Annotated in this window: 217 protein-coding genes, 5 tRNA genes and 8 pseudogenes (1 of these 230 cut by a window edge); 108 read left to right on the top strand and 122 right to left on the bottom strand. The window is 51.4% G+C overall.

Annotation, left to right across the window (positions count from 1 at the left end):
* Positions 1–150: 150 nt before the first annotated feature.
* Positions 151–609 (top strand): YbaK/EbsC family protein, encoded by a 459-nt coding sequence (locus ACLJNW_RS15665; RefSeq protein ID WP_000058276.1) that lies wholly within the window; start codon positions 151–153, stop codon positions 607–609.
* A gap of 50 nt (positions 610–659) precedes the next feature.
* Here the strand turns inward: ACLJNW_RS15665 and bglJ are convergent, their stop codons facing one another.
* Together bglJ and ACLJNW_RS15655 are read right to left on the bottom strand one after the other, a co-directional pair.
* Entirely contained in the window at positions 660–1,334 is a 675-nt protein-coding gene (gene bglJ, locus ACLJNW_RS15660) for a DNA-binding transcriptional activator BglJ (RefSeq protein ID WP_000431553.1), read from the bottom strand.
* On the bottom strand, positions 1,295–2,020 hold the full coding sequence (locus tag ACLJNW_RS15655; protein WP_023204872.1) for a response regulator transcription factor: 726 nt from the start codon (positions 2,018–2,020) through the stop codon (positions 1,295–1,297). Before ACLJNW_RS15655 ends, bglJ begins: the two co-directional genes overlap by 40 nt.
* A gap of 712 nt (positions 2,021–2,732) precedes the next feature.
* Between ACLJNW_RS15655 and ACLJNW_RS15650 the strand changes: the two genes are divergently transcribed.
* The 6 genes from ACLJNW_RS15650 to opgB all read left to right on the top strand — a co-directional run bounded on the left by ACLJNW_RS15650 (position 2,733) and on the right by opgB (position 8,438).
* Entirely contained in the window at positions 2,733–3,509 is a 777-nt protein-coding gene (locus tag ACLJNW_RS15650; protein WP_001674846.1) for a threonine/serine exporter ThrE family protein, read from the top strand.
* Positions 3,500–3,973, top strand: coding sequence for a threonine/serine exporter (locus ACLJNW_RS15645; RefSeq protein WP_000511329.1), 474 nt, complete (start codon positions 3,500–3,502; stop codon positions 3,971–3,973). The genes ACLJNW_RS15650 and ACLJNW_RS15645 overlap by 10 nt, the downstream gene beginning before the upstream one ends.
* Before the next feature lie 92 nt (positions 3,974–4,065).
* Positions 4,066–4,605, top strand: a complete 540-nt coding sequence (gene dnaT / locus ACLJNW_RS15640; RefSeq protein WP_000098573.1) for a primosomal protein DnaT — start codon at positions 4,066–4,068, stop codon at positions 4,603–4,605.
* Between the two features lie 2 nt (positions 4,606–4,607).
* A complete protein-coding gene (gene dnaC, locus ACLJNW_RS15635) occupies positions 4,608–5,345 on the top strand; it encodes a DNA replication protein DnaC (protein WP_000799924.1) in 738 nt (245 codons plus the stop codon).
* Between the two features lie 57 nt (positions 5,346–5,402).
* Entirely contained in the window at positions 5,403–5,864 is a 462-nt protein-coding gene (locus tag ACLJNW_RS15630; RefSeq protein WP_001090314.1) for a DUF2501 domain-containing protein, read from the top strand.
* A 282-nt stretch (positions 5,865–6,146) separates the two neighbouring features.
* Positions 6,147–8,438: a phosphatidylglycerol--membrane-oligosaccharide glycerophosphotransferase gene (gene opgB, locus ACLJNW_RS15625; protein WP_024154843.1), complete on the top strand. Its 2,292-nt coding sequence runs from the start codon at positions 6,147–6,149 to the stop codon at positions 8,436–8,438.
* A gap of 133 nt (positions 8,439–8,571) precedes the next feature.
* On the opposite strand, the gene ACLJNW_RS15620 is transcribed toward opgB, so the two are convergent.
* The 7 genes from ACLJNW_RS15620 to ACLJNW_RS15590 form a co-directional block, all read right to left on the bottom strand.
* Positions 8,572–9,582 carry an SIS domain-containing protein gene (locus tag ACLJNW_RS15620; protein WP_024154842.1) on the bottom strand — a complete coding sequence of 337 codons (1,011 nt, stop codon included), beginning with the start codon at positions 9,580–9,582 and terminating at the stop codon, positions 8,572–8,574.
* Between the two features lie 17 nt (positions 9,583–9,599).
* On the bottom strand, positions 9,600–10,661 hold the full coding sequence (locus ACLJNW_RS15615; RefSeq protein ID WP_024154841.1) for an SIS domain-containing protein: 1,062 nt from the start codon (positions 10,659–10,661) through the stop codon (positions 9,600–9,602).
* 12 nt (positions 10,662–10,673) lie between these two features.
* Positions 10,674–11,522, bottom strand: a complete 849-nt coding sequence (locus ACLJNW_RS15610) for a PTS system mannose/fructose/sorbose family transporter subunit IID (protein WP_000178067.1) — start codon at positions 11,520–11,522, stop codon at positions 10,674–10,676.
* Entirely contained in the window at positions 11,500–12,279 is a 780-nt protein-coding gene (locus ACLJNW_RS15605) for a PTS mannose/fructose/sorbose/N-acetylgalactosamine transporter subunit IIC (protein ID WP_000568567.1), read from the bottom strand. Before ACLJNW_RS15605 ends, ACLJNW_RS15610 begins: the two co-directional genes overlap by 23 nt.
* Before the next feature lie 25 nt (positions 12,280–12,304).
* Positions 12,305–12,766, bottom strand: a complete 462-nt coding sequence (locus tag ACLJNW_RS15600) for a PTS sugar transporter subunit IIB (RefSeq protein WP_000634729.1) — start codon at positions 12,764–12,766, stop codon at positions 12,305–12,307.
* 14 nt (positions 12,767–12,780) lie between these two features.
* Positions 12,781–13,203 carry a PTS sugar transporter subunit IIA gene (locus ACLJNW_RS15595; protein WP_000820693.1) on the bottom strand — a complete coding sequence of 141 codons (423 nt, stop codon included), beginning with the start codon at positions 13,201–13,203 and terminating at the stop codon, positions 12,781–12,783.
* Positions 13,204–13,304: 101 nt separating this feature from the next.
* Positions 13,305–16,070, bottom strand: a complete 2,766-nt coding sequence (locus tag ACLJNW_RS15590) for a sigma 54-interacting transcriptional regulator (RefSeq protein WP_023204868.1) — start codon at positions 16,068–16,070, stop codon at positions 13,305–13,307.
* Between the two features lie 136 nt (positions 16,071–16,206).
* Between ACLJNW_RS15590 and ACLJNW_RS15585 the strand changes: the two are divergent.
* Positions 16,207–16,281: pseudogene (locus ACLJNW_RS15585) on the top strand (GNAT family N-acetyltransferase); the annotation flags it as partial.
* Between the two features lie 111 nt (positions 16,282–16,392).
* On the opposite strand, the gene tsr reads toward ACLJNW_RS15585, so the two are convergent.
* Positions 16,393–18,054 (bottom strand): methyl-accepting chemotaxis protein, encoded by a 1,662-nt coding sequence (tsr, locus tag ACLJNW_RS15580; protein ID WP_000919511.1) that lies wholly within the window; start codon positions 18,052–18,054, stop codon positions 16,393–16,395.
* Between the two features lie 366 nt (positions 18,055–18,420).
* On the opposite strand from tsr, the gene btsT reads away from it, so the two are divergent.
* The 3 genes from btsT (at position 18,421) to yjiA (ending at position 21,836) form a co-directional block, all read left to right on the top strand.
* Positions 18,421–20,571, top strand: a complete 2,151-nt coding sequence (gene btsT / locus ACLJNW_RS15575) for a pyruvate/proton symporter BtsT (protein WP_023204867.1) — start codon at positions 18,421–18,423, stop codon at positions 20,569–20,571.
* Positions 20,572–20,665: 94 nt separating this feature from the next.
* The gene (locus tag ACLJNW_RS15570; RefSeq protein WP_000460616.1) at positions 20,666–20,869 is read left to right on the top strand and encodes a YbdD/YjiX family protein; all 204 of its coding nucleotides are present in this window, start codon (positions 20,666–20,668) and stop codon (positions 20,867–20,869) included.
* A 10-nt stretch (positions 20,870–20,879) separates the two neighbouring features.
* Positions 20,880–21,836, top strand: a complete 957-nt coding sequence (gene yjiA / locus ACLJNW_RS15565) for a GTPase (protein WP_023204866.1) — start codon at positions 20,880–20,882, stop codon at positions 21,834–21,836.
* Between the two features lie 115 nt (positions 21,837–21,951).
* Here the strand turns inward: yjiA and ACLJNW_RS15560 are convergent, their stop codons facing one another.
* Positions 21,952–22,920: a hypothetical protein gene (locus ACLJNW_RS15560; RefSeq protein ID WP_024154839.1), complete on the bottom strand. Its 969-nt coding sequence runs from the start codon at positions 22,918–22,920 to the stop codon at positions 21,952–21,954.
* Between the two features lie 141 nt (positions 22,921–23,061).
* Here ACLJNW_RS15560 and hsdR point away from each other — a divergent pair, with 141 nt between their 5' ends.
* The 4 genes from hsdR (at position 23,062) to symE (ending at position 29,268) form a co-directional block, all read left to right on the top strand.
* The gene (gene hsdR / locus ACLJNW_RS15555; protein ID WP_023204864.1) at positions 23,062–25,491 is read left to right on the top strand and encodes an EcoAI/FtnUII family type I restriction enzme subunit R; all 2,430 of its coding nucleotides are present in this window, start codon (positions 23,062–23,064) and stop codon (positions 25,489–25,491) included.
* Between the two features lie 70 nt (positions 25,492–25,561).
* A complete protein-coding gene (locus tag ACLJNW_RS15550; protein WP_021001109.1) occupies positions 25,562–27,031 on the top strand; it encodes an N-6 DNA methylase in 1,470 nt (489 codons plus the stop codon).
* Entirely contained in the window at positions 27,031–28,731 is a 1,701-nt protein-coding gene (locus ACLJNW_RS15545) for a restriction endonuclease subunit S (RefSeq protein ID WP_021001108.1), read from the top strand. The genes ACLJNW_RS15550 and ACLJNW_RS15545 overlap by 1 nt, the downstream gene beginning before the upstream one ends.
* Before the next feature lie 216 nt (positions 28,732–28,947).
* Complete coding sequence (symE, locus tag ACLJNW_RS15540; RefSeq protein ID WP_000210979.1) at positions 28,948–29,268, top strand: endoribonuclease SymE; 321 nt, start codon at positions 28,948–28,950, stop codon at positions 29,266–29,268.
* A gap of 44 nt (positions 29,269–29,312) precedes the next feature.
* Here symE and ACLJNW_RS15535 read toward each other — a convergent pair whose 3' ends face one another.
* Entirely contained in the window at positions 29,313–31,166 is a 1,854-nt protein-coding gene (locus ACLJNW_RS15535) for a DUF262 domain-containing protein (RefSeq protein ID WP_000102839.1), read from the bottom strand.
* A gap of 135 nt (positions 31,167–31,301) precedes the next feature.
* Here ACLJNW_RS15535 and ACLJNW_RS15530 point away from each other — a divergent pair, with 135 nt between their 5' ends.
* Entirely contained in the window at positions 31,302–32,222 is a 921-nt protein-coding gene (locus ACLJNW_RS15530; protein WP_001280247.1) for a DUF5655 domain-containing protein, read from the top strand.
* Between the two features lie 76 nt (positions 32,223–32,298).
* On the opposite strand, the gene yjiS is transcribed toward ACLJNW_RS15530, so the two are convergent.
* A complete protein-coding gene (gene yjiS / locus ACLJNW_RS15525; RefSeq protein ID WP_000397915.1) occupies positions 32,299–32,463 on the bottom strand; it encodes a DUF1127 domain-containing protein YjiS in 165 nt (54 codons plus the stop codon).
* Between yjiS and ACLJNW_RS15520 the strand changes: the two genes are divergently transcribed.
* Positions 32,430–32,573 carry a hypothetical protein gene (locus ACLJNW_RS15520; RefSeq protein WP_031624526.1) on the top strand — a complete coding sequence of 48 codons (144 nt, stop codon included), beginning with the start codon at positions 32,430–32,432 and terminating at the stop codon, positions 32,571–32,573. The genes yjiS and ACLJNW_RS15520 overlap by 34 nt on opposite strands.
* 94 nt (positions 32,574–32,667) lie before the next feature.
* On the opposite strand, the gene ACLJNW_RS15515 is transcribed toward ACLJNW_RS15520, so the two are convergent.
* Together ACLJNW_RS15515 and ACLJNW_RS15510 are read right to left on the bottom strand one after the other, a co-directional pair.
* Positions 32,668–34,038, bottom strand: a complete 1,371-nt coding sequence (locus tag ACLJNW_RS15515) for an NAD-dependent succinate-semialdehyde dehydrogenase (protein ID WP_023204862.1) — start codon at positions 34,036–34,038, stop codon at positions 32,668–32,670.
* Positions 34,039–34,218: 180 nt separating this feature from the next.
* The gene (locus ACLJNW_RS15510) at positions 34,219–35,184 is read right to left on the bottom strand and encodes an Rpn family recombination-promoting nuclease/putative transposase (RefSeq protein WP_024154838.1); all 966 of its coding nucleotides are present in this window, start codon (positions 35,182–35,184) and stop codon (positions 34,219–34,221) included.
* A 478-nt stretch (positions 35,185–35,662) separates the two neighbouring features.
* Here ACLJNW_RS15510 and mdtM point away from each other — a divergent pair, with 478 nt between their 5' ends.
* From mdtM to hypT, 7 genes are all read left to right on the top strand, one after another.
* Complete coding sequence (mdtM, locus tag ACLJNW_RS15505) at positions 35,663–36,904, top strand: multidrug efflux MFS transporter MdtM (RefSeq protein WP_023204860.1); 1,242 nt, start codon at positions 35,663–35,665, stop codon at positions 36,902–36,904.
* 86 nt (positions 36,905–36,990) lie between these two features.
* Positions 36,991–38,262 (top strand): DUF445 domain-containing protein, encoded by a 1,272-nt coding sequence (locus ACLJNW_RS15500; RefSeq protein WP_001033021.1) that lies wholly within the window; start codon positions 36,991–36,993, stop codon positions 38,260–38,262.
* Between the two features lie 219 nt (positions 38,263–38,481).
* Positions 38,482–39,666 (top strand): MFS transporter, encoded by a 1,185-nt coding sequence (locus ACLJNW_RS15495; protein WP_024154837.1) that lies wholly within the window; start codon positions 38,482–38,484, stop codon positions 39,664–39,666.
* A gap of 871 nt (positions 39,667–40,537) precedes the next feature.
* On the top strand, positions 40,538–41,209 hold the full coding sequence (locus ACLJNW_RS15490) for a nucleoside recognition domain-containing protein (RefSeq protein WP_000068757.1): 672 nt from the start codon (positions 40,538–40,540) through the stop codon (positions 41,207–41,209).
* Positions 41,206–41,667 carry a YjiG family protein gene (locus ACLJNW_RS15485; RefSeq protein ID WP_000211979.1) on the top strand — a complete coding sequence of 154 codons (462 nt, stop codon included), beginning with the start codon at positions 41,206–41,208 and terminating at the stop codon, positions 41,665–41,667. The genes ACLJNW_RS15490 and ACLJNW_RS15485 overlap by 4 nt, the downstream gene beginning before the upstream one ends.
* A 12-nt stretch (positions 41,668–41,679) precedes the next feature.
* Entirely contained in the window at positions 41,680–42,852 is a 1,173-nt protein-coding gene (iadA, locus tag ACLJNW_RS15480; RefSeq protein ID WP_001113064.1) for a beta-aspartyl-peptidase, read from the top strand.
* Between the two features lie 118 nt (positions 42,853–42,970).
* Positions 42,971–43,879 carry a hypochlorite stress DNA-binding transcriptional regulator HypT gene (gene hypT, locus ACLJNW_RS15475; RefSeq protein WP_000383509.1) on the top strand — a complete coding sequence of 303 codons (909 nt, stop codon included), beginning with the start codon at positions 42,971–42,973 and terminating at the stop codon, positions 43,877–43,879.
* A gap of 5 nt (positions 43,880–43,884) precedes the next feature.
* Here hypT and ACLJNW_RS15470 read toward each other — a convergent pair whose 3' ends face one another.
* On the bottom strand, positions 43,885–44,619 hold the full coding sequence (locus tag ACLJNW_RS15470; protein WP_023204858.1) for an aspartate/glutamate racemase family protein: 735 nt from the start codon (positions 44,617–44,619) through the stop codon (positions 43,885–43,887).
* A 238-nt stretch (positions 44,620–44,857) separates the two neighbouring features.
* Positions 44,858–45,388 (bottom strand): Hcp family type VI secretion system effector, encoded by a 531-nt coding sequence (locus tag ACLJNW_RS15465; RefSeq protein WP_000907671.1) that lies wholly within the window; start codon positions 45,386–45,388, stop codon positions 44,858–44,860.
* 717 nt (positions 45,389–46,105) lie between these two features.
* Here ACLJNW_RS15465 and trpS point away from each other — a divergent pair.
* Entirely contained in the window at positions 46,106–47,119 is a 1,014-nt protein-coding gene (gene trpS, locus ACLJNW_RS15460; RefSeq protein ID WP_023204857.1) for a tryptophan--tRNA ligase, read from the top strand.
* Here the strand turns inward: trpS and uxuR are convergent, their stop codons facing one another.
* Positions 47,120–47,893: a Uxu operon transcriptional regulator gene (uxuR, locus tag ACLJNW_RS15455; protein ID WP_000841654.1), complete on the bottom strand. Its 774-nt coding sequence runs from the start codon at positions 47,891–47,893 to the stop codon at positions 47,120–47,122.
* A 349-nt stretch (positions 47,894–48,242) separates the two neighbouring features.
* On the opposite strand from uxuR, the gene ACLJNW_RS15450 reads away from it, so the two are divergent.
* Positions 48,243–48,908 (top strand): dienelactone hydrolase family protein, encoded by a 666-nt coding sequence (locus ACLJNW_RS15450; RefSeq protein ID WP_023204856.1) that lies wholly within the window; start codon positions 48,243–48,245, stop codon positions 48,906–48,908.
* 16 nt (positions 48,909–48,924) lie between these two features.
* Here ACLJNW_RS15450 and ACLJNW_RS15445 read toward each other — a convergent pair whose 3' ends face one another.
* From ACLJNW_RS15445 to ACLJNW_RS15430, 4 genes are all read right to left on the bottom strand, one after another.
* On the bottom strand, positions 48,925–49,386 hold the full coding sequence (locus ACLJNW_RS15445; RefSeq protein WP_001654330.1) for a DUF302 domain-containing protein: 462 nt from the start codon (positions 49,384–49,386) through the stop codon (positions 48,925–48,927).
* Positions 49,387–49,590: 204 nt separating this feature from the next.
* Positions 49,591–50,502, bottom strand: coding sequence for an STM4504/CBY_0614 family protein (locus ACLJNW_RS15440; RefSeq protein WP_023204855.1), 912 nt, complete (start codon positions 50,500–50,502; stop codon positions 49,591–49,593).
* Between the two features lie 275 nt (positions 50,503–50,777).
* Positions 50,778–51,773 carry a membrane protein gene (locus ACLJNW_RS15435; protein ID WP_024154836.1) on the bottom strand — a complete coding sequence of 332 codons (996 nt, stop codon included), beginning with the start codon at positions 51,771–51,773 and terminating at the stop codon, positions 50,778–50,780.
* 251 nt (positions 51,774–52,024) lie between these two features.
* Positions 52,025–52,633: a DUF1062 domain-containing protein gene (locus tag ACLJNW_RS15430; RefSeq protein WP_000864865.1), complete on the bottom strand. Its 609-nt coding sequence runs from the start codon at positions 52,631–52,633 to the stop codon at positions 52,025–52,027.
* Positions 52,634–53,120: 487 nt separating this feature from the next.
* Between ACLJNW_RS15430 and ACLJNW_RS15425 the strand changes: the two genes are divergently transcribed.
* The 5 genes from ACLJNW_RS15425 to ACLJNW_RS15405 all read left to right on the top strand — a co-directional run bounded on the left by ACLJNW_RS15425 (position 53,121) and on the right by ACLJNW_RS15405 (position 58,359).
* Positions 53,121–53,378 (top strand): YjhX family toxin, encoded by a 258-nt coding sequence (locus tag ACLJNW_RS15425; RefSeq protein ID WP_001054380.1) that lies wholly within the window; start codon positions 53,121–53,123, stop codon positions 53,376–53,378.
* A 4-nt stretch (positions 53,379–53,382) separates the two neighbouring features.
* Positions 53,383–55,014, top strand: a complete 1,632-nt coding sequence (locus ACLJNW_RS15420; protein ID WP_077910388.1) for a class I SAM-dependent methyltransferase — start codon at positions 53,383–53,385, stop codon at positions 55,012–55,014.
* Between the two features lie 559 nt (positions 55,015–55,573).
* Positions 55,574–56,290 (top strand): YebC/PmpR family DNA-binding transcriptional regulator, encoded by a 717-nt coding sequence (locus tag ACLJNW_RS15415; RefSeq protein ID WP_024154835.1) that lies wholly within the window; start codon positions 55,574–55,576, stop codon positions 56,288–56,290.
* 410 nt (positions 56,291–56,700) lie between these two features.
* Complete coding sequence (locus tag ACLJNW_RS15410; protein WP_223151205.1) at positions 56,701–57,027, top strand: DeoR family transcriptional regulator; 327 nt, start codon at positions 56,701–56,703, stop codon at positions 57,025–57,027.
* 123 nt (positions 57,028–57,150) lie between these two features.
* On the top strand, positions 57,151–58,359 hold the full coding sequence (locus tag ACLJNW_RS15405; RefSeq protein ID WP_000015683.1) for a type II restriction endonuclease: 1,209 nt from the start codon (positions 57,151–57,153) through the stop codon (positions 58,357–58,359).
* A gap of 42 nt (positions 58,360–58,401) precedes the next feature.
* Here the strand turns inward: ACLJNW_RS15405 and ACLJNW_RS15400 are convergent, their stop codons facing one another.
* The 4 genes from ACLJNW_RS15400 to ACLJNW_RS15385 all read right to left on the bottom strand — a co-directional run bounded on the left by ACLJNW_RS15400 (position 58,402) and on the right by ACLJNW_RS15385 (position 64,583).
* On the bottom strand, positions 58,402–59,826 hold the full coding sequence (locus ACLJNW_RS15400) for a DNA cytosine methyltransferase (RefSeq protein ID WP_001288393.1): 1,425 nt from the start codon (positions 59,824–59,826) through the stop codon (positions 58,402–58,404).
* 292 nt (positions 59,827–60,118) lie between these two features.
* Positions 60,119–63,634 carry an AAA domain-containing protein gene (locus ACLJNW_RS15395; protein WP_038804111.1) on the bottom strand — a complete coding sequence of 1,172 codons (3,516 nt, stop codon included), beginning with the start codon at positions 63,632–63,634 and terminating at the stop codon, positions 60,119–60,121.
* Between the two features lie 359 nt (positions 63,635–63,993).
* Positions 63,994–64,281, bottom strand: coding sequence for an Arm DNA-binding domain-containing protein (locus ACLJNW_RS15390; protein ID WP_023204851.1), 288 nt, complete (start codon positions 64,279–64,281; stop codon positions 63,994–63,996).
* A 217-nt stretch (positions 64,282–64,498) separates the two neighbouring features.
* A tRNA-Leu gene (locus ACLJNW_RS15385) sits at positions 64,499–64,583 on the bottom strand.
* A gap of 222 nt (positions 64,584–64,805) precedes the next feature.
* Between ACLJNW_RS15385 and ACLJNW_RS15380 the strand changes: the two genes are divergently transcribed.
* On the top strand, positions 64,806–65,825 hold the full coding sequence (locus ACLJNW_RS15380; protein ID WP_000152566.1) for an NAD(P)-dependent alcohol dehydrogenase: 1,020 nt from the start codon (positions 64,806–64,808) through the stop codon (positions 65,823–65,825).
* Between the two features lie 27 nt (positions 65,826–65,852).
* Here ACLJNW_RS15380 and idnK read toward each other — a convergent pair whose 3' ends face one another.
* Complete coding sequence (idnK, locus tag ACLJNW_RS15375; RefSeq protein ID WP_000896756.1) at positions 65,853–66,383, bottom strand: gluconokinase; 531 nt, start codon at positions 66,381–66,383, stop codon at positions 65,853–65,855.
* A 216-nt stretch (positions 66,384–66,599) separates the two neighbouring features.
* Between idnK and idnD the strand changes: the two genes are divergently transcribed.
* The 4 genes from idnD (at position 66,600) to ACLJNW_RS15355 (ending at position 70,863) form a co-directional block, all read left to right on the top strand.
* The gene (gene idnD / locus ACLJNW_RS15370) at positions 66,600–67,631 is read left to right on the top strand and encodes an L-idonate 5-dehydrogenase (protein WP_023204850.1); all 1,032 of its coding nucleotides are present in this window, start codon (positions 66,600–66,602) and stop codon (positions 67,629–67,631) included.
* A gap of 24 nt (positions 67,632–67,655) precedes the next feature.
* On the top strand, positions 67,656–68,420 hold the full coding sequence (gene idnO / locus ACLJNW_RS15365) for a gluconate 5-dehydrogenase (protein ID WP_000998688.1): 765 nt from the start codon (positions 67,656–67,658) through the stop codon (positions 68,418–68,420).
* Positions 68,421–68,481: 61 nt separating this feature from the next.
* Positions 68,482–69,801 carry a gnt-II system L-idonate transporter gene (gene idnT, locus ACLJNW_RS15360; RefSeq protein WP_001128356.1) on the top strand — a complete coding sequence of 440 codons (1,320 nt, stop codon included), beginning with the start codon at positions 68,482–68,484 and terminating at the stop codon, positions 69,799–69,801.
* 63 nt (positions 69,802–69,864) lie between these two features.
* On the top strand, positions 69,865–70,863 hold the full coding sequence (locus ACLJNW_RS15355) for a LacI family DNA-binding transcriptional regulator (protein WP_001244065.1): 999 nt from the start codon (positions 69,865–69,867) through the stop codon (positions 70,861–70,863).
* Between the two features lie 216 nt (positions 70,864–71,079).
* Here ACLJNW_RS15355 and lptG read toward each other — a convergent pair whose 3' ends face one another.
* The 3 genes from lptG to ACLJNW_RS15340 form a co-directional block, all read right to left on the bottom strand.
* The gene (gene lptG / locus ACLJNW_RS15350; protein WP_001182242.1) at positions 71,080–72,162 is read right to left on the bottom strand and encodes an LPS export ABC transporter permease LptG; all 1,083 of its coding nucleotides are present in this window, start codon (positions 72,160–72,162) and stop codon (positions 71,080–71,082) included.
* On the bottom strand, positions 72,162–73,262 hold the full coding sequence (gene lptF, locus ACLJNW_RS15345) for an LPS export ABC transporter permease LptF (protein WP_000584132.1): 1,101 nt from the start codon (positions 73,260–73,262) through the stop codon (positions 72,162–72,164). Before lptF ends, lptG begins: the two co-directional genes overlap by 1 nt.
* A 63-nt stretch (positions 73,263–73,325) precedes the next feature.
* A complete protein-coding gene (locus ACLJNW_RS15340; RefSeq protein WP_212724070.1) occupies positions 73,326–73,376 on the bottom strand; it encodes a hypothetical protein in 51 nt (16 codons plus the stop codon).
* 280 nt (positions 73,377–73,656) lie between these two features.
* Between ACLJNW_RS15340 and pepA the strand changes: the two genes are divergently transcribed.
* From pepA to ACLJNW_RS15325, 3 genes are all read left to right on the top strand, one after another.
* The gene (gene pepA / locus ACLJNW_RS15335) at positions 73,657–75,168 is read left to right on the top strand and encodes a leucyl aminopeptidase (protein WP_000397158.1); all 1,512 of its coding nucleotides are present in this window, start codon (positions 73,657–73,659) and stop codon (positions 75,166–75,168) included.
* A 136-nt stretch (positions 75,169–75,304) separates the two neighbouring features.
* Positions 75,305–75,748, top strand: a complete 444-nt coding sequence (gene holC, locus ACLJNW_RS15330) for a DNA polymerase III subunit chi (RefSeq protein WP_001523689.1) — start codon at positions 75,305–75,307, stop codon at positions 75,746–75,748.
* Entirely contained in the window at positions 75,748–78,603 is a 2,856-nt protein-coding gene (locus ACLJNW_RS15325) for a valine--tRNA ligase (protein WP_023204849.1), read from the top strand. The genes holC and ACLJNW_RS15325 overlap by 1 nt, the downstream gene beginning before the upstream one ends.
* A gap of 141 nt (positions 78,604–78,744) precedes the next feature.
* Here ACLJNW_RS15325 and ACLJNW_RS15320 read toward each other — a convergent pair whose 3' ends face one another.
* Positions 78,745–79,932 carry a YjgN family protein gene (locus ACLJNW_RS15320; protein WP_024154834.1) on the bottom strand — a complete coding sequence of 396 codons (1,188 nt, stop codon included), beginning with the start codon at positions 79,930–79,932 and terminating at the stop codon, positions 78,745–78,747.
* 194 nt (positions 79,933–80,126) lie between these two features.
* On the opposite strand from ACLJNW_RS15320, the gene ACLJNW_RS15315 reads away from it, so the two are divergent.
* Positions 80,127–80,630 (top strand): GNAT family N-acetyltransferase, encoded by a 504-nt coding sequence (locus ACLJNW_RS15315; RefSeq protein ID WP_001519079.1) that lies wholly within the window; start codon positions 80,127–80,129, stop codon positions 80,628–80,630.
* A 106-nt stretch (positions 80,631–80,736) separates the two neighbouring features.
* Positions 80,737–81,225, top strand: coding sequence for a DUF3617 domain-containing protein (locus ACLJNW_RS15310; protein ID WP_000826193.1), 489 nt, complete (start codon positions 80,737–80,739; stop codon positions 81,223–81,225).
* 233 nt (positions 81,226–81,458) lie between these two features.
* Here the strand turns inward: ACLJNW_RS15310 and miaE are convergent, their stop codons facing one another.
* Both miaE and rraB read right to left on the bottom strand, forming a co-directional pair.
* Positions 81,459–82,271 (bottom strand): tRNA isopentenyl-2-thiomethyl-A-37 hydroxylase MiaE, encoded by an 813-nt coding sequence (miaE, locus tag ACLJNW_RS15305; RefSeq protein WP_000218459.1) that lies wholly within the window; start codon positions 82,269–82,271, stop codon positions 81,459–81,461.
* Between the two features lie 11 nt (positions 82,272–82,282).
* Positions 82,283–82,699, bottom strand: coding sequence for a ribonuclease E inhibitor RraB (gene rraB, locus ACLJNW_RS15300; protein ID WP_000002940.1), 417 nt, complete (start codon positions 82,697–82,699; stop codon positions 82,283–82,285).
* Between the two features lie 16 nt (positions 82,700–82,715).
* Between rraB and argL the strand changes: the two genes are divergently transcribed.
* On the top strand, positions 82,716–82,895 hold the full coding sequence (gene argL, locus ACLJNW_RS15295; protein ID WP_371045364.1) for a putative translational regulatory protein ArgL: 180 nt from the start codon (positions 82,716–82,718) through the stop codon (positions 82,893–82,895).
* Positions 82,865–83,869: an ornithine carbamoyltransferase gene (gene argF, locus ACLJNW_RS15290; RefSeq protein ID WP_000103041.1), complete on the top strand. Its 1,005-nt coding sequence runs from the start codon at positions 82,865–82,867 to the stop codon at positions 83,867–83,869. Before argL ends, argF (ACLJNW_RS15290) begins: the two co-directional genes overlap by 31 nt.
* Positions 83,870–83,942: 73 nt before the next feature.
* On the opposite strand, the gene ACLJNW_RS15285 is transcribed toward argF (ACLJNW_RS15290), so the two are convergent.
* Positions 83,943–84,395, bottom strand: a complete 453-nt coding sequence (locus ACLJNW_RS15285) for a YhcH/YjgK/YiaL family protein (protein WP_000583455.1) — start codon at positions 84,393–84,395, stop codon at positions 83,943–83,945.
* Positions 84,396–85,070: 675 nt separating this feature from the next.
* On the opposite strand from ACLJNW_RS15285, the gene arcA reads away from it, so the two are divergent.
* From arcA to ACLJNW_RS15260, 5 genes are all read left to right on the top strand, one after another.
* Positions 85,071–86,291 carry an arginine deiminase gene (gene arcA, locus ACLJNW_RS15280; RefSeq protein ID WP_000410844.1) on the top strand — a complete coding sequence of 407 codons (1,221 nt, stop codon included), beginning with the start codon at positions 85,071–85,073 and terminating at the stop codon, positions 86,289–86,291.
* 10 nt (positions 86,292–86,301) lie between these two features.
* A complete protein-coding gene (gene arcC / locus ACLJNW_RS15275; RefSeq protein ID WP_000428751.1) occupies positions 86,302–87,234 on the top strand; it encodes a carbamate kinase in 933 nt (310 codons plus the stop codon).
* 111 nt (positions 87,235–87,345) lie between these two features.
* A complete protein-coding gene (argF, locus tag ACLJNW_RS15270; RefSeq protein ID WP_000237031.1) occupies positions 87,346–88,350 on the top strand; it encodes an ornithine carbamoyltransferase in 1,005 nt (334 codons plus the stop codon).
* A gap of 55 nt (positions 88,351–88,405) precedes the next feature.
* Complete coding sequence (locus ACLJNW_RS15265) at positions 88,406–89,809, top strand: YfcC family protein (protein WP_023204847.1); 1,404 nt, start codon at positions 88,406–88,408, stop codon at positions 89,807–89,809.
* A gap of 186 nt (positions 89,810–89,995) precedes the next feature.
* Positions 89,996–90,484, top strand: a complete 489-nt coding sequence (locus ACLJNW_RS15260) for an arginine repressor (protein ID WP_000666051.1) — start codon at positions 89,996–89,998, stop codon at positions 90,482–90,484.
* Here ACLJNW_RS15260 and ACLJNW_RS15255 read toward each other — a convergent pair.
* Positions 90,454–90,594 carry a hypothetical protein gene (locus ACLJNW_RS15255; RefSeq protein ID WP_001541415.1) on the bottom strand — a complete coding sequence of 47 codons (141 nt, stop codon included), beginning with the start codon at positions 90,592–90,594 and terminating at the stop codon, positions 90,454–90,456. The two genes, ACLJNW_RS15260 and ACLJNW_RS15255, sit on opposite strands and share 31 nt — an antisense overlap.
* Between ACLJNW_RS15255 and pyrL the strand changes: the two genes are divergently transcribed.
* The 5 genes from pyrL (at position 90,574) to ACLJNW_RS15230 (ending at position 93,104) form a co-directional block, all read left to right on the top strand.
* Positions 90,574–90,675, top strand: a complete 102-nt coding sequence (gene pyrL, locus ACLJNW_RS15250; RefSeq protein WP_000249504.1) for a pyr operon leader peptide — start codon at positions 90,574–90,576, stop codon at positions 90,673–90,675. The genes ACLJNW_RS15255 and pyrL overlap by 21 nt on opposite strands.
* Before the next feature lie 35 nt (positions 90,676–90,710).
* Entirely contained in the window at positions 90,711–91,646 is a 936-nt protein-coding gene (pyrB, locus tag ACLJNW_RS15245; RefSeq protein ID WP_000013055.1) for an aspartate carbamoyltransferase, read from the top strand.
* 12 nt (positions 91,647–91,658) lie between these two features.
* The gene (pyrI, locus tag ACLJNW_RS15240; protein ID WP_000148570.1) at positions 91,659–92,120 is read left to right on the top strand and encodes an aspartate carbamoyltransferase regulatory subunit; all 462 of its coding nucleotides are present in this window, start codon (positions 91,659–91,661) and stop codon (positions 92,118–92,120) included.
* Between the two features lie 76 nt (positions 92,121–92,196).
* Positions 92,197–92,583 carry a 2-iminobutanoate/2-iminopropanoate deaminase gene (gene ridA, locus ACLJNW_RS15235; RefSeq protein ID WP_000047544.1) on the top strand — a complete coding sequence of 129 codons (387 nt, stop codon included), beginning with the start codon at positions 92,197–92,199 and terminating at the stop codon, positions 92,581–92,583.
* Between the two features lie 74 nt (positions 92,584–92,657).
* The gene (locus ACLJNW_RS15230; protein WP_000251086.1) at positions 92,658–93,104 is read left to right on the top strand and encodes a transposase; all 447 of its coding nucleotides are present in this window, start codon (positions 92,658–92,660) and stop codon (positions 93,102–93,104) included.
* 115 nt (positions 93,105–93,219) lie between these two features.
* On the opposite strand, the gene mgtA is transcribed toward ACLJNW_RS15230, so the two are convergent.
* Positions 93,220–95,928, bottom strand: coding sequence for a magnesium-translocating P-type ATPase (gene mgtA / locus ACLJNW_RS15225; protein WP_000920870.1), 2,709 nt, complete (start codon positions 95,926–95,928; stop codon positions 93,220–93,222).
* A gap of 140 nt (positions 95,929–96,068) precedes the next feature.
* Entirely contained in the window at positions 96,069–96,122 is a 54-nt protein-coding gene (mgtL, locus tag ACLJNW_RS15220) for a mgtA regulatory leader peptide MgtL (RefSeq protein ID WP_099374030.1), read from the bottom strand.
* A gap of 189 nt (positions 96,123–96,311) precedes the next feature.
* Here mgtL and treR point away from each other — a divergent pair, with 189 nt between their 5' ends.
* From treR to nrdG, 5 genes are all read left to right on the top strand, one after another.
* The gene (gene treR, locus ACLJNW_RS15215) at positions 96,312–97,259 is read left to right on the top strand and encodes a trehalose operon repressor TreR (protein ID WP_023204846.1); all 948 of its coding nucleotides are present in this window, start codon (positions 96,312–96,314) and stop codon (positions 97,257–97,259) included.
* A 137-nt stretch (positions 97,260–97,396) separates the two neighbouring features.
* Entirely contained in the window at positions 97,397–98,815 is a 1,419-nt protein-coding gene (gene treB, locus ACLJNW_RS15210; protein WP_000048817.1) for a PTS trehalose transporter subunit IIBC, read from the top strand.
* 49 nt (positions 98,816–98,864) lie between these two features.
* Positions 98,865–100,517 (top strand): alpha,alpha-phosphotrehalase, encoded by a 1,653-nt coding sequence (gene treC / locus ACLJNW_RS15205; protein ID WP_023204845.1) that lies wholly within the window; start codon positions 98,865–98,867, stop codon positions 100,515–100,517.
* Between the two features lie 408 nt (positions 100,518–100,925).
* On the top strand, positions 100,926–103,064 hold the full coding sequence (gene nrdD / locus ACLJNW_RS15200; RefSeq protein WP_000187822.1) for an anaerobic ribonucleoside-triphosphate reductase: 2,139 nt from the start codon (positions 100,926–100,928) through the stop codon (positions 103,062–103,064).
* Between the two features lie 216 nt (positions 103,065–103,280).
* Complete coding sequence (gene nrdG / locus ACLJNW_RS15195) at positions 103,281–103,745, top strand: anaerobic ribonucleoside-triphosphate reductase-activating protein (RefSeq protein WP_001009174.1); 465 nt, start codon at positions 103,281–103,283, stop codon at positions 103,743–103,745.
* Positions 103,746–103,748: 3 nt separating this feature from the next.
* On the opposite strand, the gene ACLJNW_RS15190 is transcribed toward nrdG, so the two are convergent.
* The 13 genes from ACLJNW_RS15190 to pmbA form a co-directional block, all read right to left on the bottom strand.
* Positions 103,749–104,033, bottom strand: coding sequence for a type II toxin-antitoxin system RelE family toxin (locus ACLJNW_RS15190; protein ID WP_000220573.1), 285 nt, complete (start codon positions 104,031–104,033; stop codon positions 103,749–103,751).
* A complete protein-coding gene (locus ACLJNW_RS15185) occupies positions 104,023–104,265 on the bottom strand; it encodes a type II toxin-antitoxin system RelB/DinJ family antitoxin (protein ID WP_000212724.1) in 243 nt (80 codons plus the stop codon). Before ACLJNW_RS15185 ends, ACLJNW_RS15190 begins: the two co-directional genes overlap by 11 nt.
* A gap of 77 nt (positions 104,266–104,342) precedes the next feature.
* Positions 104,343–106,256 (bottom strand): BglG family transcription antiterminator, encoded by a 1,914-nt coding sequence (locus ACLJNW_RS15180; RefSeq protein ID WP_024154833.1) that lies wholly within the window; start codon positions 106,254–106,256, stop codon positions 104,343–104,345.
* A gap of 16 nt (positions 106,257–106,272) precedes the next feature.
* On the bottom strand, positions 106,273–107,013 hold the full coding sequence (gene dagF / locus ACLJNW_RS15175) for a 2-dehydro-3-deoxy-phosphogluconate aldolase (RefSeq protein WP_000779259.1): 741 nt from the start codon (positions 107,011–107,013) through the stop codon (positions 106,273–106,275).
* Positions 107,010–108,128, bottom strand: coding sequence for a DgaE family pyridoxal phosphate-dependent ammonia lyase (locus ACLJNW_RS15170; RefSeq protein ID WP_001139193.1), 1,119 nt, complete (start codon positions 108,126–108,128; stop codon positions 107,010–107,012). Before ACLJNW_RS15170 ends, dagF begins: the two co-directional genes overlap by 4 nt.
* The gene (locus ACLJNW_RS15165; protein WP_023204843.1) at positions 108,112–109,245 is read right to left on the bottom strand and encodes an amidohydrolase/deacetylase family metallohydrolase; all 1,134 of its coding nucleotides are present in this window, start codon (positions 109,243–109,245) and stop codon (positions 108,112–108,114) included. Before ACLJNW_RS15165 ends, ACLJNW_RS15170 begins: the two co-directional genes overlap by 17 nt.
* 58 nt (positions 109,246–109,303) lie before the next feature.
* Positions 109,304–109,948, bottom strand: coding sequence for a DUF4310 family protein (locus tag ACLJNW_RS15160; protein WP_000392127.1), 645 nt, complete (start codon positions 109,946–109,948; stop codon positions 109,304–109,306).
* Positions 109,949–109,959: 11 nt separating this feature from the next.
* A complete protein-coding gene (locus tag ACLJNW_RS15155) occupies positions 109,960–110,736 on the bottom strand; it encodes a DUF4311 domain-containing protein (RefSeq protein WP_000478578.1) in 777 nt (258 codons plus the stop codon).
* A 22-nt stretch (positions 110,737–110,758) separates the two neighbouring features.
* Complete coding sequence (locus ACLJNW_RS15150) at positions 110,759–111,061, bottom strand: DUF4312 family protein (protein WP_000975187.1); 303 nt, start codon at positions 111,059–111,061, stop codon at positions 110,759–110,761.
* Positions 111,061–111,423: an SFCGS family glycine-rich protein gene (locus ACLJNW_RS15145; RefSeq protein WP_000435390.1), complete on the bottom strand. Its 363-nt coding sequence runs from the start codon at positions 111,421–111,423 to the stop codon at positions 111,061–111,063. The genes ACLJNW_RS15150 and ACLJNW_RS15145 overlap by 1 nt, the downstream gene beginning before the upstream one ends.
* Before the next feature lie 10 nt (positions 111,424–111,433).
* Positions 111,434–111,772, bottom strand: coding sequence for a glycine dehydrogenase (locus tag ACLJNW_RS15140; protein ID WP_001255103.1), 339 nt, complete (start codon positions 111,770–111,772; stop codon positions 111,434–111,436).
* 277 nt (positions 111,773–112,049) lie between these two features.
* Positions 112,050–112,436: a cytochrome b562 gene (gene cybC, locus ACLJNW_RS15135; RefSeq protein WP_001232231.1), complete on the bottom strand. Its 387-nt coding sequence runs from the start codon at positions 112,434–112,436 to the stop codon at positions 112,050–112,052.
* Positions 112,437–112,534: 98 nt separating this feature from the next.
* Positions 112,535–113,887, bottom strand: a complete 1,353-nt coding sequence (gene pmbA, locus ACLJNW_RS15130) for a metalloprotease PmbA (protein ID WP_038804090.1) — start codon at positions 113,885–113,887, stop codon at positions 112,535–112,537.
* 95 nt (positions 113,888–113,982) lie between these two features.
* On the opposite strand from pmbA, the gene yjgA reads away from it, so the two are divergent.
* Positions 113,983–114,534 (top strand): ribosome biogenesis factor YjgA, encoded by a 552-nt coding sequence (yjgA, locus tag ACLJNW_RS15125; protein WP_000166287.1) that lies wholly within the window; start codon positions 113,983–113,985, stop codon positions 114,532–114,534.
* Between the two features lie 106 nt (positions 114,535–114,640).
* Here the strand turns inward: yjgA and mpl are convergent, their stop codons facing one another.
* Positions 114,641–116,014: a UDP-N-acetylmuramate:L-alanyl-gamma-D-glutamyl-meso-diaminopimelate ligase gene (mpl, locus tag ACLJNW_RS15120; RefSeq protein WP_023204840.1), complete on the bottom strand. Its 1,374-nt coding sequence runs from the start codon at positions 116,012–116,014 to the stop codon at positions 114,641–114,643.
* A 174-nt stretch (positions 116,015–116,188) separates the two neighbouring features.
* Between mpl and fbp the strand changes: the two genes are divergently transcribed.
* The 4 genes from fbp to ACLJNW_RS15100 all read left to right on the top strand — a co-directional run bounded on the left by fbp (position 116,189) and on the right by ACLJNW_RS15100 (position 120,722).
* Complete coding sequence (gene fbp / locus ACLJNW_RS15115; RefSeq protein WP_000853764.1) at positions 116,189–117,187, top strand: class 1 fructose-bisphosphatase; 999 nt, start codon at positions 116,189–116,191, stop codon at positions 117,185–117,187.
* A 226-nt stretch (positions 117,188–117,413) separates the two neighbouring features.
* A complete protein-coding gene (gene ppa / locus ACLJNW_RS15110) occupies positions 117,414–117,944 on the top strand; it encodes an inorganic diphosphatase (RefSeq protein WP_000055079.1) in 531 nt (176 codons plus the stop codon).
* Positions 117,945–118,353: 409 nt separating this feature from the next.
* A complete protein-coding gene (locus ACLJNW_RS15105) occupies positions 118,354–119,517 on the top strand; it encodes a metallo-dependent hydrolase (RefSeq protein ID WP_023200846.1) in 1,164 nt (387 codons plus the stop codon).
* Positions 119,514–120,722, top strand: a complete 1,209-nt coding sequence (locus ACLJNW_RS15100) for an MFS transporter (protein ID WP_000203131.1) — start codon at positions 119,514–119,516, stop codon at positions 120,720–120,722. Before ACLJNW_RS15105 ends, ACLJNW_RS15100 begins: the two co-directional genes overlap by 4 nt.
* A gap of 53 nt (positions 120,723–120,775) precedes the next feature.
* On the opposite strand, the gene ACLJNW_RS15095 is transcribed toward ACLJNW_RS15100, so the two are convergent.
* The 3 genes from ACLJNW_RS15095 to tamA are packed head-to-tail and all read right to left on the bottom strand — an operon-like array spanning position 120,776 to position 126,632.
* Positions 120,776–121,120: a gamma-glutamylcyclotransferase gene (locus ACLJNW_RS15095; RefSeq protein ID WP_001219167.1), complete on the bottom strand. Its 345-nt coding sequence runs from the start codon at positions 121,118–121,120 to the stop codon at positions 120,776–120,778.
* A gap of 2 nt (positions 121,121–121,122) precedes the next feature.
* Complete coding sequence (gene tamB, locus ACLJNW_RS15090; RefSeq protein WP_001748752.1) at positions 121,123–124,902, bottom strand: autotransporter assembly complex protein TamB; 3,780 nt, start codon at positions 124,900–124,902, stop codon at positions 121,123–121,125.
* Positions 124,899–126,632, bottom strand: a complete 1,734-nt coding sequence (tamA, locus tag ACLJNW_RS15085) for an autotransporter assembly complex protein TamA (protein ID WP_001120237.1) — start codon at positions 126,630–126,632, stop codon at positions 124,899–124,901. The genes tamB and tamA overlap by 4 nt, the downstream gene beginning before the upstream one ends.
* Before the next feature lie 212 nt (positions 126,633–126,844).
* Between tamA and msrA the strand changes: the two genes are divergently transcribed.
* Positions 126,845–127,483, top strand: coding sequence for a peptide-methionine (S)-S-oxide reductase MsrA (msrA, locus tag ACLJNW_RS15080; RefSeq protein WP_000051467.1), 639 nt, complete (start codon positions 126,845–126,847; stop codon positions 127,481–127,483).
* Between the two features lie 182 nt (positions 127,484–127,665).
* Complete coding sequence (locus ACLJNW_RS15075; protein ID WP_000934974.1) at positions 127,666–129,009, top strand: hemolysin family protein; 1,344 nt, start codon at positions 127,666–127,668, stop codon at positions 129,007–129,009.
* An 84-nt stretch (positions 129,010–129,093) separates the two neighbouring features.
* Here the strand turns inward: ACLJNW_RS15075 and ACLJNW_RS15070 are convergent, their stop codons facing one another.
* Positions 129,094–129,300 carry a DUF1107 domain-containing protein gene (locus ACLJNW_RS15070; RefSeq protein WP_000689229.1) on the bottom strand — a complete coding sequence of 69 codons (207 nt, stop codon included), beginning with the start codon at positions 129,298–129,300 and terminating at the stop codon, positions 129,094–129,096.
* Between the two features lie 326 nt (positions 129,301–129,626).
* Here ACLJNW_RS15070 and ACLJNW_RS15065 point away from each other — a divergent pair, with 326 nt between their 5' ends.
* Positions 129,627–130,184 (top strand): YtfJ family protein, encoded by a 558-nt coding sequence (locus ACLJNW_RS15065; RefSeq protein WP_000175301.1) that lies wholly within the window; start codon positions 129,627–129,629, stop codon positions 130,182–130,184.
* On the opposite strand, the gene cysQ is transcribed toward ACLJNW_RS15065, so the two are convergent.
* Positions 130,174–130,914, bottom strand: coding sequence for a 3'(2'),5'-bisphosphate nucleotidase CysQ (cysQ, locus tag ACLJNW_RS15060; protein ID WP_024154830.1), 741 nt, complete (start codon positions 130,912–130,914; stop codon positions 130,174–130,176). The genes ACLJNW_RS15065 and cysQ overlap by 11 nt on opposite strands.
* 267 nt (positions 130,915–131,181) lie before the next feature.
* On the opposite strand from cysQ, the gene ACLJNW_RS15055 reads away from it, so the two are divergent.
* On the top strand, positions 131,182–133,125 hold the full coding sequence (locus tag ACLJNW_RS15055; protein ID WP_001627603.1) for a bifunctional 2',3'-cyclic-nucleotide 2'-phosphodiesterase/3'-nucleotidase: 1,944 nt from the start codon (positions 131,182–131,184) through the stop codon (positions 133,123–133,125).
* A gap of 57 nt (positions 133,126–133,182) precedes the next feature.
* On the opposite strand, the gene ACLJNW_RS15050 is transcribed toward ACLJNW_RS15055, so the two are convergent.
* The gene (locus ACLJNW_RS15050; protein WP_001201297.1) at positions 133,183–133,569 is read right to left on the bottom strand and encodes a winged helix-turn-helix transcriptional regulator; all 387 of its coding nucleotides are present in this window, start codon (positions 133,567–133,569) and stop codon (positions 133,183–133,185) included.
* Positions 133,570–133,656: 87 nt separating this feature from the next.
* Here ACLJNW_RS15050 and ACLJNW_RS15045 point away from each other — a divergent pair, with 87 nt between their 5' ends.
* The 3 genes from ACLJNW_RS15045 to ytfE all read left to right on the top strand — a co-directional run bounded on the left by ACLJNW_RS15045 (position 133,657) and on the right by ytfE (position 136,316).
* Entirely contained in the window at positions 133,657–134,505 is an 849-nt protein-coding gene (locus ACLJNW_RS15045; RefSeq protein ID WP_023204838.1) for an SDR family oxidoreductase, read from the top strand.
* 80 nt (positions 134,506–134,585) lie between these two features.
* A complete protein-coding gene (locus ACLJNW_RS15040) occupies positions 134,586–135,551 on the top strand; it encodes a DMT family transporter (protein ID WP_000623290.1) in 966 nt (321 codons plus the stop codon).
* Positions 135,552–135,653: 102 nt separating this feature from the next.
* Entirely contained in the window at positions 135,654–136,316 is a 663-nt protein-coding gene (gene ytfE, locus ACLJNW_RS15035; RefSeq protein ID WP_000331471.1) for an iron-sulfur cluster repair protein YtfE, read from the top strand.
* Positions 136,317–136,382: 66 nt separating this feature from the next.
* Here ytfE and ACLJNW_RS15030 read toward each other — a convergent pair whose 3' ends face one another.
* From ACLJNW_RS15030 to fklB, 4 genes are all read right to left on the bottom strand, one after another.
* Positions 136,383–137,771, bottom strand: coding sequence for a hypothetical protein (locus ACLJNW_RS15030; RefSeq protein ID WP_023204837.1), 1,389 nt, complete (start codon positions 137,769–137,771; stop codon positions 136,383–136,385).
* A gap of 14 nt (positions 137,772–137,785) precedes the next feature.
* Entirely contained in the window at positions 137,786–138,925 is a 1,140-nt protein-coding gene (locus tag ACLJNW_RS15025) for a DKNYY domain-containing protein (RefSeq protein ID WP_024154829.1), read from the bottom strand.
* Between the two features lie 337 nt (positions 138,926–139,262).
* The gene (cycA, locus tag ACLJNW_RS15020; RefSeq protein WP_000228321.1) at positions 139,263–140,666 is read right to left on the bottom strand and encodes a D-serine/D-alanine/glycine transporter; all 1,404 of its coding nucleotides are present in this window, start codon (positions 140,664–140,666) and stop codon (positions 139,263–139,265) included.
* Between the two features lie 295 nt (positions 140,667–140,961).
* The gene (gene fklB / locus ACLJNW_RS15015; RefSeq protein ID WP_000235161.1) at positions 140,962–141,582 is read right to left on the bottom strand and encodes an FKBP-type peptidyl-prolyl cis-trans isomerase; all 621 of its coding nucleotides are present in this window, start codon (positions 141,580–141,582) and stop codon (positions 140,962–140,964) included.
* A 219-nt stretch (positions 141,583–141,801) separates the two neighbouring features.
* Here fklB and ACLJNW_RS15010 point away from each other — a divergent pair, with 219 nt between their 5' ends.
* The gene (locus ACLJNW_RS15010) at positions 141,802–142,437 is read left to right on the top strand and encodes an OapA family protein (RefSeq protein WP_001119448.1); all 636 of its coding nucleotides are present in this window, start codon (positions 141,802–141,804) and stop codon (positions 142,435–142,437) included.
* A gap of 49 nt (positions 142,438–142,486) precedes the next feature.
* On the opposite strand, the gene ACLJNW_RS15005 is transcribed toward ACLJNW_RS15010, so the two are convergent.
* The 6 genes and pseudogenes from ACLJNW_RS15005 to ACLJNW_RS14980 all read right to left on the bottom strand — a co-directional run.
* Positions 142,487–143,413, bottom strand: a complete 927-nt coding sequence (locus ACLJNW_RS15005) for a DMT family transporter (protein WP_000381068.1) — start codon at positions 143,411–143,413, stop codon at positions 142,487–142,489.
* A 147-nt stretch (positions 143,414–143,560) separates the two neighbouring features.
* Positions 143,561–144,010: a 50S ribosomal protein L9 gene (rplI, locus tag ACLJNW_RS15000; protein WP_001196059.1), complete on the bottom strand. Its 450-nt coding sequence runs from the start codon at positions 144,008–144,010 to the stop codon at positions 143,561–143,563.
* Between the two features lie 41 nt (positions 144,011–144,051).
* On the bottom strand, positions 144,052–144,279 hold the full coding sequence (gene rpsR / locus ACLJNW_RS14995) for a 30S ribosomal protein S18 (RefSeq protein ID WP_000135199.1): 228 nt from the start codon (positions 144,277–144,279) through the stop codon (positions 144,052–144,054).
* A gap of 4 nt (positions 144,280–144,283) precedes the next feature.
* Positions 144,284–144,598 carry a primosomal replication protein N gene (priB, locus tag ACLJNW_RS14990; RefSeq protein ID WP_001519453.1) on the bottom strand — a complete coding sequence of 105 codons (315 nt, stop codon included), beginning with the start codon at positions 144,596–144,598 and terminating at the stop codon, positions 144,284–144,286.
* A 6-nt stretch (positions 144,599–144,604) separates the two neighbouring features.
* Positions 144,605–145,000: a 30S ribosomal protein S6 gene (gene rpsF / locus ACLJNW_RS14985; RefSeq protein WP_001216673.1), complete on the bottom strand. Its 396-nt coding sequence runs from the start codon at positions 144,998–145,000 to the stop codon at positions 144,605–144,607.
* A gap of 70 nt (positions 145,001–145,070) precedes the next feature.
* Positions 145,071–145,133 (bottom strand): annotated as a pseudogene (locus ACLJNW_RS14980) (hypothetical protein); the annotation flags it as partial.
* A 136-nt stretch (positions 145,134–145,269) separates the two neighbouring features.
* Between ACLJNW_RS14980 and ACLJNW_RS14975 the strand changes: the two are divergent.
* Positions 145,270–147,411, top strand: coding sequence for a hypothetical protein (locus ACLJNW_RS14975; RefSeq protein WP_024154828.1), 2,142 nt, complete (start codon positions 145,270–145,272; stop codon positions 147,409–147,411).
* Positions 147,412–147,459: 48 nt separating this feature from the next.
* Here ACLJNW_RS14975 and ACLJNW_RS14970 read toward each other — a convergent pair.
* A pseudogene (locus ACLJNW_RS14970) lies at positions 147,460–148,223 on the bottom strand (TSUP family transporter).
* Positions 148,224–148,521: 298 nt separating this feature from the next.
* On the opposite strand from ACLJNW_RS14970, the gene yjfY reads away from it, so the two are divergent.
* Positions 148,522–148,797 carry a DUF1471 family protein YjfY gene (gene yjfY / locus ACLJNW_RS14965; protein ID WP_000466074.1) on the top strand — a complete coding sequence of 92 codons (276 nt, stop codon included), beginning with the start codon at positions 148,522–148,524 and terminating at the stop codon, positions 148,795–148,797.
* A 52-nt stretch (positions 148,798–148,849) separates the two neighbouring features.
* Here yjfY and ACLJNW_RS14960 read toward each other — a convergent pair whose 3' ends face one another.
* The 7 genes from ACLJNW_RS14960 to ulaA all read right to left on the bottom strand — a co-directional run bounded on the left by ACLJNW_RS14960 (position 148,850) and on the right by ulaA (position 153,901).
* A complete protein-coding gene (locus ACLJNW_RS14960) occupies positions 148,850–149,407 on the bottom strand; it encodes a YagU family protein (RefSeq protein WP_000026294.1) in 558 nt (185 codons plus the stop codon).
* Positions 149,408–149,494: 87 nt separating this feature from the next.
* A complete protein-coding gene (locus ACLJNW_RS14955) occupies positions 149,495–150,181 on the bottom strand; it encodes an L-ribulose-5-phosphate 4-epimerase (protein ID WP_001170772.1) in 687 nt (228 codons plus the stop codon).
* Positions 150,181–151,035 carry an L-ribulose-5-phosphate 3-epimerase UlaE gene (gene ulaE, locus ACLJNW_RS14950; protein ID WP_000949529.1) on the bottom strand — a complete coding sequence of 285 codons (855 nt, stop codon included), beginning with the start codon at positions 151,033–151,035 and terminating at the stop codon, positions 150,181–150,183. The genes ACLJNW_RS14955 and ulaE overlap by 1 nt, the downstream gene beginning before the upstream one ends.
* 9 nt (positions 151,036–151,044) lie before the next feature.
* Entirely contained in the window at positions 151,045–151,695 is a 651-nt protein-coding gene (gene ulaD / locus ACLJNW_RS14945; protein WP_000056761.1) for a 3-keto-L-gulonate-6-phosphate decarboxylase UlaD, read from the bottom strand.
* Positions 151,696–151,708: 13 nt separating this feature from the next.
* Positions 151,709–152,173 (bottom strand): PTS ascorbate transporter subunit IIA, encoded by a 465-nt coding sequence (gene ulaC / locus ACLJNW_RS14940; protein ID WP_000776531.1) that lies wholly within the window; start codon positions 152,171–152,173, stop codon positions 151,709–151,711.
* A gap of 9 nt (positions 152,174–152,182) precedes the next feature.
* Positions 152,183–152,488, bottom strand: coding sequence for a PTS ascorbate transporter subunit IIB (gene ulaB, locus ACLJNW_RS14935; protein WP_000218358.1), 306 nt, complete (start codon positions 152,486–152,488; stop codon positions 152,183–152,185).
* A gap of 15 nt (positions 152,489–152,503) precedes the next feature.
* Positions 152,504–153,901: a PTS ascorbate transporter subunit IIC gene (gene ulaA, locus ACLJNW_RS14930; RefSeq protein ID WP_000404873.1), complete on the bottom strand. Its 1,398-nt coding sequence runs from the start codon at positions 153,899–153,901 to the stop codon at positions 152,504–152,506.
* Between the two features lie 361 nt (positions 153,902–154,262).
* On the opposite strand from ulaA, the gene ulaG reads away from it, so the two are divergent.
* Both ulaG and ulaR read left to right on the top strand, forming a co-directional pair.
* Positions 154,263–155,327, top strand: a complete 1,065-nt coding sequence (gene ulaG / locus ACLJNW_RS14925; protein ID WP_000049161.1) for an L-ascorbate 6-phosphate lactonase — start codon at positions 154,263–154,265, stop codon at positions 155,325–155,327.
* A gap of 104 nt (positions 155,328–155,431) precedes the next feature.
* Entirely contained in the window at positions 155,432–156,187 is a 756-nt protein-coding gene (gene ulaR / locus ACLJNW_RS14920; protein WP_000133618.1) for an HTH-type transcriptional regulator UlaR, read from the top strand.
* On the opposite strand, the gene yjfP is transcribed toward ulaR, so the two are convergent.
* On the bottom strand, positions 156,184–156,933 hold the full coding sequence (gene yjfP / locus ACLJNW_RS14915) for an esterase (RefSeq protein ID WP_000560303.1): 750 nt from the start codon (positions 156,931–156,933) through the stop codon (positions 156,184–156,186). The two genes, ulaR and yjfP, sit on opposite strands and share 4 nt — an antisense overlap.
* A 183-nt stretch (positions 156,934–157,116) precedes the next feature.
* Between yjfP and bsmA the strand changes: the two genes are divergently transcribed.
* The gene (bsmA, locus tag ACLJNW_RS14910; protein ID WP_000586836.1) at positions 157,117–157,446 is read left to right on the top strand and encodes a biofilm peroxide resistance protein BsmA; all 330 of its coding nucleotides are present in this window, start codon (positions 157,117–157,119) and stop codon (positions 157,444–157,446) included.
* A gap of 130 nt (positions 157,447–157,576) precedes the next feature.
* Positions 157,577–157,852, top strand: coding sequence for a DUF1471 family protease activator YjfN (gene yjfN / locus ACLJNW_RS14905; protein ID WP_024154827.1), 276 nt, complete (start codon positions 157,577–157,579; stop codon positions 157,850–157,852).
* Between the two features lie 44 nt (positions 157,853–157,896).
* Here the strand turns inward: yjfN and ACLJNW_RS14900 are convergent, their stop codons facing one another.
* From ACLJNW_RS14900 to nnr, 22 genes are all read right to left on the bottom strand, one after another.
* Positions 157,897–159,519, bottom strand: coding sequence for an isovaleryl-CoA dehydrogenase (locus tag ACLJNW_RS14900; protein WP_024154826.1), 1,623 nt, complete (start codon positions 159,517–159,519; stop codon positions 157,897–157,899).
* A gap of 84 nt (positions 159,520–159,603) precedes the next feature.
* Positions 159,604–160,767 carry a glutathionylspermidine synthase family protein gene (locus ACLJNW_RS14895; protein ID WP_000943948.1) on the bottom strand — a complete coding sequence of 388 codons (1,164 nt, stop codon included), beginning with the start codon at positions 160,765–160,767 and terminating at the stop codon, positions 159,604–159,606.
* Between the two features lie 2 nt (positions 160,768–160,769).
* Positions 160,770–161,408 carry a DUF1190 domain-containing protein gene (locus ACLJNW_RS14890; RefSeq protein WP_001085590.1) on the bottom strand — a complete coding sequence of 213 codons (639 nt, stop codon included), beginning with the start codon at positions 161,406–161,408 and terminating at the stop codon, positions 160,770–160,772.
* A 9-nt stretch (positions 161,409–161,417) separates the two neighbouring features.
* Positions 161,418–161,816: a DUF350 domain-containing protein gene (locus ACLJNW_RS14885; protein ID WP_000547737.1), complete on the bottom strand. Its 399-nt coding sequence runs from the start codon at positions 161,814–161,816 to the stop codon at positions 161,418–161,420.
* A 17-nt stretch (positions 161,817–161,833) separates the two neighbouring features.
* The gene (locus ACLJNW_RS14880) at positions 161,834–162,517 is read right to left on the bottom strand and encodes a YjfK family protein (protein WP_000090290.1); all 684 of its coding nucleotides are present in this window, start codon (positions 162,515–162,517) and stop codon (positions 161,834–161,836) included.
* Complete coding sequence (locus ACLJNW_RS14875; RefSeq protein WP_000899676.1) at positions 162,490–163,560, bottom strand: potassium channel family protein; 1,071 nt, start codon at positions 163,558–163,560, stop codon at positions 162,490–162,492. The genes ACLJNW_RS14880 and ACLJNW_RS14875 overlap by 28 nt, the downstream gene beginning before the upstream one ends.
* The gene (locus ACLJNW_RS14870) at positions 163,560–164,258 is read right to left on the bottom strand and encodes a PspA/IM30 family protein (RefSeq protein ID WP_000511974.1); all 699 of its coding nucleotides are present in this window, start codon (positions 164,256–164,258) and stop codon (positions 163,560–163,562) included. The genes ACLJNW_RS14875 and ACLJNW_RS14870 overlap by 1 nt, the downstream gene beginning before the upstream one ends.
* A 14-nt stretch (positions 164,259–164,272) precedes the next feature.
* The gene (locus ACLJNW_RS14865) at positions 164,273–164,677 is read right to left on the bottom strand and encodes a YjfI family protein (RefSeq protein WP_024154825.1); all 405 of its coding nucleotides are present in this window, start codon (positions 164,675–164,677) and stop codon (positions 164,273–164,275) included.
* Positions 164,678–164,809: 132 nt separating this feature from the next.
* A complete protein-coding gene (gene rlmB / locus ACLJNW_RS14860; protein WP_023204826.1) occupies positions 164,810–165,541 on the bottom strand; it encodes a 23S rRNA (guanosine(2251)-2'-O)-methyltransferase RlmB in 732 nt (243 codons plus the stop codon).
* A gap of 90 nt (positions 165,542–165,631) precedes the next feature.
* Positions 165,632–168,070, bottom strand: coding sequence for a ribonuclease R (gene rnr, locus ACLJNW_RS14855; RefSeq protein WP_023204825.1), 2,439 nt, complete (start codon positions 168,068–168,070; stop codon positions 165,632–165,634).
* Between the two features lie 37 nt (positions 168,071–168,107).
* On the bottom strand, positions 168,108–168,533 hold the full coding sequence (gene nsrR / locus ACLJNW_RS14850; protein WP_001177632.1) for a nitric oxide-sensing transcriptional repressor NsrR: 426 nt from the start codon (positions 168,531–168,533) through the stop codon (positions 168,108–168,110).
* A 219-nt stretch (positions 168,534–168,752) separates the two neighbouring features.
* Positions 168,753–170,051, bottom strand: coding sequence for an adenylosuccinate synthase (gene purA, locus ACLJNW_RS14845; protein ID WP_000527972.1), 1,299 nt, complete (start codon positions 170,049–170,051; stop codon positions 168,753–168,755).
* A 102-nt stretch (positions 170,052–170,153) separates the two neighbouring features.
* Positions 170,154–170,351, bottom strand: a complete 198-nt coding sequence (locus tag ACLJNW_RS14840) for a DUF2065 domain-containing protein (protein WP_001089290.1) — start codon at positions 170,349–170,351, stop codon at positions 170,154–170,156.
* Between the two features lie 78 nt (positions 170,352–170,429).
* Positions 170,430–171,434, bottom strand: coding sequence for a protease modulator HflC (gene hflC / locus ACLJNW_RS14835; RefSeq protein WP_001232417.1), 1,005 nt, complete (start codon positions 171,432–171,434; stop codon positions 170,430–170,432).
* Between the two features lie 2 nt (positions 171,435–171,436).
* Positions 171,437–172,696, bottom strand: coding sequence for an FtsH protease activity modulator HflK (gene hflK / locus ACLJNW_RS14830; protein ID WP_000312505.1), 1,260 nt, complete (start codon positions 172,694–172,696; stop codon positions 171,437–171,439).
* 214 nt (positions 172,697–172,910) lie between these two features.
* Positions 172,911–174,191, bottom strand: a complete 1,281-nt coding sequence (gene hflX / locus ACLJNW_RS14825; RefSeq protein WP_000460338.1) for a ribosome rescue GTPase HflX — start codon at positions 174,189–174,191, stop codon at positions 172,911–172,913.
* 71 nt (positions 174,192–174,262) lie between these two features.
* Positions 174,263–174,571: an RNA chaperone Hfq gene (gene hfq, locus ACLJNW_RS14820; RefSeq protein WP_001051875.1), complete on the bottom strand. Its 309-nt coding sequence runs from the start codon at positions 174,569–174,571 to the stop codon at positions 174,263–174,265.
* An 82-nt stretch (positions 174,572–174,653) separates the two neighbouring features.
* Positions 174,654–175,604: a tRNA (adenosine(37)-N6)-dimethylallyltransferase MiaA gene (gene miaA / locus ACLJNW_RS14815; RefSeq protein WP_001000734.1), complete on the bottom strand. Its 951-nt coding sequence runs from the start codon at positions 175,602–175,604 to the stop codon at positions 174,654–174,656.
* Positions 175,597–177,453 (bottom strand): DNA mismatch repair endonuclease MutL, encoded by a 1,857-nt coding sequence (gene mutL, locus ACLJNW_RS14810; RefSeq protein WP_001748746.1) that lies wholly within the window; start codon positions 177,451–177,453, stop codon positions 175,597–175,599. Before mutL ends, miaA begins: the two co-directional genes overlap by 8 nt.
* A gap of 9 nt (positions 177,454–177,462) precedes the next feature.
* Positions 177,463–178,782, bottom strand: a complete 1,320-nt coding sequence (gene amiB / locus ACLJNW_RS14805) for an N-acetylmuramoyl-L-alanine amidase AmiB (protein WP_023204823.1) — start codon at positions 178,780–178,782, stop codon at positions 177,463–177,465.
* A gap of 16 nt (positions 178,783–178,798) precedes the next feature.
* A complete protein-coding gene (tsaE, locus tag ACLJNW_RS14800; RefSeq protein ID WP_000981984.1) occupies positions 178,799–179,260 on the bottom strand; it encodes a tRNA (adenosine(37)-N6)-threonylcarbamoyltransferase complex ATPase subunit type 1 TsaE in 462 nt (153 codons plus the stop codon).
* Positions 179,232–180,779 carry a bifunctional ADP-dependent NAD(P)H-hydrate dehydratase/NAD(P)H-hydrate epimerase gene (gene nnr, locus ACLJNW_RS14795; protein ID WP_023204822.1) on the bottom strand — a complete coding sequence of 516 codons (1,548 nt, stop codon included), beginning with the start codon at positions 180,777–180,779 and terminating at the stop codon, positions 179,232–179,234. The genes tsaE and nnr overlap by 29 nt, the downstream gene beginning before the upstream one ends.
* Between nnr and queG the strand changes: the two genes are divergently transcribed.
* Entirely contained in the window at positions 180,778–181,917 is a 1,140-nt protein-coding gene (gene queG, locus ACLJNW_RS14790) for a tRNA epoxyqueuosine(34) reductase QueG (RefSeq protein WP_001615111.1), read from the top strand. The two genes, nnr and queG, sit on opposite strands and share 2 nt — an antisense overlap.
* 269 nt (positions 181,918–182,186) lie before the next feature.
* On the opposite strand, the gene ACLJNW_RS14785 is transcribed toward queG, so the two are convergent.
* From ACLJNW_RS14785 to ACLJNW_RS14775, 3 genes are all read right to left on the bottom strand, one after another.
* A tRNA-Gly gene (locus ACLJNW_RS14785) sits at positions 182,187–182,262 on the bottom strand.
* 156 nt (positions 182,263–182,418) lie between these two features.
* Positions 182,419–182,494, bottom strand: a tRNA-Gly gene (locus tag ACLJNW_RS14780).
* A 156-nt stretch (positions 182,495–182,650) separates the two neighbouring features.
* Positions 182,651–182,726: transfer RNA gene (locus ACLJNW_RS14775), tRNA-Gly, on the bottom strand.
* A 275-nt stretch (positions 182,727–183,001) separates the two neighbouring features.
* Between ACLJNW_RS14775 and ACLJNW_RS14770 the strand changes: the two genes are divergently transcribed.
* A complete protein-coding gene (locus ACLJNW_RS14770; protein WP_000727892.1) occupies positions 183,002–183,742 on the top strand; it encodes an arginine ABC transporter substrate-binding protein in 741 nt (246 codons plus the stop codon).
* Between the two features lie 61 nt (positions 183,743–183,803).
* On the opposite strand, the gene orn is transcribed toward ACLJNW_RS14770, so the two are convergent.
* The gene (orn, locus tag ACLJNW_RS14765) at positions 183,804–184,349 is read right to left on the bottom strand and encodes an oligoribonuclease (RefSeq protein ID WP_001271546.1); all 546 of its coding nucleotides are present in this window, start codon (positions 184,347–184,349) and stop codon (positions 183,804–183,806) included.
* A 106-nt stretch (positions 184,350–184,455) separates the two neighbouring features.
* On the opposite strand from orn, the gene rsgA reads away from it, so the two are divergent.
* From rsgA to mscM, 3 genes are all read left to right on the top strand, one after another.
* A complete protein-coding gene (gene rsgA, locus ACLJNW_RS14760; RefSeq protein ID WP_000041948.1) occupies positions 184,456–185,508 on the top strand; it encodes a small ribosomal subunit biogenesis GTPase RsgA in 1,053 nt (350 codons plus the stop codon).
* A gap of 91 nt (positions 185,509–185,599) precedes the next feature.
* The gene (gene asd / locus ACLJNW_RS14755; protein ID WP_000934956.1) at positions 185,600–186,568 is read left to right on the top strand and encodes an archaetidylserine decarboxylase; all 969 of its coding nucleotides are present in this window, start codon (positions 185,600–185,602) and stop codon (positions 186,566–186,568) included.
* A gap of 18 nt (positions 186,569–186,586) precedes the next feature.
* On the top strand, positions 186,587–189,913 hold the full coding sequence (mscM, locus tag ACLJNW_RS14750) for a miniconductance mechanosensitive channel MscM (RefSeq protein ID WP_023204820.1): 3,327 nt from the start codon (positions 186,587–186,589) through the stop codon (positions 189,911–189,913).
* Between the two features lie 66 nt (positions 189,914–189,979).
* On the opposite strand, the gene ACLJNW_RS14745 is transcribed toward mscM, so the two are convergent.
* From ACLJNW_RS14745 to epmA, 3 genes are all read right to left on the bottom strand, one after another.
* Entirely contained in the window at positions 189,980–190,294 is a 315-nt protein-coding gene (locus ACLJNW_RS14745; protein WP_000074661.1) for a YjeO family protein, read from the bottom strand.
* A gap of 51 nt (positions 190,295–190,345) precedes the next feature.
* Positions 190,346–191,848: a glutamate/gamma-aminobutyrate family transporter YjeM gene (gene yjeM / locus ACLJNW_RS14740; RefSeq protein WP_000149872.1), complete on the bottom strand. Its 1,503-nt coding sequence runs from the start codon at positions 191,846–191,848 to the stop codon at positions 190,346–190,348.
* A gap of 225 nt (positions 191,849–192,073) precedes the next feature.
* Positions 192,074–193,051: an elongation factor P--(R)-beta-lysine ligase gene (gene epmA, locus ACLJNW_RS14735; RefSeq protein ID WP_024154454.1), complete on the bottom strand. Its 978-nt coding sequence runs from the start codon at positions 193,049–193,051 to the stop codon at positions 192,074–192,076.
* A 322-nt stretch (positions 193,052–193,373) separates the two neighbouring features.
* On the opposite strand from epmA, the gene frdA reads away from it, so the two are divergent.
* The 5 genes from frdA (at position 193,374) to ACLJNW_RS14710 (ending at position 197,312) form a co-directional block, all read left to right on the top strand.
* On the top strand, positions 193,374–195,164 hold the full coding sequence (gene frdA, locus ACLJNW_RS14730) for a fumarate reductase (quinol) flavoprotein subunit (protein ID WP_024154455.1): 1,791 nt from the start codon (positions 193,374–193,376) through the stop codon (positions 195,162–195,164).
* Positions 195,157–195,891: a fumarate reductase iron-sulfur protein gene (frdB, locus tag ACLJNW_RS14725; RefSeq protein WP_000829509.1), complete on the top strand. Its 735-nt coding sequence runs from the start codon at positions 195,157–195,159 to the stop codon at positions 195,889–195,891. Before frdA ends, frdB begins: the two co-directional genes overlap by 8 nt.
* Before the next feature lie 10 nt (positions 195,892–195,901).
* On the top strand, positions 195,902–196,297 hold the full coding sequence (gene frdC, locus ACLJNW_RS14720; protein WP_000208749.1) for a fumarate reductase subunit FrdC: 396 nt from the start codon (positions 195,902–195,904) through the stop codon (positions 196,295–196,297).
* A gap of 10 nt (positions 196,298–196,307) precedes the next feature.
* On the top strand, positions 196,308–196,667 hold the full coding sequence (gene frdD / locus ACLJNW_RS14715) for a fumarate reductase subunit FrdD (protein WP_000609650.1): 360 nt from the start codon (positions 196,308–196,310) through the stop codon (positions 196,665–196,667).
* Positions 196,668–196,778: 111 nt separating this feature from the next.
* Positions 196,779–197,312, top strand: a complete 534-nt coding sequence (locus ACLJNW_RS14710) for a lipocalin family protein (RefSeq protein WP_001221670.1) — start codon at positions 196,779–196,781, stop codon at positions 197,310–197,312.
* Between the two features lie 16 nt (positions 197,313–197,328).
* Here the strand turns inward: ACLJNW_RS14710 and sugE are convergent, their stop codons facing one another.
* Positions 197,329–197,646, bottom strand: coding sequence for a quaternary ammonium compound efflux SMR transporter SugE (gene sugE / locus ACLJNW_RS14705; protein ID WP_000118469.1), 318 nt, complete (start codon positions 197,644–197,646; stop codon positions 197,329–197,331).
* 256 nt (positions 197,647–197,902) lie between these two features.
* Here sugE and ACLJNW_RS14700 point away from each other — a divergent pair, with 256 nt between their 5' ends.
* Positions 197,903–198,490: a helix-turn-helix transcriptional regulator gene (locus ACLJNW_RS14700; RefSeq protein WP_000912959.1), complete on the top strand. Its 588-nt coding sequence runs from the start codon at positions 197,903–197,905 to the stop codon at positions 198,488–198,490.
* A 30-nt stretch (positions 198,491–198,520) separates the two neighbouring features.
* Here the strand turns inward: ACLJNW_RS14700 and ecnB are convergent, their stop codons facing one another.
* The 3 genes from ecnB to efp all read right to left on the bottom strand — a co-directional run bounded on the left by ecnB (position 198,521) and on the right by efp (position 199,536).
* Positions 198,521–198,667, bottom strand: coding sequence for a lipoprotein toxin entericidin B (ecnB, locus tag ACLJNW_RS14695; protein ID WP_000239598.1), 147 nt, complete (start codon positions 198,665–198,667; stop codon positions 198,521–198,523).
* A gap of 107 nt (positions 198,668–198,774) precedes the next feature.
* Positions 198,775–198,909 carry an entericidin A/B family lipoprotein gene (locus ACLJNW_RS14690; RefSeq protein WP_000977686.1) on the bottom strand — a complete coding sequence of 45 codons (135 nt, stop codon included), beginning with the start codon at positions 198,907–198,909 and terminating at the stop codon, positions 198,775–198,777.
* Between the two features lie 60 nt (positions 198,910–198,969).
* Positions 198,970–199,536 carry an elongation factor P gene (gene efp, locus ACLJNW_RS14685; RefSeq protein WP_000257282.1) on the bottom strand — a complete coding sequence of 189 codons (567 nt, stop codon included), beginning with the start codon at positions 199,534–199,536 and terminating at the stop codon, positions 198,970–198,972.
* Between the two features lie 40 nt (positions 199,537–199,576).
* Here efp and epmB point away from each other — a divergent pair, with 40 nt between their 5' ends.
* Positions 199,577–200,605, top strand: coding sequence for an EF-P beta-lysylation protein EpmB (epmB, locus tag ACLJNW_RS14680; protein WP_023204817.1), 1,029 nt, complete (start codon positions 199,577–199,579; stop codon positions 200,603–200,605).
* A 283-nt stretch (positions 200,606–200,888) separates the two neighbouring features.
* Complete coding sequence (locus ACLJNW_RS14675; protein WP_001229227.1) at positions 200,889–201,746, top strand: YjeJ family protein; 858 nt, start codon at positions 200,889–200,891, stop codon at positions 201,744–201,746.
* 47 nt (positions 201,747–201,793) lie between these two features.
* Here ACLJNW_RS14675 and ACLJNW_RS14670 read toward each other — a convergent pair whose 3' ends face one another.
* The 3 genes from ACLJNW_RS14670 to ACLJNW_RS14660 form a co-directional block, all read right to left on the bottom strand.
* Positions 201,794–202,147: a DUF4156 domain-containing protein gene (locus ACLJNW_RS14670; protein WP_000558210.1), complete on the bottom strand. Its 354-nt coding sequence runs from the start codon at positions 202,145–202,147 to the stop codon at positions 201,794–201,796.
* A 243-nt stretch (positions 202,148–202,390) separates the two neighbouring features.
* Positions 202,391–204,037, bottom strand: a complete 1,647-nt coding sequence (groL, locus tag ACLJNW_RS14665) for a chaperonin GroEL (protein ID WP_000729126.1) — start codon at positions 204,035–204,037, stop codon at positions 202,391–202,393.
* Positions 204,038–204,080: 43 nt separating this feature from the next.
* A complete protein-coding gene (locus ACLJNW_RS14660) occupies positions 204,081–204,374 on the bottom strand; it encodes a co-chaperone GroES (protein ID WP_000027827.1) in 294 nt (97 codons plus the stop codon).
* Between the two features lie 275 nt (positions 204,375–204,649).
* On the opposite strand from ACLJNW_RS14660, the gene yjeH reads away from it, so the two are divergent.
* Positions 204,650–205,891 (top strand): L-methionine/branched-chain amino acid transporter, encoded by a 1,242-nt coding sequence (gene yjeH, locus ACLJNW_RS14655; protein WP_001670701.1) that lies wholly within the window; start codon positions 204,650–204,652, stop codon positions 205,889–205,891.
* A 58-nt stretch (positions 205,892–205,949) separates the two neighbouring features.
* On the opposite strand, the gene ACLJNW_RS14650 is transcribed toward yjeH, so the two are convergent.
* Positions 205,950–206,426 carry an FxsA family protein gene (locus ACLJNW_RS14650; RefSeq protein ID WP_001267291.1) on the bottom strand — a complete coding sequence of 159 codons (477 nt, stop codon included), beginning with the start codon at positions 206,424–206,426 and terminating at the stop codon, positions 205,950–205,952.
* A gap of 340 nt (positions 206,427–206,766) precedes the next feature.
* Between ACLJNW_RS14650 and aspA the strand changes: the two genes are divergently transcribed.
* From aspA to ACLJNW_RS14620, 6 genes are all read left to right on the top strand, one after another.
* Positions 206,767–208,203, top strand: a complete 1,437-nt coding sequence (gene aspA / locus ACLJNW_RS14645; protein ID WP_000069440.1) for an aspartate ammonia-lyase — start codon at positions 206,767–206,769, stop codon at positions 208,201–208,203.
* 114 nt (positions 208,204–208,317) lie between these two features.
* Entirely contained in the window at positions 208,318–209,619 is a 1,302-nt protein-coding gene (gene dcuA, locus ACLJNW_RS14640) for an anaerobic C4-dicarboxylate transporter DcuA (RefSeq protein WP_000637595.1), read from the top strand.
* Between the two features lie 120 nt (positions 209,620–209,739).
* The gene (cutA, locus tag ACLJNW_RS14635; protein WP_000887832.1) at positions 209,740–210,087 is read left to right on the top strand and encodes a divalent cation tolerance protein CutA; all 348 of its coding nucleotides are present in this window, start codon (positions 209,740–209,742) and stop codon (positions 210,085–210,087) included.
* The gene (locus ACLJNW_RS14630; RefSeq protein ID WP_024154456.1) at positions 210,063–211,766 is read left to right on the top strand and encodes a protein-disulfide reductase DsbD; all 1,704 of its coding nucleotides are present in this window, start codon (positions 210,063–210,065) and stop codon (positions 211,764–211,766) included. Before cutA ends, ACLJNW_RS14630 begins: the two co-directional genes overlap by 25 nt.
* Positions 211,767–211,802: 36 nt before the next feature.
* Positions 211,803–212,378, top strand: coding sequence for a transcriptional regulator (locus tag ACLJNW_RS14625; RefSeq protein ID WP_024154457.1), 576 nt, complete (start codon positions 211,803–211,805; stop codon positions 212,376–212,378).
* Between the two features lie 115 nt (positions 212,379–212,493).
* Positions 212,494–212,569 (top strand) — tRNA-Phe (locus tag ACLJNW_RS14620).
* Between the two features lie 79 nt (positions 212,570–212,648).
* Here the strand turns inward: ACLJNW_RS14620 and ACLJNW_RS14615 are convergent.
* Positions 212,649–212,726, bottom strand: a pseudogene (locus ACLJNW_RS14615) (helix-turn-helix domain-containing protein); the annotation flags it as partial.
* 553 nt (positions 212,727–213,279) lie between these two features.
* On the opposite strand from ACLJNW_RS14615, the gene ACLJNW_RS14610 reads away from it, so the two are divergent.
* Positions 213,280–214,032, top strand: coding sequence for a non-specific acid phosphatase (locus ACLJNW_RS14610; RefSeq protein WP_000842404.1), 753 nt, complete (start codon positions 213,280–213,282; stop codon positions 214,030–214,032).
* A 142-nt stretch (positions 214,033–214,174) separates the two neighbouring features.
* A pseudogene (locus ACLJNW_RS14605) lies at positions 214,175–215,220 on the top strand (IS256 family transposase).
* Positions 215,221–215,308: 88 nt separating this feature from the next.
* On the opposite strand, the gene ACLJNW_RS14600 reads toward ACLJNW_RS14605, so the two are convergent.
* Together ACLJNW_RS14600 and ACLJNW_RS14595 are read right to left on the bottom strand one after the other, a co-directional pair.
* The gene (locus tag ACLJNW_RS14600; protein WP_001013445.1) at positions 215,309–216,310 is read right to left on the bottom strand and encodes a DUF1202 family protein; all 1,002 of its coding nucleotides are present in this window, start codon (positions 216,308–216,310) and stop codon (positions 215,309–215,311) included.
* A gap of 337 nt (positions 216,311–216,647) precedes the next feature.
* A pseudogene (locus ACLJNW_RS14595) lies at positions 216,648–217,529 on the bottom strand (IS3 family transposase).
* 116 nt (positions 217,530–217,645) lie between these two features.
* On the opposite strand from ACLJNW_RS14595, the gene ACLJNW_RS14590 reads away from it, so the two are divergent.
* From ACLJNW_RS14590 to rtsB, 3 genes are all read left to right on the top strand, one after another.
* Positions 217,646–217,867, top strand: a complete 222-nt coding sequence (locus tag ACLJNW_RS14590) for a hypothetical protein (RefSeq protein ID WP_001576552.1) — start codon at positions 217,646–217,648, stop codon at positions 217,865–217,867.
* A gap of 265 nt (positions 217,868–218,132) precedes the next feature.
* Entirely contained in the window at positions 218,133–219,008 is an 876-nt protein-coding gene (locus ACLJNW_RS14585; protein ID WP_000921676.1) for an AraC family transcriptional regulator, read from the top strand.
* Positions 219,005–219,292: a transcriptional regulator RtsB gene (rtsB, locus tag ACLJNW_RS14580; RefSeq protein WP_001541332.1), complete on the top strand. Its 288-nt coding sequence runs from the start codon at positions 219,005–219,007 to the stop codon at positions 219,290–219,292. Before ACLJNW_RS14585 ends, rtsB begins: the two co-directional genes overlap by 4 nt.
* Here the strand turns inward: rtsB and ACLJNW_RS14575 are convergent.
* A complete protein-coding gene (locus ACLJNW_RS14575) occupies positions 219,285–219,593 on the bottom strand; it encodes an ATP-binding cassette domain-containing protein (RefSeq protein ID WP_072095651.1) in 309 nt (102 codons plus the stop codon). The genes rtsB and ACLJNW_RS14575 overlap by 8 nt on opposite strands.
* Between ACLJNW_RS14575 and ACLJNW_RS14570 the strand changes: the two are divergent.
* A pseudogene (locus tag ACLJNW_RS14570) lies at positions 219,529–219,834 on the top strand (Ig-like domain-containing protein); the annotation flags it as partial. The gene ACLJNW_RS14575 and the pseudogene ACLJNW_RS14570 overlap by 65 nt on opposite strands.
* A 117-nt stretch (positions 219,835–219,951) precedes the next feature.
* Positions 219,952–220,083: pseudogene (locus ACLJNW_RS14565) on the top strand (hypothetical protein); the annotation flags it as partial.
* A 294-nt stretch (positions 220,084–220,377) separates the two neighbouring features.
* On the opposite strand, the gene ACLJNW_RS14560 reads toward ACLJNW_RS14565, so the two are convergent.
* A complete protein-coding gene (locus ACLJNW_RS14560; protein WP_001268206.1) occupies positions 220,378–221,283 on the bottom strand; it encodes an SdiA-regulated domain-containing protein in 906 nt (301 codons plus the stop codon).
* Positions 221,284–221,586: 303 nt separating this feature from the next.
* Between ACLJNW_RS14560 and ACLJNW_RS14555 the strand changes: the two genes are divergently transcribed.
* Positions 221,587–222,987: a DUF1996 domain-containing protein gene (locus tag ACLJNW_RS14555; protein ID WP_000773788.1), complete on the top strand. Its 1,401-nt coding sequence runs from the start codon at positions 221,587–221,589 to the stop codon at positions 222,985–222,987.
* Positions 222,988–223,070: 83 nt separating this feature from the next.
* On the opposite strand, the gene ACLJNW_RS14550 is transcribed toward ACLJNW_RS14555, so the two are convergent.
* From ACLJNW_RS14550 to ACLJNW_RS14535, 4 genes are all read right to left on the bottom strand, one after another.
* Positions 223,071–223,664, bottom strand: a complete 594-nt coding sequence (locus ACLJNW_RS14550) for a molecular chaperone (RefSeq protein ID WP_001542298.1) — start codon at positions 223,662–223,664, stop codon at positions 223,071–223,073.
* 75 nt (positions 223,665–223,739) lie between these two features.
* Entirely contained in the window at positions 223,740–224,513 is a 774-nt protein-coding gene (locus ACLJNW_RS14545) for a dimethyl sulfoxide reductase anchor subunit family protein (protein ID WP_000544929.1), read from the bottom strand.
* On the bottom strand, positions 224,506–225,132 hold the full coding sequence (locus ACLJNW_RS14540; RefSeq protein WP_000816143.1) for a DMSO/selenate family reductase complex B subunit: 627 nt from the start codon (positions 225,130–225,132) through the stop codon (positions 224,506–224,508). The genes ACLJNW_RS14545 and ACLJNW_RS14540 overlap by 8 nt, the downstream gene beginning before the upstream one ends.
* Positions 225,133–225,145: 13 nt before the next feature.
* Positions 225,146–227,575, bottom strand: coding sequence for a DMSO/selenate family reductase complex A subunit (locus ACLJNW_RS14535; RefSeq protein ID WP_023204812.1), 2,430 nt, complete (start codon positions 227,573–227,575; stop codon positions 225,146–225,148).
* A gap of 374 nt (positions 227,576–227,949) precedes the next feature.
* On the opposite strand from ACLJNW_RS14535, the gene ACLJNW_RS14530 reads away from it, so the two are divergent.
* The 3 genes from ACLJNW_RS14530 to ACLJNW_RS14520 form a co-directional block, all read left to right on the top strand.
* Positions 227,950–229,581, top strand: a complete 1,632-nt coding sequence (locus tag ACLJNW_RS14530) for a sensor histidine kinase (RefSeq protein WP_001728430.1) — start codon at positions 227,950–227,952, stop codon at positions 229,579–229,581.
* Positions 229,578–230,297: a two-component system response regulator DcuR gene (dcuR, locus tag ACLJNW_RS14525; RefSeq protein WP_000611307.1), complete on the top strand. Its 720-nt coding sequence runs from the start codon at positions 229,578–229,580 to the stop codon at positions 230,295–230,297. The genes ACLJNW_RS14530 and dcuR overlap by 4 nt, the downstream gene beginning before the upstream one ends.
* 316 nt (positions 230,298–230,613) lie before the next feature.
* Positions 230,614–230,686: the start of a hypothetical protein gene (locus tag ACLJNW_RS14520; protein ID WP_012512896.1), read on the top strand. 194 nt of this gene lie beyond the right edge of the window; the window shows 73 of its 267 coding nt (coding positions 1–73); the start codon lies at positions 230,614–230,616; its stop codon lies beyond the right edge, outside the window.

Genomic DNA, 230,686 nt, shown 5'->3' with positions numbered 1-230,686 from the left:
ACCGCTTTACGTTGCCTTCAGTTATCGTCACGGCTTACTGCTGCTGGCCTGTCACATTATTATATTTACAGCGGCGCTCTCCGTATGCCAAATTACGTTTTGCCATTTTTGGGTCTACCGTGGCTATTGGTAAGGTCTCAGGAGAGAAGAATGAGTCTGCAATCTGTACGGCAATTTCTGGCCGATCATGCTCCCGATATTGAAATTATCGAATTAAATCAAAGTACAGCGACTGTCGAGCTGGCAGCCAAAGCACACAACGTAGAGCCAGGGCAGATAGCTAAGACGCTCTCGCTTAAAGTAAAAGACACCATTATCCTGGTGGTCGCGAAAGGCGATGCCCGCCTGGATAATAAGAAGCTTAAAACCACTTTCGGCGCAAAAGCCCGTATGTTGAGCAGCGATGAAGTGGTCAATGCAACCGGACATCCTGTCGGCGGCGTATGTCCTTTCGGGCTGGAGCACCCGCTGCCCGTTTATTGCGACATCTCTCTGAAGGGGTATAACGAAGTATTGCCTGCCGCAGGCGCCACGCACAGCGCGGTACGCATCACGCCGGAAAGAATGGCTGAACTGACATCGGCGACCTGGGTAGACGTGTGCCAATAACGTGCCTGACACCCGGATTCCCCGAACAAGCACGGCGCATCCGGCGCGGGCTATACCCGATGCTGGAGCGCGGTAGCATCTCCGGCGCGCAGATATAACAGAATATCCGCCGCATCGAGTAACCCGGCATCAGAACTCACGCCCAGCTTGGACATCACATTAAACTTATGCGCCCGGATAGTCTTAATGTTACGTTCTAACTGGACGGCAATTTGCGGCATTGAGTAGCCGTTCGACATGAAACGCAGAATCTCCCGCTCGGTTGGACTAAGCATACAATTCTGGTGAAGTTCCCAAAGATTGTCTGTACGCTCCGTTGTCCGCCGGGCGCTATTAAGCGATGTAAATAAGGCATCCTGTAAAACATCCAACGGCGACGCTTTGCTGATGACCCCATCCAGCGGCAGCGGGGATAGCGCGCTGATTAAGCGGGCTTCAGCATCATCATCGGCAATCACCAGACGCCGCATATGGGGATAATTTATCGCCAATTCCGTCAGACTGGATAATCCTGTCCGGCGTTCAGTTCTTAACGCAGAAAGAGAAAAAATAACGGCAGAAAACGGCGTCTTTAGCGCAGCCTTATAAAACGTGGATGGTTTTGAAAAAATATGAAGCGTATGTCGGCAATCCGGCATTGCATCAAATAGCCCTTTAATACCAATGGTGCTCATCACGCATTTTTCTACGAGCGCAACATTTCTCTTGCTGATTCTGTTTTCCATTCCATGGTTTCTCCATATACCGAAGGTAGGTTCAATTCTCTGGCTCCCTGAGAACTGTTTATCCATGCATACATCTCTGCATTACTGTGTATTGATAAGCGTCGCATGGCGCTATTTTTTTGGGCACTAATTGTTTTATTACTTTTTTTAAGTAACGCCGCAATTTGGTTAATGCCCCACCCTTTTCCTAAAAGGCGTAATACTTTTCGTTCAGACAGCGTAAGGACAATCGGCCTGTCGTGGGACTGCTGAATTTCAGACGGTACCTGAGGCGATAATAATGTTTTGCTTATTCTTTCTGAGCGAGCGTTTCCCGCATGGATAACGCTAATAAGATTCTCGATTGGCTCTTCGTCTGAAAGCAAGGTGCTGACGGGGCCCATCAGGAGATCAACTGCATGTGGATAGCAGGATTTAGGAACCAGAAATACCCAATGTATGTCGCGATATTGCGAGAGTAAGCTATAAAAATATTCGCAGATAGCGCGGGGAGAGGCATTGTTAACTGCTAAATCAGCAATAACTAAATTACTTCGGCGTAGCTGTAGCAGCGTTAGCTCTTCTATCGTACGACAATACACCAGTTTATAATCGGGGAAATTACCTGTTATAGCCCCTTTAAGGCCTTCCTGTATAAGAGGGGTTTTACTGATAATAAGTCCATTTTTGCAGCATCCTGGCAGCATAATTCCTCCGCACCCACGCCGCCCCCTTTCATTGCCCCATTAATAAAAACACTATTAACAATGAGCGCAAAGAAATATAGGCCGAGTGGATTAATTATCCTTGTTTTATTTTTAAATATCTAAAATTGATTGCGCTACAATCCACATAGCACAAAAACATGAAATCACTATCGCATAGTTACTCATAAAACCAGAAGCAAGACAATTAAATTAACTAAATTTGCACATTAGTAATTCTAACGAAAACTCATCATATTAATAAATTTAAAATATGAGTTCGCTCTTTATTCATATTGCTAAGTCCTAAAACAAAAGCCCAACAATACTGTCTACAATCCATAAAACCCATGTAATATCTGCGAATTACACTAAGTCATGCCTAATTTTACGCCCGCTGCTCACGCCATTGTGGTTAAACCATTAATGCATATCGTTGATAAAATTCACCACATCATTGATTCAAAAATGAGCGGCCAGGCTGGCATAATGCCTCTATTCTGGAAACGGACATACGAGAACCGTCGCCCATAAGGATATCCTGCCTGTGACGAAGCGCACGTCTCAAGAAGCTTATGCGTTGCGTCTGGCGGCTGACGTTTTTATCAACAAGAAATTGATCTTAACCAACGCCATCATGCCTGCGCTTCGTGTTAAAAAGGAAGCCTCTGTCATAGTGGCGGCGCATAGAATGTCTTTTTGGACAGGACGAGTCATGCAAGAAGAGCAATCAATTCAACGAGCAGTAACACGGTTATGTATTCAATGCGGGCTGTTTTTATTGCAGCACGGGGCGGAAAGCGCACTGGTTGATGAGCTTTCCACCCGACTCGGTTTGGCGCTCGGTATGGATAGCGTCGAAAGCGCGATCTCCTCTAACGCCATTGTCCTGACGACCATTAAAGACGGACAATGTCTGACATCGACACGTAAAAACCAGGATCGCGGCATTAATATGCACGTCGTCACGGAGGTTCAGCATATCGTTATCCTCGCGGAACATCGTCTGCTGGATTACAAAGGCGTGGAAAAACGCTTTAGCCAGCTCCGCCCGCTGCGTTATCCGCGCTGGCTGGTGGCGTTTATGGTCGGTCTTTCCTGCTCCTGCTTTTGTAAGCTGAATAATGGCGGCTGGGATGGCGCGGTTATCACCTTTTTCGCCAGTATGATAGCCATGTATATTCGCCAGATGCTGGCGCAGCGGCATTTACATCCGCAGATCAATTTTTGCATTACCGCCTTTGTCGCTACCACGATTTCCGGGCTGATGCTCACCCTTCCCGCCTTTAGCCAGACGCCCACTATCGCCATGGCGGCGAGCGTACTGCTACTGGTGCCGGGCTTTCCGCTGATTAATTCCGTCGCAGATATGTTTAAAGGACATATTAATACCGGGCTGGCGCGCTGGGCTATCGCCAGCCTGTTGACACTGGCCACCTGTGTGGGCGTAGTGATGTCAATGACAGTATGGGGGCTACGAGGATGGGTATAATCGACTTTTTACTGGCGCTAATGCAGGACATGATCTTGTCTGCGATCCCCGCCGTCGGGTTTGCGATGGTCTTTAATGTTCCCCACCGGGCGCTTCCGTGGTGCGCGCTACTGGGGGCGCTGGGTCATGGCTCGCGTATGCTGATGATGAGCGCTGGCTTTAATATCGAATGGTCGACGTTTATGGCTTCGCTGCTGGTCGGCAGTATTGGTATTCAGTGGTCACGCTGGTATCTCGCTCACCCTAAAGTGTTTACCGTCGCGGCCGTGATCCCGATGTTTCCGGGGATTTCCGCCTATACCGCGATGATTTCCGCAGTAAAAATTAGCCATCTGGGCTATAGCGAACCGATGATGATTACGCTGCTGACCAATTTTCTGAAAGCCTCTTCCATTGTTGGCGCGCTCTCAATTGGCCTCTCTGTACCGGGATTATGGCTGTACCGCAAACGCCCCCGCGTGTGATCGGTGGAACGCCTCCTGCTGTTCTTACAGGTCTGTGTGGTACTATAAAAACAGTCGCCCTTCTCGGTTGTTGTTCCATATTGAGAAACATTATGTCTTCCAGAATTTTAACGTCGGACGTCATCGGTATTGACGCCCTTTTACACGATCATCATGCTGTGCTGGCGAAGTCAACGGGCGGCGCAGTGGCGGTATTCGCTAATAATGCGCCTGCCTTTTATGCCGTGACGCCTGCACGCATGGCTGAACTGCTGGCGCTTGAAGAAAAGTTATCACGTCCGGGAAGCGATGTGGCGTTAGACGCACAATTTTACGAAGAACCCGAAGCCGCCCCCGTTGCGATTCCCTGCGGAAAATTCGCCATGTATCCCGCCTGGCAACCGGATGCGGATTTTCAGCGTCAGGCTGCCCTTTGGGGCGTGGCGCTTCGGGAGCCGGTCACCGCAGAAGAGCTGGCGGCGTTTATCGCCTACTGGCAGGCGGAAGGTAAGGTTTTTCACCATATCCAGTGGCAGCAAAAGCTGGCGCGCAGCGTGCAAATCAGCCGTTCCAGCAATGGCGGAATGCCGCAGCGCGACATCAATAGCGTCAGCGAACCTGACAATCATATTCCACCAGGTTTTAGGGGGTAACGATGAAAAATGTTGGCGACCTGATGCAGCGTCTACAAAAAATGATGCCTGCGCATATTACGCCGGCGTTTAAAACGGGCGAAGAATTGCTGGCGTGGCAGAAAGAGCAAGGCGAGATCCGGGCGGCAGCGCTGGCGCGGGAAAACCGGGCGATGAAAATGCAGCGCACCTTTAACCGTTCCGGCATTCGACCGCTGCATCAGAACTGCTCGTTTGATAACTATCGGGTTGAGTGCGACGGACAAATGAACGCGTTAAGCAAAGCCCGACAGTACGTTGATGAGTTTGACGGCAATATCGCCAGCTTTGTCTTTTCCGGCAAGCCGGGAACCGGTAAAAACCATCTCGCCGCGGCTATTTGTAACGAGCTGCTGCTGCGCGGAAAGTCGGTACTGATTATCACCGTAGCGGATATTATGTCAGCGATGAAAGACACGTTCAGCAATCGGGAAACCAGCGAAGAGCAGTTGCTTAACGATCTGAGTAACGTTGATCTGTTGGTGATCGACGAGATCGGCGTGCAGACCGAATCTCGCTATGAAAAAGTGATCATCAATCAAATTGTCGATCGTCGTTCCTCGTCAAAACGTCCCACCGGCATGTTGACGAACAGCAATATGGAAGAGATGACGAAAATGCTTGGCGAACGCGTCATGGATCGTATGCGTCTCGGCAACAGTTTATGGGTTAATTTTACCTGGGACAGTTACCGCAGCCGGGTGACGGGTAAAGAGTATTAAATTGCAACGTGCGCCAGGGCGATACAACGCCTGGCTGGCATAACACAGGTGATTACCATGAATACAGCGAAACATGTTCTGTGCTGCGCGGCGATCGCCAGCGTACTGATTTCCACCAGCGGTATTGCCGCCAGTCAGTTAAGCGCTCAGGGCGCGAACGCACAGCAGGGCGGGATGTCGCTTTCTGCGCTAACCGGTCTGCTCAGCAGAGGTGCCCAGTCGCTCAGCGCCGATAATATGAATAATGCCGCCGGTATTTTGCAGTACTGCGCCAAACAGAAACTGGCGTCCGCTACCAACGTGGAAAACGTTAAAAATCAGATTCTGAACAAGTTGGGGTTGGATACCACACAGCAGGAGCAGGACACTAACTACCTGAACGGCCTGCAAGGGTTGCTCAAGACGAAGGACGGCCAGCAGTTGAACCTCAATAATATCGGCAGTACGCCGCTGGCGGAAAAGGTGAAAACCAAAGCTTGCGATCTGGTGTTGCAGCAAGGGCTGAATTTCCTCTCCTGACTGCGTTTTTCTGACCGTGCGCCACGCCGGGACGCCCTGATAAAAGCCGTGTTTTGGCCCTTTACCCGCCAACACGGCATTAACCCGATTTTTCTCTTCGTCTTTTCCTGTTATTAACCGCTATGGCAGGAAGTGATGCCGATCAAAAAACCAACTTTCTAAACTCATTCTAAATAACAGCGCCGTGTAAAGTTATTAGAATTGCAGCAATGTGACATCGCTATTACATTGTTAGAAATTTTTTCCTGCCAGCGATAAGCCTGGTTTATTGAGGATCGTCAGTTGTCCGAGTTGCTCTCTGTCGCTCTGTTTCTCGCCTCTGTGCTGATATATGCCTGGAAGGCGGGCCGTAACACCTGGTGGTTTGCCGCCACTCTCACGGTGCTGGGACTTTTTGTCATTCTGAATATTACCCTGTATGCCAGCGACTATTTTACCGGCGACGGGATCAACGACGCAGTGCTTTATACGCTCACGAATAGTCTGACGGGAGCGGGAGTCGGCAAATATATTCTGCCGGGAATCGGCATTGCCCTGGCGTTAGTGGCGGTATTCGGCGCGCTGGGATGGGTACTACGCCGCCGCCGTCACCATCCTCATCATGTCGGTTACAGCCTGCTGGCGTTACTGCTGGCGTTGGGTTCGGTCGACGCCAGCCCGGCGTTTCGCCAGATTACCGAACTGGTAAAATCACAAATGCGCGATGGCGATCCGGATTTTGCCGTTTATTATAAAGAACCAGCAAAAACCATTCCTAATCCGAAGCTCAATCTGGTCTATATCTACGGCGAGAGCCTGGAACGGACCTATTTTGATAATGACGCGTTCCCCAATCTCACGCCAGAGTTGGGCGCGCTGAAAAATGAGGGGCTGGATTTCAGCCATACCATGCAACTGCCGGGAACGGATTACACCATCGCCGGGATGGTGGCTTCCCAGTGTGGTATTCCGCTGTTTGCGCCGTTTGAGGGCAATGCGTCCGCGTCGGTTTCCAGCTTCTTCCCGCAAAATATTTGCCTCGGCGATATTCTGAAAAACTCCGGCTACCAGAACTATTTCGTGCAGGGCGCTAACCTGCGTTTTGCCGGGAAAGACGTGTTCCTGAAATCACACGGATTTGATCATCTGTACGGCGCTGAAGAACTAAAAACGGTGGTGGCGGACCCGTCTTATCGTAACGACTGGGGCTTCTACGACGATACGGTACTTGATGAGGCATGGAAGAAATTTGAAGCGCTTTCCCGCTCAGGCCAGCGGTTTTCGCTGTTTACGCTGACCGTAGATACTCACCACCCGGACGGGTTTATCTCACGCACCTGCAACCGTAAACGCTATGATTACGACGGCAAACCCAACCAGTCCTTTAGCGCCGTAAGTTGCAGCCAGGAAAACATCGCCGAGTTTATCAACAAAATCAAAGCGTCACCGTGGTTTAAAGATACCGTTATCGTCGTCTCTTCCGACCATCTGGCGATGAATAATACGGCCTGGAAATACCTGAATAAGCAAGATCGCAACAATCTGTTTTTCATTCTGCGCGGCGATAAACCACAGCAGGAGACTCTGGCGGTCAAACGCAACACGATGGACAACGGCGCAACGGTGCTGGATATTCTCGGCGGCGATAATTTTATCGGTCTGGGACGTAGCAGCCTTTCCGGGCAGTCGCTGTCGGAAGTATTCCTGAATGTAAAAGAGAAAGTGCTGGCGATGAAGCCGGATATTATTCGCCTGTGGAATTTTCCGAAAGAGATAAAAGATTTTACCGTCGATCGGGACAAAAACATGATCGCTTTTTCCGGGAGCCACTTCCGCCTGCCGTTACTACTGCGCGTATCGGATAAGCGCGTCGAGCCGTTACCGGAAAGTGAATACTCCGCTCCGCTACGGTTCCAGTTGGCCGACTTCGCCCCGCGCGATAATTTCGTTTGGGTCGATCGCTGCTACAAAATGGCGCAGCTATGGGCGCCGGCGCTGGCGCTCTCCACCGACTGGTGCGTCTCGCAGGGGCAGCTTGGCGGGCAGCAAACCGTACAGCATGTCGATAAAGCGCAGTGGCAGGGTAAGACGGCGTTTAAAGACACGATGATCGATATGGAACGCTACAAAGGCAATGTTGATACCTTAAAGATTGTCGATAACGATATTCGTTATAAAGCCGATAGCTTTATCTTTAACGTGGCGGGCGCCCCGGAGGAGGTGAAGCAGTTTAGCGGCATTTCCCGGCCGGAGTCCTGGGGGCGCTGGTCAAATGCGCAGTTGGGCGATGAGGTTAAAATCGAATATAAAGCGCCGCTGCCGAAAAAGTTTGATCTGGTGATCACCGCCAAAGCCTTCGGCGACAACGCGAATCGGCCGATTCCGGTACGCGTAGGCAACGAAGAACAGACGCTGGTGCTGGGTCACGATGTGTCCACTATCACGCTGCATTTCAACAACCCGACGGACGCGAATACCTTAGTCATTGCGCCGCCCACTCCCGTCTCCACCAACGAAGGTAATATTTTGGGCCATTCGCCGCGCAAATTGGGGATTGGCATGGTGGAGATCAAAGTGGTGAATGTTGAGAGTTAAAAGAGAATGTCATATATGCCGGGTGGCGGCTGCGCCTTACCCGGCCTACACATCATCTTTATCAATAAACTGGCGCACAGGCCTGATAAGCGAAGCGCCATCAGGCACTGTATATATTACACGCCCCTTTCTGTTAATAATCGAACTGACGGTAGTAACGACGAATATCCAGACTGTGGCCGGTATATTTCTCGAAGTGCGCCGCCAGCCGATCAACCAGCTGTGTCGAGACGACGCAGGGCGCCATGATCCAGCGGAACTCATCATCAATGCCGTCCAGCGCATACGCTTTCGGATCAATCACCACCAGGTTATCGGTAATCTTACTGGCGAAGCGCTCCACGCGTTCATCCAGCACGCGGCATTTCCCTTCTCCTTTCACCAGAATGAGCGGAACGTCTTTTTCCAGCAGCTCCAGAGCGCCGTGGAAAAATTCCGCAGAGCTGACGGGGCGCGTGCGCTTCCACTGCATCTCTTCCAGGATACACATGGAGAACAGATAGACCTCGCCCCACATCTCCGCGCCGCCGACCCACATCATATAATCACAGTTATGATAACGGCTGGCGATAGCATCGGCCTGCGGATCAAATTTTTGTTTCGCTTTCAGCAGATTCGCCGGCAGAATTTCCAGTTGGCTGGCGAAGCGATCGTAACTGGCGAATTCGTTATTGCGCGACAGCACGCGGAAAAACAGCCAGTACAGCAGCATATATTCATATTCCACGCCATTTTTGTGACGCATCGGAATATGCCATGTCGCCGCCTGAGCCAGCAGAGAGTCCGCATTTTTGGTAATAGCGACTACGCGTATTCCCTGTGCTTTACACCACTCGGCGATCGCCACCGATTCTTTGGTATCGCCGGATTTAGACAGCGTAATAACCACAGAGTCTTTATTCAGCCGCTTATTTCCTTTATGAATTAATTCTGCCGCCTGCTCAACATAAACCGGCAACGTTGTTAATTCTTTGGCAAATTCATTAATTGCCATCATTGGCGCCAGTGAACCGCCAACAGAGGCGAAAAATAAAGAACTGAACCCGGCCTGATAAATCTCGTCAGCAACCTGTTCTGCCTTCTGGCGCGCAGCGATGATCTCACGAGCACTCGTCAGGTACTCGTCCTGATTAAAACCCAACATATTTTTCTCCTGATTGTTCAGATTTTACTTTTTAAAACGCGATCGAAATCGTCAAAAATGCGTACCGAAAGGTCGATGCCTTTCAGTGAGGCGATATGAAACGCCATGAGTTGTACCGGTACAATCAACAGTAATGGCGAGAAATGGTGATCAACCGCTACATCCAGCGCAAGCGTCTGGTCATCCTGCGCCGCCTTCGCCAGCGTGAGAGTAAAGGTTTTGGCGACCGCAGGCGTCATATACTCCCGTAGCGCCCTGGAGCGCGCGTCGGGCCGGTCCTCAAAGAAGAACATCACGTGTTCCGCATTGGCTTCCAGATACGGGCCGTGCATATAGGCTTCCAGCTCAAACCCGCTTGAGGGAACACGCACCGTCTCGGTAAATTTAGTTTCCAACTCTTTTGCCACTCCAACCAGCGCGCCGTAGCCTGTCGCCACAAAACGCGTCCCGTTTCGTAAAACGGACTGGTGCTGGTGAATAAACGCTTCCGTACGCACGATAACCAACGGCAGGGTTGCCGCGATACGTTGAAGCTGCGCCACATACTCCTCGACCTGCGATTCCGTCAGTCGCTGCTGCTGACGGGCAATTAACAACGCGATAAGCAACAGATTCAGTACCGTCGCGCTAAATCCACGGGTAACAAAGCCGACGGACTCAATCCCGGTCAGAATATCCAGTGGATAATCACTGGCCTTGCCAAGAGGGCTTTGCGGATCGGCGGTCAGAGCGAATACCGGACGTCCCTGCGCCTGAACTTTACGCATCGCCTCCAAGGTAGAAGCGCTTTTCCCGCTCTGGGAAATAGCAATAACCATATCGGCTTGCGGATCGCTATTCTCATACTGGCTAAAGGTGTACGGCTCTTTAATATCGATAGAGATACCGCAGCGCTCAAAGAAATAACGGGCGCAAAAGGCGGCATTCGATGACGATCCGGTGGCTAATATCAGGATTCGTCGTAACGTTTTTTGGCTGGCGAACCGCGATACTTCTTCCAGAGACTGGCGATGGCGTCGAATAATATTCGCCAGGACGTCAGACTCTTCGTTAATATAGGTCAGCATGGTTGGTGACATTGTGTATCCCTCTTAAAATAACCCTATCCAGGAACCGAAAATTCCCACCAGCGCAATACCGCCAATGATGGTTAACGGTTTCACTTTTTTCCCTAACAGCCAGTACACAATGGCGAAGCTAATTAACGGCAGCAGACAAGGCATGATGTCGTTAATAATGTCCTGAACATGGGTTTTCGCTTCTCCCGTACCAAACGTAATGGGAATGGTGATATCAATCATGGAGGCCGTCATCGCGCCAACCACCATCAGACCGATAATCGAGGCGCCATAGGTTAGGCTTTCCATCATTCCGCTTTGCTGAATACGTTGCAGTACGCCGGTTCCCAGCACATAGCCCCAGCGGGTAAAGAACCAGCGGGCCAGAATATGCGGTACGTTAAACACCAGCAGAAATAAAATCGGCCCCAGAATATTGCCTTTCAGCGCCAGGCTGGTACCGATGCCAGTGGCGATAAGGCGCAATGTTCCCCAGAAAAAAGAGTCGCCAATACCCGCCAGCGGCCCCATTAACGACGCTTTGACGTTATCGATAGAACTGGCATCCATCTCTTTCTGCTGGCTATTTTTCTCCTCCATCGCCACGGTAATACCGAGGATCAACGTCACAATGTGCGGTGTGGTATTAAAGAAAGCCAGATGGCGTTTTAGCGCTTCGGAAAGATCTTCTTTTCGGCTATACAGTTTCTTTAATACCGGAATGAGCGTATAGACGAACGCCAGGTTCATTTGTCGTTCATAGTTCCAGGAAAACTCCATCTGGAATGACCGCCAGAAGACGCGGCGTAAATCACGCGCGGTGACCAGACCAGTGGTTTCCGCCTGCTGGCGGTCTTTATCAGAAATCATCTTCATCGTCATGAGACGCTCCTTGCGCAGGTGCCGGTTGCGAGGCCGCAAATTTCGGCATATTGACCATCACGACGGCGACGATCGCGCCGAGAATCGCAATACCCGTCACCGGAATTTTTAAATACGCCATTAAAACAAAACCGAGGAAAAAATAGGGGGCGACCTTTTTATTAATTAATAAGCGCGCCAGCATGGCAAAACCCAGCGCGGGAATAATACCGGTGGCAACGCTTAATCCATGTTTAATAAATTCTGGAATGGCATCCAGAAAACCTTTAACCATATTCACGCCCGCTAAATAAGAGACCGTGACGATAATCCCCAGCGTCAGCGACAGCCCAATGCCGGAGATTAAATGCATACGCTCAATGCCCCGGGTATCCCCCATCTCAGCGTAAGCATCGGCTTTATGACAGAGCAACGGAATAAACATTCCGTTATAGATATTTTTCACAATTAACGCCAGTGTCGCGATTGGCAAACCTAATAACAGCGCGGTTTCCGCCCCAGCGCCGGAATTAATCGCAAAGGCCACACCTAAAATACCGCCAGTGACCACATCCGGCGGCAGCGACGCGCCCACCGAAAAGGAACCGATAAACGCCAACTCCAGCGTCGCGCCCATCACAATTCCGGTTTCCATGTCGCCCAGCACCAGTCCGGTTAACAGTCCGGTCACGATAGGTCTGGAAATCAGCGACGTCCCTAATGCATATTCAGACTGGGCGATAAACGCCACCAGTCCCAGTAAAAGTGCCTCTATCATAAAATATCCTCAGGCGTTAATCCGCTCAGGCAAAAAGTTGTTTACGATCGTTAGGCACCAGCCGAATTTCTATCTCTACTCCGCCAGCCGCCAGCTCCCGAAGTTGAGTCATTTCATCCGCTAACAGATTGATGGCTTTAGCAATATTCTGGCTCCCTTCACGTACCTTCGTGCCGCCTAAATTAATGCTTTTAATGTCGGGTAATTCGCGCGCCAGCCGGTACGCATCCGCCACGGATTCAACAACAATAAAAAGTTTATATTTATCGGTAACGCCGCTTTTTATCGCTTCAATTGAATCGGCAATATTTTTAATAACCAGCTTCACCGCGGGCGGCTTCGCCATTTTAATGGTGGTTTTACGCAGGTCATCATTAGGTACGCTGTCGTTGGCAATTAAAATACAGTCTGCGCCAACGTACTGCGTCCAGGAAAAGGCGACCTGTCCATGTAATAAACGATGATCCACCCGTAAAAAAACAATCATGACGCTTCCTCCCCTTAAAAATCTTTATCGCTTTGCATGGCGCTGGTGATAGTTTGATTGCAGTACTGAATATTTTCTTTTGAATCCGCTAACGCCGTCATTATGGTATGCGTGGTATTGCCATCGTTTTCCGACATAAAGAGATCGATAACCAGCGGCAGGTTAATCCCTGCCAGCAGATGAAAATTTTCTCGTGATAAATAACGGACAAATTCGTTATTCACGCTGCCGGCAAAAATATCGGTCAGCGCAATAATTTCATCTTCCGGCGGGATCCGGGCAATTAGCGTATCTACCTGCTGGCTTAAATCCACGCTCTCTTCAACGTAAGCGCACAGCGTCCAGACATTTGACCGTTTGCCTAAAATCAGCTCCACGGAGTTTAAAACTCCGCTGGCCAGCGTGCCGTGGCTGGCGAAAATATAATGTCTCTTCATCCTGACCTCTAAAACACATTCCACTGTGATAAAAGAGAGCAAGCGGCGTGCCAGAAAAAGTGGCGCGCCGAAAAAAGATGCGGGTTAACAGAGCGAAATAGTTAAAACTGTTGATCTTGCTCGATAAGTTCTGTTTCGAAGGTCAGGATATTATGGATATAGCCAAGCTCGGCGGTGGGGATTTTGACACTGTAGTTACTCTCAATGACACTAAACGCTTCCCGTAGCCGATTCAGTTCCTGTTCCGGACACTGTTGTCCACTATAAGCAGTAATGCCCGCATGACGGATCAGACGCTCAATCAGGCAACTAATATGCACATAGAGCGCCACCTTTCTTTCATTCGAGACGGTAACGCCCGCCAGATGCTCATAGCGCAGCAGAAACTGCTCAACGTGGTTGATGACTTTGCTGGTGTCGAGGATGGTGACGGATTCAATCACTCGTCGGAGCGAGAAGTTTTTCAGCAGCAGGTTGTTGATCTCCGCCACCTGCTCCGGCGTGGTCAGCGAACCAAACAGCCGCATCAGATAGTGATTCCCCTCGCCGGAGATCAGCGAGTCGAGCGAAATCCACGGCACGCTGGCGATGTGCGGGTCCAGCGTGCCGACTATCGCCAGTACGTCGTAGCGCATAAATACCGGCTCTTGGGTTTTATTGCTCGCCAGCATCGCATAATCGCAGGCGACGACGTCAATCTCCAGCGCCTGCGGAATACTGGCGCTCAGTAATGCGCAAAGATTCGTCGCCACACCGATACCGGTCGCGCAGGTGGTCAGTATGGCGCGCGGTTTGTTGCTTTTCGGCCAGTAGAGCTGATACTCGACCGGCACATCCCGGGCGATATCGCGGGCGATCTCTTCAATAAAATGCCCTTGTAAAATACGCTCCCCTACATACAGGGCCATGCTGGTCGAGACGTTGTTGATAATCGTCACCGGCGTGGAAAGCGCGCGATCAAAATGACGATGAATGGCCTTGAGCGATCCCATATCCACCAGAATCATCAGGCCGGAGGCGAGCGGATGCTCTTCCAGATAGCGCATCACCTGCTGCGCTATCGCCTCCGGCGTGACGTCCAGCGGCATATCGAACGATTCAAAAATCGTATTTTTCAGTAACCGGTTGGCGACGTTGGCGATACTGCTGGCGGTGGCATAACCGTGCGCCAGAATCACCGCATGCGTCACCTGTTTTTGGTTGTTAGCCCCCTGTTTATGCAGCCAAAGCGCCAGCAGCAGCATATCAATGCGTCTCGGCTCCAGATCCAGCTTCTGGCCCAGCGTCTCCAGAATTTGTAAACAGAAGCTGTACAGCAGCGGATATTTCTGGGCGAGGAAGGCGTCCAGTTGGCGGATCTGCTCGCTGTTGAGACGAGAAGGCGCCAGTGCGGTACGATGGATTAAATAGTGGCTAAGCGCGTAAATACAGTTGCCGTTAAGCTGCATATTGAAACGCTTCTCCAGACGATAAAACTCTTCCCGCACCTGGCTTGTAATTAACAGCAACCGCTGTGAGTGCACATTATCGTCGCCGGTAAAAATCAGGCGATCGAAGAGGGTCTCAATTTCATCGCCCATTCTTTTTTGTACCGTCTCCCACTCCTCTTTCCCGCTACGTACCAGTTCGTATAGCGCCAGCACATGACACTGCGTATCATGGATCATGCCCTGCATCTCGTCGCGGGCGCGCAGCAGCCAGGTAAGGTTCGTGTCGGGCGAGATGCTCACCGGCGTGTCGTCCGCCAGCGGTTCATTCAGTGACGGCAATGCCGACAGCATGGCATCCGGCAGATCGTGCAGCGACACGGTAACGGTTTCCTGCCCAGGCTTTTTCGCCCATGCCGTCGCCACCGCATACTTCACCACATTTTTCAGCTCGCCGACGTTGCCGCGATAAACATATTGATTGAGGATCTGCAACAAACGCGGTTTGAGGATAAGCGTGGCCGAAAGTTTTTTCGCCTCCGTCCAGAAAAACAGTAAGATCAGCGCCTCTTTTTCCTGGCGGCTACGGTGCTGGAGATCCGGCAGGTTGACCTGAATCGGGATGCGTCGCAAAAATGTCGTCAGAAAGGTACTGTGTATCTCTTCGGTCGTCGCAAATACCAGACGTACCGAAACCGGATGCCCCTGCGCGGTGTCGCCTACCCGATAAATTTCACCACGATCGAGCCAGGTAAAGAGCTTCTCCTGCCCTTCGGCGCTCAGCCGGTGGACTTCATCCAGGAATAACATGCCGCCGTCAGCCGCCTCGAACGCGCCCGGTCTGTCGCTCTGCGCGCCGGTAAACGCGCCCTTCACATAGCCAAAAAGATTCGCCGCCAGCAGTTCGGGATTGCTCGCATACTGGGCGCAATTAAAACTGATAAATGGCGCATCCGGCGACAGAAGCGCCTGGGCGATGGCATATTCGTGCATGAGCTGCGCCAGATAACTTTTCCCGGTGCCGCTTTCGCCGGTCATCAGTAGCGGCAGTCCGCCGTCGGGATAAAACAGCGCGGTTTTCAGTTGCTCAATCGGCCGCTTCAGGCTTTCGTTATGACCAATCAACAGAGAAAAGTGATCGTCCGGCGCGCACTCCTGTTCCCCGTGCGCTAACAGCTCCGCGACGCTGGCGTATTCATTACGCGAAAGGGTAAAAAACTGTTGGCTAAATGCCTGCTTATGCAGGAAATAGACGGGACGGGTATTGATTTTGCAGAGCACGCCCTGCGCCACCAGTTGGTTCAGATAATGGCTGGCGGTATTACGCTGCATATTAAAACGCTGCGCCAGATAGCGCGCGGTAAACACCTCACTGACATTTTCCGGATCAAAAAAATCCGTTTGGTTCATCAGGAAAGCAAGCAGGGCATCTTTGCGCATCGTATCCTCTCACGATTATCACATCAGCAATTATGATGCCGCGAAACAAGGCTCTCCTGCCGTGCGTTCTCTCGCTTTATTCATTTTTTGTGGATCACCGCACACCTTCACTCAACGTTGGATTAGCGCGCGATATCAGAAAAGAGAGAAGGAAGCGGCGCACGGCCTGGCGTATGAATCACGCTGCGCCATGCGCCTGATGCTGGTTTAAAATCGGCCTGCGCGGACTGCCAGGCCTGGTAAGCGCTACGCCATCAGGCAAAAGTGTGAACATCTCATCCGGCCTACGATCATCTGTAGGCCGACTGTTCACCATACGCCCTTAAAACGTTTCCCAATTATCGCTGCCGTCGGCCACAGCGGCCTTTGGTGACGACACGGCTGCCGGGGTTTTTACCGCAGCCACTTCACGCGCACGCTGCTGTTGCTGGTGAATACGGAACACCGCGACGGCCTGGGTCAGACGGCTGGCTTGCTCTTCCAGCGCCGCAGCCGCGGCGGCGGACTCTTCCACCAGCGAGGCGTTCTGCTGCGTTACGCGATCCATCTCCGCTACCGCCAGGCCCACCTGGTCGATACCACGGCTTTGCTCGTCGGACGCCGAGGCAATCTCGCCCATGATATCGGTCACGCGGGTCACTGCATTGACGATCTCATCCATGGTTTCACCGGCGCTTTCGACCAGCGTCGACCCCACATCAACACGGCTCACGGAATCCTCAATCAGACTCTTGATCTCTCGTGCCGCCTGCGCGCTACGCTGGGCCAGATTACGGACTTCACCGGCTACCACCGCGAACCCGCGTCCCTGCTCGCCTGCGCGCGCCGCTTCTACCGCCGCATTCAGCGCCAGGATATTGGTCTGGAAAGCAATACCGTCGATTACGCTGATAATATCGGCGATTTTCTGCGAACTGGAGGCGATATCGCGCATTGTTTGTACGACGTTATCCACCACTTTGCCGCCTTTTTGCGCTGTTTCAGAGGCGCTCAATGCCAGGTGACTGGCCTGACGGGCGTTTTCGGCGTTCTGTTTCACGGTGGCGGTCAGTTGTTCCATACTGGCGGCGGTCTCTTCCAGAGACGCTGCCTGCTGCTCAGTACGGGAAGAGAGATCGTTGTTGCCCATCGCAATCTCGCTGGCGCCGCTATAGATCGCATTCGCGCCGTTACGTACATCGCCAACGGTACGCATCAGTTCACTTTGCATATGACGCAGGTTTTCAGCCAACTGCCCCATTTCGTTGGAGCCTTCCACGTCGATACGCTTCACCAGATCGCCGCTGGCGATATGGCGAATGCTTTCAATCAGACGATTCATCGGGGCGATAAGCGACAGTTTGATGCCGAACCAGACGGCGATAATGACCACCAGAACGGCAATCAGCACACTGACCAGTACCCACATCGCCTGGTTGTAGGAACTGTTGTTATCCTCAACAGCAATATCGTACAGACGATCGTTTTGCTGCATATAGGCCATGTACTGCTTCTCAAAAGCGTCCTGATAGCTTTGAGTCGGTTGATCAAAAAACTCGTTAATCTTACCCGCGCCAAGAAGCTGAATAAGCTCCGCCAACGCGCCGTGGTAGATATCATAGGTTCGTTTGATCTCAAGGAAAGCCGCTTCACTCTGACGTGGATCGCGCGGTAACGCCTCATACTGCGCCCAGTTTTTTTCGGTCAGCTTCAGCGTATTGGTCGCCCCCTGCATCAGTTCAGCGACAGTTGCGCCGCTGCCAATATTGCTCTGGTCCATCATCCAGCGGATACCCGCGCGATTCAGGGTATTACGCGTTTGTAACAGCTCCACCCAGGTTGCATTCAGGGCAGACTGCTGCTGACGAATGGTTTGCAATACGGTGAAGTTTTCTTTGTCATTCTTCAGCGAGTTGAAGAACAGCCCGCCGGATGTCAGTTGTAAAAGGCCAAATAGCGCCAATACCAGCAGTAAGCTGGTAACAATTTTAATTCGCTTTAACATGTTTTCTCTTTCCGCTAGACAGATACAGAATTTTCGGCCTGGAAAGGGAAAACTTTATGGGATGCGCGCCATTAATATCACGATTAGCTCAGTGAAGTCGTTATGACGCCCCGCGCAACAAGGATCGTCCCATTTTATATCGTGATCTCAATCACATAAAATAGCCCACGCCCTCCTCCGCGAAACCGCTTACCGGTACGTCCGACCGCTTAAACCGCCATACAACCACTCACTGATTTACCTAACTTTACGCGCGCGATGATCTGGCAAGATCCTCTCAGCATAGCAGTCAATCTACCTCCTCAAACACGAACTCAATGTCCACCCAGCTTCGGCTGATAATTAAACTTACAACCAGGTTTTACTATGGATACGAAAAAGATATTCAAGCACATACCCTGGGTGATTCTCGGAATCATCGGTGCTTTCTGCCTCTCGGTTGTTGCCCTACGTCGGGGTGAACACGTGAGCGCCCTGTGGATCGTGGTCGCTTCCGTTTCCGTCTATCTGGTGGCTTACCGCTACTACAGCCTGTATATCGCCCAGAAGGTCATGAAACTCGACCCGACGCGCGCGACGCCGGCGGTCATCAATAACGACGGCCTGAACTACGTGCCGACTAACCGCTACGTGCTGTTTGGTCACCACTTCGCCGCCATCGCCGGCGCAGGTCCGCTGGTCGGGCCGGTATTGGCCGCGCAGATGGGCTACCTGCCGGGGACACTGTGGCTGCTGGCGGGCGTAGTGCTCGCGGGCGCAGTGCAGGACTTTATGGTGCTGTTCATCTCTTCCCGCCGTAACGGCGCCTCTCTTGGCGAGATGATCAAAGAAGAGATGGGTACCGTTCCAGGCACCATCGCGCTGTTCGGCTGCTTCTTAATTATGATCATCATCCTCGCGGTGCTGGCATTAATCGTGGTTAAAGCGCTGGCCGAAAGCCCGTGGGGCGTCTTCACCGTCTGCTCCACGGTGCCGATTGCGCTGTTTATGGGCATCTACATGCGCTTCCTGCGTCCGGGACGCGTAGGCGAAGTCTCCGTTATTGGTATCGTGCTGCTGGTGGCGTCTATTTACTTCGGCGGCGTAATTGCCCACGACCCGTACTGGGGCCCGGCGCTGACCTTTAAAGACACCACCATTACCTTCGCGCTGATCGGCTACGCATTTGTTTCCGCGCTGCTGCCGGTATGGCTGATCCTCGCCCCGCGCGACTATCTCGCTACCTTCCTGAAAATCGGCGTGATCGTCGGTCTGGCGCTGGGGATTGTGATCCTCAACCCGGAACTGAAAATGCCGGCGTTGACGCAATACGTCGACGGTACCGGCCCGCTGTGGAAAGGCGCTCTGTTCCCGTTCCTGTTCATCACCATCGCCTGTGGCGCCGTCTCTGGCTTCCACGCGCTCATCTCTTCCGGTACCACGCCGAAACTGCTGGCCTGTGAGACTGATGCGCGTTTTATCGGCTACGGCGCGATGCTGATGGAGTCCTTTGTTGCGGTGATGGCGCTGGTGGCGGCCTCGATCATTGAACCGGGGCTCTACTTCGCGATGAACACCCCGCCGGCAGGTCTGGGCATTACCATGCCAAACCTGCACGAGATGGGCGGCGAGAACGCGCCGCTGATTATGGCGCAGTTGAAAGACGTTACCACACATGCAGCGGCAACCGTCAGCTCCTGGGGCTTTGTGATTTCCCCGGAACAAATCCTGCAAACGGCGAAAGATATCGGTGAACCGTCAGTATTGAACCGCGCAGGCGGCGCGCCAACGCTGGCAGTAGGTATCGCGCACGTGTTCCACAAAGTCCTGCCGATGGCGGATATGGGCTTCTGGTATCACTTCGGTATTCTGTTCGAAGCACTGTTTATCCTGACCGCACTGGATGCGGGTACCCGTTCCGGCCGCTTTATGTTGCAGGATTTGCTGGGTAACTTCGTCCCGTTCCTGAAAAAAACCGATTCTCTGGTCGCGGGTATCATCGGTACCGCAGGCTGCGTCGGTTTGTGGGGCTATCTGCTGTATCAGGGCGTGGTCGACCCGCTGGGCGGCGTGAAGAGCCTGTGGCCGCTGTTCGGTATCTCTAACCAGATGCTGGCCGCCGTGGCGCTGGTGTTGAGCACCGTGGTACTGATCAAAATGCAGCGCACCAAGTACATCTGGGTGACGGTGATCCCGGCGGTATGGCTGCTGATCTGCACCACCTGGGCGCTGGGCCTGAAACTGTTCAGCGCCAACCCACAGATGGAAGGTTTCTTCTACATGGCAAACCTGTATAAAGAGAAGATTGCCAACGGCACCAACCTGACCGAGCAGCAGATTGCCAACATGAACCATATCGTGGTGAACAACTACACTAACGCTGGTTTGAGTATTCTGTTCCTGGTGGTGGTGTACAGTATTATCTTCTACGGTTTCACCACCTGGATGAAGGTACGCAACAGCGATAAACGTACCGACAAAGAAACCCCGTATGTGCCCGTGCCGGAAGGCGGCGTGAAGATCTCTTCACACCACTAAAACTGATGCCGGGTAGCGCACAGCGCTCCCGGCTAGTGTAGGCCGGATAAGGCGCAAGCCGCCATCCGGCTTTATTCATTAACAGGACGGCAGAATGTTTGATACTTTAGGTCAGGCAAAAAAATATCTCGGCCAGGCGGCAAAAATGTTGATTGGTATTCCGGACTACGACAACTATGTCGAGCACATGAAAACCAACCATCCCGACAAGCCGTACATGACCTATGAAGAGTTCTTCCGCGAACGTCAGCAAGCACGTTACGGCGGCGATGGCAAAGGCGGTATGCGCTGTTGTTAATGGAGAGACTATGATCCCGATTGCAGTTACCCTACTTACCGGTTTTCTTGGTGCCGGCAAAACCACCCTACTACGCCATATCCTCAACGAACAACATGGTTTTAAAATTGCTGTTATCGAAAACGAATTTGGCGAAGTCTCCGTTGACGATCAACTGATTGGCGATCGCGCCACACAGATCAAAACCCTGACTAACGGCTGCATCTGCTGTACCCGCTCCAACGAGCTGGAAGATGCGCTATTAGACCTGCTCGACAGCCGCGACCGCGGCGATATTGCTTTCGACCGTCTGGTGATTGAATGCACCGGCATGGCTGACCCCGGCCCGATTATTCAGACCTTTTTCTCCCATGACGTATTATGCGAACGCTACCTGTTAGACGGCGTGATTGCGCTGGTCGACGCGGTGCACGCTAACGAGCAGATGAACCAGTTCACCATCGCTCAGTCGCAGATAGGCTACGCCGACCGTATCCTGCTGACCAAAACCGACGTGGCAGGCGACAGCGAGAAACTGCGCGAGCGGCTGGCGCGTATCAACGCCCGCGCCCCGGTTTATACCGTGGTACACGGCGATATTGACCTGAGTCAGTTGTTTAATACCAGCGGCTTTATGCTGGAAGAGAACGTGCTGGCAAGCCAACCGCGTTTCCACTTTATTGCCGATAAACAGAACGATGTGTCGTCAATTGTGGTGGAGCTGGATTACCCGGTGGATATCAGCGAGGTTTCGCGGGTGATGGAAAACCTGCTGCTGGAATCAGCGGATAAACTGCTGCGTTACAAAGGGATGCTGTGGATCGACGGCGAACCCAACCGTCTGCTGTTCCAGGGCGTGCAGCGTCTCTACAGCGCCGACTGGGACAGACCGTGGGGCGACGAAACGCCGCACAGCACGCTGGTATTTATCGGGATCCAGTTACCGGAAGACGAGATTAGAACGGCGTTTGCGGGGTTAAGGAAGTAACCCGCATCAAGGCCATCACAGAATGATGGCCTTCAGAGCAGATATGGCACTCTCTATTCACCGTTACCATATTATATCTTCCACCAGCGCACCACTACATAATGATAAATACAAACTACCTTAACCACGAGGGGATATTATACTCCGGCAAAGGCTCCACACTATAAGTATCTCTCCTGTCGCTCCCTTTTTTACAGGTAATCTCATAGAAACCCCACTTATCATTTTTATCCGAATAAAACACAGTATATTTATCAGTATTAAAACCAAAATATTTTTCGTTTTTATTCTTCACTTCCAATTCACCGCACTTTGCTTCATTGCGCCATTCATGGTTGATGGTCTTTTTTAGCACAAAATAAGCGACATCACCAATCAACACAGGAACAAGCAGAAACAAAAACATAGACATAATAAAAGCACCTGTTAATGTAAAGATTCGATACCCTTTTGCTTTATCACCGTAACGCAGAAATAGCCCATAGCAAATAGGTTGTGATAACCACAGGAAAAACATAAGAAATGCGGTGGCTTTCCAACAATATTCTAACCACGGAGAAGAGGATAGCTCCAGATTACTGATTTGCCAGAAAATGCTGGCAGAGTAACTACTAGTAAAAACAAAAACACCTGAAAATGCGGTAACCGCCAAGCCGATTACCTTAAAGGTTTTTGCTGTATTATTTCTGGCAAAATCTAAAATAGTCAAAATGCTACTAATGAGGATAGAGACTGAAAATAAAATAGCTAACCAATACGTTATGGTGTTGACAAACACATTAGCAGACAACAACAAAAGCAAAAAAATTGACCATGCAGTTAGCGATAGAATACCAGCAAACCGAGTCAATAAATGACCATTGTCTGTGCGTACAAAGAAACTGATATATTCTCTAATTCGATTTTCTTGAGTGCAAGAGAATATTAGAATAGATACAAAGAGAAATGCAACCAGGTAACTTTTTAAAGGAAATTTATAGGGGATTAAATAGATTGCGATCACGCCATAGACAATCACCGCAGAATCTAATTTTTTCTGTTTAAAATGTTTAAGAAAGGATCTCCAAATCTTAATAACTTCCATATTAAAACCTTATATGTTGGGTACAGAATTCACGAATTCATCTAAAACAGAGACTTAACACCAATAATGCACACAGAGTGTAATGATTTCATCTGATTTTGTGTGTAGAATTTGCGCATCGCTATTCGATGAGAATCCCCAATGGCTGACCTGAACCTGAGTACCCTGACGGAAGCAGACATCATCACCAAACGCGTTATGCCCGCCATCCTGAAAGCTGGCTGGGATAACACAACGCAAATCAGACAAGAGGTCAAACTCCGGGACGGTAAGGTCATCGTGCGCGGCAAAGTCGCGGCGCGTAGAACGGTGAAATCTGCCGATATCGTGCTGTACCACAAATTAAACATGCCGCTGGCGGTGATCGAAGCTAAAGCCAATAAACATGAAATCGGCAAAGGTATGCAGCAGGCGCTGGGTTATGCGCACCTGCTGGACGTTCCTTTCGTCTTCGCTACCAATGGCGATGGCTTTATCTTCCATGATAAAACGGCAACCGGCGCGATTGAGCGAGAAATTACCCTCGACGAATTCCCAACGCCTGATGAATTGTGGCAAAAATACTGCCAGTGGAAAGGGTACACCGCCGCGCAAATGCCGATCGTCACCCAGGATTATTACAACGACGGCAGCGAAAAGCGGCTGCGCTACTACCAGCTTCAGGCCATCAACAAAACGCTGGAGGCTGTGTCTAACGGGCAAAACAGATTATTACTGGTCATGGCGACAGGAACCGGTAAAACGCTGACGGCGTTTCACATCATCTGGCGTTTATGGCGGTCAGGCGTTAAAAAACGCATCCTGTTCCTGGCAGACCGAAACGTCCTTGTTGACCAGACCCGACTTGATGACTTTCAGCCTTTCGGCTCCGCAATGACCAAAATCACCGGGCGCACTCTCGACCCCGCTTTCGAAATCCATCTTGCGCTCTATCAGGCGTTAACCGGCAATGAAGAGCATCAAAAAGCGTTTAAGCAGGTTTCGCCGGATTTCTTTGATCTGATTATCATCGACGAATGCCACCGAGGCAGCGCCTCTGAAGACAGCGCCTGGCGTGAAATTCTGGATTATTTCAGCTCCGCCACACAGATTGGTATGACCGCCACGCCGAAGGAAACTCACGAGGTCTCCAATAGCGACTACTTTGGCGATCCTATTTACACTTATTCGTTGAAAGAAGGGATCGAGGACGGATTCCTCGCTCCTTACAAAGTGGTTCGTGTCGATATTGATGTTGATTTACAAGGCTGGCGACCCGTGCGCGGCCAGAGCGACCTCAACGGTGAACTGATCGATGACAGAATCTATAACCAGAAAGATTTCGACCGCACGATGGTCATCGACGAGCGGACTGAACTGGTGGCGAAAACCATTACCGATTACCTCAAACGCACCAATCCGATGGATAAAACCATCGTGTTTTGCGAAGACATTCCGCATGCTGAACGTATGCGCCGGGCGCTGATCAACCTCAACCCGGAGATGGTAAAACGTAACGATAAATATGTGATGAAAATCACCGGGGATGACGAAGAAGGGAAAGGCCAGCTGCAGAATTTCAGCGACAAGAAAAAAGAATGGCCGGTGATTGTGACCACCTCAGAACTCATGACTACTGGCGTAAACGTTAAGACCTGCAAACTGATCGTGCTGGACCAAACCATCCGCTCAATGACTAAATTTAAACAGATCATTGGCCGGGGTACCCGCATCGAACAAGACTACGGCAAACTGTGGTTCACCATTCTTGATTTCAAAAAGGCCACTGAACTGTTTGCCGACGAGCGCTTTGACGGTATCCCGGAAAAAGTGATGGAAGCCACGCCAAATGACATTTCGGACCCGGACTCCGGCTTCAACGAAACGCTGGAGGAAGAAACGCCTGACGTCTTTGCCGACGAGGATATCAACGGGGCAGACGAAGATCCGGCCACCTACACCACCAGCACGATGGGCGGCTCCGGCCCGTTACCGGAAGAGGAAGACAACCGGGTCCGTAAATTCCACATTAACGGCGTCACCGTTGGTGTGGTCTCGCAACGCGTCCAGTATTACGACGCCGACGGCAGGCTGGTCACCGAATCCTTCAAAGATTACACCCGCAAAACCGTGCTCAAAGAGTGCGCCTCACTGGATGATTTTGTCCGGAAATGGCAAGATGCTGACCGCAAAGCGGCGGTGATCAAAGAGCTCGAATTACAGGGCATCCTTTGGGATGTTCTGGCGGAAGAGGTGGGCAAAGATCTTGACCCGTTCGACATGCTCTGTCATGTGGTGTATGGTCAGCCGCCGCTCACGCGCAAAGAGCGCGCAGACAATGTTCGCAAGCGTAATTATTTCACCAAATATTCCGATGCCGCGCAGACTGTACTCAGCAATTTGCTGGACAAATATGCCGATGCGGGCGTGGAAGAAATCGAGAATATTCAGGTGCTGAAGCTCAAACCGTTCGACCAGATGGGCACTCTGCAGGAGATCATCACCGACGGCTTTGGTGACAAAGGCACCTATATGCAGGCAGTGAGTGACCTGGAAAGCGAAATTTACCAGCTTCCTCCCCGCTCCGCCTGAACATCCTGATTACGCCACCTGCGGCCCGTCTGCCGCAGGTGGCTTTGTTTTTTTATAAAGGGACGACCCCATGTCAATCAGCTCGGCTATCAAATCATTACAGGACATCATGCGCAAAGATGCAGGCGTCGATGGCGACGCACAGCGTCTGGGTCAGCTCTCCTGGTTATTGTTCCTGAAGATCTTCGACGCCCAGGAACAGGCGCTGGAAATCGAGCAGGAAAAATACAGGCTGCCGATGCCGGAGCGCTACCTGTGGCGCAACTGGGCGGCCGATAACGAAGGGATCACCGGCGATAAACTGCTGGCGTTCGTCAACGACGACCTGTTTCCGACGCTAAAAGATCTGCCCGCGCAGATAGATATCAACCCGCGCGGCTATGTGGTTAAGCAGGCGTTCAGCGATGCCTACAACTACATGAAAAACGGTACCCTGCTGCGTCAGGTGATCAACAAGCTGAACGAGATCGATTTTACCCGCGCCAGCGAACGTCATCTGTTCGGCGATATCTACGAACAGATCCTCCGGGATTTACAGGCCGCAGGCAACGCGGGTGAATTCTACACCCCACGCGCCGTGACCCGTTTTATGGTCGAGCGCGTCGATCCGAAACTCGGCGAATCGATTATGGATCCGGCCTGCGGCACCGGCGGCTTCCTCGCCTGCGCGTTTGATCATGTAAAAAATCATTATGCGCACACGGTCACCGACCACCAGATCCTGCAAAAACAGATCCACGGCGTGGAGAAGAAACAGCTACCGCATCTGCTTTGCACCACCAATATGCTGCTGCACGGCATCGAAGTGCCAGTACAGATCCGCCACGATAACACGCTGAACAAACCGCTCTCCTCCTGGGACGAGCAGATGGATGTGATTATCACCAACCCGCCGTTCGGCGGCACCGAAGAAGACGGCATCGAGAAGAACTTCCCTTCCGATATGCAGACCCGCGAAACGGCGGATCTGTTCCTGCAACTGATCATTGAAGTGCTGGCGAAAAACGGCCGCGCGGCGGTGGTGCTGCCGGACGGTACGCTGTTTGGCGAAGGCGTGAAAACCAAGATCAAAAAGCTGCTCACCGAGGAGTGCAACCTGCACACCATCGTGCGTCTGCCGAACGGCGTGTTTAACCCGTACACCGGGATCAAAACCAACCTGCTGTTCTTTACCAAAGGTCAGCCGACCAAAGACATCTGGTTCTACGAGCATCCGTACCCGGCGGGGGTGAAGAACTACAGCAAAACCAAACCGATGAAGTTTGAGGAGTTCCAGGCCGAGATCGACTGGTGGGGCAACGAGGCTGACGGCTTCGCCAGCCGCGTCGAGAACGAACAGGCGTGGAAGGTCAGCATCGACGAGGTGATTGCCCGCAACTTTAACCTCGATATCAAGAACCCGCACCAGGCGGAAACCGTCAGCCACGATCCGGATGAACTGCTGGCGCAGTACGCCAAGCAGCAGGAAGCAATTCAGACCCTGCGCCACCAGCTGCGCGATATTCTCGGCGCGGCGCTCTCCGGTAAGGGGGCCAACTGATGGCGGTGGAAAAACTGATTGTCGACCATATCGATACCTGGACTACGGCGCTGCAAACCCGCTCCACGGCGGGGCGCGGCAGTTCGGGCAAGATTGACCTGTACGGCATTAAGAAGCTGCGCGAGCTGATCCTGGAGCTGGCGGTGCGCGGCAAGCTGGTGCCGCAGGATCCGAACGATGAACCGGCGTCTGAGCTGCTAAAACGCATTGCGGCGGAAAAGGCCGAGCTGGTGAAGCAGGGGAAAATTAAAAAGCAAAAGCCGCTGCCGGAGATTAGCGAGGAGGAGAAACCGTTTGAGCTACCGGAGGGGTGGGAGTGGGCAAGATTACCACAAATATACATCCCTCAGTCAGAATCATCACATAAAGTTAAGTCATCTGATATTATAGATGAAGGCCGTCACCCTGTTATTGAACAAAATGCTGAATTTATATCTGGTTACTCTAACAACTCAGAGCTATTAATTAATATTAACAATCCCGTTATAATATTTGGCGATCATACCAGAAATATAAAATATATTGATTTTGATTTTATCGTGGGTGCTGATGGTGTGAAAATACTTTCCCCTGTCATTATTAACGAAAAATATTTTTACTGGCAGCTTAAGTCTTTTAAAATTGAATCAAGGGGGTATTCTAGGCATTATAAAATGTTAAATGAGAAATTATTTTCTCTACCACCTTTATGTGAACAAATCCGAATAGTAACTAAGGTCGAAGAGCTAATGTCCCTCTGCGACCAACTGGAGCAGCATTCCCTGACCAGTCTGGACACCCACCAACAGCTGGTTGAAACCCTGCTAACCACGCTAACCGACAGCCAGAACGCCGATCAACTGGCCGAAAACTGGTCGCGTATCAGCGAGCATTTCGACACACTGTTTACCACCGAAGCCAGCATTGACGCCTTAAAACAGACCATTCTGCAACTGGCAGTGATGGGCAAACTGGTACCGCAGGATCCGAACGATGAACCGGCCTCTGAACTGCTCAAACGTATTGCGCAGGAAAAAGCACAGCTGGTGAAAGACGGGAAAATGAAAAAGCAAAAACCGTTGCCACCGATTAGTGATGAGGAAAAACCATTTGAACTGCCAGATGGGTGGGAATGGGTTAAATTGGGAAATATACTCCATGATATAAAATATGGAACTTCTCAAAAATGTGATTATAATATTTCAGGCTATCCTGTTCTAAGAATTCCTAACATTGTAAAAGGTATTATCGATCTTGCCGACATAAAGTATGGTGCATTAACCGATTCTGAATTAAAAGATCTTACACTAAATAAAAATGATCTCTTATTTATAAGATCTAATGGCAGCACTAATATTGTCGGTCAAAGTACATTAGTTCAACACGATCTAAAAGATCATGCTTATGCTGGCTATATAATTAGAGTACGGCTACATAACGAATATATTAATGCCAGATATATAAACATGGTAATGAAATCAAATTTAATACGTGAGCAAATTGAAGGTCCTATTAGAACAACTACAGGTGTCAAAAACATTAATTCAAATGAACTTATGGGACTTCTTGTACCTCTTCCACCAAAAAATGAACAAGGGATAATCATTAAAAAAATTAATGAAATAGATACAACTTTATCTAATTTGAAAGTTAGCATCCAATCCGCCCAACAAACCCAGGTCCACCTGGCCGACGCCCTCACCGACGCAGCCATCAATTAACCCGCCCTTCATAAACCAATAAAGCGGCTAAATAGCCGCTTTATTCCCATCACCAAAAATAATCCATCCTCGCATCCACCCCACTATTTTCATTCATTTTCAGCTGGACTTTCCTTCTATTCCCTGATGATATATACAGGTATTTAACGCAAGACGCCCGTGCTGCAACACGAGCGCCTCGCTAATCACAATCACTATTTTAGGAGAATAGCCATCATGACTACCCCGCATTCTATTGCAGAATTCACCGATCCAGAAGTCTCCCCAACAAATAACCGCCTCGCCACCGTCAGTTATGCGAGCCGCTACCCGGAATACACCCGTATTCCCGCCATCACCCTGAAAGGCCAGTGGCTGGAAGCCGCCGGTTTTACCACCGGCAGTAAAATGGATATTAAGGTGATGGAAGGCTGCATCGTGCTGACCGTGAAACCACCCGAGCCTGAGCTGGTTGAGTCTTTACGGCAAGTAAGCAAGCTGTCAGTACGTAAACAAAAGCAAGTTCAAACGTTTATCCGCGTGATTTCTTCTAAATAGGCAGGAAACCCAGGTGCGATTTAATTCGTACCTGGGTTGCAGTATCAGACATCAATCTCGTCTGTTGCTGTCTCTAATTCAGCAACATCATCCTGACTAATATTTTTCCCCATTGCCGCTTCGATCAATTTCAGCAATTGTTTTTTTCGATCGGCAAAAAATGCCTCGAAACTATCCTGCCGTAACAGCGAAGGCTCAATAAAGTGGCTGCGTAGGATCGCATCCATCTCGGCATCCTCCAGACCGACCTGCGGATGCGTCTGGATCTGCGACAGATACTCAGCCGGAGATCTCCCACCAATCATTCGGTTGGCCTTATAGGAGATTGATGTTTTATTAATGATAGAGTTATACACTGCTGGACTAATATTATTATTCTCGCACCATATCTTTGGGAAAATATGGTGAATATCGAGTGCAATCTCACCATAATCTAACTTTTGGATCGTCGACTTCCAGAAAAAGTCTTGAGCACCATTGCGTAGGATCAACACGCTTAACGCTTTATACGCGGCGCTCAATCGGGAACGTAACGTCAATAAACGCCCTGGCTGGAATGAGGCTTCATAAATCGTCCGGGGCTCTTCACCTTCCCCCTCAATCCAGTTTAGTAACTCTTCCACATCGTTTGCGATACGTGTTTCTACCGCGCCGCCGTACAGTTCCCCCAGGACACCGCACCAGAACCAGCGCGCCAGTTTGTCATAAATTTTGGGCTCCAGCCAATTGCCTTGTAATTTCGATAATACTGCCGCCAGCGGCACAAGCTGCGTACGATAAGGAAGATCCCATGAGTGCATAAAACATTCATGATGGAGAAATTTAGCGGCAAGTAAGAAGCCTTTTTCCACATCGTCGGCCCAGCAATGATAATCTTCAAGAGAAAGGGCTAATACTGAAACTCGTTTAGCACTTACTGCAGTAACTGATTTCCCTGTCTTCCCTTCGGCCAGATCGGCACGCCGTTTTTTTAGCGTATTCAATATGCTGATAGCCTGTAAAAAGTCTGTCGGCTCTACGCCCTGTAGGATAGCTTCTTTATTCAGTACATTTCGGCGGCCAAATTTTTGACGCAAATTACTGCCAAACCAGTCATCCCGAAGATTAAACCCATCAGCCGCAAAACTGGCGGTCACCAGTTCAAATACGGATAGTGGAACACCACCGGTATTAACCTTTTCAAACACCAGGCAAACGGCCTCTTTGCTAGTTGATTTACCCAATTTAATAACAGGCAGCAAATAGTTCCTAAAGGCATTCAGAATTTTTTCACGGAACTGCATATAAGTGAAAAACTTTTCTTGTGAGCACTTATATAAATGACTTTCCCATGCATCAGAGTTGATAATTTGGTTACAAGGGAAAAATAATGCTTCGCACTCTTTTTGCACGGTAGAAAAATCCATTTCAACCGTTTCTCCAAAGGAGTTAACAAAAGTTTTTATATCACGACCAAAATTCATCGTTACTTTTTTAGACTTTTCAACAGAAATAAAAGCTTCATCAAGCCTATTGTCCAGAGCGGCCTCAATATCAATATAATAAAAACGGTCTATCTGCTTTCCTTTCTCGTTAAAAGTCTTAACGGGCGTATCCAGCATCAGGACTTGAGTCAAGGACGTTAAACGTTGCTGGCCATCCAGAATCAACATCTCAGGCTCGGTTTTCTGCAATTCTACATTTTCAACTGGACGCACCTGGAAGCGAACTTCTCCCCCAGTCTCCAGCAGCATAACCGCACCAACGGGAAAAGAACGGGCAATACTGACCAGCAAAGACCGGACATGCTCATCATCCCATACCCACCCTCTCTGGAAATCAGGCAACTGTACCCGTCCATCAGTAATCTGCCCCAGGATATCTTTTAAAGCAATTTTCGTCGTGTCAAACGTACTCATTCTGGCGCTCCTGCCATTTTCTCTTTTCAAATTAATAAATTACCACAAATAACATATCCTCAGACTCAATTTTATGCTTTCTGATTCTACTCTGTGCAGTATCATACCCGGTAATATGAAATTCAGGAGGGATCCATGAGCGATATCCAGCTTTTCCGCCTCGGTGGCGGGAAAGTACAAGAACTGCCGGGCAAAGCTGCAGCCATTGAAAAAGATCTGCAAATGCTGATCGAATCCCATATGGAAACGTTCCTTGGCGTCCGCTTTCTCGAGACCGAATACCGCACGGGTAAAACCCATCGTGGGCGAATTGATTCCCTCGGCCTCGACGAAAATAACTGCCCGGTGATTATTGAATATAAACGCCACAGCAATGAAAACGTCATTAACCAGGGGCTCTTTTATCTCGACTGGCTACTCGATCATAAAGCGGAATTTCAGTTGCTGGTGATGGAAAAAATAAGTAAAACCGCGGCCAAAGCCATTGACTGGTCCGGCACACGGTTAATCTGTATTGCCGCCGATTTTAATAAATACGACGAACATGCCGTTCAGCAAATCAACCGCAATATCAACCTGATTCGCTACAAGCTTTTTGCCGACGACCTGTTAATGCTGGAACTGGTTAACGCCGTGGTCGAAAATAGCCCTCAGTACATCATCGCGAACGGTTCCGTCAGCAGCGGTAAACGCCATACCCGCACGCAGCGCGAACAGCTCTCTTCGGCCTCTCCCGCGCTGCTTTCATTATATGAACAGCTAAAAAGTTATGTGCTGTCACTCAGTGATGAGGTTCAGTTTAAAGAGCTTAAGCTCTATGACGCCTTCCGCCTCATTCGCAACTTTCTGTGCGTAGCCGTTTATCCCGTGACCGACCCACACCTACGCCTGTGGCTGAAAATCAATCCACAGCATATCCAGCTTGAAGAAGGATTTAGCCGGGACGTCACAAACATTGGCCACTGGGGAACCGGCGACGTCGAATTGATTGTGCGTAACGAACATGATCTGGATAAAGCCAAACTGCTGATCGAGAAAGCCTGGCAGGAAAATTAGCGTTCCAGGATACCCGCCTACTGGAGAGGTTAAGATAAGATTATCCAGCCTTTCCAGTTTTACTGGCTCTTATCTGTTATTCCACATCCTTCCTTTCCAACCCAATATCCTTTAACTGCTCGTCACTCATTCGTCGCAGCGCCTGACAGGCCCGCTTACGCAGCCACCACCTTTTTAGCGCCCGTCTGAGCTGCACAAAGCCAATGAATGGTTGTCTGGGGCGGTTCTCGTAAAATTCCATACCAGCCTCCGCATAGAACAGAAAATGCGGGCATCATGAATGTCTGTACAAACAATATCGGGATCAAAAGCACGGTTAGTGCAACGTGGATAAATAAGGAGGGCAATTGAGGGTGTTTTGTTCGCTTATTTCGTTCTGATTTAAGATCCGCGTCCTTCGCTGCAAAAAGCCAGGCCCCTCCCGTTTTCAGAGGGGCAACAGGGATTAGCGGCGCACCACTACCAGCTTCTGGTTCACAAACTCCTTAATCCCCAGATCCGATAGCTCGCGTCCGAAGCCCGAACGCTTAACGCCGCCGAACGGCAGCTCCGCTGCGGTGTCGGTCAGCCAGTTGATATAAACCATCCCGGTTTCAATCCGGGAGGCCATGCGTTTAGCGCGTTCGATATTCTGACTAAACACCGCGCCGCCCAGGCCGTAGTGGGAATCGTTGGCGAGTTTTACCGCCTCGTCATCGTCTTTCACCACATACATCTGCGCCACCGGGCCGAAGAACTCTTCAAAGTACGCCGGGTTGTCACGCGTAATATTGGTCAGAATGGTCGGCTCAAAGAAGTTGCCTTTGCTTTCCAGCGGCTTGCCGCCAACGTGCAGCGTCGCGCCATTTTTCACCGTTTCCTCGACCTGTCTGGTCAATGTATCCAGCGCATCTTTCGACGACAGCGGCCCCAGTTCGGTAGAAGCATCCATCTGATCCCCCACCTTCACCTTCCTGAACGCCTCGGTGAACTGGCTGAGGAATTGATCGGCGATTTTCTCATGCAGGATAAAGCGCTTCGCCGCCGTACATACCTGCCCTGCATTAGTGAGTCGTGCCTGCACGCCAATTTTCACCGCTTTCTCAAGATCGGCATCGTCCAGCACGACGAACACATCGTTCCCGCCCAGTTCCAGCGTCGATTTTTTAATGTGCTTCGCCGCCTGTGCCGCCACGGCGCTCCCCGCTTTTTCAGATCCGGTCAGCGCCGCGCCCTGCACGCGCGGGTCGGCGATGATATTCGCCACCTGATCGGAGGAAATAAACAGGTTGGTCCATGCGCCGTCCGGCGCGCCAGCTTCACGCACCAGATGGGCAAACGTCTCGGCGCAGTGCGGTACGATGCTGGCATGTTTCGCCAGCACCGGGTTACCTGCGGCCAGGTTCGGCGCCAGCACACGCATCAACTGATAGTACGGAAAGTTCCACGGCTCAACGGCCATGATGACGCCAATCGGATGATGTTCTACCCACGCGTCGCCAAACTCGGTTTTATAAGGCACCGGGGCAAGAAACTGCTTCGCGTTATCCGCATAATAGCGAGCGATCTGCGCACACAGTTTGACTTCGCCACGGCTCTGCTCGATGAGCTTGCCCATCTCCTGGCTGGCGATTTTTGCCAGTTCTTCAACACGGCTGTCGATCAAGTCAGCCAGCTTATGCAGTACCGGCAGACGTTGGTCAATCTCTCCCCTGGACCAGTCGGAGTGATAGAGCGCGTCAGCTTTTTGCAGCGCGGCTTCAATATCCGCGTCCGTGTGCGGGGGATACTCTTTAATGAGCTGATTATTGGCAGGATTCACTGTCTGGTAAGCCATATCACATGTCTCCTTGTTATCGTCATTAAGGCAGCCGTAAATGCCGCTCAGAACAATAAGGGTAGTAGAGATGGCTGGCGCTATCGGTAAAGTTCGGTATATTCGTGCGGTTATCAACGATAATTATAGAGAGCGTTGCCCGGCGGGCACCGGGCCTGCAACATTCAGACTAGAACCGCGTTAGTGACTAACATCCTGAAGCTCTTCAGCCGTAAGGCCGGTGAACCGCTGGACAGTCTCGCGGTCAAGTCCGTCCGCCAGCATCTGTCTGGCGATACGCAATGCGGCAACACGCTGACCTTTTTCCAGCCCTTTTTCTAATCCTTCTGCTAATCCTTCCTCCAGACCGACCTGTCTTCCTTGCCGTTCCCCTTTTCTGCGATCCGCTGCGCGGATCCTCTCTATCAGCGTCATCAGTCTCTCCTTAGTGTGCGGGACATGCCCTACCACATCACGAATAAACGTGGTGAAACGAGGCGTATGTCCGTGCTGAATCATAAGATAATTAAACAGCGCTTTAAGCTGCCTGTCATTAGCGCAACCAGTAACTAACAGCGAAGCAATTCGTTCAACCAGTCCCAGCAGGTCGCGCTGGCGGATATGTTTTTGGATGAGCTCCAGCAGCGCAATGCGGCGGTGCTGCATAATGTCATCATCCGATACCACCGTAATGTCGACCAGCGGAAAGGCAGCGGCATAGAGTCTTCTTGCCACTTCCGGGTTCGCAAACTCATCCAGCCAGCACAGCGAAAAAGGATACGGGCTATCAACACCGTGATAAAACAGCATCGGCACCACCAGCGGAAGATGCTTATGCCCCGCATCCAGATGCTGTTGCATTGCCGCCATCGCATACCGTATCAGCCGAAACGCCATATGCGCATCCGGCGTACTCTGATGTTCAATCACGACATAAATATAACCGTCGCCCTCGCGCGTTTTCAGCGACCAAAGCACATCGGAATAATAGGCTCGCAGATTTTTTTCAATAAAACTGCCGGGCTCCAGCTTTAGCGTCCGCAGGTCGCAAAGCTGGCGTAACGACACCGGCAGATGAATCTCCATAAAATCGCGGGCGGTTTCCGGGTGGCGCAAAAAGGTTTTAAACACCGCATCATGCGGTGTTGAGGTCGTCGATTTTTTCATGGCGCTCCGTCATCCCAAACCAGGATGCTGCGACTCTACCTCCTGAAAATTCCTTTCTCATCTGTACCTTTTCAGCATTGCGAGGCGCGACGGAAGATAAATCCTGTTATCTGTAATGCACATACATTTTCGGAACTGAACACGCAAAATACCAGCCTGCGCGCCCTGCCTTTATCTTTATTAACCAGACAAACTCTTTTGATTAACATCAAAATTTAATTACACTTAATGTGTATATTTTCCGTGCAACGTAAATTTCCCGAGGTGTGATGTGCTGATTGTTATCTGTAATCGCCACACGTTCTGACGAGATTCAGAACGCGTCTCTTCCTGTCTGTGTTTTCACCGGCAGCGTTTTTGATTACATGAAATTCAGTACATCCGCAGCCGCTGTTTCCATCGCCTGCCTGACGTCACGATGACGGTATTGAGTTTCGCTATCCCATCATGGGGTTCTCCGACATGGAGCGCATTTTTTATGCAACGGATTATTCAGTTTTTCTCCCAACGCGCCACAACGTTATTTTTCCCGATGGCGCTGATTTTGTACGATTTTGCCGCCTATCTGACGACGGATCTGATTCAGCCAGGCATCATTAACGTCGTGCGCGATTTTAATGCTGACGTCAGTCTTGCGCCGGCCTCGGTCAGTCTCTATCTGGCGGGCGGAATGGCGTTGCAATGGCTTCTGGGGCCGCTATCCGACAGGATTGGCCGCCGGCCAGTGCTGATTGCAGGGGCATTAATTTTTACTCTCGCCTGCGCGGCAACGCTGTTGACGACCTCAATGACGCAGTTTCTGGTTGCCCGTTTTGTGCAGGGCACCAGCATTTGCTTTATCGCAACGGTCGGCTACGTCACGGTACAGGAGGCCTTTGGTCAAACCAAAGCCATTAAGCTGATGGCGATTATTACCTCCATTGTACTGGTCGCCCCGGTTATCGGCCCGCTCTCCGGCGCCGCGCTGATGCACTTCGTTCACTGGAAGGTACTGTTCGGTATTATTGCGGTGATGGGACTGTTGGCGTTGTGCGGCCTGCTGCTGGCGATGCCGGAAACGGTGCAACGCGGCGCGGTGCCGTTCAGCGCGGTGAGCGTACTGCGCGATTTTCGTAATGTGTTTCGCAACCCGATTTTTCTCACCGGGGCGGCGACGCTGTCGTTGAGCTACATCCCGATGATGAGCTGGGTGGCGGTGTCGCCGGTGATCCTGATCGATGCTGGCGGGATGAGTACTTCGCAATTCGCCTGGGCGCAGGTGCCCGTATTCGGCGCGGTGATCGTGGCCAATATGATCGTTGTGCGCCTGGTGAAAGATCCGACCCGACCGCGTTTTATCTGGCGCGCCGTACCAATCCAGTTAAGCGGGCTGGCGACATTACTCCTCGGTAATCTTCTTCTGCCGCACGTCTGGCTTTGGTCTGTGCTGGGCACCAGCCTGTACGCGTTCGGCATTGGCATGATTTTCCCGACGCTGTTTCGCTTCACGCTTTTTTCCAACAACTTGCCAAAAGGGACGGTTTCGGCCTCGCTGAACATGGTGATTCTGACGGTGATGGCGGTGTCGGTCGAAGTTGGCCGCTGGCTGTGGTTTCACGGCGGGAGACTGCCGTTTCACCTGCTGGCAGCGGTGGCCGGGGTGATTGTGGTCTTCACTGTGGCGACACTATTACAGCGCGTGCGCCAGCATGAGGCGGCAGAACTGGCCGCTGAGAAGTAAACACTCTGCCGGATAGAGGCTTATCCGGCACAGGATAATCTGATGTTTTTTGCACGTTCCTGCCGTCTGGCTCTATCCTTAACCCTATGAATAAAATCGCCGAACTCAAACGCGCCAAACGCCTGGCGCTCTCACTGTTGCTGATAGCCGCCGCGACGTTTGTGACCACGCTTTTCCTGCCGCCCAGTTTTTGGGTGCTGGGCGCAAAAGCTATTGCCGAAGCGGCGATGGTTGGCGCGCTGGCGGACTGGTTTGCCGTGGTGGCGCTGTTTCGCCGCATTCCCATTCCGTTTATTTCACGACATACGGCGATTATTCCCCGTAATAAAGACCGAATCGGCGAAAATCTTGGGCAATTTGTGCAGGAGAAGTTCCTTGATACGCAGTCGCTGATCGCGCTAATCCGCCGCCATGAACCCGCGCTGCTTATCGGAAACTGGTTCAGCCAGCCGGACAACGCCAGCCGGGTCGGGCAGCATCTGCTGCAAATTATGAGCGGCTTTCTGGAACTAACCGATGACGCCCGTATTCAGCGGCTGCTCAAGCGAGCGGTACATAAGGCGATTGATAAAGTGGATCTTTCCGGCACCAGCGCCCTGATGCTGGAAAGCATGACCAAAAACGATCGTCACCAGGTGTTACTCGATACGCTGATCGCCCAGCTTATCGCCCTGTTACAGCGTGACAGCTCCCGAACATTTATCGCCAGACAGATCATACGCTGGCTGGAGACCGAACATCCGTTAAAAGCGAAGATTCTGCCGACCGAATGGCTGGGAGAACACAGCGCTGAACTGGTCTCCGACGCGGTAAATTCTCTGCTGGATGATATCAGTCACGACCGCGCGCATCAGATTCGTCATGCCTTCGATCGTGCGACGTATAAGCTGATCGATAAACTTAAACATGATCCGGAAATGGCTGCCCGGGCAGAAAACATTAAAAGTTACCTGAAGGAAGATGAGGCGTTTAACCGTTATCTCGGCGAGATCTGGGCGGATCTACGCCAGTGGTTAAAAACAGATATCAACGCCGAAGACTCAAAGGTGAAGCAGCGCATCGCTCATGCCGGACAATGGTTTGGCGAGACGCTGATCGCCGACGACGCATTACGCGCCTCGCTTAACGGTCATCTGGAACAGGCCGCGCACCGCGTCGCGCCGGAATTCGCCGCCTTCCTGACGCGCCACATCAGCGATACCGTAAAAGGCTGGGATGCGCGCGATATGTCGCAGCAGATTGAGCTTAATATCGGTAAAGATTTGCAGTTTATCCGCGTGAACGGCACGCTGGTCGGCGGCGCTATTGGTCTGGTGTTATATTTACTGTCGCAAATACCGGCACTGCTCAGTATCTAAGAAGGGGAAGGCGCAATTCTCGTTCAGATTAACTGCCAAACCCCGCACGTGGGAGGCATTAATTTAATGCCATTTCCCACCGATGCCCCTCTTCTCAATCCGTTATTCGCCTGCGCTTCACTTTCTTTTCTTGCAAATTTGAAACATTAATTTTACTTTTTATTATCATTTACAACAACAATCCGGCATTACTGCCTTACTTTAGCAAAGAGAAAAACCATGGTTCATGCTCAGAGCGCTTCACCTCGCCATCCCATTTTTACGGCGCTTTTCGGTATGATGGTATTGACGCTGGGGATGGGAGTTGGCCGCTTTCTGTATACGCCCATGCTGCCGGTAATGCTGGCGGAAAAGCAGCTAACGTTTAACCAACTCTCCTGGATTGCCAGCGCCAATTATGCAGGGTACCTGGCGGGAAGCTTACTGTTTTCCTTTGGCCTTTTTCATCTCCCCTCTCGTCTACGCCCCATGTTGCTGGCTTCGGCGGTCGCCACCGGTATTCTTATTCTGTCTATGGCGATATTTACTCAGCCCGCGGTCGTCATATTGGTGCGCTTCCTGGCAGGCGTCGCGAGTGCGGGAATGATGATTTTTGGATCAATGATTGTGTTGCATCATACCCGCCATCCGTTTGTGATCGCCGCGCTCTTTTCCGGCGTCGGGGCCGGGATTGCACTGGGCAACGAATATGTCATTGGCGGTTTACATTATGCGCTTTCGGCCCATTCGCTATGGCTGGGGGCTGGGGCGCTCGCCGGTATATTGCTATTAATCGTGGCAATATTGATTCCCCCCCGCGCTCATGCGCTGCCGCCTGCGCCCTTAGCAAGAATCGAAAATCAGCCTATGCCCTGGTGGCAACTGGCGCTGTTGTACGGTTTCGCCGGATTCGGCTACATCATTGTCGCTACCTATTTGCCGCTGATGGCGAAAAGCGCGGGCTCTCCGCTACTCACGGCGCACCTTTGGTCGTTGGTCGGCCTGGCGATCATTCCCGGCTGCTTCGGCTGGCTGTGGGCGGCAAAACATTGGGGCGTCCTGCCATGCCTGACCGCGAACCTGTTGATCCAGAGCGCCTGCGTGCTGCTGTCTCTCGCCAGCGACTCGTTGTTTCTGTTAATACTGAGCAGTATTGGTTTTGGCGCCACGTTTATGGGCACAACCTCGCTGGTGATGCCGCTTGCCCGACAACTCAGCGCGCCGGGTAATATTAATTTGTTAGGCCTGGTGACGCTAACGTATGGTATTGGACAAATTCTCGGTCCGCTCGCCGCCAGTCTGTCAGGCAATGGCGCGTCGGCAATTATCAACGCCACGCTTTGCGGCGCCGCGGCGCTCTTTTTTGCCGCGCTGATCAGCGCTGTGCAGCAGATAAAACAAAAACGGTTTGTGATACGTGAATAAGCGGTAGAGTAAACCCGCGCTATCCGCACCGGGTTGTATCTTTAACTCTATTCGCGGCGCAATGCGGATCTGTTTTTAATAGCACATCCTCAACACGTTATTTCAAGGTAAAGATGCCACTAAAAACTATACTTATTCTATGGTTTTTAGTGCTATCAATCTGCCTATTATTTTATATACCCTTCATACTTCAAGTGGCTTATGTGTTGGCTACGGATTACCCGGCACATCCATGGGCCTCGCCCTGACGGGCCGTTGCTCACCCCAGTTACATCGTTATCTATGCTCCTGGGGACTCACTCCCTTGCCGCCTTTAAGCAACTCGAATTATTTTGGCTATATATTCCATTATGATGATTATCGCTGCCTCTCAAATCATCACAATTATAAATAAATCACATCACGAAATTAATTCGATTATTCATTTTTTATTACCTGTCCGTAGGATTCTTAGGGCGCAAGCTGACCTATCAGCGGCTACTGACCTGACCGTGACAATTCCTCTTAAGGCGTGAAAAATTACAGTAAAAAAGTAAAATTTAGGTTAAAAAATCCTATTTTTTAACAACGATAATTAAGTGGCGTGAAATTGACTAACGTCAAATTTATTTCCCCTTTTTCCTGCTCCCGGCTCCGGCCTGCGCCAACACCTGTTTCTTTGCTTTTTTACCGCGCGTTATACCGTCCACGGTTCCCCGCGCCTCCGGCAGTAGCGAGGATGGTGATTTTTCGCGCTGCTATGCAAGAAACGCATAGCACGATACATACTTGCATTTTGTCCTTACCCTTATGGCTGATAAGGTCTTTCTGTTTCGGGCTTTTTGGCCTGTGGCTACAACCAACACATCATCAAAAAAATTCGGGGATCGCTATGGCGCAACAAGTGGACGGGGCGGCCATGCCGCTTGATACAGAAAAGGTCGGGATAAAGGGATACCTGGCGTTTTTTCTCACCATCATTTTCTTTTCCGGCGTATTTTCCGGAAGCGAAGGCTGGTGGCGCGTTTTTGATTTTACCGTACTCAACGGGTCATTCGGTCATGTGACCAGTACGCAGACCTTTCGCGGCGCGGGCGGAACGGGCGCGAAAGATGGCTTCCTTTTTGCGCTGGAGCTGGCACCGTCGGTTATCCTTTCTCTGGGTATCATCGCGATTACGGATGGACTGGGCGGTCTGCGGGCGGCGCAGCAATTGATGACGCCTATCCTGAAACCATTGCTTGGCATTCCCGGCATTTGCTCACTGGCGCTGATCGCCAACCTGCAAAATACCGACGCCGCGGCGGGTATGACTAAAGAGCTGGCGCAGGAAGGTGAAATCACCGAACGCGATAAAGTGATTTTTGCCGCCTGGCAGACCAGCGGCAGCGCTATTATCACCAACTATTTCTCCTCCGGCGTTGCGGTATTCGCCTTTCTGGGGACGTCAGTCATCATTCCGCTGGTGGTCATTCTGCTATTCAAATTTATCGGCGCAAACCTTTTGCGCGTCTGGATTAACATCGAAGAACGCCGTCACCCTGCGCAAGGAGCCCAATCATGACGACTCAGGTACGTAAGAATGTCATGGATATGTTTATCGATGGCGCACGCCGCGGTTTTACCATCGCCACGACCAACCTGTTACCCAATGTGGTCATGGCATTTGTCATTATTCAGGCGCTGAAAATTACCGGTCTGCTCGACTGGGTAGGCCATATCTGCCAGCCCGTGATGGCGTTGTGGGGGCTTCCCGGCGAAGCGGCTACGGTGCTTCTGGCTTCGCTGATGAGTATGGGCGGCGCCGTTGGCGTGGCGGCCAGTCTGGCTACCGCCGGCGCGCTAAGCGGCCACGATGTTACCGTACTACTGCCAGCCATTTACCTGATGGGAAACCCGGTACAGAATGTCGGCCGCTGTCTCGGTACTGCCGAAGTCAACGCCAAATATTACCCGCATATTATCGCAGTCTGCGCCATCAATGCGCTGCTGTCGATCTGGGTCATGCAGCTTATTGTTTAATAAGGAGTTATCATGCCTGATTTATCCGCCGCGGAGTTTACCTTATTACAGGGTGCGCACCTGTTTGCGCCAGAAGACCGGGGCATCTGCGATGTTCTACTCGCGAATGGCAAAATTATTGCCGTCGGCGCTGACATCCCCGGCGATATCGTACCGGACTGTACGGTGATTAATCTTAGCGGCCGTATGCTGTGCCCGGGCTTTATCGACCAACACGTTCATCTGATCGGCGGCGGCGGCGAAGCGGGGCCGACGACGCGGACGCCGGAAGTCTCTCTGAGCCGCCTGACGGAAGCCGGGATAACAACGGTCGTCGGCCTGCTTGGCACCGACTCCGTCAGCCGTCATCCCGCGTCGCTGTTAGCCAAAACGCGAGCGCTAAATGAGGAGGGGATCACCGCCTGGATGCTCACGGGCGCTTATCACGTTCCGTCGCCGACCATTACTGGCTCGGTAGAAAAAGACGTCGCGCTGATCGACCGCGTCATTGGCGTGAAATGCGCAGTCTCCGACCACCGTTCCGCCGCGCCCGGCGGGAATCAACTCGCCAGCATGGCCGCTGAATCACGCGTTGGCGGCCTGCTGGGCGGTAAACCCGGTGTCAGCGTTTTTCATATGGGCAGCAGCAAAAAAGGGTTACAGCCGCTGTATGACATCCTGGAAAACAGCGACGTGCCGATCGGTAAACTGCTGCCTACCCACGTCAACCGTAGCGAATCGCTTTTCGAGCAGGCGCTGGCGTTTGCGCTTAAAGGCGGCGTGATCGACATTACCACCAGTATCCCGGATCCCGTCGCGCCGGCGGAGGGCATTGCCAGAGCGGTAAAAGCCGGCGTCCCGCTTTCCCGGGTGACGCTCAGTTCAGACGGCAACGGCAGCCAGCCGCTATTTGACGCTGCCGGAAATCTGACGGGCATCGGCGTCGCGGGCTTCGAAAGTTTGCTGGAGACGTTGCAGACGCTGGTTAACCACTACGGATTCAGCCTGACCGATGCTCTGCGTCCGCTGACGACCAGCGTAGCCGCCTTCCTCAGTCTGGACGGCAAAGGCGAAATCCGTCCCGGTAACGATGCGGATCTGCTCGTCTTTAGCGCAGATTTACGCATTGAGCAGGTGTATGCGCGCGGCAAACGCATGGTCAATGAGGGGAAAGCCTGCGTAAAAGGTACCTTTGAACCGGCGTAATTCCCGCTAGTTTCAGACTGCCCCATCACGGCATTCTGAAAGAGGACGGGATAAGCGGTTGTCAGCCGCCCGAATGGACGTAGAATGCCCCTTCGGACGGCTGACAGGATAACGGTAAATGGATGTAACTGGAGCAGGTTTGCACAATATTGAGACAAAATGGCTATATGATTTTCTGACGCTGGAAAAGTGCCGCAATTTCTCTCAGGCCGCCATTATCCGCAACGTATCGCAACCCGCTTTTAGCCGGCGGATTCGCGCCCTGGAACATGCCGTGGGCGTTGAACTGTTTAACCGACAGGTCTCGCCGCTACAGCTTTCCGAACAGGGTAAAATCTTTCACTCTCAGGTTCGCCACCTGTTACAGCAGCTGGAAAGCAATCTGACCGAACTGCGCGGCGGCAGCGATTATACGCTGCGTAAAATCAAGATTGCCGCCGCCCACTCGCTCTCCCTCGGCCTGTTGCCGACCATCGTTAAGCAGATGCCGACGCAGTTTACCTACGCCGTTGAGGCGATAGATGTCGACCAGGCGGTGGATATGTTACGTGAGGGGCAAAGCGATTTTATCTTTTCCTATCACGATGAAAACCTGCAACAAGCGCCGTTTGATAATATCCGCCTGTTTGAGTCGAGACTGTTTCCGGTTTGCGCCAACAATGGCCGGGGCGAGCCGCGCTATACGCTTGAGCAGCCGCACTTTCCCCTGCTTAATTACAGTCAGAACTCCTATATGGGCCGGCTGATAAATCGTACCCTGACTCGCCATGCTGAACTGAGTTTCAGTACATTTTTCGTCTCTTCGATGAGTGAATTGTTAAAACAGGTTGCGATGGACGGCTGCGGAATCGCCTGGTTGCCCGAGTATGCTATCCGTCAGGAGATTACCGACGGGCGCCTGATAGTGCTTGATGCCGACGAACTGGTTATCCCGATCCAGGCTTATGCTTATCGCATGAATACCCGCATGAGTCAGGTAGCCGAAACATTTTGGCGCGACCTGCGTGGGCTTCAGGCCGCGCTGTAAACACCTCAGGCGGTAAGGCGTTGTTCCCCGGTCAAAGAGGCGCGGGTGTCTGGCCAGGACTCATACCAACGAATCGCCGCGCGCACCAGCGACGCTGTGGAATCAATCATCGGGCACGCTATCGCGCGTTCATGTCCGGCCACAATAAGCGGAATTTCGGTACACCCCATAATAATTGCCTGAGCGCCACGGGCAATAAGGCTATCGATTTGCGGCAGCAGCAGCGTTTGCGCCGCAGTTTTATCGCCACGTTTAAGCGTATAAATAGCCTGCATTACCAACGCCTGCCCCGCTTCTTCTGGCTGAATTAGCGTCAGCCCCCGCGCCAGCGCTTTCTTTTGATATAGCCCGGTCGCCAGCGTCGCATTGGTCGCCAGCAGACCAACGTACCGCGCCGATGGCGGAATATCCCCCAGGGTAGCGTCCAGGATGCTGATCATTCGCGCTTTCGCGACGTTCTGTAAATCATCAAACCAATAATGCGCAGTGTTGCATGGGATAACGATACACTCCGCCCCGGCGTCTTCCAGCATATGCAGATAACGCTCCAGATAACGGTATGGCGAAGGCCCGCCGGATAACAGACATGCTGTACGATCGGGAATATCAGGGATAGAGCTGACAATGAGCGGGATGTGTTGTTGATCACAACTGGCATGTCGCAATTCAACAAATTTTTCCAACATATCCGCCGTTGCCGCAGGTCCCATCCCCCCCAGTATCCCAATGGTGTGTTTCATCGCTTTTCCCGCTTATTTACGTCAAGGTCAGAAACACACTATCAACTTGATGTGTATATAAAAAATGCCGTTTTATTAGCGGCTATGCGTAAAAATCATAACGGGTGTAAGGGCCATGCGTTATCGCCTTTTTAGGCAATCGATTGGTTACATGAGCACTCATCGACCTTCGCAAGCCGCTAAATGCCATTTCGCTATACAGCATCGCCCACTGCGAGTCCGCAAGCTTGTTTTGTCCTCATCGCCACAGCGCCTGTCGGTGAAGAGGCCGCCGTGTTTTGCTTTTCGACGCTAATGCGGGAATATCCCAGCGAATATGGCTATAAACCAAATCCACGGTCTCCGTGGCGCTGCCTTCGGCGTCGCCATGATTGCTCATGCGTGAAATTCGCACATTGGTGAGCGTATAAATAATAAATGGCAGCATTGCGCCCTTATCACGACGGCATAATGTCAGCACGCCTTCTTTCACCGTTTTCCCGTTACAATAGTGCTCATAGAGGCCTGGTGTAGCAAGATCGACTGGCTTTGTCAGCGTCAACCCTCCAATATATGTCCCTCTCGCTTCGCCGGACTCCCGTTTTGTCGGGTTGTGGTTGTAAGCAATAAGTTTTATTTGGTTTTCAAAACCTTTGATCCGGCTTTCGCCTTCAATACCGTCCAGTTTTAAATAGATGGCGTCCATCCCCCCTCCGTGATTATCATGCGGCAAAGCAGGCTGACAAGGACGGAACGCCAACAATGAAAGAACGTTCCATTTTCCAGCCATTTCGTTGGTGTCTCTGTATACCAGATTAAATACCGACAATCTGCTATAACTGGATTCTTGCTAAATACCTTCTGCCATCAACAATCCATTTTACAATAGCGCTACTGACCTGAAATCTATTACGCCAGGCATTCAAGCATCGTTTCCTGAATAACCATAGCCGCTATAAGAACCATATCAAAAAAGAAATATCAATATCATTTCTTATTTTTATCCGAGAAATTACTTAATTACACCGAATCGGAATATAGACAATTCTTATTCCTTTTCACATCAATGGGTTTTTTAGACTTTTGTCATATCGAAAACAACCATTCCAATAGAACATATTTACTATGTGAATATATTTAATGTTTTTATCGCGCACAGTGTTATCACAGTAATAAATGATTTGCATCAAAAATGCGCCTTTCAGCGCCACGTATTTTTGGGCAGCAAATTATAAAATCGCGTTTCAAAGTCAGTAACATGTTCTCTGTTCAGGCGATATGACTTTATGCCCGGACGACACGCCAGCCGCTTTACCCTTACGTTTAGTCGTGATACGTTAGATCACATGAACACGAAACGATCCAACACTACGCAACGTCATCTCCGCTGGTGGCTGCCTTCCTGAAGGCGGCACGGATCACTATCCCTCTTTAAGTAGCCGCCGAAAGGCGGCTACTGTGTTTCGGGACGTCTTTCGGCTTTACAGTAAGCATAAAGGAGTCCTTAATGAACACCCTTCCTATCATTCTGACTGGCGATCGCCCCACCGGCTCGCTGCACCTCGGCCATTATGTCGGTTCACTGCGCCAGCGCATCGCGCTACAGCAGGATCACCAACAGTATGTCCTGATTGCCGACCTGCAGGGACTCACCGATAACGGCAGTAATCCGCAAAAAATCCGCGATAATATTCCGCAAGTGTTAGCTGACTATCTGGCCATCGGCATCGATCCTGCGCTAACGACGATCTGCCTGCAATCCGCGTTACCCGCCCTCGCCGAATTAACGGTGCTGTATATGAATATTGTTACCGTCGCCCGAGTGGAGCGTAATCCTACGGTAAAAAATGAGATTGCCCAAAAAGGCTTTACCCGTTCCCTGCCGGTCGGGTTCATGGCGTATCCCATTAGCCAGGCGGCAGATATCACCGCCTTTAAGGCCGAAATGGTACCGGTTGGCGACGACCAATTGCCCATGATTGAGCAAACGAATGAGATCGTTCATAAGATGAATAGTCTTTTCTCCTCGCCGGTATTGCGACCCTGTCAGGCGCTCCTGAGCGATACGGGCCGTCTGCCCGGCATTGACGGCAGCGCCAAGATGTCGAAATCGCTCGGCAATACCCTGCTTCTTTCCGCCAGCGAAGAGACCATCCACCGTGCGGTCAGCGCGATGTACACCGATCCCAACCATTTAAAAATTAGCGATCCGGGAAAAATAGAAGGTAACGTCGTCTTTACGTGGCTGGATGCGTTCCATCCGGATAAAGCCAAAGTCGCGGCGATGAAAGCACATTATCAACAAGGCGGATTAGGCGACCGTGTCTGTAAAAATGAGCTGGAGACCTGCCTGCAAGAACTGATCGCGCCCATACGCGAACGACGGGCAACCTTTATTGCAGATAAGGGAATGCTAATGGAATTACTGAAAAAAGGTAGCGAGCGGGCGCATGAGGTCACTCAAAAGACGCTACAGGAAGTAAAACGTGGACTGGGCCTGCCCACGCTATTCCAGGTATAATCAGGCATCAACGTTGTCCAGCGGCCATGACTCAAACAGATAGCCATCAAAGTAGATGTCATCAACATTGGAAAACTCCAGCAGACGCTGCTTCACGTTTTCCAGGTGCTGCCACATCGCCAGCTTCGCTGCGCGGGCGTCTTTCTTAATTAACGCCGCGAGGATCTGCTTATGATCGACCAGCCACTCCTTACGGTAAAGCGTATCGCCCAGATGGCTATGAAGCTGGAGCCACATCGGATTATTTTCACGCCATTGCCAGGACTGACGGAAGAGCTCGACCAACATACTGTTATGGGTCGCTTCGGCAATGGCCAGATGAAACTGCATATCGCCGCTTTCTGAGCCGCCCGGCGCGCTGGAGGCGAGCTCTCGCTCTTCCAGTTGTAACGCCTGGCGCATTTTAATGATGTCTTCGCGGGTGGCCTGCAGAGCGGCAAATTCAGCGATATTGCTTTCCAGCAACTGACGCGCCTGTAACAGTTCAAACGGCCCGGCGTCATTACAGTGATTGACGTCAGCGCCTTCCATCTCGTTATTATCCGCGCTGTCGAGCACGTAGATCCCGGCGCCGCGGCGGACTTCAACCAGACCTTTAATTTCCAGCATGATCAGCGCTTCACGCACGACGGTACGCGTCACATTGAGCCTCTCAGCGATCTCTCTTTCCGGCGGCAAGCGCTCCCCGGGGCGGTACGGCGTCTGCACAATCAGATCCCGTATCATTGCGCCCACTTCCTGGTAAGGTCTTTGCTGAGAAGTGTTTGATTTCATATTGGTCGTGCCCGTCCGATGCGATTTCCCGGTATCAGACTATAGCATTTGTAAAGGGGGATAGCACGCGTAGCACACCAAAAACGCGAAACTGGTCAACCAACAAAACAATAATGCGCCCCGTTTCGTTAGTGAAGCCAGATGAAAGGAAAGGCAGTAGACAATACACGACTGATGTTCCACCTTTAGCCCTGATGCCTGAATATGAACAGCATATTGGTTTACCAATATAAAATTTATCAACCAAAAATTACGCCATAAAATGTGTCTGTACATTGACAGGAACAATGCCTCTGACATAGCGTGATCGGCGAAAATCCAGCCGCTCTCTTTGTATCAAGAACGCGTTATGATAAAAGACACCGTGTTTTTCGCCCCAGGCGTATCCGGGGGAAGCAACGCCTCCAGTCTGGCGAGCCGCCATCGCCGGGCAGCGATTATTCTGCATGAAATTTATGGTATTAACGCTCATATCCAACGCGCAGGCCATGAATGGATGACGCGCGGATTCGACATCTATATTCCCGCGCTGTTTCCTCACCATACCCCCTTTCGCTATGAACAGCAGGAGGAGGCTTACCGTCACTTTTCAGCAAATGTCGGCTTTGATCCCGCCGTCGTTACCACATTACTCCACGAGCTCAGAACGCAGTATGAGACGTTAATCGTCGTAGGATATAGTGTCGGCGCAACGCTCGCATGGCTAAGTGCAGCCAGTGGGTTATGCGATGGCGTCATTTGCTATTACGGTTCCCGTATACGCCAGTACCTTCATCTTGCGCCTCTCTGTCCGACACTGGTTATTATCGCGCGTTATGAGCCGGCGTTTGATCCCCTCGCCATGCGACAGGCGCTGGAAAAGCGACCCCGGGTGCAGTGTAAAATGTACGATGCGCGGCACGGGTTCTGTGATGCTGATAGCGCCACCTTCGATGCCGCCTTGTCGCATCAGGTAATGGACGATGTGAGCGCATTTATTCGCGACATCACCCGTGCAAACACATCGCCCGATTGAAGCCAGATTTTCAGCTTTAGTGGAGACTTTTTTCAACGAGCTGTTCCAGTTTTTTCAAAGCCTGTATATCTGCGGCATCAAGACCATAACGTTGCAGCGTTTCAGCGGGATGATAACTGACTAACGTTCGCCCATCGGCTTGCTGGCTAATGAGCACCCGAAACGGTAAATCCAGCGCCAGTTCGGGATGCGCCAGCATGAGAGGCGTTCCGCCTTTAGGATTGCCAAAGACCAGAACCGTTGTCGGCGGCATTTTCAGGTTAACATTCTGTGCCGCTCTGGCATGATCAAATTCCCCAAATAACACCAGACCGTGATCGGCGACAGCGTGCATCAACCGCGCTCGGGTCTGCAAATAGTCATAAGCGCTGTAGGTTTTAACCATGGTTATCGCTCCATCCTCCGTTGCAAAGCCAGGCCTTATTAAGATTAACATCAGGGTTACCGCCAATAAAAAAGGCTTTAAAATAGTACTCATTCTTCTCTCTCCCTGACCCAATACCCATGAGTAAATGCGACACAGATGATATGCAGTTTAAAAATCAGTCATCGTACTGTACCCCTTATTGTTGCACTGAACAGCTCATCACTAAAAAAACAGACGGCAGAACAAAAAATTCCGACGTCTGAACAAATTTAAATAACGATGATCCAGTCTGACTGAGCGACAGCGCGATCATTATTATGGCGAGACACTATCTTCTTCAGCCCGCTGGGTAAGAAAAAATATACTCCGCTCAGTAAGATAATAAATACTACAGGCCAACTCTTCAGAGATACGGAGCATCATTGCGTAGTGATGATGCGATTTTTCTGGCGCCATCGGCAGAAATATTTCTGACTCCAGCACGTTACTTAAAAAATGAAATTTATGTGCATATTCAGCAGATATAATGCCTCTCGCCATCAGATTAGTCATTAAGGTATTTAAACTATCTTGTTCATGATATACGATACCTTTTCTCTCATGAATTCTGAGAAGAACGCTTCTGAAGACTGCATGACATTCCTTTACGACACAGGCAAAATCATTAAGCATCAGGCGATTATACGCTTCCATAAGATCATATTCGACAAAGCCATACTCTCCAGGAGAGTACAAATAATAACATATGTTTTTAAGCCGTTTTATTCTGCGCAACCTTACAATCCTACCATTTTCATAGCGATATTTTAAACTATGCTCATGAAATATATTATTTAATTCACTAATCGCCTTATCCGGTTCTAACCCAAGCGTAACTTCATAGGTCCGAAGGTAGGTATCTATATAGTTAAAAGCAAGCTCAATGGTATCAATATGCTTTCTTTTATCATCTGTTTTTAATAACAGATTACTCATTTCATCCAGATATGACGTTGAATGCGCATATAAGGTGAATAAGCCATACTCTTTGCGCAACGTTTTACATATTCTTCGATAAACTTCGTCAGAATGACTATTATGATAGCAGTATAATGTCATATCATAAAAAGAGGAGCAATTCCCTAACGTATTAATAATCAATAAGATTATTTGCTCGCGTATTTCTAACGGAATATCTTCATATAACAGATCGCTATGCCTTAGTGAGTATGGTCTAAAGGTGTGCATTCCTCCCCCTGTAACCGCAACAGAAAAAATTACGCTATGAATAGCGCCACATTACTCTAATTCAGTGGTTCAGGTATTAATATCAGCTCAACAGTGAGTCATTTTTTCTTATTTTTTAATGGTGTTGAGTGAATATTTACATTAAATATAAATGATAAGCAAAGTAAAGAGGCTTGCGTAATTATGACGCTACTGTCAAAGAGACCAGGGTCTTCGTATCGGATGAAACGTGAGATCCCATTAATGAATGGGATCTGTTTTATTATTACTTCCTGTCAACCCACTTTTTCAACTACAAAATTATCCTGACGAACAAAATCAATAAGCAGTTCTATAGTCCCTAACCCCCATTGATTCGATATAGCAATACGCTCACCGGACGGCAACTCAATCAACGCATCTTCTTGCATATGATATCTGTTTTTCCTTTTTTCAGGGATCTGCTCAACCAGTGCTACTGTTCTTTTCTGTAAGTCTTCACTCAATTTATTCTTGAGATCATCTATATTCGCAGGATTATGTTTATTAATCCAGTCAGTGAAAAGTTCAAGTGCAAGCTTCCGTTTATTGAAGGTTTTTCCTTTATATTTATATAAGGAATAATCCCTCTCCGACTTTTGACTGCTAATAATTTGTTCCGTGCGTTTCTCTCTGAATCTGACCTGATATTCTTCCAGTTCAGGGACTGGTATTATTTGTTCAGCATTAATCAGCACTTCACCCTTAAAGTTGTAAGGCGTTAAGCGAACACAGCGAATATCGACACCTTTATCTCTTAGCCATATTGCGGTTGTCGTTAATTCTTTACTGAAATCCGCTGATGCCAGAACGATGCGAATATCTTTACCAAAATCAGCGAGTTCGTTTTCTTCTAACTCCACAAAATCCAGTAACTTCTCTTTTGCATTCTCATCGATCCCATGCTTCCAAAGATATGCCTGATAATATTCGCATGCTTTCGCAAAACTCATCGTTGAAATCATTGCCGCATACCTTAGCGCCTGCAGTTCCATATGCGCGCCGATTTCATCACGTTTCAGTTCAATGACAACCAAATTGGCCTGCTTGTCAATCGCTAATAAATCAATCCTCCGCCGACTATCCTCCCAATCAGAGAATTCTTCGGATATGACAAGGCAGCCCGGCGCGACAATATCAATATTCTTCTTGATAGCCTCCTGAAGATCATAGCGTTCCTGCAGCCTTTCGATGGTGAAAGATGTTTTTTCAAGGATAGTCAGTATTTTCTCAGAGATATTGTATAGCGCCACATTATATTCCTTTTGTTTACTCTACAGATAATTGTAGCCCATTGCCCTTTGTCATTCTGCTGGCTTGCGCAAAGAATCCATACAATATCATCACTGGTGCGAAAATCTGGATTATCCATGGCATTCAGTCTTCACTGAATGCCACAGACAAGGGTTATTCAACTAAAGCTCACCTGTCCCTTAACCCTTCTTTCATTCCGTTACTTCGTTGCCATACCAGCACACTTAAACGTAAGGTGAGCTTATTGTTTTTATCGACGGGTCAGAACAATCCTTCGCCGGTCATACAGTGTTTCAACTGAGAGCTGCAAATCATATTTTGCATTCTTCAGTTTTCGCGATTTAAGCATTTTCATCGTGACGCCACTTATTTGCCCTGTTTCAATCCGTCTCTTGATTTCGGCTGCGCTTAACAGGAGTTGCTTCTTCAAAATCGACAGCAGGCTGACCTGAAAAGAACGGGAAATCCTGACGCTAACACTGACCTGCTTGTGGGAGGCGATACTGACCAGCCACCGTTCCTGAATGTGAAAATCAGGCTGCCCCGATAATTCAGCATTGTTTCGCTTCAGGATCGCGTTGTCATAAGCAAAATATTGCACCGTGGCAGCATCATTCGCCATCAGTCGGCCATAAAGATCGCGGTTAATTTTGCTGACTGGCAGACGCGAGAACAGGGAGATATTCCAGGTGTAATCGCAGTGTGTGCATTTATAGATACTCCAGACATCGAGTACCTTCTTTTGCGAATTAACCCGAAATGCCCCAGAAGGCGTGAAGTCCCGTTTTACGCTGCATGAAGGGCAACGTTTCGCTATGCGCTGATACCCCACAGGAGTGACAGTCCATATGACTTTCATAACGTACCTTTTTTAACCCATACAAAACCGGATCCGAACTCAGCGGACCATAAATGTTTGTGTATGAAAAATATTTAAGTGATATTTTTCAGCGGGTTAAAAAAAGATTTCCAACGCTACAACCCTGTCAACGGCCAAAAGATACGTCGAGACTATCAAAGCGGTCATTATCGGGTATATGAGTTTAATCAATATTCATTATGGTAATTGCGGGAGCTATTCATCTGATACGCTAAACGTCATGAGCCTCCCTTTGAGATCACACTTTTCACTCCCGGTTATTCACTTACAGAAATCAGGTGTTATCATTCACGACGTAAATACCTTTCAACTCAACCCGAGGCTTTGATGCTGGAGAATGTCATCATCTGATAATCAGTTCCCCGACCTTTTCAGGCCGGACTGATTATCAATGCGCCGAAATCGAATGCGGACACCGCAGTGTGTTTGCACGTTTTGCCTATGATGATTACACAGGTTCTTCAGTATGAATTTATCCCGTCAGGAACAACGTACCTTACACGTTCTCGCCAAAGGCGGACGCATTACGCACATCCGCGATGCGTCAGGCCGCGTCACCGCCGTTGAGTGCTATAGCCGCGAAGGGCTGTTGCTCGCCGATTGCACGCTCGCTGTATTCAAAAAACTCAAAACCAAAAAGCTGATCAAATCCGTTAACGGTCAGCCCTACCGCATTAATACAACCGGACTGAACAACGTTCGCGCCCAGCCTGACAATCGCTAAGGAGATGATGATGGATATCAGCGCCGTTATTTTTGCAACGCATCGCATTCGGCTATTACCCGATGAAAGCAAAATCCCCTGGGACGAGCCAGCCTTCAGCCAACGCATGCTGGAAAATCATCTGTCGCAGGACCACGACTGGGCCAGCCGCCGGCTAACCGTGATTGAGCAACAGGTAACATGGATTACCCGTCAGTTACCCGCTGGCGCCCGCATTCTGGATCTCGGCTGTGGACCCGGTTTTTATACCCGCCTGTTAGCGGAGCGTGGGTTTCACTGCACAGGCGTAGATTTCTCTCCGGCATCCATCACATGGGCTCGCCAGCAGGCGCAAGCCGCAAACCTGAATATTGACTACATTCAGCAGGATATTCGTACATACCACCCCACGGAACCTTTTGATTTCATTATGATGACGTTTGGGGAACTGAATGTCTTTAGCGCTGCTGATGCGCAAAGCCTCATCAGTCATTGCGCTCAGTGGTTGAAACCGGATGGCAAACTGCTTGTTGAAGTGCATACCTTCGATGAAGTTAAATGCCAGGGCATGGCGCAGCCAGGCTGGCAGCGTTGTCCGCACGGCCTGTTTCTTGCCGAGCCTCATCTGCTGTTAACGGAAAATGCCTGGGATGAAGAGGCCCAAACCAGCTCAACGCAGTTCTGGGCGATAGCGGAAAACGGCTGTACCACCCGTTTCGGCAGTCAAATGAAGGCCTGGCGCGATGATGAATATATCAGCCTGCTTGGTGATGCTGGCTTCACTGTGTTGCAGCGCCCGGACAGTCATACCTGGCCGGTCGGCGAGACTTTTGCAGGCAAGCTGTTTGCGCTGCTGGCTGAAAAAGCCCCTCCCGCTGAGGGAATCGCCCTCAGTAAAAGGAATAACCCAATGGATATCCCACGTATTTTTACCATTAGCGAAAGCGAACACCGTATCCATAATCCGTTTACAGCGGAAAAGTACGCCACACTGGGCCATGCGTTACGCATGAAGCCAGGCACGCGGATTCTCGATCTCGGTAGCGGTTCGGGTGAGATGCTCTGCACCTGGGCTCGCGATTACGGTGTTACAGGTACTGGCATTGACATAAGCCCGCTCTTCACCACACAGGCAAAACAACGTGCAGAAGAGCTCGGCGTCAGTGAATATGTACATTTTATTCATAACGACGCGGCCGGTTATATCGACGAGGAAAAATATGACGTGGCGGCCTGCGTAGGCGCGACCTGGATTGCGGGCGGTGTCGCGGGGACAATAGATCTGCTGGCCAAAAGCCTCAAACCTGGCGGGATCATTCTCATCGGTGAACCGTACTGGCGTCAGATTCCCGCAACGGAAGAGATCGCCCACGCCTGTGGCGTCTCATCCGTCGCCGATTTTCGTCCCCTGCCCGAGCTGGTCGCCTTTTTCGACCAACTCGGCTATGACGTAGTGGAAATGGTGCTGGCGGACCCGCAAGGCTGGGACAGATATGAAGCCGCGAAGTGGATGACCATGCGCCGCTGGCTGGAGGAAAACCCTGACGATGAGTTTGCGCAAGAGGTTCGAACAGAACTGACGGTAGCCCCCAAACGTCACGTCACCTGGACGCGAGAATACTTTGGCTGGGGCGTATTTGCGTTAATCGCGCGATAACGTGAAGCAGGAGGTATAGCCTACAAGAGGTATACCTCCATTTAAAAGTGTGCAACAAATTAACACGGCTCAAGGCGGGAATATATCGTCTTAGAGACTATCCCACCAGGCGTTATTGGCGCAGCCAGTTTGGACACGGACAGCGCACAAAAACCGGAGCGTACACGTAGTACGTGAGGATTTTGAGCACTGCCCAGGTCCAAAATGGCAAGTAAAATAGCCCTAATGGGATAGGCTCTTAATTTCGCCATTAAGTTTCTGCCACAATATGTCGCAAGACGTGCAAGCGTTCCACCTCACCTGATGAGCGACACCACCATCAATAAGACGTTATTGCTGCGATTCAATTATTAAAAATAAAAAAAGAACCAGAAGAAAATTAAAAAATGGCTTACCCACCATATTAGCCATTGTTAAAATCAAAGTAACCCCCCGTAAAAGCTGGATGTTTTTATTTCTCATAGACGAGAATTTATATATTATGATATAATACGGCAGAAAAACATGCAGGTTATTAACCTGCCATTAATGTAAATAATTTTTTGAGGAGATGTTTCCAGTGGGACGTAAATGGGCAAATATTGTTGCTAAAAAAACGGCTAAAGACGGTGCAACATCCAAAGTATATGCAAAATTTGGTGTAGAAATCTATGCTGCGGCTAAACAAGGTGAACCAGACCCGGAATCAAACTCAGCTTTAAAATTCGTTATTGAACGTGCGAAACAAGCACAGGTTCCAAAACATGTTATTGATAAAGCCATTGATAAAGCCAAAGGTGGCGGAGATGAAACGTTCGTGCAAGGGCGTTATGAAGGCTTTGGACCCAATGGTTCAATGGTTATCGCTGAAACGTTGACGTCTAATGTTAACCGTACGATTGCTAATATCCGCACAATTTTTAATAAAAAAGGCGGGAATATCGGAGCGGCAGGTGCTGTCAGCTATATGTTTGACAATACTGGAGTGATTGTATTTAAAGGAACAGACCCTGACCATATTTTTGAAATTTTGCTTGATGCTGAAGTTGATGTTCGTGATGTAACCGAAGAAAAAGGAAACATCGTTATTTATACTGAAGCTACAGACCTGCATAAAGGAATCGCAGCTCTAAAAGCATCTGGAATTACTGAATTTTCAACAACAGAATTAGAAATGATTGCTCAATCAGAAGTTGAACTTTCACCAGAAGATTTAGAAATCTTTGAAGGACTTGTTGATGCCCTTGAAGATGATGATGATGTGCAAAAAGTATATCATAACGTTGCAAACCTCTAATTATAAATTAAACAAATCTGTCTCTATGGCAGATTTGTTTAATTTATAAAGCTGTTATAAAAAAGTCTATCTGGCCAGATATATAGATTTTTAAATTTATGTGTCTTATCACGACCTGATCTGACACATAGCTTTGAAAGATTGAGAGTTACCGGTTTTGATATAGTGTCGAATCCTTATATAAAACATGAGGTAATTTTCATGCTTCATACGACGAATCCCGTCAGCAAGCTAAGCAAAAGCCAGCAATATCGGGCTACTTACAATCTCCCTGTGCTCTTTAAGGCACCGCCCTTATAAATTCTGCTTGCGCTCGTAATGGTTCATCTGGCGCTCTACGCGTCGCTTGACTACAGGTGTGACTCCACCAGCGCGCTACAGACCATAGTGCGAGAACCGTGGCCGATTACTTGACCACTACAAGTATTATCCATAGAGCTACGACAAGGCTTTTACAGCATGTAGACACTCTGGTTGCCCGCGCTGCCCGAATTGATCTTTTTTTGTATAAATCTGGGCGCTTATCGCGGTTGAGTGGACGGCAAGTCACACTCCTGAACATCACTCTGGCGGAATCTGGCAAGAAATATTCCACGGCAGGCGTAGCGGAAGCGCTTGGCGTATCAGATAACACTGCGCGTAATGACCTGCGCACCCTGGCACGTGAAAATCTCTTAACTGAGATTTCAGAAAACGACCTGAAAACGGTTTTTAAAGTATCTTGGGATCTGAACTAAATACGGGAGAACAAGGAAAAGAACGACATCATATAAAACGACATCGTGAGTATTCACAAAAGCAGAGCTGTGGCAGGATAACCCTCTATAAATCATAGATATTTTTACAGCGAGGAAGTGATGATGTCGGGGCTACATTCATGGCTTTTAGATAAGTCAACCAGTGACACCTATATGTTCATCAAGCGCCTGTCAGCCAACGATACCGGTGCGACGGGCGGGCATCAGGTTGGCATTTACATACCTTCTGGCATTGTTGAGCATCTTTTCCCTTCAATTAATCATACAAGGGATCTTAACCCGTCCGTGACGCTGAATGCACATACCTCCTCGCACAGTTGCCCGGACAGTGAGGCCAGAGCCGTTTATTACAATGGACGTTTTTTTGGTAAGACCCGAAATGAAAAACGTATCACCCGATGGGGAGGAGGAAAGAATCCTCTGCAAAACTCTGAAAACACGGGGGCACTGGCCTTATTGGCGTTTGATCATCGTCAGAGAGCAGATAGTCAATGCGTTGATATCTGGGTGTGTCATGACGCTGAAGAAGAAGATATTGTTGAGTCATCGCTCGGAGAAATTGTTCCCGGATCGTTAGTCTATGGTCCCGCAAATGAGATTCTGGGCGGTCTGGCTTTAAAAGAACCGGTTTCCAGTGGGTATTGTCTTCCGGAAGAGTGGAGAACAAATTTCCCTTCGGGTAAAGAGATTATCCAGTATGCAGCAGCTCACTATTCCCCCAATGTCGTAGGCCCGGATAAGCAACTCATTGAACGTCGTCGTGTTGAATACGAAATTTTTCTGCTGGTGGAGGAAATGCATGTGCTGGGTATAGTTCAGTCTGGGTTTGGTTCCGTAAATGACTTTATTGCACTGGCGAATTCCGTGAGCAACAGACGAAAATCACGAGCCGGAAAATCACTGGAGCTGCATCTTGAACAGCTTTTTAATGAGTATGGACTGAAAACTTTTGAGACTCAGGCCGTTACGGAAGGAAATAAGAAACCAGATTTTTTATTCCCCTCTGCGCAAGCTTATCACGATGAAGCTTTTCCAGAGCAGAAACTGCGTATGTTAGCGGTAAAAACGACCTGTAAAGATCGCTGGCGGCAGATATTAAATGAGGCAGACAGGATTCAGGATATTTATCTCTTTACCCTTCAGGAAGGTGTTTCTGTTGCTCAATTTCAAGAGATGCAGCAGGAAAGGGTCAGGTTAGTTGTGCCCAGTAGCCTTCATGATAAGTACCCAAAAGCTATCCGGGAATATCTTATTTCGTTAGAAACATTTATTGATGAAACTAAATCATTGTATGCCGATGAAATAATTTGATTCTGTTTCCCCCCGGATAAATTCCGGGGGGATCTGTTTATATTATTTTTTGGTCACCTTACTAGCAGCGGCTTTCATAATATAAGGCTGAAGCAGTTTTGCCACGGCTTCAAAAACGGGAACGACCACTGAGTTCCCAAACTGGCGATAGGCCTGAGTATCGGAAACGGGGATTCGGAATGGCTTGCCTCCGGGTTGTTCAAATCCCATTAATCTTGCGCATTCATGGGGCGTCAGTCTTCTTGGCCTTTGTTCCTGATTCTCTGGATTAGAGAAATCGATTTCGCCGAGTTCTTTATCCCATCCTCTGTCGATGAGAATTTCAGATCCATCTTTATGATAACGAGCGGATAATGTTCTCGCGACGCTATTTTCATTATTCGGATCAACCAGACCAAAACCGAATCCATTACCTTTGGCAGCATGCTTTTTAGCATAGTTATAGAGATATTCCCATAACTTAGGGCTCAGTATATATTTACTGTCAACCACAGAGTCCAGAAGCTGACCAAATGTTGGTCTTTTCTCAGGGTAGAATTTATCAATATTCTTTAATGTGAATCCCTGATGGATATTAAGGTCACGGCGGAATCCGACCAGAACAATACGCTCACGATGTTGTGGCAGGAAATTTTTACCATCAATAATTTTAGGATCATCTTTCCCTGTGATATTGGCATCAGCGACTTCATAGCCTAATTCATCAAGGGTATCCATAATGACTTTAAACGTTTTGCCTTTGTCATGGCTCTTAAGGTTTTTCACGTTTTCCAGCACAAAAATGGCTGGTTGCTTTGCCTTGATTATGCGGGCGACATCGAAAAACAGAGTGCCCTGCGCTTCACATTCGAATCCATGTGCGCGTCCGAGCGAGTTTTTCTTACTTACTCCAGCCAGACTGAATGGCTGGCAGGGAAAACCGGCCAGCAGGACGTCATGATCCGGGATATGTTGATCGATATGAGCGTAGGCTTTCTCTTCTGAGATGCCTTCTTCTCCGCTTAGCGTGACTTCGCGGATATCCAGATTGAATGTGTGCGCATCTTCATCGTTGTACCAGTTTGCTTTGTAGGTACGTACCGCTTCTTTATTCCATTCGCTGGTAAAAACGCATTGCCCGCCGATGGCCTCGAATCCTTTACGGATACCACCAATACCAGCAAACAGGTCAATAAAGCGGAAATCATAGTCAGGATGATGAACGGGTTGCTCCGGCAACATTTTCCGTAACAGCGCTTCTTCAGCCATGGTGAGCGATTTTGGCTCACACTTGCCATTTACCCAACGGTTAAGTGTTTCGCGGCTCCACTCATTTTTACCTATTTTTCTTAGTAGTTCTGCGACATACTTCTGGTCGTAAATTTCAAGCACCCGATCAATCAGCTTCCTGTCGCGCTCTTGTTGTTGTTTTTCTTCTGCTTCTGCTTTTTCTAGCAGTTCCTGCGCAAATAAATCGAATTCAGACATAATGCCTCCTCGGGGTTTATGGGTGAAAATATATCACTCATTTGACCCAGATGAAACGATTTGTTCTGGATATTTGATCAGTATATACGTTCAACAGAGCGTACTAATTATGAGAGCTAGCCAATAGTGTTGCCAATTGTTCTGGGGCGTACATACAAACTGCGCAGTGAATCTTACAGTATCAGGCATACATAATTGTTTGGTAAATCATATACTTTCTGTATCACACCAGGTAATACAGCCATCTTACGCTGGAAAACAGTCGATAAGATGGCTAATCAAGATTCCCACCCTAAACCTGACGCCTCTCAAGGCTATTGTAAATTGCCTCAATCTCGCCCTTCAGGTTATCACCGCAATAAACCATCGATGTATCGTATCGTTCATATCGCGCTTCACGTGTCGCGCTAAACCAGTTGAACGATCCCACGCACAGCAAACCATCATCACCAATAACAATTTTGCTATGAACACGATTGACCAGTTTTGTCGCAATACCAAGGGCGTTCAGTTTCTCCAGCGCCGCTTTAAGGTTCTGCTGCTTCTCTTTTCGCTTCTCAAAATCATTATGTTCAGTGTTGTAGCTTCTGTCAGTGACTACCGTGACGTTAATACCACGTGAACACGCCGCAATCATGGAATCAAGAAAACCGGTTTGCTCCAGTTTTTGCCAAGTCAGCCATGGAGAAACTATCGTGATGTGTTTACCGGTATTTTCAAACGTCTGATTCAGGAAATTATCATGCTGCTCCACACCATGGAGTGTGTAGATTTTGGTCTCGGCAGTTTTTAAATCCTTACGCTCTTTATAATCAAAAGTGAGCGCATTCTTCTCTGACTCAAAGAGATATTTTGCCAGTAATCCCCGCGGAGATGAGGCTGGCTGAATCTCAAACAGGTCCATATCGCCGAAGACCAGGAAACTGTCCTTAGCTCGGGAGACAGCAACATTCAGCATGCTGTTATCGCTATCAATAAACGCGCCGTCTTCATGCTTTGAATAGACTGGCGAGAATATAACAATCGCTCTTTCAGCGCCCTGAAGAGAATGCACGGTGCCCACTGTGAGCGATGTTTCATTCACACCAGTGCTGATACCTTGTTTGCCCAGCGCCTGTTTGATGGTCGATACCTGCGCGCTAAAAGGCGTCACGATACCGACAACTTCATGAAGCGATTTACCATAATGCGCTTCAATACTTTGCTGGTTATCTGTCAGCCAGGCCGCTATCGTTTCAGCCTCCAGCAAATTATATCGGCTTCCGCTACTTGCCAGCTCTCCTTTACCATCAATATGGAGATAACCCATTGCTGGCATTAAATTGCTCTCTTCACACCCTCTTTTAGGCAACAACTTACCGTGATAGCAGAGCGTATTGCAGTATCCAATAATATTATCGAAGCACCGGCGGTGTTCATATAAGTACATTCCACGAGCCAGTTCGGGATCATATTGATAGCGTGAGGCACACTGCGCTATTTTCATGACGCTGCCAGATGCGGCGCTTTTACCAAGCTCTGCGATTGCAGTATATTTCTCAGTAATCTCCTCTTGCGTACTGCCTGACAGAATTTTTTCCGCCAGCATGTTACCTATATCAATAGCAGGAGTAATACTCCATATTGGCGGGATCTGTTCCGTATCACCAATCACTAATGCCTTTTTAGCTAAGGCAAACGAGGCAGCAGCCACTTCAGGAAGCACCTGCCCGGCTTCATCGACAATGAGTAAATCGGCGAAGTCATATAAATAGCTTTTCTCGAATTTACGCTGCCCTTTATGTTCACTTATCTGCATATTGCCGGGCAGCATATAGCAGGTCATGACCACGCATGGGGTAAGTTTCATTCGGCGTTGCCAGCGAGCTGTTACCCCTTTAGCACCTTTCTTGCCCTTTTCTTTCTGCAGATCATCAATGCCGGCCATATCCATCAACCAACGACCTTCCCAGTAGTGGGTCGTCAGTAAGAATGCAGGGAAGCGAATCTGCGTATCAGCCAGCTCATCTGCCTGTGAGAAGCTCAGTTCCTCGTCGCCCTCATGCCCTAAATCAAGTGCCAGCCTCTGCCATTCCTGAGCCGCCTGCTGTTCTTTAAGAACGATTTCATGCGCGGAGTCAATCTGCTGCCGGTAGGTTGTTTGCTCGCGCTCGGCGGAATTAAGCAACCTATCGATATTACGTTCGATGGTTTCAGGATCCGACCATTGATTTCCCGCAATCAGCGCACCTAATTTATCTTCGAGAAACAGTTGTATTTGGTACTGCCGCTTACTGCGAACCACTGGTAGCCATGAAAATAATGGATAGATCAGTGATTCACTGGCCCGATATTTTTTCCATTCCGCTTTAGCACTTTTTAGTTGAGTAACTTTTTGTTCTTGCCCGGAGAGTAATTTATTTAAATTATCGAGATATTGCTCAATGTCGTTATCAATAAGCTCTCGCGTTGCCCGAACCTGGCTTAACGTTTGCCATGTTGCGTTCAGTCTTACCAGTTGCTCGGATTTTGCTGCCAACTGACCATGCAGGAGTTCAATAACCTTTTCAGGGGATGAACACTCTTTTTCAGGAAAGGCTGCCTTAGCTTTCTCCAGATAAAACAGCAGTGCATCCTCTACATACTCTTTTGACTCAACCTGGTTGAAGAAATCTTCAGTTTGATATTTTTTGGCGGCCTCGGCTTTACGAGTGCTTGAGGGAAAATAAGCGCCGAAGCTTTTCAGCTCCGGCAACCATCGTCCGGCCATTGCACCAGTGCCTTGGGAAAAATCTTTCCCGAACGCCTCGATAATGTTCGTTACAGCTTGGTTATTCGTTGAAGTCGCGATAATAACCGGAGGTTCCGCTTTTTCGAGAGCCGCTCGGGCCCACTGCGTGGCGATGATAGAAAGCACCAGCGTGGTTTTTCCGGTTCCCGGGGGACCATTAACGGCAAGGATATCGCCATGCCTCGCATCCAGAAAATGGCTTAAGGCATCGCGCTGAGCCTTTGCCAGCGGAAACTTATCCCCGGAGTGTCCAATCCTGTCGCTGAATTTTGCTTCCGGAGGAAGTAATGACTCTGCAGCATGAACCTCTCGCGAGGCGAAACGATTGAAGAGCGGCACATCCTTTTTGCAAACAAGCAGGTGATCATAAAGTGAAAGGATATGGAAACTGGCGCCGCCAGATTGCGCCGTTTTAACAATATAACCGTGCTCAGCGAGTTCATATTGCTCAGGATTTTTAATCCAGTCGCCGACAACGTTCTTCAGCAGCCTTTCTGAATCATCCAGATATTGACGCCAATCCTGCTGCCAGGCTGCATATCGTGCTTCTCGTTCTTCATCTGTTTCGGCGGTCTTATCAACGCGGTCATCAAAGTTGATAGAGAATGACGTATGTGTCGTTTTGTATTTGTCGTACTGCTCAATCTCACCAATTGAAAATGCCCCTTTTGGCAAAGGTTCAAGCAGGTCTCTGGGAATGGAGGTCGCTGGCGCCGGATATAAAAAACCTTCACGGCTCAATAGGGCTGGCGTCACTATCGGGGTAACAATATCAGGCGCACCAGCGGAATGGTCCTTTCCACGCTGCAGTAACCGGAAATAAACCTTTGGCCGCAAGATGACATCGACTGTTTCGACGTCGTCTTTTTCTCCCTCAAAAAATTTACCAACGATCGTTTCGTCAAGACGTCCCGCCGCTATCCCATGCCAGTGGGTGAAATTTTTGGCGTCTTTGCGTTCAAAACTGCCCTTTCCTGACTCAGCATCTGCCAGCGAATTGCGCCAGTATGAGGCAAACCCTAAAGCATTGTCATCCATTACCAGTCCTATGTTTCAATGAAACCCATTGATTTATCGAATATAAAATCACCGTATGAATAACTATTGTCCACGTTGAAAGGCTGGCTGCAATGTTTTGTTCACGCTTCAATACAAATACTCAGGTTATACGGAGTTCAGAAAACGACCATATCATGCTGCATGTCACATAATAGCGTTATAACTGAAGCAGTAGAGGATTATCGGCTGCGCAACTCGCTCCAGAAGCCCGTGAACCCGACTGGACAGCGTTCAGTGCAATATTGAAACCTGTAAGCTCAGAAAATAACGCTGTCGAATGTTCCGCCGACCAGATTATGTTACTGGCGCCCCATTCGCGCGCTACGGACTCAAACGTATTAAAGAGGTTCGCCACCCCGCTTGTCCTCTCTGCGTTTTTCCGCCGGATTAGTGCCTTCTAAAATAAGCCTGCTTATATCCGCTTGCTTCTCCCTTGCCAGTGCGAGAGAAATGAGCGGATAAGGGCCTAATGCCATACGGTTCTTTTTGTTTCCAAAGCGAAATTTCAGATACCACAGCTTGGATCCGCTGGGGTTCACCTGAATGTAAAAACCGTGGCAGTCAAAGAGCCTGTATGCCTTGCCAGGCAGCCTGGCATGCCGGATTGCGAGATCTGTAAGTGCCATTTGGGGGGCACTCCTCTATCGAACCGGGTTTGCCCCTTTTTGCCCCCAGATCGCGTGGATGTTAATGGATGAAAAACGACCAACACGGAAAGACCACAAAATAAATATTTCTATTACAGAAAAATAAATTATCTTTGAATTACAGATGGATATAGACGAATCTGAACGGAAATGGACACAAAAAAGCCACCCTTAGGTAGCTAATTATTGCATCACTTGGTGCCGAAGGCCGGACTCGAACCGGCACGTATTTCTACGGTTGATTTTGAATCAACTGCGTCTACCGATTTCGCCACTTCGGCACTGAAGAGGTATGCGGAAAACGTTGTGGATTATACCTGTCATACGCCGCCATGCAAGCACGAGCATACACCTGTATCGCTAAGTGCTGAAAATTTCAGCAGCGTTGAGTATTAAATAGAATAATCAGGCTACTTCCCGCCTTCTCCAGCAGATTAACGCCGGGCGTCCCTTGCCTCCATGCTCTACACTTTTCAGTTCAACACCACATTAAGGGAAACACAATGACGATAATAAAAAGCTACGCCGCCAAAGAGGCGGGCGGCGAGCTCGAACTCTATGAATATGACGCGGGAGAACTCCAACCGGAAGATGTCGAGGTACGGGTCGACTACTGCGGGATCTGCCATTCCGATCTGTCGATGATCGACAATGAATGGGGGTTCTCTCAATACCCTCTGGTTGCCGGACATGAGGTCATCGGTCGGGTGGCCGCACTCGGCAGCGCGGCACAGGATAAGGGACTAAAAGTCGGCCAGCGCGTTGGAATAGGCTGGACGGCGCGCAGCTGCGGACACTGCGATGCCTGTATCAGCGGCAATCAAATTAACTGCCAGGAAGGCGCAGTGCCCACTATCCTCAATCGTGGCGGTTTTGCCGAGAAGCTTCGCGCGGGCTGGCAGTGGGTAATTCCTCTTCCGGAGAATATGGATATGGCGTCCGCAGGCCCGCTGTTATGTGGCGGCATTACGGTCTTTAAACCGCTATTGATGCACCATATTACTGCTACCAGCCGCGTTGGCGTCATCGGTATTGGCGGGCTGGGGCATATCGCCATAAAGCTGTTACACGCAATGGGCTGCGAAGTCACCGCGTTCAGCTCCAATCCATCGAAAGAGCAGGAAGTGCTGGCGATGGGGGCCAATAACGTGGTGAACAGCCGCGATCCGGAAGCGTTAAAAGCACTGGCGGGCCAGTTCGATCTCATTATTAACACGGTCAACGTCGATCTCGACTGGCAGCCCTACTTCGAAGCGCTGACGTATGGCGGCAACTTCCATACCGTTGGGGCGGTATTGAAGCCGCTGCCCGTACCGGCGTTTACATTAATTGCCGGCGATCGCAGTATCTCAGGCTCGGCAACCGGAACGCCATATGAACTTCGCAAACTGATGAAATTCGCCGGACGCAGCAAAGTCGCGCCCACCACGGAACTGTTCGCAATGTCACAAATCAACGAGGCTATCCAGCACGTTCGCGACGGCAAAGCCCGCTATCGTGTAGTGCTAAAAGCTGACTTCTGACCGCCTGACTCAGCGCTTTGACAATGATCAGGAAGCGCTGAGTGCCTGACGAAAAGCCTGTACAGCCAGTCGGCACTGCTCCGTCACGTGCTCGATGTCATGATTAACATCGATACGCGCAATATCATGTTCATCGGCACAGGGTCGCTCCAGCGCGTCAAACTGACTTTGCAGCAGGTCTGGCGGCATAAAATGCCCGGCACGACGCTGCATTCGCTGCAGAATGGTGGCGTAATCGCCGTCCAGCCACAGGAAATGTACGTTAGGGCTACTCTTACGTAAAATATCGCGGTACTGTTTTTTTAATGACGAGCAGACAATAAATCCCGTCTCATTTTTTTTATAAAGACTGTATGAAGCGTCATTTAATCGTTCCAGCCAGGGTAAACGGTCTTCATCAGTTAATGGTATTCCCTGAGACATTTTATCAATGTTTTTCGCCGGATGGAGATCATCGCCGTCAATAAACTTCGCAGAAAATAATGTTGCAATTTTGCTGCCTATTAAAGATTTACCACTACCTGAAACACCCATTAAAATATAGCTTTCCCCGGCCATTTAAATACCTCTGAGTCATATTCCACACCACAATATTACGCCTCTACGTTCGACAATTTCACGTTTTTTAATTTCCATAGAGAAGAACTCTAAGGCACATCACGTTATGCGTAACATTGTAGTGTAACAATTTTCCAGCGTGACATAAGTCACAAATAATGACAAATAAAACCGCTTAAATGCGTTCAGGGTAACTACCTGACCAGTGAGGAATTTATGGAAGTAAAAACTCAATCCTGCGTTGTTGCGGGTAAGCGTGCTGTTGCCGTTACGGAACAAAATATTGAATGGAATAATAAAGGAACACTCGTACAAATTACCCGTGGCGGCATTTGTGGGTCTGACTTACATTATTATCAGGAAGGCAAAGTCGGCAATTTTACAGTAAAAGCGCCAATGATTTTAGGTCATGAAGTGATTGGCAAAATCGTTCATAGCGACTCAGATTTATTACGTGAAGGACAACCGGTAGCGATTAATCCATCGAAGCCTTGCGGTCATTGCAAATACTGTCTGCAGCATGAAGAAAACCACTGTACTGAAATGCGTTTCTTTGGCAGCGCCATGTATTTTCCGCATGTCGATGGCGGTTTTACCCGATTTAAAGCTGTCGATACCGTTCAGTGCATTCCCTGGCCGGAACAGGCAGACGAAAAAGCCATGGCCTTTGCCGAACCGCTGGCGGTTGCCATTCATGCGGCTCATGAGGCGGGCGATCTGCAAGGCAAACGCGTCTTTATCTCCGGCGTTGGCCCTATCGGCTGCCTGATTGTTAGCGCGGTAAAAACGCTGGGCGCGGCGGAAGTAGTATGTGCCGATATCAGCGCCCGTTCTCTCTCGCTGGCCCGGCAGATGGGCGCGGATACGCTGGTGAACCCACAGCATGATTCTCTCGATGACTGGAAAGCAGAAAAAGGGTATTTCGATATCAGTTTTGAAGTCTCTGGGCATCCTTCCTCTATCTCAACGTGTCTGGAAGTCACACGGGCCAAAGGCGTGATGGTGCAGGTTGGCATGGGCGGCGCAGTCCCCAACTTCCCGATGATGATGGTAATAAGCAAAGAGATCTCCCTGAAAGGCTCTTTCCGCTTTACTACCGAATTTAATACTGCGGTTTCCTGGCTTGCCAACCGCGTTATCAATCCGCTGCCGTTACTGAGCGCGGAATATCCATTTACCGACCTGGAAGCGGCGCTGATCTTTGCCGGAGACAAAACACAGGCGGCAAAAGTTCAGCTCGTTTTCTGAGAAAGTAAAATAAGGGACACTATCATGAACGATCTTTTTTCACTGGCAGGTAAAAATATCCTTATCACCGGAGCCGCTCAGGGAATTGGTTATTTGCTGGCGACCGGTCTTGGTCGCTATGGCGCGCGCATTATTGTTAACGATATCACCCCGGAGCGCGCCGAAACAGCCGTGACGAAACTTCAGCAGGAAGGGATAAAGGCTATTGCCGCTCCCTTTAATGTCACCCATAAACAGGATATTGAAGCTGCGGTTGAACATATCGAAAAAGATATCGGCGTCATTGACGTCCTGATAAATAACGCCGGTATCCAGCGCCGTCATCCGTTTACTGAGTTTCCCGAGCAGGAGTGGAATGATGTCATCGCCGTAAATCAAACCGCGGTTTTTCTCGTCTCTCAGGCCGTTACGCGCCGTATGGTGGCGCGTCAGGCAGGAAAAGTGATCAACATCTGTTCGATGCAAAGCGAGCTGGGCCGCGACACGATTACGCCATACGCCGCGTCGAAGGGTGCCGTGAAGATGCTGACTCGCGGCATGTGTGTGGAGCTGGCGCGTCATAATATCCAGGTCAACGGTATTGCGCCGGGATACTTCAAAACGGAGATGACCAAAGCGCTGGTTGAAGATGAAGCCTTCACCTCCTGGCTATGCAAACGTACGCCTGCCGCACGCTGGGGCGATCCCCAGGAGCTTATTGGCGCAGCGGTGTTTCTCTCGTCAAAAGCCTCCGACTTTGTTAACGGACATCTGCTGTTTGTCGATGGCGGTATGCTGGTTGCCGTCTGAGCAGGGAAATACGACGCAGCGCGTAAGCGCTGCTATTTTGGCGCTAATAAGAGAGACGAATATGCCATTAATAATTATTGCGGCAGGCGTTGCGCTGCTGTTGGTCTTAATGATTGGCTTTAAAGTTAACGGCTTTATCGCCCTTGTTCTGGTTGCCGCCGTGGTGGGATTTGCCGAAGGGATGGGCGCGCAAGACGTCCTGCACTCCATACAAAACGGAATTGGCGGTACTCTGGGCGGACTCGCCATGATCCTCGGTTTTGGCGCGATGCTGGGAAGATTAATTTCCGATACCGGCGCCGCGCAGCGCATTGCGACGACGCTCATTAATACGTTCGGCAAAAAACGCGTGCAATGGGCGCTGGTGATCACCGGGCTTATCGTCGGCCTGGCAATGTTTTTTGAAGTCGGATTCGTACTGCTGTTGCCGCTCGTTTTTACGATTGTGGCCTCATCGGGACTGCCCTTGCTGTATGTCGGGGTTCCAATGGTCGCCGCCTTATCCGTTACGCACTGCTTCCTGCCACCGCATCCCGGCCCTACCGCTATTGCGACAATTTTTGAGGCAAATCTCGGTACGACCCTGCTGTATGGGTTAATCATTACCATACCGACCGTGATTGTTGCCGGCCCTCTGTTTTCAAAATTGCTGGCGCGCTTTGAGAAAGCGCCGCCTGAAGGATTATTTAATCCTCACCTATTCAGTGAAGAGGAGATGCCGTCATTCTGGAACAGTATTTTTGCCGCCGTGATCCCGGTCATTCTGATGGCCATCGCAGCGGTATGTGAAATCACGCTGCCAAAAACGAATGCCGTGCGGGTTTTCTTCGAATTTATCGGTAATCCAGCAGTGGCGTTGTTTATTGCCATTATCATCGCCATTTTTACGCTGGGGCGACGCAATGGACGTACGGTTGAGCAGGTGATGGATATCGTCGGCGAGTCCATTGGCGCTATTGCGATGATTGTTTTTATCATCGCGGGCGGCGGCGCGTTTAAGCAAGTGCTGGTGGATAGCGGCGTGGGTCAATATATCTCGCAATTAATGACCGGCACATCGCTATCTCCGTTATTAATGTGCTGGACGGTAGCCGCCGTGCTGCGTATTGCGTTAGGTTCCGCGACCGTGGCCGCGATAACCACAGCGGGCGTCGTATTGCCGATTATTAACGTAACCCACGCCGATCCGGCGTTAATGGTACTGGCGACAGGCGCGGGAAGCGTTATTGCATCACATGTTAACGATCCCGGTTTTTGGCTGTTTAAAGGGTATTTTAATCTTAGCGTCGGGGAAACCCTACGCACCTGGACCGTTATGGAAACATTGATTTCTGTCATGGGGTTGCTGGGCGTACTGGCGCTGAATGCGGTTCTGCATTAATTCATCATCCGCAGCCCAATTAACCATGGGGGCGACGTTCCCGCCCCCGGTACTGGAGAAAACATGAGGAATCACAGAATTTCTTTGCAGGATATCGCTACGCTTGCTGGCGTGACAAAAATGACGGTGAGCCGTTACATCCGCTCGCCGAAAAAAGTCGCCAGGGAAACCGGCGAGCGTATTGCGCAGATCATGGAGGAAATTAACTACATACCAAATCGCGCGCCAGCTATGCTGTTAAACGCGCAAAGTTACACTCTGGGCGTGCTGATCCCCTCTTTTCAGAACCAGTTGTTTGCCGACATTCTTGCCGGGATTGAATCCGTAACGTCGGGTCATAACTACCAAACTCTCATTGCGAATTACAATTACAATCGCGATTCGGAAGAAGAGTCCGTTATCAATTTACTGTCTTACAATATCGACGGCATTATTCTTTCAGAAAAATATCATACCCTCAGAACCGTCAAATTCCTGCGCTCAGCAACCCTTCCGATTGTAGAACTTATGGACATCCAGGGCGATCGCTTAGATATGGAGGTGGGGTTTGATAACCGTCAGGCCGCCTTTGATATGGTCAGCACCATGCTGGATAAACGCCAGCGGCGTAAAATCCTCTATCTGGGTTCAAAAGACGATATCCGTGATGAGCAGCGTTATCACGGCTACTGCGATGCGATGACGCGCCGGGGGCTGGCGCCGTTGCGCATCAATCCCCGCGCTATCTCCTCTATCCATCTGGGGATACAGCTAATGCGTGATGCGCTTACTGCGCACCCGGACGTGGATGGCGTCTTTTGTACAAATGACGATATCGCAATGGGCGCTCTACTGTGGTGCCGAGAGCGTCAACTGGCCGTACCGGAGCAGATCTCCATCGCTGGCTTCCACGGTCTGGAGATGGGCAGGCAAATGATACCGAGCCTCGCCAGCGTAATTACCCCTCGTTTTGAGATCGGGCGCAGAGCCGCGCAGATGTTGCTCAACAAAATTAAAAATAACGATCTCAACCATAATACGATTGATTTGGGTTATCAGATTTATCACGGCAGCACGTTATAAATTTTTTGATCTACTTTTTCCCGCAGCTTGCCTGAGCTTAACGCGTAGCCAAAAGCGCCACGCGTCAGGTTACGCACTACATCATTCGAGGAATACCAGGCGGTCTGCCGGATGGCGGCGGAAAGGACTTATCAGGCCTACGGGTTCTGGTAGGCCGGATAAGCGCAGCGCCATCAGGCACTGCGCTTTACTGCATTGCCGGATGGCTGCCTGTGATTACGACTTACGCAGCATTAGCCACAGGCTAATCAGGAAGAAAGACGCGCTCGGCAGCAGCGCGCCGACAATCGGCGGAATGCCGTATACCAGCGTCAGCGGGCCAAAAATCTGGTCGAGGACGTAGAAGACGAAGCCGAAGCTAATCCCCGTCACCACGCGCACGCCCATCGGCACACTACGCAGCGGTCCAAAGATAAACGACAGCGCCATCAGCATCATCACCGCCACGGAGAGCGGCTGGAAGATTTTACTCCACATATTGAGCTGATAACGTCCGGCGTCCTGTCCGCTCGACTTCAGATATTTAACGTAGTTATGCAGACCGCTGATGGAAAGCGCATCCGGGTCCAGCGCCACCACGCCTAACTTATCCGGCGTCAGATTCGTTTTCCAGGTGCCGCTCACCGTCTGCGAACCGGTGATCTGTTTCGGGTTTTGCAGATCGGACTCATCCACCTGCGACAAACGCCAGACCTTATGCTCCGGGTCGAATTTTGCCGAAGCGGCGTAACGCACTGACTGCAAACGACGCTGATCGTTGAAAGCGTAAATACTAATGCCGGCCAGCTCCTCGTCGCCCTTCACCCGTTCAATATAGACAAAGTTATTCCCGTCTTTCGCCCACAGACCTTGCTGGGTGGAAAGCAGCGAACCGCCATACATCGCCTGCGCACGATAGTTACGCGCCATCTGCTCGCCCTGCGGGGCGACCCATTCGCCGATCGCCATGGTCAACAGCACCAGGGGGATAGCCGTTTTCATCACCGACAGCGCCACCTGCATACGGGTGAAACCCGATGCCTGCATCACCACCAGTTCGCTACGCTGCGCCAGCATCCCCAGTCCCAGCAGCGCGCCAAGCAGCGCCGCCATAGGAAAGAAGATCTGGATATCCTTAGGTACGCTGAGCAGGGTGTACATACCCGCGCCCAGCGCGTCGTAGTTACCCTGCCCCGCTTTTTTCAGCTGATCGACAAACTTGATGATCCCGGAGAGCGACACCAGCATGAACAACGTCATCATGATGGTGGTAAAAATGGTTTTACCGATATAGCGGTCAAGTACACCAAATGGCTGCATTATACCGCTCCTTTACGCAGAAAACGGGCACGCAGGCGGCGGACCGGCACCGTATCCCACAGGTTTAAACCAATCGCCAACGCCAGATAGATCAGGTTGACCGCCCACATCCAGATAACCGGGTCCAGTTTGCCTTTACCGCCATTCGATTTAATGGAGGTCTGGATCAGGAAGAACAGCAGATAAAGCAGCATGGCGGGCAACATAGACAAGACGCGCCCCTGACGTGGATTCACCACGCTGAGCGGCACGACCATCAGCGCCATCATAAATACGGTAAAGACTAACGTGATACGCCAGTGCAGCTCGGCACGAGCGCGATCGTTGTCGGTATTCCACAGCGTGCGCATGTCCATCTGGTCGGTATCGTTCGGGTCCAGCGCCACGGCCTGATGGCCAATAATCGCCTGATAGTTCTGGAAGTCGGTGATGCGAAAATCGCGTAGCAACGCCGTCCCTTCAAAACGCGTCCCTTTGTTTAAGGTGACAACCTGGGAACCATCGCGCAACTGAGTAAGGTGTCCGGAATCGGCCACGACTACAGAAGGACGAGCATTGCCCTTAGGGCGAATCTGCGCCAGGAAAACATCGTGGAAGTCGCTGCCATCAACGCTTTCGATAAACAGCACCGAGCTGCCGTTGGTCGCCTGCTGGAATTGCCCCTGCGCCAACGCCGCCATACCGGGGTTCGCTTTCGCCTCCGCCAGCACTTCATCCTGGTGTTTTGACGACCAAGGGCCGGCCCACATCACGTTAACCGCCGCAAGGATACCGGTAAATAACGCCAGTACCATGGCGGCCTTTACCAGCACGGCTTTGCTCAACCCACAGGCGTGCATGACCGTAATTTCACTTTCGGTATACAGTTTGCCCAGCGTCATCAGCAGCCCCAGGAACAGGCTTAAAGGCAGGATGAGCTGCGCCATTTCCGGTACGCCCAGCCCCAGAAGCGAGAGCACCAGATTTGCGGGAATATCGCCGTCAACCGCCGCGCCGAGAATCCTCACTAACTTTTGACAAAAGAAGATCAAAAGTAAGATGAAGAGTATCGCCAGCTGGCTTTTGAGCGTCTCCCGCACCAGATATCTTATGATTATCACTTTAAATACGCCCGTAAAAACCCATTTTTTTGCTGGAATTTAGCTTGTTTCATGGCTTAAACGTCATTTATTCTCTTGAGTCGTCGAAATCATCGCTAAGATCATTATACTCAGCGGATTCACCTCTCAGAACTTGTTCTGACGTGCCAATGCCGTAATAACGTTAAGATTAACACGAAGTCACCGCAACAGCGGATATGAGTTACGAAAGCTTTCAATTTCTATACTCTAATGGATTTCGAGTTGCAGGCAGGCGGCAGAACTGTGAAGCCCCGGAGCTTACATCAGGTAAGTGACAGGGGTGAGCAGGCGCAGCCAACGCATCTGCAACTTGAAAGACGACGAGTATAGCTGTAGCCACCACTGTTGTCTTTAAGATTCAGGAGCATAGTGCATGGAGTTCAGTGTAAAAAGCGGTAGCCCGGAGAAACAGCGGAGTGCCTGCATTGTCGTGGGCGTCTTTGAACCGCGTCGCCTTTCTCCGATTGCAGAACAGCTCGACAAAATTAGCGACGGATACATCAGCGCATTGCTGCGTCGCGGCGAACTGGAAGGAAAACCGGGGCAGACTCTGTTGCTGCACCATGTTCCCAACGTTCTTTCCGAGCGAATCCTCCTCATTGGTTGCGGCAAAGAGCGCGAGCTTGATGAACGTCAGTATAAGCAGGTTATTCAGAAAACGATAAATACTCTGAATGATACCGGCTCAATGGAAGCCGTCTGCTTCCTGACCGAGCTGCACGTCAAAGGCCGCAACAACTACTGGAAAGTGCGTCAGGCCGTCGAAACGGCCAAAGAGACGCTTTATAGCTTTGATCAACTCAAGACCAACAAGAGCGAGCCGCGCCGCCCGCTACGTAAGATGGTCTTTAATGTGCCGACCCGCCGTGAGCTCACCAGCGGCGAACGCGCCATTCAGCACGGTCTGGCCATCGCCGCCGGGATTAAGGCAGCGAAAGATCTCGGCAACATGCCGCCCAATATCTGTAACGCCGCCTACCTGGCGTCACAGGCGCGCCAGTTGGCTGACAGCTACAGCAAAAATGTCATCACCCGCGTCATCGGCGAACAGCAAATGCGCGAACTGGGTATGAACGCTTATCTGGCGGTCGGCCACGGTTCGCAGAATGAATCGCTGATGTCGGTGATTGAGTACAAGGGCAATCCGTCCGAAGACGCGCGCCCGATCGTGCTGGTGGGTAAAGGCCTGACCTTCGACTCCGGCGGCATCTCCATCAAGCCATCTGAAGGGATGGACGAGATGAAGTACGACATGTGCGGCGCGGCGGCGGTTTACGGCGTGATGCGTATGGTTGCCGAGCTTCAGCTACCGATTAACGTTATCGGCGTGCTGGCGGGCTGTGAAAACATGCCGGGCGGACGCGCGTATCGTCCGGGCGACGTACTGACCACCATGTCCGGTCAGACGGTTGAAGTGCTGAATACCGATGCTGAAGGCCGTCTGGTTTTGTGCGACGTGCTGACCTACGTTGAGCGCTTCGAACCGGAAGCGGTCATTGACGTCGCGACGCTAACTGGCGCCTGCGTGATTGCGCTGGGCCATCACATTACCGGTCTGATGTCGAACCATAACCCGCTGGCGCATGAACTGATCGGCGCGTCCGAGCAAGCGGGCGACCGCGCGTGGCGTCTGCCGCTGGGCGATGAGTTCCAGGAACAACTGGAGTCCAACTTTGCGGATATGGCGAATATTGGTGGTCGTCCTGGCGGCGCTATCACCGCGGGCTGCTTCCTGTCGCGCTTTACCCGTAAGTATAACTGGGCGCACCTGGATATCGCCGGCACCGCCTGGCGATCCGGCAAAGCGAAAGGCGCGACGGGTCGTCCGGTAGCGCTGCTGTCGCAGTTCCTGCTCAATCGTGCGGGCTTTAACGGCGAAGAGTAAGTTTGAGATTACCCCGTAGGCCTGATAAGGCGCATTAGCGCCGCCATCAGGCGTTTTGCCGGATGGCGCTGCGCTTATCCGGCCTACGGGAGGCATCATGACAACGCATTTAAATCCACCACAAGAAGCCCCATATATGAAAAATGCGACGTTCTATCTTCTGGATAATGACACCACCGTCAACGGTTTAAGCGCCGTTGAACAACTGGTGTGTGAAATTGCCGCAGAACGTTGGCGCGCCGGCAAGCGCGTGCTGATCGCCTGCGAAGATGAGAAGCAGGCCATTCGGCTGGATGAAGCGCTGTGGGCAAGACCGGCGGAAAGTTTTGTCCCGCACAATCTGGCAGGCGAAGGCCCACGCGGCGGCGCGCCGGTTGAAATCGCCTGGCCGCAAAAACGCAACAGCAGCCCGCGCGATATTTTAATCAGCCTGCGTACAAGCTTTGCAGATTTTGCCACCGCTTTCACAGAAGTGGTAGACTTCGTCCCTTACGAAGAAACTTTGAAACAACTGGCGCGCGAACGCTACAAAGCCTACCGCGTGGCTGGTTTTAACCTGAATACGGCAACCTGGAAATAATGGAAAAGACATATAACCCCCAAGATATCGAACAGCCGCTTTACGAGCACTGGGAAAAGCAGGGCTATTTCAAGCCTAACGGCGACGAAAGCAAAGAGTCCTTCTGCATCATGATCCCGCCGCCGAACGTCACCGGCAGTTTGCATATGGGACATGCTTTCCAGCAAACCATCATGGATACCATGATCCGTTACCAGCGTATGCAGGGTAAAAACACCCTGTGGCAGGTCGGCACCGATCACGCCGGGATCGCCACCCAGATGGTGGTTGAGCGTAAGATTGCCGCTGAAGAAGGTAAAACCCGTCACGACTACGGCCGCGATGCGTTTATCGACAAAATCTGGCAGTGGAAAGCGGAATCCGGCGGCACCATTACCCGTCAGATGCGCCGTCTCGGCAACTCCGTTGACTGGGAACGCGAGCGCTTCACCATGGACGAAGGCCTTTCCAATGCCGTGAAAGAAGTCTTTGTTCGCCTGTACAAAGAAGACCTGATTTACCGTGGCAAACGCCTGGTGAACTGGGACCCGAAGCTGCGCACCGCCATCTCTGACCTGGAAGTGGAAAACCGCGAGTCCAAAGGCTCGATGTGGCACATCCGCTATCCGCTGGCCGACGGCGCGAAAACCGCAGACGGTAAAGATTACCTGGTCGTCGCCACCACCCGTCCGGAAACCGTATTGGGCGATACCGGCGTGGCCGTGAACCCGGAAGATCCGCGTTATAAGGATCTGATTGGCAAATTCGTTATTCTGCCGCTGGTTAACCGCCGCATTCCGATTGTGGGCGACGAACACGCCGATATGGAAAAAGGTACCGGCTGCGTGAAGATCACCCCGGCGCACGACTTTAACGACTATGAAGTCGGGAAACGTCACGCCCTGCCGATGATCAACATCCTGACCTTTGATGGCGACATTCGCGAAAGCGCGGAAGTGTTCGATACCAAAGGTGAAGAGTCTAACGTTTATTCCAGCGAGATTCCGGCTGAGTTCCAGAAGCTGGAACGCTTTGCTGCCCGTAAGGCCATCGTTGCTGCCGTTGACGCGCTGGGCCTGCTGGAAGAAATTAAACCGCACGATCTGACCGTCCCTTACGGCGACCGTGGCGGCGTAGTTATCGAACCGATGCTGACCGACCAGTGGTACGTCCGTGCAGACGTGCTGGCGAAACCGGCGGTGGAAGCGGTTGAAAACGGCGACATTCAGTTCGTGCCGAAGCAGTACGAAAACATGTACTTCTCCTGGATGCGCGATATTCAGGACTGGTGTATCTCTCGTCAGCTGTGGTGGGGTCACCGTATCCCGGCATGGTATGACAACGACGGCAACGTCTACGTTGGCCGTACCGAAGACGAAGTGCGTCAGGAAAATAACCTCGGTGCCGACGTTCAGCTTCGTCAGGACGAAGACGTTCTTGATACCTGGTTCTCCTCCGCGCTGTGGACCTTCTCCACCCTCGGCTGGCCAGAAAACACCGACGCCCTGCGTCAGTTCCATCCCACCAGCGTGATGGTGTCCGGCTTCGATATCATCTTCTTCTGGATTGCCCGCATGATCATGATGACCATGCACTTCATCAAAGATGAAAACGGCAAGCCGCAGGTGCCGTTCCATACCGTCTACATGACCGGTCTGATTCGCGACGACGAAGGCCAGAAGATGTCCAAATCCAAGGGTAACGTTATCGACCCGCTGGATATGGTGGACGGCATCTCCCTGCCGGAACTGCTGGAAAAACGCACCGGCAACATGATGCAGCCGCAGATGGCGGAGAAAATCCGCAAGCGTACCGAGAAGCAGTTCCCGAACGGCATTGAGCCGCACGGCACCGACGCCCTGCGCTTTACCCTGGCGGCGCTGGCCTCGACCGGTCGCGACATCAACTGGGATATGAAGCGTCTGGAAGGCTACCGTAACTTCTGTAACAAGCTGTGGAACGCCAGCCGCTTTGTGCTGATGAACACCGAAGAGCAGGATTGCGGCTTCAACGGCGGCGAAATGACGCTGTCGCTGGCGGACCGCTGGATCCTGGCGGAATTCAACCAGACCGTTAAAGCCTACCGCGAAGCACTGGATAACTTCCGCTTCGACATCGCCGCGGGCATTCTGTATGAATTCACCTGGAACCAGTTCTGCGACTGGTATCTGGAGCTGACCAAGCCGGTAATGACCGGGGGTTCCGAGTCTGAACTGCGCGGCACCCGCCATACGCTGGTCACCGTACTGGAAGGTCTGCTGCGCCTGGCGCACCCGATCATTCCGTTCATCACCGAAACCATCTGGCAGCGCGTGAAGGTCATTTGCGGTATTACCGCCGACACCATCATGCTGCAGCCGTTCCCGGAATATAACGCCGCACAGGTGGATGAAGCCGCGTTGGCCGATACCGAGTGGCTGAAGCAGGCGATCGTCGCAGTACGTAACATTCGTGCGGAAATGAACATCGCCCCGGGCAAACCGCTGGAACTGCTGCTGCGCGGCTGTAGTGAAGAAGCCGTTCGTCGTGTTAACGACAACCGTAGCTTCCTGCAAACCCTGGCGCGTCTGGAAAGCATCACCGTGCTGCCAGCCGATGACAAAGGCCCGGTTTCCGTGACCAAAATCATCGACGGCGCCGAACTGCTGATCCCGATGGCAGGCCTCATCAACAAAGACGATGAGCTGGCGCGTCTGGCGAAAGAAGTGGCGAAAATCGAAGGCGAGATTGCCCGTATCGAAGGCAAACTGTCCAACGAAGGTTTCGTCGCCCGTGCGCCGGAAGCGGTGATTGCCAAAGAGCGTGAGAAGCTGGAAGGTTATGCAGAAGCCAAAGCGAAGCTGATTGAGCAGCAGGCGGTTATTAGCGCGCTGTAATCTGAAAGCCTGATGGCGCTTCGCTTACCAGGCCTACACGTTCGCTTATTGACATGGCGCGATCGGTAGGCCGGATAAGGCATTCACGCCGCCATCCGACAACATGAATTATGGGCCGACGTAAACGTCGGCCTTTTTACATCAGATAAACGGGAAGTAAGGCATAATGCCACGAGAAATCCACATTAGCGGGCTGTTTTCCAGCGGCTTCTCATCATTGGTTAACTCAAGCGAATCCAGATCGCCCTGGACCTGTGTATTCTGCGCCAGCCAGCTCACCAGCCAAATTTTCAACCACGGATAAGCCAGCCCTAAGGTCACGCCGGAAATCACAAACACCACCAGTAACCGCCACAGCATACCGTGTGCAGTGACAGAGGAATGAAAACGAATCGAATCGTTCGCCAGTGACAAATTGTTTAAAAACAGGTTGCGTAACGCCACATATAAGTAACTGGTTACCACAATAATCGCGAGAAAATAGAGGAAATAACATGCCATTATCTGGCCATAATATTGCAGAATAAGCGCCCCTCCTGCCTGCGCATTCCCCATCATACTCAAAAGAATCATGTCGGTGAACACCGGCGCGATTAGATAACCAATCACGACAGCAAAAGGGAAAAGGGTCAACATTGCCAACACGCACCCTCTGATGCACGTTTTAACATTAACCTGAATCGAGAAACGATGAATGCCAAAGTTTGCGCCATTGCCAAACAAGGTCATCCATTTGCTGTAGGTAATACCGTTAATGACCCCTATCCCAATAATAGCCAGCAAACCGAGAAAAACGATATTGAACACTAAACCGCCGACGGCGATGGTTACCAGTGAGATAATATAAATAACAATATAAAGCGCCACCATCAGGAGTACCGGGAGAGCGAACATGTACCACCAGGCGCGCCGCATGGAACACTGGAATCCAAAATGTATGCCATTAAGCGAAGTCATCATCGCCTGATACTGTAATCCTTTCACCGCCATAAAAGGAATAATCGCAATTAATAAGCCGAATAGCGTAAAACCGAGACCGGGATGACCGTGTTCAATAAGAAAGAGGCTAACAATATAAATAATAAAAACTAACAACACACTAATAAATAATGCGCCGCCCGTGGCTTTGTAAGCAAAAGGCTGATTGTTTAGCGTCATATTAGTATAAATATAACGTCGACATTTCACCATCGCCCACGGCGCATAGATTCCAAACGTGATACACGTCAACAAGAAATTCACAAGGCAAATAACAAAATACTTTCCGCCCTTGCCTGTAAACACCAACGTGTGATTATGGTTATCTTTACTACTGATAACGTTATTCATGAATCATATCCCTGAATTACAATCTATTAGAATTAATAATAAAAACCAGTAAATTGTTACTGATTTGACTACGATACTATTTTTGTTTAATTTTTCCGCCTTTTATTTTGTCTGATTCAGGATCTCCTTGCGCGTAACTCAAGACGGTGGTATTAAAGTAATCTATAAATAAATTTTAAAAATTGAGCCATATTATGAATAATGTCGCCTCGCCAACGCTCACGGTGCGCCGAATCACTACCGCCGACAATGCCGCTATTGCCCGTGTCATCCGTCAGGTTTCAGCGGAATACGGACTTACCGCCGATAAAGGTTATACCGTTGCCGACCCCAATCTGGATGAACTGTATCAGGTTTATAGCCAACCGGGCGCGGCCTACTGGGTGGTAGAGCAAAACGGTTGTGTGGTGGGCGGCGGCGGCGTGGCGCCGTTATCCTGTAGCGAACCAGACATTTGTGAACTGCAAAAAATGTATTTTTTACCGGTGATTCGTGGTCAGGGGCTGGCGAAAAAGCTGGCGCTGATGGCGCTGGATCATGCCCGTGAACAGGGTTTTAAACGCTGCTATCTGGAAACAACGGCTTTTTTACGCGAGGCGATTGCGCTATACGAACGTTTAGGATTTGAACATATTAGCGAACCGCTCGGCTGCACCGGACATGTCGATTGCGAAGTGAGGATGTTAAAGGATCTCTGAAAACCAGGCGTTTATTTATCCTCGCCAGGTATTATTTTTGCTGATATAAGTAATCCCGGAAACATCCTGTTATCCGGGAATCACTTATTATTCAAGGAAGTTATAAATGAAACGCCTATTATCAGCAATTGTTTTCCCCGCTATGTTTATTAGTATCTCTAATGTATATGCATTAGATATACAGCCCGGCGAATGGAAAATGGAAAATATAGAAATGCGCACCATCAATCCAGATACAAAAGAAGTATTAATGGATGAAAAAAATTCGGGCATAGCGACGCTTATGTGTTATACCCCTAAAATGTCTGAAGATTCTAAAAAAATGGTGAAGGGTTTTTCTACCAGTGCAGGCGGTTGCACGACAACATTTGTAGAAAGTACGGATACCAAACTGATCAATGAGACTGTCTGTAATAATCCTGATGTCAAATCGCACTCTATTGTAGAAACGACGAAAATAAGCGATACAGAATTTGCGATGACCATGAAATCGGATGTCGATGCAGGAGGTAATAAAACAACCTCCATCAACAAAATTAAACAAACCTTTGTTGGCAAGACCTGCTCTGAAGCGTCAAAAGGCGTGAAACAGTAACTATTTCAACACAAGAACCCGTAGTGATGATGCAAAAATGGCATTGTTCACGGTCACCTTTCGGGAATATAACACTGAGTGAGTTCTTTTTGCCTGCCGCAGGGCAGGCTTTACTCAGGACAGAATATCATGAAAATGACTTTTCCTGCTCGCCAGCAGTTTGATGCCGGGCGGATGACCACGCAGGTGGCGACAGCGTAAAATATAAAAACGCTAATCTTTAATTTTACCCTTTATCCGGCGGCTGGCACGCCGCTATGAAAACGAAACTCGCGGTCTGGCGACAAGATAAGGTCAGCTTCCACCTCGCCAAAATAGCGCACGCGCGCAGAAATGTCCTCGGCGGAAATCTGCTGCGCCAGCGCCAGGTAATCCTGATAATGCCGTGCTTCGGAGCGCAGAAGCGAGAGATAAAACGTCTGTAAATCCTCATCCAGCCAGGGCGCCAGAGCGGCAAAACGTTCGCAGGAGCGGGCTTCGATATACGCCCCGCAAATCAGCTTATCAATTAAGGTGAGCGGTTCGTGCGTGCGTACCGCTTTCAACATTCCTTTCGCGTAGCGGCTGGCGGTGATTTTCACATAAGGAATGTTTCTGGCCTGCATGACCTCGCGTACCTGCCAAAAATGGTGCAACTCCTCTTTAATCAATAACACCATACGGTCGATAAGCTGACGTCCCCAGGGGTCATCAGTTTGCGGCATGGCGCTTTTGCTAATCTGTTTATGCAGGGCAACAAAATCCGGCTCCGGCCCCTGACGAAACGCGAACGCCTCGTAAGGTTGCAGCCAGGAGAGCAGCGCGTCGGCGCCCGATTTATCGGCGACATATTTACGCACCAACAGCAACGCGGTTTGCGCAGCCTTCAGTTCGCAGATCAGGTGATCGGTAAGCAGAAGAGGAAGATTTTGCGGATCGCGGGCCTGGACAATCCACGCCTGCGGCGTCGGGCAATGCAGGAAATTAAGCACCGGAGAGAGTATTTGCGGGTAATTCATACGTAACCTGTTAAAAAAATACGACAGCAGACGCTGCCGTACCGTCATACTATGCAGCTTTAGTGACGCACGCCGTCGTCATCTTCATCGACATAATCGTCGTCATCACCCTCTTCGCCATTAGGGTCTTCAAAATAGGTTCCCCAGCCGTCGTATTCAACATCATATTTTTCCGCCAGGTTCATCAGTTGCTCAACCTGAGCGTCGATGAGTTCGGCGTTCAACGCGCACTCGCTGAGGATGTCGCAACAAATAACCGTATCGCCCTCTTCCACTTCCAGCTCTTCCGGCTCCGTCACTTCATAGCCGAGTTTAAAGGCTTCTACCGCGGCTTTTTCCAACGTTTCGAAATCGTCAGCGGAAAGGTGATGCTCGATAGTGTACAGCGCATCCGGATCGCTGCCGTCCTCAAGTAACTCTTCAATAATTAAGCGCGTTTCTTCACGCTGCTCTTCCAGTAATTCCGGGTTTGCCATAGCTCGTTCCTCATAGATGTCCTGCCGATACTCTTATTGTCACATACCGCCGACGTTGCCTCCACCTTATCGAGAAAAGTTTTATCAAACAGGGTTGCAAATGAATAATCACCCATATAAAGTGAATTTTAATTCAATGAGAGGCCTAAGCCATGTGAGGGAAGTATGTCTACGTTTTACCAAAAACCTTTTTTAAAGTTACTTGATTTCACCGCCAGCGAGCTCACTGCTCTGTTGCAGCTTGCCGCCAAACTGAAAGCCGATAAGAAAAACGGTAAAGAAGAACAAAAGCTGGTGGGTAAGAATATTGCGCTCATCTTCGAAAAAGACTCGACCCGGACACGATGCTCTTTCGAAGTTGCCGCATACGATCAGGGGGCGCGCGTGACGTACCTGGGTTCCAGCGGGAGCCAGATCGGCCATAAAGAGTCCATCAAAGATACTGCCCGCGTCCTGGGCCGGATGTTTGACGGTATTCAGTATCGAGGATATGGCCAGGAGATCGTCGAAACGCTGGCTGAATATTCCGGTGTGCCGGTATGGAACGGTTTAACCGATGAGTATCACCCAACGCAATTACTGGCGGATCTGCTCACCATGCAGGAACATCTGCCGGGTAAAGCCTTTAACGAGATGACGTTGGTCTATGCCGGAGACGCGCGTAATAACATGGGTAACTCCATGCTGGAAGCCGCCGCGTTAACAGGATTGGATCTCCGTCTGGTCGCGCCAAAAGCCTGCTGGCCGCAAGCCGCGTTAGTGGCGGAGTGCAGCGCCATGGCGAAAAAGAACGGCGGCGCCATCACCCTGACCGAAGATATCGCCTCAGGCGTAAAAGGCGCGGATTTTATCTATACCGATGTTTGGGTCTCTATGGGCGAACCCAAAGAGAAATGGGCGGAGCGTATTGCCCTGCTGCGTGATTATCAGGTCAACAGCCAGATGATGGCGTTAACCGGCAATCCGCAGGTTAAGTTCCTGCATTGTCTGCCTGCGTTCCATGATGACGAAACCACGCTCGGCAAAAAAATGGCCGAAGAGTACGGTTTACATGGCGGGATGGAAGTGACCGACGAGGTTTTTGAGTCTGCGGCCAGCATTGTCTTTGATGAAGCGGAAAACCGAATGCATACCATCAAAGCAGTAATGGTAGCGACGCTGTCTAAATAATGTCGTTATGATGCCGGATGGCGGTTGGCCTACAAAATCACAACGTGCAGGCGCCGCCATCCGGCACAAAATATTACGCCATCAGCATTTTCACAACCGCTTTACGTACCCGCGCCGGTTCTCCCACCGCGCACAGGGGCTTATGCACTTCGCCGGGATAAAACACCACAAAGTCGCCTTCGTTCAGGACGACGGTTTTCTCGTCGACGCTCGTCGGTAAAAATGCAATGTCTTTATCCGCCAGCCAGTCCGTGTGCGGCGTTCCCGCAGGCCGGGTACTGAATGCCATCCCTTCCTGACCTTGTAGCACAATCTGAATATCAAGATAACGGGCGTGATACTCTGCGCTGCGCGATTCGCCCGGCTCCGTCATATTTTCAGAAATCATATAAAACAGCCTGTCGCCGTCAATGTCATACTTACCTGGCGCGGTCGTTGCCGTGACATGCGCATTGACGTGCTCAATCGCCTGCCGTAACGCCGTCGGCAGCCAGGCCTCCAGATGTTCAATATTGCCAATAATCATCGCATCCCCTTAGTTAAAACAGCGTTTTATATTTCTCTTTATACGAGAAAAATGGCTGCCATACTACCCTTACTCTCATCGATTTTGCGCCAGCGCATGTTTATCGCCAGCGGTGTTTCTATATTGTTAATAGTTCGCCCAACTTTATGCAGTACCTATGCATAAACCCCAGCGGCGCCAAATTGCCATCACTAACAACGCTTTGATATTAAAGGCGTTAACATAAAAACGTTTTAGCGATCACAATTCGCTCTCCCTGCATAAATGACTTCTCTATCCATAGTTATTTTTAAATTATTTAAATATCCCCGATAATAAAATCCCCCTCACGCATAGTTATGCAACCATTAAAAATAATTACTTTATTTTCAATGAGTTAAGATTTAAATATCATTCAATACAGCAAACAAATAATTAACAATAAAAAAATAACAAACCATATAGCTGCGTAGTAATTCATTTAATGCCTTATTGTTTTTTGAATTTCTCTGACCCGGCTCATATATTAAGTAAGAAAAATAGCACTCCTTGATTGATGTGAATCTCATCACATTAACAACCCAAATAAAATTCAATCATTGCTCCCGAATTTAACTGAAACGCCGCGACTGCAAGCACGCTAAATATTTGCAGCCACTCCTTCTTTATTCTTGAAATTATGTAAAAGGTATAATGATGGAAAAGCATTTTGTCGGTTCTGAAATTGGTCAATTACGCAGCGTAATGTTGCATCGTCCCAATCTCAGCCTAAAAAGACTTACCCCTTCAAATTGTCAGGAATTACTTTTTGACGATGTATTATCCGTAGAGCGCGCTGGCGAAGAGCATGACATTTTTGCCAACACGCTGCGCCAGCAAGGGATAGAAGTGTTGCTGTTAACCGACCTGCTCACCCAAACGCTGGATGTGGCTGACGCTAAAGCCTGGCTACTGGACACGCAAATTTCCGATTATCGCCTTGGGCCCACCTTTGCCGCAGATATTCGCGCCTGGCTGGCGGATATGCCGCACCGTGAACTGGCTCGCCATTTAAGCGGCGGTTTAACTTACGGCGAAATCCCCGCCTCCATAAAAAATATGGTGGTCGATACTCACGATATTAATGACTTTATTATGAAGCCATTACCGAATCACCTATTTACCCGTGACACGTCCTGCTGGATATATAACGGCGTCTCAATTAACCCCATGGCGAAACCTGCACGCCAACGTGAAACGAATAATTTACGTGCCATTTATCGCTGGCATCCTCAATTCGCAGGCGGTGATTTCATTAAATATTTCGGCGACGAGGACATTAATTACGACCACGCCACTTTAGAGGGCGGCGATGTGCTGGTGATTGGCCGCGGCGCGGTGTTGATCGGTATGTCTGAACGTACTACGCCGCAGGGCGTCGAGTTCCTGGCGCAGGCATTGTTTAAACATCGTCAGGCGGAACGCGTCATTGCCGTTGAACTGCCAAAACATCGCTCCTGTATGCACCTTGACACCGTCATGACCCACATTGATATCGACACCTTCTCTGTCTATCCGGAAGTCGTTCGCCCGGACGTTCAGTGCTGGACGCTGACGCCAGACGGACGCGGAGGTCTGAAACGAACCCAGGAGAGCACGCTGGTTCATGCTCTTGAAAAAGCGCTTGGCATCGATCAGGTGCGCTTAATCACCACTGGCGGCGACGCATTTGAAGCTGAGCGCGAACAGTGGAATGACGCCAATAACGTGCTCACCCTGCGTCCCGGCGTGGTGGTGGGCTATGAGCGCAACATCTGGACCAACGAAAAATACGACAAAGCCGGCATTACCGTCCTTCCCATTCCCGGCGATGAACTGGGCCGCGGGCGCGGAGGCGCACGCTGCATGAGCTGTCCACTGGAACGCGATGGTATTTAAAGGAGACGTTATGGAAAACAAACGCACACTGGTCGTCGCGCTGGGCGGCAATGCGCTGCTCAAACGCGGCGAACCGCTGGAGGCTGATATTCAGCGTAAAAATATCGAACTGGCGGCCAGAACCATCGCCCAGCTTACGCGGCAATGGCGCGTGGTGTTAGTGCACGGCAACGGCCCACAGGTAGGACTGCTGGCGCTACAAAATAGCGCCTACGCTAACGTTACGCCCTACCCGCTCGATATTCTCGGTGCGGAAAGCCAGGGCATGATTGGCTACATGCTGCAACAGGCGCTGAAGAATCATCTGCCGGAGCGTGAAATCAGCGTCCTGCTCACCCAGGTCGAAGTCGATGCCAACGACCCGGCATTCCTCAATCCAACCAAATATATCGGACCGATTTACGACGAAGCGCAGGCCCGTGCGTTACAGGCAGAAAAGGGCTGGGTATTCAAAGCCGACGGTAACGCCTTCCGCCGCGTTGTGCCCTCCCCGCAGCCGAAACGCATTGTGGAAAACGATGCCATCCGCGCGCTGATTAGCCGCGATCACCTGGTTATCTGTAACGGCGGCGGCGGCGTGCCGGTCGTGGAAAAAGCCGATGGCTACCACGGTATCGAGGCGGTGATCGACAAAGATCTGTCCGCCGCCCTGCTTGCCAGCCAAATTCACGCCGACGCGCTGCTCATTCTGACCGATGCCGACGCGGTGTATCTCGACTGGGGCAAACCCACCCAACGCCCGCTGGCGCAGGTTACGCCGGAGCTGCTTCGTGAAATGCAGTTCGACGCCGGTTCGATGGGCCCGAAAGTGACCGCCTGCGCTGAGTTTGTCAGCCATTGCCGCGGCATTGCCGGAATCGGCTCGCTGGCGGATGGGCAAGCCATTCTCGCGGGCGAGAAAGGCACTTTGATTCGGTGTGAAACCGCCGACGTTGACGCATAAGGCTTTTTACCGGATGGCGGCTTCCGCCTTATTCGGCCTACAGAGCGCGCATAACCGTGGGCCGGATAAGCGCAGCGCCATCAGGCAATTCATTTTAACAAGGATATTGTAATGGTTATTTCACTGAAAAATCGTAACTTTTTGAAGCTGCTTGACTACACCCCGGCGGAAATCCAACACCTCATCGATCTGGCTATTGAGCTGAAAGCCGCAAAAAAAGCCGGATGCGAAAAGCAAACACTGATCGGCAAAAACATCGCGCTGATTTTTGAAAAAACCTCTACCCGCACCCGATGCGCGTTTGAAGTCGCCGCGTTCGACCAGGGCGCGCAGGTGACTTATCTCGGCCCAAGCGGCTCGCAGATCGGCCATAAAGAGTCCATGAAAGATACTGCTCGCGTCCTGGGGCGGATGTATGACGGCATCGAATATCGCGGATTTGGTCAACACATTGTGGAAGAGCTGGGGGAATACGCGGGCGTTCCCGTCTGGAACGGCCTGACCGATGAATTTCACCCCACACAGATCCTGGCCGATCTAATGACCATGCTGGAACATGCGCCGGGCAAAACGCTGCCGGAACTGAGCTTCGCCTACCTGGGCGACGCGCGCAACAACATGGGCAATTCGCTGATGGTGGGCGCGGCGAAGATGGGCATGGATATCCGTCTGATAGCGCCAAAGTCCTTCTGGCCTGATGCCGCGCTGGTCGCGCAGTGCCGAGAAATCGCCAGCGTTACCGGCGCTCGTATCACCTTAACGGAGAGCGTTGAAGACGGCGTTCACGGTGTGGATTTCCTCTATACCGACGTCTGGGTCTCGATGGGAGAGCCCAAAGAAGCCTGGGCGGAGCGCGTCAGTCTGATGACGCCATATCAGGTCAACCAGCAGGTGGTAAACGCTACCGGTAATCCTGATGTGAAGTTTATGCACTGCCTGCCCGCCTTCCATAACGAGCACACCAAAGTGGGACGCGAAATCGAAATGGCTTACGGCCTGAAAGGACTGGAGGTCACGGAAGAGGTGTTCGAGTCCGCAGGCTCGATAGTCTTCGATGAAGCGGAAAACCGGATGCACACCATCAAAGCAGTCATGGTGGCGACGCTCGGCGACTAATCCCACAGGATATGCGCCCTCGCGGCGCATATCCGTGATATCAGGAGAGAACATCATGGGTAAATTTAAATTTCCCACCGCTTATACCATCCTGTTTATTCTTATTGCCCTGGTCGCGGTGATGACCTGGATTGTGCCGGCGGGAAAATACCAAATGGCGATGAACGCCACGCTGGGAAAAGAGGTGCCGGTGGCGGGAACGTATGCCCCCGTGGACGCGCATCCGCAAGGGATTACCGCTGTTTTACTGGCGCCGATTGACGGCCTCTATAACCACGAAACCTACACCGCCGGCGCCATTGACGTCGCGCTGTTTGTCTTGATTATCGGCGGCTTTCTGGGGGTGGTGAATAAAACGGGGGCGATTGATGCCGGTATTGAACGGGTAACTATCAAACTCAACGGCAAAGATGAGTGGATGATCCCCATTCTGATGGCGCTGTTCGCCGCAGGCGGCACTATCTATGGCATGGCGGAGGAGTCGTTGCCCTTCTACACGCTGCTGGTGCCGGTCATGATGGCGGCCCGCTTCGATCCGTTAGTGGCGGCGGCAACCGTACTGCTCGGCGCGGGGATAGGCACGCTCGGTTCGACCATTAACCCTTTCGCCACGGTCATTGCCGCCAACGCCGCCGGCATCCCTTTTACTCAGGGAATGCTGATGCGCGTACTGCTGTTAATTGTCGGCTACATACTGTGCGTGTTTTGGGTAATGCGCTATGCGCGCAAAGTCCGCGCCCATCCTGAGCTTTCTATCGTGGCGGATAAAATGGAGGAAAACCGCGCCCATTTCCTCGGCAATCGCGCCAATACACTGCTGGAGTTTACGGCTACCCGGAAATGGGTGCTGCTGATCTTCGCCGCCTCTTTCGCGGTGATGATTTACGGCGTGGCGGTTCTCGGCTGGTGGATGGCGGAAATCTCCGGCGTTTTTCTGGCGGCGGCGATTATCGTTGGCGTGATAACGCGGATGGGTGAGGAAGCGTTCACCAGTACCTTTATCGACGGCGCGCGGGATTTACTCGGCGTGGCGCTAATTATTGGTATCGCGCGCGGCATTGTGGTGGTCATGGATAACGGTATGATTACCCACACCATTTTGCACAGCGCGGAAAGTCTGGTTTCCGGCCTCTCTACCACCATTTTCATAAACGTAACCTACTGGCTGGAAGTATTGCTCTCCTTCCTGGTGCCCTCCTCTTCCGGTCTTGCCGTATTGACAATGCCCATTATGGCGCCGTTAGCGGATTTTGCCCACGTACAGCGGGATTTGGTCGTAACCGCCTACCAGTCGGCCTCCGGGATTGTGAACCTGGTTACGCCCACCTCCGCCGTGGTCATGGGCGGTCTGGCGATCGCGCGGGTTCCCTATGTTCGCTATCTGAAATGGGTCGCGCCGCTGTTACTGATCCTGACATTGCTGAATATGGCGGTACTGAGCATCGGAGCGATGATGTAACGAGCCAGATGGCGACGCGTCTTATCCGACAGGACTGATAAGCACAGCGCCATCAGGCACGCCGTCACCTTTTTTGATCTGCTTCTCATTTTCCTGCAAAACCGCCCGATTGATCCGCAATCAATGTGACAAATGTGATGAATTTCGCCAGTCCGTTGATATTAATAATAAAGATAAGGTGCATTTATGAAGGAATACGATGATTACTCCGCCAAAGAACAACAGCAACTGGCGGTTTGTCAGCGCCTGATTAGTGAAAAAAGTTACCTGTCCCAGGAGGAGATTCGCCGCGATTTACAAAATGAGGGATTTGAAGGTATCAGCCAGTCTACGGTTTCGCGCCTGCTCAAACTGCTGGGCGCAATAAAAATCAGAAATACGAAGGGACAAAAGATTTATTCCGTAAATCCCCAGCGGCGTCCTTCGCCGGATGCCGGACGTTCAATAGCCGAAATGGTCGTTAGCGTTGAACATAATAGCGAATTTATCCTTATCCATACGGCGGCAGGTTATGGTCGCGCCGTCGCGAGAATTCTGGATTACCACGCATTGCCGGAAATTCTCGGCGTCGTTGCCGGTAGCAGTATTGTCTGGGTCGCACCACGGGTCGTTCAGCGCACGGCGCTGGTACACAAACAAATTAATTATTTGCTTAAAATGAATTTAAATTCATAAGAACCGTTTGCGATGAGTAAATCATGCATTAATCGCTTGATCCCAAAACAGAGCTGAGTATAATCGCGGACAATTTGCCGGGAGGAAGCATGGTTCAGTGTGTACGACATTCTGTCTTACCGCGTCTGAAAAAAGACGCAGGCCTGCCGTTTTTCTTTCCGTTGAAAACCAATACCAAGCCCCTCAATTGAGGGGCTTTTTTTTGCCCAGGCGTCAGGAGATAAACATGGCTAACCCGCTATATCAAAAACATATCATTTCCATAAACGACCTCAGCCGCGACGATCTTAATCTGGTACTGGCGACGGCGGCGAAATTAAAAGCCAACCCGCAGCCAGAGCTTTTGAAACATAAAGTGATCGCCAGCTGCTTTTTCGAAGCCTCCACGCGTACCCGCCTGTCGTTTGAAACTTCAATGCATCGCCTGGGCGCCAGCGTAGTGGGCTTCTCCGACAGCGCCAACACGTCGCTGGGGAAAAAAGGAGAAACGTTAGCCGACACGATCTCAGTGATTAGCACTTACGTGGACGCGATTGTGATGCGCCATCCGCAAGAAGGCGCGGCACGTCTGGCGACGGAGTTTTCCGGTCAGGTGCCGGTGCTCAATGCGGGCGACGGTTCGAACCAGCATCCGACACAGACCCTGTTGGATCTGTTCACCATCCAGGAAACGCAGGGCCGTCTGGATAACTTGCATATCGCGATGGTCGGCGATCTGAAATATGGCCGCACCGTGCATTCGCTAACCCAGGCGCTGGCGAAATTTAGCGGCAACCGTTTTTATTTTATCGCGCCGGACGCGCTGGCGATGCCGCAGTACATTCTGGATATGCTGGATGAAAAAGGGATGGCCTGGAGCCTGCATGGTTCTATTGAAGAGGTCATGGCCGACGTCGACATCCTCTATATGACTCGCGTACAGAAAGAGCGTCTCGACCCGTCGGAGTACGCCAATGTGAAGGCGCAGTTTGTTCTGCGCGCCAGCGACCTGAACGGCGCGCGTGAAAATATGAAAGTGCTGCACCCGCTGCCGCGGATTGATGAAATCACCACGGATGTGGATAAAACGCCACACGCCTGGTACTTCCAACAGGCGGGCAACGGTATTTTCGCTCGCCAGGCGTTACTGGCGTTAGTACTGAATAGCGAACTGAGTCTGTAAGGGAGAAAAACGATGACACACGATAACAAACTGCAGGTTGAAGCCATTAAATGCGGCACCGTGATTGACCATATCCCTGCGCAGGTAGGCTTTAAACTGCTGAGTCTGTTTAAATTGACCGAGACCGATCAGCGAATCACTATCGGTCTGAATCTCCCGTCTGGTGAGATGGGGCGTAAAGACTTAATCAAAATAGAAAACACCTTTCTCACCGAAGAGCAGGTTAACCAACTTGCTCTGTACGCGCCGCAGGCCACCGTTAACCGCATCGACAACTACGACGTAGTCGGGAAATCACGCCCCAGCCTGCCAGAGCGTATTAATAATGTGCTGGTTTGCCCGAACAGCAACTGCATCAGCCACGCGGAACCGGTATCCTCCAGCTTTGCAGTGAAAAAACGCGCCAATGATATCGCCCTCAAATGCAAATACTGTGAAAAAGAGTTTTCGCATTATGTGGTGCTGGCCAACTAATTTGGGTTGGTTATGAGATCCCGGCTCCCTATAATGAGCGGGGACATTCTATTACCGCTGTAATTCAGGAGAAATCATGAGCAAAACTATTGCGACGGAAAATGCACCAGCAGCAATCGGCCCTTACGTACAGGGCGTAGACCTGGGTAGCATGGTAATCACTTCCGGTCAGATCCCGGTCGATCCGAAAACCGGTGCCGTAGCGGAAGACGTATCCGCTCAGGCACGTCAGTCGCTGGAAAACGTTAAAGCTATCGTGGAAGCCGCTGGCCTGAAAGTAGGCGACATTGTGAAAACGACCGTATTCGTGAAAGACCTGAACGATTTCGCGACCGTCAACGCCACCTACGAAGCCTTCTTCACCGAGCACAACGCCACCTTCCCGGCGCGTTCCTGCGTGGAAGTTGCCCGTCTGCCGAAAGACGTGAAAATTGAGATTGAAGCGATCGCTGTTCGTCGCTAAGCGCCGGACGTCATCCCCGCCGGGCGGCGCAAGTTTGCCCGGTTCGGGGTACCAACAGCCATGGAGAGGCGGCAATGGTAAGAGCGCGTTTTACCGAGGAGCAAATCGCCGATTTTCTGCAACAGTCTAAAAACGGCGTGCCGAATAAGGCGTTATGCGAAGAATATGGATTTAGCAACAGCACGCTCCGTCGCTGGCAGGAGAAACATGCTGAAAGCATACGCCAGGAATTAAAACAGATAGAATCTACCGCGAAGATAGTCTTTTTATGCTTCATTGTCGCAGCCATATTGCTTACCCTTATGTTTCCTAAACCCACTGCCGCCTTAGCGATTCCTCCTTACTTAGTTTATTGCATTAGCTATATTCGCCGCTTTCGTCGCATATCCGCAAAACATATCCGGCGGTGGGACATCTCCTCCTCTCGTTCTGGCTCGGGAGCAGAGAATGTATTTTACAAACTTAGCTGGACATTCCTCTTTTTTATTCCTGCATATAGCATTCTACAGCTGCTTGAATAAGCCCTGAAATTTAAATATAAAGCCGATCGCGTAAAACTTGTCGAGCTTTACGGGCATCTGGCCTGGTTAGCGATATCGGGGATTAAGCACGCTGGCGAATCCCCGACGAAAGTGTTTACTGCCAGCCATAACGTCTGCTGTAAAACCCTTTCACCAACTGGGTTAACGTCATATAGCCCGCCAGAATAGCAATCAGCCACGGGAAATAGCTTAACGGCAGCGCCTGCAACTGCAGGTAAGACGCCAGGGGCGAAAACGGCAACGAAACTCCCACCACCATCACCAACAATGTCATCGCCATCAGCGGCCAGGCGGCGCGACTTTGAATAAACGGCAGACGGCGGGTACGGATCATATGCACAATCAGCGTTTGCGACAGTAATCCCACCACAAACCAGCCGGACTGGAACAAAGTTTGCGTTTCTGGCGTATTCGCATGAAATACCCACCACATCAGACAAAAGGTCAAAATGTCGAAAATCGAGCTGATCGGACCGAAAAAGACCATAAAGCGCCCCAAATCCGCCGGATTCCAGCGCTGCGGCTTTTGAATTTGTTCTTCATCGACATTATCAAACGGAATCGCCACCTGGGATACATCGTACAGTAGGTTTTGAATCAGCAAGTGCAGCGGCAGCATTGGCAGGAACGGCAAAAAGGCGCTCGCTACCAGCACGCTAAACACGTTACCGAAATTTGAGCTGGCCGTCATCTTGATATATTTCAACATATTAGAAAAAGTACGACGACCTTCAATGACGCCTTCTTCCAGCACCATCAGGCTCTTTTCCAGCAGAATAATATCGGCGGCTTCACGGGCGATGTCCACCGCGCCATCTACCGAGATACCAATATCCGCCGCCCGCAACGCCGGGGCATCATTAATCCCGTCGCCCATAAAACCGACCACATGCCCCTCGCGTTTGAGTAAAGTGACAATGCGCTCTTTATGCATCGGCGTCAGACGCGCAAACAACGTCGTACGGGCGGCCAGCGCCGCCAACGCGTCGTCGCTTAACCCTTCAATATCACTGCCAATAACGACATCGCCCGCATCCAGCCCAACCTCATGGCAAACTTTCGCCGCTACCAGCTCGCTGTCGCCGGTGAGAATTTTCACCGTAATTCCGCTCGCCTTCAGCGCTTTCAGCGCCGGCGCGGTGGTCTCTTTCGGCGGATCGAGAAAAGCAATATACCCTTCCAGGATCAGGTCAGATTCATCGATACGCTGGTAATCGCCCTCACGCGCAGGCAGGTATTTGGTCGCGACGGCGACCACGCGTAGCCCCTGACGGTTCAGCGTGTCGGTAACGCGTTTCACCCGGCGCAGCATATTGTCGTCCAGCGGCACAATATCGCCGTTGTGGCGCACCTGAGTACACACGTTCAGGATCTCCTGTAACGCGCCTTTGCAGACCAGTTGATGCACGCTCGAATCTTCGGCCACCACCACCGACATCCGGCGACGCTCAAAATCAAACGGAATCTCATCGATTTTCTGCCAGCGTCCGGAGAGCTGGCGCGCGGCGGTTTCGTCTACTCCCTCCAGGACTGCCGTATCCAGTAAATTTTTTAGACCGGTCTGATAATGGCTGTTCAGCCAGGCGCAATGCAGTACATGCTCGCTGGGCTTACCAGAAATATCTGTATGATTCTCCAGCACAATTTTGTCCTGCGTCAGTGTGCCGGTTTTATCGGTGCACAGAATATCCATCGCGCCGAAGTTCTGAATCGCATCAAGGTGCTTCACGATAACTTTCTGTTTCGAGAGTTTCACCGCCCCGCGCGCGAGGGTAGAGGTGACGATCATCGGCAACATTTCCGGGGTGAGCCCTACCGCGACCGAGAGCGCAAATAGCGCCGCTTCCCACCAGTCACCTTTCGTGTAACCATTAATAATCAGTACTACCGGCGCCATGACCAGCATAAAGCGGATCAGCAACATACTGACGCGGCTAATTCCTTTCTGGAAAGCGTTCTGCTCGTTATCTTGTTCCGAAACGCGCCCCGCCAATTGACCAAACCAGGTGCCGGCGCCGGTCGCCATCACCACGGCCTGCGCCGTTCCGCTCACGACGTTCGTCCCCATAAAGCACAGCGTGTCGCACTCAAGCGGGTTATTTTGCCGGGGCTCACGCGTCGCAGCGACTTTCTCGACCGGCAGAGATTCGCCGGTCAGCGACGCCTGGGCGACAAACAGATCGCGCGCCTGGATAATCCGTAAATCCGCCGGGATCATATCCCCCGCCGCCAGCTTAATAATATCGCCGGGCACCAGTTGATCGATGGGTAATTCCAGCCAGGCGTTTTCGCCATTTTCATTAATAACCCGCAGTACGGTAGCGGTATTGCTCACCATCGCTTTTAGCGCGTCCGCCGCTTTCGTCGAGCGTGCTTCCTGCACAAAATTCAGCAGCGTTGAGATACCGACCATCAGGGCGATAACGCCTGCGGCAAACAGATCCTCCGTGGCATAAGAAATGCCGCCAAGAATCGTGAGTAAGATATTGAAAGGATTGCGATAACATACCCACAGATGCACCCACCACGGCGAGGGTTTCTGTGCCGGAAGGCGGTTTTCGCCATGCTTTTCACGCGCGCGCGTCACCTCGGCGGCGTTTAATCCCTCCGGGTGCGTATCAAAAACGCGCCAGAGCGTCTCCTGCTCCATTGCCGCGACTTTCAGACAGCGCTCGCTCAGCGAAGGCGGGATAGTCGCATTTACCGCGGTCTGCGCGCCGGGCAGCGGATCGCGGTGAACCAGACGATAAGGCAAATGGCGATTAAGCCGGGCAAAAAGCTGGCGGGTAATGGTTTTTAGCATAGGTAATCCCTCCGCGCCGAAGTCAGGCGCAGAAAATTCTTCAGGCGCGGCAAAGCCTTGCCCGATGAGCAATGTTTAAATAAAAACAGGGACGTTATTGTGTCACTGTCTTACACACCGGTAAGACAGCAGAGGCAGGCTTACCGGAAAAGGAAAATTCTCCATCGCGGGAGAGGGGTGGGTTCAGGGTCCATGTCGCCTCCGGTAAGTAAATAATTTGCGCCGCGGATTATACGCATAAATCCATAAGTTTTGTGGCAATTATGGCGGTATCATACCGTTACGTAATTAAACCAACGATAAACCAGACTTTGCCCATTGCCCTTCGCTTGAGTAAAGTTACTCTTTTTATCACCATCAGCGTCACGCCACGGGAAAACAGGATGCAAAACCGGCTCACTATCAAAGACATCGCCCGCCTGAGCGGCGTAGGGAAATCAACCGTTTCCCGCGTGCTTAACAATGAAAGCGGCGTAAGCGAACGTACCCGCGAGCGTGTCGAAGCGGTGATGAATCAACACGGTTTCTCCCCGTCCCGCTCTGCCCGCGCGATGCGGGGACAAAGCGATAAAGTGGTCGCTATTATCGTCACTCGCCTTGATTCGTTGTCTGAAAACCTCGCGGTTCAGACCATGCTGCCTGCGTTTTATGAACAGGGCTACGACCCTATTATGATGGAAAGTCAGTTCTCGCCGACGCTGGTAATGGAACATCTGGGCATGCTCAGACGACGTAACATTGATGGCGTGGTGCTGTTTGGCTTTACCGGCATCACAGAAGAGTTGATCGCCCCCTGGAAAGCCTCGCTGGTGCTGCTGGCAAGAGATGCGCAAGGTTTTGCCTCCGTCTGTTACGACGACGAGGGCGCGATTCATATCCTTATGCAGCGGCTGTATGAGCAGGGACACCGCAACATTAGCTTTCTGGGCGTTCCCCATAGCGATATTACCACCGGCAAACGTCGGCATGACGCATACCTGGCGTTTTGCAAAAAACATAAACTTCATCCCGTCGCCGCCCTGCCCGGTCTTGCCATGAAGCAGGGCTATGAGCATACGGCAAGCGTCATCATGCCGGATACCACCGCGTTAGTCTGCGCCACCGATACGCTGGCGTTGGGCGCCAGTAAGTATTTACAGGAGCAACGTATTGAGACGCTGCAACTGGCAAGCGTCGGGAACACGCCGCTGATAAAATTCCTGCACCCGGAGATCGTCACTGTCGATCCTGGCTATGCTGAAGCCGGACGACAGGCGGCTTCGCAGCTGATCGAACAGATCAATGACCGCTGCGATCCGCGCCGGATCGTCATTCCTTCTACCCTCGCCTGAGTGACTAATTAAACGGAATACCACGAGTAATTTGTGATCGTCGCTGCGTTTCGGGAACGTTCCCATTTTTAAACCAACGTTGAAGAGATACTCTTGCGCCAACCCATAACATACCTCCTCTGCCATGAGGCTTTACGATGAGCAAAGTAAAACAAGCCGATATCGACCGGCTGATTGACCTGGTCGGCGGGCGTGACAACATCGCCACGGTGAGCCACTGCATTACTCGCCTGCGCTTTGTGCTCCACCAGCCCGCGAACGCCAGGCCAAAAGAGATCGAACAATTACCGATGGTTAAAGGCTGTTTCACCAACGCCGGACAGTTTCAGGTGGTGATCGGCACCGACGTTGGCGATTACTATAACGCGCTGCTGGAGACCACCGGCAAAGCGTATGCCGATAAAGAGCAGGCCAAAAAAGCCGCTCGCCAGAACATGAAGTGGCATGAGCAGTTAATTTCCCACTTCGCGGAGATCTTCTTTCCGCTACTACCGGCGTTGATCAGCGGCGGTTTGATCTTAGGCTTTCGTAACGTGATCGGCGATGTGCCGATGAGCAACGGCCAAACGCTGGCGCAGATGCATCCAGCGCTAAAAACGCTTTATGATTTTTTATGGTTGATCGGCGAAGCGATCTTTTTCTATCTGCCGGTGGGGATCTGCTGGTCGGCGGTGAAAAAAATGGGCGGCACGCCGATTCTTGGTATCGTGCTCGGCGTGACGCTGGTGTCGCCGCAGTTGATGAATGCGTATCTGCTGGGCCAGCAAACGCCGGACGTCTGGAACTTCGGCTTATTTAGCATTGAGAAAGTGGGCTACCAGGCGCAGGTTATCCCGGCGCTACTGGCAGGGCTGGCGCTTGGGTTTATTGAAACGCGGTTGAAACGCATCGTGCCGGATTATCTCTACCTGGTCGTCGTCCCGGTGTGTTCGTTGATACTGGCCGTCTTTCTCGCCCACACCTTTATCGGCCCCTTTGGTCGTATGATCGGCGACGGTGTGGCCTTTGCGGTACGTTATCTGATGACCGGCAGTTTCGCCCCGATAGGCGCGGCGCTGTTCGGCTTCCTGTATGCCCCGCTGGTCATTACCGGCGTCCACCAGACAACGCTCGCTATCGATATGCAGATGATCCAGAGCATGGGCGGTACGCCAGTCTGGCCGCTGATTGCGCTGTCGAATATCGCGCAGGCCTCCGCCGTGGTGGGCATCATCATCTCCAGCCGTAAACACAATGAACGCGAGATCTCCGTTCCTGCCGCCATTTCCGCTTACCTTGGGGTAACCGAACCGGCGATGTACGGTATCAATCTGAAGTATCGTTTTCCGATGCTGTGCGCGATGATCGGATCTGGTCTGGCGGGACTGCTCTGCGGTCTGAACGGCGTCATCGCCAACGGTATCGGCGTGGGCGGCCTGCCGGGTATCCTGTCTATACCGCCGCGCTACTGGCAGGTGTACGGCATGGCGATGGTTATCGCGATCGTTATCCCGGTGATTCTGACCACCTTTATCTATCAGCGTAAGCATCGTCAGGGCACATTACAAATTGTCTAATACTTCTTCGGGGCGCAGTTGCGTCCCAACGCACTTGCAGGAAACAACAATGACTATTCCCCTCTGGTGGCAAAACGGCGTTATTTATCAGATCTACCCGAAAAGTTTTCAGGACACGACCGGCAGCGGCACCGGCGATTTACGCGGCGTCACGCAGCGCCTTGACTATCTACAGCGACTCGGCGTAGATGCCATCTGGCTCACGCCGTTTTATATCTCGCCGCAGGTGGATAACGGTTATGACGTCGCAAATTATACGGCTATCGACCCGACCTACGGCACGCTGGATGATTTTGACGAGCTGGTCGCGCAGGCGAAAGCACGCGGTATTCGTATCATCCTGGATATGGTGTTTAACCATACTTCTACCCAGCACGCCTGGTTTCGCGAAGCGCTGAACAAAGAGAGTCCATACCGTCAGTTTTATATCTGGCGCGATGGCACGCCGGATGTCTGCCCGAATAACTGGCAATCCAAATTTGGCGGCAGCGCCTGGCGCTGGCATAGCCAGAGCGAACAATATTATTTACACCTTTTCGCGCCTGAACAGGCCGACCTGAACTGGGAAAACCCCGCCGTGCGCGCCGAGCTGAAAAAGGTCTGCGAATTCTGGGCCGATCGCGGCGTGGATGGCCTGCGTCTGGACGTGGTGAACCTGATCGCCAAAGATCAGGATTTTCCTGACGATCCGACGGGCGACGGACGCCGCTTTTATACCGACGGACCGCGCGCGCATACGTTTTTACGCGAAATGAACCGTGACGTTTTTACGCCGCGTAATCTGATGACGGTAGGCGAAATGTCCTCTACCACGCTGGAAAACTGCCAGCAATATGCCGCGCTTAGCGGCGACGAACTCTCGATGACCTTCAATTTTCATCATCTGAAGGTGGATTACCCCAATGGCGAAAAGTGGACGCTGGCAAAACCTGATTATGTGGCGCTGAAAGCGTTGTTCCGCCACTGGCAACAGGGGATGCATAACGTCGCCTGGAACGCGTTATTCTGGTGTAATCACGATCAGCCGCGCATCGTTTCCCGCTTTGGCGACGAGGGTGAATACCGGGTTCCAGCCGCGAAAATGCTGGCGATGGCGCTGCACGGTATGCAAGGGACGCCTTATATCTATCAGGGCGAAGAAATCGGCATGACCAACCCACACTTTACCCGCATCACCGATTATCGCGACGTGGAAAGCCATAACATGTTTGCCGCGCTACGCGCCGCCGGACGCGACCCCGACGAACTACTGGCTATCCTGGCCAGTAAATCCCGCGACAACAGCCGCACGCCGATGCAGTGGGACAACAGTAAAAACGCCGGTTTCACCCAGGGCGAGCCGTGGATAAGCCTGTGCGATAACTATACGGAGGTTAATGTCGCGGCGGCATTACGCGATGAAAACTCGGTGTTTTACACCTATCAAAAGCTGATTGCGCTACGTAAAACCCAGCCTGTACTGATCTGGGGCGATTATCAGGATCTCCTCCCGGATAGCCCATCAGTATGGTGTTATCGCCGCCAGTGGCAGGGGCAAATCCTGCTGGTTGTCGCCAATCTGAGCGACCAGTGCCAGGAGTGGCATCCACCGCATATCAAAGGACAGTGGCAGGCGCTACTGCATAATTATGGCGAGGTCGCCAGCCAGCCAGCCGCGATGACGCTCCGCCCATTTGAAGCCATCTGGTGGTTACAACGCTAACGCGACGTCCTTATACGGATAAACGCCACAAACCTATTGACACGGGCTGTGGCGTTGCTCCAGGTTACTGTCTGTTTTTGTTGAATAATTAATCAGATTTTTCTTGCTATCTTTTACAAACGCTACAGCGCCCGCCATCTGTACGCTCTGATTTTTACCTTGTTCTACATCAATAAAATTGCAAACATCCTTGATGCAAATCACTACATATAGACTTTAAAATGCACGCCGACCCAATATGTTGTATTAATTGACTACAATTGCTACAACACCTGTTCACTCGACACAAGGTGAATTGTGGATAACCTGGGTCAGGATTGCGGGAAGTCGTTGGAAAAGAGATGAATAAACCTGTTATGGCTTCCCCAGCCTCTGTGGATAACCTGTTCTTACAAATATGGAGTGATCATGACACCGCATGTGATGAAACGAGATGGCTGTAAAGTGCCATTCAAATCAGAGCGCATTAAGGAAGCCATTCTACGTGCAGCTAAAGCAGCGGGAGTCGATGACGCAGATTACTGTGCCACCGTCGCAGAAGTCGTTAGCAGCCAAATGAACGCGCGCAGTCAGGTGGATATTAACGAGATCCAAACTGCGGTTGAAAACCAACTGATGTCCGGCCCGTACAAACAGCTTGCCCGCGCCTACATCGAATACCGTCACGATCGCGACATTCAGCGTGAAAAGCGTGGTCGTCTGAACCAGGAAATTCGCGGCCTGGTAGAGCAAACCAACTCCGCGTTGCTCAATGAAAACGCCAACAAAGACAGTAAAGTCATTCCCACCCAGCGCGATTTGCTGGCCGGGATTGTCGCCAAACACTATGCCCGCCAGCACCTGTTGCCGCGTGACGTAGTACAAGCGCATGAGCGCGGCGATATCCACTATCACGATCTCGACTATTCGCCGTTCTTCCCGATGTTCAACTGTATGTTGATCGACCTGAAAGGCATGTTGACCCAGGGCTTTAAGATGGGTAACGCCGAGATCGAACCGCCAAAATCTATCTCTACCGCCACTGCCGTTACCGCGCAGATTATCGCGCAGGTCGCCAGCCATATTTATGGCGGCACCACCATTAACCGTATCGACGAAGTGCTGGCGCCGTTTGTCACCGAAAGCTATAACAAGCACCGCAAAACCGCCGATGAGTGGCAGATTCCTGATGCCGAAGGATATGCGCGTTCTCGCACCGAAAAAGAGTGCTACGACGCCTTCCAGTCGCTGGAATACGAAGTTAACACGCTGCACACCGCTAACGGCCAGACGCCTTTCGTGACCTTTGGTTTTGGCCTCGGCACCAGTTGGGAGTCGCGTCTGATCCAGGCGTCTATTTTGCGTAACCGTATCGCCGGTCTGGGTAAAAATCGCAAAACCGCCGTGTTCCCGAAACTGGTCTTCGCTATCCGCGACGGTTTGAACCACAAGTTTGGCGATCCGAACTACGACATTAAACAACTGGCGCTGGAGTGCGCGAGCAAGCGCATGTATCCGGACATTCTCAACTACGATCAGGTGGTCAAAGTCACCGGTTCGTTCAAAACGCCAATGGGCTGCCGCAGCTTCCTCGGCGTGTGGGAGAACGAAAACGGCGAACAGATCCACGACGGGCGTAACAACCTGGGCGTGATTAGCCTTAACCTGCCGCGCATCGCGCTGGAAGCAAAAGGCGACGAAACCGCATTCTGGAAACTGCTGGATGAACGTCTGGCGCTGGCGCGGAAGGCGCTGATGACCCGTATCGCCCGCCTTGAAGGCGTGAAAGCCCGCGTCGCGCCTATCCTGTATATGGAAGGCGCCTGCGGCGTGCGGCTGAAAGCGGACGACGACGTGTCTGAAATCTTTAAAAATGGTCGTGCGTCCATCTCTCTGGGCTACATTGGTATCCATGAAACCATTAACGCGCTGTTCGGCGGCGAACACCTGTACGACAGCGAGCAACTTCGCGCTAAAGGCATCGCGATTGTGGAGCGTCTGCGCCAGGCCGTGGATCAGTGGAAAAACGAGACCGGCTACGGCTTTAGCCTGTACAGCACGCCAAGTGAAAACCTCTGTGACCGCTTCTGCCGTCTGGATACCGCCGAGTTCGGCGTAGTGCCGGGCGTAACCGATAAAGGTTACTACACCAACAGCTTCCACCTCGACGTGGAGAAGAAGGTCAACCCGTACGACAAAATCGATTTCGAAGCGCCGTATCCGCCGCTGGCGAACGGGGGTTTCATTTGCTACGGCGAATACCCGAACATTCAGCACAACCTGAAAGCGCTGGAAGATGTCTGGGATTACAGCTATCAGCATGTACCCTATTACGGCACCAACACGCCGATCGATGAATGCTACGAGTGCGGCTTTACCGGCGAGTTCGAATGTACCAGTAAAGGTTTCACCTGCCCGAAATGCGGCAACCACGACGCCGCGCGCGTCTCGGTTACCCGTCGCGTGTGCGGTTATTTAGGCAGCCCGGACGCGCGTCCGTTTAACGCCGGTAAGCAGGAAGAAGTGAAGCGCCGCGTGAAGCATTTAGGCAATGGGCAGATAGGTTAATCCTCCGTTTGCAATGCGTAAATGCCGGATGGCGGTGTAAACACCTTATCCGGCCTATAACCGCTGGCTATAGTTCCAATTTCATGAGTTTCCTCTAAGCAGTTGGTGTTGTAGCAAGGCGGCAAACGAACGAATCCCAGGGAGCTTACATAAGTAAGTGACCTGGGTAAGCGAGAGCGGCCAACGCCGCTACAGCGCCAAATGCAACGAGGAAACATGAACTTTCACCAATACTACCCCGTAGACATCGTTAACGGCCCCGGCACCCGCTGCACCCTGTTTGTGTCAGGGTGCGTGCATGAATGCCCTGGCTGCTATAACAAAAGCACCTGGCGGCTGAACTCCGGCCAGCCGTTTACCAAAGAGATGGAAGATAAGATCATTGCCGATCTGAACGACACGCGCATTCACCGTCAGGGGATCTCGCTGTCGGGCGGCGATCCGCTGCATCCGCAAAACGTACCGGATATCCTGGCACTGGTACAACGCATCCACGCGGAGTGCCCGGGGAAAGATATCTGGGTGTGGACCGGCTACAAGCTCGATGAACTCAACGCCGCACAGATGCAGGTGGTCAATCTCATCAACGTGCTGGTCGATGGCAAATTTGTGCAGGATCTGAAAGACCCGGCGCTTATCTGGCGCGGTAGCAGCAACCAGGTAGTGCATCATTTGCGTTGATCGCTAAAGCCGTTTGTTTGCATCGTGATAGACGGCTGAATGTTCTCGCTTGCCGACCGCAACAACAAACACAATCACAACTTCATCCCGAACCTGGTACACCAGACGATAACCGGACGATTTAAGCTTAATTTTATAGCAGTCAGGAAGACCGTTTAAACGGGCAGAGTCGATTCTGGGGTTCAATAGCACATCAGCCAACTTTTTCTTAAGCTGAGCCTTCATCGTATCGCCCAGCTTATGCCACTCTTTTAAGGCCCTCGGGTCGAATTCCAGTTCATAAGTCATCCAGACTAACCTTGATTCCCTTTTGCGGACTAGACAGCCTCTCCCGAACTGTCTGAATCAATGCATCTTCACTGTCGCTAAGAGTGACGGTTTTCACTGGCATGCGCCCCGTTTCCGCGACGTACTGGAACAGTAATCGCACGGCTTCCGTTGGAGTAATGTTCAGTTTTTCCAGCACGGCATAAGCCTCATTTTTGAGTTTGTCATCCAGACGGACGTTCAGCGTGGCCATTATGCCTCCAGTAGAATCGAATGTGTAATGCAGTTTAGCATTACATTCGCATTACATCGAATTCTGGATAACGCCTCTCAAAAACGACTCACGCACTCCATCGCGACCGTTTTAAATTGCGTAAAATTCTGACATGCGCAGAGGCGCGTCATGGCGCGTTCGCGCAGGAAAGTGACGAAAATATCGTAGAGGGCCATCGCCTCTTCATATTCACTTTTGCTGATGGCGAGTAAAAAAATAACGTGCGCCGTTTCGTCACCCCAGGCAATCCCCTGCGGCGCGAGCACCGTATAAACCACCGTTTTCTTCGCCAGCAGCCCCAGCGCGTGCGGCAAGGCAATCCCGTCGCCTAATAACGTACTGACGATAGCTTCACGTTCAATAACCGAATCGAGAAACGCCGCATCAACAAAGCCTTCCTCGTGCAACTGATCGCACAGCGTTTTAAACAGCGTCTGTTGATCTATTTCCCCCTCCACGATGCGAAAATGCGAGGCATCGAAATATTTATCCAGCATCCACGGACGGGTTCTGTCCACCAGCACCAGCTTACCGATCTGCTCCAATTGATAGTCGGTAGGAAAGGGGGCGATCATGATAACCGGTTTATCTTTTTCGCCGATCCGCGCCGTGGAAATCACAAAATCCTCCACAATACTGTCCCGCGCCTCATAGTCGCGTAGTGTCAGAGTGCGGGCAATCTCAATCTGCGGGTATTTCCGCGCCAGTACCGCTTCAATCATCCGCACCATCGCATTACCAGCATCGCACACCAGCAGTACCTGCGGCTGCCGCTGGTAGCCAATGTTGTAACTACGTTCCAGCCCAACGCCAATATGCAGCACCAGAAAACCGATTTCGTTTTCGCTAATGGTATACGGCGTGTATTTTCCCCAACTCGATATCGCCGCCAACGTCATATCCCACGCCATCGGATAGTGCTGCTTAATATTTTCCAGTAGTGGGTTGGGGATCATGATCTGGTAGCGCACGCGGGTGATCATCGTTTTGATGTGGGTCAGCAAGTCCGCGTGGAGCTGTTTATCATTCAACAGGTTATAGTTGTACTGGGTATTAATAAAATTGAGGATATAGCGCACCAGCGCCTCTTCATCATCGGCATTAATGGCGCTGGGGGCAATTTCCTGTACCTGGCGGGCGGCAATATGCACCTTCAGCCAGCTTACTTCCGGCTCCGACAGCGGCTTGTCGGCCAGCTGTTGTAGTAGCTCCGCAATCTCATGCGCCGCATGGCGCACCTTTTCATCGACCTCCTCCGCCACACATTCCGATAACGGATACCCCTCGCGAATACGCCGTACCGCCACCGCGCAGTATAAACGTAGAAACAGCTCGCTCTCATCGGTCAGGCGGATTTGACAATGAGAGAAAATATCCGGCAAAAGAGACTGCAGCCGTTGAGACACCTCGGTGTTCAGCGTGGTACTAACAATTAACGGATGGGAGGGCTCCTGCTGCGCCAGCGTCCATAAAAGGTCGGTCAGACAGGCGCGAATCGCCATCTCTCCGCCAAACAATTTCATGCCATGACGCGGACGCGTTTCCAGCGTCAGATGATAACGCAGCAAATGCTCGCGTACGTCCGCCATATCGTTCTGCAACGTCGCACGGCTGACAAACCATTCATCTGCTAAATCCTCCAGCTTCAGCGAGAAGGCGGAGGTTAAAAAACGCGCCAGCAAGTAGTGTATCCGCTCCTGGCTGGTGCGCGGACCGCGCGCCAGGGCGGGAGATTGCTGCGTTTGCAGGGATTGATAACGTGCCGGATCATCAATTTTGAGCTGATACCCGTTGCCGCGGCTGAGAGTAAATTGCGCGCCATGCGGCGTCAGCAACATGTTCAGCGCGGCGATATCCGCCCGAACGGTACGCGTGGAGACCGACAACCGCTGCGCCAGCTCATCCTGCGGCAGCGTCTCGTTTTGCAGCATCGCAAATAGCTGCGCTAAACGTTGGTTGGGGAATCGCACGTCTCTCTCCTCATGATTAGCCGACACGCGACCGGACGATAGCGAGTAACTGACGCACATCGTCCGCACGGGTGTTGCCGCTCACCTTATCAATAATCGAACTATAAATGTGAGGAATGATTTTGCTTACACCTGCATCAAGGGCGATGTGCAGAATCTCGGCGAAGTTTTCCAGATCGATGCCGCCCGTCGGTTCCAGCCAGAAATCATGGCGGGCGCAGGCGTCAGCCACCGCTTTATACTCGTCGCGACAGGTGAGTCCTCCCATCGGAAAGTATTTAACGGAGCTGCCGCCCATATCTTTGAGCAGCGCAATCGCCGTTTCTATGGGTACGATGCCGTCCGGCGCGCGGCTGCTTAGCGGGCCGGTGGAAATTTTCACCCGTCCCGGCGTGCCGGTCGGCGAGACAAGACCGTTCACCACCGTCTCGTTTTGCCCCAGCAGCGCCCGGCTGGCCCCTACGCCGGTAAACACCTGGTTGACATGCTGCGGCTGTACCTGACGCGAGATTTCGCTCACCATCGCCGACTGGTTAGGATCGCCCGCCCCCAGCCCCACGGAGAGCGCATTGTCGATAAGCGCCGCATATTCACGCATATCCGCGACTGCGCTTGCCACATCCGGATAGTTTTTGGAGAGCACGCCAACCAGCACATGACCTTCCGCCGCCGCGTAGATTTCCCGGGCGTTATCTTTCGAACCGGCCAGTACGTTCAGGCAAACGCGATCGCGGTAAAAGTTAGGGGTCAGTTTCATGCTTGTTTCTCCTGATTAATCACCTCGCCAATACGACGCGCCACAATCGCTAACTGCGCGCGATCGACGCTGCGGACATCCGCTTCAATAATCCCTTCGTTGGCTTTGTATCCGCGAAAGTAAATCGCGTATTCCCCTTGCTTCAGTGCGTCGACCAGGTCGCCAGTGGCGATGCCGGTAACGGCTTCATCAAACTTAATTTCCGTGCGCGCGATGTCGCGTCCGGCGCTGTCCCACACCACGCGGGCGCTGACGCCGTTAAACGTGTTCAACGTGTCGATAAAGGGCGCCATTTTTTCTACCATCTCCGCGCCGCTCTCTTTTTGCGCCCGCAGGTACAATTCAATGGCGCAGGTCAGGCCAACAATTCCCTCTTTGCCGACCTTCATCGCCCGGCCAATGCCCGCTGACTGACGTTTTACCCACTCAACATACTGTGTTTTGCCAATCACCAGCCCGCTGGTCGGCCCTTCAATCGCTTTTGCGCCGCTATAGATAACGAGATCTGCGCCCACGCGGTAGTAGCACTGCAAATCTTCTTCCGCCGCCGCGTCCACAATCAGCGGCAGATTATGCGTGCGCGCCACCACCGCAGCCTGCTCCACGCTGAGCATACTTTTCTGTACACAGTGGTGAGATTTGATATAGAGAATAGCCGCCGTGCGCGGCGTAATGGCCGCCGCCAACTGCGCGGCGGAACATTCGTTGGCGTAACCGGCTTCCACCAGTTTGCCGCCGCCCAGCGCCACCATCGTTCCCACCGGCGCGCCAAAATTGACGTTGTGGCCCTTTGGCAGGACGATTTCGTTATTTTCAATCGGTGTAACGTGCAGGTTTTCCAGCAACCAGTCGCTGTCCTGAACCAGTACCGCGGCAACCGACTGGGCAAGGCCCGCACTGGCGCAGGAGACTACCGTCGCCCCTTCCACCTCCAGCAATTTCGCAATGTACTCGCCGGTTTTATTCACCAGATCTTTCATCTCGAAATACTGATTCATTCCGGCCATCGCCGCGTCTACCACTTCCGGGCGCGGCGTAGAGACGCCGAGCGCCGTCATACGTCCGGAGGCGTTAATCACCTGTTTTAATTGATACTTCTCAAAAATCGAAGGCATGTTCCGCGCTCCCTTGTTCGGTCATATAGCCCTTGCCTGCGCGTATCGCGGCAAGCGGCGTCAGCAATTCTTCAGCCTGTAAGCTGTCGTTTTCCGCGTCTACCAACACGGTGGGCTGGCGTTTAAGCGTAAAGAGGGTCAGGTCGGCATCCAGACCCGGCTGAAGACGACCTTTGGTTTTCAGATTCAGGCTATCGGCGGCATTGGCCGTCACGCACGCAATGACCTGCGGCAGCGACATGCCGATGGTGAGGAATTTCGACATCACATTAGCCAGCGAATGCACCGGGCCATTGATGCGGTTACGGCAGTAGATATCGGAACTGATGGTATGCGGTAAAATCCCCAGGCTAATGGCGCGTTTCGCCACCGCAAAGCTCAGGCTGGCGGTACCATGTCCAACGTCCAGACGCGCGCCGCGCGCCAGCGCTCGTGTCACCGAGGCGCGCAGCTCGCCTTCCGGCGTCAGAATACGGTTCGGCTTACCGTTGTAACAATGGGTAATGATATCGCCCGCCGTCAGACGCTCCGCGATTTCGTCCAGATCCGGCGGGTTATTGCCAATATGCACCATCAACGGCAGGTTGCCGTTTTCTTGCTGCATGGCTTTAGCGCGTTCCAGCGGCGTGATGCCGTTAACGCCTACCACGCTGCTGCTCATCCGCGCCTTGAGGCCGACGATAAAATCCGGATGGCGTTTTACCGCCTGCCGGACCGCATCGGCGTCAATATTGGCCATGTTAGCCAGCTCGTTTTGGGCAATAAGCCCAACACGTGAAACATTCAGCAGCGCATAAACGTCGGTGGTCGCCTGACGCGTCAGAGCATAGAAATCATCAATGTCGTCTGCGCCAGTGCTGCCTGCATCCACCACTGTGGTAACGCCAGTGGCAATACCCACGCTGTCCGGTTCGTCGTGATAAATCGGCGATTTTGGGTAGCAGTGAACGTGAGAATCAATCCAACCCGCGCTAACGTAACACTCGCCGCGCAGGTCAATGGTTTTCAGCGCCGGACCATCAACGTCACCCAACGCCGCGATTTTGCCATCTTGCAGGGCAATATTAGTCAGCGTGTCATCGACCAGACGCGCATGGCGCAGGAGTAAATCAAACATCGCTCTCTCCTTTGCCGGATGGCGGCGCAACCGCCTTATCCGGCCTACAAATCAACAGTTAGCTAATCGCAATCGGGAAGATGGAACCGAGGATCATCGCGCCTAAAATCGCGCCGCCGGTAATCGGCTTCTGCCAGATATAAAACAGCAGCGCGCCCACCAGAGAGCCCAGACCAATGGGAATCGATGCCGTCATGGCGCTGAGGATAATCAACGGCCCCAGAAAACGGCCTGAAGTGTTACCGGCCCCCATCATGACGTCCGCCCCGTACGTGGAGTCGCTCTGATTAATGGTGAACTTACGCGCCAGAATAATGATGTAGCCAATCGCCAGACCAATCACCAGACCGGTTATCAGCGAAGCGATAAAGTTCGCCACCGGGAAGACAAAGCCAGCCCCCAGCAGTAACGCCGGAACCCCTAAGCCCACGCCGGTCTGAATTGCCCCGCCGATATCCAGAATTCCGACCAGCGAACCTTCGATAATGCGGGCAAATAAAAAGCTGGCGCCGAAAGCGGCGACCGCGCCGTAGACGCCGGTATCCATCCCCGCTTTCAACATCGCCACAAAAGCGACTTCGTTAAATGCGCCGATGCCGTACAGATAGTACATATGCGTCCCGGCGAAAACGCCGGAGGAGAGCAGGCCAACAAAGATCGGGAACGACCAGTCGGCATACCAAAAACCTTTATTCTCTTCCATTGTGGCCTCCGTTATTTGCCGCTGAGCGAGTTGTGGATCAGTTCAAGCCAGTTCGGTACCGTCATGTTGAAAGACTCGATCATTTTCATGTCGAAGCCGCGGAAGAAGCCGCTCAACACAAACAGCAAAACGATGGCGACCATCATCACTTTGGTGACATGGTTCCAGCCGCTCTCTTCTACGCCTTTGCCGATCAAAATACCCAGTACCAGCCCCGGTACGGCGTTCCCCATGATGAGCTGCGCCGCGCCGCCGAAAACGGTGGCCCAGAAGCCCGATTTTTTACCAGCGTCGATCGCCGCTAACCAGAAGATCACAGGCATGACGATGTTGACCAGCAGGTTTGCCGCCGGTACCAGCACCTTAACCGCCGTCACCTGTAGCGCTTCTGGCACGGATGAGGCAGTCAGGTTAAGGAACGTCACGACGATCATGCCGATGACGGCGCAGGCGATCGCCATTTTTTTCGGGTCGTGCAGCGTCTCGCCGACGTTACGGTTTTTGATCATTAGCGCCGCCGCGCCCCAGTTAGGGATGATGCGGTGATCGACATCCTGGGTGAACGATCCGGCCGCCACAGACGACGCCCAGGCGTTAAAGAAGAAACCCAGTCCAAAGGAGAAGTGAGATGCCGGGTCGCCTTCACAAGAGTTGAGTTCGCCCAACGTACGGAACGCGCCCATCCCCTGCGTGGTTGGCGCGTGAAACATGCGTGCAGCCCCAGCGCCCACCCCTACGCCGACCAGCGCGCCGATAATGAGCGATTTAATTAGTATTATCAGGAACATAACTATGCCTTTTTAATAAAAATCAGCGTTTCGCGACGAAATCCACCCTGTCGAGATTGATGGCGGTCACGTTGACGGTCACATCCAGCTCCACGCTGTAAGTGCGTCGTTCCCGGCGCAAAAAGAAAAACAGAAAGGCCTCTTTACGCACCGACTCATGCGCCTGAACAATCCGCACATCCTGTGGCTCAATACGCAGTAAGATATACGGCGACTCTCTCATCACCGCCGACTGAACATGGTTCAGCGCATCGGCAAAGGCGCGTGCTTTGGCGTCGCCCTTGCCTTTTACTCTCACCGTGGTGGTGAATTGCTCTTTCATCATCAGACGCCGTATTTCTTTTGCCACGCCTGCACCAGGCGCTCGCCGAGCTCTTCTTTATCCATAAAGCCGAAACCCAACACGTTGCAGCCTTCATTGATAGCGGTGACGCCTTCATCCACTGACCGCATTCCATATTTGGCTTTGTAGCCATGCTTGTTTTGCGCGGTGATAGCGCCCGCGCCGCCGCTGCCACAAAATGAAATGCCGAAGGTGGCGTTTTCCGCTTTCATCACATCGCCCAGCTTCATGTCTGCCGCGACGCCCGGTACGACGACCGCGCGACCGCCCGCTTTTTCCACGCCTGCCGCCACTTTCTGGCCTTTACCCAGGCGATCGCCAATCACGACGGTAATCTGTTCCATTTTTTGCTCCTTAGAGGTTGTCTTTCGCGACTTCAAAATGTACCGATAATAGCCAGGCTTCTTCGTCAGGAAGGTTGCCAAACGCCGCCACGATTTCGCGGGCGAGCGCCATTGATTCGGCTGAGATTTCATCAAACAAGCTGGCATCGACTTCCGGTAAAGGCTCGCCGGTAATTGACCGGTGCGCCATCGCGCGAACGTGCGAGGTCAGCATTTGCGTCTGTACCGCATTGGGGACAATGTGATGTCGCCCCAGCAGGCCATCCACCTGCGTTAACACCTGTTCAGCCAGTTCGTTAATTCGCTCACCGGCATCGTGTTTTACTGCTCCGTTATCCACGCGTCTCACCCCGTTAATGGCAATGAGATAAAACTAGCGGCAAGGGTTAAAAGTTTGTAGCGAGTTATTTTCCACCTCGAAGTGGAAACGCGAGTGGGATAGGTGATCTGCGCCACAGAAAAGGCGGCATTAATGAATTATCGCCGGGAAAGTGTGAGATCTATCGCGGCATAAAGAGGAAATGGCGAAACAATGACGTTGTCGTATAAAGTGAGAAAGTGTGATGGGTATTACAGTTTGCCGGATGGCGACCTACGGATAAAGCGAAGCCGCCATCCCACAAAAATTAACGATACTTTTTATGATACGTATTGCGGGTGGTTTTTAGCGCTTCCGCCGCCGCTTTCGCTTCCTTAACGTTACCTTCGTTCGCCAGCTTCAGCGCGCCATCAATTTGGCCGACCAGAATGTCAAAACCGTGACGAAAATCCTTCATTTCCGGGCTATCCGGCGCTTTATCTTCCAGCTTTGGCGGCGTAGCTTTTTGGGCATCCAGCGCGGCCGCGCGCATTTTGGTTAATGCCGCTTTCAGTTCAGGGGCACTATCCGTTTTCTCAACAACTTTCAGGTTATCATTGAGAATATCCATATTATCTTCAAGATCGGCAGCAAAAACAGCCGAACCGAATACCAGCGATGACACAGCAAGAATAGCTAACAGGCTTTTACGCATTGCTCACTTCCTTTTTTATTATTAACGATAAGTGTAATACCCTGAATAATTCGGGTTGCAGGCAGCCAACGCGCCTGCAGCCTGAAGTATGACGGGTATTATTGTCCGGCGATTTTCATCTCCGGTAACAATACCGAACCACATTGTATATTACTGCGCTTTTCAATATCATCGCCTACGGTGACAATATTACGCCACATCTCTTTTAAATTACCGGCAATGGTAATTTCACTTACCGGGTACTGGATTTCACCATTTTCAACCCAGAATCCCGCAGCGCCGCGGGAGTAGTCGCCGGTAATACCTCTGACGCCCTGGCCCATCAGTTCCGTCACCACCAGGCCGGTGCCCATCTCTTTTAGCAACTGCTCAAAGTTCAGCCCCTGCCCGGCGATACGCCAGTTATGAATGCCGCCGGCATGACCGGTACTTTTCAGCCCCAGTTTGCGGGCGGAATAGTTGGTCAGCAACCATTGCGTCAGTACGCCATCCTTCACAATGTCCCGGCGCTCCGTACGCACGCCTTCGCTGTCGAACGGTGAAGACGCCAGCCCTTTTAGCAGATGCGGGTGTTCTTCGATGGTTAACCATTCCGGCAGAATTTGTTTGCCCAGCGAGTCGAGCAGAAAAGTGGATTTACGGTATACCGCGCCGCCGGCAATCGCCCCGACCAGATGACCAAATAGCCCTGTCGCCACTTCATTGGCGAAAATGACCGGCGCTTTCATGGTGGAGAGCTTGCGCGGCGACAGGCGGGATAAGGTGCGGCGCGCGCACTCGGCCCCGACCCATTCCGGCGCTTGCAGATCCGCCATTGCCCGACCGATGGTGTAAGCGTAATCACGCTCCATATCGCCGTTCTCTTCGGCGATGACGCAGCTTGAGAGCGAATGGCGCGTGGAGCAATATCCCTGCAACATGCCGTGGCTGTTGCCGAACACTTTAATGCCGTAATGGCTGTTAAAGCTCCCGCCTTCGGTATTGGTGATGCGTTTATCCGCCTTTAGAGAAGCCTGCTCCGCACGCGCGGCCAGTTCAATGGCTTCGTCTGGCGTAACCTCTGCCGGGTGGAACAAGTCCAGATCCGGCGCGTCAAACGCCAGCAGTTCTTTGTCCGCCACGCCTGCGCACGGGTCCGGCGACGTGTAACGCGCGATATCCAGCGCGGCCTGCACGGTACGGGCAATCGCCTGCGGGCTTAAATCTGTCGAAGAGGCGCTGCCTTTGCGGTTCTGGTGATACACCGTAATACCCAGCGCGCCGTCGCTATTAAATTCGACATTCTCTACTTCACCATAACGGGTGCTGACGCTAATGCCGGTGGTCTTGCTGACGGCGACTTCCGCCCCATCCGATTTGCCTGAGGCTAACTCCAGCGCTGTCGAAACTGCTTCTTCCAGAATCTTACGCTGCGCTTCAACTTGTGAGATTACTTTCATTGCAAATGCCATAATGTAGAGAGAGTTTCTCTGAAGTCTAACAGAGAACCGTTTTTCAGTGCGCATCTTAACTGGTAATATTAGCCTCTTTTTTTAAGGAGCCTGACATGACAAAGCAGCCCGAAGACTGGCTCGACGACGTTCCCGGTGATGACATCGAAGACGAAGACGATGAAATTATCTGGGTCAGTAAAAGTGAAATTAAACGCGATGCCGAGGAATTAAAACGCCTGGGCGCGGAACTGGTGGATCTGGGGAAAAACGCGCTGGATAAGATCCCGCTGGACGCCGATCTGCGCGACGCCATTGAACTGGCCCAGCGTATCAAAATGGAAGGACGCCGCCGCCAGTTGCAGCTTATCGGAAAAATGCTGCGCCAACGCGACGTTGAACCTATTCGCCAGGCGCTGGACAAGCTGAAGAACCGCCATAATCAGCAGGTGGTGCTGTTTCACAAGCTTGAGCATCTGCGCGATCGTCTGATCGTCGAAGGCGATGACGCGGTAGCCGAAGTACTGACCCTGTGGCCGCACGCCGATCGTCAACAGCTTCGTTCATTGATCCGCAATGCGAAGAAAGAGAAAGAAGGCAACAAACCGCCGAAATCAGCGCGTCAGATTTTCCAGTATCTGCGCGAGCTGGCGGAAAACGAAGGGTAATTTTACACGTTGATAGCGTCTGCCGGATGGCGGCGCTGGCGCCTTATCCGGCCTACGGGAATGTACGTATTGTAGGCCCGGTAAGCGCAGCGCCACCGGGCATTTTTTACTCCACAACCAGTGCTTTTTTCGCCAGCCCATCCAGCAATTTCTGATGGATGCCGCCGAAACCGCCGTTGCTCATCACCAGGATGTGATCGCCAGGCTGTGCGGTTTTCACCACCATTTCCGCCAGCGTATCGACATCGCCACTCCAGTGAGCAGGCTGTACGCAGGCGTCCGCCACTTCTGAAACCTGCCACGGAATATGCGGCGGCTGCAGCAGGAACACTTCATCCGCACGCCCTAACGACGGCGCCAGGTCATCCTTGCATAACCCCATCTTCATCGTGTTAGAACGCGGCTCCAGCACTGCGATAATGCGCGCGGTGCCGCCCACTTTACCGCGCAACGCCGCCAGCGTGGCCAGAATTGCCGTCGGGTGGTGAGCAAAATCGTCATATACCGTCACGCCGTTCGCTTCGCCGCGTAGCTCCAGACGGCGGCGGGCGTTAATAAATGACCCCAGCGCGCTGGCCGCTTCTGTGGGCGCGACGCCCACGTGGCGCGCGGCGGCAATCGCCATCAGCCCGTTGTGCATGTTATGTTCGCCGACCAGGCCCCATTTCACATCGCCGACTTTTTCGCCGTCCAGCCACACTTCCCACTCGGAAGCATCCGTAGTCAGCTTCTTCGCCTGCCAGTGTCCCTGCTCGCCCACCAGCTCCTGCTCGCTCCAGCAGCCCAGCGCCATGGTCTGTTTCAGGTTGATGTCGTTTTCCGGCCAGATGATGCGCCCCTGCCCCGGCACGATGCGCACCAGATGGTGGAACTGCTTCTGGATCGCTTTCAGATCGTCGAAGATGTCGGCATGATCAAACTCAAGGTTGTTGAGGATCAGCGTCCGCGGGCAGTAATGCACAAATTTAGAACGTTTATCAAAGAACGCGCAGTCGTACTCATCCGCTTCGATAACAAAGAACGGGCTCTCGCCCAGGCGCGCGGAAACCTCAAAGTTGCCCGGTACGCCGCCGATCACGAAGCCCGGTTTGTACCCGCACGCTTCCAGTATCCAGGTCGCCATGCCTGCGGTCGTGGTTTTGCCGTGGGTACCGGCGACCGCCAGTACCCAGCGGTCGCGCAACACAAAGTCGTGCAGCCACTGTGGACCAGACATAAAGGGAATGTTTTTTTCCAGCACCGCTTCCACGCACGGATTCCCGCGCGTCATCGCATTGCCGATAATCACCAGATCCGGCTGCGGATCGAGCTGGCTGGCGTCATAACCCTGGATCAGATCAATGCCTTGCTTCTCAAGTAAGGTACTCATCGGCGGATACACATTGGCGTCCGAACCCGTTACTTCATGACCAAGCGAGCGAGCCAGCATCGCCAGCCCCCCCATGAAAGTGCCACAAATTCCCAAAATATGAATGCGCATACGTCACTATCCTTTTTTTATCTGCGAGCCATTTTACGCACATGTCTGGCAAGTGAGAAACGCATTTCAGGTAAATCTGTACTTTGCTGGCGCGATTCACCTGAGCGCATCATCTGAAATGTTTGTTAAGATTGTTACGGTCGCTTTACTCCAATCAATTGCAGGGAAAGTGTTATGAAAACGTTAGGTGAATTTATTGTCGAAAAGCAGCACGAGTTCTCTCAGGCTACCGGTGAGCTCACTGCTTTGCTGTCGGCAATAAAATTGGGCGCCAAGATCATCCACCGCGATATCAACAAGGCCGGTCTGGTCGATATCCTGGGTGCCAGCGGTGCTGAGAACGTACAGGGCGAGGTTCAGCAGAAACTCGATCTGTTCGCGAACGAGAAACTGAAAGCTGCACTAAAAGCGCGCGATATTGTAGCGGGCATCGCATCGGAAGAAGAGGACGAAATTGTCGTCTTTGAAGGCTGCGAACACGCGAAATATGTGGTGCTGATGGACCCTCTGGATGGCTCTTCTAACATCGACGTTAACGTCTCTGTCGGTACGATTTTCTCGATTTATCGCCGCGTGACGCCTGTCGGCACGCCGGTCACCGAAGAAGATTTCCTGCAACCCGGCAACAAACAGGTCGCTGCGGGATATGTCGTGTATGGCTCGTCCACCATGCTGGTTTACACCACCGGCTGCGGCGTACACGCTTTCACCTACGATCCGTCGTTGGGCGTGTTCTGTCTGTGCCAGGAACGTATGCGTTTCCCGGAAAAGGGTAAAACATACTCCATTAACGAAGGCAACTACATTAAGTTCCCGAATGGCGTGAAGAAGTACATCAAATTCTGCCAGGAAGAGGATAGTTCAACAAGTCGCCCTTATACCTCACGTTACATTGGCTCTCTGGTGGCCGATTTCCACCGCAACCTGCTGAAAGGCGGCATCTATCTCTACCCCAGCACCGCCAGCCATCCGCAGGGAAAACTGCGTCTGCTGTATGAGTGCAACCCGATGGCGTTTCTCGCGGAACAGGCCGGCGGCAAAGCAAGCGATGGTAAAGAACGTATTCTGGATATCATTCCGGAAAGCCTGCACCAGCGCCGCTCGTTCTTCGTCGGCAACCGCCATATGGTTGACGATGTGGAACGCTTTATCCGCGAATACCCGGACGCGTAATCTTTACCACCATGCGGAATAACGCATGAAGCCGCCATTGGGCAATAACATGTCCAATGGCGGCGTTGCCTTATCAGACACGTGATTTTTCCGGTTCTTAACCTTTGGCGTTCATGCTCCGCAACGACGCGCCAGATGAGGCGGAAACGAAAACAAGCGAAGACTTTCGGCGTGAGTTGGCTATAATACTCGCCACTTGTTTGTCATAAATTCAAAGGAAACAGACATGAGCTTACTCAACGTCCCGGCGGGTAAAGAACTGCCGGAAGATATCTACGTCGTTATCGAGATCCCGGCTAACGCAGATCCGATCAAATACGAAGTTGACAAAGAGAGCGGCGCGCTGTTCGTTGACCGCTTCATGTCCACCGCGATGTTCTATCCGTGCAACTACGGTTACATCAACCATACCCTGTCTCTGGACGGCGACCCGGTAGACGTTCTGGTCCCGACGCCGTACCCGCTGCAGCCAGGCGCCGTCATCCGTTGCCGTCCGGTTGGCGTACTGAAAATGACCGACGAATCCGGTGAAGATGCGAAACTGGTTGCCGTACCGCACACCAAACTGAGCAAAGAGTACGATCACATTAAAGATGTGAACGATCTGCCGGAACTGCTGAAAGCGCAGATCACTCATTTCTTCGAGCATTATAAAGATCTCGAAAAAGGCAAATGGGTGAAAGTTGACGGTTGGGACAACGCCGAAGCGGCTAAAGCGGAAATCGTTGCCTCCTTCGAACGCGCAGCGAAGAAATAAGTTCGCTTTTACATAAGCGTCAAGATAAAGGCTCTCATAGTAATGAGGGCCTTTTTATTGGCTAATGAATAGAACACAATTTTTATCATTATTAATTTAATATTCACGGAATGAATAATACTTTACCTGATTTTTTATTAAAAAGGGTTGAATACGCTCACGGTTTCTCTAAAAAGCTTAAGATAATAATTGTTTTGTGAATGCCCCCAGACTCCCATGGACTTACGCCCTAAATATTAGCAAGCGCTAAAGTCTTATTTAGTGCATAAGCCCGATTACCTTTTTAATAAGGTATCCTAAGCTCTCCCTACCAATAATTGTATTTTTAATCCAACATAACATCCGCTCAAAACACACTTTTTAATATATTTTTAAGGGCTGCCATAATTATTTACTATTTTAAGAGATTATGATGAAAAATGATATATTAATTACCGGTGGACATATCATCGATCCCGCTCGTAATATTAATGAGATTAACAATTTACGCATCATTAACGATATTATCGTTGATGCCGATAAATATCCTGTAACTTCGGAGACCCGGATTATCCATGCCGACGGCATGATCGTCACTCCCGGTCTTATCGATTATCACGCGCATGTTTTTTATGACGCGACGGAAGGCGGCGTCAGGCCTGATATGTATATGCCGCCGAATGGCGTCACCACCGTCGTGGATGCAGGTTCTGCCGGTACGGCAAACTTTGATGCCTTCTACCGAACGGTGATTTGCGCCAGCAAAGTTCGAATCAAAGCGTTTCTGACCGTGTCGCCGCCGGGCCAAACCTGGTCACAAGAAAATTATGATCCTGACAATATTGATGAAAATAAGATCCACGCGCTGTTTCGTCAGTATCGCAACGTTCTTCAGGGATTAAAACTCAAGGTTCAGACTGAGGACATTGCTGAATATGGCTTAAAACCGCTGACTGAATCCCTTCGTATTGCCAACGATTTAAAGTGTCCCGTGGCAATACACTCGACTCATCCCGTCGTTCCCATGAAAGAACTTGTCTCCTTGCTACGCCGCGGCGATATTATCGCTCATGCGTTTCACGGCAAAGGTAGCACCATTCTTACTGATGAAGGCGCTGTCTTAGCCGAAGTCCGTCAGGCAAGAGAACGAGGCGTTATATTTGATGCCGCCAATGGTCGCAGCCATTTTTCAATGAACACGGCACGCCGGGCCATCGCCAATGGCTTTCTTCCGGATATCATCAGTAGCGATCTCTCAACCATCACTAAACTCGCCTGGCCTGTTTACGCCTTACCATGGATTTTATCGAAATATTTAGCACTCGGCGTCGCGCTTACCGATGTCATTAACGCCTGTACCCATACCCCAGCAGTTTTATTGGGCATGGCAGCAGAAATTGGTACGCTGGCCCCTGGGGCATTTGCCGATATCGCCATCTTTAAATTAAAAAACAGGCATGTTGAATTTGCCGATATTCATGGTGAAACGCTCACGGGGACGCATGTGCTGGTACCACAAATGACCATAAAATCCGGTGAGATATTATTTCGTCAAATTGATTTTGGCGCGCGGCCAAACGGAGTTGAAAAATGACCTCAATGCAAAAATGGCTACGGATCGGCGCGACATTAATGTTCGGCCTTTTTGTTGCTTATCTTGACCGTTCTAATCTTTCCGTTACGTTACCTACGATTACACACGACCTGAATATTGATGGCGCAACGGCCAGCATTGTATTAACCATATTTCTTATTGGCTATGCCTTTTCAAATATTTTTGGCGGCGTATTTACCCAGCGATACGATCCGAAAAAAATAGTCATTCTGATGGTGCTAATCTGGTCGATTGCGACCGTTTTTGTCGGATTTACCTCGTCAGTGTACGTTATTTTGATTTGTCGGCTGGTGCTTGGCATTACCGAAGGCATTTATTGGCCGCAGCAGTCCCGCTTCGCCAGCGACTGGTTTTCAGACAAAGAACGGACGCAGGCGAATAGTATTATCCAGTATTATGGACAGTTCCTGGCATTAGGACTGGGATTTATGATTTTGTCCCCGCTGGATGCTGCCTTCGGTTGGCGAAATGTTTTTATTATCACTGGTGTGATCGGCATTGTTGTTGTGGTTCCACTTTATATAACAATGCTGAAAAAACAGGAAGAAGCGCCTTATTATCGTGCGCCGGCGCCAACAGAGAAAACTAAGCTTACCCTGGAATCGCTGGGCGGAACCCCCTTCCTACTTCTTATTTTTACCTACATTACTCAAGGGATGTTGTTCTGGGGAATTACGTTATGGATCCCCATGGTTGTCAATTCTCTCGGCTATACCGGATTCAGTAAAGCATTGGTCAGTTCTCTGCCTTATCTGACTGCGGTTATACTGGCAATCCCTATCTCATGGATCAGTGATAAGACACAAAAACGTGTACTTATTGCTTCACTGGGCCTACTAATCCCCGGCGTGATGTTATTTCTCCTGCCATTTGTCGATGCGCCAGGCTTTAAAATCACGCTCATTACCCTGGCGATGGGCTATTACGCCGCCAGCTTTACCCCCAATATCTGGTCGATTATCCAGTCGAACGTTAAACCCCATGCGATTGGCCCAGCCTCCGGTATTATTAATGGCATCGGCGCCGGCGGCGGCGGTACGCTGGCAGGCCTAATGGTCGGCTATTTTTACCGGACAACCGGCAGCTATATGCAGGGATTTATGGTTCTCGGATGCATTGTTATCCTGGGCGGCGCGTCATTATTGATTTACGGCAGAATAAGAGCTCACCATGCCCGGCGTTAACGCCATCAGCCAGAATGTAAAAAACAACGCCACCCGAGGGTGGCGTGTTCAGTTCAGGGCTGGTTTCTGTCTAACCAGTCACCGCTTTCAATCAGAGTTAACCCATCAACAGGACGTTGATATACATACATCCATGCGCTGCCGTAAGGCGTCTGGATTAACTGGCGTGCGTATTCACCGCCCCTGGTGCGCAAAGCATCAAGTTCGGCCAGCGTGGCGTTATCAATTCGATAAACTTCACCGTATACCGCTCCGTTTCCCGGAACTGCGCCTGGATAGTGGCCCAGACTATACAACTGGTAGTTATCGATACGGTAATCGCCAAGCAATTGGGCATTGGTCATCCAGTGACTGTTGCCTTGTTTCTGTCGTAAACTGCCATAGACAAATATTCGCATTGCTAAAACTCAAACTGATAGAGCAAATCAAGTGCCTGATCTACGCCAGACACTGCTTCCAGATATAGCTTAGGCATCAGGCGATAACGTAACGTGAGCGTCGCCAGAGAGTCAAATATCCCTACACCATACTTCACCTGTAGACCCGGCAGTACATAGCCGCTGACCACAACCTGGGACGAATCGCCCACCCCTTGCGTGTCCAGCGCCAGATTACTTACACCGAATGTCTCTCCGATTTTACCCACAACCTGACCACTTTGCGCAACCCCCAGGCCAATAAGCATGGAGGTCATTGCTGCGCTATCACTCTGATTGCTGTCCAACCCCTGCCCACGCAGCAGATAAGAAAGCGCTTCAGCCTGCGGCATCGCCGGATCGGAGAAGATTTCCGCTTTGGGTTCATCAGCTGTGCCTGTGACGCGCACGCCCGCAATAACATCGTCTTCGGTGGCGTCAGGGTTACGGATCGCTTCGATATTGAGCAGCGGCTGATCCGGCGGGCCGGAGAACAGCAGCTCGCCTTTACGGACAAGCAGGTCCTGGCCGTAGGCGCGGAATCGGCCGTCAGGAATATTGATTTGACCATTCAGCCCCAGCCCCTGCTTATCCTGCGCGACTTTCAAATCGCCGGTCAAACGCGCTTTAAGCCCGAAGGCGTCGATACGCACGTTGTTGCCGACGTGGACCGTCAGATTACTGTTGATGGGAATAGACGCTGTCTGCGGCGTTTCTGGTTGCAGGTCATTATTGAGCATAACCACATCGCTGGAGACGCCAACCGCACTCTCTGGCAGGTCGTGCACCACAATTCGCGCCCACGGAACGTCCACACGCCCATCCAACGTGAACAGCGAAGGCGTCGCGTCAAAGACCACATCCGGCGAGACATCCAGGCGCACCATCGGCGGAACGGTAATCCGCACCCGGCTGCCTTTCGCCGTCACCCGCGCGCGCCAGTTGTCAATCTGGCTCCAGTCGGCGTTACCGTTCAGGTTAATTTGCCCTTGTTGTGTTCGCACGATACCGGCGAGCGTCGAACGCGTACCGCTAAAGTTCATGGTGAGCTGGCTCGGCTGCATCTCAAACGGCATAAAGTTACCGTCAATATCCAGCGCGCTAAGCTGCAACTGGCCAAACAACTGCGGGCTTTGCACATCGCCGCCCAGACGTAGCCTGGCGTTTAACATTCCCGCCGCTTTTTCGCCGCGCGAAAAGACAGGGTTGACCATCGCCAGATTGAGATTGCGCATGTTGACGTTACCGCCGAGATTGCGCCGCCCCTGAGGATCGGTTACCTGCACCTGGCCATCGAATTGACCATTGTTCGTCAGGCGAATCAGCCATCCCAGCTCGGCGCGATTATTGTGCAGATCGGCGCTGAGGTTCAGCGTCTCAAACGCGACCGGTAACGGCGCGTCATTGACGGTCTGCGTGACCTTCACATTCCGACCGGAAAGCGTGACCTTCCCCTGCGGCAATCCCTCCTGGGTGGTGTCCCACGACACGTCCGCTTTCCCGCTAAAGACCCCGCTGGCTTGCGTGGTATCAGGCATAAATGGCTTCAGCATCGCCAGATCAAAGCGGTTGAGATTGACCACCGCCCGTCCTGCGGCGCCCGCATCAATGGTTTGCGGGATGCACAGCTCGGCGTTCGGGTTCAGCCAACAATGCGGCCCGATACTGATTTTCTGTTCTTTATTACGGTAGTCCAGCGCAATCGCGCGGGTCAACGACCATGGCCCCACTGGCGTCTGGAAACGGGTGTCGCTTAACGTCCCTTTCCAGCGCGCCGCCTCGCGATCAAAACTGCCTGTCAGGGAGAGTTGACCGGATACCGGTTCTCCCTGAACACGGAGCTGTAGCTGATGCTGCTTCTCGCTGCCTTTGGCGTCAAGCGTCACCAGATTGATGTTAACGTCGGGCTGCGAAATCCGCTCTACGCGAACGTTGAGATGGCCCGCTATCTGATCGGTGGATTTAATATCGCCCTCGATGCGCGCCTGGGCGACAGACAGCTCCTGCCAGCGCAAGCCGCGGGCGGTGATATCCGCCAACAGCTGCGGCGCTTCTACCGTACCGCGGACTTTAACAATTCCTTTTGCCATGCCCCCCAGCCCTGGCAGCGCATTATCCAGCCCTGGCGCATCGATGGCGGCGTCAAGATTCAGCTCCTTAACACCAAGCTCGCCTTTTATATCGGCGCTGTTTGGGCCCAGCGCAAGGTGCAGCCCCGGGATCGTCCACTGCATGTAGCTGTTGCCCTTTAGCGTCCCGTTGACGTTAACGCTGTTCTGCTTCACATTGCCGGTCAGCTTGAGCTCCGGGACATCCATCTGCCAGGTGCCGCCGTAGAGGCTGCCTTTGGTTTTCATGACGCCGTTAAGCTTCGCGGGCCAGTCCGGGATCTCTTTAGCGGTATTGATGCCATTCAGCGTCAGTTCGCCACGCCAGCTAATCGCCTGCTGCCAGTCCACCAGCGCTTTCAGTTCGGTTTTTCCCTCCAGAGCGGCGACGGTGAGTTTATCGAGATTAATCTGCCGCTCATTCCCTTTAGCATCCAGCGTGATGGTCGCCGGCGGAATATCTTGTCCTTTCACGGCGGTTCGCATCGACAACGTATAGTCGGTCATCTTACCGCTCAGTTTGAGCTTCAGATCGTCAGCCTGAAACTGGGTATCACCCGTCAATGGCCAGGCAATGCGTTGGCTGACGACTTCAAGATTGAGCGGTAAACCGGCCTCCGCTAGCCGCGTCTGGGCGCGAAGCGCGACATCCATCGGCCCGGAAAGGTTCACCCCGACCTCCAGTTGTTCGCGTAGCGCGCCGCCGACCTTGAGTTTTATCTTTTCACCCTTTAGCGGATCGATATTCAGCGTACTGTTGAGCGTAATATCAACCGGCCAGTTATTGGCGAGCTGCGCCGTACCGGAGGCTTTCACCGTGCCCTGGTTGGCGTCGATATCCAGCGTATCCAGCTTCATATTACCGTCGATACTGCTGACTTTAAGCAGCATCGTGCGCACCGTCAGATCGGTATCGCCGGTGATGCGTAGCTGCTCGCCGCGAAATGACTCGATATTCAGATTAAGCGGCAGGTGAACATCGGTCATCTCCGGCATTACCGGTTTTGCAAACAGATCTTTTAGCGTTTCGCCAAGCGGCTTTTCATCCGGTTGAGGTTTCTCGATTTTGGGTTCAACCACCTCTTCCTGCGCCACGTCAGCGACCTTCGGCAGCGCGATCAGCAATCCCTGAAGCCGCGTCGGTTTCAGGGTCAGGTTTTTCTCCTGCCATGCCAGCCCGGAGGTAAAATCCAGCACCGAAACGGTAGTGTCATCAATCTTGATATTGATGTTATTCAACGCCACGCGCGACAGAGTGATGGGCCAGGGGGTGGAGAGGTTCAGCGGTCCGCTTTCTTCCTCTTCTTGCGCCGGTTCGGAAGGCGGCATTTTTTTGCTGTCGATAGCGACATTAATGTCTTTTAGCGCCAGATCATTGACGCACAGGCTACTGCGCCACAGGCAATCAAGCCCGACGGCCAGATGAATTTCGCCCGCATTCACCGCAACGCCCGGCTGCTCATAGCGGATATTTTTTAACGATAAGTCCCGCCAGCCGCCGGTGACCTGCCCAATCTCCAGCCCCGGCACCCAGCGGTTCGCCGCACTGAATACCAGATGCAGCCCCGTCGTCGTCCCGACCAGAAACGCAACGCTCGCCAGTAACACCACAATGAAAATCAACACGCCGAGGCTTATTTTCTTCCATAAACTCATAATTCAGGCCCCAGACCGATATAAAACTGTAAACCGTGTTCGTCTTTGTCGCCGACCGGTACGGCAAAATCGAGTTTGACAGGCCCAACCGGCGACGCCCAGCGCACGCCGACCCCGGTCCCGGTTTTGAAATCGCTACGGCGAATATCACTCACCGCCTCGCCGCTATCGACAAACACCGCCCCCCACCATTTGCCGGTGACGTTATACTGGTACTCCAGCGATCCGGTTGCCAGTTTTGAGGCGCCTTTAAGATTGCCGTCGCTATCTTTAGGCGAAATAGATTTGTATTTATAGCCGCGAATACTGCGGTCGCCCCCGGCGAAGAAACGTAAATCCGGCGGAACTTTGTCGAAATCACCGGTTTCTATCCAGCCCAAATTGGCGCGCATCACAAAACGGTGGCGATCGTACAAAGTCCGAATCCAGACGTTTTGCGCCTGCAGCACGGAGAAATCCACGTCGGAACCCCAGGCCGTATTCGAATAGTCTACCGAGTAGCGCTGCGAATCGCCCCAGGTTGGCATCAGTCCCCCTCGCGAGCGGGTTCGGCTGATCATCACGCCCGGGTAGAACAGCATGGTGGTATTGGTGACGTTCCCCTGGGTAAAGTGGTCGAAACTCCAGCGCAGGTTAATCGCCCGCTGCCAACCGCTGGAAAGGTCCCAGTAACGCGACACGGCAAGCGTGGTCGAGTCCTGCTCCGTATCATTCAAATCGGTACGTTTAAAACCGCCCTGTACCAGATAGTATTGCTCCAGCGGGTTTTTCAGCAGCGGCATTTTATAACTAAAATCCAGCACCTGTTCCGGCGCAGAAATACTGGTGCTGGTGGTCAAGCTATGACCGTAAGAGTTCATCCACGGTTTTTTCCACGACGCTTTCACGCGCGGCCCGACGTCGGTGGAGTACCCCACCCCGGTTTCAATCGTGTTTTCGGTTCGCGGCGATACCACGCCTTTTAACGGCAGAATTTTTGTTTTACGCGATTTCTCAAATTCCGGCGCCACCACGACAGAATTAAACCATCCGGTAGCGGAAAGTCGGCGGTTTAGTTCCGCCAAATCTTTCGATTCGTACTCATCACCCTCTTTAAACGGCAACAGATTTTGTAAATATTCATCACGAATCTGCGAACCTTCGAAGGTGACAGGCCCGAAGCGATAGCGCTCACCGCTATCATAATCAATATCCCAAAACGCCTGATGACGGCCCAGAGCAATTCCCAACTGACTTTTAACGAATTCGCTGTCGAAATAGCCTTTACGTAGCGACACGCTGGTTAACGACTTTTTAAAATTGTCATAGTCTCCCTGGTTCAGCACCGTGCCGATTGCCGGACGCGTTTTCAGTAAGGCCAGATAATCTTTGTCCGTGCGCGCGCCGCCGCGTAAAATGACTTCTGTACCGCCAATCAACACCGGCTGGCCGGGCGTAACCCTGGCGATTAATACCTGCCGTCCTTTCGCAGGCGGTGGAAGCAAGTCGAATTTGATAGTGGGTTCGTAATAGCCTAACGCTTTAAGCCCTTCGCGAATCGCATCATCAACTCGGGCGCGAAAGCGCCGATCCGGCGTCACCTCATCGCTCTGAATCGTAGAGAGCTGTGCGCGAACGTTTTTTTCCAGCTCTCCGGATAGCCCTTCGACTTTCAGACGAACATTTGCGGCTACCGCAGAACTGCTCAGGCACAGTAAGCTAACCCAACATAACTGACGGATATGTGGCACATTTTCTCCTGAATATCCCCTATTCCCACCCCTGGAAAAAATCACACTACCGCTCCGCGGCTTAACATAAAATCAACAATTTCGATTGAAAAGCAGACGACTGCCCAAATATTTCTTATGGTTAAATCCAGATACATTAATGTTGTTATTGTGTGCAAAGATGCGTCTCGTTACAACCTTAACGCCAATTAACGCTTTCGGGAGAATAGCTCATGAGTTTATTTGATAAAAAACATCTGGTTACTCAAGCAGATGCGTTACCAGGACGCAACACCCCGATGCCGATCGCCACTCTGCATGCGGTAAATGAACACTCTATGACCAATGTCCCTGCCGGGATGGAGATCGCCTACTTCGCTATGGGCTGTTTCTGGGGCGTAGAACGTTTATTCTGGCAATTGCCCGGCGTATATAGCACCGCGGCAGGGTATGCGGGCGGTTACACGCCTAATCCAACCTACCGGGAAGTCTGCTCCGGGCAGACCGGTCATGCCGAAGCGGTACGGATAGTGTACGATCCTGCCGTTATCCGTTATGAGCAGCTTTTACAGACCTTCTGGGAAAATCACGATCCGACGCAGGGGATGCAACAGGGTAACGATCACGGTACGCAATACCGTTCTGCGATTTATCCCTTAACGCCGGAACAGAATGCCGCCGCTCACGCCAGTCGCGAGCGCTTTCAGTCGGCAATGGCCGCCGCCGGAGACCATCGCCCTATTACCACGGAAATCGCCCATGCGACGCCGTTTTACTACGCCGAAGATGAACACCAACAGTATCTGCACAAAAATCCATACGGTTACTGCGGGATTGGCGGGATCGGCGTTTGCCTGCCGCCTGACGCGTGACGACGCTGGCGTAGGGGGAACTTGTCGGAGTTGAAAATGAACCCTCTGGCGACTTTACAGTAGCTTACGCTATACTAGCCCTGAACTTATCGGCTCACTGCTACGAGCCGGTTTTCATTAAACGTTACCACACGGATTTATAAACTTCCCTTCCGAGGATCTGGCGTTTCGCCGGATAAGATATGTTAAACAGTATATTCATTATATTCTGCCTGATCGCTGTAAGTGCGTTCTTCTCCATCTCCGAGATCTCGCTTGCCGCATCACGTAAGATTAAACTTAAGTTATTAGCTGATGAAGGCAGTATCAACGCACAACGCGTATTGAAAATGCAGGAAAATCCCGGCATGTTTTTCACCGTTGTGCAAATTGGCCTGAACGCCGTCGCTATTCTTGGCGGTATCGTCGGCGATGCGGCATTTTCGCCCGCCTTTTCCGCCCTTTTCTCGCACTATATGTCGCCAGAACTCTCCGAGCAGCTGAGCTTTATTCTCTCTTTCTCGCTGGTAACGGGGCTGTTTATCCTGTTCGCGGATTTAACCCCGAAACGCATCGGTATGATTGCGCCAGAAGCTGTGGCTTTGCGTATCATCAACCCGATGCGCTTCTGCCTGTTCGTTTTTCGCCCGCTGGTGTGGCTGTTTAACGGCATGGCAAACAACATCTTCCGCCTGTTCAAAATTCCAATGGTGCGGAAAGACGACATTACTTCTGATGATATTTACGCAGTGGTAGAAGCCGGCGCGCTGGCGGGCGTCTTGCGCAAGCAAGAGCACGAACTGATTGAAAATGTGTTTGAACTTGAATCCCGCACCGTACCGTCTTCTATGACGTCGCGCGAAAGTATCATCTGGTTTGATCTGCACGAAGACGAACAAAGCCTGAAGAAAAAGGTCGCCGAACATCCGCACTCAAAATTTTTGGTGTGTAATGAAGATATCGACCACATCATCGGCTATGTAGACTCCAAAGATCTGCTGAATCGCGTGCTGGCGAACCAAAGTATGGCGCTGAATAGCGGCGTGCAAATTCGCAATACCTTGATTGTGCCGGATACGCTGACCCTTTCTGAGGCGCTGGAAAGTTTCAAAACGGCGGGCGAAGATTTCGCGGTCATTATGAATGAATACGCTCTGGTCGTCGGTATCATTACGCTGAACGATGTGATGACCACGCTAATGGGTGACCTGGTCGGCCAGGGACTGGAAGAGCAAATTGTGGCGCGCGATGAAAATTCCTGGCTGGTTGACGGCGGCACGCCGATTGACGACGTCATGCGCGTGCTGGATATCGATGAGTTTCCGCAATCCGGCAACTATGAAACCATTGGCGGCTTTATGATGTTTATGCTGCGCAAGATCCCAAAACGTACTGATTCGGTGAAGTTTTCCGGCTACAAATTTGAAGTGGTGGATATCGACAACTACCGTATCGATCAGTTGCTGGTGACGCGTCTCGACAATAAAAGCAACGTACCGGCGCCGAAACTGCCCGATGCGCAAGGTAAAGAAGACAGCGCGGCCTGAAATACGTTTGCCAGAAACATCAACGGCTCCTGATTCAGGAGCCGTTTTTTTTTACTTTTTTAACCTACTGCATAGCACTTTTGGTTACGCCATCTCAGTTTGCAGACGCATAACCTGACGGTTAACTTCAGACATCACAGACAAGTGCTGCTTGTCTCTCACTTTTGGGATAAGAATCTTACCCTTATCGAACTCAAAAGCGCCAACATCCTTGATATATAACCGTCCACGGAACAGGATCTTCACGTACTTCGCCACCTGTAGCGGGTTGTAGCGTTGGAAAATTTTCATTGTTGTCTCCTGCAGAGTATTACGCCCTTGCGGTGCCACAATCAGCCCAACAGTTTTAAGGCGCAAATTTTAATGCCATATGACTATAGACCATATCTACGTCGTTTCCAGTGTGCATAAGTATATTTACCTTTTGATTACAGTTATTCAGAATTATCTAAACATCAGCTCATTTTTCTCAGTATATGCCTTCATTTTTCACAGGAAGTGTGCGCCCGCCCGCAAACTGGCATCCCCTTTGCGGGAAAAAGCATCAATCGCACATATGATTAACTATCGGCCCAAAGTGGTCGGATCACCTGCAAAAAAATAAAGAAGGAATGACCATGACCCTACGTAAAATTCTGGCGATGTCGTGTCTGCTACTCCCCATAATGGCTTGTGCGCATAACCTTGAAGATAACCAACGGGTGCCGCCGGTAGGCATTGCCGATCGTGGCGAACTGACGTTGAATAAAGATGAGTTTAGTTATAAAAACTGGAATAGCGCGCAGCTGGCGGGAAAAGTGCGCGTCCTGCTGCACATTGCGGGTCGAACGTCAGCGAAGGAAAAAAACGCCACGCTGATTGAAGCGATTAAATCAGCCAAGCTCCCGCATGACAGATACCAGACGACCACAATTGTGAACACCGATGATGCGATCCCAGGCTCCGGTATGTTCGTGCGTAGCAGTATAGAAAGTAATAAAAAGCTCTACCCGTGGTCGCAATTTATTGTCGACAGCAATGGCGTGGCGCGTAACGCCTGGCAATTAAAAGAAGAGGGGTCCGCCGTCATCGTGCTTGACAAAGACGGTCGGGTTCAATGGGTGAAAGATGGCGCGTTAACCCAGCAAGAGGTACAGCAGGTGGTCGACCTGCTGCATAAGCTCCTCAGTAAATAGTCACCCGGAAGCCGGGGTTAAGGAACGACTCACGAGGGGTATAGTCCAGCGTTTTTCCCTGCCAGTCGTGAACGTGCGCCCCGGCTGCAACAGCAATGGCATGACCTGCGGCAGTGTCCCAGACGCTGGTCGGCCCAAATCTGGGGTAAAGCTGCGCCTGGCCTTCCGCCACAAGGCAGAATTTCAGCGAAGAACCAATAGAGGTGGTCTGATGTTCGCCAAGCTGTTGGAGATATTCGGTGAGTTCATCATCCGTATGCGAACGGCTAATCACCACCAGCGGCGGGCGGGCATCCCGGACCTGAATCTGCTTACGCACCCCGCACTCCTCTTTCCAGGCCTTACCTTCCGCCGCGTAGTAAATCACTTTCAGCACCGGCGCATAGACCACGCCCAACACCGGTTTGCCCTGCTCAATCAGCGCGATATTGACCGTGAATTCGCCATTGCGCTTGATGAACTCTTTGGTGCCGTCGAGCGGATCGACCAGCCAGTAGCGCTGCCAGTGCTGGCGCACTTCCCAGGCAGGCGGATCTTCTTCTGAAAGCACCGGAATATCCGGCGTGAGCGTGCGTAACCCTTCGAGAATCACGGTATGTGCGGCGATATCCGCCGCAGTGACTGGAGAATCGTCCTGCTTGCGGGCGTACTCCATCGGTTTGGCTCCATCATAAACCTGCATAATGGCATCGCCCGCGTTCCGTGCAAGCTGGCATACTTGTTCTAACATTCTCCACCTCTTTATGACAGGGGCGTTAACTCGTTGTTTTACTTATACCCGATCGTTAAGGGTTCCGCCAACTGTGATACCGTCTGCGGTTTTGATAATACCTTTCATGGCATGATTCACCCTTCTGTGAACACTCGCAAAAAATCGGCCGGATGGGGCGGTTTCGCCTTCTTCTGGCGACGGTCGGAACGATATCGGGTTTCACTGTTTATCATCGCTATTTTTCACTATCCGGCTTTTCTATTGCGTTCTTAAAAGGTGCCTCTGATGATTAAGTTTAGTGCAACGCTTCTGGCTACGCTGATCGCCGCCAGCGTGAATGCGGCCACCGTCGATCTCCGTATCATGGAAACTACTGATTTACATAGCAACATGATGGATTTCGATTATTACAAGGATACCGCAACCGAAAAATTCGGATTGGTACGTACCGCAAGTTTGATTCATGCCGCCCGAAATGAAGTCAAAAACAGCGTGCTGGTGGATAACGGCGACCTGATTCAGGGGAGCCCTCTGGGCGATTATATGGCGGCAAAAGGGCTCAAAGACGGTGACGTTCACCCGGTCTATAAAGCGCTCAACACTCTGGATTACGCGGTTGGAAACCTCGGCAACCATGAGTTTAATTATGGTCTGGACTATCTGCATAACGCGCTGGCCGGCGCGAAATTCCCTTATGTTAACGCCAATATTATCGACGTTAAAACCCAAAAGCCGCTCTTTACGCCTTATCTGATTAAAGAGACGAGCGTTATTGATAAAGACGGCCACCCGCAAACTCTGAAAATCGGCTATATCGGCTTTGTTCCGCCGCAAATCATGATTTGGGATAAAGCGAATCTGAGCGGCAAAGTTACCGTCAATGACATTACGGAAACCGCCCGGAAATATGTGCCCGAAATGCGCGAGAAAGGCGCTGATATCGTGGTAGTCATTGCTCACTCAGGCCTTTCTGCCGATCCGTACCACAGCATGGCGGAAAACTCGGTTTATTACCTCAGCGAAGTTCCCGGCGTTGACGCGATTATGTTTGGTCACGCCCACGCCGTCTTCCCCGGTAAAGATTTTGCCGACATCAAAGGCGCGGATATCGCCAAAGGTACGCTTAACGGCATTCCTGCGGTAATGCCTGGCATGTGGGGCGACCATCTGGGAGTGGTCGATCTGGTGCTCAACAACGACAACGGCAAATGGCAGGTTACGCAGGCGAAAGCGGAAGCGCGGCCTATTTACGACGCCGCCGCTAAAAAGTCGCTGGCGGCGGAAGACAGTAAGCTGGTCGGTATTCTGAAAGCCGATCACGATGCCACCCGCGAGTTTGTCAGCAAGCCCATCGGTAAATCCGCCGATAATATGTACAGTTATCTTGCTCTGGTGCAGGACGATCCTACCGTACAGGTGGTGAATAACGCGCAAAAAGCGTATGTGGAACACTTTATTCAGGGCGATCCGGATCTGGCGAAACTGCCGGTGCTGTCCGCCGCCGCGCCGTTTAAAGTTGGCGGGCGTAAGAACGATCCTGCCAGCTTTGTCGAGGTGGAAAAAGGCCAGTTGACCTTCCGTAACGCCGCCGATCTTTATCTCTATCCGAATACGCTAGTGGTGGTGAAAGCCAGCGGCAAGGAGGTAAAAGAGTGGCTGGAATGCTCTGCCGGACAATTTAATCAAATTGATATTCACAGCAACAAACCGCAATCGTTGATCAATTGGGATGGCTTTCGCACCTATAATTTCGATGTCATTGATGGCGTGAATTATCAAATCGATGTGTCACAGCCCGCCCGCTATGATGGCGAATGCCAGATGGTGAATCCACAGGCGGAACGTATTAAAAACCTGACCTTTAACGGTAAGCCTGTCGACCCGAACGCTACGTTCCTGGTCGCCACGAATAACTATCGCGCTTACGGCGGCAAGTTTGCCGGCACGGGCGACAGCCATATCGCCTTTGCGTCTCCGGATGAAAATCGCGCCGTGCTGGCGGCATGGATTGGCGCAGAGTCAAAACGCGCGGGCGAAATCCATCCGGCGGCGGATAATAACTGGCGTCTGGCGCCAATCCACAGCGATACGGCGCTGGATATCCGCTTTGAAACATCGCCAGGCGATAAAGCCGCTGCCTTCATTAAAGCGAAAGGGCAGTATCCGATGAAGAAGGTTGCTGTCGATGATATCGGTTTTGCCATTTATCAGGTGGATTTGAGCAAGTAACGTGAGTCCCGCATGGCGCTGCGTTTATTCGGCCTGACTGGCAGGCCGAATAAAGCGCTAGCCGCCATCTGATAAACGCTCCCGCTGCGCCAATACCTGCGGCAAATTCAGTTCTATCCAGTCCGCCAGCGCGGCGACTTTATCACTCACCTGCTCGCCAAGCGGCGTCAGGCTGTACTCCACATGCGGCGGAACAACTGGATATGACACCCGGTTAAGAAATCCGTCCTGTTCAAGCGCCTGTAACGACTGCGCCAGCATCTTTTCACTCACGCCTCCCATCTTGCGGCGCAGGTCGCTAAAACGGTGTGTACCGTCGCGTAACGCGACCAGAATCAGTACGCCCCAGCGACTGGTGACATGTTTTAACACCTCACGGGACGGGCACTGTTCAGCAAAGAGATTACCTTCACGCAACTGCCGGGAAAGAGTATGAGCGCGCATTGATACTTACCTTTTTGTACGTACTTACTAAAAGTAAGTTTAGGTGGTAGCGTAATAAAACACAAGACCAACACTGAGGAGTTCACCATGATTGCTATCACTGGCGCAACAGGCCAACTGGGCCAACACGTTATTGAAAACCTGCTAAAAACGACGCCCGCCAGTCACCTCATCGCGATCGTCCGTAACCCGAAAAAAGCCGCCCCGCTCAGTCAGCGCGGGATTGCCGTTCGCCAGGCGGATTACGCTAACGAAGCCGCGCTGACCACCGCCTTACAGGGCGTTGATAAACTGCTGCTTATATCATCCAGCGAAGTGGGACAACGCACCGCGCAGCACCGCAACGTCATTCAGGCCGCAATTGCCGCGAAGGTGAAATTCATCGCCTATACCAGCCTGCTACATGCGGATAAATCGCCGCTGGCGCTCGCCGATGAACATATTGAAACGGAAAAAATGCTGGCTGAGTCAGGTATTCCTCACACGCTATTACGTAACGGCTGGTATACGGAAAACTACCTGGCGAGCGTCCCTGCCGCGCTGAAGCATGGCGTCTTTATTGGCGCGGCGGGAGAAGGGAAAATCGCCTCCGCAATGCGCGCTGACTATGCCGCCGCCGCCGCGCGCGTCATCAGTGAAGAGGGTCACGCCGGGAATGTCTACGAGCTGGCGGGTGATGACGCCTGGACATTACGCCAGTTGGCGGATGAACTTACTCATCAGAGCGGAAAAAAAATCGTCTACCAGAACCTGAGCGAAGTCGATTTTGCCGCCGCGTTAAAAGGCGCAGGCCTGCCTGACGGACTGGCGGATATGTTGGCCAATTCTGACGCTGGCGCGGCGAAAGGCGGCTTGTTTGATGACAGCCATACGCTGCGTAAACTCATCGGCCGCCCGACGACGACGCTCACAGAAAGCCTTCGCTCCGTACTGTAAGTGTTAAAATTTAGTTAATTTATGTGGCATCCTCATAGACCTTCTCTGATAATGACGGAACGGTTTATGAGGAGAATCTGATGATTAGCGGCGTGCTATACGCCCTGCTGGCAGGGCTAATGTGGGGATTGATTTTCGTCGGCCCGTTAATCGTGCCGGATTACCCGGCCCTCTTACAGTCAATGGGACGCTATCTGGCGCTGGGGCTGATTGCCCTGCCGATTGCCTGGTTAGGCCGCACGCGGTTACGCCAGTTGACGCGCAAAGACTGGTCCACCGCCCTGTCGCTGACTTTGATGGGCAATGTAATCTATTACGCCTGCCTCGCCAGCGCTATTCAGCGAACCGGCGCGCCGGTGTCGACGATGATCATCGGGACATTGCCGGTCGTCATTCCACTTTTCGCTAACGTTCTCTATAGCCAACGAGACGGCAGATTATCCTGGCGGCGTTTAGCGCCCGCGCTGGCGCTTATCGGTTTTGGCCTGCTGTGCGTCAATATTGCTGAACTTAGTCAGGGATTATCCGATGTTAGCGGCTGGCGCTATGGTTCAGGCATTGTGCTGGCGCTGATTTCCGTAGCGTGCTGGGCATGGTATGCGCTGCGCAACGCCCGCTGGCTGCGGGAAAATCCCGACAAACATCCCATGATGTGGGCAACGGCGCAGGCGCTGGTTACGCTGCCGGTCTCGTTAATCGGCTATGCGGCGGTCTGTCTGTGGCTGAGTATCCAGAAACCGTTGTTTACCCTGCCCTTTGGCCCGCATCCCGCGCTGTTTATCGGTCTGATGATCGCCATCGCAGTGCTGTGTTCCTGGGTGGGCGCGCTGTGCTGGAATATCGCCAGCCAAAAATTGCCAACCGTTATTTTAGGGCCGCTGATTGTTTTTGAGACGTTGGCGGGACTGCTCTATACCTTCATTCTGCGCCAGGAAATCCCGCCATTCCTGACGTTAAGCGGCATTGCGCTCCTGGTGGCGGGCGTGGTCATTGCCGTGAGAGCGAAACCGGAAAAAGCGACCGTCGTTCCGGTCACGGAACGCTAATTTCATACTCGCTTAAATTATACGCACCCCGAAAGAGTTATAGCCTCGCCTTAAAGATGTATTTAAAATACAACTTATATTATTGCAAATGAGGTAACGGCTATGGCTTATCGCGATCAACCTTTAGGCGAACTGGCGCTCTCTATTCCCCGCGCATCGGCGCTGTTTCGCCAGTACGATATGGATTACTGCTGCGGTGGAAAACAGACGCTGGCACGCGCCGCCGCGCGTCACGACGTCGATATTGACATCATTGAAGCGCAACTGGCGCAATTGGCTGAACAGCCCATCGAAAAAGACTGGCGCGCCGTTCCGCTGGCGGACATTATTGACCATATCGTTGTGCGCTATCATGATCGACACCGCGAACAACTGCCGGAGCTTATCCTGCAGGCAACCAAAGTGGAACGCGTTCACGCGGATAAGCCAAACGTCCCACGCGGCCTGACAAAATATCTCACCGCGCTGCATGAAGAGCTTTCCAGCCATATGATGAAAGAAGAACAGATCCTGTTCCCCATGATCAAACAGGGTATGGGTCGCCAGGCAACGGGCCCGATAAGCGTAATGGAAAGCGAGCATGACGAGGCGGGAGAGCTGGTAGACGTCATCAAACACGTCACCCAAAATGTAACGCCGCCGCCAGAAGCCTGCACCACCTGGAAAGCGATGTATAACGGCATTAATGAGATGATTGATGATCTGATGGAGCACATCAGCCTGGAGAATAACGTGCTGTTCCCACGCGCGCTGGCCGGGGAATAATCCACCGCCAATAAACGATCCTGAACGTATAGACAGGATCGTTTATTCTGAATCGACTAACGCTTTTTAGCGAGAGGTGAATGCATTATTAATAACCTCATATTTCCCCTCCTCAGTGACCAGATAATAACCGCTCTTGTCGATATGCGCAGTATCCAGCGTCCGCGTTACGTTACGCCGTTGCCCGCTATCCACCAGCGTATCACCGAAGAAATAGAGATAACGATCGTCATGAGCAAAAACATCAGAAAATGAACCATCGGGATTTTTAAACCACACCAATGGTCCAATAGGGTCGATAATCTGCACGCCCCCATCGCCGATAAAATAGATCTGTTTACCCACCAAATTAGCGCCAGCTTTCAGCTGTACCTGCGGATCAGGCAAGCGGGTGATGGTTAATACCCTGTCGACCGGAGAGACATACTTCACCTGGTACAATAGATCTTTGTACTGTGCTACCGTCCAATTGTAATGAATGGGATGGAAATATTCTGGATCAACATTGGGAATAGTCGCTATTCGGCAGTCATCGCCTCGGCGCGATGCCTCTCGCGTCATCCATGTCACCTTATCCCGCTGTACATTAAACGTATTGAGACAGTCTTTGCCGAAGTAATAGCGTTTTACGCCTGCTTTGTCGCGATAGAGTAACTGCACGCCAGCGACCCAGCGCACAACATGAAAAGAGTTCGGATCGGCATCAATTGCCACACCATTAACAAAAACCTGCGTGGCGGTACGTAGAATAGTGTCCCACGGGCCAGGATTAGATGTAGTATCGCAGCTGGTCGGCGAAAACAGAATATTACGCTGCTCCCAGGATTTAACGCCCAGGATGGAATATCCCTGCGCACTAGCCAGCCAGCGTCCCTGAAAGTAGAGGTTGCGCCTGTCTTTAAGCACATCGCCGGAGTCGCTTAATTTGATGTTGCCGCCGACCTGCTGCAACGAATCTATATCGACCCTTTTTTCACCATGATTATCATCTGTGCGCTCGCCGTCGAAGTAAAGACTATCTTTATCAGCGGCAAAGCGTCCATACGCCCGAAAAGTCGCTGCATCCACTGGCGGCTTACCCGGTGGATTTTGTACGATTTTCCCAGCCCATAAAATATGCTGGCCGTCGGTTAGCCAATAAAACTGCCAGAAATCATTTTTTATTAGCGATGAAAAAGCGGCGACATGAACAAAATCATTACTCATTTTTCCACGGTCATTATATTCATTAATAATGCGGTCAGGAACGTGCCGTAGTTGACTAAATTTTACCTCTCGAATTTCAATATCTTTAAAATTAATACCATAATCATAATCTTCTTCAACTACATATTTCGTTCCCTGCCCCCACGGCTGATAGTGAAACAAAGCATATGGAATGCCGGAACAGGCCAGAGCTAACACTGGTGCCAGCATTAATAAAATCGATAAACAGAACTGTTTTATTCTCAACATTGCGCCATCCTGCGCTAGTGGTAATCAGAGGGAAGCAAAGAGATAACGTCAGTGGGCGCTGGTGATACCGTCGTCCACTCTGTTAATATCGGGTTATAGCGCTGCCATTGATCACGTGAGATCTGGCGATATAATTGCCCATCCGCGGACAAAGCCAGATGGTAGTAATTATAGGTAACTCTATCTATTTTCAGCGCCGGAAGTTTTTCCTGCGACGTAAAAATGCGCAGTACCCCCTCGCCCAACGCATTCGTGCTCACCTGATAAATACGATCCTTATACCAACCGGTGTTCCCGTTCAGACGAAAAAAATACTCCGGATCGACACCCGGCAGGGTTTCCACTTTACAACTGCTCCCGGCGTTGGTTGCCTCATGTTTCAGCCATGTCACCTCACGCAGGCCAATATTAAAATAGCCGCAGTACCGACTGGAATTATCAATCTCATAGTCATGCTTACCGGTTTTATCACGATAAATTAGTACCTCGCCAGGCATCCAGCGAATGATTTGAAACGTATTAGCATCAGCGGTAATGGGTATGCCGTTCACAATCACCCGTTGCGCCGTCGTCACAATAAACTCCCTTGCCGAAGTGGAATCCAGCCTCAACACGCGAAACCCATCGGCCCGCCCCAGCCAGCGGCCTTCATAATAGAGATTATTTTTATCCCGCAGCAGATTCCAGATTTTCGTCTCTGCCAGAGTCGCCATATCCACACGTTTTTCACCCGCATTGCTATCACGACGTTTACCATCAAAATAGAGACCGTATTTATCGGCGGCAAAGGCGCCAAAAGACTGAAAGCTGGCAACATCAACGGCAGGCTCATCCCCGGTATTCTGGACGATTTTGCCTGCCCACAGGATAAAGCGCCCATCGCTGAGATAAGCGTGCTGACAAATATGATTGTCGTCGCAGTTATGGCTGTCGGGATTGATTTCTATTAACGGGCGAGGGTCTTGCGGGTGAGATAAATCGGCAATACGCCGTAAATGCGAATAGCTAACGTCAGGCAGTCGGGAGAGAATTTGCGGTTCGTCGTCGGCGGTATAAAAAACGCCGTCCTTATCCTGCTGATACTGAAAATCTGCGAACGCAGGAACAGGCAGCAGCAAAAGCGTAGCGCTTAAAATCCAGCGTCGAATGGTCATAATTACAGTTTGAAATAGGAGATTAATTTGTTACTTAAACCACTTTTTCAACGTATTATCCAGCGCGAGCCGCCATTATAGGAATTCATCAAGGCGGCACTTACCGTCAGCCTGCAATTTACAGCTGCCCTTCCTGAAGAAACGTTTTTCGCGTCATTGCATCAGCGGACAAACACTCATTTCCTGAGCTTTTCATCTCCATACGCTATCAAATGTGGCGAGAAAAATAGCTCGTTAAGGAGCGGGAAGCGACAAAATGGGGCGTAAAAATGAAGAAAGCGCCCCGGCGGGTACGTTATGCGCATACCCCCTCGCCTAAGCGAGAGGGATAAATCCGTCATTTAGCCAGTTTGTTCTTACGCAGGAACAGCCAGCCCAGACCCAACGCGATAAACCACAGCGGCGTCACGATCAGCGCCTGGCGCGTATCGTCTTCCAGCGTCAGTAATACCAGCACGAACGCAAAGAACGCCATACAGACCCAGCACATCAGCTTACCGAGCGGCATCTTATAGATGGATTTCTCATGCAGGTGGGGACGCTTTTTGCGGTACACCAGGTATGAACACAGAATGATGGTCCAGACAAACATAAACAGGATAGCCGAAACCGTAGTGATCATGGTGAATGCGCCAATCACGCTCGGGTTGACCATCAGCATAACCACGCCGCCCAGCAGGCAGATACAGGAGAAGGTCAGGCCTTTCGCCGGTACCGCGCGTTTCGATAGCTTAGCGAACGCTTTTGGCGCCACGCCTTCTTGCGCCAGGCCAAACAGCATACGGCTGGTCGAGAAGACGCCGCTGTTGGCGGAAGACGCCGCCGAGGTCAGCACGACAAAGTTGATCACGCTCGCAGCGGCAGGCAGACCCACCAGTACAAACAGCTCAACAAACGGGCTCTTATCCGGCACCACGGAACTCCACGGCGTCACCGACATAATGACAATCAGAGCAAAGACGTAGAACATGATGATACGGATCGGTATTGAGTTAATCGCGCGCGGCAGCGATTTTTCCGGATCTTTAGTTTCTGCGGCGGTAGTACCAACCAGCTCAATGCCCACGAAAGCGAACACTGCAATCTGGAAACCGGCAAAGAACCCGCTAATACCTTTCGGGAACCAGCCGCCGTCATTCCACAGATGCGCGAAAGACGCTTCAACGCCTGTCGGCGATTTAAAGTGCATCGCAATCATCACCAGCCCGACCACAATCAACGCCACAATGGCGACAATTTTGACCATGGCAAACCAAAATTCCATTTCACCAAACATTTTAACGGTGGCGAGGTTGAGGCTTAGCAGCAGGATCACTACCGCCAGCGAGGCGACCCAATCGGAAAGGCCGGGAAACCAGAACTGCGCGTAGGCGGTAATCGCCACCACGTCAGCCATACCGGTCACTACCCAGCAAAACCAGTACGTCCAGCCAGTAAAATATCCCGCCCAGGGGCCAAGCAGGTCGGAAGCAAAATCGCTAAACGATTTATATTCCAGATTCGAGAGCAGCAATTCCCCCATGGCGCGCATCACGAAAAAAAGCATAAAACCGATGATCATATACACAAAAATGATCGACGGTCCGGCGAGACTGATCGTTTTACCCGATCCCATAAACAGACCGGTACCAATAGCGCCGCCAATAGCGATAAGCTGTATATGACGGTTTGTAAGATTGCGCCGTAGCGACTGTTCAGCCGGAGCCTGTTCGTCGGCTGCGACTTTTACCTGATCTACCATGTTTTTCTTCCTGTACCTGTCTGTGTTGTGCGGGCTCTACGGCCTTTGGTCTATGATACGACGATCCTGTTATCAGGACTCATCGATATTAGGTAAGAATCGGCGGGATGAATACTCAGATTCAAATACAATGTTAATTTTATGTTTAAAATGAGTGTTATATCACTTTGATAATGCGAATTATCTCACAAAAATACACGTAACGACGCCATTTGCAAAATAAAATATTGGCATCTGCTGAAGTCAGGATTGCCGGATAAGGCGTTTACGCCGTCATCCGGCAAACCCGGGGCGCTTAGAGAATTTCCAGCAGTTCCACTTCAAACACCAGGGTGCTGAATGGCGGAATAGAGGCCCCGGCCCCACGCTCGCCATAGGCCAGCTCCTGTGGGATAGTCAGTTCCCATTTGGAACCTACCGGCATCAGAGTCAGAGCTTCAATCCAGCCGGCGATCACGCCATTTACCGGGAATTCAGCCGGTTCGCCGCGCGCGACGGAGCTGTCAAATACGGTGCCATCAATAAGCTTACCGGTGTAATGCACGCGTACGCGGTCGGTACGCGCCGGAATCGCGCCTTCGCCCTGCGTCAGAACGCGGAACTGTAAACCAGATTCAGTACTGTTCACACCGTCTTTTTCGCGGTTTTCTTCCAGGTATTTCACGCCTTCGGCCGCCATCGCTTTGAAACGCTCACGACGCACCGCGTCCGCACGCTCATGAATTTCACGCAGCGCACGATGCACCACATCAACAGGAACCGCCGGGTGTTTACCTTCCAGCGCATCAGCAATGCCTGCAACCAGCGCTTCAGGCAATAGCCCTTCAAGACCGGATTCGCTAAGCTGCTGCCCTACCTGCAAACCAATGCCGTAGCTCGCTTGCGCTTCAATAGTGTCAAAAGTCGGGGTGGCCATTATTTTTCCTTCATCGGATATCAAAAAAGTAGCGGGCAGCATAACAGCCACGCTTCTTCTGGTAAAACTTTGTCTCAGGGAGGATGACAAATCGCAGGGAAAAAGAAACAATAGATTATCCGTATTGATGTCACGAAAGCGGATAGCACTACCAGTATCATAGCGTTAGCCATCTATACTCTATGATTAAGGAACGAGATGCGGAGCAGGAGGTAAACCATGCCCGGGCGCTTTGAATTAAAACCAACCCTGGCGAAAATCTGGCACGCGCCGGATAATTTTCGCATCATGGAGCCGCTGCCGCCTATGCATCGTCGTGGCATTATCATTGCCGCTATCGTGCTGGTGATCGGTTTCCTGCTGCCCGCCAGCGAGACCAGCGACTCGCCTGTCGTCACGCGGGAAGCGCAATTGGATCTGCAATCGCAATCACAGCCGCCGACGGAGGCCCAGCTTCAGGCGCAGCTGGTCGCGCCGCAAAACGATCCGGATCAGGTGGCGCCCGTTGCGCCGGAACCTATCCAGGAAGGCCAGCCGGAAGAACAAAACCAGCCGCAGACGCAGCCTTTCCAGCAGGATAGCGGCATCGGTCAACAGTGGCGCTCGTACCGGGTAGAGTCTGGTAAAACTCTGGCGCAACTGTTCCGTGACCACGGGCTGCCCCCGACAGACGTTTATGCAATGGCGCAGGTAGAAGGCGCTGGCAAACCGCTGAGTAATCTCAAAAATGGTCAAATGATTAAAATTCGCCAGAATGCCAGCGGGGTGGTGACAGGTTTAACGATAGATGGCGATAACGGTCAACAGGTGCTGTTTACGCGTCAGCCTGACGGCAGTTTTATTCGCGCGCAGTAACGCCGGCTACGCCTTACCCCGCCTATACCCTATTCGTTCAGGTGAAGCATTACCGCTTCACCTTATTCACCCACCAAATCCCCGAACATACCAGCACCAGCGCAATCATGTATTTCCACTCCAATATATTCTCGCCGAGAAAAATAGCCGAAAGAGCCGCGCCGGAAACCGGGATCAGAAAGTTAAACGGCGCAATCATCCCCACACGGTTATATTTGAGTAAAATGCTCCATAGCGCAAAAGCGACCGACGAGAGTAACGTCAGGTAGACTAAAATCGCCACCGACGAGAAGCCATGTATCGTCAGCGTACCGCCAAAAACGTAACCGCCAATGACCAGTACCAGACCGCCAATCCCCAATTGATAGCCAGTCATGACCATCGGATCGACCGTCTGCGAGAGACGTTTGCCATACAATGTGGCCGCAGAAAGAATAAACGCCGCCAGCACCACGGAGCCTTCTCCCGGCAGATTAAAGCTGAAATCCAGGCCGTTGCTGACGTTCACCGCCATGACGCCCGCAAAGCCCAGAATACAGCCGAGCGTTTTGTTGTAGCTCAATCGGTCGTTCTGATAAATAAAGTGCGCCAGCAATACGCTGAAGAATGTGCCTGTCGCGTTCATGATTGAGCCTTTCACGCCGGAGGTGAACGCAAGGCCGATATAGAAAAAGAGATATTGCAGCGACGTCTGAGTCAGCCCCAGTAACGTTAACTGAGCAAACTGGCGCGGACGAAACCGACCAATCGGTTTACGCTGAAGCAGCGCGAACAGTAGCAGCAACCCACCCGCAAACAAAAAACGATAACCAGCAAAAACAATTTTAGAAGGGATATCGTCGGTGGCTATCTGAAAGAGGTCATAACCGCTTTTGATGGCTGGATAAGCGCTGCCCCATAGCAGGCAACAAAATGCGGCACACACATAAACGACGTTTTTGCGGGCAAACGGGGAGGCCTGGCGTTGGGTATCCATTCTTTCACCAAGAAATTAAAATAATGTTTTATTTTTGATTATCGCGAAAAGAGGGGGAGATAGCCAGTCGAAAAGCGATGGGGTTAAAAAAGCAAAACGTCGGCGCTGGGCCGACGTTTCGTTGCTAGCAAAAACGAGAATGCCTGATTACTCAGCAACCACGTTGATGATAACTTTTGCGAATACTTCGCTGTGAACCTGGAAGTTCACTTCGTGTTCGCCAGTGGTACGCAGAACGCCGTTCGGCAGACGAACTTCGCTCTTAGCCACGTCAACGCCAGCCGCAGTCACAGCGTCAGCGATGTCGCGAGTACCGATGGAACCGAACAGTTTACCTTCGTCGCCTGCTTTAGACGCGATAGTAACGGTTTCCAGGGCGTTGATTTTCTCTGCGCGTGCATTTGCAGCAGCCAGAACGTCAGCCAGTTTAGCTTCCAGTTCAGCGCGACGTGCTTCGAAGTATTCAACGTTTTTCTTGGTAGCCGGAACAGCTTTACCCTTTGGTACCAGGAAGTTACGAGCATAGCCCGCTTTAACGTTAACCTGATCACCCAGGCTACCCAGGTTTGCTACTTTATCAAGCAGAATAACTTGCATTACCTTATCCTCTCAAAGTCGTATTAATGGACCGTGACCGATTACTGATGGCGATCAGTGTACGGCAGCAGAGACAGGTAGCGAGCGCGTTTGATAGCGCGAGCCAGCTGACGCTGGTATTTTGCACGGGTACCGGTGATACGGCTTGGGACAATCTTACCGCTTTCGGTGATGTAGTTTTTCAGCGTAGCGATATCTTTATAGTCGATCTCTTGAACGCCTTCCGCGGTGAAACGGCAGAACTTGCGACGACGGAAATAACGTGCCATATGGCTAGTCTCCAGAATCTATCAATTCAATCTGCTCGGCATGCAGAACCATTTTGCTCAGACCGTTCTTTGCCTTGTGGCAAGAAATAAACCCCTGAACGGTTATGCGGCTGCCGACCGTTATACTGTGAGTAATGGCCTGGTTTTCGTGTCCGCTAACAATAACGGGCATTTGGCACCACGCCTGCCGGTGAAAGCCGGCTTCCTCTTGCACAGAACGATGCTCAAGCACGAACTGGCAATGCGGAATTCCTGATGGACTGACCTTTCGAAGGGGGGCCCTGCACACGGTGCCGGACAACGCCAGACGGTTGGTCATCAGAAATTACTCTTCAGAATCCCCAGCTTCAGCATCATCTGCGGTTTCGTTAGCGAAATCATCGCGACGCTCACGGCGCTCGTCTTTCGCTTTAACCATCGGAGAGGCTTCGGTAACAGCGTGCTTAGTACGCATAACCATGCTGCGGATAACGGCATCGTTGAAGCGGAAGGTAGTTTCCAGCTCATCGATCACTTCCTGCGGCGCTTCAACGTTCATCAGAACGTAGTGCGCTTTGTGCAGTTTGTTGATCGGGTAAGCCAGCTGACGGCGGCCCCAGTCTTCCAGACGGTGGATCTTGCCTTCTGCGCCAGTGATGGCGGCAGAGTAACGCTCGATCATACCCGGAACCTGTTCGCTCTGGTCAGGATGGACCATAAAAACGATTTCGTAATGACGCATCGAATTGCTCCTTACGGATTATTCAGCCTCCTGTCTGGGTCAGCCGCGGCCCATGGAGGCAAGGAACGTGTTAAAGGTCGGCTGAAAAATGACGCGTTATAATACTGGCGCCTGCGGGCAAACTCAAGGTGATTTGCAAATAATCGCTCGTTGTGGGTGCTTTTTACCATGAACAGGCAGTGATTTTTATCTTTGTCGACATTTAGGATAGGTTTCACAAAGGACACTCCCTTAATCTGGATGTGGATAAAAGGAGCAGGAACGACAGAATGCTGATTAAAAAATGGTACGTTTGGCTGGTGTTTGTATTCTTACCTTTACTGGCCTGGTGTCTTGTTTCCGAGGGGACCCAAACCTCACCACAGCCAGAAGATTGTGCGCTATCTCCTTATGTGGATTATGATCCTGCGCCTGTTTTTACTCGCTGGCAATGGATACCAGCAAAAGCGTGGGATCCAGCCAGAATATCCGGCGATAACAGTATATTAGTCTGGTCAGATGGGAAGAAACGCGTGGCTGCGAATGAAGCGACGCTGTTAATTGACGGCAACTGGCAAACGCTGGCGCCAGTATTGTCAAGCTTGCTTGAAAAAGAGAATTTTAAACTCCAGTCAACATCAATGCCAATCGTGAATTTGGAAAACGATTGGGGACAAGTACTTTTGTCGCACCGCCCGGAGATTGCTAATCGTCTGGCGCAACAATTCATCATCCCCGGATTACAGCAGGCAGCGCAAAACGGAGACATCACTACGGAAGAAGTCGTGCGAAAAACCGAGCTAGCCATTTCTCAACATCAGTTATGGGGAGTCTGGAGAGACAAGAAGAGAGAACTGGAAGTTGAATTACAGAAAGATACCCCGTTAATCATCGCCAGAAAAACATACAAGACGGGAAACATTAAACGCACAACCTACATGAAAATAATGGACGCTCGTTCCGTGTTTGGGAAGCCTAAGATCGCATTGACATTAACCACCTGCGACATAGTACCAAACCCGGAATACTCCATTAAAAAAGCAGCCGAAAATAGCAAGTCACGACTTGCTGACTTCAAACTTTTCGGTTCAAGCATTCAGAAACTGAATCGCAATTTCACCCACCAACTTGTACCTGATGAGAGTATTAAACCGATTCTTGACCTGTTGAAAGAGAATAACCTTACCAGCGAGCTCACTTCAACAGCAATGGCATGGATTAAATCAACGCCATTGCCGGAAAAAACACCTGAACATGAGCCTCAAGAAACGATGCCTCTTGGGTCAGTTAGCGTAGAAACCGTCTCACTTAACGAAATACTCCCTGATACCGACGATTCACGGGAGCTTAAGATATATAAAGAACTTCCTAATGGAAATGCCTTATTTGCGACGACACGCTATGACCGAAAGCAACAAAGTAACGTTGCAGAACTCTATATCACTGAGCCAGGCAATCCGCGGCAGGTCACCCAGCTTTGGCAAGGGGAAAACCTATTCAGATTAGTGTTGGTTCACCAAGGGACAAAAACCTGGTTTGAAGCCGCTTCACGACAATGGTTTGAAGTGGATATTCTAAACCGCAGAATCACTGCAATGACCACACCGCAGGCAGAAACTGACACTTATTCAGCACCATCATCATCATGGTTCAGCGATATACACGATGAACCCATTGCCTTTCATTCTGATTACAGTGATGAAGGAAAAGGATGTTTGGTTTTTCAGCGTATGGATCCCCGCCTTCTGACGACAGAAAATGTCATATTAAGAACATGCCGTAATCAATACGCTAGTGGTAACTCCATTCGACCCGTACTCATTTCAACTCCAGGTTATTTCTGGCTTGAAGACAGTAATGGATTAGTCAAACTGAACGCCAGAACTGGCAGAGCGGAATCATCGTATTCTGTTCCTTTCCGCGCTTCTCGTAATATCAGAACTCACACCATCGATCTGGCTAATGATAATACTACCCAACATACCCCGCCGCCGCTAGGTTCCAGTGAAGCTCACTGGATTGCATTGCATTATCAGATTCCCTTTCCTCCTCTGAATAGCCTGAATGAATATGCTATCGGAACCCATTTTATTGATACCCTCAGCGGTAAATGGCGCTTTAGCGCAGAACTGAAAAATGCTGACAGCATTGATGCAACCGCACGTTCCGCTCATGGCCGTTTTTATGCTCAGGCTGGTTGTCAAAAGCCCGCAGGTACGGGAACCAAAATCGATATCTGGGAAGTCGCCAGCGCAAAGAAAATTGCATCATTACAACGTCCAAAATATTGTGGTTTAGCAGGAATGGCTTTTAGCTGGCAAGGAAATATTCTGATTCTGGCTGATAGCAACAAATGGGTGCGTGTAAGACTTCCAGACGGAATGCATGATGTAGCACGCAAGAGCGCAATCCCTGTGCAGGCGCAGGAATAATGCAATAATCTCCCGAATTAATTTAGGGGTTTGCTTATTTGACAGCCATCAGCACATATCCAGCAGCATTTTGACGCTGATGCAGATAGAGACCATCACAATCATCGGCCTGATGATTTTCTTACCGCGCGCCAGCACCACCGTTGCACCTAATCTCGCGCCAAGCGACTGGCCGACAAACATCACCAGCCCCAGCGACCAGATCATTTTACCGCCGAAAATAAAGAACAAAATTGAGGAAACGTTGGACGCAAAGTTGATGAAATTCGAGTGAATTTGCGCTATATCGATACTATATCCCCACAACAGAATGTAGCAGAGGGTATAAAAGGAACCGGCTCCCGCGCCGAGGAAACCGTATAGAACCCCTCGCAACCACCGCAAACCAGTGAAAAAAGAAACAACGACACCTGCTGCTTCTTATTGGGTTCGGTCAGGTTGGGAGCAAAAATAAAATAGAGCGCGACGGCGATGATCAGTATCGGCAGCCGTTTTTTCAGAAGTTCCAGCTCGATAAACTGAATCAGCGTTGTTTCCAACGCCGAACCCATAAAGGCGGATAAAAAGACATACTTGTGCTGCTGGACGTTGATATGCCCCCGGCGCAAAAAGTAGATTCGAGAGGTCAGCGAACTGCCCAGCGCCTGAATTTTATTGGTCGCCAGCGCGCTGGCGGGCGGTAAACCCGAAATCAACAGCGCGCCAATCGACAAAAACCCGCCACCGCCTGAAACCACATTGATAAAACCGGCTATCAACGCAACCATAAACATAATGGCTAAGTAGCTGAAATCCATAAATGAAGCATCCATCACTTTATGCTTTATTATCATAAAGTTATCTTTATGTTGCAGCTTACTATAAACGGCATATTCCGGCAGGGAAATTGACCATTCGGTAAAAGCTCTTGCCCGCAAAACAGATATTTTGATCGCGGCGCGGCATGTCAGTAGCCCGTTTATCAACAAGAAGAGTGGAATGCGGTAATTTTTTGAACAACTGCATCAGAAATGGTCGCTATCGCTCCTGCTGGTAGCGATTAAAATAACATCAGAGGTTCACAAAAAAGGAGGCAGGGCCAGGTCAGCAACCGCCGCCGAGGAGGTCACTATGTTCTTCCGTATTTTCCCCCTTCTGGCTGGATTTTTGCTCAGCGTAAATACAATGGCAGCCATTGAAATTGATAATCGTCAGGCCAGAAATATGGACGATATACAGAGCTTAGGCGTGATTTACATAAACCATAATTTCGCGACTGAAAGCGAGGCCCGCCAGGCGCTGAAAGAAGAAACTGATGCGCGAGGCGCAATGTACTACCACCCGATTTTGTTACGGGAGCCCGGTAGTAACGGCAACATGCATGCCAGCGCGGAGATTTATCGCTAGTATCAGGAAAATGCCATAGTTTTGCCCCCTGGTCAGGGGGCATTTTTTTCGCTTATCGGGTTGTTAATGGCACTTCGGCATCCGGCTCATGCGTTATGCGGTTTCGCAGATCGCGGCGCATTAACTCAATCACCCAAAACCAAAATACATGTCCCAGAATTTCAGAAGCGTACTCGTCAAAAGGAAGTTGTGTAAGCGGAGGCGTTAAGTTCAGCGCCGGGCAGAATATGCCATGCACGACAACCGTAACAATCAGCCCCGCCAGTATCCCCTGCCATAATTTAACTTTCGGGAAAATTTCCGCGACGACGCAGTAACCTATTGCGAATACCAGCGAAAAGATAATATGAGTTACCATCACAGGGTTAATAACATGCTCAGAAAAGGTATAAACCGTTTGTGTTGGGTCAATGCCTAAATAATCCCGCAAAAAAATATACGGTGGATTAAACTCATCGCGCCCGCCGGAAAACGTTCGCGGCGGTAAAGGAACTTCCGCGCCCCATTTTACAAATGCTGAAATAATACCCGCTGCAAAACCAATTAACGCAGCTACTCCATACCGACGCCGCTGTGGGTCAGTTTTAACAAACAATCCGTTGATAGACACAGTAGTATGATTCTATAGAGTGTTATGAAAGAAGCTCCGGAATCTGACCAATTACATCCCTGAGGGATAGGATCCCGGAGCGTTGTTTTACTTCTGCCCGTAATACGCATTCGGGCCATGCTTACGCATGAAGTGTTTATTCATCAGATAATCGTCGATGGGGTTGAGGCCAGGGTTAATACCGCGCGCAATCCACGCCATTCGCGCCACTTCCTCCATGACGACCGCGTTATGTACCGCATCGTGCGCATCTTTCCCCCAGGCGAACGGCCCGTGTTGATACACGACAATACCTGGCGTATGCAGCGGTTCCACCTCGCCCAGCGTTTCGATGATCACCTTACCGGTGTTCAGCTCGTACTCGCCCTGCACTTCTTCTTCGCTTAACGCTCTGGTACAAGGAATATCGCCAAAGAAATAGTCCGCGTGCGTGGTACCGAGCGCCGGAATAGCCATCCCCGCTTGCGCCCATGCCGTGGCGTGGGTGGAGTGGGTATGAACGACGCCGCCAAGCGACGGATAGCGTTGATACAGCGCCAGATGGGTAGCGGTATCGGAAGAAGGACGATAACGTCCCTCCACCACTTTGCCATCCATATCCACCACCACCATGTCATCTACCTTCATGGTTTCATAGGCGACACCGCTTGGCTTAATCACCACCAGCCCGCGTTCGCGATCGATAGCGCTGACGTTGCCCCAGGTAAACGTCACCAGTCCATAACGGGGCAAATCCATGTTAGCGTCAAATACCTGCTGCTTGAGCTTTTGCATTATGCCGCCTCCACCATGCCTGCTTTGGCCATGCGCGCTTTCACCCAGTCACGCGCTTTCGCTACCTCTGCCGCCGGGTTCTCTGCTGTTTCGCTCCACATCTCAATCAGATAGGGCCCGCAATAGCCACTCTGTTTGAGCGTTTCGAAGCAGCGTTCGAAATCGACAACGCCTTCGCCAAACGGCACATTTTTGAACACGCCGGGTTTAGTATCTTTGACGTGTACCGCGACGATATGCCCGATTCCCGCCTGTAGCTCCATCTGTACGTCGTTATCCCAGGCAGACAGATTGCCGATATCCGGATAGAGCTGGAACCACGGGTTATTGAGGTAGTGAGCATAACCCAGCGCTTTACTGATGGAATTCATCAGCGGGTAGTCCATGATCTCCATCGCCAGCGTCACCTGGGCGCGGCTGGCCATATCAACGCTCTCTTTTAACCCATCGCGGAAGCGGCAACGCGTTTCGTCGTTGGCCTGCTGATAGTAAACGTCGTACCCCGCCAGTTGAATGACGCGAATCCCGACGTCCTGCGCAAACTGAATCGCTTTACGCATAATCTCCAGCCCCTGCGCCCGTACCGCGTCATCTTCGCTACCGAGCGGAAAACGACGATGCGCGCTCAGACACATGGACGGCACGCGCACGCCGGTTTCAGCAACCGCGCTCACCAGCGCCAGGCGCTGCTCGCGACTCCAGTCGAGCCGCGCCAGTCGGGCGTCGGTCTCGTCCACCGACATTTCAACGAAGTCAAAACCCAGCGTTTTCGCCAGCCGCAGGCGCTCCAGCCAGCATTCCCCGGCAGGGAGCGCTTTTTCATAGATGCCGAGCGGAATTTGTTTCGACAGCATAGCCGCTCCTTAGCCCCACAGTTGGGCAATGGAGCGTTTGAACTGCCGTGCGGCTTCTACCGGCGATTCGGCATCGCGAATGCTGCGCCCCGCGATAAAGACATGGATCGGAATGCCTTTGAACAGCGGCAGGTCTTCCAGCGCCAGTCCGCCGGTCACGGTCACTTTAAAGCCCATATCGGACAGCCGTTTAATCGCGGTAATATCCGCTTCACCCCACGCCACGCCTGCGGCCTGCGCGTCACGGCTGCGGTGATAAACCACCTGCTGAATACCCGCATCACGCCACTGCTGCGCCTGTTCCCAGGTCCAGTAACCGGTCAGTTCGATCTGCACGTCGCCGTTGAACTCTTTTGCCACATCCAGCGCGCCTTTTGCGGTGTTGATATCCGCACAGCAAATCACGGTCACCCAGTCCGCGTTGGCTTCGAAACACATACGGGAGAGGATTTTACCGGCATCGGCAATTTTGGCGTCCGCCAGCACAATTTTGTGCGGATAGAGCGCTTTCAGGTCGCGAACGGCACGCACGCCTTCGCCCACGCACAGAATGGTGCCCACTTCGATAATGTCGACTTCTTCGGCAATCAGGCGAGTGGTTTCATAGGCGCTATCCATAGTCTGGTTGTCCAGCGCGACCTGCAACATTGGTAATGACATTTTCAATTCCTTCTTAAGCTGCCGCGTTGGTGCGGTCAATGAGATCCAGGACTTCCTGCGCGGTGCGGCAGGCGCGTAAACGGTCAAAATTAGCTTCGTCTTCAAACAGGTTGACGATCTGCATGATGCCCACTTCCTGGTGAGTGTTGGCATCAACCGCCGCCATGGTGATCAGAATATCGACCGGGTCGTTATCTTCGTGGTTGAACTCCAGCGGCTTTTTCAGGGTCACCAGCGAAAAACCGGTTTTCTTCACCCCTTCTTCCGGGCGGCCATGCGGCATCGCCAGGCCGGGGGCAATCACAAAATAGGGGCCAAACTGCTCAACGCCATCGAGAATGGCCTGGTAATAGCGCGGCTCCACCACGTCGGCAGCCACCAGTAAATCGACGCCGATCTTGACGGCTTCCTGCCAGGTATTCGCTTCAGCCTGCAGGCGGATAGAATTATTCTCCGCCAGTGAATCACGTAATTTCATGTTGCATCCTTACTTCACGTCTTGCGGGAAATGTTCTTTGATCACTTCCAGCAGTTTCGGGCCAAAATCCGCAGGCGACAGCATGTTGCGCACGCCAACCACATATTTGTTGCCCGTCACGCTGATTTCGCCTGCAATATGGGTAGAAGCGATGATGATATCCGCGCCGCTCAACTCGCTTTTGTACTCGCCAACCGCGCAGCTGTTTACCGTGTGGTCAATGTTTGATTGGGTTAAAAACTGGTCCACTTTCATTTTCATGATCATGGAACTGCCCTGTCCGTTGCCACACACAGCCAGAATACGTACGGTCATAATCAAAACTCCTTATTAAGCAGACTGTTCTGCCAGTTGTTTTTCTGCATCTTCTTCTGCGCGCAGTGCGCGGCCAGCGAAGAACATATAAGCCAGTGCAATTACAATGATGACGGCCATAAAGGCGATACCGAGGGAGAAGAAGCCCTGCATCATCGGCGGTGCCAGAATCGACCAGTCCGCCATACCCATCCAGGCGCTCATCCCCGTGAGTTTCACCGCCCAGACGCAACCAAAGATTTCGATCATCCCCATCACCAGACAAATCTTCAGCGCCGCACGCCAGCCGCCGAAGTGGTTAGCGAACACGCCGATAGTGGCGTTAGAGAAGAACATCGGGATAAAGCCAGGAATAATCAGGATCGAGGAGCCGCAGGCAACCAGGATGCCAACCGCAATCAGCTGACCGATGGTGCCCCACATAAAGCCCCAGACCACCGCGTTCGGCGCGAAGCTATAAATAGCGGCGCAGTCAATCGCCAGTACTGCGCCCGGAATCAGACGCTGGGAGATACCGTTAAAGGCCTCAGAGAGCTCGGCGACAAACATACGCACGCCCTGGGTGATGATGAAGATCGCCACCGCAAAGGAGAAACCGGTTTGCAGGATATAGATTGTCCAGTGGGTTTTACCCGCCATCGCCTGTACGGTATCGATACCAAAAGAGAGCAGAATGGCACCAAAGAAGATGGTCATTACAATCGCCGTGGAGACGATGTTGTCATGGAAAATGTTCAGCCAGCCCGGCAGTTTGAGGTCTTCAACGCTTTCCTCTTTTTTGCCCAGGAACGGCGCGACTTTATAGGCAATCCAGGAAGCAAACTGCTGCTGGTGACCGATGGAGAAACCGCAGCCGTCCGTCACTTCCTGAGTCGGCTTGTACATCATGTTGGAGGTAATACCCCAGTACAGGGAAACCAGTATCGCCGTGCAGATAATGGTGGTCCACATGGAATAGCCGAAGATATAGAAAGAGACCGCAATCAGCCCCGCCTGCTGGAACATGATGTGCCCGGTCAACATGATGGTGCGAATACCGGTAATGCGTCGCAACAAGACGTAACAAATATTCAGCGCCAGCGCGAGCAACACCGCGTAGCCTACCCAACTATACGCATCACCCATCCGTTCGATCGTTGCCATCATCGAAGCATAGGTATCGGAAATCGCGCCGTTGATGCCGTAGACCTCAGACATTTTCGCCACCACCGGTTTAAAGGTGCTGGTCAGAATGCCGGACCCGGCCTGTAGCAGCATGAAGCCAATGATGGTTTTGATCGTCCCTTTGATGATCACGCTGACGCTTTTGCGCAGCAGGATATAGCCCAGGCAGGTCACAATACCCAGTAATAGCGGGGCATTGGTCATTACCTGATTAAAGAAAATGGTAAAGATGTTGTAGAGGATCTCCATAACGATCTCCGGTAGATAAGGTTGCTGAGTCACAGGCGCTCAGGATAATGTCCCTTCACTGTAATTTTCAAAAGTAATCACAACAAGATTGAATTTGATTAAATGTGACGTAGCGCGCAAATAATTAGCGCACTTAATACATGGTTTACTTATAGGTAACTCATTTTTTCATTAAATAAGTAAAATCATAAAGATGGATACATCCCCATGACGCCAGGCAAGATTAAATTTTCTCCTGACTGCGTTATCCCCTACCCAAAAGTCAAAAAATAGCCCATTGCCTTCTTGAGAAAATAGTGTCAGGATTAATCAAAACAAATCACGTTTTGAACTATTTTGAACAAACATGAAGGTAAATGCGATGAGTAAAGTACAAAGCATCACGCGTGAATCATGGATTCTGAGCACGTTTCCGGAGTGGGGAAGCTGGCTGAACGAAGAGATTGAACAAGAGCAGGTCGCGCCGGGTACGTTCGCTATGTGGTGGCTGGGCTGTACCGGGATCTGGCTAAAATCTGAAGGCGGCACTAACGTATGCGTCGATTTCTGGTGCGGTACCGGTAAACAGAGCCACGGTAATCCGTTGATGAAAACCGGCCACCAGATGCAGCGTATGGCTGGCGTCAAAAAATTACAGCCTAACCTGCGCACCACGCCGTTTGTTCTCGATCCTTTCGCTATCCGTCAGATTGACGCCGTCCTGGCGACCCACGACCATAACGATCACATTGACGTCAATGTCGCGGCTGCCGTAATGCAGAATTGCGCCGATGATGTTCCGTTTATCGGCCCGCAGACCTGCGTGGATTTATGGGTTGGCTGGGGCGTGCCGAAAGAACGCTGCATCGTGGTAAAACCGGGCGATGTCGTAAAAGTGAAAGATATTGAAATTCACGCGCTTGATGCCTTTGACCGCACCGCATTAATCACCCTGCCCGCCGATCAGAAAGCCGCTGGCGTACTGCCGGACGGCATGGATGTACGCGCGGTTAACTATCTGTTTAAAACGCCGGGCGGCAATCTCTATCACAGCGGCGATTCTCACTATTCCAACTACTACGCGAAACACGGCAACGAACATCAAATTGATGTCGCGCTCGGTTCTTACGGTGAAAACCCGCGCGGTATTACGGACAAAATGACCAGCGCGGATATTTTACGCATGGCGGAATCGCTGAATACCAAAGTGGTGATCCCGTTCCATCACGATATCTGGTCGAACTTCCAGGCCGATCCGCAGGAGATCCGCGTGCTATGGGAAATGAAGAAAGATCGCCTGAAGTATGGTTTTAAACCGTTTATCTGGCAGGTTGGCGGCAAGTTTACCTGGCCGCTGGATAAAGACAATTTCGAATACCACTATCCGCGTGGGTTTGACGATTGCTTTACCATTGAACCCGATCTACCGTTCAAATCCTTCCTGTGAGTCGATATCATGCCGGGATTACCCGGCATTTTTTCCATTTACTTTAGTATTTCCAGGCTATTTCAAATATCATCTTTTCAAATCAATTTGTATCGGAATAGCTCATGACTGAAGCACAAAGACATCAAATACTGCTGGATATGCTGGCACAGTTGGGCTTTGTTACCGTCGAAAACGTGATTGAGCGTCTGGGGATCTCCCCGGCGACAGCGCGCCGTGACATCAACAAGCTCGACGAAAGCGGGAAACTTAAAAAAGTGCGCAACGGCGCAGAGGCCATTACCCAACAGCGGCCCCGCTGGACGCCGATGAATCTGCACCAGGCGCAAAACCACGATGAAAAAGTACGCATCGCGAAAGCGGCGTCGCAGCTGGTAAACCCGGGTGAAAGCGTAGTGATTAACTGCGGCTCCACCGCTTTCCTGCTGGGGCGTGAAATGTGCGGGAAGCCGGTACAGATCATTACCAACTATCTGCCGCTGGCGAATTATCTGATCGATCAAGAGCATGACAGCGTGATTATCATGGGTGGTCAGTATAATAAAAGCCAGTCGATTACCCTGAGCCCGCAGGGAAGTGAAAACAGTCTCTATGCTGGCCACTGGATGTTTACCAGCGGAAAGGGCTTAACCGCGGATGGCCTGTACAAGACCGATATGCTAACCGCCATGGCGGAACAAAAAATGCTCAGCGTCGTCGGGAAACTGGTCGCGCTGGTCGATAGCAGTAAAATTGGCGAGCGCGCGGGGATGCTGTTCAGCCGCGCCGATCAGATCGCTATGCTGATTACCGGCAAAAATGCCAATCCGCAGGTTTTGCAACAGCTTGAAGCCCAGGGTGTAAGCATACTCCGCGTTTAAAGATGCTGTCGGAAAAACGCTACCGTCGCCGACAACGCTTCTGGCGTAATGCGATGCCGCACGCCTGCGGCCCATAAACAGGTCACATGCTTATCCAGCTTCGCCGCGGCGAGTGCCTGCTGGAGCCGGAAGGTTTCGATAGCAGGCACCACGTCATCCTCCTGACCATGCCACAACAGAAGCGGCCTGTCGGCCAGTCGCTCCAACTGGTGTGTGACTTCCCATTCACGTAGCGGCGCGATGATATTGTCGAATTCCGCCTGCTGCGCCGGGTTCTGCGGGGATAACGGCGGGAAAAGCGTCCGGGCAAGCCCGGTAAAATAGCCCGACCCCATTAAACTGGCCCCGCATTTTACCTCTCGGTGACGCGTCATAATGCCCAGCGCCGTCATACCGCCCATGGATGCGCCGCCCACCGCCAACCGCCCGTCAAGTAGCCAGTTTTCCGCCTGAATCGCCGCACGTAACGTCGTAAATTCCTGCATGTTTTGGTGCAGAATCTGCCAGAATCGGTGTATTCGTCCCTGTGAGTCGCCGCCGAAGCGAGCGCCATGCTCCGGCGCATCCGGCATGACTACCCGGAATCCTGCCTGTGCCAGGGCAACGGCAAAATAACTATAAACCAGGCTGGAGGAGGTGAAGCCATGATAGAACACCACACAGGGAAGCGGCACGGCGCGTTTCCCTTCCGGGAAGGCATGTAGTACGACGCCTCCGGCTAATTGTCGTGTTTCAATCGCTATCATTATTCTCTCCTTTTTATCCGGTATGCCACGGAGAAATACTTAACGCAAGTTTATGGATAGCGCAATAATTCATAATGTTTGAGAACTGGGTTACGCTTTCGCAACGTTTTCATTCGAAAATCGCGTGACAGGTAACACTTCGGGAACATTCCCCCTAAAGGGAAATCAATAAGGCATTACACTATGATTATCAGGAAACGAGATAGAGTTATGCGTCGGTTTGCTTCATTGATAGCAGCGCTGTTATTAAGCGCGTGTAGCGTGCTGCAGGGTACGCCGCAACCTGCGCCGCCTGTCGCCGATCACCCGCAGGAAATCCGTCGCGATCAAACGCAAGGACTACAGCGGATGGGGACCGTAAGCGCGCTGGTTCGGGGCTCCCCGGATGATGCAATAGATGAAATCAGAGCGAAAGCCGTCGCTGCGAAAGCCGATTATTACGTTATCTTAATGGTTGATGAAACGGTTGTAACCGGCCAGTGGTATTCACAAGCCATTTTGTATCGTCAATAACAGTAGATTGATTTTTAGTCAGTTTTACATTGCTTTGCGCCCCTATGCGTTTACCTGTGCACAATACACAAACAGGTTTACCGTGATGGAGCGTCCTGTTAAATGCGGGGTATGTAATAAGGAGCTGACGATGAAACAAGAACTTGCCTTATCCTCACTGCTGCTTTCTGCCGGACTGGTGAGTACGACGGCACAGTCTGCCGAATTCGCCAGTGCTGACTGCGTAACGGGTCTGAATGAAATCGGCCTGATCTCGGTCAGTAATGTTGCAGGAAACCCACAGGATGTAGAGCGGATTATCGCCCTGAAAGCCGATGAACAGGGTGCGTCCTGGTACAGAATTATTCAAATGTATGAAGAACAACTGTCGGATAACTGGCGCGTACAGGCGATACTCTATGCCTGATGCCGCGTGGCTCGCGCCGGATGGCATGTACTACAGGTCAAACGTTACCGCAGTCCCCCGGTCGCCCTTAACAGTAAATCATTTTGCACCTGGGCAGGCAGCGGCATTTCGCCGCGTGTATCCAGCATCATCTGACACCACGCTTGCGCCAGCGGCGGCGAGGCATGACGCAGCATTTCCGCTCCGCACCCCAGCAGGAAAAGCTGCTGCGTAATCTCTCTGCCCATTGCTTCGTCCGGTTTGCGTAAACGTTGCTGTAGCTGACGTACCGCGCGGTCGTAATGGCGATCCTGACCTTTGACTTCCGCAAAAGCTTCACTCAATACGTCATAGACGCCGTGTTGTTTTGTCAGCACCCGAAGTACATCCAGACACATGATATTGCCGGAACCTTCCCAGATACTGTTCACCGGCATTTCACGGTACAGGCGCGGGAGTTCGCTCTCTTCGCAATACCCCATCCCGCCGAGAACCTCCATCGCCTCAGCCACAAAAGGGATTCCCAGCTTACAGATGGCGAATTTCGCCGCTGGCGTGAATAATCGCGCCCATAATGCCTCTTTCGCCTCGCGACGTTGCTCCCAGGCGCGCGCCAGCCGAAACAAAAGCGCCGTCTGCCCCTCCAGGCATAGCGCCATACGACTTAAGGTTTGTCGCATCAACGGTTGATCGATCAGCGGCTTACCAAAAGCCTGACGCTGATGAGCATGGTAAATGGCGACTGAAAATGCGCGCCGCATTAAGCCATGACTCCCGAGCGCGCAGTCAAGACGCGTCATACCGCCCATCTTTAAGATATGCCGAATCCCTTCGCCCTCTTCTCCCAGCCGCCAGCCGATAGCATCCTGAAACTCGACTTCGGCGCTGGCATTAGATCGATTACCGAGTTTATCTTTCAGGCGTTCAAGACGAACAGAGTTCCGTCGCCCGTCTGGTAGGAAACGCGGCACAAAGAAACAGGATAGTCCTCCTTTTGCCTGCGCCAGCACGAGGTGCGCATCGCTTTGCGGCACAGAGAAAAACCATTTATGTCCCACCAGCCGATATGAATCATCCGCCAGCCGCTCCGCGTGGGTCGTATTACTGAGTACGTCAGATCCGCCCTGCTTTTCCGTCATTCCCATGCCGATGAGCAGACCCCGCTTTTGCCCGCCCGGCAGCAAATGCGAATCGTAGCGATCGCTGCGCAGCGGCACCAGCCAGTCATGGAAAGTGGCGGGAAGCATCTGCAATAGCAACGGTGTCGCGGCAAAGGTCATCGTGACAGGACAGAGTGTTCCCGCTTCTACCTGAGCATGTAATACAAAACGCGCCGCCCGGGCGACAAAACTTCCCGCCCTTGCCTCCTGCTCCCAGGCCAGGTTATGTACCCGATTAGCGCAAAGCCCCTGCATCAACAGGTGCCAGGCGGGATGAAAGCGAACGTCATCCAGACGCTGTCCCTGGGGATCGTAACGTAGCAACTCAGGAGGATGCGCGTTCGCCAGACGCCCCAGTTCCAGTGATTCCGCCGTTCCCAGTTGTTGGCCAATGCTGGCGAGAAGATCGCTATCCCATCCCGCGCCTTCCCGGGAAACCGCTTCACACAGCGCGCCATCAGACAGGAATAAGTTACTGTTATTGAGCGGAGCTGGTTGATTAAAAACGGTATGTGTTTGCCAGGACATGGTGTCTCCCTCCTTCAATGGCGCTGAAGTCAAGTATGGTCATGACTGCGCCATTGACGCCGGAGCAAGATCACAAAAGTATGATTAACCGGCAATATAATGTGGGACGAAACGGGAAGTGTCTTTGGTAATTAGCGTATTGTCCTCGCGAATCCCCATCCCGGAGGCTTCATCGTCAATGATCCAACTGCCAATCAGCGTATAGCTATCGCCAAAGCGCGGCAAAGGCTGAAACGCCTGGTAAATCATCGGCTCGTCAGCGTAGTCGCCGTCGGCATGATCGATAACATTTTGCCGCTCGTCGAAAATCGTGACGTTGCCGCCTTCACGTGAATAAATCGGCTTCCGCACGCTGCTTTCACCTGGCGCTGCGAGCGATTTTTCGCCCTCAAACCAGGCCGGCAGCAGATTCGGATGGCCAGGGAAAAAGCGCCACAATAACGGCAACAGCCCTTTGTTACTCAGAATACTTTTCCACAATGGCTCAATCCATTGCTCACGACGTTTTCGCAACAGCGGGCCGTTGTCGTCGCGCATCATCCACTCCAGCGGGTAGAGCTTAAAGGCGCGGCGAATCACGTTATCGTCCAGATCGGTCAGCACGCCGCCTACGCCAAGCCCCAGTTCTTCAATATAGATAAATCGCGTTTCCTGCCCCGCCTGCTGCGCGCAATCCTGAAGGTACAGCACCGTCGTGCGATCTTCGTCGGTATCTTCACAACAGCAAAAGTAGAGCGGTTCCCGACTGTACAGCTCGCTGAAGCGGGCGATCAGCCGCTCCTGTATCGCGTTGTATTGATCGGCATCACGCGGGATGGCGCCGCTACGACGGGCATCCTCCAGCCATAGCCATTGAAAGTAGGAGGACTCATAGAGCGACGTCGGCGTATCCGCATTGTATTCCAGCAATTTAACCGGATCTTTGCCGCACCAGACGAAATCCATCCGCCCGTAAAGCGAAGGATCGCGGCTGCGCCAACTTTCGGCGATGACATCCCAGTACAATGGCGGGATCGCCAGCTGCTGCATGATCTGCTCATCCCGGACGGCCCGCTCGACAACCTCCAGACACATCTGATGAAGCTCTGCGGTCGGTTTTTCGATCTGTTCTTCAATTTGCCGTAATGTAAAACGGTAGGCCCGGCTTTCATCCCAGTAAATTTCGTTATCGATAACATGAAAGTCAAAACCGTGATCGCAGGCGATCTTATCCAGATCCCGGCGTACCGGTACGTTATGTCGTAGCATGGTTAGCCTCCCCAGTGTCCGCGGGCGCTGGAAGAACGGCCATAGCCGCCGCGGGAGACGGTGGACGCTTTCCGTGTGATATAACCAGGGCTGGTCGCGGTATCGCTTTTCCCTGTGCCGCTGCGCCACGCATAGTCGCCGGATGTGGTGCGCCAGACGGGACGGGAGACATAAGATGAACCGCCGCTGCTATAGATGTATTGTTCATCACGGTTCTGACGAATCGCGCGGCTGAGTAAAAAGCCGCTTAATACCGGAACCCAGCTCCGCTCGGTGATATCAAAGTAGCAATCGCCAAACTGCGACTGACAGCGCTCCTGCGTCAATTGCTTAGGCACATTAGCGTAAAATTCTGTTTTCGCATTATTCCAGCCGTCAGCGCAAACGCTGGCGCTATTGCCATCGTCAATACAGTCGTTCACCGTGGCGTAAAACGTCCCATCGCCGTCGTTGTCACTATTGCCGCCATCACCGCACCCTTTCAGGAGAAAAAAGGCCGCTCCACCCATAATCGCCAGCGTCAGGCATTTTGGCGTGTAGCGATTTCGTTGCCGCTCAAAGGGATTGACCGGTTCGGCTATTCGTCTTATTGCCGAATGGCCTACGCCGGATGTGCTTCTGGATTTTCGTTTTTTTGCCATGATCTTCCGTTACCATGTCATACAGGCAGCGTTAAAAATACCGCCAGCCAGCGCTGCGGTTCCCATAAATAGCCCCGCCGCCACGTTGTGATGAATAATTTTTTCGCTCAGCGTAGGCATGTATAACCTTACGCAACCATAAATCAGCAGTTGAATCACCAGCGCAATGCCGCCCCAGGCAAAATAGTCCGGGATACTGACCGAGTTTATCGCCGCGCTGGATAAGGGGATGACATAGCCCAGCAACGTACCACTAAAGGCCAGCGATGCCGCAGTATTGTTATTTTTTATCAGCTGCCATTCATTATGCGGCGTTATCTTTGAGTAAATAAAAAGAAATACAATGACCATTGCCGCGCCAATAAAAAAATAGGCGCAGAAAGCCAGTAATGCGTCCAGTATATGCATAATTTCCCTGTATGTGCTTAACCAATAACCGTCAGTGAAGTGAGCGGGATATCCACGCCGAGGGCGCGTGAAAACACCCATTCAGGCTCACCGCGCTCGTTAAATGATTCTTCCCCGTTCAATAGAAGATACTCCCAGGCGTCGTCCGTCACCTGGCGCTGGAAGCCCATCGTAAAATTGTGAACGTCCCATTTCTCTGCCTGCTGATTTTCAACCTTTTCCAGCATGTAGACAGGTTCAATATTGCCCGGCTCTTCATGGTTAAAAAAGCGCTGCCAGCGCCGTTCTTGCCAGTTGAGCGTCATCGGCCCTATTGCCGCTGGCGCAATGGCTGAACGCCAGTGACGTTCCTCGTTAATACCGAAACTTTCCTCATATACAAAAAGTTTGATGTCATCAATGTCGTCAACATCCGTGCCGCCAGTGGTGTTAATTTGTAGAAACTCATCGCCAGAGGTGTAGTAGCGAAAAATCTGACTGCCGCCGCCTAAATCTATGCGACTCGCTGCCGCGACAGTGTATTTTTCACCCGGTAGCGCCACCAGCAACGACGACTCCAGTAGCCGGAATGCCAGCGTATCCAGCGTGAAACCGGCGTTAAGATGTAATCCTAATGGTCCGCGAATCGGCGCTGGCGCGCTTGTTTTACCGAGCAAACGCTGAAAAAATTGCATCATAGGGGAACCTCTATCTCTTGCCATGCGACCTCTTCAGCCAGAATGCGATTATTACCGACCAGATGTAGCCACATACCGCCTCTGACTTCAGTTGAAATCACCGGATTCAATTCCATACCACGACCATTCTTGCAGTGACTGATCCCCAGCACCGTCGCGTCATGATGAAGCTTCATATAACGCATTAGCGCGCCGTATCGCATAGGCGCGACAGAAGCCGGGACAGACAGCGCGAATCCGGTATCGCCCAGCATCGGATTCATAATGGAAGCGACAGATTGCGATGATCCTGGGTCCTGAATGGAACGGGAAAGTTGTTCAGCGGAAAGGTTACGGACTATCTCCATGCGCGGGCAGTGGGTTTCCAGTAATCCGGCATAACGCTCGTCTTCCAGATAAACCACAATATGGCACTGCGCGGGTACATAGTCTGCCAGCGAGAGCGCCGCCGTGAAGGTCTGCTCATCGGTACGAGCGAAAATAATCACGCTCTGGCACTGCTCCAGCCCCATGCGCTGGTGTTCCTGCGGATCGTTAAAGTTGCTGATGCGGATAAAATCCACCCAGTTATTACCCGGCAGCGGATGCTGAATATCTTCCAGTTCGCACAGCAGAACCCGTTCAAAGGCACGCCGCTTGTCATATAGCAGCAATGAGATCATCTTTTCGGTTTGATGACCCCGCCAGCCAATCACCAGCATATGATGGTGTAAATGGCGATAATCGCCCATGCCCGTTATTCCTTTCGCTAACATTCCCTGTACCTGCGCAATCACTTTTCCCATTAACGCGCCGAACAACCCGACGCTAACCGGAATTTGCCACAGCGCGGTGAACAGACGTCCTGGCGCCGTCTGCGGGCTAAGATCGCCAAAACCTAATGTGGAACCCACCACCGAGCAGTAATAGATAAAATCGCTTAACTGGCTCACCAACGCGCTTTCGCGCAACAGGCGCAGCACCAGATAACAAAGCAGATACTGCCCGATAAACAGGCCCAGCAAAGCGGGCCAGGTCAGTCTGGACAAATGACGCTGGCAGGTTTTGACAATCCACGTAAAGAGCATTATTCGCCTTGTTGACGCTGTAAACGCGCCAACACATCCTGAGCATTGCTTTTATTGGTTGCGCCAATACCCGCCTGCGCCAGTTTTTCATCCAGGTCGCGTCCATCGGCGACTTTTTCCAGCTGCGCGGCGGCATCCAGCCGGGCCTGGCGTTCAGCCTGACGCGTTTGTAAACGTTTAAGCGACTCCGCCGCCGTAGACACATTCGACGCGGCTCCGACGGTCGAAGTCGTCACCGCCTGCTGCGCGCGCTGCATGGCTTCTGTAGCCTTAACCACTTCAAGTTGCTGCTCAAACTGCGCAATCCGCTGGCCTGTCGCCGTTACGGCCTTCTCCACCGCATCACGAGAGGCTTCCAGATTAGTCAGCACCTGTTCTTCGGCAAGAATGGCATTTTCCAGACGGGCTATTTCTTCCGCCACTTCGTTGAGTAAAGCGGCGTCGACATTCTTACTCATTGCCGCCAACGCCCGTGTTTCAAGGCTGGCTTTACGCTCACGTAAATCATTCAGCTTGTCATGGCTTAACTTCACCCGCGCCAATAAATCCACTCTGGATTTACCCGCTTTATCCAGCTCGGCTTTTGCGTCGCGAATATGCTGCTCCAGCATACGTACACCCTGCGCTTCATCAATGGCGTCTTCTGCCTGAGCAACGAATGATTTACCTAACGTGAACAAACTTTTTAAAATTCCCATGTAAGCCGCCTGTATTATTCCTGTGAATAGACTTGTGTTATTTCAGCGATATCCAACGCATTTTCTACAAGCGTGGTGATTTCCAGCGTCACGTCGGCAAGCGACGAATTTAACGACAGCGCGCCAAAAGCGACATAATATTCCTCCTGTTTTACCTGAGTAATACCGACCGAAGACAGCAGTAAAACCTTCTGATTTCTCAGCAAGAAAAGATTAAATTCCGCGGTATCTCTAATCGTATTTACCGGACAGATATAAGTCTCGATAACTATTTGTTGCGAGGTAAATAAAACCGTCAGTGGTAAATCGCCATAATCATTCATTTTTATTATTAATGAAGATTCATTATTTTCTATATCAATATCTAATTCGGCGATGTTGTTTAACGCATCCGCCAGCGTCCGTGGAGTCCATGCCATATTATTATCTCTATCTCTTTTTTATAAATAAAGGGAGTTACAGGGTAGGTTTTGCTTTTTATATTACCAGCCAAAGATAAAAAAAAACCATCCGATTATGGATGGTTATTTTCTTAAAAAAGAATATTAGCGTCAGGTGCGCTGGCGAACGGCTTCAAACAGACAAATCCCGGTCGCCACAGAGACATTCAGCGACGACACGCTACCAGCCATAGGAATGCTGATCAGCTCATCGCAGTGCTCACGGGTCAGACGACGCATACCTTCACCTTCTGCGCCCATGACCAGCGCCATGCGGCCAGGCATTTTGCTCTGATACAGCGTATGGTCAGCCTCGCCCGCCGTTCCGACAATCCAGATATTCTCTTCCTGCAACATGCGCATCGTGCGCGCCAGGTTGGTGACGCGGATCAATGGCACGCTTTCCGCTGCGCCGCAGGCGACTTTCTTCGCCGTCGCGTTAAGTTGCGCGGAGCGGTCTTTCGGCACGATTACCGCATGTACGCCTGCAGCATCGGCGCTGCGCAGACAGGCGCCAAGATTATGCGGATCGGTGACGCCATCGAGGATCAACAAAAAAGGGCGATCGTGTAATGCGATCAGATCCGGCAGATCGTTTTCCTGATACTGCCGGCTTGGTTTCACGCGAGCGATAATACCCTGATGCACGGCACCGTCGCTTTTCTCGTCGAGATATTGGCGGTTTGCCAGCTGGATAACCACGCCCTGGGACTCAAGGGCGTGGATCAGCGGCAACAGACGTTTATCTTCACGGCCTTTTAAAATAAAGACTTCCTGAAAACGTTCAGGGGCGCGCTCCAGCAGGGCCTGCACTGCGTGGATGCCGTAAATCATTTCGCTCATTAATGTACTCGTTGTTTACGTTTTGCCGGGGGCGCTACGCTTGCCCGGCCTACAGATAATTGACCCTCTTCTGTTTGAAGAGGGTATTGCTCACTCTGCCGTTTTTTTCTTCGCCGCACGCTTCGCTTTGGTCGCTGCGGCTATTTTCTGCGTTTTAGCCGATGGCTTTTTTGCTTTTCTCGCGTCTTTCTTCGCTGCTTTCGGCTTCGCTTTTTTCTCGCCGCGGAAGGCGCTATCAGGCTCGAAGTTAACTTTTTTACCTACCTGACGACGTTTACCGGCGTTTTTACTTTCACCTTTTTTCGCTTTTTCACGCGCCGTTTTGCCGACGTTACGCGGTGCGCGCTCGCTGGAGATCAGGCTAAAGTCAATTTTCCGTTCGTCCATATTCACCGCTTCGACGCGTACCTCGACCCGGTCGCCCAGGCGATATGTCTGCCCGCCGGATTCGCCAATCAGACGTTGCCCTACCTGATCGAAGCGATAGTAATCGTTATCCAGTGAGGAAACGTGTACCAGCCCATCGATAAACAGTTCATCAAGACGGACAAAGAAGCCGAAACCGGTGACGCTGGCAATCACGCCCTTAAAGACGTTGCCTACCTGATCCAGCATAAAGTCACATTTCAGCCAGTCGGAGACATCACGCGTCGCTTCATCAGCGCGGCGTTCCGCCATCGAACAGTGCTGGCCGAGCTGCAACATCTCTTCCATCGAGTAGTGATAACCGCCCGTTTCTGTGGTGTTGCCCTTGTTCCCTTGCTCTTTCGCCAGCAGGTACTTAATGGCGCGGTGCAAAGAAAGATCCGGATAGCGGCGAATCGGCGAGGTAAAGTGCGCATAAGACTGCAACGCCAGGCCAAAGTGCCCGCGGTTTTCCGGATCGTAAATCGCCTGCTTCATTGAACGCAGCAGCATAGTTTGCAGCATTTCGGCGTCCGGCCGGTCGGCAATCGATTCAAGCAGTTCGGCATAATCGCGCGGTTCCGGTTTGTTTCCGCCCGGCAGCTCCAACCCCAGCTCCGCCAGTACGGAGCGGAATGAGGTGATCGCTTCGGTGGTGGGCTTATCATGAATACGGAATAACGCCGGCTCTTTAGCTTTTTCGACAAAGCGCGCCGCCGAGATATTCGCCATGATCATGCACTCTTCGATAAGCTTATGCGCGTCATTACGCTGGGTCTGTTCGATACGCTCAATGCGACGATCGGCGTTAAAGATAAACTTCGCCTCTTCGCTCTCAAACGAGATCCCCCCGCGCTCTTCACGCGCTTTATCCAGCACTTTGTAGAGGTTGTGCAGCTCTTCAATATGCTTCACCAGCGGCGCATATTGTTCACGCAGATCCTGATCGCCCTGCAGCATATGCCAGACTTTGGTATAGGTCAGACGCGCATGGGAGCTCATCACCGCTTCATAGAATTTGTAGCCGGTCAGCCGACCTTTCGCCGAGATGGTCATTTCACAGACCATACACAGCCTGTCAACCTGCGGGTTTAGCGAACACAGACCGTTGGAGAGCACCTCCGGCAACATTGGGACAACCTGTGACGGGAAGTAAACCGACGTGCCGCGATTGCGCGCCTCGCGATCCAGCGGCGTTGGCGGCCGTACATAATAGCTCACGTCAGCAATAGCGACCCACAAACGCCAGCCGCCGCCGCGTTTTTTCTCACAGTAAACCGCGTCGTCAAAGTCACGGGCATCTTCGCCATCAATCGTGACCAGCGGCAAATCGCGCAGATCGACACGACCGACTTTCGCCTCTTCCGGCACCTCTTCTTTCAGCCCGGCGACCTGCTGCTCTACCGCCTGCGGCCAGATGTAGGGTATTTCATGGGTACGCAGCGCCATATCAACCGCCATACCGGTGCCCATATTGTCGCCCAGCACTTCGACGATTTTCCCTACCGCTTTAGTACGGCGAGTTGGACGTTGGGTCAGTTCAACCACGACCACAAACCCCATCCGCGCGCCCATGACGTCTTCTGGCGGGATAAGAATGTCGAAGCTGAGACGGCTGTCGTCCGGCACCACAAAGCCGACGCCCGCATCGGTGAAATAACGCCCGACTATCTGACTGGTTTTCGGTACCAGTACACGGACGATACGCGCTTCGCGGCGACCTTTACGATCGGCGCCCAGCGGCTGCGCCAGCACCTGATCGCCATGAATACAGGTTTTCATCTGCTCGCTGGAAAGATACAGATCGTCTTTGCGGCCTTCGACACGTAAGAAACCGTAACCGTCACGATGACCGATCACGGTGCCTTTCAGCAGGTCGAGGCGTTCCGGCAGCGCATAGCACTGGCGGCGGGTAAAGACCAGTTGTCCGTCGCGTTCCATCGCGCGCAGGCGGCGACGCAAGGCTTCAAGCTGCTCTTCGCCTTCAATATTCAGTTCTACGGCCAGTTCTTCGCGGCTGGCCGGTTTTTCACGTTTCGTTAAATGTTCGAGGATAAATTCCCGGCTCGGGATAGGATTCGCGTATTTTTCTGCTTCGCGTTCCTGGAAAGGATCTTGTGACATTGAGGTTCCTCCATTGTCATCTCTAATGAAGTTTACTTCACTCCACCAGTAATAATTTATAAAGCGGTTGATTCTCTTCAACCAAATCGGCAAGCGTGTAGTTATCCAGCTCCTTGAGAAAACTCTGCACGGCCTTAGAAAGCGCCTGTTTCAGACGACAGGCAGGGGTGATGTGGCAAAATTCGCTGCTACAGTTGACCAGTGATAAGGGTTCCAGCTCACGCACCACATCGCCAATACAAATAGTATTAGCCGGTTTACCCAGGCGGATACCGCCATTTTTTCCCCGAACGGCGGTGACAAAGCCCGCCCGGCTAAGCTGATTGATAATTTTGACCATATGATTACGGGACACGCCGTAGACTTCTGTCACCTCAGAAATGCTGGTCATTCGTCCATCTGGTAACGACGCCATATAGATTAGCGCACGTAAGCCGTAATCGGTGAAACTCGTTAACTGCACATCAACCTCAGGAAAAGGGAAAACGGGATATAACTTATCTGTATTGATGATAAACCAGCCACCTGTCAGGCTGCTAATTTATTTCGGTTCAGGAAGGAAAAAAGCGGGGAACAATGACGCATTTGAGCCGAAGGATGATGCAAAGCATCTTATCCGGCCAACAAATGCGTACTCATCATAGACCCGGTAAGCGTAGCGTTACCGGGCATCATCCATCAATTACGCGTCGAACGGGTCGCGCAGAATCATCGTCTCAGTACGATCGGGGCCGGTAGAAATAATATCAATCGGCACGCCGGTCAGTTCTTCAATACGCTTGATGTAGTTCAGCGCCGCCTGCGGCAGGCCGCTACGATCTTTCACGCCGAAGGTGGATTCAGACCAGCCCGGCATGGTTTCGTAAATCGGCTCTACACCTTTCCAGTCGTCAGCTGCCAGCGGAGTGGTAGTCACTTCGCGACCATCCGGCATACGGTAAGCCACGCAGAGTTTCACCTCTTTCAGGCCATCCAGCACGTCCAGTTTGGTCAGGCAGAAGCCAGACAGGGAGTTCAGCTGTACCGCACGACGAACGGCAACGGTGTCCAGCCAGCCGGTACGACGACGACGGCCGGTAGTAGCGCCATATTCGTTACCCTGCTTGCAGAGGAACTCGCCGGTTTCATCAAACAGTTCGGTCGGGAACGGACCCGCACCTACGCGAGTGGAGTAAGCTTTGAGGATACCCAGAACGTAATCAACATAACGCGGGCCCAGGCCGGAACCGGTCGCCACGCCACCTGCAGTGGTGTTAGAAGAAGTTACGTACGGATAAGTACCGTGGTCGATATCCAGCAGGGTACCCTGCGCACCTTCAAACATGACGAAATCGCCACGCTGACGCGCCTGGTCGAGCAGGTCCGAAACGTCAACAACCATAGAAGTCAGGATGTCGGCAACAGCCATCGTATCATCCAGAACTTTCTGGTAATCAACCGCTTCAGCTTTGTAGTAGTTAACCAACTGGAAGTTGTGATATTCCATCACTTCTTTCAGTTTTTCAGCGAAGGTTTCTTTGTCGAAAAGGTCACCAACACGCAGACCGCGACGTGCCACTTTATCTTCATAAGCAGGCCCGATTCCACGACCGGTGGTGCCGATCGCTTTCGCGCCACGCGCTTTCTCACGCGCGTTATCCAGCGCAACGTGATAATCAAGGATCAGCGGACAGGCTTCAGACAGCAGCAGACGCTCACGAACGGGGATGCCACGGTCTTCCAGTTCTTTCATCTCTTTCATCAGCGCGCTCGGAGACAGCACAACACCGTTACCGATGATGCTGGTTACATTCTCGCGAAGAATACCTGATGGAATAAGATGGAGAACGGTTTTTTCACCGTTGATTACGAGAGTATGGCCTGCGTTGTGACCGCCCTGGTAGCGTACAACATATTTAGCCCGTTCAGTCAGAAGATCGACGATCTTTCCTTTACCTTCGTCACCCCATTGGGTGCCCAGTACGACGACGTTGTTACCCATTTTTCAAAATCACCGTTTGCTTAAAAATGGATTCTACCATCGCTTTTTCAGATATACAGCACTTTTTGCACTCAATCTGCGGCAAATCCGACCACTTTTTGTTCAGCCAATCGTTTTCCTCAACATGTAGTAGACCACAACTCCCGCGACCACAAGTCCGCCGCCAAAACGACGTAAAACATTTTCCGGCAGTTGCGCCAGTGCCGAAACCATTTTTTTCCATGCGCCGGGATACAGCATCGGTCCCAGCCCTTCGAGGACTAATACCAGAGCAAGCGCCAACCAGATTGTTGAATTCATTTATCGCCCTTATAAAAGAAAACCACCGGCATCCTTTGGATGCGGTGGTTTTGCTGGTCTAAAACCGCTGACGCTATTTTAGCGTGTCGTCGAACTCGGTGTCTTCATGTAGCGGAAGAAATCGCTGTCCGGGCTCAGTACCATCACGTCCTGATTACCTTCGAAGCTCTTCTCGTAAGCGCGCAGACTACGAATGAACGCGTAGAAATCAGGGTCCTGACTGAACGCGTCGGCAAACAGCTTCGCGGCTTCAGCATCACCTTCACCACGCATGATACGCCCCTGACGCTCGGCTTCCGCCAGAGTTTTCGTCACCTCATAGTCAGCAGCCGCACGCAGTTTTTCCGCTTCTTCCTGACCTTGTGAGCGATGACGACGCGCGACCGCTTCACGCTCGGCGCGCATACGGTTGTAAATCGCCTCAGAAACCTCGGTCGGCAGGTTGATCTGCTTAATACGCACATCGACCACTTCGATACCCAACGCCGCCATACTGTTCGGGTTGATGACCGGTACTTTACCTTTGGTTTCCGCCGTAACGCGTTCCGCCGCTTCGGCAATCGCGTCATCCGCCGCCGGGGTCGCTACTTCATCATCGGTACCGGCTGAACCGGAGTTCAGCGCGTCGCGCACCTCCAGAGTCAGACGACCACGAGAATCGGTCACGATGTCTTTTACGTCCAGGCGACCAATCTCAGAACGCAAACGGTCCGAGAATTTACGTTTTAACAGCACTTCGGCTTGCGAAATATCGCCGCCGCCGGTCGCCAGATAGTAACGGCTAAAGTCGCTGATACGCCATTTGATGTAGGAGTCGACAATCAGGTCTTTCTTCTCTTTAGTCACAAAGCGATCGGCCTGGTTATCCATCGTCTGGATACGCGCATCAAGCATTTTCACTGATTCAATAAACGGGATCTTAAAGTGCAGACCCGGCGCGTAAACCAGCGGTTTGTTCTCATCGTCACGCAGAACTTTACCAAAACGCAGCGTAATGCCGCGCTCGCCCTCTTTGACCACAAAGACGGACATGTAGAGCACTACCAGCACGATGATGATAATCGCAATAACTGACTTACGCATCGTTATTCCCCCTGACGCTGGTAGTCGTTACGCTGCGCATTCGCGCGGCGTTGGTCCATAATATCGCCCTGATTTGAGGACGACGTGTTGCTTGCTCCGCTGGCGTTAGATTTTGTGGACGGCGGCAGGCGCAGCAGGTTGCTGGCGCTATTGTCGCTCTTTGCCGCCGGCGCATTCCCGCCTTTCAGCATCTGATCTAACGGCAGCACCATTAAATTACCGCTCTTGTCGTTAACCAGTACTTTACGGGTATGGCTCAGCACTTTTTCCATCGTTTCAATATACAGACGCTCGCGCGTAATCTGCGGCGCGGCTTTATATTCCGGCAAAATCTTCGCAAACCGGGCGACTTCACCCTGCGCTTCCAGGATAGTCTGGGTTTTATAGGCGCGTGCCTCTTCCAGAATACGCTGCGCCTGACCGTTGGCGCGCGGCTGAACTTCGTTGGTATACGCTTCCGCTTCACGAATGTACTGCTGCTCGTTTTCACGTGCGGCAATCGCGTCGTCAAAGGCGGCTTTCACCTCTTCCGGCGGACGCGCAGCCTGGAAGTTCACGTCCAGCAGGGTAATCCCCATGTTGTACGGTTTGATAGTCTCTTCCAGCTCGCGTTGGGTATCGCTACGAATAACGGTACGACCTTCGGTCAGGATGCGATCCATCGTGTATTTACCAATGACGCCACGCAGCGCGCTGTCGGTGGCCTGACGCAGGCTATCGTCCGGGCTGGTCACGCTAAACAGATATTTCTGCGGATCGGTGACGCGGTATTGCACGTTCATTTCAACGCGCACGACGTTTTCATCAGACGTCAGCATCACGCCTGACGCCGCCAGTTCGCGCACCGCTTCGACGTTCACCGGCGTGACGTCGTCAATAAATGTCGGCTTCCAGTTCAGACCTGGCTCTACCAGATGGCTGAATTTACCAAAACGCGTCACAACGCCACGCTCGGCTTCTTTAATGGTATAAAAACCGCTGGCCGCCCAGATAATGACTACTGCCGCCGCGGCGATGGCGACAATACGGCCTCCCAGTTGCGGACGCGGGCCTTGCGATGAGCTACCGCCGCCGGAACCGGTGCCTTTACCGCCCCCAAAACCACCGAGTTTTTTACTCAGCTTACGGAAGATATCATCCAGATCGGGAGGTCCCTGATCGCGGCCACCTTTGTTTCCATTTCCCCCAGAGTTGCTGCCAGGTTTGCTGCTTCCCCACGGGTCGCGGTCCTGTCCGTTATTACCGGGCTGATTCCACGCCATGTTTGTGCTCCATATTTGTTATGCGGTGATCCCCGTTGTCTTTCGACCTCAGAGGATAAGGCGAAATTACTCCATGCTTCAGACGAACCGCCGTTACAGACATCATCTTTCAGGCTGCGTCTTGAGTGGCGGCTTTTTTACCCCAGGTCACTTAGTTGTGAGCTCCTGAGATTCTCTCAGCTACCGCCTCAATACGACCTGAATGACTTCGCGTCTAGATCACGTATTCGATCAACGCCGGTTCTTGTTTACAGAGGCGACGCCAGTCGACAATCGGCATTCGTACCTGCAGACTGACGCTACCGTCTTCCTCCATCCACTCTTTTTCTATTGCCTGAAGCTGATAAAACCGGCTTCTCAGACGCCCTTCCTGCGGCGGCAAACGCAGCGTATGCTGCGCCACCTCGCCGGAAAGACGCTCCGTCAAAGCCTGAAAAAGCTGTGGTATCCCCACGCCGCTTTGCGCTGAAAGCCAAACGCGGATGGGTTTATTCTCTTCATCTCTGTCGATACGCGGTTCAAAGTCGTCCAGCATATCGATTTTGTTCATCACCATTAAGGTGGGGATTTCGTGAGCGTCAATCTCTTCGAGAACGGTGTTTACCGCCTCGATGTTTTCCTGCACGCGAACATCCGCCGCATCGACCACATGCAGCAGCAGCGTCGCCTGACGCGTCTCTTGCAGGGTAGCTTTAAAGGCAGCCACCAGATCGTGCGGTAAATGGCGGATAAAGCCTACCGTATCCGCCAGAACGGTTTCACCGACATCCGCTACATCAATACGACGTAACGTCGGGTCCAGCGTCGCAAATAGCTGATCTGCCGCATAGACCCGCGCTTCAGTGATCTGATTAAAAAGGGTGGATTTTCCGGCGTTGGTATAGCCCACCAGCGATACCGTCGGAACATCGGCCTTGATGCGCGACTGCCGCCCCTGCTCACGTTGCTTCTCAACTTTCTCCAGGCGCGACTGAATCTGCACAATGCGATTACGCAGTAAACGACGGTCGGTTTCGAGCTGGGTTTCACCCGGACCGCGCAAACCAATCCCGCCTTTCTGACGTTCAAGGTGGGTCCAGCCACGCACCAGACGCGTAGCCAGATGGCGTAGCTGTGCCAGCTCAACCTGCAACTTACCTTCATGGGTACGCGCACGTTGGGCAAAAATATCTAAGATAAGACCGGTGCGATCGATAACCCGGCACTCGCACAAACGCTCCAGGTTTCGCTCCTGGGCTGGACTCAATGCATGATCAAACAATACGACCGCTGCGCCAGTCGCTTTCACGGCTTCCGCAATTTCAACTGCCTTACCTTCACCTACAAAGTACTTCGGGTGCGGTGCTTTACGGCTACCGGTAATCACCTGCATTGCTTCGACACCGGCGGAAGAGACCAGAGATTCAAACTCCTGGAGGTCTTCCATATCTTTGTCTTGCGAAAAATAGATGTGTACCAGTACCGCCTGCTCACCGGCATCATAACGGTCAAACAAGCGTAAACCCTCTTAATAACCAGCGGGGGCGATTATCCGACGCCCCCGACATGGATAAACAGCGCGTGAACTTATTCAGTCTCTTCGCTGTCCTGTTGCGCAGTAGAACCCTGCGCGTTGCTACCGTGATGGTAGTTATTGCTGGCGCCGCCACCGGCATTGTTGCTGTGATGGGAAACCGGGCGAGACGGGACAACAGTAGAAATCGCGTGCTTATAAACCATCTGGCTGACCGTGTTTTTCAACAGGATCACGAACTGATCAAAGGACTCGATTTGACCTTGCAGCTTAATACCATTCACCAAATAAATAGAAACTGGAACACGTTCCCGACGCAATGCGTTCAGGAACGGGTCTTGTAAAGATTGCCCCTTAGCCATTCTCTTTTCCTTATATGCTTATTTGTACTTTGAACCTTTCGATTCTGAAAAATTGCGCACGATACGTCTCAATTGTACACATTCAGTCTGCGATAGCACCAACAACCTGTAATACTTCTTTTCGCGCCCGATCGGGATTCTCACTGTCAAGCCAGCGCACCCCTTCCCAACCGCGCAACCAGGTCATCTGGCGCTTCGCCAACTGTCTCGTGGCGCAAACACCTCTATAAACCATTTCATCATATGAGATTTCGCCCTCAATGTATGACCACATCTGGCGGTATCCCACACAACGGATGGAAGGCAAGTCCGTATGCAAATCTCCTCGGGCAAAAAGCGCCCGGACTTCTGCTTCAAAACCTGAAGCCAACATCTGATGAAAACGCAGTTCAATGCGCTGATGGAGCAGTTCACGGCTCGCCGGGGCGATAGCGAACTGATGCACCTGGTACGGTAGCGCGTCTCCTGACGTTTGCGTTAGCTCCGTTAAAGTTTTACCCGAAATGAAAAAAACTTCCAGTGCCCGGGAAAGTCTTTGCGGATCATTTGGATGAATTCGCGCGGCGGCAACCGGATCTATCTCCTGAAGTTGCTGATGCAACGCCTCCCATCCAAGCTCCGCTGCTTGCTGCTCTATCCGGGATCTGACTTCCGGATCTGCTGAAGGCAGCGGCGATAACCCTTCCAGCAATGCCTTAAAATACAGCATGGTACCGCCCACTAACAGCGGGATACGCCCCGCAGCGGTGATCTCCGCCATTTGCGCTAACGCGTCGCGGCGAAAATCCGCCGCCGAATACGCCTGCGACGGGTCGCGTATATCCAGCAGTCGATGCGGCGCCGCTTTCAGCTCATCGGCATTCGGCTTAGCCGTGCCAATATCCATTCCCCGATAAATGAGGGCGGAATCAACGCTTATCAACTCTACTGGCAAAACTTTACGCAGTTCTATCGCCAGCGCCGTTTTGCCGGAGGCCGTCGGCCCCATCAAAAATATCGCCTTAGGCAGGCTCGCCTTGCTTACATCATTCATGCTTCAGGGCGTTCATCGCCGAATGTAAATCAACAGGTTGTAACAGGCCACCCGGCGGCGCTTTTACCAGCTGCGGACATAGCCGCTCAACATCCGCCAGCAGCGATATGGCCTGCGCCATCGACCACTGCGGATGTTCGCTCTGCACATTACGCGCTATCCATTGTGCAATATTGACCGTTGCAAATGTGGTCTGCTGCGCCAGGTAGCCTATCAGTTCAGGAATCAAGATTTGTAAATTTTGTTGTCGTAAGGGTAAAGGCACCGCCCGAATGGTCACATGCTGCGCATCTGACTGAAATTCAATACCCAATTCTCCCAACAAAGATTGGGCTTTTTGCAGCGCGGCTTTTTCATCGGCGCTCACTTTTAAACGCAGCGGAATCAGCAACGGCTGCGCGCAAACCGGACTTTGACCCGGTGTAAGCTGCGCCTGACGCAGCCAACGCTCCGCAACCGGCAGCGACAAGAGCTGGATAGTCCCCGCGTGTTCCAGCAACGCGCAGTCACCGCCGACTATCGTCAGTACGCGACCGAAACTCTGGCTATGTCCGTCAAGCGCAGGCGCAACCGGCTCCGGCGCGGGGCTCGTCGCCGGCGTCTGTAAAAGCGCGCGATAAACCTCGCCCTGCTGCTTCTGATAACCTGGCTGCGCGTGCGGCCAACCACCTGCGGACTGACGCCCGCCGTTGCCGCCCGATGCGCCGCCGGAATAACGCGGTGTCGCGGGCTCGCGCGCCGCAGTTGGCTCGGCGGGTACAGCAAAATGGTTGCGCCCGGCGGCGATACGGTTTTCCGGGACATGCCGCGGCGCTGGCGCAATCTCCTCCAGCGGCAGCGTCGTTTCCGTCTGCTGTTGTAGAACGCTCAGCACCCCTTGATAGATGAAGTCGTGCACCAGCCGGGATTGATGAAAACGCACTTCGTGCTTGGCGGGATGAACATTGACATCCACCTGATGCGGGTCAATCTCCAGATACAACACAAACGCAGGCTGTTGGTCCGCGCCCAGTTTATCTTCACAGGCCTGGCGAATGGCATGGTTGATCAAGCGGTCGCGCATCATGCGGCCATTCACATAACAGTACTGGATCTCCGTTAACGCCGTGGTGGTGTGATTCGGATCGGCGACCCAGCCGCGCAGGGTCAGATCGCCATGCTGCCACTCGATCGCCAGTGCATGTTCGAGAAACGGCGTGCCGCAGATGGCGCCTAACCGGCGCTCTTTTTGCCCGTCCTTTGCGACAGCGCGATACTGCCGTACCAATTTGCCGTTGTGCGACAGGTTAAGCGTGACGTCAAAACGGGCCAATGCAATACGACGGATGATCTCATCGATATGATTAAATTCCGTTTTTTCGGTACGCATGAATTTGCGCCGGGCGGGCGTATTATAAAAGAGATCCAGAACTTCCAGGGTGGTGCCGACCGGGTGCGCGGCGGGTTTTACCGTCACGTCCATGTCGCGCCCTTCCGCATACGCCTGCCAGGCTTCCGCCTGCTCCGCCGTGCGCGACGTTAGCGTCAAACGCGAGACCGAACTGATACTGGCCAGCGCTTCGCCGCGAAATCCCAGACTGATAATCGCTTCCAGATCGTCAAGCGAGGCGATTTTACTGGTGGCATGACGGGCCAGCGCCAGCGCCAGCTCCTCTTTTTTAATGCCGCAGCCATTGTCGCGAATACGAATAAGCTTCGCGCCGCCACGCTCGATGTCGATATCAACGCGGGTAGCGCCTGCATCCAGACTATTCTCTACCAGCTCTTTAACAACCGACGCAGGGCGTTCCACCACTTCGCCAGCGGCGATTTGGTTCGCAAGCTGCGGCGGCAGAACCTGAATCGGCATGAAATCTCCTTAATTCGCGGCAGTTATGGCGCCAGGCTGGTTGGTACTGGCCGTCTGGCCTGGGCTGCCCTGCGGCGCAGACTGGATCGGATGCGCTGCAAAGTACTTACGCAACCCCCGGTATATAGCGTCAGCAATCTGCTGCTGATAGCGTTCGCTCGCCAGCAATCGTTCTTCGCCGTGATTACTGATAAAACCCGTCTCCACCAAAATGGACGGGATATCCGGCGAACGCAGCACGCCCAGGCTCGCGTGTTCCGGGCGACGTTTATGCAGCGACCCCACGCCGTCCAGTTGGCTTAGTACGTTCGTCGCCACATCATACCCTACCCGCTGCGAATGACCGAATTGCAAATCCAGTACCGCCTGGCTCAGGTAAGGGTCTGACTGACTGTTCGCCAGCACATCGCCAGCGCCGCCTAACAGTTCGGATTGCTTCTCATGCTGCTCAAGCCAGTTTGCCATTTCGCTGTTCGCGCGACGATTGGACAATACCCAGACGGAGGCACCGGTGGCGTCGCGATTTGGCGCGGCATCCGCATGAATAGAGACAAGGAAGTTGGCGTTTTGCTTACGCGCCACGTCAGACCGCCCCATCACCGAAATAAAATAGTCGCCGTCACGCGTCAGCACGCCTTTAAACATCGGATCGTTATTCAGTAATGTGCGTAACTTACGCGCGATGGCGATGGTGACATTTTTCTCGCGCGTACCGCCCGGGCCTATCGCACCGGGATCCTGGCCTCCATGTCCGGCATCAATAGCAATCACCACTTTATCGCCAGCGCCTGCCGACGCGCGCGCCGCAGGCCGCGTAACGGTATTGCTGCTGGTTACGCCGGTCAGGCGATCATCAGAAGATTTAAACGGATTACGGGCCGGCTCCGTCGGGCGAGGCGCGCTTTCAACCCGTTTCGCGACGACAGGCGGCGGTGGCGGCGGAACATCGGCATTAATGGTGAAAACGACCGTATAGTTGCCGCCGTTTTGCCGCTTCACCGCCTCGGTTTTACCATTTTCCGTCAGATCGACAAGCAACCGTAAAGATTGCGCATCTTTCGGCGTTCCAGCACGGATCGTTTTTACCAGATTGTTACCGCTAAACTGAAGCGGCAGCCCCTGAATCACGCCGGTCTGCCTGATATCCAGCGCCACGGTACGTTTACCGTCCTGTGAGTAAGCATATTCCGGCTCGCCGATAAAACTCAGCGTAATGCGCGCCTGCTGCTCGCCGTTGGAAACCTGAATATCAGAGAGACTGGCGGCGCCCGCCTGCGCGCACAGCAGGATTAAGGCTGCTATTACGGCATTTTTGATGCGATAAATCATCCCGCCACCTTTATAGCTAATCGGCTAAACGCGCCAGTAACGAATGACCCGATGAGGATACCGCGCTTACGCGAGCCTCACGCCCCTGCGCCTGGTAATCAATATGGATTTCGACGTCCGGGTCGGGGAGAACGCCTTTACCTTGTTGCGGCCACTCCACCAGACAAATGGCGTCGTTGGCGAAATAATCGCGAATGCCCATAAACTCCAGCTCCTCCGGGTCCGCAAGACGGTATAAGTCGAAGTGATATACCATCATGTTATCAAGCGCATAAGGCTCTACCAGCGTATAGGTGGGGCTTTTTACATTACCGTTATGGCCTAACGCCTGTAAAAATCCCCGGCTAAACGTCGTTTTACCGGCACCTAAATCGCCATACAGATAAATAACGGTCGCGCCATCGCAGGCGTTGGCTACCCGTTGCCCCAGGTCTAGCGTCGCCTGTTCGTCAGGTAGCGGAATTACTCGATTCATCATGGTTTACGTCAATCACATCAGGGTTAACAATACGCCGCAGCGTAGTAAAAAGATCGGTCGCCAACATGCCGCGAGCGCCATAACGCGCTGCCAGTAAGTCCGCCGCCGCGCCGTGAGCCACACATCCCACACATGCCGCATCATACGGGGTAAACTTCTGTCCGAGCAATGCGCCGATGATGCCGGACAGGACATCGCCCATCCCGCCGCTCGCCATCCCCGCATTACCAGCGTCAATGATAGCCAGAGGGTGGTGTTCAGCGGCGATAATCGTTCCTGCGCCTTTTAACACGACCACGCCTCCGTACCGTTTTACCAGACGCTGTGCTGAAAGTAAGCGATCACTTTCAATTTCTGCCACAGAACATCCTAACAGGCGGGCAGCTTCTCCCGGATGCGGCGTAATCACGCGATTGTGACGTTTATCAGGATTGATTGCCAGTAGGTTCAACGCATCCGCATCCCACAGCATAGGTTTACGGACGTTTTCTACTTTCTGTAAGGCTTTTTTGCCCCATTCCTGCTGCCCAAGCCCCGGGCCGATCACCACAACGTCAGCCCAGGTCAGGCTCTCTTCCAGCGACTGAGGCGTGAGTTCATGTACCATCAGTTCCGGGCGGGCCGTCAGCAACGGCGCAATGTTTTCACCGCGGGTCAGTACTCTGGCCAACCCAGCCCCCGTACGCAGCGCCGCCTCGCCAGCCATCCGAATTGCGCCCGCTGTTCCCTGGTCGCCGCCGATGATCGCCAGACGACCATGATCGCCCTTATGCGAGGTCGGTCGACGCGGCGTTAACCATTGCCCCAACTGCGTCGCGTCAAAACGCCGGAGCGGCGGCGTCTGGCTTGCCAGCCAGCCTTCCAGTCCCAACGCGTCATAATGCAGTATGCCGGTAACGTCACGCGCTTTGCCGGTCAGCAGGCCTGGTTTCAGGGCGATAAACGTGACCGTATGCGCGGCGCTTATCACCGCGCCAGGCGTGGCGCCCGTTTGCGCCAGCAGGCCTGACGGGATATCGACGGCGACAACCGGCGCAGGATGGGCGTTCGCCTGTTCAATCAGACCGGCTACCGGGTCGCGCGGCGCCTGGGCTATACCGGTGCCAAGCAGCGCGTCGATAATTAGATCCGTCGCTTCCGGCCAGATAATATCGGCAGCATGGATAATGCCGCCGGCATTCAGCCAGGCATCGCGCGCCTGCGCCGCTTCTTCAGGTAACGGTTTGTCGCTCTCCTGCGCCAGCAACGTTACGCTAATGCCCGCCGCTTGCGCTAGTCGCGCCACGACGTAACCATCGCCGCCGTTGTTGCCATGACCACACAACACCAGCCAGTGTCGGGTGTCAGGATAACTGTCACGGGCTACCCGAAATGCCGCGTCGCCAGCGCGCAGCATCAATTCATAGAGTGTGAGTCCGAAGGCATCCGCCGCATCGCGTTCCAGCCGTTTGATGTCATCGGCGGGCCAAATGGAGTGTGGTATACTTACAGGGTTTTTCTTCATGTTATGGTCCATCATGTCAAAGCCCCTCGATCTCAATCAGTTAGCGCAAAATATTAAGCAGTGGGGGCTGGAGCTGGGCTTTCAGCAGGTCGGTATTACTGATACCGATCTGCGCGCATCCGAACCTGCGCTGCAGGCGTGGCTGGACAAACAATACCACGGCGAGATGGCATGGATGGCGCGCCACGGTATGATGCGCGCCCGGCCTCATGAACTCTTACCCGGTACGCTACGTGTCATCAGCGTGCGCATGAACTATTTGCCCGCCAACGCCGCGTTTGCCAGTACGTTGAAGGATCCCACGCTGGGCTACGTTAGCCGATATGCGCTGGGGCGTGATTATCACAAGCTGTTACGCAGCCGCCTTAAAAAACTGGGCGAGCAGATCCAGCAGTACTGCGGTTCGCTGAATTTTAGACCGTTTGTCGACTCTGCGCCTATTCTTGAACGCCCATTAGCGGAAAAAGCCGGACTTGGCTGGACGGGTAAGCACTCACTTATCCTTAATCGGGAGGCGGGCTCATTCTTTTTCCTGGGGGAATTGCTGATTGATTTACCGCTGCCGGTCGACCAGCCGGTCGAGGAAGGTTGCGGCAAATGCGTCGCCTGTATGACCATTTGCCCGACCGGGGCGATTGTCGAACCGTATACGGTGGACGCGCGGCGCTGTATTTCTTATCTCACCATTGAGCTGGAAGGCGCTATTCCGGAAGCATTTCGCCCACTGATAGGCAACCGTATTTACGGCTGCGATGACTGCCAGCTTATCTGTCCGTGGAATCGTTACTCTCAGTTGACCGACGAAGCAGATTTTAGCCCACGCAAGGCGCTGCATAACCCAGATTTGGTTGAGTTGTTTAGCTGGAGCGAAGCGCAGTTTCTGAAAGTCACTGAAGGTTCTGCGATTCGGCGCATTGGTCATTTACGCTGGCTGCGCAATGTTGCCGTCGCGCTGGGGAATGCGCCGTGGAGTAATGCCGTCATTACGGCGCTGGAAAGCCGCAAGGGTGAGCATCCACTTCTCGATGAGCATATCGAATGGGCGATTGCGCAACAAATTGAAAAGCGCAACGCCTGCATCATTGAAGTGCAGCTACCGAAAAAACAGCGTCTGGTCAGGGTGATTGAAAAAGGGCTGGTGCGCGATGCCTGAATTATTCACAGGCTGTGTATAAAAATAAAAACACATTGCGATTCAAGAGGGAAAAAAGGAACAGACAATAACGCTAACGTTTTGAAATCTTATTTTTTCTATATTTTTCAGTAAATTATAGAAATTCTACGCGTCAGGTATAATTTTTTGCATTCCAGGAGTAATGGGCCGCCCTGTGGATAAGTCTGTTTACAAGGATCTGACGAAAGCGGAACAAAACGTGCCCCAACGCGATATTCGTTGTGGATAATTTTACTGCAGATAAGAATTGGAGCGGGAAACGAGACTCGAACTCGCGACCCCGACCTTGGCAAGGTCGTGCTCTACCAACTGAGCTATTCCCGCATAATCTTCGTCTTTCGAACCGCTACTGCGTTGGCTGCCTTCACTCGCCTGAGTCACTTACTTCAGTAAGCTCCTGAGGACTCATTCAGTTGCCGCCTTGTCGCAATTCGAAATCCTGCGATTGGTGGTCTGTGCTTAACAAGCACTTTCAAATTTTGGAGCGGGAAACGAGACTCGAACTCGCGACCCCGACCTTGGCAAGGTCGTGCTCTACCAACTGAGCTATTCCCGCATAATCTTCGTCTTTCGAACCGCTACTGCGTTGGCTGCCTTCACTCGCCTGAGTCACTTACTTCAGTAAGCTCCTGAGGACTCATTCAGTTGCCGCCTTGTCGCAATTCGAAATCCTGCGATTGGTGGTCTGTACTTAACAAGTACTTTCAAATTTTGGAGCGGGAAACGAGACTCGAACTCGCGACCCCGACCTTGGCAAGGTCGTGCTCTACCAACTGAGCTATTCCCGCAAATTTGTTGCTGTCGTAATTCGCATTTCTGCGTCGTTACGGGAGGCGCATTATACGAGAAATCCATTTAGCTGCAAGCCCCTGAACGCATTTTTTCGCGATTTTTGTTTGAATGCTGATTAAATCACCAAACAAGACAAAAAACGAGCAAAGCGTGCGCTATGCAACAAAAAACTTTTCACGCCACGCCTAAAGGCACAGAATCAGAATAGCACCCTGCGCCAAAAAAAGAATAGCACGGTGACCACAACATCCAATTGATATCAGGGATCAAGATGAAAAAAAAACTTATTGTCATGCTGTTAGCCAGCCTCTCCGTTCACGCCGCTTCCGTTTCCGCCAGAACATTACATTTTGGCACCTCCGCCACCTATGCGCCCTATGAGTTTGTCGATGCCGATAATAAAATTGTTGGTTTCGATATTGATGTCGCCAACGCGGTCTGCAAAGAGATGCAAGCGGAGTGCTCATTCACTAACCAGAGCTTTGATAGTCTGATCCCCGGCCTACGTTTCAAAAAGTTTGATGCGGTGATCGCCGGTATGGATATGACGCCCAAACGTGAGCAGCAGGTCTCCTTTAGCCAACCCTATTACGAAGGTCTATCGGCGGTAGTCGTCACGCGTAAAGGGGCTTATCACACTTTTGCCGATCTGAAAGGCAAAAAAGTCGGTCTGGAAAACGGTACAACGCATCAGCGCTATTTGCAGGATAAACAACAAGCTATCACGCCTGTCGCCTATGACAGCTATCTAAACGCCTTTACCGATCTGAAAAATAACCGTCTTGAGGGCGTATTTGGCGATGTCGCCGCGATTGGTAAGTGGCTAAAAAACAATCCAGATTACGCCATCATGGATGAACGCGCCAGCGATCCTGACTACTACGGAAAAGGGTTAGGCATTGCGGTACGCAAAGGCAACGACGCGCTATTGCAAGAAATTAATGCCGCGCTCGACAAGGTGAAAGCGTCGCCGGAATATGCGCAGATGCAGGAGAAATGGTTTACGCAGTAATTCAGTGGCGGGAGAGCTGCCGGATGAGACGCTCTGGCGTTGCCATCCGGCATGTTACGCCTCACAGCTTAATGAAATGCTCGCGGTAGTAAGCCAGCTCCGCCACCGACTCGCGAATATCATCCATCGCCTGGTGCGTGCCCTGCTTGGTAAAGCCGGCCAGAATCTCCGGCTTCCAGCGGCGCGCCAGTTCCTTGAGCGTACTGACATCCAGATAGCGATAGTGGAAGTAGGCCTCCAGTTCCGGCATATATTTAAACAGAAAACGACGATCCTGACCGATGCTGTTACCGCAAATCGGCGACTTACCCGCAGGCACCCACGTTTTCAGAAATTCAATCGTCGCCAGTTCAGCGTCTCGTTCGCCCATCGTACTTGCCTTAACGCGATCTACCAGGCCGCTGCCGGTATGGGTGCGCACGTTCCAGTCATCCATTAACGCCAGTTGCGCATCGGATTGATGTACCGCAATCGTCGGCCCTTCCGCCAGAATGTTCAGGCTGGCATCCGTCACCAGCGTGGCTATCTCAATAATGCGATCGCGTTCGGGGTCCAGACCTGTCATCTCCAGATCGATCCAAATCAGGTTGTTTTCATCGGCACTCATGCTATTTTCCACCCTTCAGAGGTCACATTCACTGTGACTATATTCATCTACAATTGCGTGTATCATAGATGTTTTGCCCACTATGGGCGACCAGGAGCCAGTACGATTGAGCAAAAATAAACTCTCCAAAGGCCAGCAGCGCCGTGTGAACGCCAATCACCAGCGTCGTTTAAAAACGTCCGCGGAGAAAGCCGACTACGATGACAACCTGTTTGGCGAGCCTGCAGAAGGTATCGTCATTAGCCGTTTTGGTATGCATGCCGATGTGGAGTCTGCTGACGGCGAGGTTCACCGCTGCAATATCCGCCGCACTATCCGTTCGCTGGTGACGGGCGATCGCGTCGTCTGGCGTCCGGGCAAAGCCGCCGCAGAGGGCGTCAACGTAAAAGGCATCGTTGAAGCGGTGCATGAGCGCACCTCGGTATTGACGCGCCCGGACTTCTACGACGGCGTGAAGCCTATTGCCGCCAACATTGACCAAATCGTTATTGTCTCCGCGATTTTGCCGGAGCTGTCGCTGAATATCATCGATCGCTATCTGGTCGGCTGTGAAACCCTACAGGTTGAGCCGCTTATCGTACTCAATAAAATTGATCTGCTGGACGACGAAGGTATGGACTTCGTTAATGAGCAGATGAATATCTACCGCAATATCGGCTATCGCGTGCTGATGGTCTCCAGCCATACGCAGGATGGTCTGAAACCGCTGGAAGAAGCGTTAACCGGTCGCATCAGTATTTTTGCCGGGCAGTCCGGCGTCGGAAAATCCAGTCTGCTAAACGCTCTGCTCGGCTTACAGAACGAGATTCTGACGAACGATGTGTCGAATGTCTCCGGTCTGGGTCAACATACCACTACCGCTGCTCGTCTGTATCATTTCCCGCATGGCGGCGATGTCATTGATTCCCCCGGCGTGCGCGAGTTCGGCTTATGGCATCTGGAGCCGGAACAAATCACCCAGGGCTTTGTCGAATTTCATGACTATTTGGGACATTGTAAATACCGGGACTGCAAGCATGACGCCGATCCAGGCTGCGCCATTCGCGAGGCGGTAGAGAACGGCGCTATTGCGGAAACCCGTTTCGAAAATTATCACCGAATTCTTGAAAGTATGGCGCAGGTAAAAACGCGTAAAAACTTTTCTGATACGGACGACTGACAGATACGCTAGGCGTCGTTAGAATCGTCCCCTTTTTTCAGGATACCGGTATAACTGCCGGTTCAGGAACAACAATGGCCTGGAGGCTACCTTGTTAAACTCATTTAAACTTTCGCTACAATACATTCTGCCGAAACTATGGCTCACTCGCCTGGCGGGCTGGGGCGCAAGCAAACGAGCAGGATGGCTGACAAAACTGGTTATCGATCTCTTCGTAAAGTATTACAAAGTCGATATGACCGAGGCGCAAAAACCGGATACCGCCAGCTATCGTACGTTCAATGATTTCTTTGTTCGTCCGCTGCGTGATGACGTGCGTCCGCTCAATACCGATCCTAACATCCTGGTGATGCCTGCTGACGGCGTGATAAGCCAGTTGGGTCGTATCGAAGAAGAGAAAATTTTGCAGGCCAAAGGCCATAATTACAGCCTTGAAGCGTTGCTGGCGGGTAACTACCTGATGGCGGATAAGTTCCGCAACGGCACGTTTGTGACCACTTACCTCTCCCCTCGCGACTACCATCGCGTGCACATGCCATGCAACGGCATCCTGCGTGAAATGATCTACGTACCGGGCGATCTGTTCTCCGTTAACCATCTGACCGCGCAAAACGTCCCCAACCTGTTTGCCCGCAACGAGCGCGTTATCTGTCTGTTTGATACCGAGTTCGGTCCTATGGCGCAGATTCTGGTCGGCGCAACTATTGTCGGCAGTATCGAAACCGTCTGGGCGGGGACCATTACCCCGCCGCGCGAAGGCATCATCAAGCGCTGGACCTGGCCAGAAGGCGAACATGAAGGGTCTGTCGCCTTGTTGAAAGGCCAGGAGATGGGACGCTTTAAACTGGGTTCCACGGTCATCAACTTATTTGCGCCGGGGAAAGTGAATCTGATCGCGTCGCTGGCAAGCCTGTCCGTTACCAAAATTGGCCAACCGCTGGCTACGTCGACCGAAACATTCGTCGCGCCGGAGGTGGAACCTGCTCCGCTGCCGGCAGAAGAAATTAAAGCTGAACACGACGCCAGCCCGCTGGTTGACAATAAAAAAGACGACACCTAATCAAGAGAGAATGCTGACGTGCGCCTGATTATCGCTTTTCTGATGGCCTGGTGCCTCAGCACGGGGGCGTTCGCCGCAACGGCCCCCGACGCCAAACAAATCACGCAGGAACTGGAGCAGGCAAAAGCGGCGAAGCCCGCTCAGCCGGAAGCCGTTGAGGCGCTCCAGACTGCGTTAAACGCGCTTGAAGAGCGAAAAGGCTCGCTTGAGCGCGCGAAACAATATCAACACGTTATTGATAATTTCCCTAAGCTATCCGCCACCTTGCGCGCCCAGTTGAATAATCTGCGCGATGAACCTCGCAGCGTACCGCCAGAGATGTCCACCGAAGCGTTAAATCAGGAGATCTTGCAGGTTAGCAGCCAGCTACTGGATAAAACCCGCGAGGCGCAACAGGAACAGGAGCGCGTCAGGGAGATCGCCGACTCGCTCAGCCAGCTTCCCCAACAGCAAAACGACGCCCGTCGCCAGCTTAATGAGATTGAGCGACGGCTCGGCGCCGCAGGCGGAAGTGCCGCGCTTAGCCAGGCGCAAAGTCTCAGTATGCAGGCGGAGTCCGCCAAACTAAAAGCGTTAGTCGACGAACTGGAGTTGGCGCAACTGTCCGCCAACAACCGGCAGGAACTGGCTCGTCTGCGTTCCGAGCTGGCGGAAAAACAGAGCCAGCAATTGGATGCGTATCTTCAGGCGCTGCGCAATCAGCTCAACAGCCTGCGCCAACGTGAAGCGGAACGCGCGCTGGAAAGCACTGAGCTGCTGGCGGAAAACAGCGCCGGTTTGCCGGAAGGCATCGTCGAACAATTTAAAGTCAACCGCGAGCTGTCACAGGCACTCAATCAACAAGCGCAGCGGATGGATCTGGTCGCTTCGCAGCAGCGACAGGCCACCAGCCAAACGTTACAGGTGCGTCAGGCGCTCAATACGCTGCGGGAGCAGTCGCAATGGCTTGGCGTGTCCAACATGCTTGGCGAAGCGCTGCGCGCGCAGGTCGCCCGTCTGCCAGAGATGCCTAAACCGCAGCAGCTTGATACGGAAATGGCGCAGCTACGCGTTCACCGTATGCGCTATGAAGAATTACTCAATAAACAGCCGCAGCTACGGCAAATACGTCAGGCCAATGGACAACTACTGACCGCCGAGCAAAACCAGATTCTTGACGCCCAGCTTCGCACTCAGCGCGAGCTGCTCAACTCGTTGTTACAGGGCGGCGACACGCTGATCCTGGAGTTGACCAAACTGAAAGTCTCCAACAGCCAACTGGAGGATGCGCTTAAAGAGGTTAATGAAGCGACCCACCGTTATCTGTTCTGGACCGCTGACGTTAGCCCGCTATCGCTCTCCTGGCCTGTTGATTTGGTTCAGGATTTACGTCGGCTTATCTCATTAGATACGTTTAATCAGTTAGGTAAAGCCAGCATCATGATGCTGACCAGCAAAGAGACGCTACTGCCGTTATTCGGCGCGCTGGCGCTGGTCGGGTTTAGCCTCTATTCACGCCAACACTTCAACCGGTTCCTTGAGCGCTCGGCCTCGCGCGTCGGGAAAGTCACCCAGGATCACTTCTCGCTGACGCTGCGAACGGTGTTCTGGTCGATTCTGGTCGCCTCGCCGCTGCCCGTCTTGTGGGCGACGCTCGGCTATGGTCTACAGGAAGCCTGGCCGTATCCGCTGGCCGTCGCCATCGGCGATGGCGTGACGGCGACAGTACCGCTGTTGTGGGTAGTCATGATTTGCGCCGCGTTTGCCCGCCCTAATGGTCTGTTTGTGGCGCATTTCGGCTGGCCGCGAAACCGGGTAGCGAAAGCAATGCGCTACTACCTGATGAGCATTGGGCTGATCGTGCCGCTCATTATGGCAGTGATCATGTTTGATAATCTTAACGATCGGGAGTTTTCCGGCTCGTTGGGCCGCCTTTGCTTCATCCTGATATGCGGCGCGCTGGCGCTGGTCACGCTGAGTCTGAAAAAAGCGGGCATCCCGCTCTATCTTGATAAAGAAGGCAACGGCGACAACATGGTCAACAGCCTGCTGTGGAATATGTTGATGGGCGCGCCGCTTATCGCGATTCTGGCGGCGGCGGTGGGTTATCTGGCCACAGCGCAGGCGCTACTGGCGAGACTGGAAACCTCGGTCGCCATCTGGTTCCTGTTGCTGGTTATTTATCATGTCATTCGCCGCTGGATGCTGATCCAACGACGCCGACTGGCTTTTGACCGCGCCAAACATCGTCGGGCGGAAATGCTGGCGCAGCGCGCGCGCGGCGAAGAAGAACCGGCGCACTCCTCCAGCCTGGAAGGCGCGGTCGACATCGATGAAAGTGAAATCGATCTTGACGCTATTAGCGCCCAGTCGCTGCGTCTGGTCCGCTCAATTCTGATGCTTATCGCCCTGCTATCGGTAATTGTACTGTGGTCGGAAATCCACTCGGCATTCGGCTTCCTGGAGAATATTTCGCTGTGGGATGTCACCTCTACGGTGCAAGGCGTGGAAAGCCTGGAGCCAATTACTCTGGGGGCGGTGCTCATTGCGATTCTGGTCTTTATCATCACCACGCAGTTGGTGCGTAATCTGCCTGCGCTGCTGGAACTGGCGTTATTACAGCATCTCGATTTAACGCCTGGTACCGGTTACGCCATCACGACCATCACCAAATATCTGTTAATGCTGATTGGCGGACTGGTCGGTTTCTCGATGATCGGCATTGAGTGGTCGAAGCTACAATGGCTGGTGGCCGCGCTCGGCGTTGGGCTTGGTTTTGGCCTGCAAGAAATTTTCGCTAACTTTATCTCCGGCCTGATTATTTTGTTTGAAAAGCCGATTCGTATCGGCGATACGGTGACCATTCGCGATCTCACCGGCAGCGTGACCAAAATCAATACCCGCGCCACCACTATCAGTGACTGGGATCGTAAAGAGATTATCGTGCCGAATAAAGCCTTTATCACCGAACAGTTTATCAACTGGTCGCTGTCTGACTCCGTTACGCGCGTGGTGTTAACCATCCCGGCGCCGGCGGATGCCAATAGCGAAGAGGTGACGCAAATTCTGCTGACGGCGGCGCAGCGCTGTTCTTTGGTGCTGGATAACCCACCGCCTGAAATCTTTCTGGTGGATCTCCAGCAGGGTATTCAGATTTTCGAACTGCGTATCTATGCCGCGGAAATGGGACACCGTATGCCATTACGCCATGAGATCCACCAATTGATTCTGGCGGGCTTCCGCGAGCACGGTATTGATATGCCGTTCCCGCCGTTCCAGATGCGTCTGGAGAGCCTCGGCGGTAAACAAACGGGGAGAACGTTAACGTCAGCGGGTAAAACCAGCCGCCCGGCGGGGAGTTTGTAAACGCAATGGCGCCGGATGACGCTAAAAGACTCGATGACATAGGCTTATCAGGTCTTTTAGCATAGATCACACACAAAACTGATAGCGCAGGAAGAATTGCCAGGACCAGTAAGCAAATATCACCAACGCGACACAGTACAAAAACCAACTACGTATTTTCTTATACACAGTAACGTAAAAAAACGGGAAAAACAGGGGCAGCGTCATCATCGCGCCAAAACCTCTGGAATCATCATTTTCGACAGTTCTCATCACATCACAAATGTTGTTTATCCCACTCTCGCCAATCATCCACTCTTTATCCAGGACTGAAAATACAGCGATGAGTGGGATAGCCAGTAAAAGCCAGATAGCGCACAATGCAAACATTTTCGGACTCATTATAAATATCCTTTTCATAAAGCCGATGAGCTAACGCTATCCGGACAAAGATTACTCCGCCGCCCACTCCGGATCAGCGCTCATGCGGCTGCTGTAATTCTGATAAATCGCCATCGCCAGCAGCGAGAAGAAGATCGGGCCGCCGATCATCCACAAGGCGCTGTCCCAGTCCCCAGCTTCAATCACCGGCTGGATGATGGTAAAGACGTTGGCAAACGTCACCACCAGCACCACAACACCCGTCGCGACCAGGGTAGAGGCTTTGGTTTTAAAGAGAACAAATGGCCGCTCCAGATCCTGACGCGCTTTAAAGAAGGGAAATGCCAGCGCAAGGAACAGGTATGGCAAGGTCATTGAGACGTTCGCCATCAGAGTGAGTTTGTTATAAAACGCCGATGCGGTGTCACCGCCAAAAGAGACCAGCAAAATAAACAGACTCACCAGCACGCACTGTAGCCACATAGCGGTCGCCGGCATACCGTTAGCGTTCAGTGTCGTCATCGGCGCGGGCCACAACGCTTTTGGCGTCCCCTGAATAATGGCTTTCAGCGGTGAATAGCTCAACGTAAAAAACGCGCCGGTATAAGCCAGAAACATAGAAAGGCCGGTGATACGCGCAAACCAGACGCCCACCGTCATCGCTGCGTCCGGAGAAAGGTTTAACGCGTTACCTAATGTCGTGCCTAAACTCGACATCAAAATGTAGGTAATATTCCCTAAGTTAACGGCGCTATTACTTAATATCTGTTGCCAGTTAGTGCTGACGCCCCATAAAAAGATCGCCAAAGAATAACCAATTGAAATCACAATAGCCGCGAAAACAATACCTTTCGCAAAATTCTTTTCCGGTTTCTCGGTTTTATCCACCAGTCCGCCGACAGCCTCAATACCGCCGTACGCAAAAATAGCAAATACCACAAATGACAACATTGCCAGGCCGGAGTGATAACCCGGATTCGGTGACGAGGTAAAATTAATTTCTTGTGCAAAATGCCCACCATTTAATAACAAAATAGCGACACTCACTAACAATAAAACTAAATTAAGACACATTACGGCAATACCTCCGACCGCCGTAATTCGCGCAATTTTATTGATCCCTCTGGCGGCGACACACGTCACCAGAATCATCCAGCCGACGGCGAGCAGCCCGACAACCTGCGTAGGCTCAAGCCCTGCAATACGCCAGTGCTGCGTCATATCGGCGCCAAAAACAAAAGTAGAAAACGGTACCCAAATTTTTGCCGCCGTACTTACCATCCATATGACATACGATGAAAACCACATAAACGTGCCAATAAACGCGTAACGTGGCCCCACGCTATTATTCATCCACGAATAGATCCCGCCCTCTTCTTTGCGATAAGCGGAACCCATTTCAGCCATCATTAAGGCGAATGGAATAAAAAACAGCAAGGCAGAAAATATATACCACGGGATTGCGCTATACCCCATTAAATAAAACGCCGACGGGCTATTCGCAAAACCAAAAACAGAAGTAAAAATCATCAGGATAAGCCCAATAAGGCTCATCTTTTTTATCGTGTGGGTCATTCAACCATCCCTTACGCTCGAGCGCGTTTGCCAGACGCCGCTCACCGATTGACGCCGCCTTCTTTTTTACGAAGGTCAGCGATAAAAAAATCAACACAGGATTGATACCTAAATGGCATCAAAGTTCCAGCCTTATGTTGTGGCAAACAGAGGATAATTGAAAAAATATGCTACAAAATGGCGCTTATTGCGCCATTTTATCTCGCGAAAGAGTGAATTTCAGATTTACGCCCGATCGACCGTAAAAGCAATCACGTCCGCCAGGCTTTCTGCTCCCAGCGCCAGCATCACCAGACGATCAACACCCAGCGCCACGCCGGAACAATCCGGTAGACCGGCGGCCAGCGCATCCAGTAGATTTTGGTCAATCGGCTGCTGCGGCAGACCGCGAGCGGCGCGCTTACGATTGTCCTGTTCAAAGCGCTGTTGTTGCTCACGTGCGTCCGTCAGTTCGTGGAAACCATTCGCCAGCTCAATACCTTTGTAGTACACCTCAAAGCGCTCGGCGACGCGATGATCCTCGGTACTGATTTGTGCCAGCGATGCCTGACTTGCCGGAAAGTGATAAATAAAGGTCGGCTTTTCTTTACCTATATGCGGCTCAACCCCCATCGTGAACAACAGTTGCAGCAACGTATCACGGTCTTCTTCCGTATCGGCGATATTGCTTAAATCAAGCTTTGCCGCCGCCTCACGCAGTTGCGTTTTATCTGCTGATAACGGGTCAATCTCCAGATGGCGCTGAAACGCCTGTTGATAGGAGAGACTTTCCGCAGGTTGACAATCCAGCACTTGCTGAAGCAAATCATCCACTTCATTCATCAGGCGGTACATATCGTAATGCGGGCGATACCACTCCAGCATAGTGAATTCCGGATTATGATGTCGTCCCATCTCTTCATTACGGAAACTGCGGCATAGCTGGAAAACCGGGCCGCACCCTGCCGCCAGCAGGCGTTTCATATGGTATTCCGGACTGGTCATTAAATAGAGGTTGACCCCCTGGGAATGGCCAGGTCCGACGAAACGCGTTTCGAACGGGAACAGATGAATGTCTGTGACCGTCGCCTGACTCATGCAGGGCGTCTCAACCTCAAGCACTCCACGATCGGCAAAGAAACGACGGATTTCCGCCATAATCGCCGCACGTTTTAATAAATTGGGGATGGACGCGCTCGGCTGCCAGGTTGCCGTTTCGCTCATGATTCTTTCTCCAGTTTAAGACAAGGTCACGAAGTCTACTCGCAACGCGCGGGCGAAACAAATTTTGCGCAGGCGTATCGGGCGCCTTCTGGAGGGTAAAAAAAGTGATTTCAGATGGTTTAGTAATTAAATTAATCAAAATCAATGATAATTCATCCCTCTGATACGCTAAAAAAATCGAACACGTCAAATTTCCCTCACATCCCTGAGACTATACTGTTGTACCCATAAAGGAGCAGTGGAAACGCATTCATACTTCGCAGAACCCAGAGGCTTTATCTGGCTGCGCGAGGGTGAAATTACAATAATCTGGAGGAATGTCGTGCAAACCTTTCAAGCCGATCTTGCCATTATAGGCGCCGGTGGCGCGGGATTACGTGCTGCAATTGCTGCCGCACAGGCGAATCCCAATGCTAAAATCGCACTGATCTCAAAAGTGTACCCGATGCGCAGCCACACCGTCGCTGCCGAAGGGGGTTCAGCCGCTGTCGCCCAGGATCATGACAGCTTTGACTACCATTTTCACGATACGGTAGCAGGCGGAGACTGGCTGTGTGAGCAGGATGTCGTGGATTACTTTGTCCACCATTGTCCCACTGAGATGACGCAGCTGGAGCAATGGGGCTGCCCGTGGAGCCGCCGTCCGGACGGTAGCGTTAACGTGCGTCGCTTCGGTGGTATGAAAATCGAGCGTACCTGGTTCGCCGCGGATAAAACCGGCTTCCATATGCTGCATACTCTGTTCCAGACTTCCCTGCAGTTCCCGCAAATCCAGCGCTTTGACGAACATTTTGTGCTGGATATTCTGGTTGATGACAACCATGCGCGCGGCCTGGTGGCAATGAACATGATGGAAGGCACGCTGGTGCAAATCCGTGCCAACGCCGTGGTAATGGCGACAGGCGGCGCAGGCCGCGTATACCGCTATAACACCAACGGCGGCATCGTCACCGGCGACGGGATGGGCATGGCGCTGAGCCACGGCGTTCCGCTGCGTGATATGGAATTCGTTCAGTATCACCCGACCGGCCTGCCAGGTTCCGGTATCCTGATGACTGAAGGTTGCCGCGGCGAAGGCGGTATTCTGGTCAATAAAAATGGCTACCGTTACCTGCAAGACTACGGCATGGGCCCCGAAACGCCGCTGGGCGAGCCGAAAAACAAATATATGGAACTGGGGCCGCGCGACAAAGTATCCCAGGCTTTCTGGCACGAATGGCGTAAAGGCAACACCATCTCCACGCCGCGCGGCGATGTGGTTCACCTCGACCTGCGTCATCTCGGCGAGAAGAAACTGCATGAACGTCTGCCGTTCATTTGCGAACTGGCGAAAGCCTATGTCGGCGTCGATCCGGTTAAAGAACCGATTCCAGTACGTCCGACCGCGCACTACACCATGGGCGGCATTGAAACCGACCAGAACTGTGAAAGCCGTGTCAAAGGGCTGTTTGCCGTTGGCGAATGCTCCTCTGTTGGCCTGCATGGCGCGAACCGCCTCGGTTCCAACTCGCTGGCGGAACTGGTGGTGTTTGGTCGTCTGGCTGGCGAACAAGCAATGGAACGCGCTGCTACGGCAGGCGCCGCAAATAGCGCCGCGCTCGACGCCCAGGTTGCCGATATTGAACAACGTCTGAAAAATCTGGTGAACCAGGAAGGCAACGAAAACTGGTCGAAGATCCGCGATGAGATGGGTCTGTCTATGGAAGAAGGTTGCGGTATTTACCGTACCCCGGAACTGATGCAGAAAACCGTTGATAAACTGGCCGAGCTTCAGGAACGTTTCAAACGCGTACGTATCTCCGATACCTCCAGCGTGTTCAACACTGACCTGCTGTATACCATCGAACTGGGTCATGGTCTGAACGTGGCGGAATGTATGGCGCACTCTGCGCTGGCGCGTAAAGAGTCCCGCGGCGCGCATCAGCGTCTGGATGAAGGCTGTACCGAGCGCGACGATGTGAACTTCCTCAAGCACACCCTCGCCTTCCGCGATGCTGATGGCATGACCCGTCTGGAATACAGCGACGTGAAAATCACCACCCTGCCGCCAGCCAAACGTGTTTACGGCGGTGAAGCGGAAGCAGCCGATAAGAAGGAGAAGGCGAATGGCTGAGATGAAAAACCTGAAAGTTGAGGTGGTGCGCTATAACCCGGAAACCGATACCGCGCCGCACAGTGCTTTCTATGAAGTTCCTTATGATGAAACAACATCGCTACTGGACGCGTTGGGCTACATCAAAGATAACCTGTCGCCAGACCTGAGCTACCGCTGGTCCTGCCGTATGGCGATCTGCGGCTCCTGCGGCATGATGGTCAACAACGTCCCTAAACTGGCGTGTAAAACCTTCCTGCGCGATTACACCAACGGTATGAAGGTGGAAGCGCTGGCGAACTTCCCGATTGAGCGCGATCTGGTTGTCGATATGACGCACTTTATCGAAAGCCTGGAAGCGATCAAACCGTACATTATTGGCAACTCTCGCACGCCAGATCAGGGGCCGAATGTCCAGACCCCGGCGCAAATGGCGAAGTATCACCAGTTCTCCGGTTGCATCAACTGTGGTCTGTGCTACGCCGCGTGCCCGCAGTTCGGTCTGAATCCTGAATTTATCGGACCGGCTGCGATTACGTTGGCGCATCGCTATAACGAAGATAGCCGCGATCACGGTAAGAAGGAGCGTATGGCGCAGTTGAACAGTCCGAACGGCGTATGGACCTGTACTTTCGTGGGCTACTGCTCCGAAGTCTGTCCAAAACATGTCGATCCGGCTGCGGCCATTCAGCAGGGTAAAGTGGAAAGCTCGAAAGACTTTCTTATCGCCACCCTGAAACCACGCTAAGGAGTGCAACATGACGACTAAACGCAAACCCTATGTGCGGCCGATGACGTCCACCTGGTGGAAAAAACTGCCGTTTTATCGCTTTTATATGCTGCGCGAAGGCACAGCGGTGCCGGCAGTCTGGTTCAGTATTGAACTGATTTTCGGTCTGTTTGCGCTCAAACACGGCGCGGAATCCTGGATGGGATTCGTCGGCTTTTTACAAAACCCGGTGGTAGTGATCTTAAACCTGATCACCCTGGCGGCCGCGCTGCTGCACACCAAAACCTGGTTTGAACTGGCGCCGAAGGCGGCCAATATCATTGTAAAAGACGAAAAAATGGGGCCAGAGCCAATCATCAAAGGGCTTTGGGTGGTCACTGCGGTAGTCACCGTAGTCATTCTGTATGTTGCCCTGTTCTGGTAAGGAGTCCCGGATGATTAATCCAAACCCAAAACGTTCTGATGAACCCGTATTCTGGGGACTGTTTGGCGCAGGCGGTATGTGGGGCGCGATCATCGCGCCGGTGATCGTGCTACTGGTTGGCATCATGCTGCCGCTGGGGCTATTTCCGGGCGATGCCCTGAGTTTTGAGCGCGTACTGACGTTCGCCCAAAGCTTTATTGGTCGCGTTTTTCTGTTCCTGATGATCGTGCTGCCGCTATGGTGTGGCCTACACCGTATGCACCACGCGATGCATGACCTGAAAATCCACGTGCCCGCGGGCAAATGGGTCTTTTACGGTCTGGCGGCAATCCTGACCGTTGTGACGGCAATTGGCGTTATCACTCTCTAAGTTGCCACGACGCCCTCTTATCTACCCGATAAGAGGGCGTTTTTTCTTTTCCTGCCTCTCATTTTCCCGCCAGGTTCTACACTTAGAAAAAAACACTGGAAGGAAAATTTTATGCGCATTCTGCCCGTCGTTGCTGCAGTTACGGCTGCATTTCTGGTTGTCGCCTGTAGTTCGCCTACTCCGCCTAAAGGCGTTACCGTGGTAAATAACTTTGATGCCAAACGTTACCTCGGCACCTGGTATGAGATCGCACGCCTCGATCATCGATTTGAACGTGGACTGGAACAAGTCACGGCCACCTATAGTCTGCGTGACGATGGCGGGATTAATGTCATCAATAAAGGCTATAACCCGGATCGGGGAATGTGGCAAAAAACAGAAGGCAAAGCGTATTTTACCGGTAGTCCAAACCGCGCCGCGCTCAAGGTCTCTTTTTTCGGCCCGTTCTACGGCGGCTATAACGTGATTGCGCTTGACCGGGAATACCGTCATGCGCTGGTGTGCGGCCCGGATCGCGACTATCTGTGGATACTCTCTCGCACGCCAACGCTTTCTGAGGAAATAAAACAGCAAATGCTGGCCGTCGCGACCCGGGAGGGGTTTGACGTCAATAAATTAATTTGGGTAAAACAATCAGGTTCGTAGCGATATCAGCAACGAATTAATGCGCACTGAGTTTTAGCCCAATGATACCCGCGACGATCAAGCCAAGACTGAGCAAACGCGCCGGTGAGGCAGACTCGCCCAGTAGAAGGATACCGGTGATTGCCGCCCCAACGGCGCCGATGCCGGTCCAGATGGCGTACGCCGTTCCAACGGGCAGCGTTTTCATTGCCCAGGAAAGTAACGCCATACTGATAACCATGGCCGTAATGGTGATAATACTGGGGGTCAGACGAGAAAAACCGTGGGTATACTTCAGGCCGACAGCCCATACCACTTCAAGTAAACCAGCGATTAATAGAATGATCCAGGACATAGCAGGCTCCAGATAATTAATGGGGCCGTCCCCGGTGAGAATAGCGTTTACAGGTCGTCCTGTAACGTATACGGATGAAAAACCATTCTTGCCTGAGAGAAAATGAATTTCAACCTTTTTATTTTTTTCCGTCTAAAGGCGGGAATTGGCCCTTTTAAGCCGCGTAGTTTTCGCATTTAGCGCCCACAGGAGTTCTCTATGATGGAACGCCTTCTGGGAAAGAAAGTGCTTTATCTACTTCCGGGTGCAAAAAACTATGTTGAAAATTTTAGTGATAGACCGATGCCACTTTACCCGTACGGGCATGGAGGCCTGGCTTAATCACACTGATGTGCTCAGTTCTTCACTGCTGGTATCCGGGATGAATAACCTTATACTGGCGAAAGAACATATTCTGCAATGGAAGCCCCATCTGGTTATCGCTGATTTATATGGTTTTCTCAACGATGCCTTACCCGAACAGCCTATCAATGCATTTTTTGCCGCCTGCAGGATGACGCCGTTGGTATTATTACAGTCAGGGAATATGCCGTACAGACCGCAATATGCCAGTCATGCAGTGTTATCTAAACACACGCCTTTACATGAGCTTGCACAACGAATTAAAGGAGCGCTATATACTCATCCACTGCAGGAAGCGCCGGAAAGCGCCACGCCATTGCTCTCTCCGCAGGAGGAAAAAGTGCTCGCGATGTGGACGGAAGGCACCAGCAATAAAGAGATTGCGTATGCGCTTGGCATTCACGGGAAAACGGTTTACACCTATAAGCGTAATATCCGTATGAAACTTCATATGGATAATCGGTATTCTCCCTTTCTTATGCTTCCGGAGAAAATCGATTAACGGTACGACGCCATGCCGTACCGTTGATGATTACTGCTGAGCTCTGGTTGCAGCGCCAGAGATCGCACTACCACCGTCCGAGATGTCCTCGCCCACGCCGCGCGTGGTATTACAAGCAGTTAATACAGTGGAAAGTACCAAAACAGAAAAGATCGCTGCAATTGTCTTTTTAACCATAATGTCTTCCTTTTCTAGCCAATGTTGTTTGTGTATAGCAACTTAATAATAGACAACATCCCAGAAAATGACGGGCGATCGACTAATTTTAGGAAGACGAGAAGCGATTAGCTGGCTGCACGGGAGATGGCGTGGCCAAGATGCTGAATATCTTCGCCGAAGCCGCGGGCGGTATTACATGCCGTTAATAATGTGCCGGTAAGAAGAACCAGCGCGACAAGACCGATAAAGCGTTTCATCATTGAGGCGCGAAAAATAGGATGGCGCAGCATACGCTGCACCATTTTTCCCGATAACGTAAATTATTTTACGCGGGATACGTATTCGCCGGAACGGGTATCGACTTTGATCACTTCGCCAATCTGCACGAACAGCGGAACTTTAACCACTGCGCCAGTAGACAGCGTGGCTGGTTTGCCGCCAGTACCTGCGGTATCGCCCTTCAGACCTGGGTCGGTATCAACAATTTCCAGTTCAACAAAGTTCGGCGGAGTGACAGAGATAGGCTGACCGTTCCACAGGGTCACGATGCATTCCGCCTGATCCAACAGCCATTTTGCGTTGTCGCCGATAGCCTTGGCATCTGCAGACAGCTGCTCGAAGGTTTCGTTGTTCATGAAATGCCAGAACTCACCGTCGTTGTACAGGTAAGTCAGGTTCATATCGACTACATCCGCGCCTTCTGCGGAATCGGTCGATTTGAAGGTTTTCTCAACGCGCGTGCCGGTCAGCAGACGGCGCAGCTTAACGCGGGCAAACGCCTGGCCTTTACCCGGTTTCACGAATTCACTGGATTCAACCGCATAAGGTTCGCCATCCAACATGATTTTAAGACCGGAACGAAAATCGTTGCTATAGTAAGTCGCCATAAGGCCCTCTGAAATTGTTAACTGGTAGCTAAGCCACAAAATGGCGCATATTGTAACCCTAAATACCCCATTGCGAGAAGATTGGTTAGCGCAACTTGCCGATGTTGTGACCAATCCCGACGAACTGCTGCATCTTTTACAGATTGAAGCTGATGAAAACCTCCGGGCAGGACAGGACGCCAGGCGCTTGTTTGCCCTCCGCGTGCCGCGCGCTTTTATTGCGCGCATGGAGAAGGGCAACCCTGACGATCCTCTTTTACGTCAAGTGCTGACGTCCCGGGATGAATTTATTGTCGCCCCCGGTTTCTCCACCGACCCGCTGGAAGAGCAACACAGCGTGGTGCCAGGATTATTGCATAAATACCAAAACCGGGCGCTATTGCTGGTAAAAGGCGGATGTGCGGTAAATTGCCGCTACTGTTTCCGTCGTCACTTCCCATATGCGGAGAATCAAGGCAATAAGCGCAACTGGACAGTCGCGCTGGAGTATATCGCCGCACACCCGGAACTGGATGAGATCATCTTTTCCGGCGGCGATCCGCTGATGGCGAAAGATCATGAGCTGGACTGGCTGCTCACGCAACTGGAAGCCATTAAACACGTCAAGCGGCTACGCATCCACAGTCGGTTGCCTATCGTCATCCCGGCACGCATTACTGACGAACTGGTCGCCCGCTTTGACCAGTCACGTCTGCACATTTTGTTGGTGAACCATATCAACCACGCTAATGAAGTGGACGAGGCGTTCTGCCTGGCGATGAAGAAACTGCGCCACGTGGGCGTCACGCTTCTCAACCAGAGCGTCCTGCTGCGTGGCGTGAATGATAACGCGCGAACGCTGGCGAATCTGAGCAACGCGCTATTTGACGCCGGCGTGATGCCCTATTACCTGCATGTGCTGGATAAAGTGCAGGGCGCCGCGCATTTTATGGTCACCGATGACGAAGCCCGGCAAATCATGCGCGAACTGCTCACGCTGGTATCCGGCTATATGGTGCCAAGACTGGCGCGTGAAATCGGCGGCGAACCGAGCAAAACACCGCTGGATTTACAGCTTCGGCAGTGCTAATCCTCGCGGGTGCGTCAGGGACGACGAAAAATATTACCGCGCAATATCATGAGGAGATTCCCCCCCGCGATTCTCCTCACCCTCTGGCGACGATAAACTAACCTTCGTTAAATACACCTTTCCGATACTCTCTTTTCAATAAAGTCCGTTTTAGGACTCGCTTAGCGTGTACTGCATTTTCGAATTATACTGGTTCTCCTTTTTATAGGACGGCATAAACAATTTATATATCAAATACATTTCAGTAAAACATTTAATTATTTTATATTTGTGGAGAATTGACATGGCCTTAACGATTAAGGGACTAAATACCGGCGTTATTCGTCACAATGATAAGTTTATCGCGCTGGCGCTTAAGGTGAAGTCACTGAGAAATAAAGAAACACTGCTTTTCTTTCCTGTGCTCGCGCTGCGAGACTTGTTGATCGGCCTTGAACACCGGCTTTATTTACAACACTCGCTGCCGGAACAAGAGCAGGAAAAACGCCAGAAAGCCAAAAGCAGTCATGTGCTTAAAATGCATGAGAATATTCCGGCAATACTCCGTGAAGAGCTGGAAAACGCCGATGTTAATCAGCGTGTTGAATCTTTAGCGTTGAGCGATAATACAGAAAAAGTATTAACCTTTACGTTAAAGCTGCACAATGGTAGCCATCTTGATTTACAGGTCGGTGAGTGGCAGGTTGAAGTTCTGGTGATGGCTATTATTCACGCCATTAATAATGCCGAAATGCGTGAGCTCGCATTGCGTATTTCTTCAATGCTGGACTTTTTACCATTATACGATGCTGACTGCCTGGAAAACGGTAATATCGAATTCGATACCTATAACCAGCCTGACTGGAAACATAATCTGTATAACCATTATTTAGCGCTCGTTTATCGTTATACGGATGAGGCAGGACAATCGCATGATTGCGGCACCATCATTAAGACCCGTAGTCAGTCAGGCTCTAAAGAAGCTGAAGCGATATCACGCCGCTTGCTGAATTTCAGCCCGCGTCTTAAAAAGCTGGAAGGAAAACCGTGTAAGGTTTTTGTCAGAACGCTTGGAACCGGTAAAGCAGCGCGTCTGACGCAAGATCAATGTATGCGCGCGTTGCATAATCTACGCATGGCGTCATCGCAGGAAAAACGCTAACCATATCGCCCTCTGAATCTTTCAGAGGGCGTTACGATTCAGACATATCAGTTCGGACATTTATAAACCTGGCCGTTCATCTCGCTGGCCGTCGGGACAAAACTGGACAACATGCCCTGTGACGGACTACTTACGCCATACAGCACGTTTCCACCCATCGCGGCTGCCTGATTACGCAGATCGTTCGCTGCGCCACGCATTGAGCCACCCTCTTCGCCGTGCTGGCCTGAAAACCAGTTACTCTGTTTACCAGTTGCCGTACCAATAAGCTGGCATTCCGCGCCTGGCTTATCTTCGACAAAGCGTACATTTTGGCCGGCAGCGGTGAGTTCGTTGCTGGAGCTACAACCCGCCATCAGCAGCGCAGCGCCAACGATCCCTGCTAAATATTTCACGTGCATGTTATTCCCCATAATCAATGAGCTGGACGTTTTGTCCGTATCTGAATCTTATACTAAAAAGATGACTAAAAGAAAAACCCCCGGTCATTTCTGCCCGGGGGTTTCTCAATTCTGGGAGATAAACATCCAAATCATTCTGGTTGCAGGAAGGCGGCCAGTTTGTTAATCCCCAGTCACTTACTCAAGTAAGTGACTGGGGTTAGCCAACGCATCTGCAGCCTGAAGGATGCAGGGTGTGGGCAATTACATCATGCCGCCCATACCACCCATCCCCCCCATGCCGCCAGCAGCGCCTAAATCAGGAGCATCGCTTTTCGGCAGGTCGGTCACCATGCACTCGGTAGTGATCATCAGACCAGCCACAGAAGCCGCGTACTGCAGCGCAGAACGGGTAACTTTGGTTGGGTCCAGGATACCCATATCGATCATGTTGCCGTATTCTTCAGTTGCTGCGTTGTAACCGTAGTTACCGTCGCCGCCTTTAACGGTGTTAGCGACAACAGACGGCTCTTCGCCGCAGTTCAGCACGATCTGACGCAGCGGAGCTTCCATTGCGCGCAGCGCAACTTTGATACCCACGTTCTGGTCTTCGTTCTGGCCTTTCAGGTCAGCAATTTTAGAAGCAACGCGGATCAGCGCAACGCCACCACCAGCAACCACGCCTTCTTCTACCGCAGCACGGGTCGCGTGCAGGGCATCTTCAACGCGGGCTTTCTTCTCTTTCATTTCAACTTCGGTCGCAGCGCCAACTTTGATTACCGCAACGCCGCCTGCCAGTTTCGCTACGCGCTCCTGCAGTTTTTCACGATCGTAGTCGGAGGTCGCTTCTTCAATCTGCTGACGGATCTGAGCAACACGGCCCTGGATGGCAGCTTCTTCACCCACGCCATCAATGATGGTGGTGGTGTCTTTGTTGATCACAACACGTTTCGCCTGACCCAGGTCTTCCAGGGTTGCTTTTTCCAGCTCCATACCGATCTCTTCAGAGATTACGGTACCGCCAGTCAGGGTAGCGATATCCTGCAGCATCGCCTTACGACGATCGCCGAAGCCCGGTGCTTTAACCGCAGCCACTTTCACGATGCCACGCATGGTGTTCACTACCAGGGTAGCCAGCGCTTCGCCTTCAACATCTTCAGCGATGATCAGCAGCGGTTTGCCTGCTTTTGCAACGGCTTCCAGAACCGGCAGCATTTCGCGGATGTTGGAGATTTTCTTATCAGCCAGCAGGATGAACGGGCTTTCCAGCTCTACTGCGCCAGTTTCCGGCTTGTTGATGAAGTAAGGAGACAGGTAGCCGCGGTCAAACTGCATACCTTCAACCACGTCCAGTTCGTCCTGCAGACCGGTACCGTCTTCAACGGTGATGACGCCTTCTTTACCGACTTTATCCATTGCTTCCGCGATCAGTTTACCTACGGTTTCGTCGGAGTTAGCGGAGATAGTACCTACCTGAGCAATCGCTTTAGAGTCGGAGCACGGTACGGACAGGGCTTTCAGCTCTTCAACCGCCGCAGCAACCGCTTTGTCGATACCACGTTTCAGGTCCATCGGGTTCATGCCCGCAGCAACGGCTTTCAGGCCTTCGGTAATGATGGACTGCGCCAGTACGGTCGCGGTGGTGGTGCCGTCGCCTGCAGCATCGTTCGCTTTAGAGGCAACTTCTTTCACCATCTGCGCGCCCATGTTTTCAAACTTGTCTTCCAGTTCGATTTCACGCGCTACGGAAACACCATCTTTAGTGATAGTCGGCGCACCGAAAGATTTATCCAGAACCACGTTACGGCCTTTCGGACCGAGGGTTACTTTCACTGCATCTGCCAGTACGTTTACGCCGCGCAGCATTTTCACACGAGCGTCGTTACCGAATTTTACGTCTTTAGCTGCCATTTTCTCTTTCCCTTAAATTCGTATGTTCAGTGTCGTTCGCGGATTACGCTTCAACAATTGCCAGAATGTCGCTTTCAGACATGATCAACACTTCTTCATTGTCGATCTTTTCAGATTTCACACCGTAGCCATCGTTAAAAATAACGATGTCGCCAACTTTCACGTCCAGCGGCTGTACAGTACCGTTGTCCAGGATGCGACCCTTACCGACAGCGATGATTTCGCCACGAGTTGATTTACCCGCTGCGGAACCGGTCAGTACGATGCCGCCAGCAGATTTAGACTCAACTTCTTTACGTTTGACGATCACACGATCATGTAACGGACGAATACTCATTGATAGCTCTCCTTTGAGAAAGTCATTATCAGTTATGGGTGACGCCGGCCCGTAAACGGTTTCCCGGCTGGTGACCAGAGAGATGGGGATGGGGTTTTGCCCCTTCAAGGGGGGAGATGAAAAAAAATTCTTCTGAGCGAAAAAAGCGGTAAAAACGCTACTTATCTCACGTTTACCCAAGGTTTAGAACATCCTGCTATAAGAAAAGGCGTGTGTGATACGCTTAAAAATGTCTGTCGTCACCTGACGTTACAATGCCGCCGGATAATGAGCTGATGAATGAACTAAAAAAAGAGCTTGGGTTGGTTCAGGGCGTTATCTTGTTAACCACATCATTATTAGGGACTGGCGTTTTTGCGCTTCCGGAGCTGGCTGCGCTGGCGGCAGGCGACATCAGCCTTTGGGCATGGCCGCTGCTCATTATTTTGATTTTCCCTATTGCGATTGTCTTTGCTGTGCTGGGGCGTCACTTTCCACACGCTGGCGGCGTAGCGCATTTTGTCGGGATGGCATTTGGCCCGCGTCTGCAACGAGTGATCAGTTGGCTGTTTTTATCAGTCATTCCTGTTAGTTTTCCCGCAGCCTTGCATATTGCGGTGGGTTTCGGCCAGGCGCTGTTTGGCTGGCAAAGCGAACAGCTCTTATTTGGGGAGCTGGGTACTCTAGGTTTACTATGGTTTATGGGATCGCGCGGCGCCAGCTCCAGCGCCAACCTGCAAGCCATTATCGCTGGATTAATTATCGCGCTTATTGCCGCCATTCTGTGGAAAGGCGCGATTAAACCTGCAGATATCACCTTCCCAGCCGCAAACGAAATCACCTTTTCCCGGCTGTGTACCGCCCTGGCGATCATGTTCTGGGGATTTGTGGGAATTGAGGCTTTTACGCATTTGTCGTCTGAATTTAAAAATCCTGAACGTGATTTTCCGCGCGCATTGATCATTGGCCTGATGCTGGCCGGCTCCATTTATTGGACCTGTACCGCCGTGGTGCTGCATTTTGGCGTCTATAGCGACAAGATAGCGGCAACAGCATCGCTACCGCTTATTATTGTTCATCTCTTCGGTATCCAGGCGTTGTGGATAGCCTGCATTATTGGTTATCTCACCTGCTTTGCCAGCCTGAATGTGTATGCTCAGAGTTTTGCGCGTCTGATATGGACGCAAATGCAATATCAGCCCGATCACTATCTGGCTCAACTCTCTCCCGGGCGCCTTCCCTTGCACGCGTTAAACGTTATTCTGGCCTGTTGTTGCGTGAGTTCCCTGGTCGTCTACGCCCTGAAGATTAACCTCAATGCGCTGATCGTCTATGCTAACGGTATTTTTATTATGCTCTATCTGCTTTGTATGCTGGCGGGCTGTCGACTATTGAAAGGGCGCTGCTATGCACTGGCGGTGACGGGTTGTCTACTGTGCCTGTTATTGCTGGTAATGCTGGGGTGGAAAAGCTTATATGCCATTATCATGCTGGCAGCATTATGGCTGTTTTTACCGAAGCGAAAACGCATGGCGTAAGACGTATCTGTTGGCCGGATAACGCCTCACGCGACTTATCCGGCCAGCATCTCTACCTTTAATCCCGACGATCGTCTTTATGTTCAATACGATCGCGATCGTCATCTTTACGCTGATACTCGCCGTCAAATGTTTCGCCACCGCCAGTACCCGCGCTAAACCCGCCGCCCGGCATCCGGGAAAAACGTAAATGCGGCAGCAACTTCAGCGTCAAATGTTTTTGCACTGGCGGTAACAAAAGGAGAAGGCCGAGAAAATCGGTGAAAAATCCCGGCAACAGGAGCAGTAAGCCAGCGATGATCAGCGATACACTCTTAATCATTTCTGCCGCCGGGCTCTCACCGGCCGCCATTTTTTGTTGCATCAGCAAAAAGTTTTTAAAACCCTGGTTACGTACCAGCGACATACCGATAACAGACGTAAAAATCACCAGGATTAACGTCATCAGGACGCCAAGCACATGGGCGACCTGGATAAAGATAGAAATCTCAATGTAAACATAGAGAAAGACAGCTAAAAAGGGTATCCAGCGCAAAGGACTCTCCTGTAAGTCATGGCCGTCTGCGACGACCATTTGAATGGGGTTGCGATTCGCATCGATTCGATATGGTGGTGCGTAGCAAAATTTCAAGTGGTTTGTACACCTATTTTAGGTAGTAATACTAAAGCGGTGACCTATTTCACAAAATAATAAATAAGGGGTAAATTCCCACACTTTAAGTGATCCAGATTACGGTAGGAATTCTGAACCAGCATATGATCTCGTTTATCAGGCCGATGGAGGGGATAATCGTCGGTCAGAAAACATTCGAAATCACATATATCCTGTGTGTTTTAAAGTAAAAATCATTGGCAGCTTGAAAAAGAAGGTTCACATGTCAAACAACATTCGTATCGAAGAAGATCTGTTGGGTACCAGGGAAGTTCCAGCTGAAGCCTACTATGGTGTTCACACTCTGAGAGCGATTGAAAACTTCTACATTAGCAATAACAAAATCAGCGACATCCCTGAATTTGTGCGTGGCATGGTTATGGTAAAAAAAGCGGCGGCGCTGGCCAACAAAGAGCTGCAAACCATTCCTAAGAGTGTGGCGAACGCCATCATTGCCGCATGTGATGAAGTCCTTAACAACGGTAAGTGCATGGACCAGTTCCCGGTAGATGTCTATCAGGGCGGCGCGGGCACTTCCGTCAACATGAATACCAACGAAGTGCTGGCCAACATCGGGCTGGAACTGATGGGTCATCAGAAAGGTGAATATCAGTACCTGAACCCGAACGACCACGTGAATAAATGTCAATCCACTAACGATGCCTATCCGACAGGCTTCCGTGTAGCGGTTTACGCCTCTATCGTCAAACTGATCGATGCCATCAACCAGTTGCGTGAAGGTTTCGAACGTAAAGCGGTTGAATTCCAGGACATCCTGAAAATGGGTCGTACCCAGTTGCAGGACGCCGTACCGATGACGCTTGGTCAAGAATTCCGTGCGTTCAGCATCCTGCTGAAAGAAGAAGTGAAAAGCATCGAGCGTACTGCTGAGCTGCTGCTGGAAGTCAACCTTGGCGCAACGGCAATCGGTACTGGTCTGAACACGCCGAAAGAATACTCTCCGCTGGCGGTGAAAAAACTGGCTGAAGTCACTGGTTTCGCCTGTGTTCCGGCTGAAGATCTGATTGAGGCGACATCTGACTGTGGCGCATATGTTATGGTTCACAGCGCGCTGAAACGTCTGGCAGTGAAGATGTCCAAAATCTGTAACGACCTGCGCTTGCTCTCTTCTGGTCCTCGTGCCGGCCTGAACGAGATCAACCTGCCGGAACTGCAGGCGGGCTCTTCCATCATGCCAGCCAAAGTGAACCCGGTAGTACCGGAAGTCGTAAACCAGGTATGCTTTAAAGTCATCGGTAACGACACCACCGTTACGATGGCGGCGGAAGCCGGTCAGTTGCAGTTGAACGTTATGGAGCCGGTTATCGGTCAGGCGATGTTCGAATCCATCCACATTCTGAGCAACGCGTGCTACAACCTGCTGGAAAAATGCGTTAACGGCATTACCGCGAATAAAGAAGTGTGCGAAGGGTACGTTTATAACTCCATCGGTATCGTCACTTACCTCAACCCGTTCATCGGCCACCACAACGGCGACATCGTCGGTAAAATCTGTGCTGAAACCGGTAAGAGCGTACGTGAAGTTGTGCTGGAGCGCGGCCTGTTAACGGAAGCCGAGCTGGACGATATTTTCTCCGTACAGAACTTGATGCACCCGGCTTATAAAGCTAAACGTTATACTGATGAAAGCGAACAGTAATCGTACAGGGTAGTACCAAAAAGGCACGTCACGATGACGTGCCTTTTTTCTTACAAGAAGTTACCAAATAACAACAATTTAATATCAACTTGTTAAACAACAAGGAAGGCTAATATGATAGTTGTCGAACTTATCATTGTTTTGCTGGCAATCTTTTTGGGCGCCAGACTTGGGGGCATCGGTATTGGATTCGCAGGTGGGCTGGGTGTTCTGGTACTTGCCGCCATCGGCGTGAAGCCAGGGACAATTCCATTCGATGTCATTTCCATCATCATGGCGGTTATCGCCGCGATCTCTGCTATGCAGGTCGCGGGCGGTCTGGATTATTTGGTAAACCAGACGGAAAAACTGCTGCGTAAGAACCCGAAATACATCACTATCCTCGCACCGATTGTGACCTATTTCCTGACTATTTTTGCTGGTACCGGGAACATTTCCCTGGCAACGCTGCCGGTTATTGCTGAAGTCGCGAAGGAGCAGGGAATCAAACCTTGCCGTCCGCTCTCGACCGCCGTGGTATCCGCGCAGATTGCGATTACCGCCTCGCCGATTTCTGCGGCCGTGGTGTATATGTCTTCTGTTATGGAAGGTCATGGCATTAGCTACATTCACCTGCTGTCCGTGGTTATCCCCTCTACGCTGCTGGCGGTGCTGGTGATGTCCTTCCTGGTCACGATGCTGTTCAACTCCAAACTGTCGGACGACCCGATTTACCGCAAGCGTCTGGAAGAAGGGCTGATTGAACTGCGTGGTGAAAAGCAGATTGAAATCAAACCGATGGCAAAAAATTCCGTCTGGCTGTTCCTGTTGGGCGTTATTTGCGTGGTTGTTTATGCGATTGTCAACAGTCCGAGCCTCGGCCTGGTTGAGAAACCGCTGATGAACACCACCAACGCTATTTTGATCATCATGTTGAGCGTCGCAACGCTGACCACCATCCTGTGTAAAGTGGAAACTGACGCCATCCTCAACTCCAGTACCTTTAAAGCAGGGATGAGCGCCTGTATCTGTATTCTGGGCGTGGCGTGGCTGGGCGATACCTTCGTATCCGCTAACATCGACTGGATCAAAGACACTGCGGGTAGCGTCATCCAGGGTCATCCGTGGCTGCTGGCCGTCATCTTCTTCTTTGCTTCCGCGCTGCTCTACTCTCAGGCGGCAACGGCGAAAGCGCTGATGCCGATGGCGCTGGCGCTGAACGTCTCTCCGCTGACGGCAGTCGCTTCCTTCGCCGCCGTTTCCGGCCTGTTCATTTTGCCGACCTACCCGACTCTGGTTGCGGCGGTACAGATGGATGACACCGGTACAACCCGTATCGGTAAATTCGTCTTTAACCACCCGTTCTTCATCCCAGGCACCCTGGGCGTCGTTCTGGCTGTCTGCTTCGGCTTCCTGCTGGGCAGCTTTATGCTGTAAGTGTTTCACCCGCGGGGCGTATCACGCCCCGCATTCTCCCGCCCTTTGACTAACATCCTGCCCTCGTCCGTTGTATAGTGACCGTTCACTTGCGGGTCTTTTTGTTCTTTCGAGGTGTTTATGCTTGATGTTAAGAGTCAGGATATTTCCATCCCCGAGGCCGTTGTGGTGCTTTGTACCGCCCCGGATGAAGCTACCGCCCAGGATCTGGCCGCCAAAGTGCTGGCGGAAAAACTGGCCGCCTGCGCCACCCTCCTCCCCGGCGCGACATCGCTGTACTACTGGGAAGGCAAACTGGAGCAGGAGTATGAAGTTCAAATGATCTTAAAAACCACCGTTTCACATCAGCAAGCGCTTATCGACTGCCTGAAGTCTCATCACCCGTATCAAACGCCTGAACTTCTGGTTTTACCTGTTACTCACGGAGATACTGATTACCTCTCATGGCTCAACGCATCTTTACGCTGATCCTGCTGCTGTGCAGCACATCCGCCTTCGCCGGATTATTCGACGCGCCGGGTCGCTTGCAGTTCGTCCCTGCCGACCGGGCGTTTGTTTTTGATTTTCAGCAAAATCAACACGATCTTACCCTCTCCTGGCAGGTAAAAGAGGGTTACTACCTTTACCGTAAACAAATCAGTATCACGCCGACGAAAGCGGATATCGCCGCAGTCCAACTCCCGGCAGGCGTCTGGCATAAAGATGAGTTCTACGGAAAAAGCGAAATCTACCGTAAGCGGCTAAACGTTCCGGTAACGGTTAACCAGGCGGCGGCTGGCGCGACATTAACGATAACGTACCAGGGGTGCGCCGATGCGGGATTCTGTTATCCGCCGGAAACGAAAACGGTGCCGCTAAGTGAAGTCGCCGCGGCAATAGACGCCACGCCGACGCCTGCTGTCACCCAGACGAGTGAGACGTCAAAACCCGCCGCCCAGCTACCTTTTTCCGCGCTCTGGGCACTGCTGATCGGCATAGGCATCGCCTTTACGCCCTGCGTTTTACCCATGTATCCGCTGATTTCCGGTATTGTCCTGGGGGGAAGGCAACGTTTGTCGACGGGGCGCGCACTGCTGCTGGCCTTTATCTATGTACAAGGGATGGCGCTGACCTATACCGCACTGGGTCTGGTCGTCGCCGCAGCGGGATTACAGTTTCAGGCGGCGCTGCAGCACCCTTATGTGTTAATCGGCCTTGCCATCGTGTTCACCCCGCTTGCGTTGTCGATGTTTGGCCTGTTCACACTACAGCTCCCCTCCTCACTGCAAACCCGGCTGACATTAATGAGTAATCGTCAGCAAGGCGGCTCGCCCGGCGGTGTTTTTGTTATGGGGGCGATTGCCGGATTAATTTGCTCGCCCTGCACTACAGCGCCGTTAAGCGCGATTCTGCTTTATATCGCTCAGAGCGGCAACATGTGGCTGGGCGGCGGCACGCTGTATTTGTATGCATTAGGTATGGGTCTGCCGCTAATGCTGGTCACCGTGTTTGGCAACCGCCTGTTACCGAAAAGCGGCCCGTGGATGGCGCATGTTAAAACCGCTTTTGGTTTCGTGATCCTCGCGTTACCGGTCTTTTTACTGGAGCGGATTATTGGCGAGGCTTGGGGTTTACGTCTGTGGTCGCTGCTGGGCGTCGCTTTCTTTGGTTGGGCCTTTATCACCAGCCTTCAGGCCAGACGAGCGTGGATGCGTATCGTACAGATTATCCTGCTGGCGGCAGCGCTCATTAGCGTGCGGCCTCTACAGGATTGGGCGTTCGGATCGCCATCCGCGCAAGCTCCAGCGCACCTCAATTTCACGGCTATTTCTACCGTGGACGAACTCAATCAGGCGCTGGCGCAGGCCAAAGGCAAACCCGTTATGCTGGATTTCTACGCCGACTGGTGCGTGGCCTGTAAAGAGTTTGAAAAGTATACCTTCAGCGATCCGAGGGTCCAGCAGGCGCTCGGCGACACGGTGCTCTTGCAGGCTAACGTCACCGCTAACAATGCGCAGGACGCCGCGCTGTTAAAGCATCTGCAAGTCCTCGGGCTGCCCACCATTCTGTTCTTTAATGCCCAAGGCCAGGAACAGCCGCAATCGCGAGTCACCGGCTTTATGGACGCCGCCACCTTTAGCGCGCATTTGCACGATCGCCAACCGTGAGCGACACTTGCAAAAGCAAAGACGGAGGAGAATACCGTGCAACGTGAAGATATTCTGGGAGAAGCCCTGAAATTACTGGGGACGCAAGGGATAGCCGATACTACGCTGGAAATGGTGGCGGAGCGCGTAAATCGCCCACTCGACACATTACAGCGTTTCTGGCCAGATAAAGAAGCCATTTTATATGACGCGCTACGTTATCTGAGTCAGCAGGTAGATATCTGGCGACGCCAGCTTCTTCTTGATGAGTCGCTTTCTGCTGAACAAAAGCTACTGGCACGCTACAGCGCGCTTTCGGAATGTGTCAGTAATAACCGTTATCCTGGTTGCTTGTTCATTGCCGCCTGTACGTTTTATCCCGACCCAACCCATCCTATTCACCAACTGGCTAATCAACAAAAACGCGCGGCACATGATTTTACCCATGAGCTACTGACCACGCTGGAAATTGACGATCCGGCGATGGTTGCAAGGCAGATGGAGCTGGTGCTGGAAGGTTGTCTCAGCCGAATGCTGGTCAACCGCAGTCAGGCTGATGTAGATACCGCTCAGCGGTTGGCGGAAGATATTCTGCGTTTTGCACAGTGCCGTCAGGGTGGCGCGCTCACCTGACGGGTACTGATTTTATGCATTTTGCCTGAAAAGCAGGCAGTCAGCGCGCTTTTATCACTTTTTTCGTGTAAAGCCGTTGACGACCGCGCCCCTTTACGGTTTAATGCGCCCCGTTGCCCGGATAGCTCAGTCGGTAGAGCAGGGGATTGAAAATCCCCGTGTCCTTGGTTCGATTCCGAGTCCGGGCACCACTTATTCAGAAAACCCAGCCTATGGCTGGGTTTTTGCTTTTCTGGGAATGGAAATCCGTAGCCCCCATCTCTGGCCTGACTAGCTATAACGAGAAGGCCAGATTTTCTCTGGCGCAACGCCCAGCGCTTCGGCGATCAGCTTTTCCCCTTTGGGCCAGGGTCAAAAGCTTACTTAGCTACAGGGAGATTATTATCAGTAATAACGCGTATCACTCCATCTGACGGTTCGCTAGCCTCGACAAGTGAATCCAATATTTCCGCCATGAACTTTTCCATCACTGACAACAATAATCCCTTCGCCAATTTTGGCATTTTTTCTTTTTCGGTTTCTTTATTCTTAAATATTGTTTACGACTCTTGTTCATAATCATAAATTAATACTCAGCACATCATGACTGGTGGTAGTTGTCGGGGTAACAGGGCACATAGTTTAAAATACTTATTCATAGTTTGTTATTACGTAAACATTTTAACCTAATGCGTGTCAGTCAGGCACGCAGATAAAAAACAACCGGGGAGAAAAGTTAAACAAAATGCTGTTAGCCGGAAGTACCAGTATTGTTCTGTTGTCCGCTGCAGTCAGTTCGGTATGGGTAGAGGATAATGCCAGTACAGCGTCCTGCTTTTTTACCTGTATGTTGAATAACCATTTCAATAAATCATTATAGAATCACATCTGTTTATTATTGTCTGATCCGGAGTGAGTCTTTATGAAAAGTCGTTATTTACTATTTTTTCTACCACTGATCGTAGCTAAATATACATTAGCAGCAACAGTGCAACTCTTTCATTCTCCTGAAGAATCAGTGAACAGTCAGTTCTACTTACCACCACCGCCAGGTAATGATGATCCGGCTTTCCGCTATGATAAAGAGGCTTATTTTAAGGGCTATGCGATAAAGGGTTCCCCACGATGGAAACAAGCTGCTGAGGATGCAGATGTAAGCGTGGAAAATATAGCCAGAATATTCTCGCCAGTAGTGGGTGCTAAAATTAATCCCAAAGATACGCCTGAAACCTGGAATATGTTACAGAATCTTCTGAAAATGGGCGGCTACTACGCTACTGCTTCGGCAAAAAAATATTATATGCGTACTCGCCCCTTTGTCTTATTTAATCATTCCACCTGCCGTCCTGAAGATGAGAATACTTTGCGAAAAGATGGCTCTTACCCTTCCGGGCATACTGCTTATGGTACACTTCTGGCATTAGTATTATCCCAGGCCAGACCGGAACGCGCGCAGGAGCTCGCCAGACGAGGATGGGAGTTCGGGCAAAGCAGAGTGATATGTGGTGCTCACTGGCAAAGTGATGTTGATGCTGGCCGTTATGTGGGAGCAGTAGAGTTTGCAAGACTGCAAACAATCCCGGCTTTTCAGAAGTCACTGGCAAAAGTCCGTGAGGAGCTGAACGACAAAAATAATTTATTGAGTAAAGAAGATCACCCCAAACTTAATTACTGAAGGTGAAAGTCTTCCCGCAAACTGGACACAGCAAATGAAAGGAAGTGCAACTGCGTAGGGGCGACCGGGCGTGAGACTGTAATTAAAATTGTGTAAGTGCCTGTTTTTGATATGTTCACTCCAGTAACAGAGACAGGCAATTATGGACGAAAAGAAACTCAAAGCCCTTGCGGCTGAAGTGGCTGAAGGCCTTAAAACCGAAGCCGATCTCCATGCTTTTTCCCGCATGTTGACGAAGCTTACCGTCGAAACAGCGCTCAATGCGGAGCTGCCTGAACACCCCGGGTATGAGAAAAATGCGCCCAAAACAGGCTCATCCCCCCGCAATGGCTACTCGTCAAAAACGGTGTTATGCAATAATAGCGAGATCGAACTGAACACGCCGCGTGACCGTGAAAATACCTTCGAACCGCAGCTGATTAAGAAGCACCAGACGTGCATTACGCAGATGGACAGCCAGATTTTATCCCTCTGCGCTAAAGGCATGACTACCCGCGAAATCGTTGCCACCTTCAAAGAAATGTACGACTCCGATGTGTCGCCCACGCTGATATCTAAAGTCACCGACGCCGTAAAAGAGCAGGTCACTGAGTGGCAAAACCGACAAATGGATACGCTGTATCCCTTTGTTTATATGGACTGTATGTTGTCAAAGTTCATCAGAATGGCAGTGTGATAAACAAAGCAGTTTTCCCTGCGCTGGGGATCAATACCGAAGGTCAGAAAGCGTTGCCGGCATGTGGCTGTCCGGAAATGAAGGCACAAAGTTCTGGCTAAGCGTGCTGACGGAGCTGAAAAAGCGGGGCCTTCAGGACATCCTGATTGCCTGTGTGGACGGTCTGAAGGGCTTCCCGGATGCGATAAACAGCGTCTTCCCGAAATATCCGCAAATCAGCAAAAGCTGGCGTGCGCACTGGGAAAACCTCAATACGCTCTTCAGTTATCCGCCGGATATCCGCAAGACCATCTACCATCTACACTACAAACGCAGTCGAATCCCTGAACAGCGTGATCCGTGCCGCGATTAAGAAACGCAAAGTGTTCCCGACGGATGACTCGGTACGAAAGGTTATTTATCTGGCAATCAAGGATGCATCAAAAAGATGTAGTATGCCGATCCAGAACTGGCGGCTGGCGATGAGTCGCTTTATTATCGAGTTCGGTGACCGCCTGAGCAATCACCTTTAATATATTAGCAGTTACATAGAATTACTGACAGGCTCAAAAAAAGAGACCAGATTTCAGTCTCTTTTTTATCACTCATAATAATAGTCAGTTATTTTCTTTTATTTAGCTCTTCCATAAAATTTACCCAATTTTTATATTGATAATCAAGATTGCGAATCTCGTCTGAGATGGTTGATTGCTGCTGTATGAGACCACGTTTCTTTGCTATCAACTCTTGTAAACCATCATCGAGCACCTTCATTTTCGCTTTTATCTTCTCATCAATTTCATTATATTTTACGGAGTATTCTTCTTTATGTTTTTCTAATGCAGCACGTTTCTCCGCCCTTAAGTCATCAAAATCACTCAACCTGTAATTCTTTAATTTTTCCCGGCGAGCCTTCATTGCTGGGTCGAAAACTTCAGTATTGTACTTCTTCTCAAAATAATAAGGAGCATTTTCTTTATTAAAGAGTTCCAGCTCTTTATTCAAATGACGCTGAACAGAATAACGGCTTTGTGTTTTTCCATCTTCCCCTTTCCCCCAATACTCATCGATTTCTTTATTAATAGCTAATATATTAGTTTTAACTTTTGCGATATCATTATTTAATTCGTTTAGTTTTAATTTCTTCTTAGCATATTCATCTTTAATTGCATTTATTTTATCATCAAAACCTGCTCCATCCATGATGATATATTTACCGTCAATTTCAACATTAGGAATTGGATTTCCTTTTGGTGTTTCTGACATTTGTAATGAAGAAAATATTGTTTTCCATCCAGTATCTTTATTACCAAGACTGTTCAAAGTTGCTGAGAATTTAATATCTTTGCCTTTATCCCACGATTTTTGAACAACAATATAATCAGTTAACGAGGCAACTGGTGTATACAGATCGTAGCCAGTAGAAAGTAAGCCATCAGCAGCATATGTTCTCTTATTTCCATCAACCGATGTTTCCTTGATATCAATTGAATCAAGGATAAGACGCCCATGAAATTGATTACTAAATTGTTCTTTCAAGACTTTCTCTGTAGGGGTGTTATCGTCACCGCATCCGCTAATTAATAGCGAAACCAATAAACCACACAAAAATTTTCCATTCATAACATTCATCCCAGAAATTAATAATATGCAATAAAATCATTTCAGCATCACACAACGAGTTAGCAAATTCAATATTTAATGATGTGTTATTTTCATTATAATACTGTGTCTTTATTTTTAAACCACCAGGACTCGCTATCTTAATGAAAGACAATACCTCTAATAAATCAGATAGTTGGAAAGTAATTTTTTAATGGGCTGGCTGAAGCCATTAAAATGATTTTTTCAATCATCCTTACTGTAGCCGGAGGTAAAGCTGTTACTTCAACTGACGATGAAGAACAACAGGCAGACTACAGAAATGGACTGATCCTACCCGCGTAATATGGACACAACCCTAAGCAAGGTTCTGGTTTTCAAATTGTTCCGGACTGAGACTGCCACAGGCACTGTGACGACGCCGTTGATTGTAATCACACTCGATATCATTAAACACTGCTGTCCGCATTATTTCCCAGCTGGCAAAGCCCTCTCCGTGGATACATTCCACCTTCAGCGTGTGAAAGAAGCTTTCTGCACAGGCATTGTCATAACAACAGCCTCTGGTGCTCATACTCCCCCGCAGATTATGTCGTTTCAGTAAGCTCTGCTAATCCGTTGAATAGTACTGACCACCTCTGTCTGTATGCACGCTGACTTTCCCAGTCGTTTACGCCGCCATTGCACCATCTGTAACGCATCGCAGGCTGGCCGCCACGGTTTTTATGTTATACATCCGTCAGGCGTGGCGCACCATAGCGCTGTTTGCGTCACTGAATGCTTCCCGGGCGACGTTATCACAGACAAGGCGGAACTGCTGACGCTGGTTTATCTGATGACGACGCTGATGCCAGACGTACCAGCCACTACGGGCAACCTGAAGTACACGGCACATGGCTTTGGTACTGAATTCAGCCTGATGTTTTTCGATGAAGACATACTTCATTTCAGGCGCTTCGCGAAGTATGCCGCGGCCTTCTGGAGAATGGCCAGTTCCTCATCCCCTTCTGCCAGCGGACGCTTCAGATGGGCGATCTCTGCGGGCATCGCCTGTTCGCGGTCAGAAGAAGAGAGCTGATTTTGCTGTTTGCTTCGCCAGTTGTAGAGCTGTGATTCATACAGGTTAAGCTCGCGGGCGGCAGCGGCCCCCCAATGCGTTCAGCCAGTTTCAGGGCTTCCTGCGAAATTCAGGCGTGTGCTGCTTGCGTGGCTTTTTGGTGGTTGATGCTGGTTTTTTCATATGAGTCACCTCTTGCTTGAGAGTTTACTCACTTAGTCACGTGACCACTATTGCTGGGTAAGATCAAAGAACCTCAATAACGTGTTACACCGTTTTTCATAAAGCCAACCATACGATTGAATGCTTCCCCTCCCCTCAAACTTCCGGATATCGCTACACCGTCTACCCGCCGCAGTATATATTTACCGCGTTGTATGCCTTTCCTGGCCGAGAGCGTTAATATTTACATCCAGGATAAACCTTATCACAAATTAACATCAGATCTTATACCTCATGCTAACTACCTCCATGAAATTAAAGAGCTATTCTCTAAAAGATTAAAGGCAATTATTACTTAATTCAAATTTTAAAGAGATAAATTGATAATAACATGAGCCAATTCTTGTAAATTTCCATCTTTTTTTTATACGCGACATAGTTTTTTAACGATACTATAATATGTAGAAATGCAATATAAAATAGCATTTTCCATAGAAAATGAAAAGATCGCCACCTGATACCTTAAGTTCGCAAATAATTATATAGCTATATATTAGTTTTCTTTTGAAATATTTTTCAGAATAATTTTTGATTTACACGCACATTTAATAAAAGGAAATTATCATGCTAAAAGTATTTAATCCCTCACCTGTCCAGGTAGGGAGCATTGAATGTTTACAATCAGCGCAAAACTGGCAGAGGAAATCCTTATCACTTCAGGGATTAAATTTACTGCAGTCCGTACTCATCAAGCTCACCACGGGTAAAATTTCAATTACGACATCGTCCGGGGAGTATATTACGGCATCAGGGCCAATGTTAATATTTTTAGCTAAAGATCAAACTATTCATATCACTATGGAAGAGACTCATGAACAGTTAAATTATAATTTAATTGAATTAGATTCTGCGTCAATAAAAAATGCTTATAATTTTTTTCTGTATGAACATGCAGACTTTTCGGCCCCATTAACAAAACCGACGACAAAACATCTGTTAGCGCCAATAGAAACAGGCGTAGCAAGAGTATTCAACCTTTTACACTCTTCAAATAAAAGCCAGAAATTATCCCAAGATAAAAAGGAATATTTAATAAGATTTCTACTTTCAGAGTTCATCTATGAACCTGAAGCATTTGCCCTCTTTAGAGAACTATCGCAAAATACATTAGCCGAAAATATCTATAATATTATTATAAGCGACATAAGTCGAAAATGGGCGCTCAAGGATATTTCTGACTCACTCTATATGAGTTGTTCCACATTAAAAAGGAAATTGAAACAAGAGAACACCTCATTCAGCGAAGTTTACCTTAATGCGCGAATGAATAAAGCGACAAAACTTCTACGCAATAGTGAATATAATATTACTCGAGTGGCTTATATGTGTGGTTATGATAGTGCTTCTTATTTTACATGCGTTTTTAAAAAACATTTCAAAACTACACCATCGGAATTTTTAGCGTTTTTATCTTCCTCTCGTCATCAATATGTTAATTGAGATATCTGACAATGCAGTATAAGAACAAAGCAAAACATATTAATATAAAAGACGGGATTCTGTTGCTCGCTAAAAAATTCGACCTAACATTGAGCGAAAAAAAAGTTATTTATTACGTGGCAGCAGGATTATCTGTTAAAAGTTGCTCAAATTTATTAGATCGAAATATAAAAACGATTTCAACACAAAAGAGATCAGCCTATAAAAAAATGGATATTACTACTGATGTTGAATTAATCCATTTGATGCTGAATGAGTTTTATATATCAGTCGATATTACGTAATTTTTCCTAAAATGTTGGTAGAGTGGTAGGCAAGGCAACTCTGGATATCATCTTCAGAGATCGGTGTGATATCTACGTTGTTTAATTTAACTGTTCCCGTATAGCAATGACTGGAATTTGATAGTGCTTTGATTAAAGAAGATTTACCTGAACCTGATGTACCGATAATACCCATAAAATCTCCGGGAACAGCAGTGAATGAAAGCTGATCAATCAGTGTTCGTTCCGCAAACGCTATGGATAATTCTTCGCTGTCTATCGGCTGGCTGACGATAGACTCTACACCGCCAGTACGTTCCATGAAGGATAATAGTGATATTGGCGCCAGAGGCGATAATATCACTAACATCAATACACCGACCTTCATCGGCTCCTCAGAAGCTCACGCAACAATTAAGCTGACTATTGATACACAACCGTCCGCCGAACCAACGTTGGGATCGACTGTTAGCAGTCTGGATAACACCGTCACCCTTAAGGGAGTCGTGGAGGCGCATCAGGATATTCAGGTGAAGGTCACGGTCAACGATACGGACTACACCGCCAGTATCGATAACGATATCAGTAACTGACATGTTTCTGTTCCGCAACCCGCTATTCTGTCGGGGGCAAATCAGTACACCATAACGGCCACCGATCCCGCTGGTAATAGCGCCGCCGCCAGTGGAACATTTACAGGCACATCGCCGACGAAAAACCCGGTTAACAAGAGTTCCGGCGTAGATGAAATGATTTCGCTTAGCGAGGCGACATGGCATTCGGTAAGTGTTGATGAAGAATATTATGCCTGATAACTAAACATCACCCTGCGAGGCCTCTTCGGAGGCCTCCTGAAAAAAACAGAATAATATTTATTGTCTGTTAATTATTACAGAGAGAGTTAATTTATAAAAAAAAGCGGCAGACTACGCTGCCGCAAATATGAGGAGGACAATTACCGTTACGCTACACCACAAAGTAATCCGTTACTGAGGTAAGTAAAACATAAATATCCCCAACAATGAATCAACGAATCAAGCAATCGTCAAATCATGGTATTAACAACCTTGTTCTGTTTTAGCATACTGTGACAGTAAAAATAGATTTTAGTCATTCTGTATATCACACGAAAATTTATAAAACAGATTTGGTTCACTCACAATATACAAATTATTTTCATTATCCATGGCAATCCCTTCTGGTTGGGGTATATCGTCTCTGAGCCCTGACCACTCCGCCGTCAGGAACAATCGATCGCGCACCCGCCACTCGGAACTGACCTCCAGAATCATTTTTGACTCGTCAGACAACACCAGCAGCGAATCCGTTGGGGCATGGTATTCAAGTCCGGAGACATCGCTCACACTCGCAGTGATGGCAGAAGGCAACGCTCTGGTGATACCATTTTTGCTCATCTCTACTTCTTTGATCATAATGGGTTTTCTTTCTTTTGCGGCATATAATCTCTCATTTTTCGCATCCCATGCCGTACCTTCCAGCCCTTTATTTTTTGCTTTGTCATAGCCCTCAAGCTTCACCATGGAGATTATCTGCATGGCGCCGCGCTGAATATCCACCTGTGTTTTATAGACCGCGCCATCTTTCTCACTGCCTATCTGGAACTGGTTGCCCCCACTCCATGCAATAGACTCCGGGTCGTGGATACCCTGCAGCGGCATCCGCCCTACCAGCTGCCCTTCTGTCGTTAACCAGACCAGTTCAGGGGGATTATTAATAACGGCGAAAAGCATCCTGTCTTCGGCGGAGTAGGTCAAACCTGAAAGGTTACTCTTAACTCCTGCGACTGGTTTTTGCTGAATAACCGCTTTATAGCTACTCAGTGCTAGCGCCGAGGGTTTATCACCATATTTGAGGATCAGTTGATAAACATAGCGTATATCGTCCCTGACCATAAATAAAATCACGCCCAAGAGTACAACCACAATAACGCGTTTTAGTAATCTCATAAAAAATCCATAGCAGATCGCGCCACGACTGATGTCGTAACGCATTTCTTAAAAATAAAGCCGATGTCCGATAGAATCGTTATTCGGTTATGGCGAGCGCCATTAGCATAGGCAAAATGAAATAGTGAGGTTTATCACAAAAAGCCCGATTTTAATCACTAACGTACCCTTTTTGTAAATTGACATAATCAAGAGGAGGGTAGTTTCGGCTAATTATTTAAATAGTACGTCTGCAAATTCGCCCCTGTATGCAGGGCAAATGACAAAAAGTGATAATTAATGAGATGTAACACCGCAATCTGATCTGCTATTGCTGCTCCCACTTCTATTCAACCGGGCAGCAAAAAAATGAAACTCAACCTTATTACCGTCAGCCTGGCTACGCTCGTTGCCGCTGGCGCATTCCCGGCCCATGCCGGTCCTCAGGCGCATGTCGTGTGCGGCTATCACCACACGCTGGGCGATGACGCGATTATGATGTTTGGTAAAGCGAATCAGGCGATGTGGCATGACTTTTTTGGCAACACCCACACCGACGCGGTCTCTACCTACCAGACGTTGCGCGCGCAACCAGATACCACCTGTGATAATAAAGCCGACAGCTCCGCTTACTGGGCGCCGTCCATGAAATTACCTGATGGTGAAATCGTAAATCCGGCCTACCAAAAGACCTATTATCAATCCACAAATGTAGCGCAATATCCGCTCCATCCATTCCCGGCCGGGCTGGAGTTACTGGCCGGCGACCATCACGGTACTGGCCCCAGTACCGCAATCACCTTTTTATGTGCCAACGGCAAAGGTTACACCAACAAGGTAGGCGAAATATGCGGCCTGCGTAAAGCGGGCGATGCCGTCCAGTTTAATATCGGGATCGCTTTCCCCAACTGTTGGGATGGCGTCAACCTGAAACCGACCCATAGCCACAATAATGCTATCTATGCCGACCACGGGAAATGTTCCGCAGACTATCCGGTAAAAATCCCAACGGTGAATATGAACATCGCCTGGGTACTCCCGCAGATCTCCTCGCTGGATACGTCTAAAGTGGAATTGTCGATGGACCCGGTAATGCATGGCGAAACCCGGGAAGAGCGCTGGGGAAGTCTTTATACCGCCCATGCCGATTTTATGAATGGCTGGACGGAAGATGGCGCGCAGTTTATGACGGATCTGTGTATGAACCAGGGACTGGATTGCGGCACTACGGTTCCTTACGCCTACAGTAAAGCGGAAGAAAATACCTGGGTAAGCAGCGAAGACGACAAGCCTCATGCCAGCGTCGATACCTTGTACGTACAGGATGACTGGACAAATGGCGGACGCACGCAGCACCCGGAAACGCTCACGCTGGTGAAATTTAAGATCCCGCCCCTGCCTGCCAATATGGACGCTTCGCTATTCAAATACCGTATTCGCCTTTTTGGCGGCAAAACGGAAGCGAACGGCGCCGATCAAATTTTCTTTTACCCGACCAGCAGTGACTGGCACGTCAGTACCGTGTCCTGGAACAATAAACCGGCGATCAACTACCGTTCCGATGCCGTGTTATATCTGGACCATTCACATGAGTATCGCATGGTTGATGTCGATAAAGCGGTGCGCAAAGCGCTGGCGGAAGGGAAAACGGAAATATCCTGGTATATCGGCGGCGACCGTCAGGGAAATCACTACGACTTCACGCCAGCGGACTCAAAACAGAGCCTGGTGCTGATGCTGACCGGTTTCAAAAAGACGCCGGAGCTGTAATAGTAAACTGTGCCCGCTGACGCAACAGCGGGCACGATGGCGGCACAAGTATTACGGCACGCCATCAAAACCCGACCAATACCTCAGAAAAACAACCGCTTATTCTCAGGCTGTAGTCCCTGTTGCTGCTGAACATCCTGCAGATAACAGGTCGCTACGACGGCAAGCCGGGCATAGAAGGCGCTAACGGTATTGCGTTGCAGCAATTCTAGATAGCGGAATCCCCAGGGCAGCAGATGCGCCTCCAGTAACCGGTTGGCCGCCACGTTGTCGCCTCGTGCCAGCAGATCGCTACAGGCCAATAGCATCAGGCCAAACTGATCTTCCGGCTCGCGTTCACGGTCAGTGAATACCATGCCCTGCGACTGTAAAAAAGCTCGATAATCGGCGGTGGTTTCCCCCATCAGCAAATTATCTTTTTCCAGATAGACCGATCCCCAGGGCGGGACGGGCATCTTTCCCTGGCCTTCAAACAATACGGAAAATTGCCATGTAAGCGCATCATCATCCGGTAGCGACCATGACGCACACAGTGATTCAATAGATCCACGATCGCGCCAGGGGTAAAGCTCAGGCAACGTTGGCAAACAATCGAACAACGCTTTCACCTCCGGCCTCTCAGGGGAGTAGTAAAACAGTGCGCCGAGGATACGCGGCAAAACAGCACGGGAAAGCATAGCAATAGCTCCTGAAATATTTCGCCTGATGACGCTACGCTGATCAGGCTTACATGGCATAAACCGGGCAAAAAACTACATTGGCAGCGTCCACAGATTGTAAAACGCAATCCTACCCGCCAACTCCGCCGCGATAACCACCACAGCCGTCATGGCCAGCACCGCAGCGCTCGATTTCAGGCGCGCGCAGACCACCACCCCGACCACGCCCGCCGCCAGCAATATCGCCTGGGCGGTAAACCAGCTATGCTGCGCGGCGGTCAGAGCGCTATCGGCGCTCATCAGCGTCGCCATATAGCCCGGGCGCAGACAAAAGCTCACCAAAATCGCCAACACGCTGACCAGTAGCCCCAGACGGCGCACGCCAAACAATGCCGCCAACGCGCCGCCGCCAATCAACGGCGTCAATATCATCATTGCCGTGGTGTAAGATGAACGCCAGGTCGCCACCGTCGGCAGTTGGTAAATCTGCGGAACGGCGTATAAGAAGACTACTCCGACTATCGCCGCCAACCAGACCAACGCGTTACACAGCGGCGTCGCCCGGTTCAGCAACAAACCGAGCGCCCCCAGCCCGCCGAGCGCCGCAAAAGCCGCCGACAGGACAATCTCGTTACTCATCGGCGAATGTCCGACGCGCAGCAGCATATTCAGCGCACGCAGCGGTTGCCCGACGTGGAAGGTGCCGACAATGACACCCAGCCCAAACAGGCACATCACCGAGAACAGACCGATAGCCTTACGCCGCGGCGCGACCAGCCCCATTGCGCCGCCAATCAGCAGCAGAATAAATGCGCCGACCGCGCTCTGGGTAAAGACCGTAAAAAAGACCAGCGGTAACTCATGCATGGCGCACCTCCCGAATGTTCATGATTGCGCCTTCCGTATCGCCCGTGGGTCTCGCTTTCGGATGCGGTTTAATAATGAGGTTAGGATGGGTGAACGACGCTGAAGGCAGCGGCGCGATTTGATTCTCCGTGCCATATTTTGCCCGTAATTCATCGACAGGGCCGAAATCCAGCGCTCGCTGCGGGCAAGAATCCACACAGATAGGGCGCAGATTGTTCTCCAGTCGGTCAAGACAACCGTCGCATTTACGCATCACGTTCGCCTGCGTATCAAACTGCGGCGCGCCGTAGGGGCAGCGCATTTCACAATAACGACAGCCGACGCATACGCTGTCATCCACCACGACCAGACCATCTTCTTTGCGTTTATGCATCGCCCCGGTCGGACAGCCGGAGACACATACCGGCTCATCGCAATGGTTACAAGCAATAGAGAGGTAGTAGGTAAAGGTGTCGTGATGCCAGCTTTCCCCCTCTTTCACCCAGCTTCCGCCGCCATATTCATAGACGCGGCGCAGTTTCGGACCGACATCCAGATCTTTATTATCCTTGCAGCTTACCTGGCAGGTTTTACAGCCTGAACAGCGCGAGGAGTCAACATAAAAGCCATACTGTTTCATCGTACATCACTCCTTAAGCGCGTTTAATTTCAACCAGATTGGTATGCTGCGGATTGCCTTTCGCCAGCGGCGAAGGGTGGTGGCTGGTCAGCGTATTGATACAGCCGCCGACATCAACGCCGTTGCCGTCAAGCCGCGTCCACGCGCCCTGCGGCATCGCCGCCACGCCGGGTAAAATGCGCTGGGTCACTTTACAGGGAAGCTCCACCACGCCGCGGTCATTGAATACATGCACCCGATCGCCGGACTTCAGTTGGCGGGCGCTGGCGTCAATCGGGTTAATCCAGACTTCATCCGGCACCGCCTCATGCAGCATCAGCACATTGCTGTAGGTCGAGTGGGTATGCCCTTTGGTATGGAAGCCGCTTAACTGCAACGGATACTTCGCCGTCAGCGCTTTGTTAAGGTGCGACTCTTTCGCCGGACAAAATTCCGGCAATGCGGGAATTCGCTCGCCTTCTGGCAACGTCCACGTTTGCGCCAGATCCGCCAGCGCCTGGGAGTAAATTTCAATTTTGCCCGACGGCGTGGAGAGTGGATTAGCCTCGGCGTCGGCGCGGAAATCGGCAAACGCAAGGCTCTGCTGCTCGGTAGCGATACGCTGGTCAATCACGCCCATCTCTTTCGCCACGCTCCACTCCGGCAGGTATGGACGTTTTTCACGGATCTGCTGATAGTGCATCTCCGCCCACTGCGCCTGAGTTCGGCCCTCGGTATATTGCTCGCGCAGTCCAAGATGCCCGGCGATATCCGCGCAGATGTCATACGTGCTGCGCACTTCCCACATCGGTTTAACGGTTTTCTGAATCGCAATCATATAGTTATGCGATCCCGCCGCATAGGAGCTGTCCACCAGGTCTTCCGCCTCAAGATAGCTGGTCTCCGGCAACAGCAGATCCGCATACATCGCGCTGGGCGTCATATGGTTTTCAATCACGATAATGGTTTCACACAGCGATTCATCCGCGAGAATTTGACGGGTGCGGTTTGTTTCGCCGTGCTGATTAAGCAAAGTATTACCGGCCTGGTTGAAAAACAGCTTAATCCCGGTTTTTAGCCTGTCCGCGCCTTTTACGCCCATTGTCGTCGCGGTCATTTTCTCCGGATGCTGAATGGCGTCCGTCCACAGATAGCAAGGAATAGAGGTTGTGATCGGATTCTTACCGACAGGCAACAATGGCACGCCATACGGCGTACCGTAAGGCCAGTTGCCATTATTGGTGCCGGGCCGCCCGAAGTGGCCTGTTAACGCTGGCAGCGTCTGAATAGCACGCACGGTTTGCTCGCCGTTGGCATGACGCTGCGGCCCCCAGCCCTGGCAAATATAGCAGGCGCGCGCCGAGGCGATTTCGCGTGCCAGTTGGCGAATACGCGTTGCCGGAATACCGGTGATATCCGCCGCCCATTCCGGGGTTTTCGCGATACCGTCATCGCCCGTGCCAAGAACATAATCTTTATAGCTGGCGTTAGGCGCAGCCGTGTCCGGCAAGGTGCTACGGTCATAGCCGACGCAATAGCGGTTTACCAGCGCCTCGTCGAGAAGCTGTTCGGTAATCAGCGTATGCGCTATGCCGGCGACTAGCGCGGCGTCCGTGGTTGGGCGAATCGGTAGCCATTCGGCGTGTTCGGTAATCACCGAATCGGTATAGCGCGGATCGATAATAATGACCCGGGCTTTCGAGGTCTCCAGCGCCCGGCGCAGCTCTTCAACCTGGCCGCCGCCGGACATCCGCGTTTCTGAGAGATTCAGGCCAAATAGCACCACCAGATCGGAATGCGCGATCTGCGTAAAATGGCTACCGACATAATCGCCGTGGGTATAAGGCGTGGCAGTGGCGATTTGCGCCGTGGAATAGGTGTTGTGATAATTTAAATAACCGCCGGTGAGATTTAGTAATCTTATCCAGGCGGGTCTGCCTTGCGTGTGATAATACGCGCCGGATTGATAATTATAATAAATAGCTTCCCGGCCATATTGTTCGCTAACGCGCGTTAATTCCGCCGCAATAAAGGCCGTGGCCTCATCCCATGAAATACGTTTAAATTTTCCTTCGCCGCGTTTTCCCACTCTTTTCATCGGATACTTAATGCGATCCGGGCTATAGACCCGCCAGCGACTGGAACGCCCGCGCAGGCAGGGACGAATCTGATGCTCGCCGAATACCGCGTCATCTTTCGCGTCTTCCGGTTCAATACGCACAATGCGATCATTTTTCACGATAACCTTAAGCGGGCATCGACTGCCACAGTTGACCAGACAGGCGCTGTGCCTGACGGTTTCGCCGTTGGCATCCTTCGGTATCGGGGTATCCTGCGCCTGGGCAGTGGTAGCAAAAGGCAGCGTAATCGCCTGGCTTAGCGTCACCGCCGCCCCTACTTTTGCAGTAGCGACAATAGCATCACGTCGGGTTATGGTTGTGTTCAGCCATTTTTTTATTTCCATTTTTTATTTCTCACATTGCTTCCATAATTATTAATAATATGTAATGAAAACTAATCATAATAGATTAAATATTTGTGCTGATTGATTGTGATCAAACGCATTCTGAACGTCAGTAAAAATAAAATGTGATACCGCATACGTTATTATAAAAATTAATGAAAAATTATTTTATGTAATTCTGATGAAAATAAATTACCCATCACGGTATCCGGCGATATTAATTAACGACATGACGTTTGCCAGTCGACATGAGCAGGTAGCGCCCCCTGCAAGGCAAGACGGGCTTTTCAACACTGGAGCAACATCGCCTATGCCTTTGAATTAGACGCCTCATCAGGGATAATAACCTTACGATTCGTCCGCTCAGGTCCACTATGAAACACTCCCTGCCATGCCGGGCGTTACGCAAACGCCCCATGAAACTCGGCACTACCGTCATTCTGATGGTCAGCGCCGTTTTGTTTTCGGTGCTCGTTGTGGTCCATCTGATCTATTTTTCGCAAATCAGCAGCATGACGCGCGACGCGCTGGCAGATAAAGCGCTGGCGGTGGCTCGCTCGCTGGCGGACTCTCCGGCAGTTCGCGAGGGGCTGAAAAAACCGCCTGCGGAAAGCGGCATTCAGCCGCTCGCCGAAGCGGTGAGCCAGCATAATGGCTTTTTGTTTATTGTGGTGACCAATATGCAGGGCATCCGTTATTCGCACCCAGAAACGCAGCGAATCGGCCAACCGTTCAAAGGCGATGATATTCTGCTCGCGCTGCAGGGAAAGGAAAACGTTGCCATTAATCGCGGCTTTCTTGCCAAAGCGCTGCGCGTTTTCACACCGGTTTATGATGAACGCCACCGGCAGATCGGCGTGGTAGCGATTGGCCTGGAACTCAGTCACGTTACGCAGCAGATCAACAATAGCCGCGGCAGTATTATCTGGTCCATTCTGTTCGGCGCTCTGGTGGGGTTATTAGGCACGTATGCGCTGGTCAAGGTGCTAAAACGTATCCTGTTTGGCCTCGAACCCTATGAGATCTCAACCCTGTTTGAACAACGCCAGGCAATGCTGCAGTCAATCAAAGAGGGCGTTATCGCCGTGGATGATAGCGGCGAAGTCACGTTGATTAACCATGCGGCGCAGGCGCTGCTCGATTATCGAAAAACGCAGGATGACGCCAGATTATCCACCCTGAGTCATGCCTGGTCACAGGTGGTGGACATTAGCGAAGTGTTGCGTGACGGTACGCCGCGCCGCGATGAAGAGATCATCGTCAAAGGCCGCCTGCTGCTGGTGAATACCGTTCCGGTGCGCAGCAACGGCGAAATTATCGGCGCGATATCCACCTTCAGGGATAAAACAGAAGTTCGCCAACTGATGCAGCGGTTGGACGGGATGGTGAACTACGCGGATGCGCTCCGTGAACGATCCCACGAATTCATGAACAAATTACATGTGATTCTGGGATTATTGCACCTGAAGAGTTATAAGCAGCTTGAAGCGTATATTATCAAGACGGCCAATAACTATCAGGAAGAGATCGGTTTGCTGCTGGGTAAAATAAAGTCGCCGATTATCGCTGGCTTTTTGCTCAGTAAGATTACTCGCGCCTCTGATTTCGGGCACAGCCTGGTGATAAGCAGCGACAGCCAGTTACCGGATAATAACAATGAAGATCAGGTTACGGTGCTGATTACGGCGCTGGGTAATTTGATTGAAAACGCGCTGGAAGCATTGAGCCAGGAATCCGGCGGCGAAATCAGCGTCTCGTTACACTACCGTCATGGCTGGCTGCATTGCGAAGTGAGCGATGACGGTCCGGGTATCGAACCTGAGCGCATCGAGGCGATTTTTGAAAAAGGCGTCTCGTCGAAAGGCGCCGAACGCGGCGTCGGTTTAGCGCTGGTTAAACAGCAGGTTGAAGCGCTTGGCGGCGTAATTTCCGTGGAGTCCGAGCCTGGGATCTTCACACAATTTTTTGTACAGTTACCCTGGGATGGAAAAAGGACCAGCCTATGATCAATGTATTAATTGTCGATGACGATGCGATGGTCGCGGAGTTAAATCGCCGCTATGTCGCGCAAATCTCCGGTTTTCATTGTTGTGGAACCGCTTCGACGCTGGAAAAAGCGAAAGAGTTTATCTTCAACAGTGAAAATCACATTGACCTAATCCTGCTGGATATCTACATGCAGCAGGAAAACGGATTGGATCTGCTGCCTGTCCTGCACAGCGCAGGCTGCAAAAGCGACGTTATTGTCATTTCTTCTGCCGCTGACGCCGCCACCATTAAAGATTCACTTCACTACGGCGTGGTGGATTATCTGATCAAGCCTTTTCAGGCCACGCGCTTTGAAGAAGCGTTGACCGGCTGGCTACGTAAGAAAACGGCGATGGAAAAACGCCAGTATTACGAACAGTCTGAGCTTGACCTGCTCATTCACGGTAATTCATCCAGCGAGCAGGAGCCTCGTCGGCTGCCAAAAGGGCTGACCCAGCAAACGCTACGCACCTTATGCCAGTGGATTGATGCGCATCAGGAGCAGGAATTTTCTACCGACGAGTTGGCCAACGAAGTGAATATCTCACGCGTCTCCTGCCGTAAATATCTCATCTGGCTGGTAAATTGCCATATCTTGTTTACCAGTATTCATTACGGCGTGACCGGCAGGCCGGTTTACCGCTACCGCGTTCAGCCGGAACATTACTCTTTACTGAAACAATATTGTCAGTAAGGATACCGCATAAAGCCGACGCGAAGCGTTATATCCTGGTAACATTTATTATAACAATGCCAATAAAAACGCTATCACATTAATAACAAACCTGGGAAATTGTGTCAGATCAAATATACTCAACCCAGGCCTGTTAACGTTATTTTCTATTATTACAGCGCTCTGCGCTGTTTTTAATTTCAAAACGCTAACAAAAGTTAATTAAGTATTATCCCATGCCGAGAGTGTGTATTTTTATTAAAAAAGGGATTTGTCCGGAATTTTCCTGACACTTAAATAAAATTATGTTTGTAGCAATGGAGCTTGTGCTACGCCTATGGACAATACGTATATTGGTGAGCAGATACGCGTCTCCACACGCCATACTAATAATTTAAAAAAATGGCGTG

This window comes from Salmonella sp. SAL4457, from assembly GCF_046548235.1.
Lineage (GTDB): Bacteria > Pseudomonadota > Gammaproteobacteria > Enterobacterales > Enterobacteriaceae > Salmonella > Salmonella enterica.
Note: the sequence above shows the minus strand (reverse complement) of the source record. Positions and strands in the feature narration are given on the sequence as shown.

Bases quoted from the DNA above. Each gene is read 5' to 3' on its own strand.
- amiB (WP_023204823.1), bottom strand. From the start codon at position 178,782: ATGATTTATCGCATCAAAAATGCCGTAATAGCAGCCTTAATCCTGCTG.
- treC (WP_023204845.1), top strand. From the start codon at position 98,865: ATGACTATTCCCCTCTGGTGGCAAAACGGCGTTATTTATCAGATCTAC.
- yjiS (WP_000397915.1), bottom strand. From the start codon at position 32,463: ATGGAATTTTACGAGAACCGCCCCAGACAACCATTCATTGGCTTTGTG.
- ACLJNW_RS14600 (WP_001013445.1), bottom strand. From the start codon at position 216,310: ATGAATGGAAAATTTTTGTGTGGTTTATTGGTTTCGCTATTAATTAGC.
- ulaR (WP_000133618.1), top strand. From the start codon at position 155,432: ATGACTGAAGCACAAAGACATCAAATACTGCTGGATATGCTGGCACAG.
- ACLJNW_RS15055 (WP_001627603.1), top strand. From the start codon at position 131,182: ATGATTAAGTTTAGTGCAACGCTTCTGGCTACGCTGATCGCCGCCAGC.
- ACLJNW_RS14530 (WP_001728430.1), top strand. From the start codon at position 227,950: ATGAAACACTCCCTGCCATGCCGGGCGTTACGCAAACGCCCCATGAAA.
- priB (WP_001519453.1), bottom strand. From the start codon at position 144,598: ATGACCAACCGTCTGGCGTTGTCCGGCACCGTGTGCAGGGCCCCCCTT.
- ACLJNW_RS15285 (WP_000583455.1), bottom strand. From the start codon at position 84,395: ATGATTATTGGCAATATTGAACATCTGGAGGCCTGGCTGCCGACGGCG.
- nrdG (WP_001009174.1), top strand. From the start codon at position 103,281: ATGAACTTTCACCAATACTACCCCGTAGACATCGTTAACGGCCCCGGC.
- ACLJNW_RS15430 (WP_000864865.1), bottom strand. From the start codon at position 52,633: ATGAAAGTCATATGGACTGTCACTCCTGTGGGGTATCAGCGCATAGCG.
- rpsF (WP_001216673.1), bottom strand. From the start codon at position 145,000: ATGCGTCATTACGAAATCGTTTTTATGGTCCATCCTGACCAGAGCGAA.
- ACLJNW_RS14870 (WP_000511974.1), bottom strand. From the start codon at position 164,258: ATGGGAATTTTAAAAAGTTTGTTCACGTTAGGTAAATCATTCGTTGCT.
- ACLJNW_RS15545 (WP_021001108.1), top strand. From the start codon at position 27,031: ATGGCGGTGGAAAAACTGATTGTCGACCATATCGATACCTGGACTACG.
- ACLJNW_RS15470 (WP_023204858.1), bottom strand. From the start codon at position 44,619: ATGAAACACACCATTGGGATACTGGGGGGGATGGGACCTGCGGCAACG.
- ACLJNW_RS15405 (WP_000015683.1), top strand. From the start codon at position 57,151: ATGTCGGGGCTACATTCATGGCTTTTAGATAAGTCAACCAGTGACACC.
- ACLJNW_RS15595 (WP_000820693.1), bottom strand. From the start codon at position 13,203: ATGAAGAGACATTATATTTTCGCCAGCCACGGCACGCTGGCCAGCGGA.
- ACLJNW_RS15510 (WP_024154838.1), bottom strand. From the start codon at position 35,184: ATGAAAAAATCGACGACCTCAACACCGCATGATGCGGTGTTTAAAACC.
- orn (WP_001271546.1), bottom strand. From the start codon at position 184,349: ATGAGTGCCGATGAAAACAACCTGATTTGGATCGATCTGGAGATGACA.
- tsr (WP_000919511.1), bottom strand. From the start codon at position 18,054: ATGTTAAAGCGAATTAAAATTGTTACCAGCTTACTGCTGGTATTGGCG.
- ACLJNW_RS15380 (WP_000152566.1), top strand. From the start codon at position 64,806: ATGACGATAATAAAAAGCTACGCCGCCAAAGAGGCGGGCGGCGAGCTC.
- ACLJNW_RS14700 (WP_000912959.1), top strand. From the start codon at position 197,903: ATGTTGAAAATTTTAGTGATAGACCGATGCCACTTTACCCGTACGGGC.
- ACLJNW_RS14880 (WP_000090290.1), bottom strand. From the start codon at position 162,517: ATGGCAAGAGATAGAGGTTCCCCTATGATGCAATTTTTTCAGCGTTTG.
- yjfN (WP_024154827.1), top strand. From the start codon at position 157,577: ATGAAACAAGAACTTGCCTTATCCTCACTGCTGCTTTCTGCCGGACTG.
- ACLJNW_RS14690 (WP_000977686.1), bottom strand. From the start codon at position 198,909: ATGATGAAACGCTTTATCGGTCTTGTCGCGCTGGTTCTTCTTACCGGC.
- ACLJNW_RS15645 (WP_000511329.1), top strand. From the start codon at position 3,500: ATGGGTATAATCGACTTTTTACTGGCGCTAATGCAGGACATGATCTTG.
- btsT (WP_023204867.1), top strand. From the start codon at position 18,421: ATGGATACGAAAAAGATATTCAAGCACATACCCTGGGTGATTCTCGGA.
- ulaC (WP_000776531.1), bottom strand. From the start codon at position 152,173: ATGAAATTACGTGATTCACTGGCGGAGAATAATTCTATCCGCCTGCAG.
- ACLJNW_RS14575 (WP_072095651.1), bottom strand. From the start codon at position 219,593: ATGGAACGTACTGGCGGTGTAGAGTCTATCGTCAGCCAGCCGATAGAC.
- ACLJNW_RS15650 (WP_001674846.1), top strand. From the start codon at position 2,733: ATGCAAGAAGAGCAATCAATTCAACGAGCAGTAACACGGTTATGTATT.
- ACLJNW_RS15145 (WP_000435390.1), bottom strand. From the start codon at position 111,423: ATGGAACAGATTACCGTCGTGATTGGCGATCGCCTGGGTAAAGGCCAG.
- mpl (WP_023204840.1), bottom strand. From the start codon at position 116,014: ATGCGCATTCATATTTTGGGAATTTGTGGCACTTTCATGGGGGGGCTG.
- ACLJNW_RS15320 (WP_024154834.1), bottom strand. From the start codon at position 79,932: ATGAATAACGTTATCAGTAGTAAAGATAACCATAATCACACGTTGGTG.
- arcA (WP_000410844.1), top strand. From the start codon at position 85,071: ATGGAAAAGCATTTTGTCGGTTCTGAAATTGGTCAATTACGCAGCGTA.
- hfq (WP_001051875.1), bottom strand. From the start codon at position 174,571: ATGGCTAAGGGGCAATCTTTACAAGACCCGTTCCTGAACGCATTGCGT.
- ACLJNW_RS14975 (WP_024154828.1), top strand. From the start codon at position 145,270: ATGCTGATTAAAAAATGGTACGTTTGGCTGGTGTTTGTATTCTTACCT.
- groL (WP_000729126.1), bottom strand. From the start codon at position 204,037: ATGGCAGCTAAAGACGTAAAATTCGGTAACGACGCTCGTGTGAAAATG.
- frdB (WP_000829509.1), top strand. From the start codon at position 195,157: ATGGCTGAGATGAAAAACCTGAAAGTTGAGGTGGTGCGCTATAACCCG.
- ACLJNW_RS14770 (WP_000727892.1), top strand. From the start codon at position 183,002: ATGAAAAAAAAACTTATTGTCATGCTGTTAGCCAGCCTCTCCGTTCAC.
- trpS (WP_023204857.1), top strand. From the start codon at position 46,106: ATGAACACCCTTCCTATCATTCTGACTGGCGATCGCCCCACCGGCTCG.
- ACLJNW_RS15520 (WP_031624526.1), top strand. From the start codon at position 32,430: ATGGTTGTCTGGGGCGGTTCTCGTAAAATTCCATACCAGCCTCCGCAT.
- holC (WP_001523689.1), top strand. From the start codon at position 75,305: ATGAAAAATGCGACGTTCTATCTTCTGGATAATGACACCACCGTCAAC.
- ACLJNW_RS15665 (WP_000058276.1), top strand. From the start codon at position 151: ATGAGTCTGCAATCTGTACGGCAATTTCTGGCCGATCATGCTCCCGAT.
- cybC (WP_001232231.1), bottom strand. From the start codon at position 112,436: ATGCGTAAAAGCCTGTTAGCTATTCTTGCTGTGTCATCGCTGGTATTC.
- yjgA (WP_000166287.1), top strand. From the start codon at position 113,983: ATGACAAAGCAGCCCGAAGACTGGCTCGACGACGTTCCCGGTGATGAC.
- ACLJNW_RS14660 (WP_000027827.1), bottom strand. From the start codon at position 204,374: ATGAGTATTCGTCCGTTACATGATCGTGTGATCGTCAAACGTAAAGAA.
- cutA (WP_000887832.1), top strand. From the start codon at position 209,740: ATGCTTGATGTTAAGAGTCAGGATATTTCCATCCCCGAGGCCGTTGTG.
- rnr (WP_023204825.1), bottom strand. From the start codon at position 168,070: ATGTCACAAGATCCTTTCCAGGAACGCGAAGCAGAAAAATACGCGAAT.
- ecnB (WP_000239598.1), bottom strand. From the start codon at position 198,667: ATGGTTAAAAAGACAATTGCAGCGATCTTTTCTGTTTTGGTACTTTCC.
- fbp (WP_000853764.1), top strand. From the start codon at position 116,189: ATGAAAACGTTAGGTGAATTTATTGTCGAAAAGCAGCACGAGTTCTCT.
- hypT (WP_000383509.1), top strand. From the start codon at position 42,971: ATGGATGTAACTGGAGCAGGTTTGCACAATATTGAGACAAAATGGCTA.
- miaA (WP_001000734.1), bottom strand. From the start codon at position 175,604: ATGAATGATGTAAGCAAGGCGAGCCTGCCTAAGGCGATATTTTTGATG.
- ACLJNW_RS14555 (WP_000773788.1), top strand. From the start codon at position 221,587: ATGAAACTCAACCTTATTACCGTCAGCCTGGCTACGCTCGTTGCCGCT.
- ACLJNW_RS14955 (WP_001170772.1), bottom strand. From the start codon at position 150,181: ATGCAAAAGCTCAAGCAGCAGGTATTTGACGCTAACATGGATTTGCCC.
- ACLJNW_RS15615 (WP_024154841.1), bottom strand. From the start codon at position 10,661: ATGTCACCAACCATGCTGACCTATATTAACGAAGAGTCTGACGTCCTG.
- epmB (WP_023204817.1), top strand. From the start codon at position 199,577: ATGGCGCATATTGTAACCCTAAATACCCCATTGCGAGAAGATTGGTTA.
- ACLJNW_RS14900 (WP_024154826.1), bottom strand. From the start codon at position 159,519: ATGTCCTGGCAAACACATACCGTTTTTAATCAACCAGCTCCGCTCAAT.
- dcuA (WP_000637595.1), top strand. From the start codon at position 208,318: ATGATAGTTGTCGAACTTATCATTGTTTTGCTGGCAATCTTTTTGGGC.
- ACLJNW_RS15165 (WP_023204843.1), bottom strand. From the start codon at position 109,245: ATGTTTGATTTACTCCTGCGCCATGCGCGTCTGGTCGATGACACGCTG.
- ACLJNW_RS14560 (WP_001268206.1), bottom strand. From the start codon at position 221,283: ATGCGTTACGACATCAGTCGTGGCGCGATCTGCTATGGATTTTTTATG.
- idnK (WP_000896756.1), bottom strand. From the start codon at position 66,383: ATGGCCGGGGAAAGCTATATTTTAATGGGTGTTTCAGGTAGTGGTAAA.
- symE (WP_000210979.1), top strand. From the start codon at position 28,948: ATGACTACCCCGCATTCTATTGCAGAATTCACCGATCCAGAAGTCTCC.
- ACLJNW_RS15605 (WP_000568567.1), bottom strand. From the start codon at position 12,279: ATGATAGAGGCACTTTTACTGGGACTGGTGGCGTTTATCGCCCAGTCT.
- ACLJNW_RS15465 (WP_000907671.1), bottom strand. From the start codon at position 45,388: ATGGCTGGAAAATGGAACGTTCTTTCATTGTTGGCGTTCCGTCCTTGT.
- idnO (WP_000998688.1), top strand. From the start codon at position 67,656: ATGAACGATCTTTTTTCACTGGCAGGTAAAAATATCCTTATCACCGGA.
- bsmA (WP_000586836.1), top strand. From the start codon at position 157,117: ATGATTATCAGGAAACGAGATAGAGTTATGCGTCGGTTTGCTTCATTG.
- arcC (WP_000428751.1), top strand. From the start codon at position 86,302: ATGGAAAACAAACGCACACTGGTCGTCGCGCTGGGCGGCAATGCGCTG.
- argL (WP_371045364.1), top strand. From the start codon at position 82,716: ATGTCCTGCCGATACTCTTATTGTCACATACCGCCGACGTTGCCTCCA.
- mdtM (WP_023204860.1), top strand. From the start codon at position 35,663: ATGCAACGGATTATTCAGTTTTTCTCCCAACGCGCCACAACGTTATTT.
- ACLJNW_RS15265 (WP_023204847.1), top strand. From the start codon at position 88,406: ATGGGTAAATTTAAATTTCCCACCGCTTATACCATCCTGTTTATTCTT.
- ACLJNW_RS15310 (WP_000826193.1), top strand. From the start codon at position 80,737: ATGAAACGCCTATTATCAGCAATTGTTTTCCCCGCTATGTTTATTAGT.
- ACLJNW_RS14585 (WP_000921676.1), top strand. From the start codon at position 218,133: ATGCTAAAAGTATTTAATCCCTCACCTGTCCAGGTAGGGAGCATTGAA.
- dnaC (WP_000799924.1), top strand. From the start codon at position 4,608: ATGAAAAATGTTGGCGACCTGATGCAGCGTCTACAAAAAATGATGCCT.
- ACLJNW_RS15530 (WP_001280247.1), top strand. From the start codon at position 31,302: ATGAGCGATATCCAGCTTTTCCGCCTCGGTGGCGGGAAAGTACAAGAA.
- ACLJNW_RS15590 (WP_023204868.1), bottom strand. From the start codon at position 16,070: ATGCGCAAAGATGCCCTGCTTGCTTTCCTGATGAACCAAACGGATTTT.
- ACLJNW_RS15040 (WP_000623290.1), top strand. From the start codon at position 134,586: ATGATTAGCGGCGTGCTATACGCCCTGCTGGCAGGGCTAATGTGGGGA.
- frdC (WP_000208749.1), top strand. From the start codon at position 195,902: ATGACGACTAAACGCAAACCCTATGTGCGGCCGATGACGTCCACCTGG.
- hsdR (WP_023204864.1), top strand. From the start codon at position 23,062: ATGGCTGACCTGAACCTGAGTACCCTGACGGAAGCAGACATCATCACC.
- dagF (WP_000779259.1), bottom strand. From the start codon at position 107,013: ATGAAACTGACCCCTAACTTTTACCGCGATCGCGTTTGCCTGAACGTA.
- ACLJNW_RS15075 (WP_000934974.1), top strand. From the start codon at position 127,666: ATGTTAAACAGTATATTCATTATATTCTGCCTGATCGCTGTAAGTGCG.
- ACLJNW_RS15600 (WP_000634729.1), bottom strand. From the start codon at position 12,766: ATGATTGTTTTTTTACGGGTGGATCATCGTTTATTACATGGACAGGTC.
- rplI (WP_001196059.1), bottom strand. From the start codon at position 144,010: ATGCAAGTTATTCTGCTTGATAAAGTAGCAAACCTGGGTAGCCTGGGT.
- pmbA (WP_038804090.1), bottom strand. From the start codon at position 113,887: ATGGCATTTGCAATGAAAGTAATCTCACAAGTTGAAGCGCAGCGTAAG.
- hflC (WP_001232417.1), bottom strand. From the start codon at position 171,434: ATGCGTAAGTCAGTTATTGCGATTATCATCATCGTGCTGGTAGTGCTC.
- idnT (WP_001128356.1), top strand. From the start codon at position 68,482: ATGCCATTAATAATTATTGCGGCAGGCGTTGCGCTGCTGTTGGTCTTA.
- ACLJNW_RS15560 (WP_024154839.1), bottom strand. From the start codon at position 22,920: ATGGAAGTTATTAAGATTTGGAGATCCTTTCTTAAACATTTTAAACAG.
- ACLJNW_RS14540 (WP_000816143.1), bottom strand. From the start codon at position 225,132: ATGAAACAGTATGGCTTTTATGTTGACTCCTCGCGCTGTTCAGGCTGT.
- ACLJNW_RS15070 (WP_000689229.1), bottom strand. From the start codon at position 129,300: ATGAAAATTTTCCAACGCTACAACCCGCTACAGGTGGCGAAGTACGTG.
- ACLJNW_RS14545 (WP_000544929.1), bottom strand. From the start codon at position 224,513: ATGCATGAGTTACCGCTGGTCTTTTTTACGGTCTTTACCCAGAGCGCG.
- ACLJNW_RS15260 (WP_000666051.1), top strand. From the start codon at position 89,996: ATGAAGGAATACGATGATTACTCCGCCAAAGAACAACAGCAACTGGCG.
- ACLJNW_RS15045 (WP_023204838.1), top strand. From the start codon at position 133,657: ATGATTGCTATCACTGGCGCAACAGGCCAACTGGGCCAACACGTTATT.
- ACLJNW_RS15515 (WP_023204862.1), bottom strand. From the start codon at position 34,038: ATGGCTTACCAGACAGTGAATCCTGCCAATAATCAGCTCATTAAAGAG.
- ACLJNW_RS14675 (WP_001229227.1), top strand. From the start codon at position 200,889: ATGGCCTTAACGATTAAGGGACTAAATACCGGCGTTATTCGTCACAAT.
- aspA (WP_000069440.1), top strand. From the start codon at position 206,767: ATGTCAAACAACATTCGTATCGAAGAAGATCTGTTGGGTACCAGGGAA.
- pyrL (WP_000249504.1), top strand. From the start codon at position 90,574: ATGGTTCAGTGTGTACGACATTCTGTCTTACCGCGTCTGAAAAAAGAC.
- mutL (WP_001748746.1), bottom strand. From the start codon at position 177,453: ATGCCGATTCAGGTTCTGCCGCCGCAGCTTGCGAACCAAATCGCCGCT.
- ulaA (WP_000404873.1), bottom strand. From the start codon at position 153,901: ATGGAGATCCTCTACAACATCTTTACCATTTTCTTTAATCAGGTAATG.
- frdD (WP_000609650.1), top strand. From the start codon at position 196,308: ATGATTAATCCAAACCCAAAACGTTCTGATGAACCCGTATTCTGGGGA.
- ACLJNW_RS15255 (WP_001541415.1), bottom strand. From the start codon at position 90,594: ATGTCGTACACACTGAACCATGCTTCCTCCCGGCAAATTGTCCGCGAT.
- yjfY (WP_000466074.1), top strand. From the start codon at position 148,522: ATGTTCTTCCGTATTTTCCCCCTTCTGGCTGGATTTTTGCTCAGCGTA.
- ACLJNW_RS15010 (WP_001119448.1), top strand. From the start codon at position 141,802: ATGCCCGGGCGCTTTGAATTAAAACCAACCCTGGCGAAAATCTGGCAC.
- ACLJNW_RS15395 (WP_038804111.1), bottom strand. From the start codon at position 63,634: ATGGATGACAATGCTTTAGGGTTTGCCTCATACTGGCGCAATTCGCTG.
- fklB (WP_000235161.1), bottom strand. From the start codon at position 141,582: ATGGCCACCCCGACTTTTGACACTATTGAAGCGCAAGCGAGCTACGGC.
- lptG (WP_001182242.1), bottom strand. From the start codon at position 72,162: ATGCAGCCATTTGGTGTACTTGACCGCTATATCGGTAAAACCATTTTT.
- ulaD (WP_000056761.1), bottom strand. From the start codon at position 151,695: ATGTCATTACCAATGTTGCAGGTCGCGCTGGACAACCAGACTATGGAT.
- ytfE (WP_000331471.1), top strand. From the start codon at position 135,654: ATGGCTTATCGCGATCAACCTTTAGGCGAACTGGCGCTCTCTATTCCC.
- ACLJNW_RS15105 (WP_023200846.1), top strand. From the start codon at position 118,354: ATGATGAAAAATGATATATTAATTACCGGTGGACATATCATCGATCCC.
- epmA (WP_024154454.1), bottom strand. From the start codon at position 193,051: ATGAGCGAAACGGCAACCTGGCAGCCGAGCGCGTCCATCCCCAATTTA.
- sugE (WP_000118469.1), bottom strand. From the start codon at position 197,646: ATGTCCTGGATCATTCTATTAATCGCTGGTTTACTTGAAGTGGTATGG.
- treR (WP_023204846.1), top strand. From the start codon at position 96,312: ATGCAAAACCGGCTCACTATCAAAGACATCGCCCGCCTGAGCGGCGTA.
- ACLJNW_RS15620 (WP_024154842.1), bottom strand. From the start codon at position 9,582: ATGTTGGGTTTTAATCAGGACGAGTACCTGACGAGTGCTCGTGAGATC.
- pyrB (WP_000013055.1), top strand. From the start codon at position 90,711: ATGGCTAACCCGCTATATCAAAAACATATCATTTCCATAAACGACCTC.
- ACLJNW_RS15030 (WP_023204837.1), bottom strand. From the start codon at position 137,771: ATGTTGAGAATAAAACAGTTCTGTTTATCGATTTTATTAATGCTGGCA.
- ACLJNW_RS15655 (WP_023204872.1), bottom strand. From the start codon at position 2,020: ATGCTGCCAGGATGCTGCAAAAATGGACTTATTATCAGTAAAACCCCT.
- ACLJNW_RS14550 (WP_001542298.1), bottom strand. From the start codon at position 223,664: ATGCTTTCCCGTGCTGTTTTGCCGCGTATCCTCGGCGCACTGTTTTAC.
- ACLJNW_RS15325 (WP_023204849.1), top strand. From the start codon at position 75,748: ATGGAAAAGACATATAACCCCCAAGATATCGAACAGCCGCTTTACGAG.
- ACLJNW_RS15570 (WP_000460616.1), top strand. From the start codon at position 20,666: ATGTTTGATACTTTAGGTCAGGCAAAAAAATATCTCGGCCAGGCGGCA.
- rlmB (WP_023204826.1), bottom strand. From the start codon at position 165,541: ATGAGCGAAATGATTTACGGCATCCACGCAGTGCAGGCCCTGCTGGAG.
- ACLJNW_RS15550 (WP_021001109.1), top strand. From the start codon at position 25,562: ATGTCAATCAGCTCGGCTATCAAATCATTACAGGACATCATGCGCAAA.
- ppa (WP_000055079.1), top strand. From the start codon at position 117,414: ATGAGCTTACTCAACGTCCCGGCGGGTAAAGAACTGCCGGAAGATATC.
- pepA (WP_000397158.1), top strand. From the start codon at position 73,657: ATGGAGTTCAGTGTAAAAAGCGGTAGCCCGGAGAAACAGCGGAGTGCC.
- nrdD (WP_000187822.1), top strand. From the start codon at position 100,926: ATGACACCGCATGTGATGAAACGAGATGGCTGTAAAGTGCCATTCAAA.
- cycA (WP_000228321.1), bottom strand. From the start codon at position 140,666: ATGGTAGATCAGGTAAAAGTCGCAGCCGACGAACAGGCTCCGGCTGAA.
- yjeM (WP_000149872.1), bottom strand. From the start codon at position 191,848: ATGACCCACACGATAAAAAAGATGAGCCTTATTGGGCTTATCCTGATG.
- ACLJNW_RS15065 (WP_000175301.1), top strand. From the start codon at position 129,627: ATGACCCTACGTAAAATTCTGGCGATGTCGTGTCTGCTACTCCCCATA.
- yjfP (WP_000560303.1), bottom strand. From the start codon at position 156,933: ATGATAGCGATTGAAACACGACAATTAGCCGGAGGCGTCGTACTACAT.
- yjeH (WP_001670701.1), top strand. From the start codon at position 204,650: ATGAATGAACTAAAAAAAGAGCTTGGGTTGGTTCAGGGCGTTATCTTG.
- rpsR (WP_000135199.1), bottom strand. From the start codon at position 144,279: ATGGCACGTTATTTCCGTCGTCGCAAGTTCTGCCGTTTCACCGCGGAA.
- uxuR (WP_000841654.1), bottom strand. From the start codon at position 47,893: ATGAAATCAAACACTTCTCAGCAAAGACCTTACCAGGAAGTGGGCGCA.
- argF (WP_000237031.1), top strand. From the start codon at position 87,346: ATGGTTATTTCACTGAAAAATCGTAACTTTTTGAAGCTGCTTGACTAC.
- ACLJNW_RS15170 (WP_001139193.1), bottom strand. From the start codon at position 108,128: ATGCCTTCGATTTTTGAGAAGTATCAATTAAAACAGGTGATTAACGCC.
- ACLJNW_RS15490 (WP_000068757.1), top strand. From the start codon at position 40,538: ATGGCGCAACAAGTGGACGGGGCGGCCATGCCGCTTGATACAGAAAAG.
- nnr (WP_023204822.1), bottom strand. From the start codon at position 180,779: ATGATGGACCATAACATGAAGAAAAACCCTGTAAGTATACCACACTCC.
- queG (WP_001615111.1), top strand. From the start codon at position 180,778: ATGTCAAAGCCCCTCGATCTCAATCAGTTAGCGCAAAATATTAAGCAG.
- ACLJNW_RS14710 (WP_001221670.1), top strand. From the start codon at position 196,779: ATGCGCATTCTGCCCGTCGTTGCTGCAGTTACGGCTGCATTTCTGGTT.
- ACLJNW_RS15485 (WP_000211979.1), top strand. From the start codon at position 41,206: ATGACGACTCAGGTACGTAAGAATGTCATGGATATGTTTATCGATGGC.
- dcuR (WP_000611307.1), top strand. From the start codon at position 229,578: ATGATCAATGTATTAATTGTCGATGACGATGCGATGGTCGCGGAGTTA.
- ACLJNW_RS14745 (WP_000074661.1), bottom strand. From the start codon at position 190,294: ATGAGTCCGAAAATGTTTGCATTGTGCGCTATCTGGCTTTTACTGGCT.
- ACLJNW_RS15315 (WP_001519079.1), top strand. From the start codon at position 80,127: ATGAATAATGTCGCCTCGCCAACGCTCACGGTGCGCCGAATCACTACC.
- yjiA (WP_023204866.1), top strand. From the start codon at position 20,880: ATGATCCCGATTGCAGTTACCCTACTTACCGGTTTTCTTGGTGCCGGC.
- ulaB (WP_000218358.1), bottom strand. From the start codon at position 152,488: ATGACCGTACGTATTCTGGCTGTGTGTGGCAACGGACAGGGCAGTTCC.
- iadA (WP_001113064.1), top strand. From the start codon at position 41,680: ATGCCTGATTTATCCGCCGCGGAGTTTACCTTATTACAGGGTGCGCAC.
- ACLJNW_RS15230 (WP_000251086.1), top strand. From the start codon at position 92,658: ATGGTAAGAGCGCGTTTTACCGAGGAGCAAATCGCCGATTTTCTGCAA.
- bglJ (WP_000431553.1), bottom strand. From the start codon at position 1,334: ATGGAAAACAGAATCAGCAAGAGAAATGTTGCGCTCGTAGAAAAATGC.
- ACLJNW_RS15190 (WP_000220573.1), bottom strand. From the start codon at position 104,033: ATGACTTATGAACTGGAATTCGACCCGAGGGCCTTAAAAGAGTGGCAT.
- ACLJNW_RS15050 (WP_001201297.1), bottom strand. From the start codon at position 133,569: ATGCGCGCTCATACTCTTTCCCGGCAGTTGCGTGAAGGTAATCTCTTT.
- ACLJNW_RS15155 (WP_000478578.1), bottom strand. From the start codon at position 110,736: ATGTTCCTGATAATACTAATTAAATCGCTCATTATCGGCGCGCTGGTC.
- ACLJNW_RS15420 (WP_077910388.1), top strand. From the start codon at position 53,383: ATGATGATGGATATCAGCGCCGTTATTTTTGCAACGCATCGCATTCGG.
- ACLJNW_RS15160 (WP_000392127.1), bottom strand. From the start codon at position 109,948: ATGGAAGAGAATAAAGGTTTTTGGTATGCCGACTGGTCGTTCCCGATC.
- ACLJNW_RS15150 (WP_000975187.1), bottom strand. From the start codon at position 111,061: ATGATGAAAGAGCAATTCACCACCACGGTGAGAGTAAAAGGCAAGGGC.
- dnaT (WP_000098573.1), top strand. From the start codon at position 4,066: ATGTCTTCCAGAATTTTAACGTCGGACGTCATCGGTATTGACGCCCTT.
- mgtA (WP_000920870.1), bottom strand. From the start codon at position 95,928: ATGCTAAAAACCATTACCCGCCAGCTTTTTGCCCGGCTTAATCGCCAT.
- ACLJNW_RS14875 (WP_000899676.1), bottom strand. From the start codon at position 163,560: ATGCTCTTTACGTGGATTGTCAAAACCTGCCAGCGTCATTTGTCCAGA.
- ACLJNW_RS15450 (WP_023204856.1), top strand. From the start codon at position 48,243: ATGATAAAAGACACCGTGTTTTTCGCCCCAGGCGTATCCGGGGGAAGC.
- rraB (WP_000002940.1), bottom strand. From the start codon at position 82,699: ATGGCAAACCCGGAATTACTGGAAGAGCAGCGTGAAGAAACGCGCTTA.
- ACLJNW_RS15630 (WP_001090314.1), top strand. From the start codon at position 5,403: ATGAATACAGCGAAACATGTTCTGTGCTGCGCGGCGATCGCCAGCGTA.
- purA (WP_000527972.1), bottom strand. From the start codon at position 170,051: ATGGGTAACAACGTCGTCGTACTGGGCACCCAATGGGGTGACGAAGGT.
- ulaG (WP_000049161.1), top strand. From the start codon at position 154,263: ATGAGTAAAGTACAAAGCATCACGCGTGAATCATGGATTCTGAGCACG.
- ACLJNW_RS15100 (WP_000203131.1), top strand. From the start codon at position 119,514: ATGACCTCAATGCAAAAATGGCTACGGATCGGCGCGACATTAATGTTC.
- ACLJNW_RS15185 (WP_000212724.1), bottom strand. From the start codon at position 104,265: ATGGCCACGCTGAACGTCCGTCTGGATGACAAACTCAAAAATGAGGCT.
- hflK (WP_000312505.1), bottom strand. From the start codon at position 172,696: ATGGCGTGGAATCAGCCCGGTAATAACGGACAGGACCGCGACCCGTGG.
- ridA (WP_000047544.1), top strand. From the start codon at position 92,197: ATGAGCAAAACTATTGCGACGGAAAATGCACCAGCAGCAATCGGCCCT.
- cysQ (WP_024154830.1), bottom strand. From the start codon at position 130,914: ATGTTAGAACAAGTATGCCAGCTTGCACGGAACGCGGGCGATGCCATT.
- ACLJNW_RS15425 (WP_001054380.1), top strand. From the start codon at position 53,121: ATGAATTTATCCCGTCAGGAACAACGTACCTTACACGTTCTCGCCAAA.
- ACLJNW_RS14670 (WP_000558210.1), bottom strand. From the start codon at position 202,147: ATGCACGTGAAATATTTAGCAGGGATCGTTGGCGCTGCGCTGCTGATG.
- ACLJNW_RS14885 (WP_000547737.1), bottom strand. From the start codon at position 161,816: ATGCATATACTGGACGCATTACTGGCTTTCTGCGCCTATTTTTTTATT.
- ACLJNW_RS15005 (WP_000381068.1), bottom strand. From the start codon at position 143,413: ATGGATACCCAACGCCAGGCCTCCCCGTTTGCCCGCAAAAACGTCGTT.
- treB (WP_000048817.1), top strand. From the start codon at position 97,397: ATGAGCAAAGTAAAACAAGCCGATATCGACCGGCTGATTGACCTGGTC.
- ACLJNW_RS15445 (WP_001654330.1), bottom strand. From the start codon at position 49,386: ATGAGTACTATTTTAAAGCCTTTTTTATTGGCGGTAACCCTGATGTTA.
- pyrI (WP_000148570.1), top strand. From the start codon at position 91,659: ATGACACACGATAACAAACTGCAGGTTGAAGCCATTAAATGCGGCACC.
- tsaE (WP_000981984.1), bottom strand. From the start codon at position 179,260: ATGATGAATCGAGTAATTCCGCTACCTGACGAACAGGCGACGCTAGAC.
- efp (WP_000257282.1), bottom strand. From the start codon at position 199,536: ATGGCGACTTACTATAGCAACGATTTTCGTTCCGGTCTTAAAATCATG.
- ACLJNW_RS14610 (WP_000842404.1), top strand. From the start codon at position 213,280: ATGAAAAGTCGTTATTTACTATTTTTTCTACCACTGATCGTAGCTAAA.
- ACLJNW_RS15495 (WP_024154837.1), top strand. From the start codon at position 38,482: ATGGTTCATGCTCAGAGCGCTTCACCTCGCCATCCCATTTTTACGGCG.
- ACLJNW_RS14895 (WP_000943948.1), bottom strand. From the start codon at position 160,767: ATGCTACGACATAACGTACCGGTACGCCGGGATCTGGATAAGATCGCC.
- ACLJNW_RS15610 (WP_000178067.1), bottom strand. From the start codon at position 11,522: ATGACGATGAAGATGATTTCTGATAAAGACCGCCAGCAGGCGGAAACC.
- ACLJNW_RS14840 (WP_001089290.1), bottom strand. From the start codon at position 170,351: ATGAATTCAACAATCTGGTTGGCGCTTGCTCTGGTATTAGTCCTCGAA.
- msrA (WP_000051467.1), top strand. From the start codon at position 126,845: ATGAGTTTATTTGATAAAAAACATCTGGTTACTCAAGCAGATGCGTTA.
- ACLJNW_RS14865 (WP_024154825.1), bottom strand. From the start codon at position 164,677: ATGGCATGGACTCCACGGACGCTGGCGGATGCGTTAAACAACATCGCC.
- argF (WP_000103041.1), top strand. From the start codon at position 82,865: ATGTCTACGTTTTACCAAAAACCTTTTTTAAAGTTACTTGATTTCACC.
- ACLJNW_RS15500 (WP_001033021.1), top strand. From the start codon at position 36,991: ATGAATAAAATCGCCGAACTCAAACGCGCCAAACGCCTGGCGCTCTCA.
- ACLJNW_RS14890 (WP_001085590.1), bottom strand. From the start codon at position 161,408: ATGGCAAAAAAACGAAAATCCAGAAGCACATCCGGCGTAGGCCATTCG.
- ACLJNW_RS15355 (WP_001244065.1), top strand. From the start codon at position 69,865: ATGAGGAATCACAGAATTTCTTTGCAGGATATCGCTACGCTTGCTGGC.
- ACLJNW_RS15535 (WP_000102839.1), bottom strand. From the start codon at position 31,166: ATGAGTACGTTTGACACGACGAAAATTGCTTTAAAAGATATCCTGGGG.
- ACLJNW_RS15400 (WP_001288393.1), bottom strand. From the start codon at position 59,826: ATGTCTGAATTCGATTTATTTGCGCAGGAACTGCTAGAAAAAGCAGAA.
- idnD (WP_023204850.1), top strand. From the start codon at position 66,600: ATGGAAGTAAAAACTCAATCCTGCGTTGTTGCGGGTAAGCGTGCTGTT.
- ACLJNW_RS15025 (WP_024154829.1), bottom strand. From the start codon at position 138,925: ATGACCATTCGACGCTGGATTTTAAGCGCTACGCTTTTGCTGCTGCCT.
- ACLJNW_RS15095 (WP_001219167.1), bottom strand. From the start codon at position 121,120: ATGCGAATATTTGTCTATGGCAGTTTACGACAGAAACAAGGCAACAGT.
- ACLJNW_RS15440 (WP_023204855.1), bottom strand. From the start codon at position 50,502: ATGCACACCTTTAGACCATACTCACTAAGGCATAGCGATCTGTTATAT.
- ACLJNW_RS14630 (WP_024154456.1), top strand. From the start codon at position 210,063: ATGGCTCAACGCATCTTTACGCTGATCCTGCTGCTGTGCAGCACATCC.
- tamB (WP_001748752.1), bottom strand. From the start codon at position 124,902: ATGAGTTTATGGAAGAAAATAAGCCTCGGCGTGTTGATTTTCATTGTG.
- miaE (WP_000218459.1), bottom strand. From the start codon at position 82,271: ATGACGGTACGGCAGCGTCTGCTGTCGTATTTTTTTAACAGGTTACGT.
- ACLJNW_RS14535 (WP_023204812.1), bottom strand. From the start codon at position 227,575: ATGGAAATAAAAAAATGGCTGAACACAACCATAACCCGACGTGATGCT.
- ACLJNW_RS15390 (WP_023204851.1), bottom strand. From the start codon at position 64,281: ATGGCACTTACAGATCTCGCAATCCGGCATGCCAGGCTGCCTGGCAAG.
- ulaE (WP_000949529.1), bottom strand. From the start codon at position 151,035: ATGCTGTCGAAACAAATTCCGCTCGGCATCTATGAAAAAGCGCTCCCT.